The sequence below is a fragment of the Kitasatospora sp. NPDC058032 genome (genome assembly GCF_042885845.1).
In the GTDB taxonomy this organism is placed as follows: domain Bacteria; phylum Actinomycetota; class Actinomycetes; order Streptomycetales; family Streptomycetaceae; genus Kitasatospora.
This window is the reverse complement of the sequence record NZ_JBHVRK010000003.1, coordinates 1-224,339: the sequence shown is the minus strand read 5'-3', so window position 1 is coordinate 224,339 and position 224,339 is coordinate 1. Positions and strand designations below refer to the sequence as shown.

General features: G+C 73.0%; 214 protein-coding genes and 2 pseudogenes (1 of these 216 running past the window's edge). 141 read left to right on the top strand and 75 right to left on the bottom strand.

Annotated features, from left to right (window positions below):
* The 7 genes from fusA to ACFVUH_RS06460 form a co-directional block, all read left to right on the top strand.
* Window positions 1–851: the 3' portion of an elongation factor G gene (gene fusA, locus ACFVUH_RS06490; RefSeq protein ID WP_355358324.1), read on the top strand. The gene continues 1,255 nt to the left of window position 1, outside the view; only the last 851 of its 2,106 coding nucleotides appear in the window; its start codon lies beyond the left edge, outside the window; its stop codon occupies window positions 849–851.
* A gap of 199 nt (window positions 852–1,050) precedes the next feature.
* Window positions 1,051–2,244: an elongation factor Tu gene (gene tuf, locus ACFVUH_RS06485; protein ID WP_030280743.1), complete on the top strand. Its 1,194-nt coding sequence runs from the start codon at window positions 1,051–1,053 to the stop codon at window positions 2,242–2,244.
* 183 nt (window positions 2,245–2,427) lie between these two features.
* On the top strand, window positions 2,428–4,497 hold the full coding sequence (locus ACFVUH_RS06480; RefSeq protein ID WP_387911551.1) for a hypothetical protein: 2,070 nt from the start codon (window positions 2,428–2,430) through the stop codon (window positions 4,495–4,497).
* Window positions 4,498–4,677: 180 nt separating this feature from the next.
* Window positions 4,678–5,826, top strand: a complete 1,149-nt coding sequence (locus tag ACFVUH_RS06475) for an acyltransferase family protein (protein ID WP_387911549.1) — start codon at window positions 4,678–4,680, stop codon at window positions 5,824–5,826.
* Window positions 5,827–5,885: 59 nt separating this feature from the next.
* Entirely contained in the window at window positions 5,886–6,899 is a 1,014-nt protein-coding gene (locus ACFVUH_RS06470; RefSeq protein ID WP_380684329.1) for a glycosyltransferase, read from the top strand.
* Window positions 6,900–6,994: 95 nt separating this feature from the next.
* Window positions 6,995–9,358 (top strand): hypothetical protein, encoded by a 2,364-nt coding sequence (locus ACFVUH_RS06465; protein ID WP_387911547.1) that lies wholly within the window; start codon window positions 6,995–6,997, stop codon window positions 9,356–9,358.
* Window positions 9,359–9,399: 41 nt separating this feature from the next.
* Window positions 9,400–9,876: a GtrA family protein gene (locus tag ACFVUH_RS06460; RefSeq protein WP_380682134.1), complete on the top strand. Its 477-nt coding sequence runs from the start codon at window positions 9,400–9,402 to the stop codon at window positions 9,874–9,876.
* Between the two features lie 82 nt (window positions 9,877–9,958).
* On the opposite strand, the gene ACFVUH_RS06455 is transcribed toward ACFVUH_RS06460, so the two are convergent.
* Genes ACFVUH_RS06455 through rfbA form a run of 4 tightly spaced genes read right to left on the bottom strand, consistent with a single transcriptional unit; the run spans window position 9,959 to window position 13,387 of the window.
* A complete protein-coding gene (locus ACFVUH_RS06455; RefSeq protein WP_387911545.1) occupies window positions 9,959–10,924 on the bottom strand; it encodes an NAD-dependent epimerase/dehydratase family protein in 966 nt (321 codons plus the stop codon).
* 48 nt (window positions 10,925–10,972) lie between these two features.
* Window positions 10,973–11,869, bottom strand: coding sequence for a glycosyltransferase family 2 protein (locus tag ACFVUH_RS06450; RefSeq protein WP_387911543.1), 897 nt, complete (start codon window positions 11,867–11,869; stop codon window positions 10,973–10,975).
* Between the two features lie 46 nt (window positions 11,870–11,915).
* A complete protein-coding gene (locus tag ACFVUH_RS06445) occupies window positions 11,916–12,515 on the bottom strand; it encodes a dTDP-4-dehydrorhamnose 3,5-epimerase family protein (protein WP_387911541.1) in 600 nt (199 codons plus the stop codon).
* Window positions 12,512–13,387: a glucose-1-phosphate thymidylyltransferase RfbA gene (gene rfbA, locus ACFVUH_RS06440; RefSeq protein WP_355358351.1), complete on the bottom strand. Its 876-nt coding sequence runs from the start codon at window positions 13,385–13,387 to the stop codon at window positions 12,512–12,514. Before rfbA ends, ACFVUH_RS06445 begins: the two co-directional genes overlap by 4 nt.
* 118 nt (window positions 13,388–13,505) lie before the next feature.
* Between rfbA and rfbB the strand changes: the two genes are divergently transcribed.
* The 41 genes from rfbB to glmM all read left to right on the top strand — a co-directional run bounded on the left by rfbB (window position 13,506) and on the right by glmM (window position 41,697).
* Window positions 13,506–14,483: a dTDP-glucose 4,6-dehydratase gene (gene rfbB, locus ACFVUH_RS06435; RefSeq protein WP_355358354.1), complete on the top strand. Its 978-nt coding sequence runs from the start codon at window positions 13,506–13,508 to the stop codon at window positions 14,481–14,483.
* Window positions 14,480–15,829, top strand: a complete 1,350-nt coding sequence (locus ACFVUH_RS06430) for a lipopolysaccharide biosynthesis protein (RefSeq protein ID WP_387911539.1) — start codon at window positions 14,480–14,482, stop codon at window positions 15,827–15,829. The genes rfbB and ACFVUH_RS06430 overlap by 4 nt, the downstream gene beginning before the upstream one ends.
* Before the next feature lie 72 nt (window positions 15,830–15,901).
* Complete coding sequence (locus tag ACFVUH_RS06425) at window positions 15,902–16,591, top strand: glycosyltransferase family 2 protein (RefSeq protein ID WP_350561908.1); 690 nt, start codon at window positions 15,902–15,904, stop codon at window positions 16,589–16,591.
* Window positions 16,588–16,980 (top strand): DUF2304 domain-containing protein, encoded by a 393-nt coding sequence (locus ACFVUH_RS06420; RefSeq protein ID WP_355358360.1) that lies wholly within the window; start codon window positions 16,588–16,590, stop codon window positions 16,978–16,980. The genes ACFVUH_RS06425 and ACFVUH_RS06420 overlap by 4 nt, the downstream gene beginning before the upstream one ends.
* 57 nt (window positions 16,981–17,037) lie before the next feature.
* Complete coding sequence (locus ACFVUH_RS06415; RefSeq protein ID WP_387911536.1) at window positions 17,038–18,843, top strand: hypothetical protein; 1,806 nt, start codon at window positions 17,038–17,040, stop codon at window positions 18,841–18,843.
* Between the two features lie 389 nt (window positions 18,844–19,232).
* Entirely contained in the window at window positions 19,233–19,541 is a 309-nt protein-coding gene (rpsJ, locus tag ACFVUH_RS06410) for a 30S ribosomal protein S10 (protein WP_012785157.1), read from the top strand.
* 14 nt (window positions 19,542–19,555) lie between these two features.
* Window positions 19,556–20,203, top strand: coding sequence for a 50S ribosomal protein L3 (rplC, locus tag ACFVUH_RS06405; protein ID WP_189916064.1), 648 nt, complete (start codon window positions 19,556–19,558; stop codon window positions 20,201–20,203).
* A gap of 5 nt (window positions 20,204–20,208) precedes the next feature.
* The gene (rplD, locus tag ACFVUH_RS06400; RefSeq protein ID WP_344338031.1) at window positions 20,209–20,886 is read left to right on the top strand and encodes a 50S ribosomal protein L4; all 678 of its coding nucleotides are present in this window, start codon (window positions 20,209–20,211) and stop codon (window positions 20,884–20,886) included.
* Window positions 20,886–21,203, top strand: a complete 318-nt coding sequence (gene rplW / locus ACFVUH_RS06395; protein WP_355358367.1) for a 50S ribosomal protein L23 — start codon at window positions 20,886–20,888, stop codon at window positions 21,201–21,203. Before rplD ends, rplW begins: the two co-directional genes overlap by 1 nt.
* Window positions 21,204–21,239: 36 nt before the next feature.
* Window positions 21,240–22,076 carry a 50S ribosomal protein L2 gene (rplB, locus tag ACFVUH_RS06390; RefSeq protein WP_355358370.1) on the top strand — a complete coding sequence of 279 codons (837 nt, stop codon included), beginning with the start codon at window positions 21,240–21,242 and terminating at the stop codon, window positions 22,074–22,076.
* 11 nt (window positions 22,077–22,087) lie between these two features.
* Window positions 22,088–22,369 (top strand): 30S ribosomal protein S19, encoded by a 282-nt coding sequence (gene rpsS / locus ACFVUH_RS06385; protein ID WP_030055821.1) that lies wholly within the window; start codon window positions 22,088–22,090, stop codon window positions 22,367–22,369.
* Window positions 22,370–22,419: 50 nt separating this feature from the next.
* Complete coding sequence (gene rplV, locus ACFVUH_RS06380) at window positions 22,420–22,767, top strand: 50S ribosomal protein L22 (RefSeq protein ID WP_045304593.1); 348 nt, start codon at window positions 22,420–22,422, stop codon at window positions 22,765–22,767.
* A complete protein-coding gene (gene rpsC, locus ACFVUH_RS06375; protein ID WP_030232473.1) occupies window positions 22,767–23,591 on the top strand; it encodes a 30S ribosomal protein S3 in 825 nt (274 codons plus the stop codon). Before rplV ends, rpsC begins: the two co-directional genes overlap by 1 nt.
* A gap of 5 nt (window positions 23,592–23,596) precedes the next feature.
* A complete protein-coding gene (gene rplP / locus ACFVUH_RS06370; protein ID WP_030232476.1) occupies window positions 23,597–24,016 on the top strand; it encodes a 50S ribosomal protein L16 in 420 nt (139 codons plus the stop codon).
* Entirely contained in the window at window positions 24,016–24,240 is a 225-nt protein-coding gene (gene rpmC / locus ACFVUH_RS06365) for a 50S ribosomal protein L29 (protein WP_030300387.1), read from the top strand. The genes rplP and rpmC overlap by 1 nt, the downstream gene beginning before the upstream one ends.
* A complete protein-coding gene (gene rpsQ, locus ACFVUH_RS06360; protein ID WP_030055826.1) occupies window positions 24,240–24,512 on the top strand; it encodes a 30S ribosomal protein S17 in 273 nt (90 codons plus the stop codon). Before rpmC ends, rpsQ begins: the two co-directional genes overlap by 1 nt.
* A 102-nt stretch (window positions 24,513–24,614) precedes the next feature.
* Window positions 24,615–24,986: a 50S ribosomal protein L14 gene (gene rplN / locus ACFVUH_RS06355; RefSeq protein WP_030393301.1), complete on the top strand. Its 372-nt coding sequence runs from the start codon at window positions 24,615–24,617 to the stop codon at window positions 24,984–24,986.
* 15 nt (window positions 24,987–25,001) lie between these two features.
* The gene (gene rplX / locus ACFVUH_RS06350; RefSeq protein WP_100892787.1) at window positions 25,002–25,313 is read left to right on the top strand and encodes a 50S ribosomal protein L24; all 312 of its coding nucleotides are present in this window, start codon (window positions 25,002–25,004) and stop codon (window positions 25,311–25,313) included.
* Window positions 25,313–25,882, top strand: coding sequence for a 50S ribosomal protein L5 (gene rplE, locus ACFVUH_RS06345; RefSeq protein ID WP_030300393.1), 570 nt, complete (start codon window positions 25,313–25,315; stop codon window positions 25,880–25,882). Before rplX ends, rplE begins: the two co-directional genes overlap by 1 nt.
* Window positions 25,883–25,886: 4 nt before the next feature.
* Window positions 25,887–26,072 carry a type Z 30S ribosomal protein S14 gene (locus tag ACFVUH_RS06340; protein ID WP_030393303.1) on the top strand — a complete coding sequence of 62 codons (186 nt, stop codon included), beginning with the start codon at window positions 25,887–25,889 and terminating at the stop codon, window positions 26,070–26,072.
* A gap of 268 nt (window positions 26,073–26,340) precedes the next feature.
* Entirely contained in the window at window positions 26,341–26,748 is a 408-nt protein-coding gene (gene rpsH / locus ACFVUH_RS06335) for a 30S ribosomal protein S8 (RefSeq protein ID WP_355358379.1), read from the top strand.
* Window positions 26,749–26,770: 22 nt separating this feature from the next.
* On the top strand, window positions 26,771–27,310 hold the full coding sequence (gene rplF / locus ACFVUH_RS06330) for a 50S ribosomal protein L6 (RefSeq protein ID WP_030393304.1): 540 nt from the start codon (window positions 26,771–26,773) through the stop codon (window positions 27,308–27,310).
* Window positions 27,311–27,313: 3 nt separating this feature from the next.
* Window positions 27,314–27,697, top strand: coding sequence for a 50S ribosomal protein L18 (gene rplR / locus ACFVUH_RS06325; RefSeq protein WP_344338019.1), 384 nt, complete (start codon window positions 27,314–27,316; stop codon window positions 27,695–27,697).
* A gap of 48 nt (window positions 27,698–27,745) precedes the next feature.
* A complete protein-coding gene (gene rpsE / locus ACFVUH_RS06320) occupies window positions 27,746–28,369 on the top strand; it encodes a 30S ribosomal protein S5 (protein WP_344338017.1) in 624 nt (207 codons plus the stop codon).
* Entirely contained in the window at window positions 28,369–28,551 is a 183-nt protein-coding gene (rpmD, locus tag ACFVUH_RS06315; protein ID WP_030251557.1) for a 50S ribosomal protein L30, read from the top strand. The genes rpsE and rpmD overlap by 1 nt, the downstream gene beginning before the upstream one ends.
* A 2-nt stretch (window positions 28,552–28,553) precedes the next feature.
* The gene (rplO, locus tag ACFVUH_RS06310; protein ID WP_063348972.1) at window positions 28,554–29,006 is read left to right on the top strand and encodes a 50S ribosomal protein L15; all 453 of its coding nucleotides are present in this window, start codon (window positions 28,554–28,556) and stop codon (window positions 29,004–29,006) included.
* Between the two features lie 325 nt (window positions 29,007–29,331).
* Window positions 29,332–30,642, top strand: a complete 1,311-nt coding sequence (secY, locus tag ACFVUH_RS06305; RefSeq protein ID WP_355358385.1) for a preprotein translocase subunit SecY — start codon at window positions 29,332–29,334, stop codon at window positions 30,640–30,642.
* Window positions 30,642–31,295 (top strand): adenylate kinase, encoded by a 654-nt coding sequence (locus ACFVUH_RS06300; protein ID WP_355358388.1) that lies wholly within the window; start codon window positions 30,642–30,644, stop codon window positions 31,293–31,295. The genes secY and ACFVUH_RS06300 overlap by 1 nt, the downstream gene beginning before the upstream one ends.
* 130 nt (window positions 31,296–31,425) lie before the next feature.
* Window positions 31,426–32,265 carry a type I methionyl aminopeptidase gene (map, locus tag ACFVUH_RS06295; protein ID WP_355358391.1) on the top strand — a complete coding sequence of 280 codons (840 nt, stop codon included), beginning with the start codon at window positions 31,426–31,428 and terminating at the stop codon, window positions 32,263–32,265.
* Between the two features lie 131 nt (window positions 32,266–32,396).
* Window positions 32,397–32,822, top strand: coding sequence for a large conductance mechanosensitive channel protein MscL (mscL, locus tag ACFVUH_RS06290; protein ID WP_355358394.1), 426 nt, complete (start codon window positions 32,397–32,399; stop codon window positions 32,820–32,822).
* Between the two features lie 172 nt (window positions 32,823–32,994).
* On the top strand, window positions 32,995–33,216 hold the full coding sequence (infA, locus tag ACFVUH_RS06285; RefSeq protein WP_003956442.1) for a translation initiation factor IF-1: 222 nt from the start codon (window positions 32,995–32,997) through the stop codon (window positions 33,214–33,216).
* A gap of 32 nt (window positions 33,217–33,248) precedes the next feature.
* Window positions 33,249–33,362 carry a 50S ribosomal protein L36 gene (rpmJ, locus tag ACFVUH_RS06280; RefSeq protein ID WP_003956441.1) on the top strand — a complete coding sequence of 38 codons (114 nt, stop codon included), beginning with the start codon at window positions 33,249–33,251 and terminating at the stop codon, window positions 33,360–33,362.
* Window positions 33,363–33,535: 173 nt separating this feature from the next.
* Complete coding sequence (gene rpsM, locus ACFVUH_RS06275) at window positions 33,536–33,916, top strand: 30S ribosomal protein S13 (RefSeq protein WP_030393312.1); 381 nt, start codon at window positions 33,536–33,538, stop codon at window positions 33,914–33,916.
* A gap of 72 nt (window positions 33,917–33,988) precedes the next feature.
* Window positions 33,989–34,396: a 30S ribosomal protein S11 gene (gene rpsK, locus ACFVUH_RS06270; RefSeq protein WP_014136257.1), complete on the top strand. Its 408-nt coding sequence runs from the start codon at window positions 33,989–33,991 to the stop codon at window positions 34,394–34,396.
* A 152-nt stretch (window positions 34,397–34,548) separates the two neighbouring features.
* A complete protein-coding gene (locus ACFVUH_RS06265; RefSeq protein WP_030055844.1) occupies window positions 34,549–35,571 on the top strand; it encodes a DNA-directed RNA polymerase subunit alpha in 1,023 nt (340 codons plus the stop codon).
* 127 nt (window positions 35,572–35,698) lie between these two features.
* A complete protein-coding gene (gene rplQ / locus ACFVUH_RS06260; RefSeq protein WP_344338005.1) occupies window positions 35,699–36,181 on the top strand; it encodes a 50S ribosomal protein L17 in 483 nt (160 codons plus the stop codon).
* Window positions 36,182–36,262: 81 nt separating this feature from the next.
* Entirely contained in the window at window positions 36,263–37,198 is a 936-nt protein-coding gene (gene truA, locus ACFVUH_RS06255) for a tRNA pseudouridine(38-40) synthase TruA (RefSeq protein ID WP_387911532.1), read from the top strand.
* A gap of 41 nt (window positions 37,199–37,239) precedes the next feature.
* Window positions 37,240–38,916, top strand: a complete 1,677-nt coding sequence (locus ACFVUH_RS06250) for an ABC-F family ATP-binding cassette domain-containing protein (protein ID WP_387911530.1) — start codon at window positions 37,240–37,242, stop codon at window positions 38,914–38,916.
* Window positions 38,917–39,165: 249 nt separating this feature from the next.
* Window positions 39,166–39,609 carry a 50S ribosomal protein L13 gene (gene rplM, locus ACFVUH_RS06245; RefSeq protein ID WP_030055846.1) on the top strand — a complete coding sequence of 148 codons (444 nt, stop codon included), beginning with the start codon at window positions 39,166–39,168 and terminating at the stop codon, window positions 39,607–39,609.
* 46 nt (window positions 39,610–39,655) lie between these two features.
* Window positions 39,656–40,159 (top strand): 30S ribosomal protein S9, encoded by a 504-nt coding sequence (gene rpsI / locus ACFVUH_RS06240; protein ID WP_350542287.1) that lies wholly within the window; start codon window positions 39,656–39,658, stop codon window positions 40,157–40,159.
* Window positions 40,160–40,332: 173 nt separating this feature from the next.
* On the top strand, window positions 40,333–41,697 hold the full coding sequence (gene glmM, locus ACFVUH_RS06235) for a phosphoglucosamine mutase (protein ID WP_355358406.1): 1,365 nt from the start codon (window positions 40,333–40,335) through the stop codon (window positions 41,695–41,697).
* A gap of 72 nt (window positions 41,698–41,769) precedes the next feature.
* Here the strand turns inward: glmM and coaA are convergent, their stop codons facing one another.
* Window positions 41,770–42,765, bottom strand: coding sequence for a type I pantothenate kinase (gene coaA / locus ACFVUH_RS06230; RefSeq protein WP_355358409.1), 996 nt, complete (start codon window positions 42,763–42,765; stop codon window positions 41,770–41,772).
* Window positions 42,766–42,864: 99 nt separating this feature from the next.
* On the opposite strand from coaA, the gene glmS reads away from it, so the two are divergent.
* Window positions 42,865–44,721 carry a glutamine--fructose-6-phosphate transaminase (isomerizing) gene (glmS, locus tag ACFVUH_RS06225; RefSeq protein ID WP_355358412.1) on the top strand — a complete coding sequence of 619 codons (1,857 nt, stop codon included), beginning with the start codon at window positions 42,865–42,867 and terminating at the stop codon, window positions 44,719–44,721.
* 30 nt (window positions 44,722–44,751) lie between these two features.
* On the opposite strand, the gene ACFVUH_RS06220 is transcribed toward glmS, so the two are convergent.
* Window positions 44,752–45,309: a Uma2 family endonuclease gene (locus ACFVUH_RS06220; protein ID WP_387911528.1), complete on the bottom strand. Its 558-nt coding sequence runs from the start codon at window positions 45,307–45,309 to the stop codon at window positions 44,752–44,754.
* Between the two features lie 173 nt (window positions 45,310–45,482).
* Here ACFVUH_RS06220 and ACFVUH_RS06215 point away from each other — a divergent pair, with 173 nt between their 5' ends.
* The 5 genes from ACFVUH_RS06215 to ACFVUH_RS06195 all read left to right on the top strand — a co-directional run bounded on the left by ACFVUH_RS06215 (window position 45,483) and on the right by ACFVUH_RS06195 (window position 50,603).
* A complete protein-coding gene (locus tag ACFVUH_RS06215; RefSeq protein WP_387911526.1) occupies window positions 45,483–47,072 on the top strand; it encodes an NAD(P)H-hydrate dehydratase in 1,590 nt (529 codons plus the stop codon).
* Window positions 47,073–47,223: 151 nt separating this feature from the next.
* Window positions 47,224–48,420, top strand: a complete 1,197-nt coding sequence (gene alr, locus ACFVUH_RS06210; RefSeq protein ID WP_355358421.1) for an alanine racemase — start codon at window positions 47,224–47,226, stop codon at window positions 48,418–48,420.
* Window positions 48,417–49,616, top strand: coding sequence for an alpha/beta fold hydrolase (locus ACFVUH_RS06205; RefSeq protein WP_387911524.1), 1,200 nt, complete (start codon window positions 48,417–48,419; stop codon window positions 49,614–49,616). The genes alr and ACFVUH_RS06205 overlap by 4 nt, the downstream gene beginning before the upstream one ends.
* A 153-nt stretch (window positions 49,617–49,769) precedes the next feature.
* On the top strand, window positions 49,770–50,267 hold the full coding sequence (tsaE, locus tag ACFVUH_RS06200; protein WP_387911522.1) for a tRNA (adenosine(37)-N6)-threonylcarbamoyltransferase complex ATPase subunit type 1 TsaE: 498 nt from the start codon (window positions 49,770–49,772) through the stop codon (window positions 50,265–50,267).
* A 117-nt stretch (window positions 50,268–50,384) separates the two neighbouring features.
* Window positions 50,385–50,603 carry a hypothetical protein gene (locus tag ACFVUH_RS06195; RefSeq protein WP_387911520.1) on the top strand — a complete coding sequence of 73 codons (219 nt, stop codon included), beginning with the start codon at window positions 50,385–50,387 and terminating at the stop codon, window positions 50,601–50,603.
* Window positions 50,604–50,656: 53 nt separating this feature from the next.
* Here ACFVUH_RS06195 and ACFVUH_RS06190 read toward each other — a convergent pair whose 3' ends face one another.
* Entirely contained in the window at window positions 50,657–51,301 is a 645-nt protein-coding gene (locus tag ACFVUH_RS06190) for a hypothetical protein (RefSeq protein ID WP_355358924.1), read from the bottom strand.
* 227 nt (window positions 51,302–51,528) lie between these two features.
* Here ACFVUH_RS06190 and tsaB point away from each other — a divergent pair, with 227 nt between their 5' ends.
* The 5 genes from tsaB to ACFVUH_RS06165 all read left to right on the top strand — a co-directional run bounded on the left by tsaB (window position 51,529) and on the right by ACFVUH_RS06165 (window position 55,150).
* On the top strand, window positions 51,529–52,185 hold the full coding sequence (tsaB, locus tag ACFVUH_RS06185; protein ID WP_355358433.1) for a tRNA (adenosine(37)-N6)-threonylcarbamoyltransferase complex dimerization subunit type 1 TsaB: 657 nt from the start codon (window positions 51,529–51,531) through the stop codon (window positions 52,183–52,185).
* A 59-nt stretch (window positions 52,186–52,244) separates the two neighbouring features.
* Window positions 52,245–52,775, top strand: a complete 531-nt coding sequence (gene rimI / locus ACFVUH_RS06180) for a ribosomal protein S18-alanine N-acetyltransferase (protein WP_387911816.1) — start codon at window positions 52,245–52,247, stop codon at window positions 52,773–52,775.
* Window positions 52,768–53,856, top strand: coding sequence for a tRNA (adenosine(37)-N6)-threonylcarbamoyltransferase complex transferase subunit TsaD (gene tsaD / locus ACFVUH_RS06175; protein WP_387911518.1), 1,089 nt, complete (start codon window positions 52,768–52,770; stop codon window positions 53,854–53,856). Before rimI ends, tsaD begins: the two co-directional genes overlap by 8 nt.
* Window positions 53,853–54,116 (top strand): hypothetical protein, encoded by a 264-nt coding sequence (locus tag ACFVUH_RS06170; protein ID WP_387911517.1) that lies wholly within the window; start codon window positions 53,853–53,855, stop codon window positions 54,114–54,116. The genes tsaD and ACFVUH_RS06170 overlap by 4 nt, the downstream gene beginning before the upstream one ends.
* A gap of 113 nt (window positions 54,117–54,229) precedes the next feature.
* A complete protein-coding gene (locus tag ACFVUH_RS06165; protein WP_387911515.1) occupies window positions 54,230–55,150 on the top strand; it encodes a polysaccharide deacetylase family protein in 921 nt (306 codons plus the stop codon).
* Here the strand turns inward: ACFVUH_RS06165 and ACFVUH_RS06160 are convergent.
* Together ACFVUH_RS06160 and ACFVUH_RS06155 are read right to left on the bottom strand one after the other, a co-directional pair.
* On the bottom strand, window positions 55,126–56,334 hold the full coding sequence (locus tag ACFVUH_RS06160; RefSeq protein ID WP_387911513.1) for a methyltransferase domain-containing protein: 1,209 nt from the start codon (window positions 56,332–56,334) through the stop codon (window positions 55,126–55,128). The genes ACFVUH_RS06165 and ACFVUH_RS06160 overlap by 25 nt on opposite strands.
* A 17-nt stretch (window positions 56,335–56,351) precedes the next feature.
* Entirely contained in the window at window positions 56,352–56,669 is a 318-nt protein-coding gene (locus tag ACFVUH_RS06155; RefSeq protein WP_387911511.1) for a hypothetical protein, read from the bottom strand.
* A gap of 259 nt (window positions 56,670–56,928) precedes the next feature.
* Between ACFVUH_RS06155 and groES the strand changes: the two genes are divergently transcribed.
* The 3 genes from groES (at window position 56,929) to ACFVUH_RS06140 (ending at window position 60,163) form a co-directional block, all read left to right on the top strand.
* A complete protein-coding gene (groES, locus tag ACFVUH_RS06150) occupies window positions 56,929–57,234 on the top strand; it encodes a co-chaperone GroES (protein WP_014136232.1) in 306 nt (101 codons plus the stop codon).
* A gap of 116 nt (window positions 57,235–57,350) precedes the next feature.
* Window positions 57,351–58,979, top strand: coding sequence for a chaperonin GroEL (gene groL, locus ACFVUH_RS06145; RefSeq protein ID WP_355358448.1), 1,629 nt, complete (start codon window positions 57,351–57,353; stop codon window positions 58,977–58,979).
* A 167-nt stretch (window positions 58,980–59,146) separates the two neighbouring features.
* Entirely contained in the window at window positions 59,147–60,163 is a 1,017-nt protein-coding gene (locus ACFVUH_RS06140) for a LysR family transcriptional regulator (RefSeq protein ID WP_380681574.1), read from the top strand.
* Window positions 60,164–60,261: 98 nt separating this feature from the next.
* On the opposite strand, the gene ACFVUH_RS06135 is transcribed toward ACFVUH_RS06140, so the two are convergent.
* The gene (locus ACFVUH_RS06135) at window positions 60,262–60,588 is read right to left on the bottom strand and encodes a WhiB family transcriptional regulator (RefSeq protein ID WP_355358454.1); all 327 of its coding nucleotides are present in this window, start codon (window positions 60,586–60,588) and stop codon (window positions 60,262–60,264) included.
* A 570-nt stretch (window positions 60,589–61,158) separates the two neighbouring features.
* Between ACFVUH_RS06135 and ACFVUH_RS06130 the strand changes: the two genes are divergently transcribed.
* From ACFVUH_RS06130 to ACFVUH_RS06115, 4 genes are all read left to right on the top strand, one after another.
* Window positions 61,159–61,770: a response regulator transcription factor gene (locus ACFVUH_RS06130; protein WP_014136228.1), complete on the top strand. Its 612-nt coding sequence runs from the start codon at window positions 61,159–61,161 to the stop codon at window positions 61,768–61,770.
* A 317-nt stretch (window positions 61,771–62,087) separates the two neighbouring features.
* The gene (shbA, locus tag ACFVUH_RS06125; protein WP_355358457.1) at window positions 62,088–62,756 is read left to right on the top strand and encodes an RNA polymerase sigma factor ShbA; all 669 of its coding nucleotides are present in this window, start codon (window positions 62,088–62,090) and stop codon (window positions 62,754–62,756) included.
* 249 nt (window positions 62,757–63,005) lie between these two features.
* A complete protein-coding gene (guaB, locus tag ACFVUH_RS06120) occupies window positions 63,006–64,511 on the top strand; it encodes an IMP dehydrogenase (RefSeq protein WP_355358460.1) in 1,506 nt (501 codons plus the stop codon).
* A 181-nt stretch (window positions 64,512–64,692) separates the two neighbouring features.
* The gene (locus ACFVUH_RS06115) at window positions 64,693–65,820 is read left to right on the top strand and encodes a GuaB3 family IMP dehydrogenase-related protein (RefSeq protein ID WP_355358463.1); all 1,128 of its coding nucleotides are present in this window, start codon (window positions 64,693–64,695) and stop codon (window positions 65,818–65,820) included.
* A 64-nt stretch (window positions 65,821–65,884) separates the two neighbouring features.
* Here the strand turns inward: ACFVUH_RS06115 and ACFVUH_RS06110 are convergent, their stop codons facing one another.
* Window positions 65,885–66,496, bottom strand: coding sequence for a hypothetical protein (locus ACFVUH_RS06110; protein WP_387911508.1), 612 nt, complete (start codon window positions 66,494–66,496; stop codon window positions 65,885–65,887).
* A gap of 253 nt (window positions 66,497–66,749) precedes the next feature.
* On the opposite strand from ACFVUH_RS06110, the gene ACFVUH_RS06105 reads away from it, so the two are divergent.
* On the top strand, window positions 66,750–68,645 hold the full coding sequence (locus ACFVUH_RS06105) for a serine/threonine-protein kinase (RefSeq protein ID WP_387911506.1): 1,896 nt from the start codon (window positions 66,750–66,752) through the stop codon (window positions 68,643–68,645).
* A 32-nt stretch (window positions 68,646–68,677) separates the two neighbouring features.
* Here ACFVUH_RS06105 and ACFVUH_RS06100 read toward each other — a convergent pair whose 3' ends face one another.
* On the bottom strand, window positions 68,678–69,214 hold the full coding sequence (locus tag ACFVUH_RS06100) for an SHOCT domain-containing protein (protein WP_387911504.1): 537 nt from the start codon (window positions 69,212–69,214) through the stop codon (window positions 68,678–68,680).
* A gap of 86 nt (window positions 69,215–69,300) precedes the next feature.
* Between ACFVUH_RS06100 and ACFVUH_RS06095 the strand changes: the two genes are divergently transcribed.
* The 7 genes from ACFVUH_RS06095 (at window position 69,301) to ACFVUH_RS06065 (ending at window position 81,683) form a co-directional block, all read left to right on the top strand.
* Window positions 69,301–70,404 (top strand): protein kinase, encoded by a 1,104-nt coding sequence (locus ACFVUH_RS06095; protein WP_387911502.1) that lies wholly within the window; start codon window positions 69,301–69,303, stop codon window positions 70,402–70,404.
* 173 nt (window positions 70,405–70,577) lie between these two features.
* Complete coding sequence (locus tag ACFVUH_RS06090) at window positions 70,578–72,371, top strand: protein kinase (RefSeq protein ID WP_387911501.1); 1,794 nt, start codon at window positions 70,578–70,580, stop codon at window positions 72,369–72,371.
* Window positions 72,372–72,466: 95 nt separating this feature from the next.
* Window positions 72,467–74,110 carry a succinic semialdehyde dehydrogenase gene (locus ACFVUH_RS06085; protein ID WP_387911499.1) on the top strand — a complete coding sequence of 548 codons (1,644 nt, stop codon included), beginning with the start codon at window positions 72,467–72,469 and terminating at the stop codon, window positions 74,108–74,110.
* A gap of 60 nt (window positions 74,111–74,170) precedes the next feature.
* A complete protein-coding gene (locus ACFVUH_RS06080; protein ID WP_387911497.1) occupies window positions 74,171–75,961 on the top strand; it encodes a GMC oxidoreductase in 1,791 nt (596 codons plus the stop codon).
* A gap of 393 nt (window positions 75,962–76,354) precedes the next feature.
* A complete protein-coding gene (locus ACFVUH_RS06075; protein ID WP_387911495.1) occupies window positions 76,355–77,788 on the top strand; it encodes a hypothetical protein in 1,434 nt (477 codons plus the stop codon).
* A gap of 1,029 nt (window positions 77,789–78,817) precedes the next feature.
* Window positions 78,818–80,413, top strand: coding sequence for a glutamine-hydrolyzing GMP synthase (guaA, locus tag ACFVUH_RS06070; protein WP_355358489.1), 1,596 nt, complete (start codon window positions 78,818–78,820; stop codon window positions 80,411–80,413).
* A 208-nt stretch (window positions 80,414–80,621) separates the two neighbouring features.
* The gene (locus tag ACFVUH_RS06065) at window positions 80,622–81,683 is read left to right on the top strand and encodes a Rieske 2Fe-2S domain-containing protein (protein WP_387911493.1); all 1,062 of its coding nucleotides are present in this window, start codon (window positions 80,622–80,624) and stop codon (window positions 81,681–81,683) included.
* Here ACFVUH_RS06065 and ACFVUH_RS06060 read toward each other — a convergent pair.
* Complete coding sequence (locus ACFVUH_RS06060; RefSeq protein WP_387911490.1) at window positions 81,680–81,904, bottom strand: hypothetical protein; 225 nt, start codon at window positions 81,902–81,904, stop codon at window positions 81,680–81,682. The two genes, ACFVUH_RS06065 and ACFVUH_RS06060, sit on opposite strands and share 4 nt — an antisense overlap.
* Window positions 81,901–83,451 carry a PspC domain-containing protein gene (locus ACFVUH_RS06055; protein WP_387911489.1) on the bottom strand — a complete coding sequence of 517 codons (1,551 nt, stop codon included), beginning with the start codon at window positions 83,449–83,451 and terminating at the stop codon, window positions 81,901–81,903. Before ACFVUH_RS06055 ends, ACFVUH_RS06060 begins: the two co-directional genes overlap by 4 nt.
* Window positions 83,452–83,724: 273 nt before the next feature.
* Between ACFVUH_RS06055 and ACFVUH_RS06050 the strand changes: the two genes are divergently transcribed.
* From ACFVUH_RS06050 to pcrA, 3 genes are all read left to right on the top strand, one after another.
* Complete coding sequence (locus tag ACFVUH_RS06050) at window positions 83,725–85,065, top strand: PspC domain-containing protein (RefSeq protein WP_387911815.1); 1,341 nt, start codon at window positions 83,725–83,727, stop codon at window positions 85,063–85,065.
* Entirely contained in the window at window positions 85,058–85,735 is a 678-nt protein-coding gene (locus ACFVUH_RS06045; RefSeq protein ID WP_355358501.1) for a response regulator transcription factor, read from the top strand. The genes ACFVUH_RS06050 and ACFVUH_RS06045 overlap by 8 nt, the downstream gene beginning before the upstream one ends.
* Window positions 85,736–85,816: 81 nt before the next feature.
* A complete protein-coding gene (gene pcrA, locus ACFVUH_RS06040) occupies window positions 85,817–88,513 on the top strand; it encodes a DNA helicase PcrA (RefSeq protein ID WP_387911487.1) in 2,697 nt (898 codons plus the stop codon).
* A 34-nt stretch (window positions 88,514–88,547) separates the two neighbouring features.
* Here the strand turns inward: pcrA and ACFVUH_RS06035 are convergent, their stop codons facing one another.
* Window positions 88,548–89,411: a peptidoglycan DD-metalloendopeptidase family protein gene (locus ACFVUH_RS06035; RefSeq protein WP_387911486.1), complete on the bottom strand. Its 864-nt coding sequence runs from the start codon at window positions 89,409–89,411 to the stop codon at window positions 88,548–88,550.
* A 302-nt stretch (window positions 89,412–89,713) separates the two neighbouring features.
* Here ACFVUH_RS06035 and ACFVUH_RS06030 point away from each other — a divergent pair, with 302 nt between their 5' ends.
* Window positions 89,714–90,121 carry a cobalamin B12-binding domain-containing protein gene (locus ACFVUH_RS06030; RefSeq protein WP_355358936.1) on the top strand — a complete coding sequence of 136 codons (408 nt, stop codon included), beginning with the start codon at window positions 89,714–89,716 and terminating at the stop codon, window positions 90,119–90,121.
* A gap of 55 nt (window positions 90,122–90,176) precedes the next feature.
* Here the strand turns inward: ACFVUH_RS06030 and ACFVUH_RS06025 are convergent, their stop codons facing one another.
* Both ACFVUH_RS06025 and ACFVUH_RS06020 read right to left on the bottom strand, forming a co-directional pair.
* Window positions 90,177–91,793, bottom strand: coding sequence for a DUF5691 domain-containing protein (locus ACFVUH_RS06025; RefSeq protein WP_387911484.1), 1,617 nt, complete (start codon window positions 91,791–91,793; stop codon window positions 90,177–90,179).
* A gap of 111 nt (window positions 91,794–91,904) precedes the next feature.
* Window positions 91,905–93,230 (bottom strand): SWIM zinc finger family protein, encoded by a 1,326-nt coding sequence (locus tag ACFVUH_RS06020; protein WP_387911482.1) that lies wholly within the window; start codon window positions 93,228–93,230, stop codon window positions 91,905–91,907.
* Window positions 93,231–93,419: 189 nt separating this feature from the next.
* Here ACFVUH_RS06020 and ACFVUH_RS06015 point away from each other — a divergent pair, with 189 nt between their 5' ends.
* From ACFVUH_RS06015 to sucD, 5 genes are all read left to right on the top strand, one after another.
* Window positions 93,420–94,514, top strand: a complete 1,095-nt coding sequence (locus ACFVUH_RS06015; RefSeq protein WP_355358516.1) for an AAA family ATPase — start codon at window positions 93,420–93,422, stop codon at window positions 94,512–94,514.
* A gap of 73 nt (window positions 94,515–94,587) precedes the next feature.
* Entirely contained in the window at window positions 94,588–96,927 is a 2,340-nt protein-coding gene (locus ACFVUH_RS06010; protein ID WP_387911480.1) for a DUF5682 family protein, read from the top strand.
* Between the two features lie 48 nt (window positions 96,928–96,975).
* Window positions 96,976–98,181, top strand: coding sequence for a VWA domain-containing protein (locus tag ACFVUH_RS06005; protein WP_387911478.1), 1,206 nt, complete (start codon window positions 96,976–96,978; stop codon window positions 98,179–98,181).
* A gap of 354 nt (window positions 98,182–98,535) precedes the next feature.
* Complete coding sequence (sucC, locus tag ACFVUH_RS06000; RefSeq protein WP_387911476.1) at window positions 98,536–99,708, top strand: ADP-forming succinate--CoA ligase subunit beta; 1,173 nt, start codon at window positions 98,536–98,538, stop codon at window positions 99,706–99,708.
* Window positions 99,709–99,727: 19 nt separating this feature from the next.
* Window positions 99,728–100,612 carry a succinate--CoA ligase subunit alpha gene (gene sucD, locus ACFVUH_RS05995; protein WP_355358528.1) on the top strand — a complete coding sequence of 295 codons (885 nt, stop codon included), beginning with the start codon at window positions 99,728–99,730 and terminating at the stop codon, window positions 100,610–100,612.
* 85 nt (window positions 100,613–100,697) lie between these two features.
* Here the strand turns inward: sucD and ACFVUH_RS05990 are convergent, their stop codons facing one another.
* The gene (locus tag ACFVUH_RS05990) at window positions 100,698–102,818 is read right to left on the bottom strand and encodes a LuxR C-terminal-related transcriptional regulator (RefSeq protein WP_387911474.1); all 2,121 of its coding nucleotides are present in this window, start codon (window positions 102,816–102,818) and stop codon (window positions 100,698–100,700) included.
* Between the two features lie 135 nt (window positions 102,819–102,953).
* Between ACFVUH_RS05990 and ACFVUH_RS05985 the strand changes: the two genes are divergently transcribed.
* On the top strand, window positions 102,954–104,411 hold the full coding sequence (locus ACFVUH_RS05985; protein ID WP_387911473.1) for a DUF6350 family protein: 1,458 nt from the start codon (window positions 102,954–102,956) through the stop codon (window positions 104,409–104,411).
* A gap of 6 nt (window positions 104,412–104,417) precedes the next feature.
* Here ACFVUH_RS05985 and ACFVUH_RS05980 read toward each other — a convergent pair whose 3' ends face one another.
* The gene (locus tag ACFVUH_RS05980) at window positions 104,418–105,080 is read right to left on the bottom strand and encodes a hypothetical protein (protein ID WP_387911471.1); all 663 of its coding nucleotides are present in this window, start codon (window positions 105,078–105,080) and stop codon (window positions 104,418–104,420) included.
* Window positions 105,081–105,470: 390 nt separating this feature from the next.
* Between ACFVUH_RS05980 and purN the strand changes: the two genes are divergently transcribed.
* On the top strand, window positions 105,471–106,130 hold the full coding sequence (gene purN, locus ACFVUH_RS05975) for a phosphoribosylglycinamide formyltransferase (protein ID WP_355358539.1): 660 nt from the start codon (window positions 105,471–105,473) through the stop codon (window positions 106,128–106,130).
* Window positions 106,127–107,710 (top strand): bifunctional phosphoribosylaminoimidazolecarboxamide formyltransferase/IMP cyclohydrolase, encoded by a 1,584-nt coding sequence (purH, locus tag ACFVUH_RS05970; protein WP_387911468.1) that lies wholly within the window; start codon window positions 106,127–106,129, stop codon window positions 107,708–107,710. The genes purN and purH overlap by 4 nt, the downstream gene beginning before the upstream one ends.
* 105 nt (window positions 107,711–107,815) lie before the next feature.
* Here the strand turns inward: purH and ACFVUH_RS05965 are convergent, their stop codons facing one another.
* The gene (locus ACFVUH_RS05965) at window positions 107,816–108,583 is read right to left on the bottom strand and encodes an RDD family protein (RefSeq protein WP_387911467.1); all 768 of its coding nucleotides are present in this window, start codon (window positions 108,581–108,583) and stop codon (window positions 107,816–107,818) included.
* A 618-nt stretch (window positions 108,584–109,201) separates the two neighbouring features.
* Here ACFVUH_RS05965 and ACFVUH_RS05960 point away from each other — a divergent pair.
* The 6 genes from ACFVUH_RS05960 (at window position 109,202) to ACFVUH_RS05935 (ending at window position 114,737) form a co-directional block, all read left to right on the top strand.
* A complete protein-coding gene (locus ACFVUH_RS05960) occupies window positions 109,202–110,056 on the top strand; it encodes a bifunctional methylenetetrahydrofolate dehydrogenase/methenyltetrahydrofolate cyclohydrolase (protein ID WP_355358548.1) in 855 nt (284 codons plus the stop codon).
* Window positions 110,057–110,099: 43 nt separating this feature from the next.
* A complete protein-coding gene (locus ACFVUH_RS05955; RefSeq protein WP_355358551.1) occupies window positions 110,100–110,519 on the top strand; it encodes a DUF3017 domain-containing protein in 420 nt (139 codons plus the stop codon).
* A gap of 203 nt (window positions 110,520–110,722) precedes the next feature.
* Window positions 110,723–111,715, top strand: a complete 993-nt coding sequence (locus ACFVUH_RS05950) for a malate dehydrogenase (RefSeq protein WP_355358554.1) — start codon at window positions 110,723–110,725, stop codon at window positions 111,713–111,715.
* Between the two features lie 77 nt (window positions 111,716–111,792).
* Window positions 111,793–113,118 carry a hemolysin family protein gene (locus ACFVUH_RS05945; RefSeq protein WP_355358557.1) on the top strand — a complete coding sequence of 442 codons (1,326 nt, stop codon included), beginning with the start codon at window positions 111,793–111,795 and terminating at the stop codon, window positions 113,116–113,118.
* Window positions 113,119–113,148: 30 nt separating this feature from the next.
* A complete protein-coding gene (gene trpS / locus ACFVUH_RS05940; protein ID WP_355358560.1) occupies window positions 113,149–114,189 on the top strand; it encodes a tryptophan--tRNA ligase in 1,041 nt (346 codons plus the stop codon).
* A gap of 56 nt (window positions 114,190–114,245) precedes the next feature.
* The gene (locus ACFVUH_RS05935) at window positions 114,246–114,737 is read left to right on the top strand and encodes a 2'-5' RNA ligase family protein (RefSeq protein WP_355358563.1); all 492 of its coding nucleotides are present in this window, start codon (window positions 114,246–114,248) and stop codon (window positions 114,735–114,737) included.
* Here the strand turns inward: ACFVUH_RS05935 and ACFVUH_RS05930 are convergent.
* The gene (locus ACFVUH_RS05930) at window positions 114,725–117,262 is read right to left on the bottom strand and encodes a CDP-glycerol glycerophosphotransferase family protein (RefSeq protein WP_387911464.1); all 2,538 of its coding nucleotides are present in this window, start codon (window positions 117,260–117,262) and stop codon (window positions 114,725–114,727) included. The genes ACFVUH_RS05935 and ACFVUH_RS05930 overlap by 13 nt on opposite strands.
* A gap of 209 nt (window positions 117,263–117,471) precedes the next feature.
* Complete coding sequence (locus tag ACFVUH_RS05925; RefSeq protein WP_387911462.1) at window positions 117,472–121,047, bottom strand: CDP-glycerol glycerophosphotransferase family protein; 3,576 nt, start codon at window positions 121,045–121,047, stop codon at window positions 117,472–117,474.
* A 150-nt stretch (window positions 121,048–121,197) separates the two neighbouring features.
* Here ACFVUH_RS05925 and ACFVUH_RS05920 point away from each other — a divergent pair, with 150 nt between their 5' ends.
* Together ACFVUH_RS05920 and ACFVUH_RS05915 are read left to right on the top strand one after the other, a co-directional pair.
* Window positions 121,198–122,196, top strand: coding sequence for a glycosyltransferase family 2 protein (locus tag ACFVUH_RS05920; RefSeq protein WP_387911460.1), 999 nt, complete (start codon window positions 121,198–121,200; stop codon window positions 122,194–122,196).
* Window positions 122,197–122,256: 60 nt separating this feature from the next.
* The gene (locus ACFVUH_RS05915; protein ID WP_387911458.1) at window positions 122,257–123,237 is read left to right on the top strand and encodes a YihY/virulence factor BrkB family protein; all 981 of its coding nucleotides are present in this window, start codon (window positions 122,257–122,259) and stop codon (window positions 123,235–123,237) included.
* Between the two features lie 25 nt (window positions 123,238–123,262).
* Here ACFVUH_RS05915 and ACFVUH_RS05910 read toward each other — a convergent pair whose 3' ends face one another.
* Window positions 123,263–124,471: a D-alanyl-D-alanine carboxypeptidase family protein gene (locus ACFVUH_RS05910; RefSeq protein ID WP_387911456.1), complete on the bottom strand. Its 1,209-nt coding sequence runs from the start codon at window positions 124,469–124,471 to the stop codon at window positions 123,263–123,265.
* Between the two features lie 148 nt (window positions 124,472–124,619).
* Here ACFVUH_RS05910 and ACFVUH_RS05905 point away from each other — a divergent pair, with 148 nt between their 5' ends.
* The gene (locus tag ACFVUH_RS05905; protein WP_355358575.1) at window positions 124,620–124,877 is read left to right on the top strand and encodes an SCO4848 family membrane protein; all 258 of its coding nucleotides are present in this window, start codon (window positions 124,620–124,622) and stop codon (window positions 124,875–124,877) included.
* Window positions 124,878–124,971: 94 nt separating this feature from the next.
* Here ACFVUH_RS05905 and ACFVUH_RS05900 read toward each other — a convergent pair whose 3' ends face one another.
* From ACFVUH_RS05900 to sdhC, 4 genes are read right to left on the bottom strand one after another with little or no spacing between them, the layout of a single operon-like run.
* Window positions 124,972–125,745, bottom strand: a complete 774-nt coding sequence (locus ACFVUH_RS05900) for a succinate dehydrogenase iron-sulfur subunit (RefSeq protein WP_344343381.1) — start codon at window positions 125,743–125,745, stop codon at window positions 124,972–124,974.
* Window positions 125,745–127,487 (bottom strand): succinate dehydrogenase flavoprotein subunit, encoded by a 1,743-nt coding sequence (gene sdhA / locus ACFVUH_RS05895; protein WP_387911455.1) that lies wholly within the window; start codon window positions 127,485–127,487, stop codon window positions 125,745–125,747. Before sdhA ends, ACFVUH_RS05900 begins: the two co-directional genes overlap by 1 nt.
* Window positions 127,488–127,525: 38 nt before the next feature.
* Window positions 127,526–128,017: a succinate dehydrogenase hydrophobic membrane anchor subunit gene (locus ACFVUH_RS05890; protein WP_355358581.1), complete on the bottom strand. Its 492-nt coding sequence runs from the start codon at window positions 128,015–128,017 to the stop codon at window positions 127,526–127,528.
* Window positions 128,018–128,025: 8 nt separating this feature from the next.
* Window positions 128,026–128,406: a succinate dehydrogenase, cytochrome b556 subunit gene (sdhC, locus tag ACFVUH_RS05885; RefSeq protein WP_093861779.1), complete on the bottom strand. Its 381-nt coding sequence runs from the start codon at window positions 128,404–128,406 to the stop codon at window positions 128,026–128,028.
* A 223-nt stretch (window positions 128,407–128,629) separates the two neighbouring features.
* Between sdhC and ACFVUH_RS05880 the strand changes: the two genes are divergently transcribed.
* Window positions 128,630–129,460 (top strand): hypothetical protein, encoded by an 831-nt coding sequence (locus tag ACFVUH_RS05880; RefSeq protein ID WP_387911453.1) that lies wholly within the window; start codon window positions 128,630–128,632, stop codon window positions 129,458–129,460.
* 11 nt (window positions 129,461–129,471) lie between these two features.
* Here the strand turns inward: ACFVUH_RS05880 and ACFVUH_RS05875 are convergent, their stop codons facing one another.
* The 3 genes from ACFVUH_RS05875 to ACFVUH_RS05865 form a co-directional block, all read right to left on the bottom strand.
* Window positions 129,472–129,957: a 2-oxo-4-hydroxy-4-carboxy-5-ureidoimidazoline decarboxylase gene (locus ACFVUH_RS05875; protein WP_355358587.1), complete on the bottom strand. Its 486-nt coding sequence runs from the start codon at window positions 129,955–129,957 to the stop codon at window positions 129,472–129,474.
* 312 nt (window positions 129,958–130,269) lie between these two features.
* Window positions 130,270–131,937, bottom strand: coding sequence for an alpha/beta hydrolase (locus tag ACFVUH_RS05870; RefSeq protein ID WP_387911450.1), 1,668 nt, complete (start codon window positions 131,935–131,937; stop codon window positions 130,270–130,272).
* A gap of 76 nt (window positions 131,938–132,013) precedes the next feature.
* Window positions 132,014–132,757 (bottom strand): SDR family oxidoreductase, encoded by a 744-nt coding sequence (locus tag ACFVUH_RS05865; protein ID WP_387911449.1) that lies wholly within the window; start codon window positions 132,755–132,757, stop codon window positions 132,014–132,016.
* 105 nt (window positions 132,758–132,862) lie between these two features.
* On the opposite strand from ACFVUH_RS05865, the gene ACFVUH_RS05860 reads away from it, so the two are divergent.
* The 8 genes from ACFVUH_RS05860 (at window position 132,863) to ACFVUH_RS05825 (ending at window position 143,429) form a co-directional block, all read left to right on the top strand.
* On the top strand, window positions 132,863–134,503 hold the full coding sequence (locus ACFVUH_RS05860) for a methylmalonyl-CoA mutase (RefSeq protein ID WP_387911447.1): 1,641 nt from the start codon (window positions 132,863–132,865) through the stop codon (window positions 134,501–134,503).
* Window positions 134,504–134,735: 232 nt separating this feature from the next.
* A complete protein-coding gene (locus ACFVUH_RS05855) occupies window positions 134,736–135,989 on the top strand; it encodes an amidohydrolase (RefSeq protein ID WP_387911445.1) in 1,254 nt (417 codons plus the stop codon).
* Between the two features lie 269 nt (window positions 135,990–136,258).
* Window positions 136,259–137,320, top strand: a complete 1,062-nt coding sequence (locus ACFVUH_RS05850) for a BMP family protein (RefSeq protein WP_387911444.1) — start codon at window positions 136,259–136,261, stop codon at window positions 137,318–137,320.
* A 350-nt stretch (window positions 137,321–137,670) separates the two neighbouring features.
* Entirely contained in the window at window positions 137,671–139,176 is a 1,506-nt protein-coding gene (locus ACFVUH_RS05845; protein WP_387911814.1) for an ABC transporter ATP-binding protein, read from the top strand.
* Window positions 139,177–139,180: 4 nt separating this feature from the next.
* The gene (locus ACFVUH_RS05840) at window positions 139,181–140,371 is read left to right on the top strand and encodes an ABC transporter permease (protein WP_355358605.1); all 1,191 of its coding nucleotides are present in this window, start codon (window positions 139,181–139,183) and stop codon (window positions 140,369–140,371) included.
* Window positions 140,368–141,636 (top strand): ABC transporter permease, encoded by a 1,269-nt coding sequence (locus ACFVUH_RS05835; RefSeq protein WP_387911442.1) that lies wholly within the window; start codon window positions 140,368–140,370, stop codon window positions 141,634–141,636. Before ACFVUH_RS05840 ends, ACFVUH_RS05835 begins: the two co-directional genes overlap by 4 nt.
* A complete protein-coding gene (locus ACFVUH_RS05830; RefSeq protein ID WP_355358611.1) occupies window positions 141,633–142,031 on the top strand; it encodes a cytidine deaminase in 399 nt (132 codons plus the stop codon). The genes ACFVUH_RS05835 and ACFVUH_RS05830 overlap by 4 nt, the downstream gene beginning before the upstream one ends.
* Window positions 142,032–142,151: 120 nt before the next feature.
* A complete protein-coding gene (locus ACFVUH_RS05825) occupies window positions 142,152–143,429 on the top strand; it encodes a thymidine phosphorylase (RefSeq protein ID WP_387911440.1) in 1,278 nt (425 codons plus the stop codon).
* Between the two features lie 30 nt (window positions 143,430–143,459).
* Here ACFVUH_RS05825 and ACFVUH_RS05820 read toward each other — a convergent pair whose 3' ends face one another.
* From ACFVUH_RS05820 to ACFVUH_RS05805, 4 genes are all read right to left on the bottom strand, one after another.
* Window positions 143,460–144,014, bottom strand: a complete 555-nt coding sequence (locus ACFVUH_RS05820) for a Uma2 family endonuclease (protein ID WP_387911438.1) — start codon at window positions 144,012–144,014, stop codon at window positions 143,460–143,462.
* 39 nt (window positions 144,015–144,053) lie between these two features.
* Window positions 144,054–144,734 (bottom strand): alpha/beta fold hydrolase, encoded by a 681-nt coding sequence (locus ACFVUH_RS05815; RefSeq protein WP_387911436.1) that lies wholly within the window; start codon window positions 144,732–144,734, stop codon window positions 144,054–144,056.
* A gap of 109 nt (window positions 144,735–144,843) precedes the next feature.
* Window positions 144,844–144,996, bottom strand: coding sequence for a hypothetical protein (locus tag ACFVUH_RS05810; protein ID WP_387911434.1), 153 nt, complete (start codon window positions 144,994–144,996; stop codon window positions 144,844–144,846).
* A gap of 13 nt (window positions 144,997–145,009) precedes the next feature.
* The gene (locus ACFVUH_RS05805) at window positions 145,010–146,323 is read right to left on the bottom strand and encodes an MFS transporter (RefSeq protein WP_387911432.1); all 1,314 of its coding nucleotides are present in this window, start codon (window positions 146,321–146,323) and stop codon (window positions 145,010–145,012) included.
* Between the two features lie 106 nt (window positions 146,324–146,429).
* On the opposite strand from ACFVUH_RS05805, the gene ACFVUH_RS05800 reads away from it, so the two are divergent.
* The 3 genes from ACFVUH_RS05800 to ACFVUH_RS05790 all read left to right on the top strand — a co-directional run bounded on the left by ACFVUH_RS05800 (window position 146,430) and on the right by ACFVUH_RS05790 (window position 149,246).
* On the top strand, window positions 146,430–147,383 hold the full coding sequence (locus tag ACFVUH_RS05800; RefSeq protein WP_355358945.1) for a LysR substrate-binding domain-containing protein: 954 nt from the start codon (window positions 146,430–146,432) through the stop codon (window positions 147,381–147,383).
* 145 nt (window positions 147,384–147,528) lie between these two features.
* Complete coding sequence (locus ACFVUH_RS05795; protein ID WP_355358626.1) at window positions 147,529–148,677, top strand: adenosine deaminase; 1,149 nt, start codon at window positions 147,529–147,531, stop codon at window positions 148,675–148,677.
* A gap of 209 nt (window positions 148,678–148,886) precedes the next feature.
* Complete coding sequence (locus ACFVUH_RS05790) at window positions 148,887–149,246, top strand: ATP-binding protein (RefSeq protein WP_387911431.1); 360 nt, start codon at window positions 148,887–148,889, stop codon at window positions 149,244–149,246.
* 146 nt (window positions 149,247–149,392) lie between these two features.
* On the opposite strand, the gene ACFVUH_RS05785 is transcribed toward ACFVUH_RS05790, so the two are convergent.
* The 4 genes from ACFVUH_RS05785 to ACFVUH_RS05770 all read right to left on the bottom strand — a co-directional run bounded on the left by ACFVUH_RS05785 (window position 149,393) and on the right by ACFVUH_RS05770 (window position 151,986).
* A complete protein-coding gene (locus ACFVUH_RS05785; RefSeq protein WP_355358632.1) occupies window positions 149,393–149,575 on the bottom strand; it encodes a PspC domain-containing protein in 183 nt (60 codons plus the stop codon).
* Window positions 149,576–149,804: 229 nt separating this feature from the next.
* On the bottom strand, window positions 149,805–150,638 hold the full coding sequence (locus tag ACFVUH_RS05780) for a MerR family transcriptional regulator (RefSeq protein WP_355358635.1): 834 nt from the start codon (window positions 150,636–150,638) through the stop codon (window positions 149,805–149,807).
* 56 nt (window positions 150,639–150,694) lie between these two features.
* Window positions 150,695–151,126 carry a nucleoside deaminase gene (locus ACFVUH_RS05775; RefSeq protein ID WP_387911429.1) on the bottom strand — a complete coding sequence of 144 codons (432 nt, stop codon included), beginning with the start codon at window positions 151,124–151,126 and terminating at the stop codon, window positions 150,695–150,697.
* Window positions 151,123–151,986, bottom strand: coding sequence for an LLM class flavin-dependent oxidoreductase (locus tag ACFVUH_RS05770; RefSeq protein WP_387911427.1), 864 nt, complete (start codon window positions 151,984–151,986; stop codon window positions 151,123–151,125). The genes ACFVUH_RS05775 and ACFVUH_RS05770 overlap by 4 nt, the downstream gene beginning before the upstream one ends.
* A 95-nt stretch (window positions 151,987–152,081) precedes the next feature.
* Between ACFVUH_RS05770 and ACFVUH_RS05765 the strand changes: the two genes are divergently transcribed.
* Window positions 152,082–152,552: an Lrp/AsnC family transcriptional regulator gene (locus tag ACFVUH_RS05765; protein WP_355358643.1), complete on the top strand. Its 471-nt coding sequence runs from the start codon at window positions 152,082–152,084 to the stop codon at window positions 152,550–152,552.
* A 28-nt stretch (window positions 152,553–152,580) separates the two neighbouring features.
* Here ACFVUH_RS05765 and ACFVUH_RS05760 read toward each other — a convergent pair whose 3' ends face one another.
* From ACFVUH_RS05760 to ACFVUH_RS05750, 3 genes are read right to left on the bottom strand one after another with little or no spacing between them, the layout of a single operon-like run.
* Window positions 152,581–152,703 (bottom strand): hypothetical protein, encoded by a 123-nt coding sequence (locus ACFVUH_RS05760; RefSeq protein ID WP_355358646.1) that lies wholly within the window; start codon window positions 152,701–152,703, stop codon window positions 152,581–152,583.
* Window positions 152,700–152,936: a hypothetical protein gene (locus ACFVUH_RS05755; RefSeq protein WP_387911425.1), complete on the bottom strand. Its 237-nt coding sequence runs from the start codon at window positions 152,934–152,936 to the stop codon at window positions 152,700–152,702. The genes ACFVUH_RS05760 and ACFVUH_RS05755 overlap by 4 nt, the downstream gene beginning before the upstream one ends.
* Complete coding sequence (locus ACFVUH_RS05750; RefSeq protein ID WP_387911423.1) at window positions 152,933–153,172, bottom strand: ATP-binding protein; 240 nt, start codon at window positions 153,170–153,172, stop codon at window positions 152,933–152,935. The genes ACFVUH_RS05755 and ACFVUH_RS05750 overlap by 4 nt, the downstream gene beginning before the upstream one ends.
* Window positions 153,173–153,195: 23 nt before the next feature.
* Here ACFVUH_RS05750 and ACFVUH_RS05745 point away from each other — a divergent pair, with 23 nt between their 5' ends.
* The 5 genes from ACFVUH_RS05745 to ACFVUH_RS05725 all read left to right on the top strand — a co-directional run bounded on the left by ACFVUH_RS05745 (window position 153,196) and on the right by ACFVUH_RS05725 (window position 155,270).
* Window positions 153,196–153,504, top strand: a complete 309-nt coding sequence (locus tag ACFVUH_RS05745) for a Scr1 family TA system antitoxin-like transcriptional regulator (RefSeq protein ID WP_387911422.1) — start codon at window positions 153,196–153,198, stop codon at window positions 153,502–153,504.
* A gap of 10 nt (window positions 153,505–153,514) precedes the next feature.
* Window positions 153,515–153,715 (top strand): DUF397 domain-containing protein, encoded by a 201-nt coding sequence (locus ACFVUH_RS05740; protein ID WP_387790781.1) that lies wholly within the window; start codon window positions 153,515–153,517, stop codon window positions 153,713–153,715.
* A gap of 31 nt (window positions 153,716–153,746) precedes the next feature.
* Window positions 153,747–154,154, top strand: a complete 408-nt coding sequence (locus tag ACFVUH_RS05735) for a hypothetical protein (protein ID WP_387911421.1) — start codon at window positions 153,747–153,749, stop codon at window positions 154,152–154,154.
* Between the two features lie 204 nt (window positions 154,155–154,358).
* A complete protein-coding gene (locus ACFVUH_RS05730) occupies window positions 154,359–154,691 on the top strand; it encodes a hypothetical protein (RefSeq protein ID WP_387911420.1) in 333 nt (110 codons plus the stop codon).
* Window positions 154,692–154,802: 111 nt separating this feature from the next.
* Entirely contained in the window at window positions 154,803–155,270 is a 468-nt protein-coding gene (locus tag ACFVUH_RS05725) for a hypothetical protein (RefSeq protein ID WP_387911418.1), read from the top strand.
* A gap of 24 nt (window positions 155,271–155,294) precedes the next feature.
* On the opposite strand, the gene ACFVUH_RS05720 is transcribed toward ACFVUH_RS05725, so the two are convergent.
* Together ACFVUH_RS05720 and ACFVUH_RS05715 are read right to left on the bottom strand one after the other, a co-directional pair.
* On the bottom strand, window positions 155,295–155,711 hold the full coding sequence (locus ACFVUH_RS05720; protein WP_387911416.1) for a hypothetical protein: 417 nt from the start codon (window positions 155,709–155,711) through the stop codon (window positions 155,295–155,297).
* 28 nt (window positions 155,712–155,739) lie between these two features.
* Window positions 155,740–156,630: an FAD-dependent oxidoreductase gene (locus ACFVUH_RS05715; protein ID WP_387911414.1), complete on the bottom strand. Its 891-nt coding sequence runs from the start codon at window positions 156,628–156,630 to the stop codon at window positions 155,740–155,742.
* Between the two features lie 327 nt (window positions 156,631–156,957).
* Between ACFVUH_RS05715 and aspS the strand changes: the two genes are divergently transcribed.
* On the top strand, window positions 156,958–158,265 hold the full coding sequence (gene aspS / locus ACFVUH_RS05710; protein ID WP_387911412.1) for an aspartate--tRNA(Asn) ligase: 1,308 nt from the start codon (window positions 156,958–156,960) through the stop codon (window positions 158,263–158,265).
* A gap of 97 nt (window positions 158,266–158,362) precedes the next feature.
* Here the strand turns inward: aspS and ACFVUH_RS05705 are convergent, their stop codons facing one another.
* Window positions 158,363–158,836 carry a hypothetical protein gene (locus ACFVUH_RS05705; RefSeq protein WP_387911411.1) on the bottom strand — a complete coding sequence of 158 codons (474 nt, stop codon included), beginning with the start codon at window positions 158,834–158,836 and terminating at the stop codon, window positions 158,363–158,365.
* 326 nt (window positions 158,837–159,162) lie between these two features.
* Here ACFVUH_RS05705 and ACFVUH_RS05700 point away from each other — a divergent pair, with 326 nt between their 5' ends.
* From ACFVUH_RS05700 to ACFVUH_RS05690, 3 genes are read left to right on the top strand one after another with little or no spacing between them, the layout of a single operon-like run.
* Window positions 159,163–160,839, top strand: coding sequence for a hypothetical protein (locus tag ACFVUH_RS05700; protein ID WP_387911410.1), 1,677 nt, complete (start codon window positions 159,163–159,165; stop codon window positions 160,837–160,839).
* A gap of 7 nt (window positions 160,840–160,846) precedes the next feature.
* Entirely contained in the window at window positions 160,847–161,491 is a 645-nt protein-coding gene (locus ACFVUH_RS05695; RefSeq protein WP_387911408.1) for a PhzF family phenazine biosynthesis protein, read from the top strand.
* A gap of 9 nt (window positions 161,492–161,500) precedes the next feature.
* Complete coding sequence (locus ACFVUH_RS05690; RefSeq protein ID WP_387911406.1) at window positions 161,501–161,851, top strand: ribosomal protein L7/L12; 351 nt, start codon at window positions 161,501–161,503, stop codon at window positions 161,849–161,851.
* Here ACFVUH_RS05690 and ACFVUH_RS05685 read toward each other — a convergent pair.
* The 4 genes from ACFVUH_RS05685 to ACFVUH_RS05670 all read right to left on the bottom strand — a co-directional run bounded on the left by ACFVUH_RS05685 (window position 161,818) and on the right by ACFVUH_RS05670 (window position 165,196).
* Window positions 161,818–162,390 (bottom strand): VanZ family protein, encoded by a 573-nt coding sequence (locus ACFVUH_RS05685; RefSeq protein ID WP_387911404.1) that lies wholly within the window; start codon window positions 162,388–162,390, stop codon window positions 161,818–161,820. The two genes, ACFVUH_RS05690 and ACFVUH_RS05685, sit on opposite strands and share 34 nt — an antisense overlap.
* Before the next feature lie 173 nt (window positions 162,391–162,563).
* Window positions 162,564–162,938 (bottom strand): hypothetical protein, encoded by a 375-nt coding sequence (locus tag ACFVUH_RS05680; protein ID WP_387911403.1) that lies wholly within the window; start codon window positions 162,936–162,938, stop codon window positions 162,564–162,566.
* Window positions 162,935–164,449, bottom strand: a complete 1,515-nt coding sequence (locus ACFVUH_RS05675; RefSeq protein ID WP_387911401.1) for an ATP-binding protein — start codon at window positions 164,447–164,449, stop codon at window positions 162,935–162,937. The genes ACFVUH_RS05680 and ACFVUH_RS05675 overlap by 4 nt, the downstream gene beginning before the upstream one ends.
* Window positions 164,450–164,518: 69 nt before the next feature.
* On the bottom strand, window positions 164,519–165,196 hold the full coding sequence (locus ACFVUH_RS05670; protein WP_350553901.1) for a response regulator transcription factor: 678 nt from the start codon (window positions 165,194–165,196) through the stop codon (window positions 164,519–164,521).
* Window positions 165,197–165,597: 401 nt separating this feature from the next.
* Here ACFVUH_RS05670 and ACFVUH_RS05665 point away from each other — a divergent pair, with 401 nt between their 5' ends.
* Window positions 165,598–166,500, top strand: coding sequence for a SigE family RNA polymerase sigma factor (locus ACFVUH_RS05665; protein WP_387911812.1), 903 nt, complete (start codon window positions 165,598–165,600; stop codon window positions 166,498–166,500).
* 208 nt (window positions 166,501–166,708) lie between these two features.
* Here ACFVUH_RS05665 and ACFVUH_RS05660 read toward each other — a convergent pair whose 3' ends face one another.
* The 4 genes from ACFVUH_RS05660 to deoC all read right to left on the bottom strand — a co-directional run bounded on the left by ACFVUH_RS05660 (window position 166,709) and on the right by deoC (window position 170,973).
* On the bottom strand, window positions 166,709–167,347 hold the full coding sequence (locus tag ACFVUH_RS05660) for a uridine kinase (RefSeq protein WP_387911399.1): 639 nt from the start codon (window positions 167,345–167,347) through the stop codon (window positions 166,709–166,711).
* Window positions 167,348–167,601: 254 nt separating this feature from the next.
* Window positions 167,602–168,504, bottom strand: a complete 903-nt coding sequence (locus ACFVUH_RS05655) for an aldehyde dehydrogenase family protein (protein WP_387911397.1) — start codon at window positions 168,502–168,504, stop codon at window positions 167,602–167,604.
* Window positions 168,497–169,981, bottom strand: coding sequence for an aldehyde dehydrogenase family protein (locus tag ACFVUH_RS05650; protein ID WP_355358709.1), 1,485 nt, complete (start codon window positions 169,979–169,981; stop codon window positions 168,497–168,499). Before ACFVUH_RS05650 ends, ACFVUH_RS05655 begins: the two co-directional genes overlap by 8 nt.
* A 5-nt stretch (window positions 169,982–169,986) precedes the next feature.
* The gene (gene deoC, locus ACFVUH_RS05645; protein WP_355358712.1) at window positions 169,987–170,973 is read right to left on the bottom strand and encodes a deoxyribose-phosphate aldolase; all 987 of its coding nucleotides are present in this window, start codon (window positions 170,971–170,973) and stop codon (window positions 169,987–169,989) included.
* Window positions 170,974–171,103: 130 nt separating this feature from the next.
* On the opposite strand from deoC, the gene ACFVUH_RS05640 reads away from it, so the two are divergent.
* Window positions 171,104–171,790 (top strand): PH domain-containing protein, encoded by a 687-nt coding sequence (locus ACFVUH_RS05640; RefSeq protein ID WP_355358715.1) that lies wholly within the window; start codon window positions 171,104–171,106, stop codon window positions 171,788–171,790.
* 70 nt (window positions 171,791–171,860) lie between these two features.
* Here the strand turns inward: ACFVUH_RS05640 and ACFVUH_RS05635 are convergent, their stop codons facing one another.
* The 6 genes from ACFVUH_RS05635 to ACFVUH_RS05610 form a co-directional block, all read right to left on the bottom strand.
* Window positions 171,861–173,585: a phospho-sugar mutase gene (locus ACFVUH_RS05635; protein ID WP_387911393.1), complete on the bottom strand. Its 1,725-nt coding sequence runs from the start codon at window positions 173,583–173,585 to the stop codon at window positions 171,861–171,863.
* Window positions 173,586–173,879: 294 nt separating this feature from the next.
* Window positions 173,880–174,701, bottom strand: coding sequence for a purine-nucleoside phosphorylase (locus tag ACFVUH_RS05630; RefSeq protein WP_355358736.1), 822 nt, complete (start codon window positions 174,699–174,701; stop codon window positions 173,880–173,882).
* A gap of 142 nt (window positions 174,702–174,843) precedes the next feature.
* Window positions 174,844–175,929 (bottom strand): NlpC/P60 family protein, encoded by a 1,086-nt coding sequence (locus tag ACFVUH_RS05625; RefSeq protein ID WP_387911391.1) that lies wholly within the window; start codon window positions 175,927–175,929, stop codon window positions 174,844–174,846.
* A 79-nt stretch (window positions 175,930–176,008) separates the two neighbouring features.
* Window positions 176,009–176,491 (bottom strand): poly-gamma-glutamate biosynthesis protein PgsC/CapC, encoded by a 483-nt coding sequence (locus tag ACFVUH_RS05620; RefSeq protein ID WP_355358742.1) that lies wholly within the window; start codon window positions 176,489–176,491, stop codon window positions 176,009–176,011.
* On the bottom strand, window positions 176,488–177,903 hold the full coding sequence (pgsB, locus tag ACFVUH_RS05615; protein WP_387911389.1) for a poly-gamma-glutamate synthase PgsB: 1,416 nt from the start codon (window positions 177,901–177,903) through the stop codon (window positions 176,488–176,490). The genes ACFVUH_RS05620 and pgsB overlap by 4 nt, the downstream gene beginning before the upstream one ends.
* A gap of 9 nt (window positions 177,904–177,912) precedes the next feature.
* The gene (locus ACFVUH_RS05610) at window positions 177,913–180,246 is read right to left on the bottom strand and encodes a HAMP domain-containing protein (protein WP_387911387.1); all 2,334 of its coding nucleotides are present in this window, start codon (window positions 180,244–180,246) and stop codon (window positions 177,913–177,915) included.
* Between the two features lie 224 nt (window positions 180,247–180,470).
* Between ACFVUH_RS05610 and ACFVUH_RS05605 the strand changes: the two genes are divergently transcribed.
* Window positions 180,471–181,430: a hypothetical protein gene (locus ACFVUH_RS05605; protein ID WP_387911385.1), complete on the top strand. Its 960-nt coding sequence runs from the start codon at window positions 180,471–180,473 to the stop codon at window positions 181,428–181,430.
* A gap of 10 nt (window positions 181,431–181,440) precedes the next feature.
* Here ACFVUH_RS05605 and ACFVUH_RS05600 read toward each other — a convergent pair whose 3' ends face one another.
* Window positions 181,441–181,878 (bottom strand): gamma-glutamylcyclotransferase, encoded by a 438-nt coding sequence (locus ACFVUH_RS05600; RefSeq protein WP_344331090.1) that lies wholly within the window; start codon window positions 181,876–181,878, stop codon window positions 181,441–181,443.
* Window positions 181,879–181,956: 78 nt separating this feature from the next.
* On the opposite strand from ACFVUH_RS05600, the gene ACFVUH_RS05595 reads away from it, so the two are divergent.
* Together ACFVUH_RS05595 and ACFVUH_RS05590 are read left to right on the top strand one after the other, a co-directional pair.
* Window positions 181,957–183,411 (top strand): NAD(P)H-quinone dehydrogenase, encoded by a 1,455-nt coding sequence (locus ACFVUH_RS05595; protein ID WP_355358754.1) that lies wholly within the window; start codon window positions 181,957–181,959, stop codon window positions 183,409–183,411.
* Between the two features lie 236 nt (window positions 183,412–183,647).
* Window positions 183,648–184,619: a DeoR/GlpR family DNA-binding transcription regulator gene (locus ACFVUH_RS05590; RefSeq protein WP_387911810.1), complete on the top strand. Its 972-nt coding sequence runs from the start codon at window positions 183,648–183,650 to the stop codon at window positions 184,617–184,619.
* A gap of 139 nt (window positions 184,620–184,758) precedes the next feature.
* On the opposite strand, the gene ACFVUH_RS05585 is transcribed toward ACFVUH_RS05590, so the two are convergent.
* The 6 genes from ACFVUH_RS05585 to ACFVUH_RS05560 all read right to left on the bottom strand — a co-directional run bounded on the left by ACFVUH_RS05585 (window position 184,759) and on the right by ACFVUH_RS05560 (window position 190,658).
* Window positions 184,759–186,531 carry an acetyl/propionyl/methylcrotonyl-CoA carboxylase subunit alpha gene (locus tag ACFVUH_RS05585; RefSeq protein WP_387911383.1) on the bottom strand — a complete coding sequence of 591 codons (1,773 nt, stop codon included), beginning with the start codon at window positions 186,529–186,531 and terminating at the stop codon, window positions 184,759–184,761.
* 243 nt (window positions 186,532–186,774) lie between these two features.
* A complete protein-coding gene (locus ACFVUH_RS05580; RefSeq protein WP_387911381.1) occupies window positions 186,775–187,560 on the bottom strand; it encodes a hypothetical protein in 786 nt (261 codons plus the stop codon).
* A 140-nt stretch (window positions 187,561–187,700) separates the two neighbouring features.
* Window positions 187,701–188,300, bottom strand: coding sequence for a nucleoside triphosphate pyrophosphatase (locus ACFVUH_RS05575; protein ID WP_355358766.1), 600 nt, complete (start codon window positions 188,298–188,300; stop codon window positions 187,701–187,703).
* Between the two features lie 45 nt (window positions 188,301–188,345).
* A complete protein-coding gene (gene mmpB, locus ACFVUH_RS05570) occupies window positions 188,346–188,471 on the bottom strand; it encodes a morphogenic membrane protein MmpB (RefSeq protein ID WP_355358769.1) in 126 nt (41 codons plus the stop codon).
* A gap of 340 nt (window positions 188,472–188,811) precedes the next feature.
* The gene (locus ACFVUH_RS05565; protein ID WP_387911379.1) at window positions 188,812–189,033 is read right to left on the bottom strand and encodes an acyl-CoA carboxylase subunit epsilon; all 222 of its coding nucleotides are present in this window, start codon (window positions 189,031–189,033) and stop codon (window positions 188,812–188,814) included.
* A gap of 35 nt (window positions 189,034–189,068) precedes the next feature.
* Complete coding sequence (locus ACFVUH_RS05560; protein ID WP_387911377.1) at window positions 189,069–190,658, bottom strand: acyl-CoA carboxylase subunit beta; 1,590 nt, start codon at window positions 190,656–190,658, stop codon at window positions 189,069–189,071.
* 254 nt (window positions 190,659–190,912) lie between these two features.
* Here ACFVUH_RS05560 and ACFVUH_RS05555 point away from each other — a divergent pair, with 254 nt between their 5' ends.
* The 4 genes and pseudogenes from ACFVUH_RS05555 to ACFVUH_RS05540 all read left to right on the top strand — a co-directional run bounded on the left by ACFVUH_RS05555 (window position 190,913) and on the right by ACFVUH_RS05540 (window position 196,017).
* Complete coding sequence (locus ACFVUH_RS05555) at window positions 190,913–191,812, top strand: biotin--[acetyl-CoA-carboxylase] ligase (RefSeq protein ID WP_355358778.1); 900 nt, start codon at window positions 190,913–190,915, stop codon at window positions 191,810–191,812.
* Window positions 191,813–191,954: 142 nt separating this feature from the next.
* Entirely contained in the window at window positions 191,955–193,241 is a 1,287-nt protein-coding gene (locus tag ACFVUH_RS05550; protein WP_387911375.1) for an adenylate/guanylate cyclase domain-containing protein, read from the top strand.
* A 500-nt stretch (window positions 193,242–193,741) separates the two neighbouring features.
* Window positions 193,742–194,878, top strand: a pseudogene (locus ACFVUH_RS05545) (diguanylate cyclase domain-containing protein); the annotation flags it as partial.
* 812 nt (window positions 194,879–195,690) lie between these two features.
* Window positions 195,691–196,017 (top strand): hypothetical protein, encoded by a 327-nt coding sequence (locus ACFVUH_RS05540; RefSeq protein WP_387911373.1) that lies wholly within the window; start codon window positions 195,691–195,693, stop codon window positions 196,015–196,017.
* Between the two features lie 25 nt (window positions 196,018–196,042).
* On the opposite strand, the gene ACFVUH_RS05535 is transcribed toward ACFVUH_RS05540, so the two are convergent.
* Window positions 196,043–196,660: a TetR/AcrR family transcriptional regulator gene (locus tag ACFVUH_RS05535; RefSeq protein WP_387911371.1), complete on the bottom strand. Its 618-nt coding sequence runs from the start codon at window positions 196,658–196,660 to the stop codon at window positions 196,043–196,045.
* Window positions 196,661–196,779: 119 nt separating this feature from the next.
* On the opposite strand from ACFVUH_RS05535, the gene ACFVUH_RS05530 reads away from it, so the two are divergent.
* Window positions 196,780–197,970, top strand: coding sequence for a macrolide family glycosyltransferase (locus ACFVUH_RS05530; RefSeq protein WP_387911369.1), 1,191 nt, complete (start codon window positions 196,780–196,782; stop codon window positions 197,968–197,970).
* Between the two features lie 7 nt (window positions 197,971–197,977).
* Here the strand turns inward: ACFVUH_RS05530 and fdhD are convergent, their stop codons facing one another.
* Window positions 197,978–198,799 carry a formate dehydrogenase accessory sulfurtransferase FdhD gene (gene fdhD, locus ACFVUH_RS05525; RefSeq protein WP_387911367.1) on the bottom strand — a complete coding sequence of 274 codons (822 nt, stop codon included), beginning with the start codon at window positions 198,797–198,799 and terminating at the stop codon, window positions 197,978–197,980.
* Between the two features lie 184 nt (window positions 198,800–198,983).
* Between fdhD and hutH the strand changes: the two genes are divergently transcribed.
* A complete protein-coding gene (gene hutH, locus ACFVUH_RS05520; protein WP_355358951.1) occupies window positions 198,984–200,564 on the top strand; it encodes a histidine ammonia-lyase in 1,581 nt (526 codons plus the stop codon).
* A gap of 147 nt (window positions 200,565–200,711) precedes the next feature.
* Here the strand turns inward: hutH and ACFVUH_RS05515 are convergent, their stop codons facing one another.
* Window positions 200,712–201,155, bottom strand: coding sequence for a hypothetical protein (locus ACFVUH_RS05515; RefSeq protein ID WP_355358796.1), 444 nt, complete (start codon window positions 201,153–201,155; stop codon window positions 200,712–200,714).
* A 253-nt stretch (window positions 201,156–201,408) separates the two neighbouring features.
* On the opposite strand from ACFVUH_RS05515, the gene ACFVUH_RS05510 reads away from it, so the two are divergent.
* A complete protein-coding gene (locus tag ACFVUH_RS05510) occupies window positions 201,409–202,278 on the top strand; it encodes a MurR/RpiR family transcriptional regulator (protein WP_355358799.1) in 870 nt (289 codons plus the stop codon).
* Between the two features lie 79 nt (window positions 202,279–202,357).
* Window positions 202,358–202,705 carry a hypothetical protein gene (locus ACFVUH_RS05505; RefSeq protein ID WP_387911365.1) on the top strand — a complete coding sequence of 116 codons (348 nt, stop codon included), beginning with the start codon at window positions 202,358–202,360 and terminating at the stop codon, window positions 202,703–202,705.
* Window positions 202,706–202,785: 80 nt separating this feature from the next.
* Here ACFVUH_RS05505 and ACFVUH_RS05500 read toward each other — a convergent pair whose 3' ends face one another.
* The gene (locus ACFVUH_RS05500) at window positions 202,786–204,696 is read right to left on the bottom strand and encodes a ricin-type beta-trefoil lectin domain protein (protein WP_387911363.1); all 1,911 of its coding nucleotides are present in this window, start codon (window positions 204,694–204,696) and stop codon (window positions 202,786–202,788) included.
* 204 nt (window positions 204,697–204,900) lie between these two features.
* Between ACFVUH_RS05500 and hutU the strand changes: the two genes are divergently transcribed.
* The 4 genes from hutU to hutI are packed head-to-tail and all read left to right on the top strand — an operon-like array spanning window position 204,901 to window position 210,348.
* Window positions 204,901–206,556, top strand: a complete 1,656-nt coding sequence (gene hutU, locus ACFVUH_RS05495; protein WP_355358954.1) for a urocanate hydratase — start codon at window positions 204,901–204,903, stop codon at window positions 206,554–206,556.
* 29 nt (window positions 206,557–206,585) lie between these two features.
* Window positions 206,586–207,770, top strand: coding sequence for an allantoate amidohydrolase (locus tag ACFVUH_RS05490; RefSeq protein ID WP_387911807.1), 1,185 nt, complete (start codon window positions 206,586–206,588; stop codon window positions 207,768–207,770).
* Between the two features lie 20 nt (window positions 207,771–207,790).
* A complete protein-coding gene (locus tag ACFVUH_RS05485) occupies window positions 207,791–209,137 on the top strand; it encodes a formimidoylglutamate deiminase (RefSeq protein ID WP_387911361.1) in 1,347 nt (448 codons plus the stop codon).
* Window positions 209,138–209,178: 41 nt separating this feature from the next.
* Window positions 209,179–210,348 (top strand): imidazolonepropionase, encoded by a 1,170-nt coding sequence (hutI, locus tag ACFVUH_RS05480; protein WP_387911805.1) that lies wholly within the window; start codon window positions 209,179–209,181, stop codon window positions 210,346–210,348.
* Between the two features lie 64 nt (window positions 210,349–210,412).
* Here the strand turns inward: hutI and ACFVUH_RS05475 are convergent, their stop codons facing one another.
* Both ACFVUH_RS05475 and ACFVUH_RS05470 read right to left on the bottom strand, forming a co-directional pair.
* Window positions 210,413–212,539 carry a prolyl oligopeptidase family serine peptidase gene (locus tag ACFVUH_RS05475; RefSeq protein ID WP_387911359.1) on the bottom strand — a complete coding sequence of 709 codons (2,127 nt, stop codon included), beginning with the start codon at window positions 212,537–212,539 and terminating at the stop codon, window positions 210,413–210,415.
* A gap of 67 nt (window positions 212,540–212,606) precedes the next feature.
* On the bottom strand, window positions 212,607–214,115 hold the full coding sequence (locus ACFVUH_RS05470) for a peptide MFS transporter (protein ID WP_387911357.1): 1,509 nt from the start codon (window positions 214,113–214,115) through the stop codon (window positions 212,607–212,609).
* A gap of 325 nt (window positions 214,116–214,440) precedes the next feature.
* On the opposite strand from ACFVUH_RS05470, the gene ACFVUH_RS05465 reads away from it, so the two are divergent.
* Entirely contained in the window at window positions 214,441–215,115 is a 675-nt protein-coding gene (locus tag ACFVUH_RS05465; RefSeq protein WP_344329242.1) for a response regulator transcription factor, read from the top strand.
* Window positions 215,116–215,167: 52 nt separating this feature from the next.
* Window positions 215,168–216,415 carry an ATP-binding protein gene (locus ACFVUH_RS05460; RefSeq protein ID WP_355358815.1) on the top strand — a complete coding sequence of 416 codons (1,248 nt, stop codon included), beginning with the start codon at window positions 215,168–215,170 and terminating at the stop codon, window positions 216,413–216,415.
* Between the two features lie 42 nt (window positions 216,416–216,457).
* On the opposite strand, the pseudogene ACFVUH_RS05455 reads toward ACFVUH_RS05460, so the two are convergent.
* Both ACFVUH_RS05455 and ACFVUH_RS05450 read right to left on the bottom strand, forming a co-directional pair.
* Window positions 216,458–216,751: pseudogene (locus ACFVUH_RS05455) on the bottom strand (ester cyclase); the annotation flags it as partial.
* Window positions 216,752–216,934: 183 nt separating this feature from the next.
* On the bottom strand, window positions 216,935–217,525 hold the full coding sequence (locus ACFVUH_RS05450; RefSeq protein WP_387911354.1) for a GtrA family protein: 591 nt from the start codon (window positions 217,523–217,525) through the stop codon (window positions 216,935–216,937).
* Between the two features lie 288 nt (window positions 217,526–217,813).
* On the opposite strand from ACFVUH_RS05450, the gene ACFVUH_RS05445 reads away from it, so the two are divergent.
* Genes ACFVUH_RS05445 through ACFVUH_RS05435 form a run of 3 tightly spaced genes read left to right on the top strand, consistent with a single transcriptional unit; the run spans window position 217,814 to window position 220,733 of the window.
* Window positions 217,814–218,932: a 5-(carboxyamino)imidazole ribonucleotide synthase gene (locus ACFVUH_RS05445; RefSeq protein ID WP_387911353.1), complete on the top strand. Its 1,119-nt coding sequence runs from the start codon at window positions 217,814–217,816 to the stop codon at window positions 218,930–218,932.
* Window positions 218,929–219,462, top strand: coding sequence for a 5-(carboxyamino)imidazole ribonucleotide mutase (gene purE, locus ACFVUH_RS05440; RefSeq protein ID WP_387911352.1), 534 nt, complete (start codon window positions 218,929–218,931; stop codon window positions 219,460–219,462). Before ACFVUH_RS05445 ends, purE begins: the two co-directional genes overlap by 4 nt.
* Before the next feature lie 35 nt (window positions 219,463–219,497).
* Window positions 219,498–220,733 (top strand): dipeptidase, encoded by a 1,236-nt coding sequence (locus tag ACFVUH_RS05435; protein WP_387911351.1) that lies wholly within the window; start codon window positions 219,498–219,500, stop codon window positions 220,731–220,733.
* Window positions 220,734–220,749: 16 nt separating this feature from the next.
* Here the strand turns inward: ACFVUH_RS05435 and ACFVUH_RS05430 are convergent, their stop codons facing one another.
* Entirely contained in the window at window positions 220,750–221,163 is a 414-nt protein-coding gene (locus ACFVUH_RS05430; RefSeq protein ID WP_387911350.1) for a CoA-binding protein, read from the bottom strand.
* An 85-nt stretch (window positions 221,164–221,248) separates the two neighbouring features.
* A complete protein-coding gene (locus ACFVUH_RS05425) occupies window positions 221,249–222,586 on the bottom strand; it encodes a UDP-glucose/GDP-mannose dehydrogenase family protein (protein WP_355358833.1) in 1,338 nt (445 codons plus the stop codon).
* Between the two features lie 167 nt (window positions 222,587–222,753).
* On the opposite strand from ACFVUH_RS05425, the gene ACFVUH_RS05420 reads away from it, so the two are divergent.
* Together ACFVUH_RS05420 and ACFVUH_RS05415 are read left to right on the top strand one after the other, a co-directional pair.
* Window positions 222,754–223,953, top strand: a complete 1,200-nt coding sequence (locus ACFVUH_RS05420; protein WP_387911349.1) for an LCP family protein — start codon at window positions 222,754–222,756, stop codon at window positions 223,951–223,953.
* Window positions 223,954–224,048: 95 nt separating this feature from the next.
* Window positions 224,049–224,339 (top strand): acyl-CoA dehydrogenase family protein (locus tag ACFVUH_RS05415; RefSeq protein ID WP_387911348.1); only part of this gene is annotated, 291 nt, incomplete at its 3' end.

Below are 224,339 nucleotides of genomic sequence, written 5' to 3'. Positions count from 1 at the left end.
TCGAGCCCAAGTCCAAGGGTGACCAGGAGAAGCTGGGTGTCGCCATCCAGCGTCTCGCCGAGGAGGACCCGTCCTTCCAGGTCAACACGGACGAGGAGACCGGCCAGACCATCATCGCGGGTATGGGCGAGCTGCACCTCGAGGTGCTGGTCGACCGTATGCGCCGTGAGTTCAAGGTCGAGGCCAACGTCGGCAAGCCGCAGGTCGCGTACCGCGAGACCATCCGCCAGGCGGTCGAGCGCATCGACTACACCCACAAGAAGCAGACCGGTGGTTCCGGTCAGTTCGCCAAGGTGCAGATCGCGATCGAGCCGCTCGAGCAGGCCGAGGGCTACGAGTTCGTCAACCTGGTCACCGGTGGCCGCGTTCCGCGCGAGTACATCCCGTCGGTCGACGCCGGCTGCCAGGAGGCCATGGAGTTCGGCATCCTCGCCGGCTACCCGCTGCAGGGTGTCCGCGTGAAGCTGCTCGACGGTGCCGCGCACGACGTCGACTCCTCCGAGCTCGCGTTCAAGATCGCCGGCTCGATGGCCTTCAAGGAAGGCGCGAGGAAGGCCAAGCCGGTCCTCCTCGAGCCGATGATGGCCGTCGAGGTCACCACGCCCGAGGACTACATGGGCGACGTGATCGGCGACATCAACTCTCGCCGTGGCCAGATCCGGTCCATGGACGAGCGTCACGGTGCCCGCGTCGTCACGGCGCTGGTGCCCCTCTCCGAGATGTTCGGCTACGTCGGTGACCTGCGCAGCAAGACCTCCGGTCGCGCGAGCTACTCGATGCAGTTCGACTCGTACGCCGAGGTTCCGAGGAACGTCGCGGACGACATCATCGCGAAGGCCAAGGGCGAGTGACGTCCCGACTTTCGGGACGATAACCACCCCTTAGGCTATTAGGAGGCAACCCGGGAGGATCCGGTCGGATCCTCCCGGGGCCTCCGGCCCCCCCACCAGCGGGACGGCACGGGGTGTCCTCCGGACAACCCGCACCAAAACCGATCAAAGACCAACTGGCGTCAGCACGGCGTACAGGAACTGTCCTCAGGAGGACTCAGTGGCGAAGGCGAAGTTCGAGCGGACGAAGCCCCACGTCAACATCGGCACCATCGGTCACATCGACCACGGTAAGACCACGCTGACCGCGGCCATCACCAAGGTGCTGCACGACGCGTACCCGGAGATCAACCCCTTCACGCCGTTCGACCAGATCGACAAGGCGCCGGAGGAGCGGCAGCGCGGTATCACCATCTCCATCGCGCACGTCGAGTACCAGACCGAGGCGCGCCACTACGCCCACGTCGACTGCCCGGGTCACGCCGACTACATCAAGAACATGATCACCGGTGCCGCCCAGATGGACGGCGCCATCCTGGTGGTCGCCGCCACCGACGGCCCGATGCCGCAGACCAAGGAGCACGTCCTCCTGGCCCGCCAGGTCGGCGTTCCGTACATCGTTGTCGCCCTGAACAAGGCCGACATGGTGGACGACGAGGAGATCCTGGAGCTCGTCGAGCTCGAGGTCCGCGAGCTGCTCTCCGAGTACGAGTTCCCGGGCGACGACCTGCCGGTCGTCCGCGTCTCCGCGCTGAAGGCGCTGGAGGGCGACAAGGAGTGGGGCGAGAAGCTCCTCGGCCTGATGCACGCGGTCGACGAGAACATCCCGACCCCGGCCCGCGCCGTGGACCAGCCGTTCCTGATGCCGATCGAGGACGTCTTCACGATCACCGGTCGTGGCACCGTCGTCACCGGTCGTATCGAGCGCGGTATCCTCAAGGTCAACGAGACCGTCGACATCATCGGCATCAAGACCGAGAAGACCACCACCACGGTCACCGGCATCGAGATGTTCCGCAAGCTGCTCGACGAGGGCCAGGCCGGTGAGAACGTCGGTCTGCTGCTCCGTGGCATCAAGCGCGAGGACGTCGAGCGCGGCCAGGTCATCATCAAGCCGGGTTCGGTCACCCCGCACACCGACTTCGAGGCCCAGGCCTACATCCTGTCGAAGGACGAGGGTGGCCGCCACACCCCGTTCTTCAACAACTACCGCCCGCAGTTCTACTTCCGTACCACGGACGTGACCGGCGTCGTGACCCTCCCCGAGGGCACCGAGATGGTCATGCCGGGCGACAACACCGCCATGACCGTCGCGCTGATCCAGCCCGTCGCCATGGAGGAGGGCCTGAAGTTCGCCATCCGTGAGGGTGGCCGCACCGTCGGCGCCGGCCAGGTCACCAAGATCGTCAAGTAGTTCGACGCTCTGACCGTTCGGCTCTCGGGTCGAAGAGGGCCCGGTGGACTCACGTCTGCCGGGCCCTCGGTCTTTCCATGTTTGTGACTGTTCTATGATCGGCCAGTGTTGCCGGGGGGCACTGGCACCAGTCAGTACTCGGACAACCACTGTGCTGTCCAGGTCGATCGAAGGGCAACGTTCGTGGCAACCACATTCCCCACGCCGGAGGGGGTGCGGCCGGGCCGTGCCGCCGACGAGGGGCCGCCGAGGCCGGCCGGGGCGCCTGGGCGCCGTAGCCTGCCGGTGCTGGCGGCCTTCGTGGCAGCCGCCTGGCTGGTGCCCGCCGCACTCGTCCCGCTCGGGCTCGGCATCGTGGTGCTCCCGATCCTGCTGCTCGCCGTCGCCTCCGTCATCCGGGTCGGCGGGGGTCTCCTCGACCGCCTGGTGGTGGCCGGCCTGATCGTGGTCGGCTCGGTGCTGGTGTCCGGGCTGCTGTTCTCGCTCTGGCCGTGGGGGCTCTCGCCCGTCGCGACCTCGGGCACCCTGCTCACCGCCGTCGCGGTGACCGGCTGGCTCGCCCGCCGCCGGCCCCGGATCCCGCTGCGGGTGCGTCCGTCCGACCTGATCGTGCTCGGCACCGCCGGCGTCTTCTGGCGCTACCTGCACCACCCGCTGGCCGGGAAGTCCGCCGCGGAGCGGCTGTCCTTCTTCAGCACCGCCGAGGACCGGCTGAACCACTTCTCGTACTTCTCCGGGATCCAGCACGTCGGCGGCTACAACTTCCTCCACCAGGAGGAGGCCCGGGCGTACATGATGTCCCCGGCCGAGGTGACCTACCCGCAGGGCACCCACTTCCTGCTGGCCTGGGTGGACTCGCTGGTGCACTCCTCGGCCGACCCCGGCGCCATGCTCGGCGTGATGAACCGGTACCTGCTGTACGTCCTGGTGGCGTACACCCTGCTGGCCACCGCGCTGGTCTGGGCGGCCCGCTGGATCGGCGGGCCGCGACTGCGCGGCTGGCGCACCGCCGCGGTCTGCGGCACGGTCATGGCGCTGATGCTCGCCAGCAACTACACCTACCTTGTCATCCACGGCTTCGACTCGACGATCATCGGCCTGCTGATGTTCACCGTGACGCTGGCCCTGCTGATCCGTCCGGCCATGGGCCGGGCGGAGTACGCGCTGGTCGCGCTGGCGGGCCTGATCACCGTCACCTACGTCTACAACCTGTTCGGCGCCGCGGTCGGCCTCGCCGTCGTGCTGTCCGTGCTGGTGCACCGCCGCAGGTTCGCCGGCGGCCCCCGCCGGTGGCTGCGCTACGCGCTGATGGGCGCGGTCGGCCTCGGTCTGGCCGGCCTGCCCAGCGCGGTGTCCGTGCTGTCCGAGCTGGACGTCGCGAGCACCGCGAGCCTCGGCGGCCCGAGTGTCGAGGCGGACCGCACGCTGCTGGTCGGCGGCATGCTGCTGGCCCTGTTCGCGGCCCTCGCCCCGACCAACCGCCGGACCGGCGCGGGACAGGCGCACCTCGCCGTGGTGCTCGGCACCGGTGCCGTGGTCTTCGGCTTCGGCTGGTACCAGATCAACACCCTGGGCGAGTACTCCTACTACTTCGAGAAGCTGGCCGGCTGCGCGATCGTGGTCGCCCTCATCTCGCTGGGCGCGGTCGGCTCGCTGCTGCGGACCCCGGCGCCGGTCCGCTCCTCCCGGGGTCGACGGCTGGCGACCGACGGTGTGCTCTCCGGCCTCGCGGTGGCGACCGCGCTGAGCCTCTTCGCGGGCATGCAGTGGAACGTCCACTCCTTCAAGGGCGGGCCGGTGGCCTGGCACACCAACTCGCTGATCGGGTGGAGCCGGGGCGACGCGTGGAGCGACATCGGCCCCCGTGACGGCGCGACCGTCCTGGCCGACCTGAAGGACATCCAGGGCCCGGTCATGGCCCTGTACTCGAACGACGACTACAAGAACCTGAAGTCGACCTGGCTCGCGGCGCTGCTGCGCGAGCGCGGCGGCGACATGCTCCCGCTGTACGAGACCCACTGGATCAACATCGGTGCGGCCCCGCGCCCGGAGCCGGAGTACCAGGCGGCGATGGAGCACGTCCGGCTGGCCATCACCAAGGTGGGGCAGCCGCTGACCATCGTCGTCGTGGACCGCGGGCTGGCCGACCGGATGGGCCGCGACATCGCCGACGCCGGTCTGAAGGCCACCGTCGTCACCATGCCGGACAACCAGTGGATCCACCCGTGGAACAAGAGCTTCCCCGGCGACTGAGCCGCCGCCCCCCGTCCAAGGGGGCTATCATTCCGCCCCGCTAGACTGACGCCCTGTCGTGCTCGCGCCCTTCGCGAGCACCGGTTCGGGGCCGAGCCCCCCACTCGCGAAAGCGACTCCCGTATGACCGATGCCCCTGCCCTGACGCAGCCTTCGCGTCCCGGGCACAGTGACGCCGCAGTGCCCTCCGCCACCGGCGGAGGGCACTCCGCGACCCGGCCCCGCCGGCCCCGGCTGTACGCCCTGGACGGCATGCGCCTGATCGCGGCGCTCACCGTGGTGTCGTTCCACTGGACCGCCTACGTCGGGATCCCCGGGGTGTGGCCCGGCAAGACCCCGCGGGAGGTCCTGCCCACGCTCAACCACATCGCGTCGTACGGATGGCTCGGCGTCGAGCTGTTCTTCGTCATCAGCGGCTTCGTGATCTGCATGAGCTGCTGGGGCAAGCGGCCCGGCGACTTCTTCGTCTCGCGGGTGATCCGCCTCTACCCCGCCTACTGGACCGGCGTCGCGCTCACCACCGTCGTCCTGCTGACGGCCACGGAGTACGCCCGGTCCGGTGCGGCCGACGGGCTGGACGCCTCGCGGGTGCTCGCCAACCTCACCATGCTGCAGGAGCCCTTCGGGGTCCACCACGTCGACGGCGTGTACTGGACCCTCTGGGCGGAGATGAAGTTCTACCTGCTCTTCTCCGTCGTGGTGGTCAGGGGCCTGACCTACCGCCGGGTGGTGGCGTTCTGCGGGATCTGGGCGGTGGCCGGCGCGCTGTCCGTCCCGGCCCAGATACCGCTGCTGACCACCCTGGCGATGCCGGACCAGGCGCCGTTCTTCATCGCCGGCATCGCGATGTTCCTGATGTACCGCTTCGGCCCGAACCTGCTGCTGTGGGGGATCGTGGGCTTCAGCTGGATGCTGGCCCTGTCCCGGATCAACTCGATCAAGGTCCTCTACGAGAGCGTCCTCGGTTACCACCTGTCCTGGAACGTCATCGCGGGCGTGATGACCCTGGCGTTCGCACTGGTGCTCGCCGCCGCCCTGGGCTGGTTCAATTGGGCCTCGTGGAAGTGGCTCACCATCGCCGGTGCGCTCACCTACCCCGTCTACCTGATCCACCAGGAAGTCGGCTGGACGATCATCCACTTCGCGCAGACCAAGGGGCTCGGGGTCCGGGGGGCCCTGGCCGTGGCGCTGGTGATCGTCCTGGCCACCGCGTGGCTCATCCATCGCTTGGTCGAGCGGCCGCTCTCCGGCGCCCTCAAGAAGGGGCTGGACCGCTCGATGCTCACCCTGCGCCAGGTCTCCGACGAGCCTGGGCGCACCCGGAGCTGACCGGCCCCCCAGCCGGTACCCGGTCGACCGCACAGATCTTCATGAATAGGCGAACAACGATGGACAATGCAGTAGTTGCGCCGGGCTGGTCCGGCGACTCGGCCCCTCCGCTGCTGTCGGTGGTCATCCCGATCTACAACGAGCAGGAGGCCCTGCCGCTGACCGTGCAGCGGCTCCGCCCGATCCTGGACGGGCTGTCCGTCAGCTACGAGGTCGTCGGCATCGACGACGGCAGCACCGACGCCACCCCGGCGATCATGCAGAAGATCCACCAGGACTGGCCCGAGTTCCGGATCGTCCGGTTCGCCCGCAACTCCGGCCACCAGGCGGCGCTCACCGCCGGCATCCACCGCGCCTTCGGCGACTACGTCGTGTCCATCGACGCCGACCTGCAGGACCCGCCGGAGAAGATCCCGGAGATGCTGGCGCTGGCCCGGTCGCAGAACCTCGACATCGTCTACGGCGTGCGCGGCGACCGCGGCACCGACACCTTCTTCAAGCGGCGCACCGCCGGGGCCTACTACTGGCTGATGCGCAAGCTGGTCGGCAAGAAGATGCCGAACCAGGCCGGTGACTACCGCCTGCTCAGCCGCGCCGCCGTCGACGCGCTCAAGTCGCTGCCCGAGCACCAGCCGGTCTACCGCCTGCTGGTGCCGTGGCTCGGCTTCCCGAGCGGCGAGGTCGTCTACGTCCGCGAGGAGCGGGTCGCCGGCAGCACCCACTACCCGCTCTCCAAGATGGTGCGGCTGGCCATCGACAGCATCACCAACTTCTCCGCCAGCCCGCTGCGGCTCGCCACCTGGCTCGGCCTGCTGAGCTTCGTGCTCTGCTTCGGCCTGGGCGTCTACACGACGGTCGAGTACGCCCTCGGCAAGACCGTCCCCGGCTGGTCGTCGCTGTTCATCGGCATGCTCTTCCTCGGCGCGGTCCAGCTGATCTGCATCGGCCTGCTCGGCGAGTACGTCGGCCGGATCTACTCGGCCAGCCAGTCGCGGCCGGCCTACTTCGTCGGCTACGACTCGGCCGAGGACGGCCGCACGAGGACCTCGAAGGTCTCCGAGTACGTGGCGTGAGCCCCCGCCGTCCCGTGGCGCACCGCCGCCACGGGACGGCCCCGGGCACTGCGGCCGGTCGGCGGCAGACGCGAGGCCCCAGGAAGAGATGAGCGATGGGTACCACTGACAGCACCGCCTCCGCACCGCTCCGCAGCCCGGAGCGGTCCGCCGACGGCGCCGGCCCGGCCGAGCGGCGACTGCCCGCCGCCGGGCGCTTCCTGCCCGCCGCCGCCGCCTACCTGGTGCTGGTGGCGGTCCTGCTGAAGACCGGCACCGCTCCGCTCGACGTCGCCAAGTACACCGGCTACGCGGCCTGGGCGGTCGTGCTGCCGGGCACCCTGGTGTTCCGCGCGCTCCGCCGCCGGCCGCACACCCTGGTCGAGGACCTCGCGTTCGGCGCCGTCGTCGGCCTGGTGCTGGAGCTGGCGGCCTGGGCGGTGCTGGTCTCCTTCGGCCTGCAGTCGCTGGCCCTGGCCTGGCCGCTCGCCGTGGTGGTGCCCTTCGCGGCCGTCCCGTCGCTGCGCCGGCACTGGCGGCCCACCGGCTACCGGACCCCCTCGGCGGCGTGGTCCTGGGCCGTGGCGGCGACGGTCGCCTTCACCGCCCTCTACCTGTACGTGGTCGCGCTGCGGACCAACCCGATCCTCCCCGACAGCGAGACCACGCGGCAGTACATCGACCTGCCGTACCTGCTGTCGCTGGCGGGCAACGCCAAGCACCACGTCCCGCTGACCTTCCCGCAGGCCGCCGGCGAGCCGCTGAACTACCACTGGTTCACCTTCGCCCACATGGCGATGACCAGCATGGTCGGCGACATCGACCTCGCCGTGGTGCAGATGCGGCTGATGGTGCCGGCGCTCTCGGCGCTCGCCATGGTCGTCGCCGCCGTGGTCGCCTGGCGGATCACCGCCCGGCCGTGGACCGGCCCGGTGGCCGCCACGCTGGTCTTCGCGGTCGGCGAGTTCACCGTCAACTACCCGGCGGACGTCAACAGCTGGGTCTTCGGCGCGCTCTCGGTGCCGCTGATGTCCTGGGCCAGCCTCTCGCTCACCTACGCCCTGCCGCTGCTGCTGGCGCTGATCGGCGCGGTGGGGGACCGGCTGCGCGGACCGGAGGAGGCCCGGGCGGTTCCGGCGTTCGGCCGCGGCGCCTTCGTCCTGGCCGGCCTGTTCGCCCTGGCGTCCAGCGCGGCCAAGGCCAGTTCCCTGCCGGTGACCCTGGCCGGTCTGGCCTTCGCCGGTGCGGTGGTGCTGCTGGTCGAGCGGCGGATCCCGTGGAACATCGTGGGCCTCGGCGCGATCCTGGGCGGTGCCCAGGTGTTCACCACCGCGGTGATCTTCCGGTTCGAGAGCTACGGCCTGGAGATCGTGCCCCTCGGCAACATCAAGGGCTACTGGGCGGACCCGCAGCACCTGCGCTCGACCCCGGTCCAGGCCGGGCTGGCGCTGCTGACCCTGCTCGCGTTCGTGCTCAACCACCAGTTGCGGGTGGCCGGCATGGTGCCGCTGATGTGGCGGCGCCGGCTGGCCCTGCAGCCGGTGCAGTGGTTCCTGCTCGGCGGCGCGCTGGCCGGTCCGGCGCTCTACTTCGTGGTGAACGGCTTCAACGCGAGCTACTTCACCCTGGCCGGACTGCCGTTCGGCATCCTGCTCTCCGCCTGGGGCTACTGCGAGAGCGTCGAGCGGGCCCGGCTGTCGCGGCGGGCCGCGGCCGCGCTGGCCGCCGGTGCGGTGCTCTTCGTCGCCCTGCTCACCTGGGGCATCCAGCGGTACGCGAGCGACTGGGCCGGGTTCGTGCTCCGGCGGGCCGGCTCCGCCACCGAGTGGCACAGCTACGACGTGCTGCTGCCGGCCGTGGCCGCCGCCGCCGCGCTGGCCGGGATCGCGCTGGTCGTCGGCCTGCTCTGGTGGGCGCTCGGACGCCGCGCGGTGCCCGGGCTGCGGCGTCGCGGCGGCGTGGTGCTGCTCACCGGTGTGCTGCTCGCCGGGGCGCCGACCCTGCTGCTGGACGGCCTGCAGACCCGCGAGCACGTCTGGGAGAGCGCCTGGCCGCTGCCGGCCAGCCAGGTCGAGGCGGCCCGCTGGGTCCGCGACCACAGCGAGCCGGACGACGTGCTGGCCACCAACACCCACTGCCGGCGCCCGGACGACTACGCCAACCCCGACGCCGGCTGCGGCAACTCGCTGTCCTTCTGGCTCAGCGGCTACTCCGAGCGCTCGGTGCTGGTCGAGGGCTGGGCGTACTCGCCGCGGGTGATGGCCGAGGGCAACGGCGCGTTCTGGGACCAGGACCTGCTGCGGCTCAACGACGAGACGTTCCAGCGGCCGACCGCCGAGAACGTCGGCAGGCTGCGGGAGCAGCACCACGTCCGCTACCTGGTGGCCGACCGCAAGGCCGGCGCCGACGTCGCCCGGCTGGGCGCGCTGGCCAGGCCCGTGTACGACAACGGCCGCGTGGCCGTGTTCGAGTTGACCTGAGTCGACCCGGGCTGATCCGAACCGATCCGACTGTCCTGCCGATGAACGAGACCAGGGGGGCCCAGATGCCGCCGACCGCCGAACCCACCGTGGCGCCGGAGACCGCGAACGGCGGCCCGGGGGCGCCCGCCGCCAAGCGCCAGATCCCGTCCTTCCTGATCATCGGGGTCCTGAGCACGCTCTTCTACCTCGGGCTCTACGTGGTCGCCCGCCGCTTCGTCGACCCGCAGATCGCCAACCTGATCGCGCTGGCGGTCAGCGCCGTCGCGAACACCGCCGCCAACCGGCGGTTCACCTTCGGGATCACCGGCTCCGACGGGGCCCTGCGCCACCAGCTCCAGGGCGCCGTGGCCTTCCTCATCGGCCTCGGCCTGAGCGCCGGTGTGCTCGCGCTGCTCGACGTGGCCCTGCCGGACGCCTCCAAGGTGGTCGAGGTGGGCGGACTGATCGTCGCCAACGGCCTGGCCACCGTGGTGCGGTTCCTGCTGATGAAGGTCTGGGTGTTCAAGGAGAAGTAACCCCCGGGACACCCCGGGACACCCCGGAAACGCCGATCGCCCCGGCCCGCCGAAGCGGACCGGGGCGATCGGCGTTCGCGGATCAGCCGAGTGCGGGCGTGCGCCGCACCTCGTCCTCCCAGAGGGTGCGGACCGCCTCGCGCAGCGGGCGGCGCGGGGCCCAGCCGAGCGCCTGCCCGATCGCGGTGACGTCCAGCTGCTGCCACTCGGTCTCCGGGCCGGAGCCGTCCGGCGCCGGCAGCTCGGTGATCTTCGTCGGCACCTCGCTGACCTCGATCAGCAGCTCGACCAGCTCGCGGGCCGAACTCGCCCGGCCGAGGCCGACGTTGAGCACGGCCGGGGCCTGCGGGGCGGCCGGCAGGGCGGCGACGATCGCGTCGACGGTGTCCTGCAGGTCCACGAAGTCCCGCTGGGCGGTGAGCGGCTGCAGGGACAGCTCGGCCGCGGTCCCGGCGGCCCGGGCGGCGGCCAGCTTGCCCGCCATGACGCCGAGCAGGCTGTGCGAGGGCTGGCCCGCGCCGACCACGTTGCCGAGCCGCAGGACGACGGCGTCCAGGCCGTCCTGGCGCACGGCGTCCGCGATCAGCTCGGTGGCCCGCAGCTTGAGCTGCCCGTACACCATCGAGGGGTGCGGCTCGGAGTCCTCGGCGAGGCTGACGCCGATCGGGCAGAGGCCGTACTCGTGCACCGTGCCGAGGTGGACCAGGCGCGGGGGAGCGGGCATCGACCGCAGCGCCTCCAGCAGCGAGGAGACCATGCCGACGTTGGCCCCGACCATCTGCTCGTCGGTCAGGCCCCACATCCCGCCGGCCGCGTTGACCACCACGTCGATCCGGTGCTCGGCCAGCAGGGCGGCCAGCTCCGCCGGCGGGTCGTTGGTGAGGTCCAGCCGGGCGAAGTCGCCGGGCAGGGCGTCGGCCGGCTCCTTGCGGGCGATGGTGAGCAGGTGGTGACCCCGCTCCGCGAGCGTCGCGAGGATGGTGCGCCCGATGAAGCCGGTGCCGCCGAGGATGGCGACCCGGGGGAGAGCTGTGCTGCTAGCGGCCATGGCCTCTGGTTCCGGTAGGTCGGGTACGGACGGGGCGGTGGGCGTTGCTCAGTAGCGGTCGGTGCCGGCGACGTGCCGCAGCAGGGTCTTGGTGCCCTCGCTGTGCCGGCTCTTGACCGCGCCCGGGACCATGGTGAGCGCGTGGATCCGGGAGGACAGGTGCAGCCGGGAGGCCTTGGCGGCCCGGGACCAGCCGTGCGCGTCCAGGCGGTCGGCGACGTCCCGGAAGAAGCGGTTGGCCTCCTCGAAGCGGACGCCGGTGAAGGCCTGCGCGGAGGAGATGCTGACGGCGTGCCGACGGTACTGGAAGATGACCTTGTCGGTGATCATCATCTGCTCGCCGGTCTGCAGCAGGTCGATGACCAGCGCCAGGTCCTGGGTGACCTCCAGGTTGTCCCGGAAGCCGACCGCCTTCACGGCCTCGGTGCGCCAGCAGATGGAGGGGAAGAACAGCCAGTTGCCGCGGAGCAGGCTGATGGCCAGCTCCTCCCCGCTCATCAGCTTGCGGCCCTGCACCTTGGGCGCGTAGATCCGCTTCTTCGCCTGGTCCACCAGCCCCTCGGTGGGCGCGCCCTCGCCGTCGATGACCTGCACACCCGGCTGGACCATGCCGACGTCCGGGTTGTCCTTGAGGACGGCCCGGGCGGTCTCCACGTAGTTCGGCAGCATGATGTCGTCGGTGCCCATCATGACGAAGTGCTGCTCGCGCACCAGGCCGAGGCACTTGCGGTAGTTGCCGGTGACGCCGAGGTTCCGCTCGTTGCGCTGGTACGAGACCCGGTCGTCGCCGAGTTCGGCGAACCAGCCCGGGACGTCCGGTTCCTTCCCGTCGTCCACCACGGTGAGGCGCCAGTTCGGGTCGCTCTGGGCCAGGATGCTGCGGACGGCCGCCTGCATGAGGGCGACGTTGCCGTAGTAGGGCAGCATGATGTCAAGAGTTGTCATGAGCGGCGCACCAGGTGTTTTCCGGGTAGGGGGGACGGCGAGAAGGCTACTGGCCGCTGAGGGAACGCCGGTAGCGCAGGCACTCCTCGTAGTCCGGCAGCAGGCCGGTCTCGATGGCCTCGGCCAGCGTCGGCGCGGCGGCGTCCCGGGCGGACAGCTGCGGGGTGCCGGCCGGCCACTCGATCGCCAGGTCCGGGTCCAGCGGGTGCACCGCGTGCTCGCCGGTCGGGTTGTAGGTCTCCGAGCAGACGTAGGAGAGCGTCGCGTCGTCGGAGAGCGCGCAGAAGCCGTGGCCCAGGCCCTCGGAGATGTAGACCGAGCGGCGGTCCACGTCGTCGAGGCGGACGAACTCCCAGCGGCCGAAGGTCGGCGAGCCGACCCGCAGGTCGACGATCACGTCGAGCACGGCGCCGCGCACGCAGCTGACGTACTTGGCCTGGCCCGGCGCGACGTCGGCGAAGTGGATGCCGCGGACGACGTCCTCGGCGGAGACCGAGAGGTTGCCCTGGGCCATCCGCAGCGGGTGGCCGACCACCTCGGACAGCCGGTCGAAGCGGTACCACTCCATGAACAGGCCGCGCGGGTCGCCGTGCTGCTGCGGGGTGATCTCCCAGGCGCCCTCGATGGAGAGCTCGCGGAACTTCATCGGGCGTTCTCCTCGTCCAGCAGGTTCACCAGGTACTGCCCGTAGCCGCTCTTCAGCAGCGGCTGCGCCAGCTCGCGCAGCTGCTCGGAGGTCAGGAAGCCGGCCCGCCAGGCCGCCTCCTCGACGCAGCCGATCTTGAAGCCCTGGCGCTCCTCGATGACCCGGACGAACTCCGAGGCCTGCACCATCGAGACGAAGGTGCCGGTGTCCAGCCAGGCGGTGCCGCGGTCCAGGACGGTCACCTGGAGCTCGCCGCGCTGCAGGTAGGCGTCGTTGACGGCGGTGATCTCCAGCTCGCCGCGGGCGCTCGGGGTGATCGTGCGGGCGATCTCCACCACGCGGTTGTCGTAGAAGTACAGGCCGGGCACCGCGTAGCGGGACTTCGGCCGGGTGGGCTTCTCCTCGATCGAGATGACCTGGCCGCTCTCGTCGAACTCCACCACCCCGTACGCGGTCGGGTCGGCCACCGGGTAGGCGAAGACCATGCCGCCCTTGGGGTCGGTGCGCTGCGCGAGCCGGGTGCCGAGGCCGCTGCCGTGGAAGATGTTGTCGCCCAGGATCAGCGCGACCGGCTCGTCGCCGATGAAGTCGGCGCCCAGCACGAAGGCCTGGGCGATGCCCTCGGGGCGCTCCTGGACGGCGTACTGGAGGTCCAGGCCGAACTGCGAGCCGTCGCCGAGAAGGCGCTCGAACTGCTCCCGGTCCTGGGGCGTGGTGATGATCAGAATCTCGCGGATCCCGGCCATGATCAGCGTCGAGAGCGGGTAGTAGATCATCGGCTTGTCGAAGACCGGAAGAAGCTGCTTCGAGACTGCCCGGGTGAGGGGCCAGAGGCGGGAACCGGTGCCGCCCGCAAGAAGAATGCCGCGCATGGCGCACACCTTACGTGGCCTGCCGTACCCGGCCGCAACCAGCCTTCGGACGCCCACGGATCGTCCTCCCGGACCCCGGCAGGAGGGCCTGCGGGCGCGCACTATACTCAGCCGCACTATGCGTATCCTCGTCACCGGCGGCGCCGGATTCATCGGGTCCCAGTACGTCCGCGCGCTGCTGTCGGCGGATCCCGCGGCCCGCGTCACAGTCTTCGACAAGCTGACCTACTCCGGCGTCGAGGAGAACCTCGCGCCCGTCGCGGACCACCCCGGCTACTCCTTCGTCCGCGGTGACATCTGCGACGTCGACGCCGTCGACCAGGTGATGCCCGGCCACGACGCGGTCGTCCACTTCGCCGCCGAGTCGCACGTCGACCGCTCCATCGCCGGTGCCGGTCCGTTCGTCATGACCAACGTGGTCGGCACCCAGGTGCTGCTGGACGCCGCGCGCAAGCACAAGGTCGGCCGCTTCGTGCACGTCTCCACCGACGAGGTGTACGGCTCGATCACCGAGGGCTCCTGGACCGAGGAGTGGCCGCTCGCGCCGAACTCCCCGTACTCCTCCTCGAAGGCCGGCTCGGACCTGCTGGCCCTGGCCTACCACCGCACCCATGGCATGGACGTGGTGGTCACCCGCTGCTCCAACAACTACGGGCCGTACCAGTTCCCCGAGAAGGTCATCCCGCTCTTCACCACCAACCTGATCGACGGCAAGCGCGTCCCGCTGTACGGCGACGGCGGCAACATCCGCGACTGGCTGCACGTCTCGGACCACTGCCGCGGCATCGACCTCGCGCTGCGCAAGGGCCGGGCCGGCCAGGTCTACAACATCGGCGGCGGCGTCGAGCTCACCAACAAGGAGCTCACCGGCCTGCTGCTGGAGGCCGCCGGCCAGGGCTGGGACATGGTCGACCGGGTCGAGGACCGCAAGGGCCACGACCTGCGCTACTCGCTGGACATCACCAAGATCCGCGAGGAGCTCGGCTACGAGCCGCAGGTCACCTTCGAGGAGGGCCTCGCCTCGACCATCGCCTGGTACCGCGAGAACCGCGCCTGGTGGGAGCCGCTCAAGGTGAAGGCCGCGCAGCAGTCGTGAACCAACAGGGCAGCACGGCGCAGGAGCGCCGTTCCCCGCTGGCCAAGGTCGTCAGCGCGCTTCCCCCGGGCACCCAGCTGGTGATCGGGGGAACGGTGCTGCTCGGCGCCGCCTCCTACATCCACCTCATGGCGGCCGGCTACAGCCTCGGCAAGCCGGAGATGGCCTCGGTCTCGCTGCTCTGGACGATCCTGATGTCCGTCGGCCTGGGACTCTTCTTCCCCGTCGAGCAGGAACTCACCCGGATCGTGGCCGCCCGGGTGGTCGGCGGGCAGGGCGCCGCACCGGTGGTCCGCCGGATCCTGCTGATCACCGTCGGGATGCTGGCGGTGCTGACCGTCGGCATGGCGGTGGCGGCCCGCCCGCTGGCGGACACCTTCTTCGAGGGCCACCGCAGCATGGTCGTGGCGCTCGCCGCCTCCTTCGCCGCGATGGCGGCCGGCAACGTCAGCCGCGGCGTGCTCGCCGGCCTCAACCGCTTCGGCGCGTACGGCACCCAGCTCGCCGTCGACGGCGGCCTGCGCATCGCGCTGGCCGTCGGCTGCGCGGTCGCCGGCGTCCGCTCGCCGCTGGTGTTCGCGCTCATCCTGGCCGTCGCCCCGCTGCTGGCCGTGCTGGCCACCGTCCGGCCGCTGCGCTCCGGGATCTCGGCCGGCCCCGCCGTCGGCTGGGGCTCGCTCACCGGCGGCCTGGCCCCGCTGGTCGCCTCCACCCTGCTCTCGCAGGTGGTCGTGAACGCGGCCGTGATCTCCACCCGGCTGCTGGCCCCGGACAACGCGCCGCTGGTGGCCGGCCTGCTGAACGCGGTCGTCCTCGCCCGGGTGCCGCTGTTCGTCTTCGGTTCGCTCCAGGCCTCGCTGCTGGCCGGGCTGTCCAGCACCGCGGCGGCCGGCGACCGCTCCGGTTTCTCCAAGCTGCTGATGCGCACCTGCGGCGTGGTCGCCGTGCTCGGCGTGGCGGGCGGCATCCCGGCCACCATCCTCGGACCGTGGCTGATCCAGGTGCTCTTCAAGGCCGACGACGTGCTCGGGTCGCTCGACTTCCTGCTGATGTCGGCGGGCACCCTGTTCTACATGCTCGCGATGGTCCTCGGGCAGGCGCTGCTGGTCCTGCACCGCCATCGTCTCCAGCTGCTGGGCTGGGCGACCGGAACTGTTGCCCTGATGGTCACCACGCTTGCCCCCGGGGCGATCGCGACCCGGGTCTGCCTCGCCTACACTATGGGTTCGCTGGCCGCGGTCGGATGCATGCTCGCCGCGCTCTGGCTGACCTTCCTGCGGGAACCGCCCGGTGCCGCGGCCGACGTGCAGGGTTCGTCCCGGCGCTCCCTCGTGGACTCGGCATGACCGGCTCCGCGTTCACCCCCACCACTCGATTTCGCCGCGACCCGCGGCCGCACGATGCGGCATGGAGCCATGATGTCCGACTATGACGATGTGTGGCTGGTGATTCCCGCGTACAACGAGGGAACCGTCATCGCCGACGTGATCGAGAACGCGCGCAAGACGTTCCCCAACATCGTCGTCATCGACGACGGCTCGACCGACAATTCGGCCGAGACCATCATGACCACCGGTGCGCACCTGGTGCAGCATCCGGTCAACCTCGGTCAGGGCGCGGCCCTGCAGACCGGCTTCAACTACGCGCTCAAGCAGCCCGGCGCCAAGTACTTCGCCACCTTCGACGCGGACGGCCAGCACCAGACGCACGACGTCGAGAAGATGGTCGCCCTGCTCCGGGCCGACGAGGCCGACGTGGTCCTCGGCTCCCGCTTCATCGAGCAGACCGGCGAGGTGCCGTGGATCAAGCGGGTGGTCCTGCGGACCGCCGCGACGATCAGCCCCACCGCACGCAAGCTCAACCTGACGGACTCGCACAACGGCCTGCGGGTGATCAACCGCAAGGCCGCGTCCGCGCTTCGCATCACCATGAACGGCATGGCTCACGCCTCCGAGATCGTGGCCACGCTGGCCTCCTCGGACCTGCGCGTCATGGAGGTCCCGGTGGACATCCTGTACACCGAGTACTCCCGCTCCAAGGGCCAGTCGCTGATCAACGGCGTCAACATCCTCTTCGACATCTCGCTCAGGGAGCGTGGCCGCAAGTGAAGTACCTCTGGATCCAGCTGCTGCTCATGGTCGGCACGGGTGTCCTCGTGCTCGCCTTCATCCGCCGCTGGGACGCCGCGCACACCCGCGCGTGGAAGCGGATGGCGTTCTTCGCGTTCGTCATCGCCAACGTGTACGCCGTGCTGCGCCCGCAGGACGTGACCTGGATCGCCAACAAGCTCGGTGTCGGCCGCGGCACCGACCTGGTGCTCTACCTGCTCGTCGTGGCGATGGCCTTCATGACGCTGAACACCTTCATGCGCTTCCGTTCGCTGGAGAAGAAGCTGACCGACCTGGCCCGCACCGTCGCCGTCAACGACGGACAGCGCGTCAACAAGGAGCGCTTCTCCGAGGACGAGCCCGCCCTCCCGGTCGGCTCCGAGCGGTAGTCCGATCCCGAGCAAGAGGCCACGCCCGTACCACCGTCCGACGGAAAAGGGACTGAGATGACGAACCTGGCCGCCGGAACGGTCACTACCGAGACGCCGGAGACCGAACCCTCCGGTGCGGCCGACCCGGTCGCACCGGCCGGGCCGGCCGCGCCCGGTCTGCTGAGCAGGCGCTGGGCCCAGATCACGGCCGAGGTCCTGGTCAGCGTCGTCGCGGCGGTCGGGTTCACGCTGCTCTGCACCCGGATCGACGTCAACCCGCTGAACCGGATCGGCCAGGTCAGCGGGCTGGCGAAGATCCAGCAGTACGTCGCGGTCGTCGGTCTGCCGCTGCTCGCGGTGCTGGTCTTCACCGCCTACCGGGGCACCCTGCGCCGGCACCGGCTGACCCAGCGGCTGGTCTGCGCCGCGCTGGCCGGCCTGTCCACCGGTGTGATCGCCGGCGGTGTGGTGGTCGCCCTCAACGGCACGCCCTGGCCGCTCGGCGGCCAGGAGGGCGACCCGAGCGTCCTGGTCCACATGGCCACCGGGATGCTGGACGACAAGGGCCTGCCCGGGGTCTACCCGCCCGGCTTCCCGGCGCTGATCGCGCTCTGGGCGAAGATCCGCTACCACGGCATCGGCGGCGAGGGCTTCGCCCTGCACGACCTGCAGATCCTCTTCAGCGCGCTGGTCGGGCCGATGAGCTACCTGTCCTGGCGGCTGCTGCTGCGGCCGTTCTGGGCGCTGCTGATCGCCGTACCGGCCGCGGTGGTCTTCCTGGACCCGATCCGCCCGTACAGCCACGTCGTGATGATCATGCTGGTCCCGCTGCTGACCGCGGTGCTGCGCGAGGTCCGCCGGGCCGGCGAGCTGTCGACGCGCTCGGCGCTGCTGCGGGGCCTGGGCTTCGGCGTGGTCTTCGGCCTGCTGTTCCTCTGGTACTCCGGCTGGTACCTGTGGTCGGCTCCCGGCATCGCCGTGCTGACGCTCTTCGTCTTCCCCTGGCGCGGGGGCCGTACGGCCGTGCGCAACGGGCTCGCGCTCATCGGCACCACCGTGGTGAGCGCCGGGCTCGTCGGTTCGCCGCTGCTGTACCAGCTGGCCACGATCGGGGCTGACGTCCCGGACCGCTACGGCTACATCATGGTGTACACCGATCCGACCTACATCATGGGCTGGATGTCCGACCGGGTCGGCCAGACCACGTACCACGACTACCCGGCCTCGGGCGAGCTGGCCGGCCAGTCCGGCTTCGCGATCCTGCTGGTCGCCGGTGTCGGGCTGGGCATCGGGCTGGGGCTGCGCAACCTCGCGGTGCGCACGGCCGCCGCCGTGCTGGCCGGGGCCTGGCTGATGCGGTTCACCTTCGCCGGGAAGATGGCGCAGACCGGCACCGTCGCGCTGTACCCCCGGACCACCTGGATCATCCTGTACTGCCTGATGATCCTGGCCGTGCTGGGTCTGATGGCCGCCTTCCACCGCGGCAGCGGCTGGCTGGAGCGGGTGCTGCGCAAGGACGACGCGCCGGCCGGCACCTCGGTGCTCTCCGGCCGGATGCTGCGCCAGCTCGCCGCCGGCCTGGTCTGCGCCCTCGCCCTGTTCGGCACCATGGGCGCCTCCTGGTCGGTCAACCGGTACATGCCGGAGCACGAGAAGGCCGGGACGATGGGGCTCGACGCCTGGCGCGCGCACACCATCAAGAAGGCCGACGGCAGCTGCCCGAGGTTCGCGCCGGTCTCCACCTGCGCGGACATCATCGTCAAGGACTGGACGCCGGACAAGGACGACAAGAAGTTCGTCTGGTGCGCGGGCGTCGCGACCGAGGACTGGCAGGCGGTCTGCGGCCGCCGGGCCCCGTGGGACAACGGCCCGGCGAAGTAGCCGGGCGGAACGCGTCGGGGCCGGTGAGGTACGCCTCACCGGCCCCGATTGGCTTTCCGGCGCACGCCTGTGGCAGTATGTCCAAGTTGCTCGGTTGAGTTGCCGATGCTGCGCGCCTCCCGCCGGGAGGACTGGAAGCGAGTCCCATGTACTCGTCGTTCCCGTGATGGCCGTCAAGCGTGAGTGTTACGCCACGGCAGCTGCGGGGCGGACGTACGGGAATCTTCCGGGAAGCGTGTGCGGGGCCTCGGCCCGGCTCCCCCTACCCCGAAAGTTCGAAACCGACGAGTCCATCGCCGGTTTTTTGCAAGCGCGAGTGCGACACGCCCGAGCGCGGGGGTCGGAGCGGGGGTCGTGCAGTGACTAGGACAAAGGACTACAAGGTAGCCATGGCGGGACAGAAGATCCGCATCCGGCTCAAGGCCTACGACCACGAGGTCATCGACTCCTCGGCGAAGAAGATCGTCGAGACGGTGATCCGTACTGGTGCGCAGGTCGCGGGCCCGGTGCCGCTGCCCACTGAGAAGAACGTGTACTGCGTCATCCGCTCGCCGCACAAGTACAAGGACTCGCGCGAGCACTTCGAGATGCGCACTCACAAGCGTCTGATCGACATCCTCGACCCCACGCCGAAGACGGTTGACTCGCTGATGCGTCTCGACCTGCCGGCGGGCGTCGACATCGAGATCAAGCTCTGAGAGGCGCACCGAAGATGGCTAAGCAGATTAAGGGCATCCTGGGCGAGAAGCTCGGCATGACCCAGGTCTGGGACGAGAACAACCGGGTCGTTCCGGTGACCGTCGTCAAGGCTGGGCCGAATGTCGTGACCCAGGTCCACACCGCTGACAGCCCGGCCGGCTACGACGCCGTCCAGATCGGCTTCGGCGAGATCGACCCCCGCAAGGTGAACAAGCCCCTCGCGGGCCACTTCGCCAAGGCCGGTGTCACCCCGCGCCGCCACCTGGTCGAGCTCCGGACCTCGGACGCGTCCGAGTACACCCTGGGCCAGGAGATCACCGCCGAGCTGTTCGAGGCGGGTGTCAAGGTCGACGTGACCGGCACCTCCAAGGGCAAGGGCTTCGCCGGTGTCATGAAGCGCCACAACTTCCGGGGCCTCGGCGCCGGTCACGGCGTGCAGCGCAAGCACCGTTCGCCCGGTTCCATCGGTGGCTGCGCCACCCCGGGCCGCGTGTTCAAGGGCCTGAAGATGGCCGGCCGGATGGGTCACGAGCGTGTGACCACCCAGAACCTGACCGTGCACGCGGTTGACGCGGAGAAGGGTCTGCTCCTGATCAAGGGCGCGATCCCGGGCCCGAACGGCGGCCTCGTCCTCGTCCGCACCGCGGCGAAGGGGCTGTGAAGGATATGAGCACCATTGACATCCTGTCGCCCTCGGGTGACAAGACTGGCAGCCTCGAGCTGCCGGCCGAGATCTTCGACGCGAAGGTCAGCGTTCCGCTGATGCACCAGGTCGTCGTGGCGCAGCTCGCTGCGGCCCGTCAGGGCACCCACAAGACCAAGACTCGCGGCGAGGTCCGTGGTGGCGGCAAGAAGCCGTACCGCCAGAAGGGCACCGGCCGCGCCCGTCAGGGCTCGACCCGCGCGCCGCAGTTCGCCGGTGGTGGCGTCGTGCACGGTCCCGTGCCGCGCGACTACTCGCAGCGCACCCCGAAGAAGATGATCGCCGCCGCCCTGCGCGGTGCGCTCACCGACCGGGCCCGCCACAACCGCATTCACGTCGTCACCGACGTGACCGCGACCGAGGCGCCGTCGACCAAGGCCGCCAAGAGCCTGTTCGGCAAGATCACCGAGCGCAAGAACGTCCTCCTGGTCGTCGAGCGTGCGGACGAGCTGGGCCTCAAGTCCGCTCGCAACCTGCCGAACGTCCACATCCTGGACGCCGGTCAGCTGAACACCTACGACGTGCTCGTCTCCGACGATGTGGTCTTCACCCAGGCCGCCTTCGAGCGTTTCGTGGCCGGTCCGGCCGCGTCCGCCAAGGCCGTTGCCGCTGAGGGCGAGCTCGAAGGGAGCGCCGCCTGATGAGCGACGTTACGAGCAAGACGTTCACGGACCCCCGTGACGTCCTGGTGAAGCCGGTTATCTCCGAGAAGAGCTACAGCCTTCTCGACGAGAACAAGTACACGTTCATCGTGTCGCCGGGCGCCAACAAGACCCAGATCAAGCAGGCCGTCGAGGCCGTCTTCTCGGTCAAGGTCGAGGCTGTCAACACGATCAACCGTCAGGGCAAGCGCAAGCGCTCCAAGACGGGCTTTGGCAAGCGCAAGGACACCAAGCGCGCCATCGTGAAGCTGGCCGAGGGCAACCGCATCGACATCTTCGGTGGTCCGACCTCCTGACGGAGGCCGTGATCGTCGATCAAGACGAGGACGAAAATGGGTATCCGCAAGTACAAGCCGACTACGCCGGGCCGTCGTGGCTCCAGCGTGGCCGACTTCGTCGAAATCACGCGGTCCACGCCGGAGAAGTCGCTGGTTCGCCCCCTGCACAGCAAGGGCGGCCGTAACAACGCCGGTCGGATCACCGTTCGCCACCAGGGTGGCGGGCACAAGCGCGCCTACCGCGTGATCGACTTCCGTCGTCACGACAAGGACGGCGTGCCGGCCAAGGTCGCGCACATCGAGTACGACCCGAACCGCACCGCGCGCATCGCGCTCCTGCACTACGTGGACGGCGAGAAGCGCTACATCATCGCGCCGCGCGGCATCGCGCAGGGCGACCGGGTGGAGAACGGCCCTGGCGCCGACATCAAGCCCGGCAACAACCTGCCGCTGCGCAACATCCCGGTCGGTACCACCATCCACGCGGTGGAGCTGCGTCCCGGTGGCGGTGCCAAGCTGGCCCGCTCGGCCGGCTCCGGCATCCAGCTGCTGGCGCGTGAGGGCAAGATGGCGCACCTGCGCATGCCCTCCGGTGAGATCCGCCTGGTGGACGCGCGCTGCCGCGCGACCGTCGGCGAGGTCGGCAACGCCGAGCAGTCGAACATCAACTGGGGCAAGGCCGGCCGTATGCGCTGGAAGGGCGTCCGCCCGACCGTGCGTGGTGTGGCCATGAACCCGATCGACCACCCGCACGGTGGTGGTGAGGGTAAGACCTCCGGTGGTCGCCACCCGGTTTCGCCGTGGGGCCAGAAGGAGGGTCGCACTCGTAGCCCGAAGAAGGCTTCGAACGCCCTCATCGTGCGCCGCCGCAAGACCAACAAGAAGCGCTAGGAGCAGGTCAGATGCCGCGCAGTCTCAAGAAGGGCCCCTTCATTGACGGCCACCTTCTCAAGAAGGTGGACGCGCAGAACGAGGCGGGTACCCAGAACGTCATCAAGACCTGGTCCCGTCGCTCCGTGATCTTCCCGGCCATGCTCGGCCACACGATCGCGGTGCACGATGGCCGCAAGCACGTCCCGGTGTTCGTCACCGAGTCGATGGTCGGCCACAAGCTCGGCGAGTTCGCGCCGACGCGTACCTTCCGCGGTCACGTCAAGGACGACCGCAAGTCGAAGCGTCGCTAGTCGCCAGCGAGATTACCGACTCAATGACTTACACCAGCAAGGGGACAACCATGGAAGCCAGGGCCCAGGCGCGGTACATCCGCGTCACGCCCATGAAGGCCCGCCGCGTGGTGGACCTCATCCGTGGCCTGAACGCCACGGAGGCCCAGGCGGTCCTGCGTTTCGCTCCGCAGGCCGCGACCGTGCCGGTCGGCAAGGTGCTCGACAGCGCCATTGCCAACGCCGCGCACAACTACAACCACTCCAACGTGGACGACCTCGTCATCAGCGAGGCGTACGTTGACGAGGGTCCGACCCTGAAGCGGTTCCGTCCGCGCGCCCAGGGTCGTGCCTACCGGATCCGCAAGCGGACCAGCCACATCACCGTGGTCGTCAGCAGCAAGGAAGGGACCCGGTAATGGGCCAGAAGGTTAACCCGCACGGGTTCCGCCTCGGCATCAGCACGGACTTCAAGTCCCGCTGGTACGCCGACAAGCTGTACAAGGACTACGTCAAGGAAGACGTTGCCATTCGTCGCATGATGACGAAGGGCATGGAGCGCGCCGGCATCTCCAAGGTCGAGATCGAGCGCACCCGCGACCGCGTCCGTGTGGACATCCACACCGCTCGCCCCGGCATCGTGATCGGCCGGCGCGGCACCGAGGCCGACCGCATCCGCGGCGACCTCGAGAAGCTGACCGGCAAGCAGGTCCAGCTGAACATCCTCGAGGTCAAGAACCCCGAGCTGGACGCCCAGCTCGTGGCTCAGGGCGTCGCGGAGCAGCTGTCCTCCCGCGTCTCCTTCCGCCGTGCCATGCGCAAGTCGATGCAGGGCACCATGAAGTCCGGCGCCAAGGGCATCAAGGTCCAGTGCTCCGGTCGTCTCGGCGGCGCCGAGATGAGCCGTTCGGAGTTCTACCGCGAGGGCCGTGTGCCGCTGCACACCCTGCGCGCGAACGTCGACTACGGCTTCTTCGAGGCCAAGACGACCTTCGGCCGCATCGGCGTGAAGGTCTGGATCTACAAGGGCGACGTCAAGAACATCGCCGAGGTCCGCGCTGAGAACGCCGCTGCCCGCTCGGGCAACCGCCCGGCCCGTCCCGAGGGTGGTCGTCCCGCCCGCGGTGGCGAGCGCCGTGGTGGCGAGCGCGGTGGCCGCGGCCGTCGTCCCGCCGCTGCCGAGGCTCAGGCCCCGGTCGCCGCCGAGGCTCCGGCTGCCGAGAACACCGGAACGGAGGCCTGACCGCAATGCTGATCCCCCGTCGGGTCAAGCACCGCAAGCAGCACCACCCCAAGCGCCGTGGCGCTGCCAAGGGTGGCACCGAGCTGGCGTTCGGCCAGTTCGGCATCCAGGCCGTGACCCCGGCCTACGTGACGAACCGTCAGATCGAGTCCGCTCGTATCGCGATCACCCGTCACATCCGCCGTGGCGGCAAGGTCTGGATCAACATCTACCCGGACCGTCCGCTGACCAAGAAGCCGGCCGAGACCCGCATGGGTTCCGGTAAGGGTTCGCCGGAGTGGTGGATCGCGAACGTGCACCCGGGTCGGGTCATGTTCGAGCTGTCGTACCCGAACGAGAAGGTTGCTCGTGAGGCGCTCACCCGCGCTGCTCACAAGCTGCCGATGAAGTGCCGGATCGTCCGGCGCGAGGACGGTGAGAGCTGATGTCGGCCGCTACCAAGGCTGCTGACCTCCGCCAGCTGGACAACGAGGGTCTCGTTGCCAAGCTGCGCGAGGCCAAGGAGGAGCTGTTCAACCTCCGCTTCCAGGCGGCGACCGGGCAGCTCGACAACCACGGACGGCTCAAGCTCGTCCGTAAGGACATCGCGCGGATCTACACCCTGATGCGCGAGCGCGAGCTGGGCATCGAGACGGTGGAGAACGCCTGATGACTGAGAACACCAACGAGACGCGCGGTTTCCGCAAGACCCGTGAGGGTCTCGTCGTCAGCGACAAGATGGACAAGACCGTCGTCGTCGCCGTCGAGGACCGCGTCAAGCACGCGCTGTACGGCAAGGTCATCCGCCGTACGAACAAGCTGAAGGCGCACGACGAGGCGAACGCCTGCGGCATCGGCGACCGGGTTCTCCTCGCGGAGACCCGCCCGCTGTCCGCGACGAAGCGCTGGCGCGTCGTCGAGATCCTCGAGAAGGCCAAGTAACGAAGTTGATGCGGTACGGCCGTATGTGCACCAGGCCCCTTGCGGGCGCTGGTGTGAGCAGCGGCCGGCCCGTCAGCTCTCGTTGACGATCAGGAGAAAGCTGTGATCCAGCAGGAGTCGCGACTGCGTGTCGCCGACAACACGGGCGCGAAGGAAATCCTTTGCATCCGCGTTCTCGGTGGTTCCGGTCGCCGCTACGCCGGTATCGGGGACGTCATCGTCGCCACCGTCAAGGACGCGATCCCCGGTGGTTCGGTGAAGAAGGGTGACGTCGTCAAGTGCGTCGTCGTCCGTACCGTGAAGTCGCGCCGTCGTCCCGACGGCTCGTACATCCGGTTCGACGAGAACGCCGCTGTCGTTCTCAAGAACACCGACGGTGACCCCCGTGGCACCCGCATCTTCGGCCCGGTGGGCCGCGAGCTGCGTGACAAGAAGTTCATGAAGATCATCTCGCTGGCGCCGGAGGTGCTCTGACCCATGGCGAACAGCATGAAGATCAAGAAGGGTGACCTGGTTCAGGTCATCACCGGCAAGGACAAGGGCAAGCAGGGCAAGGTCATCCAGGCCCTGCCGGCTGAGAACAAGGTCCTGGTCGAGGGTGTGAACCGGGTCAAGAAGCACACCAAGCCGGGTCCGGGCACTCAGGGTGGCATTGTCACCGTCGAGGCCCCGGTGCACGTCTCCAACGTCCAGCTGGTCGTGGAGAAGGACGGCAAGAAGGTCGTCACCCGCGTTGGCTACCGCTTCGACGACGAGGGCAACAAGATCCGCGTTGCCAAGCGAACCGGTGAGGACATCTGATGTCTGAGACGTCTGTTGAGAAGGTGACCCCCCGCCTCAAGGAGCGTTACAACTCCGAGATCAAGGGGCAGCTGCAGGAGCAGTTCTCGTACGAGAACGTCATGCTGACGCCGGGCCTGGTCAAGGTCGTCGTCAACATGGGTGTCGGCGAGGCCGCCCGTGACAGCAAGCTGATCGAGGGCGCGATCCGCGACCTGACCGCGATCACCGGTCAGAAGCCGGCCGTGACCAAGGCCCGCAAGTCCATCGCGCAGTTCAAGCTGCGCGAGGGCCAGCCGATCGGCACCCACGTCACCCTCCGTGGTGACCGCATGTGGGAGTTCCTGGACCGTCTGGTGTCGCTGGCCCTGCCGCGCATCCGTGACTTCCGCGGTCTCTCCCCCAAGCAGTTCGACGGCCGTGGCAACTACACCTTCGGTCTGACCGAGCAGGTTATGTTCCACGAGATCGACCAGGACAAGGTCGACCGTCAGCGCGGTATGGACATCACCGTCGTGACCACCGCTCAGACCGACGACGAGGGCCGGGCGCTCCTGCGCGCTCTGGGCTTCCCGTTCAAGGAGGCGTGAGCCAATGGCGAAGAAGTCCCTCATCGCGAAGGCCGAGCGGAAGCCGAAGTTCGGCGTCCGGGCCTACACCCGGTGCCAGCGGTGCGGCCGTCCGCACTCGGTGTACCGCAAGTTCGGCCTCTGCCGTGTCTGCCTCCGTGAGATGGCGCACCGTGGCGAGCTGCCGGGCGTGACCAAGAGCTCCTGGTAGTCCAGGCGCTTTAGGCACACAGCGACGCAGAGGTGCCCGATCCCACACCGGCCCGTTTTGGGCCTGCCGTACGGGTTCCCGTAAGGTAGTGGGGTCGGGCCCCCTGCCGCGGCATCCCCATGGATGCCCGTGGCCCTCTTGCGAGAGGGCTCGCACCCAGTCTTACGACGTCGCAGGTCCCCTGCGCTTGTGCCCCTGACGAACTCGAAAGAGTGCGGAAGGGGGACCTGGCGCGGAGAAACCGCGGCGAGAGAGGCCTGAGGCCATCATGACCATGACCGACCCCATCGCAGACATGCTCACGCGTCTGCGTAACGCGAACTCGGCGTACCACGACTCCGTGGCGATGCCGGCCAGCAAGATCAAGGCGCACGTCGCCGAGATCCTGCAGCAGGAGGGTTACATCACCTCCTACAAGGTTGAGGAGCCCGTCGAGGGCGAGGTCGGCAAGAAGCTGACCATCGAGCTCAAGTTCGGCCCCAACCGTGAGCGCTCCATCGCCGGCATCAAGCGCATCAGCAAGCCGGGTCTGCGCGTTTACGCAAAGTCCACCAACCTGCCGAAGGTTCTCGGCGGCCTGGGCGTGGCGATCATCTCCACGTCCTCCGGCCTCCTGACCGACAAGCAGGCCGCCAAGAAGGGCGTAGGCGGAGAAGTTCTCGCCTACGTCTGGTAATTCGGGAAACGGAGGTACAGCAATGTCGCGCATTGGACGGCTGCCCATCCAGGTCCCCGCTGGCGTGGACGTCACCATCGATGGCCAGACGGTCTCGGTGAAGGGCCCGAAGGGCTCCCTCACCCACGTCGTCGCCGCGCCGATCGAGATCGGCAAGGGCGAGGACGGTATTCTGGCTGTCACCCGCCCCAACGACGAGCGTCAGTCGAAGGCCCTGCACGGCCTGACCCGCACGCTGGTGGCGAACATGATCACCGGTGTGACCGCGGGCTACCGCAAGTCGCTGGAGATCAGCGGTGTCGGCTACCGAGTTCTGGCGAAGGGCTCCGACATGGAGTTCCAGCTGGGCTACAGCCACCCGATCCTCGTCGAGGCGCCGGAGGGCATCTCCTTCGTCGTCGAGTCGGCCACCAAGTTCCACGTGGACGGCATCGACAAGCAGAAGGTCGGCGAGGTCGCCGCGAAGATCCGCAAGCTGCGCAAGCCCGACCCGTACAAGGCCAAGGGCGTCAAGTACGCGGGCGAGGTTATCCGCCGCAAGGTCGGAAAGAGTGGTAAGTAAGCGATGAGTGTCTCTGTCAAGATCGGCAAGGGCAACGCCTACAAGAGCGCCGCTCGCAAGCGCCGCGCGATCCGCGTTCGCAAGCGCATCGTCGGCAGCGAGGTGCGTCCGCGCCTCGTCGTGACGCGCTCGAACCGTCACATGGTCGCCCAGGTCATCGACGACGCCAAGGGTCACACCCTGGCGTCGGCGTCCACCCTCGACGTGTCCATCAAGGGCGCCGAGGGCGACAAGACCGAGCTGGCCAAGAAGGTCGGGAGCCTGGTCGCCGAGCGCGCCAAGGCCGCCGGCATCGAGTCGGTCGTCTTCGACCGCGCGGGCAACCGGTACGCCGGCCGCATCGCCGCCCTGGCGGACGCGGCCCGCGAGGCCGGGCTCGACTTCTAAGCCGCTCGTCGACTCTGTCGGCGGACGTAATCGAGAGAGGTAATTCCAATGGCTGGACCCCAGCGCCGCGGTAGCGGCGCCGGCGGCGGCACCGGTGGCGAGCGGCGCGACCGTAAGCGTGACGACCGGGGCAACGCCCCCGCCGTCGAGAAGACCGCTTACGTCGAGCGCGTCGTCGCGATCAACCGCGTCGCCAAGGTTGTCAAGGGTGGTCGTCGCTTCAGCTTCACCGCGCTGGTCGTGGTGGGCGACGGTGACGGCACCGTGGGTGTCGGTTACGGGAAGGCGAAGGAGGTTCCGGCCGCCATCGCCAAGGGCGTTGAGGAGGCCAAGAAGAACTTCTTCAAGGTCCCCCGTATCCAGGGCACCATCGCGCACCCCGTTCAGGGCGAGAAGGCCGCCGGCGTCGTGCTGCTGAAGCCCGCCGCCCCCGGTACCGGTGTTATCGCCGGTGGCCCGGTGCGCGCCGTCCTGGAGTGCGCCGGCGTTCACGACATCCTGTCGAAGTCGCTCGGCTCGGACAACGCGATCAACATCGTGCACGCCACGGTTGCCGCGCTGAAGCAGATCCAGCGTCCCGAGGAGGTCGCGGCCCGCCGTGGCCTGCCGCTCGAGGACGTGGCTCCGGCCGGTCTGCTGCGGGCTCGGGCTGCTGCCGGGGTGAGTGCCTGATGGCTCGCCTGAAGATCACGCAGACCAAGTCGTACATCGGCAGCAAGCAGAACCACCGCGACACCCTGCGCTCGCTTGGCCTCAAGCGCATGCACGACGTCGTGGTGAAGGAGGACCGTCCCGAGATCCGCGGGATGGCCCAGACGGTCCGTCACCTGGTGACGGTTGAGGAGGTGGACTGATCATGGGCGACAACCCGATCAAGATCCACAACCTGCGTCCCGCCCCGGGTGCCAAGACCGACAAGATCCGTGTGGGTCGTGGTGAGGCGTCCAAGGGTAAGACCGCTGGTCGTGGTACCAAGGGCACCAAGGCCCGCTACCAGGTTCCGCAGCGCTTCGAGGGTGGCCAGATGCCGCTCCACATGCGTCTGCCGAAGCTGAAGGGCTTCAAGAACCCGTTCAAGATCACGTTCCAGGTCGTCAACCTCGACAAGCTGGCCGAGCTCTACCCGCAGGGTGGCGAGGTCACGGTCGAGGACCTGGTCGCCAAGGGCGCGGTTCGCAAGAACTCCCTCGTCAAGGTGCTCGGCACCGGCGAGATCTCGGTCGCGCTGCAGGTGACGGTGGACGCCGTCTCCGGCTCGGCCACCGAGAAGATCACCGCCGCCGGCGGTACCGTCACCGAGCTCGTCTGAGCCCGCTGACTTCCGCGAGCCCCGCACTTCCCTTCGGGAGGTGCGGGGCTCGCGCCTTTTCCGGCCCATTCCGCCCCCGGATGTCGACGCGGCAGGTTCTGGCCCTCGTTCTTTTGTGTGGCAAAACCGGGCATCCCGTACCCCATGAGTGGGGGAGGGGCCGTACGCGCTTCTTTCGAGCGGCCGTGCACTGTTAGAGTCCGTGGAGTTCCCTTGTAGGCTGCGCATAGGCTCGCCTGTGCCGTCTGTAACGGAGCCCGAACCGCAAACTCCCATTCAGGACCGACCCTCCCGCCGACGACGCGCGGGAGGCGCAGGAGGCACCGTGCTCAGTGCGTTCGCGCGGGCGTTCCAGACGCCCGACCTGCGCAAGAAGCTGCTGTTCACGCTGGGCATCATGGTGCTGTTCCGGCTGGGCTCGCACGTTCCCGTACCAGGGGTCGACTTCGAGGCGGTTCACGCCTGCATCAAGGAGACCAAGAACAACGGCCTCTTCGGCCTGGTCAACTTGTTCTCCGGCGGGGCGCTGCTACAGCTGACGATCTTCGCCCTCGGCATCATGCCGTACATCACGGCGAGCATCATCCTCCAGCTCCTCACCGTCGTGATTCCACGACTGGAGGCGCTGAAGAAGGAGGGCCAGGCCGGCCAGGCGAAGATCACCCAGTACACCCGGTACCTGACCATCGCGCTGGCGGTGCTCCAGGGCACCGGCATCGTGGCGACCGCGTCCAGCGGCGCCCTGTTCTCGGGCTGCGTCTACGCCAACCAGATCGTGCCGGACACCGGCGTGTTCCGGATCGCCGTCATGGTCCTGACCATGACCGCCGGCACCACGGTGATCATGTGGCTCGGTGAGCTGATCACCGACCGCGGCATCGGCAACGGCATGTCGCTGCTGATCTTCACCTCGATCGCCGCCCAGTTCCCCACCTCGATGTGGGCGATCAAGCAGTCCGGCACCATCGGCGGCGGCTGGGTCGAGTTCTTCTCGGTCATCGCGATCGGCGTCATCGTTGTGATGCTCGTCATCTTCGTCGAGCAGGCCCAGCGCCGGATCCCGGTCCAGTACGCGAAGCGGATGATCGGTCGCCGGGCCTTCGGCGGAACCTCGACGTACATCCCGCTCAAGGTGAACCAGGCCGGTGTCATCCCGGTCATCTTCGCCTCGTCGCTGCTGTACATCCCGGCCCTCGTGGTCCAGCTGACCAACAGCCAGGCCGGCTGGGCGGTGTGGATCAACCAGCACTTCGTGCGCGGTGACCACCCGATCTACATGGCCACGTACTTCCTGCTGATCGTCTTCTTCGCCTTCTTCTACGTCGCCATCTCCTTCAACCCCGAAGAAGTTGCCGACAACATGAAGAAGTATGGTGGGTTCATCCCGGGTATCCGGGCCGGCCGCCCGACGGCCGAGTACCTGAACTACGTGCTCACCCGCATCACGTGGCCGGGTTCGCTCTACCTGGGCCTGATCGCGTTGATCCCGATGATCGCCCTGGTCGCCTTCGGACAGCAGACCAACTTCCCGTTCGGCGGCACCAGCGTGCTCATCGTCGTCGGCGTCGGACTCGAAACTGTGAAGCAGATCGAGAGCCAGCTCCAGCAGCGCAATTACGAAGGGTTCCTCCGCTGATGCGTATTGTCCTCGTCGGACCCCCCGGGGCCGGGAAGGGTACTCAGGCGCACCTCCTCGCCAAGACCCTGTCCATCCCCCACATCTCCACCGGCGACCTGTTCCGCGCCAACATCGGTCAGGGCACCCCGCTGGGTGTCGAGGCCAAGAGCTACATGGACGCGGGCCGCCTGGTGCCCGACGAGGTCACGATCGGGATGGCCAAGGACCGCATGCTCCAGGAGGACGCCGCGAACGGCTTCCTGCTGGACGGCTTCCCGCGGAACCTGGGCCAGGCCAAGGCGCTGGACGAGTTCCTCGCCGAGCAGGGCATCAAGCTCGACGGTGTGCTCGACCTGGAGGTCCCCGAGGACGAGGTCGTCCGCCGGATCGCCGGCCGCCGGCTGTGCCGCAACGACGGCGGCCACGTGTTCCACGTGGACTACAACGCGCCGAAGGTCGAGGGCGTCTGCGACGAGTGCGGCGGCGAGCTGTACCAGCGCTCCGACGACACCGAGGACGCCGTGCGGACCCGGCTGGAGGTCTACCACACGGAGACCGAGCCGATCATCGACTACTACCGCCAGCAGGGCCTGATCGCCACGATCCCGGCCCTCGGCAAGGTCGACGAGGTCACCCGGCGCGCGATCGAGGCGCTGAAGCAGGACAGCTGAGTTTTCGAGCGACGTACCTACGGCCGCGCTGCCCGACCCGGGGCAGCGCGGCCGTACGGCGTCGTACGGTGGAACGAGTGCACGGCCGCGCGGCAAGGACCGGGCGGGAACCCAAGGAAGGCGTGACCAGATGGTGGAGATCAAGACCCCCGAGCAGATCGCGAAGATGCGAGCGGCCGGGCTGGTCGTCGCCGAGGCGCTCAAGGCGGCCCGCGAGGCGGTCGTCCCGGGAATCACCACCCAGGAGCTCAACGACATCGCCGACAAGGTCATCACGGACCACGGCGCCACCTCGAACTTCCGGGCCCACCACGGCGGCCTCTGGTTCCCGGGCGTGATCTGCGCCTCGGTGAACAACGAGGTCGTGCACGGCATCCCCGGTGAGCGGGTGCTGCAGGAGGGCGACCTCATCTCGATCGACTGCGGCGCGATCCTGGACGGCTGGCACGGCGACGCGGCGATCACCGTCGCGGTCGGCGAGGTCGCCCCCGAGGTGGAGATGCTGAGCCGGGTCACCGAGGGCTCGATGTGGGCCGGCATCGCCCAGATGAAGAAGAGCAACCGCCTGGTCGACGTCTCCAAGGCGATCGAGGGCTTCATCCGGCGCCAGCCGCTGCCGCCCAAGGGCAAGTGGGGCATCACCGAGGGCTACGGCGGCCACGGCATCGGCACCGCGATGCACATGGAGCCGCACGTGCTGAACTACGTCGAGCGCGGCCGGGGCAAGGGCCCGAAGCTGGTCCCCGGCACCGTGCTGGCGATCGAGCCGATGGTCTCGCTCGGCACTCCGCACACCACCGTGCTGGAGGACGACTGGACCGTCGTCACCAACGACGGCACCTGGGCCTCGCACTGGGAGCACTCGGTGGCCGTCACCGAGCAGGGCCCGGTGGTGCTGACCGCCTTCGACGGCGGCCGCGAGATGCTCGCCAAGCTGGGTGTGACGGCCGCGCCGGACCCGCTGGCGTAATCCCGCCACAACCGCTCGGAGCAGCCAACTTCCGCTGCTGACAAGGGATCAGGGCCCTGGAGGTTTGGACTTCCAGGGCTTTTGTCCTATTTTTATGCGCCGGTAGTGGCTTCGAGTAGCAGGAGAGAGCAGTGCTCAAGGGATTCCGCGACTTCATGATGCGCGGCAACGTGGTCGACATGGCGGTCGGTGTGGTGATCGGCGCCGCGTTCACCGCGGTGGTCACCGGCTTCGTCTCCGCCTTCCTCACCCCGCTGGTGGGCGTGGTGGTCGGTGCCGCGGGCGACTTCGGCTCCTACAAGGCGACGATCGCCGGGGTGACCTTCCCGTACGGGCAGTTCCTCAATGTGCTGATCGCGTTCCTGATGACCGCGGCCGTGCTGTACTTCTGCGTCGTCCTGCCGGTGACCAAGGCCACCGCGCGCTACATGCCGAAGAAGCCGAAGACCCCGAAGCGCCCCTGCCCCGAGTGCCTGACCGAGATCCCCGAGGCCGCCCGCCGCTGCTCGGCCTGCACCGCCCACGTCGAGCCGCTGGCCGCTCCGGCGGCCCGCTGATCGGGTACCCCCGTTTTGGTCCATCCTGCGCGCTGGCGTAGGATGGACCGTCGGCTCACTCGTAGCGTGCTCCAGCACGCCCTCTTCCCCCTCCTCGGGGTCGGGGTGGACCCAGGTTCGCACGAGCGTTCCGCATACGGTAGCCGGTCCCGGAAGGTGGATCTCGCAGTTCATGGCTAAGAAGCAAGGCGCCATTGAGATCGAGGGCACCGTGATCGAGTCTCTTCCGAACGCGATGTTCAAGGTCGAGCTGCAGAACGGTCACAAGGTCCTCGCGCACATCAGTGGCAAGATGCGCATGCACTACATCCGCATCCTGCCGGACGACCGGGTCGTGGTGGAGCTCAGCCCCTACGACCTCACGCGCGGCCGGATCGTCTACCGCTACAAGTAAGAACGTCAGATCTAGACCCGGAGAACCTGAACATGAAGGTCAAGCCGAGCGTCAAGAAGATCTGCGACAAGTGCAAGGTGATCCGCCGTCACGGCCGGGTCATGGTGATCTGCGACAACCTGCGCCACAAGCAGCGCCAGGGCTGATCTCTCCCCAGCATTTCTCGTAGTACTTCGCGCGACGCGAAAACGTCATCAGTGGGCCACCCGATCCGTCCCAGGGACGGACTGCCGCCCCCGGTCAGAGGCCGGGGCTCCCTCACCGTGAGGTGTCGGAGTAGGTGGCACGCCAGACCTCTGAAGAACCACAGGAGCCTTGAATGGCACGCCTCGCCGGCGTTGATCTCCCCCGTGAGAAGCGGATCGAGATCGCCCTCACCTACGTGTACGGCATCGGCCGTACCCGCGCCCAGCAGACCCTCGCCGAGACCGGTGTCAGCCCGGATGTCCGCGTTCGCGACATCGCCGAGGACGACCTGGTCAAGCTGAGCCAGTACATCGACGCCAACTTCACGGTCGAGGGTGACCTCCGCCGCGAGGTGGCCGCCGACATCCGCCGCAAGGTCGAGATCGGCTGCTACGAGGGTCTGCGTCACCGCCGCGGCCTGCCGGTCCGCGGCCAGCGCACCCACACCAACGCGCGTACCCGCAAGGGCCCGCGTCGCGCGATCGCCGGTAAGAAGAAGCCGGGCAAGAAGTAGTCCGTCCCGTAACCGGACATCCCTCCGGCCCGCGGGTCAGCGGACCGACCACCTCAGTAGGAGAACAGACTTATGCCCCCCAAGGGTCGTCAGGCTGCCGGCGCGAAGAAGATCCGCCGCAAGGAAAAGAAGAACGTCGCTCACGGCCACGCGCACATCAAGAGCACGTTCAACAACACCATCGTTTCGATCACCGACCCGTCGGGCAACGTGATCTCCTGGGCCTCCGCCGGCCACGTCGGCTTCAAGGGCTCGCGCAAGTCCACCCCGTTCGCCGCGCAGATGGCCGCCGAGGCCGCTGCCCGTCGCGCGCAGGAGCACGGCATGCGCAAGGTCGACGTCTTCGTGAAGGGTCCGGGCTCCGGCCGCGAGACCGCGATCCGTTCGCTCCAGGCCACCGGCCTGGAGGTCGGCTCGATCCAGGACGTCACCCCCACCCCGCACAACGGCTGCCGTCCGCCGAAGCGCCGCCGCGTCTGACCCGTGACCTCCCCCTCGTCTCGGGGAGGCTTCGGGCACGCTGGGTACTGCTTTAAACCTCGTACGGGGTCCCGTTTCCTGCGGGACCCCGTACGCTGGTTCTGTTCGGCATCAAATAGTGGGTGCCGAAGATCACTGGAGGATCTGAAAACATGCTGATCGCTCAGCGTCCCTCGCTGACCGAAGAGGTCGTCGACGAGTTCCGCTCGCGGTTCGTGATCGAGCCGCTCGAGCCGGGCTTCGGCTACACCCTCGGCAACTCTCTGCGTCGCACGCTCCTGTCGTCGATCCCGGGTGCCGCTGTCACCAGCATCCGCATCGACGGCGTCCTGCACGAGTTCACCACCGTGCCGGGCGTCAAGGAGGACGTCACCGACCTCATCCTCAACATCAAGCAGCTGGTCGTCTCCTCGGAGCACGACGAGCCGGTCGTGATGTACCTGCGCAAGCAGGGCCCGGGTGTGGTCACCGCCGCCGACATCGCGCCGCCGGCCGGTGTCGAGGTGCACAACCCCGAGCTGGTCCTCGCCACCCTGAACGGCAAGGGCAAGCTGGAGATGGAGCTGACCGTCGAGCGCGGTCGCGGCTACGTCTCCGCCGTGCAGAACAAGGCCTCCGGCCAGGAGATCGGCCGCATCCCGGTCGACTCGATCTACAGCCCCGTGCTGAAGGTCACCTACAAGGTCGAGGCCACCCGTGTCGAGCAGCGGACCGACTTCGACAAGCTGATCGTCGACGTCGAGACCAAGCCCGCCATGCGCCCGCGTGACGCCATGGCCTCGGCCGGCAAGACCCTGGTGGAGCTGTTCGGCCTCGCCCGCGAGCTGAACATCGACGCCGAGGGCATCGACATGGGCCCGTCCCCGACGGACGCCGCCCTGGCCGCCGACCTGGCGCTGCCGATCGAGGAGCTGGAGCTCACCGTCCGCTCCTACAACTGCCTCAAGCGCGAGGGCATCCACACCGTGGGTGAGCTCGTCGCCCGCTCCGAGGCCGACCTGCTCGACATCCGCAACTTCGGCGCGAAGTCGATCGACGAGGTCAAGGCGAAGCTGGCCGGCATGGGCCTGGCCCTCAAGGACAGCCCGCCCGGGTTCGACCCGACCGCCGCCGCCGACGCCTTCGGCGCCGACGACCTGGACGACGCGGGTTACGCGGAGACCGAGCAGTACTGAGAGACTTGACCGCGGGGGCGGTTCCCCGGAACCGCCCCCGTCGTCGTGAAAGCCGTGCGGGCACAGTGCCCGTACGCCCGCTGCGGTACCTGGTACGGCCGCAGTCGGAGATTCGAGGAGTAATTCCATGCCGCGTCCCACCAAGGGTGCCCGCCTCGGCGGCGGCCCGCACCACGAGCCCCTGCTGCTCGCCGGTCTGGCCCGTGAGCTGTTCCAGTACGGCCGCATCACCACCACCGAGGCCAAGGCCCGCCGCCTGCGCCCGCTGGCGGAGAAGCTGATCACCAAGGCGAAGAAGGGCGACATCCACAACCGTCGCCTGGTGCGCAAGACCATCACCGACATCTCGGTGCTGCACACCCTCTTCACCGAGATCGCGCCGCGCTACGAGAACCGCCCGGGTGGCTACACCCGCATCACCAAGATCGGTCCCCGTCGTGGCGACAACGCCCCGATGGCCGTGATCGAGCTGGTCGAGGCGCTGACCGTCGCGCAGACCGCCGTCGGCGAGGCCGAGGCCGCCACCAAGCGTGCCGTCAAGGAGGCCGACGCCAAGGTCGAGGCCACCGAGACCAAGGCCGACGAGGCCGAGGCCGCCGAGCAGGCCTGACACCTTCAGGTGTTGTCGCGGGCCCGCTTCCCCATCCGTGGGGGAGCGGGCCCGTTCCTCATGTCCAGGGAGTGAAGAGCAGTGCTCAACGATTGCGCCGAGCGGCCTCCGGCCAAGGACGGCCCGGCGGACGGGTACGTCCGGATCCGGCTCGACCTCGCCTACCACGGCGCCGACTTCTCGGGCTGGGCCCGCCAGAGGGGCGGCCGCCGGACGGTCCAGGAGGAGATCGAGACCGCCCTGCAGGTCGTGACCCGCAGCTCCGAGCTCTTCCCGCTCACCGTCGCCGGCCGCACCGACGCCGGTGTGCACGCCCGCGGCCAGGTCGCCCACGTCGACCTGCCGGAGGGGCTGTGGGCCCAGCACGGTGAGAAGCTGCTGCGCCGGCTGGCCGGGCGGCTGCCCGGCGACGTCCGGATCTACCGCGCGGCCGAGGCCCCGGCGGGCTTCGACGCCCGCTTCTCGGCGATCTGGCGCCGGTACGCCTACCGGGTCGCCGACCACCCCGGTGGCGTGGACCCGCTGCTGCGCGGCCATGTGCTCTGGCACGACCGGCCGCTCGACCTGGAGAGGATGAACGCCGCCGCCCGGCTGCTGCTCGGCGAGCACGACTTCGCCGCGTACTGCAAGAAGCGCGAGGGCGCGACCACCATCCGCACCCTGCTGGAGCTGCGCTGGGACCGCGTCCCGGTCGACGCCTACGCCGCCCAGGAGGGCTCGCTGGCGGTCGCCACCGTCCGGGCCGACGCCTTCTGCCACAACATGGTGCGGGCGCTGGTCGGCGCGATGCTGCTGGTCGGCGACGGGCACCGGCCGGTGGAGTTCCCCGGCGAGGTGCTGGCCGGCGGCGTGCGCAACTCGGCCGTCAACGTGATCCGGCCGTACGGCCTGACCCTGGAGGAGGTCGGCTACCCGGCGGACGACCGGCTCGCCGAGCGCAGCCGGGCCGCCCGCCGGATGCGCACCCTGCCGGGCGCCGCCGTCCCCGCCGGGAGCGCGGAGCAGGCGGCCGGTTAATCGGTTTTGGTCCGGGGCGGTGGCTTGGGACAATCGGCCCCATGGGACACGTCGAGATTTCGCACCTGGAGTACTACCTGCCGGACGGGCGGGTGCTGTTCGACGACGCGTCCTTCCGGGTGGGGGAGGGCGCGGCCGTCGCGCTGGTCGGCGCCAACGGGGCCGGCAAGACCACGCTGCTGCGCATGATCGCCGGCGACCTCCAGCCGCACGGCGGCTCGGTGACGATCAGCGGCGGGCTCGGCGTGATGCGCCAGTTCGTCGGCACCACCGGCCGTGAGGAGCAGCGCAAGCCCGGCGACGAGCAGGCCGGCCCCGGCCCGCTGCCCGCCGACGCCTCGGTGCGCGACCTGCTGGTCTCGGTCGCCCCCGAGCGGATCGCCAGGGCCGCCCGCGCGGTCGACGCCGCCGAGCTGGCGATGATCGCCCAGGACGACGAGAAGACCCAGATGGCCTACGCCCAGGCGCTCTCCGACTGGGCCGACGTCGGCGGCTACGACTACGAGACCGACTGGGACGTCTGCACCATGGCCGCCCTCGGCGTGCCCTTCGACAAGGCCCAGTGGCGCGGTCTGAACACGCTCTCCGGCGGCGAGCAGAAGCGGCTCGTCCTGGAGGCGCTGCTGCGCGGCCCGGAGGAGGTGCTGCTCCTCGACGAGCCGGACAACTACCTGGACGTCCCGGGCAAGCGCTGGCTGGAGGAGGCCATCAAGGCCACCCCGAAGACCGTGCTGTTCATCTCGCACGACCGCGAACTGCTCTCCCGGACCGCCGAGAAGATCATCAGCGTGGAGTCCGGCGCGGCCGGTTCCAGCGTCTGGGTGCACGGTGGCGGCTTCGACACCTTCCACGAGGCCCGCAAGGCGCGCTTCGAGCGGTTCGAGGAGCTGCGCCGCCGCTGGGACGAGGAGCACGCCAAGCTCAAGAAGCTGGTCGTCACCCTGCGCCAGGCCGCCGCGGTCAGCCACGAGATGGCCTCCCGGTACGCGGCCGCGCAGACCAGGCTCAAGAAGTTCGAGGACGCCGGCCCGCCGGAGGCGCCGCCGCGCGAGCAGAGCATCACCATGCGGCTCAAGGGCGGGCGCACCGGCGTCCGCGCCTTCACCATGGAGCGGCTGGAGCTCACCGGCCTCATGCAGCCCTTCGACCTGGAGGTCTTCTACGGCGAGCGGATCGGTGTGCTCGGTGCCAACGGCGCCGGCAAGTCGCACCTGCTGCGGCTGCTCGCGGGCGACGGGACGGTCGCCCACACCGGCGGCTGGAAGCTCGGCGCCCGGGTGGTGCCCGGCCACTTCCGGCAGACCCACGCCCATCCGGAGCTGCTCGGCCGCACCGTCCGCTCGATCGTCGAGGAGGAGCACGCGCTCAGCCGCGGCGCCGCGATGGGCGCGCTGCGCCGCTACGAGCTGGACCGCCAGGAGGAGCAGAAGTTCGAGTCGCTCTCCGGCGGGCAGCAGGCCCGGCTGATGATCCTCAAACTGGAGCTGTCCGGCGTCACCGCGCTGCTGCTCGACGAGCCGACCGACAACCTGGACCTGGAGAGCGCCGAGGCGCTGCAGGCCGGTCTGGAGGCCTTCGACGGCACGGTGATGTGCGTGACGCACGACCGCTGGTTCGCGAAGACCTTCGACCGCTTCCTGGTGTTCGGCGCCGACGGGCGGGTCTACGAGTCGGCCGAGCCGGTCTGGGACGTCACCCGGGTCGAGCGGGACCGCTGAGGACCGGGGCGGGGGAGGGGGCCGGGGACCGGATCTCCGGGCAATTTTGACCCTCCCCTCGCCTGCCGGTAACCTGGGCGCTTGATGTGCGTATTGGCTCGCTCTATCTCACGTGAGAGGTCGGTACGCCGGAGACATCAGGTCGACGACCAGCGGCTCCCCCTTGAATTGCGTCCAAGGCGGCCAGGCTGATCCCTCCTCCAGGTGCTCCTGTCAGGACTCACTCACTGAAAAGCGAAGGCTACGACCGTGCGTACGTACAGCCCCAAGCCCGGCGACGTCCAGCGTCAGTGGCACGTCATCGACGCGACCGACGTCGTGCTCGGCCGCCTGGCCTCCCAGGCCGCCAACCTCCTCCGGGGCAAGCACAAGGCGATCTACGCGCCGCACGTTGACACTGGTGACTTCGTCATCATCATCAACGCGGACAAGGTGCACCTGTCGGGTAACAAGAAGACCCAGAAGCTGGCGTACCGCCACAGCGGTTTCCCGGGCGGTCTCCGCTCGGTCCGCTACGACGACCTCCTGGCCAACAACCCGGAGAAGGCCGTCGAGAAGGCCATCAAGGGCATGATCCCCAAGAACAGCCTGGGCCGCCAGATGCTCTCCAAGCTGAAGGTCTACTCGGGCGACCAGCACCCGCACGCTGCCCAGCAGCCGGTGCCGTTCGAGATCACCCAGGTCGCGCAGTAATTCCGGCCACCAAGCCCCCCATCACTGAAAAGAGCTGAGGAACACCGTGGCCGAGACCACCGAAACCCTTGAGGTCGACTTCGACGAGACCGTCGTCGAGGGCGAGTACACCTCCGAGGAGAGCTACACCTCCGAGTCCCTGGCCGGCCGCTTCGGCGAGGCCGTCCCCGGCGCCGGCCTGGGCCGTCGCAAGGAGGCGATCGCCCGCGTGCGCATCGTCCCGGGCACCGGGCAGTGGAAGATCAACGGTCGCACCCTGGAGAACTACTTCCCCAACAAGGTGCACCAGCAGACCGTCAACGAGCCCTTCAAGCTCCTGGAGCTCGACGGCCGTTACGACGTCGTCGCCCGCATCTCCGGCGGCGGCGTGTCCGGCCAGGCCTACGCGCTGCGCCTCGGCGTGGCCCGTGCCCTGAACGAGGCCGACGTGGACAACAACCGCGGCGCCCTCAAGAAGGCCGGCTTCCTGACCCGTGACGCCCGCGCCGTCGAGCGCAAGAAGGCCGGTCTGAAGAAGGCCCGCAAGGCGCCGCAGTACAGCAAGCGCTAATTGCGCCCTCCGGGGGTGCGTACCGCCCTGGTGGTGCACGCCCCTGGATGCGCTCTACACGCCCCGGAGTACCCCGTGTACTCCGGGGCGTCGTGTTCCCCGGCCATTGTGCGGAGCCCGGGGATTCGATCGGATTCACTGCAGAAGGCATTGCGGCGATGGAGGACGGGACAGTGGGACGACTCTTCGGTACGGACGGCGTACGCGGTGTGGCCAACGGGGCACTGACGGCGGAGCTGGCGCTCGGCCTGTCCGTCGCGGCGGCGCACGTGCTCGGCGAGGCGGGGGCCTTCGAGGGCCACCGGCCGGTCGCGGTGGTCGGCCGCGATCCGCGTGCCTCGGGCGAGTTCCTGGAGGCCGCGGTCATCGCCGGCCTGGCCAGCGCGGGCGTCGACGTCCTGCGGGTCGGCGTGCTGCCCACCCCGGCGGTGGCGTACCTCACCGGCGCGCTCGGCGCCGACTTCGGCGTGATGCTCTCCGCCAGCCACAACGCCATGCCGGACAACGGCATCAAGTTCCTCGCCCGCGGCGGCCACAAGCTGGACGACCGCATCGAGGACGCCATCGAGGCCCACTACAGCAAGCACGCGGCGGGCGGCGAGGAGTGGAACCGCCCGACCGGCGCGGCGGTCGGCCGGGTCCGCGAGTACACCGAGGGCTTCGACAAGTACGTCGCCCACCTCATCGGCGTGCTGCCCAACCGCCTGGACGGCATCCGGGTCGTCATCGACGGCGCGCACGGCGCGGCTGCGTACGTCGCCCCCGAGGCCTTCGCCCGGGCCGGCGCCGAGGTCGTGCACACCCTGGGCGCCGAGCCCACCGGCCTCAACATCAACGACGGCGTCGGCTCCACCCACCTGGACCGGCTGCGCGCCGCCATGCGCGAGCACTCCGCCGACCTCGGCATCGCCCTCGACGGCGACGCCGACCGCTGCCTGGCCGCCGACGCGGACGGCAACGAGGTCGACGGCGACCAGATCATCGCGATCCTGGCCGTCGCCATGAAGGAGGCCGGCACGCTGCGCCGCAACACCACGGTCGCCACCGTGATGTCCAACCTGGGCTTCAAGCTGGCCATGCAGCGCGAGGGCGTCGACCTCGTCGAGACCGCCGTCGGCGACCGGTACGTGCTGGAGGCGATGAAGGAGCGGGGCTACGCGCTGGGCGGTGAGCAGTCCGGCCACGTCATCCTGCTGGACCACGCGACCACCGGTGACGGCACGCTGACCGGTCTGATGCTGGGTGCCCGGCTGGCGGCCACCAAGCAGCCGCTGGCCGACCTGGCCGCCGTGATGACCCGGCTGCCGCAGGTGCTGATCAACGTCAAGGGCGTGGACAAGGCCCGGGTCGGCACCTGCGAGGAGCTGACCGCGGCGGTCGCCGCGGCCGAGGCCGAGCTGGGCGCCACCGGCCGGGTGCTGCTGCGCCCGTCGGGCACCGAGCCGCTGGTCCGGGTGATGGTGGAGGCGGCCGACGAGGTGCAGGCGCACGCCGTCGCGGAGACGCTGGCGGGCGCGGTCCGCAGCTACCTGGGCTGACCGCCCCCGGAGACGCCGAGGCCCCCGTCGCGCGTGGCGCGGCGGGGGCCTGTCCGTACGTCGGAACCCGCGTCAGAGCTTGCGCAGCAGGGCCCGGCGGACCTTGTGGTCCGCGCCCTTCTGCAGGATCAGGGTCGCCCGGCCGCGGGTCGGCAGCACGTTCTCCAGCAGGTTGGGCCGGTTGATGGTGCGCCAGACCTGGCGGCCGTACTCCATCGCCTCCTCCTCCGGCACCTCGGTGAAGCGGCGGAAGTAGGAGTTCGGGTCCTGGAAGGCGGTCTGCCGCAGCTTGCGGAACCGGTCCAGGTACCAGCTCTCGATGTCGTCGGTGCGGGCGTCGACGTAGATGGAGAAGTCGAAGTAGTCCGCCACCGCCAGCCGGGTGCGGCCGTCGGTGCCGGGCAGGGCCGGCTGGAGCACGTTCAGGCCCTCGACGATGAGGATGTCCGGGCGCTCCACGGTGAGCCGCTGCTCCGGCACGATGTCGTACACCAGGTGCGAGTAGACCGGCGCGGTGACCCGCTCCTTGCCGGCCTTCACGTCCGCGACGAAGCGCGTCAGCGCCCGGCGGTCGTAGGACTCCGGGAAGCCCTTGCGGGCCATCAGGCCGCGTCGGCGCAGCTCGGCGTTGGGCAGCAGGAAGCCGTCGGTGGTGACCAGTTCGACCCGGGGGTGCTCCGGCCAGCGGGCCAGCAGGGCCTGCAGCAGCCGGGCCGTGGTGGACTTGCCGACCGCGACCGAGCCGGCCACGCCGATGATGAACGGGGTGCGGGTGCGCTCGGTGTCCGGGGTGTCCAGGAAGGTGCCCAGGGTGCCGCGCAGCTCGTGCGTGGCGTGGATGTAGAGGTTCAGCAGCCGGGACAGCGGCAGGTAGACGTCCCGGACCTCGTCCAGGTCGAGGGCGGTGCCGAGACCGCGCAGCCGTTCCACCTCCTCGGCGGTCAGCGGAAGCGGCGTACGCTCGCGCAGCGCGCTCCATTCGGCCCGGCTGAGGTCAACGTAGGGGGACGGTGACGGGCCGGGCGTGGCGTCGCCCCGCGTACAGAGTTCGGTCAGCACATGCTCCATTGTGAGCCGTAGCGCCGTTCGGGGTGGTTGTGGTGTCGGTCACGGCCCGTGGGCGAACCGTGCGAATGGGGCGTTCGGAGCGCCCTTATGCTGGCACGCATGTGCGGAATTGTTGGATACGTGGGCTCCCAGCCCGCCCTTGACGTAGTAATCGCAGGCCTGCAGCGACTGGAGTACCGGGGTTACGACTCGGCCGGTGTCGCCGTGCAGGTGCAGGGCTCCGACGGGCAGTGGAGCCTCGCCACCGACAAGCGGGCCGGAAAGCTCGCGAACCTGGAGAAGTCGCTCGCCGAGACCCCTCTTCCCGGCGGCACCACCGGCATCGGCCACACCCGCTGGGCCACCCACGGCGGCCCGACGGACGCCAACGCCCACCCCCATCTGGACGACGCCGCCCGGGTGGCGGTCGTCCACAACGGCATCATCGAGAACTTCGCCCAGCTCCGGGCGGAGCTGGCCGAGCGCGGCCACACGCTGCGCTCCGAGACCGACACCGAGGTCGTCGCGCACCTGCTCGGCGAGGAGTACCAGGGGGACCTGGCGGAGGCCATGCGGGCGGTCTGCCGTCGGCTGGAGGGCGCCTTCACCCTGGTGGCGGTGCACGCCGACGCCCCGGACGTGGTGGTCGGCGCCCGCCGCAACTCGCCGCTGGTGGTCGGGCGCGGCGAGGGCGAGAACTTCCTCGCCTCCGACGTGGCCGCGTTCATCGCGCACACCCGCGAGGCGATCGAGCTGGGCCAGGATCAGGTCGTCGAGCTGCGCCGGGGCGGCGTGACGGTGACGAACTTCGACGGCACCCCCGCCGACGTGCGCGAGTACCACGTCGACTGGGACGCCTCGGCCGCCGAGAAGGGCGGCTACGACTACTTCATGCTGAAGGAGATCGCCGAGCAGCCGAAGGCCGTCGCCGACACCCTGCTCGGCCGGATCGGCACCGACGGCCGGCTCACCCTCGACGAGCTGCGGATGTCCGACGCCGACCTGCGCGCGGTCGACAAGGTCGTCATCGTCGCCTGCGGCACCGCCTTCCACGCGGGCATGATCGCCAAGTACGCGATCGAGCACTGGACCCGGATCCCGTGCGAGGTCGAGGTCGCCTCCGAGTTCCGCTACCGCGACCCGATCATGGGGCCGGGCACGCTCGTCATCGCCATCTCGCAGTCCGGCGAGACCATGGACACCCTGATGGCCCTGCGGCACGCGCGCGAGCAGGGCGCCAAGGTGCTGGCGATCTGCAACACCAACGGCTCGACCATCCCGCGCGAGTCGGACGCGGTGCTGTACACCCACGCCGGTCCCGAGGTGGCCGTCGCCTCCACCAAGGCGTTCCTGACCCAGCTGGTCGCCTGCTACCTGGTGGCGCTGTACCTGGGCCAGGTGCGCGGCACCAAGTGGGGCGACGAGATCCTCGCCGTCATCAAGGAGCTCGGCGACGCGCCGAAGCAGGTCGAGCAGGTGCTGGAGACCATGGAGCCGGTGCGCGAGCTGGCCCGCTCCCTGGCGGGCGCGCGCTCGGTGCTGTTCCTGGGCCGGCACGTCGGCTTCCCGGTGGCCCTGGAGGGCGCGCTCAAGCTCAAGGAGCTCGCCTACATGCACGCCGAGGGCTTCGCGGCCGGCGAGCTGAAGCACGGGCCGATCGCGCTGATCGAGGAGGGGCTGCCGGTCGTGGTGGTCGTGCCGTCGCCGCGCGGGCGCTCGATCCTGCACGACAAGATCGTCTCCAACATCCAGGAGATCCGGGCCCGCGGCGCGCGCACCATCGTGATCGCGGAGGAGGGCGACGAGGCGGTCGTCCCGTACGCCGACCACCTGATCCGGATCCCGGTCACCCCGACCCTGCTCCAGCCGCTGGTCTCCACCGTGCCGCTGCAGGTCTTCGCCTGCGAGCTCGCCACGGCCAAGGGCCACGAGGTCGACCAGCCCCGCAACCTCGCGAAGTCGGTCACCGTCGAGTAGTCCGGCCGGCGCCCCTGCGGTGGCTGCGTCCTACCGCAGGGGCGCCGTGTCGAGCGTGAACGAGAACGGCGCGGGCAGCTTGATCCGCCGGCCGGACTCCGTCTCGTGGATGGTGGTGTAGTCGCCGCCCTCGGGATCGGAGAAGAGGGTCGCCCTGCCCTCGCCGCGGTCGATGAGGAGGTAGCACGGGATCCCCGCGGCGGCGTAGCCCAGGCGCCTGGGCTCACGGTCCTTGACCGGGTCGGTCGACGTCACTGCGAGGACGAGTTCGACGCCCACCGCGGACGACCACGATTCCTGGGCGCGGAAGTGGCCGACGGGGGCGACCGTGGCATCGGGGACGAACCGGCCGTTCGGGGTGATCAGTCCTTTCCCGCCGCTGACGTACAACTCCTCGGCGGCCTCGCGCGCGACGGCTCGGGCGAACCGGGCGATGGCGTCCTCGTGGTCTCCGTCCGGCGGCGGTGTCACGACGATCTCCCCTTCGATCAGTTCGGCTTTGAACCCCGGCGGCGTGTCCAGCTCCAGGAATGCCTGGAGGACGTCGTCCTGGTCCAGCGGGTGCTCGACTGCCGGCATGGCGACCATGGCCCTTCCTCCCTCCTGTGGGTCCGTACCGAGCCACACGGTAGGCATCCGGACCGACACCGGCGGGGGATCGAAGTGGTTGTCACTCGAAAGTGTGCCGCAGGCCGGGCTGCCGCGGGGCGGTGACGCGGGCTAGCGTCGCCGGTAGCGCCGACCGCTGAAGGAGCCCTTGCATGCGCCACGCCCATCGCGTCGAAGTCGTCCGTGCCGCCGAGGGGGAGCTGATGGCCCGGCTCCCGGAGGGGACGCTGATGCAGCGGGCCGCCGCCGGGCTCGCCGCGACGTGCGCGCGGCTGCTGGTCCGCCGGCGGGGGCGGGTGTACGGCGGCCGGGTGGTGGTGCTGGCGGGCAGTGGGGACAACGGGGGCGACGCGCTGTACGCCGGTGCGGCGCTGGCACGGCGCGGGGCGCGGGTGTCGGCGGTGCTGCTCACCCCCGCGCGGGCGCACGCCGCGGGGCTCGCGGCGCTGCGGGCGGCCGGCGGGCGGGTGGTGCCGGATCAGGAAGTCGGCCTGGCCGACTTCTCGCGCGCGGACCTGGTGCTGGACGGCATCGTCGGGATCGGCGGCAGGGGCGGACTGCGGCCGGAGGCGCAGCCGTACGCGCGCGCCGGGCGGGCGGGCGTGGTGGTGGCCGTCGACGTGCCCAGCGGGGTGGACGCGGACACCGGCGAGGTCGCGGGCGTGGCGCTGCGGGCGGATGTGACGGTCTGCTTCGGCACGTACAAGCCCGGGCTGCTGATCGACCCGGGTGCCTCGTACGCCGGGGCGGTGCAGTTGGTGGGGATCGGTCTCGATCTGCCGCCGGGCGGGGTGACGGCGTTGCAGCACGCGGACGTGGCCGGGCTGCTGCCGGTGCCGGGGGCGGAGAGCGACAAGTACCGGCGCGGGGTGGTCGGGGTGGCGGCCGGGTCGGCCCGGTACCCGGGGGCGGCGCTGCTCGCGGTCGCCGGGGCGCTGCGCGGCGGCGCGGGGGCGGTGCGGTACGTGGGGACGGCGGCCGAGGAGGTGGTGCGGCGGTTCCCGGAGGCGCTGGTCACCGAGGGCGGGCCGGCCGGTGCCGGGCGGGTGCAGGCCTGGGTGGTCGGGCCGGGCGGCGGCGAGGGGGCGGAGCGGGCGCTCGCGGAGGCGCTGGCCGCCGACGTGCCGGTGCTGGTCGACGCGGATGGGCTGACCGAGTTGGCCCGGCTCGGGCCGGACGCGCTGGCCGGGCGGACGGCGCCGACGCTGCTGACCCCGCACACGGGGGAGGCGGCCCGGCTGCTCGCCGGGGCGGGGGGCACCGGCGCGGGCGACCCGGCCGCCCGGCCGCCGGCCGCCGACGGGCTGGCGGCCACCCGGCTGGCCACGGCGCGGCGGCTCGCGGCGGCGTACCGGGCGACGGTGCTGCTGAAGGGCTCGACCACGGTGGTCGCCGATCCGGGCGGCGCCGTGCGGGTGAACCCGACCGGCACCTCGTGGCTGGCGACCGCCGGCAGCGGGGACGTCCTGGCCGGCCTGGCCGGCTCGCTGCTCGCCGCGGGCCTCTCCCCGCTGGACGCCGCCTCGGTGGCCGCCTACCTGCACGGCCTCGCCGCCCGCCACGCCGCCGCGGCCCCCGGCGCCCCGGTCACCGCCCTGGAGGTGGCCAGGGCCCTCTCCGCCGCCTGGAACGACGTCCGCTCGACGGAAGGGGCGGACCGGTCGACCGGCCGGCCGCTGCGGGAGCAGGAAGTCGGCCCGGCCGACTCTCCACTCCGGAGCGCGGCCGGGAGGGCGCGCTGAGGAGACCGGTCCGCCTATTTCGGCCCGTGCGGGGGCGGGAGGGAACCGGGGGGCGATTCGTGCGCGTCCGGACCGGATGGCGGGTTGCGCCGGGGCGGCGTGCCGAGGGCCGTTCGGCGAGGACCCCGGGATGTCTGGGAGACTGACCCTGATGACAACTGCGAAGACGACCGGTACGGCCACTCTCACCGAAGGCGCGCGAGCCGAGGCGACCATCGATCTCGCCGCCCTGCGCGGCAACCTCGACGCGCTGCGCGAGCGGATCGGCGGGGCCGCCGTGATGGTCGCGGTCAAGGCGGACGCCTACGGGCACGGCGCCGTCCGGTGCGCCCGGGAAGCGGTCGCCGCAGGGGTCCGCTGGCTGGGCACCGCGACGCCCGACGAGGCGCTCGCGCTGCGCGCCGCCGGCGTCCGGCCGGACCAGGCCCGCATCCTCTGCTGGCTGTGGACGCCGGGCGGCCCGTGGCGCGAGGCCCTCTTCGCCGACCTCGACGTCTCGGTGAGCGGCCAGTGGGCGCTCACCGAACTGCTCGCCGCCGTCCGCGCCACCGGTATCCCGGCCCGGGTCCACCTCAAGGCCGACACGGGCCTCGGCCGCAACGGCTGCCAGCCGCACGACTGGCCCGAGCTGGTCGCCGCCGCCCGCCGGGCCGAGCTGGACGGCCTGCTGACCGTGGTCGGCGTCTGGTCGCACTTCGCCGCCGCCGACGAGCCCGGCCACCCCTCCATCCAGGCCCAGCTGGACGCCTACCGCGCCGCCCTGGCCACCGCCGAGGCGGCCGGCCTGCGCCCCGAGGTGCGGCACCTGGCCAACTCTCCGGCCGCCCTGCTGCTCCCGCAGTCGCACTTCGACATGGTCCGCACGGGCCTCGCGATGTACGGGCTCTCGCCGGTCCCGGACGTCGGCTCGCCGGCCGACTTCGGCCTGCGCCCGGTGATGTCGCTGACCGCCCGGCTGGCCCTGGTCAAGCACGTCCCCGGCGGACACGGCGTCAGCTACGGCCACCACTACACCACGCCCGGCCCGACCACGCTGGGCCTGGTCCCGCTCGGCTACGGCGACGGCATCCCCCGGCACGCCAGCGGCATCGCCCCGGTGCAGATCGACGGCAAGTGGCGCACCGTGGCCGGCCGGGTGGCGATGGACCAGTTCGTCGTCGACCTCGGCGGCGACACCCCGCCGATCGGCGACGAGGTGCTGCTCTTCGGCAACGGCGAGCGCGGCGAGCCGACCGCCGAGGACTGGGGCCGCGCCTGCGGCACCATCTCCTACGAGATCGTGACCCGGATCGGCTCCCGGGTGCCGCGCCGCTACGTCGGCGGCCTGGACGAGGACCTGCGCGGATGAGCGAGCAGGCCGGCGCCGACCCGGTCGAGGCGGTCAGCGGCGTGGCCCGCGCCGTCAAGGCGGCCGAGGCGGCCACCGGGGTGAGCCGGGCCGGGCTGATCGGCATCTCGGTCGGCGTGCTCGCGGCCGGCGCCGCCGCGGGCGTGGCGATCGAGCGGCTGACGGTCGGCCGGACGATGCGCCGCCGGGCCCGTGCCGAACTGGACGCCAAGGCCCCGTACGGTTCGCTGCGCGGTCGCCCCCGCACGGTGGCCGCCGCCGACGGCACCGAGCTGTACGTCGAGCTGGACGGCACCGTCGAGCCGGACGGGTCGCCCGAGCCGCTGACCGTGGTCTTCTGCCACGGCTACTGCCTCAACCAGGACAGCTGGCACTTCCAGCGCGCCGCCTTCCGCGACAGCCTGCGCCTGGTCTTCTGGGACCAGCGCAGCCACGGCCGCTCCGAGCGCTCCCGCTCCTACCTGGCCGGCGAGCCCGCCAGCATCGACCAGCTGGGCGGCGACCTCAAGGCCGTGATCGACGCCGTCGCGCCGACCGGCCCGCTGGTCCTGGTCGGCCACTCGATGGGCGGCATGACGGTGATGGCGCTGGCCGACCAGCACCCCGAGCTGTTCCGCGAGCGGGTCGCCGGCGTGGCGCTGATCGGCACCCTGGCCGGGAACTGGGACGCCGTCACCTTCGGTCTGCCGCAGGCGGGCGCCAAGCTGTTCCGCCGGGTCGCGCCGGGCATGATGAGGCTGCTCGGCCGTCAGGTGGACCTGGTGGAGGCGACCCGCCGGCTGGGTGCGGACGTCAGCGCCGTCCTCTACCGGCGGTTCTCCTTCGGCGGGAAGGACGTCGACCCGGGTGTGGCCCGGTTCGCCGAGCAGATGCTGGACGCCACCCCGATCGACGTGGTGGCCGAGTTCTACCCGGTGTTCTCCGCGCACGACAAGACCGAGGCGCTCGCCGCCCTGCGCGGCATGCCCGTCCTGGTGCTGACCGGCACCAAGGATCTGATGACCCCGCCGGGCCACGGCGAGGTGATGGCCGAACAACTGCCGGGCGCCGAGCTGGCCCTGGTCGAGGACGCCGGGCACCTGGTGATGCTGGAGCGGCCCGACGTGGTCGGCCGCCGGCTGGCCGCGCTGTTCGAGCGGGCCGCCCGCTTCCGCGGCGCCGCCCCGCCGGCGCCGCCGGTCGGCCGGCCCGTGTAGCGAGCCCGGAGGCACCCGGCCCGGCCCGGACCGGGCCGGGTGCCTCCGGGCCCTGCGGACGCCCGGCGCGGGCGGCACCGGGGATGTGGCACGGTAGCGGGGGCGCCCGAGAGCCGGTGCGCCGCCGTACGGACCGAAGGGCTTGATTCGCGCATGGGCTCGCACGCCACTCTCACCGCCGCCACCCCCGACCGGATGGGCCGGCTCGGCCGGGAGCTGGCCGCGCTGCTGCGGCCGGGGGACCTGGTGCTGCTCTCCGGCGAGCTGGGGGCGGGGAAGACCACGCTGACCCGCGGCCTCGGCGAGGGGCTCGGGGTGCGCGGCGCCGTCACCTCGCCGACCTTCGTGATCGCCCGGGTGCACCCGTCGCTGAGCGGCGGCCCGGCGCTGGTGCACGTCGACGCGTACCGGCTGGGCGGGGACCTCGACGAGATGGAGGACCTCGACCTGGACGTCTCGCTGCCCGAGTCGGTGGTGGTGGTCGAGTGGGGCGAGGGCAAGGTCGAGCGGCTGTCGGAGGACCGCCTGGAGGTCCGGATCGAGCGGGCCGTCGGCGACGAGGCGGCGGGCGACGACCTGGACCCGCGCCGGGTGGAGCTGACCGGGATCGGCCCCCGCTGGGACGGCGTCGACCTGTCCGTGCTGGCCTGACCTCGCCGTCCGCCCCCGTCACGGTTTGCCGACAGACTGTCGGGAAGATGTTGCGGTCGGGGTCCCGGGCGTGGTGGGATGGGTTTTGAGGTTAGGTCTGCCTAACTAGGAGGCGCCATGCCGAGCACCACGCCCGCCCCGGAGCGCGCACCGCGCGGGACCGGGGCCGAGGGGCCCGACCGCCGTGCCGCGGGGGAGCCGATGCGGGCCCTGCTGGCCGCCTGCGCGGCGGCGGAAGCGGTCTCCACCCCGCCCGGACGCCGTCCGGCGGAGGAACCGCGGGCCGAGGAGCCGCCGGCGGACGGCGGCGCGCACGAGACCCGCCGCGCCGCGTAGTCCGGCGCCGCGCACCTCCAGCGCCGGGTAGGTCCTGTCCGGCCCCGTCCGGGTCAGGCGATCACGACCACCTTGGTGTCCTTCGGCGCGAAGTCCCACAGCAGCTGGCCGTCGGCCCGGCTGCTGCGGATGCCGCCGGTCTTGCCGCTCGCGCTGCTCGTACCGCCGGTGCCGGCCCCGATCGAGGAGGGCGTCCCGGACGCGGAGGTCGTCGGGGCGGCGGCCGGCGTGCCGGTGGCGCCGTCGACGGCCGCGCTGAAGCCGAACACCACGCCGTTCTGCTGGGCGAACCGCACCACGTGCTCGATCGCCTTGCCGTCGGTGCCCGTGCCGGACTGGGTGCGGCTGTAGACCGGGTAGCTGCCGGGGGCCGGCTCGACCGTGCCCGGGGTGACCGGGAACGCGGCGACCACCTGCGGGGTCTTCTTCGGGTCGATCAGCCAGACGTAGTGCGTGCCGACCGAGTAGACGACCCGCAGACCGGTGCCGGTGCCCGCGGTGGGCAGCGCCGGGACGGTCGGCGTCGGGGTGGCGCTCGGGGTGGCCGAGGCGGCCGGCCCGCTGGACGCCGCGGTGGTGCTCGTGCCGGGATTGGCGGCGACCGCGCGGTCCTGCGCGCCGTTGGCCTGGAAGGCCAGCAGGCTCACCACCGCCAGGGCCCCCAGGGTCAGCCCCGTGACCACCACTCCAGGACCCATCTTCGCCACGTGTGCTCCCACCGCCGTCCCAAAACCGTCGGCCCCATCGTGCCAGGTCCGTCCGTCCGGTCCGCATCGCGTCGGACGTGTGTTCCGCCGTGCAGCGGGTTTTCGATCGTGCGGCGCACTCCCGCCGGACGCACTCCCGCCGGTGCGGCGCACGCCCCTGGCAGCGGGCCGGGGCCGGGGACCGACGGGTCACCGCCCGACCGGTCTAACCTTGACCCGTGCTGCTGCTCGCGTTCGACACCGCTACCCCCGCCGTCACCGCCGCCGTCCACGACGGTTCGGCCGTCCTCGCCGAGACCGACCAGGTCGACGCCAGGCGCCACGGCGAACTCCTGCTGCCCGCGATCGACCAGGTGCTGCGGGCGGCCGGTGTCGACAAGCACCGGCTGACCGACATCGCCGTGGGCGTCGGCCCGGGCCCGTACACCGGCCTGCGGGTCGGCCTGGTGACCGCCGCCGCGCTGGGGCACGCCCTGGGCCTGCCGGTGCACGGCGTCTGCACCCTGGACGCCATCGCCCACCGGGCCCGCGCGCAGGGCCTGGCCGGCGAGCCGTTCACGGTGGCCACCGACGCCCGCCGCAAGGAGGTCTACTGGGCCTCCTACGACGCCGAGGGCCGCCGGACCGAGGGCCCGTCGGTGGACCGCCCCGGCGAGCTGACGCCGCCCGCGCGCTCGGTCGGCGCCGGCGCGCTGCTCTACCCGGACGCCTTCCCCGGTGCGCACGGCCCCGAGCACGTCTCGGCCGGCGCGCTCGCCGAGTTCGCCGCCGCCGAGCTGGCCGCCGGCCGGGCCCTGCTGCCCAACGCCCCGCTCTACCTGCGCCGCCCGGACGCCCAGGTGCCGGCCGGCTACAAGGCGGTGCTCCCGGCGTGACCGGCCCGAGCACCGACGGGGCCGTGCGCACCGCCGCCCCCGTCGCCACGCTGCGCCCGATGCGCTGGTGGGACATCGCCCCGGTGCTGGCGCTGGAGCTGGAGCTGTTCCCCGAGGACGCCTGGTCCGCCGGCATGTTCTGGTCCGAGCTGGCCGAGGCCCGCCCCGGCGGCACCCGCCACTACACCGTCGCCGAGGCCCCGGACGGCACGATCGTCGGCTACGCCGGGCTGATGGCGGTGGCCGAGGAGGGCGACGTGCAGACCATCGCCGTCGACGGCCGCCACCAGGGCGCCGGCCTCGGCGCGGCGCTGCTCACCGACCTGGTCCGGGAGGCCGCCCGGCGCGGCTGCGCGGACCTGCTGCTGGAGGTGCGGGTGGACAACACCCGGGCGCAGCGGCTCTACGAGCGCTCGGGTTTCGAGCCGGTCGGCATCCGGCGCGGCTACTACCAGCCCGCCAACGTCGACGCGCTGGTGATGCGCCTCGACCTCGCGGCCGCCGTCGACGGCGCCGCCGGCCCCGAAGACCTCGACGAACCCGCGGACCACCCGCGACCGGACGTGAAGAAGGACACCCCCCATGGCTGACGAACCGCTCGTCCTCGGCATCGAGACCTCCTGCGACGAGACCGGCGTCGGCATCGTGCGCGGCACCACCCTGCTCGCCGACGCGGTGGCCTCCAGCGTCAACGACCACGCCCGGTTCGGCGGCGTCGTCCCCGAGATCGCCAGCCGCGCGCACCTGGAGGCGATGGTCCCCACCATCCAGCGCGCCCTGGACACCGCGGGCGTCAAGGCGAGCGACCTGGACGGCATCGCCGTCACCGCGGGCCCGGGCCTGGCCGGCGCGCTGCTGGTCGGCGTGAGCGCCGCCAAGGCGTACGCGTGGGCCCTGGACAAGCCGCTGTACGGCGTCAACCACCTCGCCTCGCACATCTGCGTGGATCAGCTGGAGCACGGCCGCCTGCCCTCCCCGACGATGGCCCTGCTGGTCTCCGGCGGGCACTCCTCGCTGCTGCTCAGCGAGGACATCACCAGCGATGTTCGCCCGCTCGGCGCGACCATCGACGACGCGGCCGGCGAGGCCTTCGACAAGGTGGCCCGGGTGCTCGGGCTCGGCTTCCCCGGCGGCCCGGTGGTGGACCGCACCGCCCGCGAGGGCGACCGGAAGGCGATCGCCTTCCCGCGCGGACTGACCGGCCCCAGGGACCCGGAGTACGACTTCTCCTTCTCCGGCCTGAAGACCGCCGTCGCCCGCTGGGTGGAGGCCCGGCGCCGGGCCGGCGAGGAGGTTCCGGTCGCCGACGTCGCGGCGTCCTTCCAGGAGGCGGTCACCGACGTGCTGACCCGCAAGGCGGTCAGGGCCTGCAAGGACAACGGCGTCGACCACCTGATGATCGGCGGCGGCGTCGCGGCCAACTCGCGGCTGCGCGAGATGGCCCAGCAGCGCTGCGACAAGGCCGGCATCCGGCTGCGGGTGCCCCGCCCGGGCCTGTGCACCGACAACGGCGCGATGGTCGCCGCGCTGGGCTCCGAGATGGTCTGGCGGGACCGCGCGCCGTCCTCCTTCGACCTGTCGGCGGACTCCTCGCTGCCCGTCACCGAGGTTCACGTCCCGCACACGGACTTCCACGGCCAGGCCTATCAGGCCCTGGGCGGGCAGGCGTGAGCACCACCGCCGCGATGTGGGAGGCCCGGGCCGCCGACGGACGCGGCGCCGAGCTCTCCGCCTGGGTCCGCGAGAGCGCGCTGCCCGCGCTGCGCGGTCGCGCCGGGCTGCAGCGCGCCGAGCTGTTCGCCGCCCCCGGCGAGCGCGTGCTGCTGATCACCTGGTGGTCCGGCGAGCCGGTGCCGGTGGCCGAGCCGCCCGCCGGCCTGCTGGGCCGCCCGGTGCACCGCTGGTCCTTCACCAGTGAGCACGTGGAGTAGGCCGTGCACTGCTGATCCCGGCCCCCGTTCGCACGTCCGATCGGGAACCGAACGCCGTGGCGTTACCGTGCTAGCGAGTGGGATCGCTGAACGGGAGCGGGGAGCACGGCGCGGTGAACAGGCACGGGTGGAGCAGGACGACGGTGTACGCGGTGGGGGCCATGGCCCTGCTGGCCACCGCCACCGGGTGTTCGGGCGGGGGCGACAGCGGCGCCGCGTCCGCCGCGCTGGTGGCGCCGGGCGGCACCACCGCCCCGGCCGGGTCCGCCGCGCCGCAGCAGGGCGCGGCCACCCCGCCGCCGAGCGCTTCCCCCGCCCCGGCCGAGGGGGACGCCGCCGCCTGGGCGAAGTGGCACCTGACCCCGCTGCCGCCCGCGCCCCCGGCCCCCGCCGACAAGCCGGTGAAGCTCCAGCGAACCGGCCAGGTCCCGGTGTTCAGCGAGGTGCGGACCACCGACAAGGTCGTCTTCGTCACCATCGACGACGGCGCCGAGAAGGACCCGAAGTTCGTCGAGATGCTGACCGACCTCAAGGTGCCGGTCTCGATGTTCCTGACCCGCGACATCGTCAAGGACGACTACGGCTACTTCAAGCGGCTCCAGGCGCTCGGCAACCACGTGCACAACCACACCGTGGACCACGCGCAGCTGAGCAAGGTGACGCCGGAGAAGCAGAAGTCCGAGGTCTGCGAGGCCCAGGCCGCGCTCACCCAGCAGTACGGCACCCCGCCGCTGCTGTTCCGCCCGCCCTACGGCGACGGCGCCAACACGCCGACGCTCAACACCGCGGTGCAGCAGTGCGGGCCGCGGGCGATCGTGCTGTGGCGGGAGTCGATGCAGATCCACGACATGCAGTACCAGGCGGCGGACAAGAAGCTGCGGCCCGGCGACATCGTGCTCGCCCACTTCCGGGGCCCGAAGGACCTCAAGGGCGAGACGATGACGCAGATGTTCGGGGAGCTGCTGGCCCGGATCCAGGAGCAGGGCTTCGCGGTGGCCCGTCTCGAGGACTACGTCGCGGCGCCGGCCGGCTGAACGGCCGCGGCCGGGCCGGTCACCGGCCGGCCGAGCATCATCAGCGGGCCGTGGTCGGTGCGGCTGAGGATCACCGTGACCTCGTTCGGGCCGGCGGGCTTCAGCTGGCGGCGCAGCTCCTCCGGGGTGATCGCCATGCCGCGCTTCTTGATCACCACGGTGCCGACGCCCCGCTCGCGCAGCAGCGCCTTGAGCTTCTTGATGTGGAACGGCAGCACGTCGGTCAGCTCGAAGCCGTGCGCGTACGGGGTGTCGACCAGCTCGTCCGAGGTGACGTAGGCGATCTTCGGGTCGATCAGCCGCCCGTTCACCCGCTGCGCCACCTCCGCGACCAGGTGGGCCCGGATCACCGCGCCGTCCGGCTCGTAGAGGTAGCGGCCGACCGGGCCGGCCGGCGGGTCGGGCAGGTCGCCGCCGGTGAGGCTGACCCGCTGCGGCAGCAGGGTGGCGCGGTGCGGGCGCTCGGCGCGGGTGCCGAACCAGAGCACCGCCTCCTTGACGTCGCCGTGGTCGGAGACCCACTCGGCCTCCGCGTCGGCCGGCACCGCCTCGTGCGGGATGCCGGGGGCCACCTTGAGCGCCCCGACCGGGGTGCGCCGGCCGGCCTCGATCGCCCAGGACAGCGGCGGCGCGTACGCCTCGGGGTCGAAGACCCGGCCGCGCGAGGTGCGCCGGGCCGGGTCGGTGAAGACCGCGTCGAAGCCGGTGACGTCGACGTCGGCGACGTCCGCGCAGCGCACCTCGACCCGGTCGGCCAGGCCCAGCGCGGCCGCGTTGGCGGCGGTGGCGGCGCAGGCGGCCGGGTCCTTGTCGACGGCGAGCACCTCGACACCGGCCCGGGCCAGCGCCAGCACGTCGCCGCCGATCCCGCAGCACAGGTCGGCCAGCCGCTTCACCCCGAGGTCCGCGAAGCGGCGCGCCCGCCACTCGGCGACCTCGCGCCGGGTGGACTGCTCGACGCCGTTGGGCGTGAAGTACATGAGGTCGGCGTCGGCGCCGAACTTGGCCCGGGCCCGCTGCCGCAGCCGGGCCTGCCCGAAGGCGGCCGAGACCAGCTCGGCGGGGTGCTCCTTGCGCAGCCGGGTGGCCAGCGCCAGCTCCTCCCCGGGCGCGAAGTCGCGCAGTTCGGCGAGCAGGGCCTGGCCCCGGTCGGTCAGCAGGGGCCGCAGGTCGTCGTTCTCCACCCCGCCATTCTCGCCGGTCAGACCTGGCTGAAGGCGACCAGGAGGACCGCCGGGCAGACGAACCGGGACAGCACGGCGGCGACCGCGACGACCGGGTGGCCGGCGCGCCAGGAGAACCGGGCGACCAGGCCGGCCGAGGCGAGCACGAGCAGCCCGGCCACCACCAGCAAGGCGGTCGAGCGGGCCGCGGAGAAGTGCGGGGCCACGCTCCGGACGAACGCCGACGTCACCTGGAGGACCGCGGACGGCAGGGCGAGGAACAGCGGCAGGAGGATCACCGCGAACAGCAGGTCTTTCCACCGGGGAGGCCGGGTGGCGATCGGTGCCGTGGTCATGGACCGAGTGTGCGGGCCGGGGCCGCCCCCGCACATGCGTACGGCTACTCATCGGTCACTCATCCGGATCGCGGGACCGCCGGGCGCGTCGTTGGCACTCTGGTTGACTGAGTGCTAACCGCCGCCTATGGTCATCACTAGCACTCCCCACCGGGGGAGTGCTAACGCGACAGTGCGTGTCTGACCCCCGCGACGGCAGATGCGCGAGTTCGCCCCTACCCGTTAGAAAACCCCGTAATCTCCGAAGGGGAGCTCGGACGTGACCACCAGCAGCAAGGTTGCCATCAAGCCGCTCGAGGACCGCATCGTGGTCCAGCCGCTCGACGCCGAGACCACCACGGCCTCCGGCCTGGTTATCCCGGACACCGCCAAGGAGAAGCCCCAGGAGGGCGTCGTCCTGGCCGTCGGCCCGGGCCGCTTCGAGGATGGCCAGCGTCTGCCGCTCGACGTCGCCGTCGGTGACATCGTCCTGTACTCGAAGTACGGCGGCACCGAGGTGAAGTACCAGGGCGAGGAGTACCTGGTGCTCTCCGCCCGCGACGTTCTCGCCATCATCGAGAAGTAAGACGTCCAGCCACGCCCCGGATCCGTGTCCCTAGTGACAGGGGACCGGGGCGTGGCTGTTGGTTCACGTAGTCGAGCGGCCGCCGCGAAGGCCGCACCCCCGAGGGAATAGGGAACATGGCGAAGATCCTGCAGTTCGACGAGGACGCCCGCCGCTCGCTGGAGCGCGGTGTCAACAAGCTGGCCGACACCGTCAAGGTGACCATCGGCCCCAAGGGCCGCAACGTCGTCATCGACAAGAAGTTCGGCGCCCCGACCATCACCAACGACGGCGTCACCATCGCCCGTGAGGTCGAGCTCGACGACCCGTACGAGAACCTTGGCGCGCAGCTCGTCAAGGAGGTCGCCACCAAGACCAACGACGTCGCGGGTGACGGCACCACCACCGCCACCGTGCTGGCCCAGGCCCTGGTCAACGAGGGCCTGCGCAACGTCGCCGCCGGCGCCGGCCCGGCCGCCCTGAAGAAGGGCATCGACAAGGCCGTCGCCGCCGTCTCCGAGCACCTGCTGTCGGTCGCCCGTGAGATCGAGGGCAAGGACGACGTCGCCGCCGTCGCCACCCTGTCCGCCCAGGACGCCCAGGTCGGCGAGCTGATCGCCGAGGCGATCGACAAGGTCGGCAAGGACGGTGTCATCACCGTCGAGGAGTCGAACACCTTCGGCGTGGAGCTGGACTTCACCGAAGGCATGCAGTTCGACAAGGGCTACCTGTCGCCGTACTTCGTCACCGACGCGGAGCGGCAGGAGGCGGTCCTGGAGGACCCGTACATCCTGATCAACCAGGGCAAGATCTCCTCCATCCAGGAGCTGCTGCCGCTGCTGGAGAAGATCCTGCAGGGCGGCTCGTCCCGCCCGCTGCTGATCATCGCCGAGGACGTCGACGGCGAGGCGCTGTCCACCCTCGTGGTGAACAAGATCCGCGGCACCTTCAACGCGGTGGCCGTCAAGGCCCCGGGCTTCGGCGACCGCCGCAAGGCGATCCTCGGCGACCTGGCCGTCCTGACCGGCGGCACCGTGATCTCCGAGGAGGTCGGCCTCAAGCTCGACCAGGCCGGTCTGGACGTGCTGGGCTCGGCCCGCCGCGTGACCGTCACCAAGGACGAGACGATCGTCGTCGACGGTGCCGGCGAGAGCGAGGCCGTGGCCGGCCGCGTCGCCCAGATCAAGGGCGAGATCGCCAACACCGACTCCGACTGGGACCGCGAGAAGCTGCAGGAGCGCCTGGCCAAGCTGGCCGGCGGCGTCTGCGTCATCCGCGTCGGTGCCGCCACCGAGGTGGAGCTCAAGGAGCGCAAGCACCGCCTGGAGGACGCCATCTCGGCGACCCGCGCCGCGGTCGAGGAGGGCATCGTCGCCGGTGGTGGCGCCTCCCTGGTCCACGCCGCCAAGGTGCTGAACGACGGCCTGGGCCTGTCCGGCGACGAGGCCACCGGTGTCGCGGTCGTCCGCAAGGCGCTGCACGAGCCGCTGCGCTGGATCGCCCAGAACGCCGGCCTGGAGGGCTACGTCATCACCTCCAAGGTCTCCGAGCTGGAGCAGGGCCAGGGCTACAACGCCGCCACCGGCGAGTACGGCGACCTGGTCAAGGCCGGCGTCATCGACCCGGTCAAGGTCACCCGCTCCGCCCTGGAGAACGCCGCCTCGATCGCCTCCCTGCTGCTCACCACCGAGACCCTCGTGGTGGAGAAGAAGGAGGAGGAGGCCGACAACGGTCACTCGCACGGCGGTCACGGCCACTCGCACTGAGGCCGTAGCCACCGAGGCCGCAGCCGCTGAGCGCAGCCACTGACGCAGGCCCGGTCCGCGCCCCGAGAGGGGTGGCGGGCCGGGCCTGCGGCCGTTCAAGGCTGTTTCAGCCTTCAACTATCAGTTGAATTTTGCGTAATGCAAAGAATCTCTTATATCTTGGTGGCATGATCGAGGCCCGCCACCTGCGCGTCCTGCGTGCCGTAGCCCGCACCGGCTCCTTCTCCGCCGCGGCCCGCGAGCTGGGCTGCACCCAGCCCGCCATCAGCCAGCAGATGAAGGCCCTGGAGAAGTCCGTGGACACCCCGCTGGTGGTCCGCTCGGGCCGCGGGATGCAGCTGAGCGAGGCCGGGCGGGTCCTGCTCAAGCATGCCACCGGGATCCTCGCCGGGCTCTCCGCCGCGGAGGAGGAGGTCGCCGCGATCGCCGGGCTGCGGGCCGGACGGGTCCGGCTGGTGTCCTTCCCGACCGCCAGCTCGACCCTGGTGCCGCCCGCCGTCGCCCGGCTGCGGGACAGCCATCCGGGCGTGCGCGTGTCGCTGGTCGAGGCGGAGCCGCCGGAGTCGCTGGCGATGCTGCGCGGCGGTGAGTGCGAGGTCGCGCTCGCCTTCCGCTACCCGCAGGCCCCCGGATCCACTCTCGCGCCGGCGCCCGCGCCCGCGCACGGAACGCCCCGGGAGGCGCGCGCCGAGGCCAATCTGGAGGCCCAGCAGCTGAGCGCCGGGGCCGACTGGTCCGATCTGGTGGTCACCCCGCTGCTGGACGACCCGCTGGTCGGGCTGCTGCCCGCGGGGCACCGGCTGGCCGGGCGCGGCGGGCCGGTGGGGCTGGCCGAACTGGCGGGGGAGCAGTGGATCGCCGGCTGCCCGCAGTGCCGGGGGCACCTGGTGGAGCTGTGCGCGGGCGCCGGCTTCGAGCCGCGGATCGACTTCGCGACCGACGACTACCCGGCGGTGGTCGGGCTGGTGGCGGCCGGACTCGGGGTGGCGGTGCTGCCCGGGCTGGCGCTGGAGTCGGTGCGGCCGGACGGGGTGGTGCCGGTGGCGGTGCACGCCGTCTCGGGGGCGCCGGCGGTGCGGCAGGTGGTCGCGCTGACCCTGCCGGACCTCGCGGAGGTGCCGGCGGTGGCGCTGATGCTGGAGCGGCTGGCGGGGGCGGCGGCGGGGGCGACGGCGGGGCGCTGACCCGCCGGTGTGCCGGGCCCGGGTCGACCGGGCGGGCCCCGAACAGGTGTCACTTCGGGAAGTAACGTTTCTTCCCGGTCGGGCGGAGCCTGGCGTTTCTACTGCTGGGCCGCACTCGGCGCGGCGAGCGGCACCTCCACCAGCCGGTTGCGCGAGCGGCCCATCATCTCCTCGCGCTCGTCCTCGGTCAGGCCTCCCCAGACGCCGTACGGCTCGCGCACCGCCAGCGCGTGCGCGGCGCACTCGGTGCGCACCGGGCAGCGCATGCAGACCTCCTTGGCGCTCGCCTCGCGCGAGCTGCGGGCCGCGCCGCGCTCCCCCTCGGGGTGGAAGAAGAGCGAGCTGTCCACCCCGCGGCAGGCCGCGGAGAGCTGCCAGTCCCAGAGGTCCGCGTTGGGGCCGGGGAGTCGGGAGAAATCTGCCATGGCTCATTCCCTTCAGAGGTCGTCGACCGCGGGCCGGTCGCCGGCGGCTTGCGTCGGCGACGGCACGGCGGGCGTCCGGCGCGGTGTGGACACCTGGAAATATGACTTACGGCAACTCCATGGACAAGTCACCCACAGAGTGGCACAACAGTCAATGACCATACGAAAGCTCTGAAACCGGGCAAAGTGGGCATGCCTGCCGGGCCGGCGACCGCCGGGCGCGGATGTGGCAATCGGGTGGCCGACGGGCGCACACGGACCCGCGCGGGTGTGCGGGTTGTACGCCGACCGCGCGCGAGCTGCGCAAAAGTGCGGCGTGTGCACCGCGATGCGGCTGATCGGTAACGGGTCGGCCACGTACAGTGGTGGAGATGGCCCCGAAGGCCGTAACTCATTCGAGTGATGGTCGTTGGAAGTGCGGAGGCGGTTAGCGGACGCCGGACGTCGGGAACGATCGCGGGGAATCTCAGGCGATCAGCACGGAGTCTGACGCCGATCGGCCGTGTCGAAGAGGTTCGTACCAGCCAGGAGGCTCAACGTGACGCGGATCAGCTGCGGAGGACGACGGTCATGACTTCCGTTCTCGTTTGCGACGATTCCCCGCTCGCCCGCGAGGCGCTTCGCCGCGCGGTCGCGACCGTACCCGGTGTCGACCGGGTCACCACCGCGACGAACGGGGAGGAGGTCCTCCGCCGCTGGGTGGCCGACCGCTCCGACCTCGTCCTGATGGACGTCCGGATGCCCGGCCTCGGCGGGGTGGAGACGGTCCGGCGGCTGCTGTCCGCCGACCCGGGCGCCCGGATCATCATGCTCACCGTCGCCGAGGACCTCGACGGGGTCGCCCTCGCGGTCGCCGCCGGCGCCCGCGGGTACCTGCACAAGGACGCCTCGCGCGCCGAACTGCGGGCCACCGTCACCCAGGCGCTCGCCGACCCGACCTGGCGGCTCGCCCCCCGCCGGCTGCGCAGCCCGGACATGGGCGCGGCGCCGACCCTGACGGCGCGTGAGATCCAGGTGCTCGAAGGCATGAGCCACGGGCGCAGCAACGCCGAGATCGGCCGCGAGCTGTTCCTCTCCGAGGACACCGTCAAGACCCATGCCCGGCGGCTGTTCAAGAAGCTCGGCGCCTCGGACCGCGCGCACGCGGTGGCGCTGGGCTTCCGCTGGGGCCTGGTCCGCTGACCGCCGCCGGCGCCGCCGGTTCCGGCACGCTCCGCACGATTGTCCGTGCGGGGGCGTGTGACGTTACGGTCCCGAGGTTGCACCATGGAGGAGTGGAGCACCTCGGGGACCAGCGGGCAGGAACTGCGGCGAACCACACGGCCGCGGGAGACTCGGCGGACGGCGCCGCGGACGGGAGCGCCCTGGGCGGCGGGGCGGGAGGCGGGACGGTGCAGGAGGGGCCGGTGGTGTGGACCGGTGCGGCACCGCATAACGTTCCGGTGCACAACTCCGGACGCGGTGCCGCGTTTTCCCGCGCGACCAGGCACCATGGACCGATGCGTGACGACGTGACCGGGGCTCCCGGTGAGGCCGACCCGGTGGAGGCCGAGCCCTCCGCGCCCGGGCCCGGCCCGGGGTACGCGGAACCGGGCGACGGGCCCGGTGCGCTCCCCGCACTGGTCGCGGCCGCCGTCCGCGGCGAGGGTCCGGCGATCGACGCGCTGCTCGCCCACGTCCACCCGCTGGCCCTGCGGTACTGCCGGGGCCGGCTGGTGCGGCTGCCCGGCGGCGCCCGGCACCACGTGGACGACATCGCGCAGGAGGTCTGCGTCGCGGTGCTCTGCGCGCTGCCCCGGTACCGGGACCAGGGGCGCCCGTTCGAGGCCTTCGTCTACGGGATCGCCGCGCACAAGATCGCCGATCTGCAGCGGGCCGCGATGCGCGGGCCCGGCTCGACGGTGATCCCGCAGGACGACCTGCCGGAGGTGCCGGACGACGCGCTCGGCCCGGAGGAGCGGGCGCTGCTCAGCAGCGACGCGGCCTGGGCGAAGGAACTGCTCTCCAACCTGCCGGCCCGCCAGCGCGAGCTGGTGCTGCTGCGGGTGGCCGCCGGGCTCTCGGCGGAGGAGACCGGCGAGGTGCTCGGCATGTCCCCGGGGGCCGTCCGGGTCGCCCAGCACCGTGCGCTCAGCCGGCTGCGGGCGCTCGCGGAGGAGTCCTCGTAGGGGCGGAATGGCCCACGGCCGGGCTGTGTTGTCAAGGGCACACGAGAGCGCATTCGCGGTGCCAGTACCATGGGGTATCGGCGCCTGGGCGGGTCGCCAAAGTTTCGACGGTGTGCACGGGGTTTCCCTGGAGGATCCTCCAACGGTCACGGCCACCGGGCTTTCGGCGTCCGAGCGAGTGAGCTGATGACAGCGCCCCCACCTGCAGGGCGCGAGCTGATCGAGCCGGCCACGGAAGGTACCCCCGAAATGTCTTACAACGCCGCAGGCGTACCCGAGAAGTTCGCGATGCTCGGACTCACGTACGACGACGTCCTGCTGCTGCCGGGGGCGTCCGAGGTGCTGCCGAACGAGGTCGACACCTCCTCGCGGGTCTCCCGCAACGTGCGCGTCAACATTCCGCTGCTCTCCGCGGCGATGGACAAGGTCACCGAGTCGCGGATGGCGATCGCGATGGCCCGTCAGGGCGGCGTCGGCGTCCTGCACCGCAACCTGTCGGTCGAGGACCAGGCCAACCAGGTCGACCTGGTGAAGCGCTCCGAGTCGGGCATGGTCACCGACCCGATCACGGTCGGCCCGGAGACCACGCTGGGCGAGGCCGACGCGCTCTGTGCCAAGTTCCGGATCTCCGGTGTGCCGATCGCCGACGAGAGCGGCAAGCTGCTCGGCATCGTCACCAACCGCGACATGGCCTTCGAGACCGACCGCACCCGCCAGGTCCGCGAGATCATGACCCCGATGCCGCTGATCACCGGCAAGGTCGGCATCTCCGGCGTCGACGCGATGGCGCTGCTGCGCCGCCACAAGATCGAGAAGCTGCCGCTGGTCGACGACGACGGCCGGATCAAGGGCCTCATCACGGTCAAGGACTTCGTCAAGGCCGAGCAGTACCCCAACGCCGCCAAGGACTCCGAGGGCCGGCTGCTGGTCGGTGCCGCCGTCGGCGCCAGCGCCGAGGCCTTCGACCGGGCCCAGGCCCTGGTCGAGGCGGGCGTGGACTTCCTGGTCGTCGACACCTCGCACGGCCACAGCCACAACGCGCTGGCCTGGATCGCGAAGATCAAGTCGGCCGTCAAGGTCGACGTGGTCGGCGGCAACGTCGCCACCCGCGACGGCGCCCAGGCGCTGATCGACGCCGGCGTGGACGGCGTCAAGGTCGGCGTCGGCCCGGGCTCCATCTGCACCACCCGCGTGGTCGCCGGCATCGGCGTCCCGCAGGTCACCGCGATCTACGAGGCCGCGCTGGCCTGCCAGGCGGCCGGCGTGCCGGTCATCGGCGACGGCGGCCTGCAGTACTCCGGCGACATCGGCAAGGCGCTGGCCGCCGGCGCCGACACCGTGATGCTGGGCTCGCTGCTGGCCGGCTGCGAGGAGTCCCCGGGCGAGCTGCTGTTCATCAACGGCAAGCAGTACAAGTCCTACCGCGGCATGGGTTCGCTGGGCGCGATGCAGTCCCGCGGCCAGGGCCGCTCCTACTCCAAGGACCGCTACTTCCAGGCCGAGGTGGCCTCGGACGACAAGCTCGTCCCCGAGGGCATCGAGGGCCAGGTGCCCTACCGCGGCCCGCTCGGCGCGGTGCTGCACCAGCTGGTCGGCGGTCTGCGCCAGACCATGGGCTACGTGGGCGCCGCCAACGTCGCCGAGATGGAGAGCAAGGGCCGGTTCGTCCGGATCACCTCGGCGGGCCTCAAGGAGAGCCACCCGCACGACATCCAGATGACCGTCGAGGCGCCGAACTACAGCGCCCGCCGCTGAGCGGGGCACCCGGCCGCGGGGCCCGCCACCGAGGGGTGGCGGGCCCCGCGGGCTGTCCGGAGACCGTCTGCCGGGGGACCGGGGGCCGGGCGGGGCCGTGCGAGGGCGGACGGGTGCGGGATACTGGGGGGCGGCCGGGGTGACCCGGCGGGCATGAGCAACACCACCAGAAGGGCTCGAAGTGACTGAGATCGAGATCGGGCGAGGCAAGCGCGGCCGTCGGGCGTACTCCTTCGACGACATCGCCGTCGTCCCCAGCCGCCGTACGCGTGACCCGAAGGAGGTCTCGATCGCCTGGCAGATCGACGCCTACCGCTTCGAGCTGCCGTTCCTGGCCGCGCCCATGGACAGCGTGGTCTCCCCGCAGCAGGCCATCGCCATCGGCCGCCTCGGCGGCCTCGGCGTGCTGAACCTGGAAGGCCTCTGGACCCGCTACGAGGACCCGCAGCCGCTGCTCGACGAGATCGCCGCGATCACCGACGAGTCCGCCGCGACCCGCCGCCTGCAGGAGATCTACGCCGAGCCGATCAAGGCCGAGCTGATCAAGCAGCGGATCCAGGAGGTCCGCGACTCCGGCGTGGTCACCGCCGCCGCGCTCTCGCCGCAGCGCACCGCCGAGTTCTCCAAGGCCGTCGTGGACGCCGGGGTCGACGTCTTCGTCATCCGCGGCACCACCGTCTCCGCCGAGCACGTCTCCGGCGCGGCCGAGCCGCTCAACCTGAAGCAGTTCATCTACGAGCTGGACGTCCCGGTCATCGTCGGCGGCTGCGCGACCTACACCGCCGCGCTGCACCTGATGCGCACCGGCGCGGCCGGCGTGCTGGTCGGCTTCGGCGGCGGCGCCGCGCACACCACCCGCAACGTGCTCGGCATCCAGGTGCCGATGGCCACCGCCGTCGCCGACGTCGCCGCCGCGCGCCGCGACTACATGGACGAGTCCGGCGGCCGCTACGTGCACGTCATCGCGGACGGCGGCGTCGGCTACAGCGGCGACATCCCGAAGGCGGTCGCCTGCGGCGCCGACGCGGTGATGATCGGTGCCGCGCTGGCCCGCGCCACCGACGCGCCCGGCAAGGGCTACCACTGGGGCATGGAGGCCGTCCACGAGGAGCTGCCGCGCGGCAAGCGGGTCGACCTCGGCACCGTCGGCAGCACCGAGGAGATCCTCACCGGCCCGTCGCACACCCCGGACGGCACCATGAACCTGTTCGGCGCGCTGCGCCGGGCGATGGCGACCACCGGGTACACCGAGCTCAAGGAGTTCCAGCGGGTCGAGGTGACCGTCAACCCGGCGCTCAACCACCGCTGAGCCCGTTCTCCCGGGGCCCCCGTCGCGCACCGCGCCGGGGGCCCCGCGCCGTGTCGGCGCGGGTTCACTGGCGGGTGGCGGCGCGGCGGGTGAGCAGGAAGCCGCCGATCACGGCGATGCCGAAGAAAACCAGGTCCAGCGGGCGGCGGCCGTCGCGCCAGAGCGGGAGGGCGTCGCGCAGCAGCTCGCCGTAGCCGGTGCCCGCCAGCTCGTGCAGCCGGCGGGTCTGCCCGAGTAGCTGGCCGAGGAACAGCGCGCCGGACGCCAGCAACGCGCCCAGCGGCGGCAGCATCCGGCCCGGGCCGCCGAGCCGGCCCAGCGGCCAGGCGACCGCCGCCGCGGGGGCGATGGCCAGCCAGCCGACGGTGGCCTCCGCGCGGGCCGGGGCGCAGCCGAACGCCGCGGCGCCGGCCAGCATCGCGAGGACGGCCAGCGCGACGGCCGGGCCCGTCCGGTGCCGGCGGCGACGGCGTTCCGGGGCGCCGCCGGTGCCGTCGGCCGCACCGGTCCCGGCCGGGTCGGCCGGTTCGACGGGGCGGTAACCGGCCACCGGGGCGCCGGGCATCCCGGGGGCCACGTAGCCCTCGGGGGTCTCCGGTTCCGGTGCGACCGAGAAGTGCGGGGCCGTGGGCGGCCGGACCGACTGGCCGTCAGCGCCCGGTTCGGATGCGGTCATGGACGTCGTGTTCCCCCCGGAAAGACGGTGAGCTGCCGAACGGTAGCAGGGCCCGGACCGGGGTCGACAGAGTTTTCGATCACGGATCGGGCACGGAGCGCCGCCCCGACCCGGGCGCGCGCCAGGGTGGCCGGGGGCCGGGTGGTCGGGGGCGCGCGTGACAGGGGATGATGGAGGCTTGGGCGCTCGGGCCCGACGCCGGTCCGACACGCCGTCACCACGACCGCCAGCAGCACATGGGGGAACGTTCCGAATGACCCAGGCGCAGGGTTCCAACGGCCGCCTCCTGGCCGGACGCTACCGGCTGAACGACGTCCTCGGACGCGGCGGCATGGGCACCGTCTGGCGCGCCGAGGACGAAATGCTGGGCCGGACGGTCGCGGTCAAGGAACTGCGGATGAACGCCAGCGTGGACGAGGACGAGAAGCACCGGCTGATCGTCCGCACCCTGCGCGAGGCCAAGGCGACGGCGCGGATCCGGCACAACTCGGCGGTCACCGTCTTCGACGTGGTCGAGGAGGACGACCGGCCGTGGATCGTCATGGAGCTGGTCGAGTCCCGCTCGCTGGCGGACGTGGTCCGCGAGGACGGCCCGCTGGCGCCGGCCCGGGCGGCGGAGATCGCGCTGGACGTGCTCGGCGTGCTGAGCGCCGCCCACGCGCTCGGCATCCTGCACCGGGACGTCAAGCCGTCCAACGTGCTGATCGGCGAGGACGGCCGGGTGGTGCTCACCGACTTCGGCATCGCCAGCGTGGAGGGCGACAGCTCGGTGACCTCCACCGGGATGCTGGTCGGCGCGCCCTCGTACATATCCCCGGAGCGGGCCCAGGGGCAGAAGCCCGGACCGCCGGCCGACCTGTGGTCGCTGGGCGGCACGCTGTACGCGATGGTCGAGGGCCGGCCCCCGTACGACCGGGGCTCGGCGCTGGCGACCCTGACCGCGGTGATGACGGAGGAGCTGTCCGCCCCGGCGAACGCGGGGCCGCTGCTGCCGGTGATCGAGGGGCTGCTGGCCAAGGACCCGGCGAAGCGGCTGACCGCCTCGCAGACCCGGGCGATGCTCAAGCGGGTGGTCGCCGAGGCGACCGCGCGGGCCGAGTCGACCACCGAGCAGGCGGTGCCGGTCGCGGACGGCGGCGCGAAGCGGCCGATCGGCGGGCTGCTGGGGACGGTGCGGGTGGGCAGCCGGGCCGGGGACGCCGGGAAGGGGGAGCCGACGGCGCCGGTGGTGCCCGGCGAGCCTTCGGGGGCGGCGGGTGCCGCGGGCGGGTCGGGTCCGTCGGATCCTTCGGGTTCGGACACGGATGCGGTACGGCCGGTCACCAGTGAGTGGACGCTGGGCGCGACCCAGGCGGCCGGGGCCGACCCGCGCACCGGTCGGCGGCGGCTGGCCGTGGCGACGGTCGTGGTGGTGCTGCTGCTGATCGCGGGCGTGGTCGCGCTGGTGCAGGCGCTCGGCGGCTCCGACGAGGGCTCGGCGAACGGCGCGCGCGGCACCGTGGCGGCGGACGTCACGCCGGGCGGCGCGGCGCCGGTGACGGTTTCGGAGAGCTCCGGTCCGACGCAGGACGCGGCGCCCGAGCCCGCCCCCACGCCGAGTGCGGACCCGACGCCGAGCGACACGCCGACGCCCACGCCGACCCCGACCCCGACTCCGACGCCCACGCCGACCCCGACGCCCACGCCGACGGCGACCGGGGCGGCGGTGCCGGCCGGCTACCACGAGTACAAGGACCCGTCCGGCTTCTCCGTCGTGCTGCCCGACTGGCTGCAGCCGTCGGGCTCGGAGCCGACCCGCCGCACCTTCAAGGGCAACGGCAGCACCCTGCGGATCGAGTGGACGACCAGCCCGGGGCCGAGCGCGCTCGCCGACTGGCAGGACGCCGAGCCGGGGCTGCGCGGCCAGGTGACCAACTACCAGCGGGTGCAGCTGCAGTCCGTCGCCTACCGGGAGTGGACCAACGCGGCCGACTGGGAGTGGACCAGCGGCAGCCCGCGCACGCACTCGCTGAACCGCGGCTTCGTCACCGGCTCCCCGGCCAAGTACGGCTACGCGATCTACTGGACGACGCCGGACGCGGACTGGGCCGCCCCGCAGAACGTGCAGGCCCGCCAGGCCGCCTTCGACACCTTCCAGCCGGCGTCGTGATCGGTCCGCGCTGATGGCCGTGCGGCTGCGGGTCAGCCGATCAGGCGGTGCTTCGCGCGGGTGAACTCCTCCTCGGTGAGGGCGCCGGCGGTGCGCAGGGCGGCCAGTCGTTCCAGCTGTTCCAGCAGCTCGGCGCCGGAGGCGGCGGCTGCGGGGGCCGGGGCGTCGAGGGCCTTCCGGGAGGACTGGCGGGCGTTCAGGGCGGTGGTGCGGATCCGCTCGGCGAACATCTCCGCCTTGACCACGTCCTCGAAGCGGTGCGAACCGGTCAGCGCGACCACCAGCAGCACCTCGCCGTTGATCCGGGTCCTGGTGACGGTCGCGTCGGTGACCGCCTCCAGCGGAACCGGGACCGGGGGCTTGCCGTCCTTGAGGAAGAGCAGCCGGTGGGTGGTCAGGACCAGGACGCCCTTGCGGAAGTGGTCGGGGTGGCGCCCGGCCGTGGAGGCGACCGGCTTCTCGTCGGGGGCGACGTTCGCCTCGACGGTGCGCAGGGCCTCGGCCCGGGTGCCGTTGTTGCTGCTGCCGGCCGCGTCGAAGGCCGCGTCGATCAGATCGGTCCAGTCCATGGACCGAGGGTAATCCGGGGTGCCCGCGCGGTGCCTTCCGTGGCCGGACTGGGCCTAGGCTTGGCGGTGAGCGGAGAGGAACACGCATGCGAGCGGGCCCGGGGCAGGTGCTGGCGGGGCGTTACCGGCTGACGGACCGGCCGGAGGCGCTGAGCGCGTTCGCCGTGGACGAGCGGAGCGGCGACGTCGTCCGGCTGCGTGCGTGGGAGCTTCCCGCGTCGCTGATCGGCGATCAGGAGCCGGACGGCTCCGGGCCGGTCGAGGGCGAGCGGCTGGTCCGCCGGGTGGCGGCGGTCGGTGCCGCCGCACCGCGGCATCCGCGGCTGCTGCAGGGCGCCGGGGCGTTCGTCGAGGGCGACCGGCTCTGGACCGTCGAGGAGCGGCAGGCCGGTCGGCCGCTGGCCGCGCTGCTCGCGGACGGGCCGCTGCCGCCGTACCGGGCGGCGGAGGTCGCCGCGGACCTCGCCGCGGCGCTGCGGGCGCTGCACGACGCGGGCCTGGCGCACGGGAACCTGACCGCCGGTTCGGTGCTGGTCTGCGAGGACGGCGCGGCGCTGCTGGGCGGACTGCTCCCGGGGGTGGCCGAGGAGGTGCTGGCCGAGGAGCTGGGCGGCCCGGGCGGGCGGCGCCGCTACGAGGTGCGGGCCGAGCTGGTCGGGTCGGTGGCGGAGCGCTGGCCGTTGGACGGCGGTCCGGCCGGCGACTGCTGGGCGCTCGGGGTGCTGCTGCACCGGATGGTGACCGGTCGCGCGCCGTACCCGGAGAGCGGGGTGCCGGAGCTGGTGACGGCGGTGCGGGAGGGCCGGCGGGTGCCGTCGGAGGCGTGCGGGCCGCTGGGGCCGCTGGTGGAGCGGCTGCTGCAGCCCGATCCGGCGCGGCGGCCGACGGCCGCGGAGGTCCGGCTGGAGCTGGCGGAGCTGCTGGCGGGCGCGCCGGAGCCGGCGGCCGGCGAGCGGGTGGCGCCGCCGCTGCCGGAGCAGCGTCGCGCGCCCGGGCGGCGCGGTGGGGTGAAGCGCGACGGTGCGGCGAAGCGTGACGGTGCGGCGGGTGCCGAGCGGCCGCGGGCGGAGGCGTCCGGACCGGACCGGCCGCCGCGGATCCCGCCGGCGCTGCTGGGCCCGGTCCTGGTGGGCGGGGTGTTCCTGCTGCTGCTGCTCGGCGTGGTGGCCGTGGTGCTGTTCGCAGGCTGACGGGGCCGGTGGGAACGTGGTCGCCGAGGTGGCGGGTGGGGGAGATTACCGGGGGAGGACCGGGGCGCCTAATGTGTCCGTGGGATTTGTTCGATTCAGCGGTCTGCACCGAGTGGTCTGCGCCGGGCCCTCCGTCGCGGTGACGGCAGGTGGATGAGGGGGAGCGGTCGCGGATGGGCGCGCAGGACCGGCCGGAGTCGGCCGAGGCGGAGCGGCTGCTGGCCGGGCGCTACGAGTTGGGCGAGCGGCTGGGCCGCGGCGGGATGGGCACCGTGTGGCGGGCCCGGGACCGGATGCTGGACCGTGAGGTCGCGGTCAAGGAGCTGACCGTCAACCACCTCCCCGAGGAGGAGCTGCAGATCCTGCACGCCCGGATGAAGCGGGAGGCCGCCGCGGCCGCCCGGATCAAGCACCCCGGCGTGATCACCGTGCACGACGTGCTGGAGCAGGACGGCCGGCCGTGGATCGTCATGGAGCTGGTCGACGGCCGCTCGCTGGCCGATGTGATCAGCCAGGACGGCACGCTGCCGCCGCGCGCCGCCGCCGAGGTGGGCGGCCAGGTGCTGGCCGCGCTGCACCGGGGCCACCAGCTGGGTGTGCTGCACCGGGACGTGAAGCCGGCCAATGTGCTGCTGGAGCACGGGACCGGGCGGGCGGTGCTGCTGGACTTCGGCATCGCGACCTACGAGGGCTCGGCCGAGCTGACCCGGCCGGGCGACCTGGTCGGTTCGCCGGACTACCTGGCGCCGGAGCGGGCACAGGGCGAGCGGCCGGGCCCGGCCTCCGACCTGTGGGGGCTCGGCGCGACGCTGTACGCGGCGGTGGAGGGCGACTCGCCGTTCCGCCGCACCTCGCCGCTGACCACGCTGGCCGCGGTGGTCGGGGATCCGCTGCCGGAGCCGCGCCGGGCCGGGCCGCTGGGGCCGGTGCTGGCCGCGCTGATGGCCAAGGACCCGGAGGACCGGCCGACCGCGGACGAGGCGGCCCGGATGCTGGCCGAGGTGCAGGCCGGGCACACCCTCGGGTTCAAGCCGGTCACGCCGGTGCGGATACCGACCCAGTCGGTGCCGGTGGTGGACCGGTCGGGCGACGCGGGTCAGCCGGGCGAGCCGGAGCGGCCGGACGGGTCGGGCGAGGTGGCCGGGCGGCCCGCCGAGGGGCCGGAGGCGGTCACCGTGCCGCGGACGGCGGCGGCCGTGGCCGAGGAGCCGCCGGCGGTGCCGTCCGCGGCGCCGTCCGTCGGGGCGGACCCGGCGCGGGAGTTCGTCGAAGGGGCGCCTGCCGGACCGGTCGCGCCGGCGGTGTACGCCGATGCGCCGGTACGCGGGCCGGCCGGGCGCCGGCGCGTGCTGCTGGTCCTGGCGATCGCGCTGGCGGTGCTGGCCACCGGGGTCGTCGCCGGGGTGTTCTACCTGAGAGGACGGCACGGCGGGTCGGACGCGGACGTGGTCAAGCCGACCCCGACCGTGGCCGAGCCGCAGCCGAGCGGACCCGGCGACGGCGTGCCCGCGCCGCCCGTCGGCTACCGCTGGGTGGACGACCCGGCCGGCTTCCGCTTCCCGCTGCCCGCGACCACCCCGGTCTGGCAGCGCAGCAGCACGCCCGACAACCAGATCTACTACAGCCCCGACAACAAGGTGCACTACCTGCAGTTCGCGGTCACCGTGGGCCAGTCGGTCCGGCCGCTGGAGCACATGCGGCAGATGGAGAGCACCGTCTCCTCGCTCAAGGACTACAAGCAGCACAAGCTGACCAGCGTCGCGGTGAACGGCCACGAGGCGGCGGTCTGGGAGTTCAGCTACCTGGCGAAGGAGGGCGGTCGCCGGCGGGCGATCGAGGCCGAGTTCATCGACAAGGACGGCACCAGCTACGCGATCTACTCGTCCAGCCCGGAGCGGGGCACCGAGTGGAACGAGGCCGAGCAGCGCTTCAACGCGGTGCTGCACTACTTCACGCCGACCCGCTGACCGGCTGACCAGCCGGTCCCTCGGGGCCGCCGGCCGTCCGGTTTGTTGTTACCGACGGGTACCGAACCGGGCGCCGAGCGCCTAGGCTGCGCCTCATGACGGACCTCACAGCAGCTGCCACGGCCAACGACCCCGCCGGCACCGGCGCGCCGGGCCGCAATCCCGCCGCACCCGGCGGCGGGCGCACCGTCGCCTCGGCCGTGCCGTCGTCCCTGGTCGCCCGCCTCGCCGCCGGGATCACCGCCACCGGCGAGCCCAGCGTGGTGGAGACGGTCGCCCCGCTGACCGGCGAGCGGCTGGCCGGCCTGCCGCAGTCCACCCCGGCGGACGTCGAGGTCGCCTTCGAGCTGGCCCGGCGCGCCCAGCCGGCCTGGGCCGCGCTGCCGGTCCGCCGTCGCGCCGCCGTCCTGCTGCGCTTCCACGACCTGCTGCTCAAGCGGCAGGAGGAGGTGCTCGACCTCGTCCAGGCGGAGACCGGCAAGGCCCGGCTGCACGCCTTCGAGGAGGTCATGGCCGTCGCCATCGCCGCCCGTCACTACGGCCGCTGCGCCCCCGCGTACCTGCGCGACAAGCGGCACCTCGGCGCGGTGCCGCTGCTCACCCAGGCCGTCGAGGCCCGCCGCCCCAAGGGCGTGGTCGGCCACATCTCGCCGTGGAACTACCCGCTGGAGCTGTCGGTCGGCGACGCCCTGCCGGCCTTCGTGGCCGGCAACGCGGTGGTCAACAAGCCGGACACGCAGACCGCGCTGACCGCGCTCTGGGCCCGTGAGCTGCTGATCGAGGCCGGGCTGCCGGCCGACCTGTGGCAGATCGTGATCGGCGACGGCCCGGTGATCGGCCCCGCCGTGGTCGAGCACGGCGACTACGTCTCGTTCACCGGCTCCACCCGCACCGGCCGCGACGTCGCCCGGCGCGCCGCCGGGCGGCTGGTCGGCGCCTCGCTCGAACTCGGCGGCAAGAACGCCATGCTGGTGCTCGCCGACGCCGACCTCGACCGGGCCGCCGAAGGCGCCGTCCGGGCCTGCTTCTCCTCGGCCGGCCAGCTCTGCATCTCGATCGAGCGGCTGCTGGTGCACCGCTCGGTGGCCGACGAGTTCCTCGCGAAGTTCGCCGCCCGCACCCGCGCGCTGCGGCTCGGCGGCGGCCTCGCGTACGGGGCCGACATGGGCTCGCTGGTCTCCTCCCGGCAGTTGGAGGCCACCACCCGGCACGTCGAGGAGGCGGTCGAGGCCGGTGCCACCGTGCTGGCCGGCGGCAGGGCCCGGCCGGACCTCGGCCCGTTCTTCTTCGAGCCGACCATCCTGGACGGCGTCACCCCGGACATGGCGGTGTGCGGCGAGGAGACCTTCGGACCGGTGGTCTCGGTCTACCGCTTCGACACCGAGGAGGAGGCGGTCGCCGCCGCCAACTCCACCCCGTACGGCCTCAACTCCAGCGTCTGGACCGGGGACGTCCGGCGCGGCCGGGCGGTCGCGGCGCGGCTGCGCACCGGCACGGTCAACGTCAACGAGGCCTACGGCGCGGCGTACGGCTCGGCCGGCTCGCCGATGGGCGGCATGGGCGACTCCGGGCTCGGCCGGCGGCACGGCGCCGAGGGCATCCTGCGGTTCACCGAGGCGCAGACGATCGCGAGCCAGCGGCTGCTGCCGCTCGCGCCGGCGCTCGGCCAGGACGACCGGCAGTACGCGGCGATGATGACCGCCGGGCTGCGGATGCTGAAGGCCCTGCGCGTCAGGTAGCCCGCCCGGCGGCAGCCGGTACCCCCGTTTCGTGGACGACTTCCGAAGGAGCAGTGGCAGATGGTGGGTTCGGCTGAGGAGCGGGAGTTCGACTACGACGTGGTGGTGGTCGGCTCCGGTTTCGGCGGTTCGGTCTCGGCGCTGCGGCTGACCGAGAAGGGCTACCGGGTCGCGGTCCTGGAGGCCGGGCGCCGCTTCGACCGCGACGAACTGCCCAGGAACTCGTGGGACGTGGCCAACTACCTGTGGGCGCCGAAGCTCGGCCTCTACGGCATCCAGCGCATCCACCTGCTGGCCAATGTGATGATCCTGGCCGGCGCGGGGGTCGGCGGCGGCTCGCTGAACTACGCCAACACCCTGTACGTGCCGCCGAAGGCGTTCTTCGAGGACCGCCAGTGGAGCCGCATCACCGACTGGCAGGAGGAGCTGGCGCCGTTCTACGACCAGGCGCGGCGGATGCTCGGGGTGCGGCTCAACCCGACCGTCACCCCGTCCGACGTCCACCTGCGGGCCGCCGCCGAGCGGATGGGCGTCGGCGACACGTTCCACATGGCGCCGGTCGGGGTCTTCTTCGGCGACGGCGAGGACGGCGACGGCACGGCGAAGGCGGCGCCCGGCGCCGAGGTGGCGGACCCGTACTTCGGCGGCGCCGGCCCGGCCCGCCGGGCCTGCGTCGAGTGCGGCGAGTGCATGACCGGCTGCCGGCACGGCGCCAAGAACATGCTCACCGAGAACTACCTGTACCTGGCCGAGCGGGGCGGCGCCGAGATCCACCCGCTCACCACGGTGGCCCGGATCCGCGAGCGGGACGGCGGCTTCGCGGTGGACGTCCGGCGCACCGACGGCCGCTCCGCCACCGACCCGGTCAAGGCCGGGGCGCGGACCATCACCGCCGCCCGGGTGGTGGTCGCGGCCGGCACCTACGGCACCCAGACGCTGCTGCACCGGATGCGCGCGGCCGGCCACCTGCCCCGGATCTCCGCCCGGCTCGGCGAGCTGACCCGGACCAACTCCGAGGCGCTGGTGGGCGCGCAGACCACCGACCGGCGGTACGGCGCCCGCGCGGACTTCACCAAGGGCGTGGCGATCACCTCCTCGATCCACCCGGACGAGAACACCCACATCGAGCCGGTCCGCTACGGCAAGGGCTCCAACGCGATGGGCGCGCTGTCGATCGCCCAGGTGCGGGGCGGCGGACGGGTCCCGCGCTGGCTGCGCTACCTCGGCAACTCGGTCAAGCACCCGGTGACCTTCGCCCGCTCGATGAACCAGTACCGCTGGTCCGAGAAGACGATCATCGGCCTGGTGATGCAGTCGCTGGACAACTCGATCACCGTCTCGCTGAAGGAGAAGGGCCTCGGCAAGGGAGCGCTGACCTCCAGCCAGGGCCACGGCGCCCCCAACCCGACCTGGATCCCGGCCGCCGAGCGCGGCGCCCGGGCGCTCGCCGACGAGATCAACGGCTTCCCCGGCGGCAGCGTCGGCGAGATCTTCGACATCCCGATGACCGCGCACTTCCTGGGCGGCTGCCCGATCGGCGACTCCCCGCTGACCGGCGTGGTCGACCCCTACCACCGGCTCCACGGACACCCCGGGATCAGTGTGGTGGACGGTGCGGCGGTCTCCGCCAACCTCGGCGTCAACCCCTCGCTGACCATCACGGCGCAGGCCGAGCGGGCCATGTCGATGTGGCCCAACAAGGGCGAGCCGGACACCCGCCCGGCGCCCGGCGAGCAGTACCGCCGGGTCGCCCCGGTCCCGCCCGCCGCCCCGGCGGTGCCGGCCGACGCGTTCGGCGCGCTGCGGCTGCCGCTGCTGGCGGTGCCGGAGGTGCCGAAGAAGCAGGTCTGACCCCGCGCCGCCCGGGCCGCCGCCCGGATCCGGGAATGTCCCGGGTGTGTCCCGAGAGCGCCCGGCGGCGCGTGAGCGGTTGACAGCCGTCCGTACCCGATGGGAGAAAGGGGCGCCCTGGGGGACCAGGAGATCGTTCGTTCGGACGGGGGGACGCGGTCCATGGCCATCTGCGCATCCTGCGGCGCGGCGTCGGCACCGGGAGCGCTCGCCTGCGCGTCCTGCGGGCGGCCGTTGGTGCCGCCACCCGCCCTGCCGCCGCCCCCACCCCCGTCGTCAGCGCCGTCGCCCGCGCCGCCCGCCGTGCCGCCGTTCCCGGGGACGCCGGGGGCGGGAGCCGGGGGGCCCTGGGGCGCAGGCCGGCGGTACGACCCGGCCGCGAACCGGCCCGCCGTGCTCCTCTGGCTGGCCGGTGCCGACTGGCGCCCGGCGCTGCGCGCGGTCGTCGCGCCCACCGCCGTGCTGCTGCTGGCCGCGCTGGTGGTCGCGATCCCGGGGGAGTTCTTCCCCTACACGGCCGTCCTCGACCACCCCTCCTACGGCACGCGCTTCGGCACCGCGCTGGCGATCGTCCTCGGCGCGCTCGGCGCACCGTTCCGCCTGGACGCAAGCCCCGGCGGCCCGGTCGGACTCGTGCGGGGCAGCGCGGTGCTGGTGCGCGCGGTCCCGCTGACCGTCACCGGGCTGTGGCTGCTCGCGCTCTGGCTCGGCCTGCGGATCGGAGCGCGCCGCGGGCAGGAGCGCACCGGCGAGCAGCAGACCCGCCGGCAGGCGACCGGCGAGGCCGTGCGCACGGCCGTGGTCGCGGCCGCGGTGACGGCGCTGCTCGGCCTGGTCGGCGGCGCCACCTGGCAACCGGGCGGCCGTTTCGACGTGGACGTGGACTCCGGGACGCTCGGGCGGGTCACCTACGAGTCCTCGGCCGGCTGGGTCGAGGCGGCCGGCTGGACGGCGCTGCTCGCCGGGCTGCTCGCCTTCGCGGTGTACGGCACGGACGCGCTGCGCTGGGCGGCCTGGCGCAACCGGGCCGTGCGCGGCTGGGCGGTCGCCGGGCTGGCGGCCGGCCGCGCGCTGGCGGTCTCGGTCGGCCTGGCGTCGGTGGTCGGTCTCGTGGTGGTCGCGGTGCTGAGCGGGGACGAGGGCGTCGGCGGCGAACCGACCGCCACCGCGACGGCCTTCCTGCCCAACGTCGGCCTGATGCTGCTCGGGCTGGGCTCCGGGGCGACCTTCCGGACCAGCAGCGTGGTGCCGGACGTCGGCGAGTCGGACTGGTACCCGGACCGCGGTGACATCGACGAGTACTCCTTCTTCGACCTGCACGGTGCGAGCGGCGACTGGCGCTGGACCGGGCTGCTCGCGCTGGCCGCCGCCGCGGTGCTCGGCTGGACGGCGTACCGGCGGCGGCTGGACGCCGCGGACCGGCTCCGGCTGGCGCTGGTGTACGGGGTGGGGCTCAGCCTGCTGACGGTGGTGTCCGGGATGCTGAGCTCGTCGAGGGCCACCGCCCGCAGCCTCGGCCTCGGCGAGGACGCCGAGTTCGAGACCGCGCTCTCCCTGGTGCCGTGGACGCTGCTGGTGGCCAACCTCGTCTGGGCGGCGGTCGGCGCGCTGGTGGTGCCGCCGTTGCTGGCGGCCCGCGACGGCCGGACGCAGGCTCCGTCGGCGAAGGTGCCGGCGCAGTCCGGGCGGGACCTGCCCGACTTCCCCGACGGCACACCGGTCGTCTCGGAGGTGATCGGCTCGGGCGACACGCAGTGGTCCGCCGCGCGGCGCCCGGAGGACGACGGGCCGGTGGACCCCGGCGTCTGGAGCCGCCGGCCGGAGTAGCCGGCCGGGGCAGCCGTCCGGTCCCGGACAGGGCAAAGGGCCCCGCGGGGGAACGGGGCCCTTTGTCGCTCAGCACTCGGCGTCAGGGCCGCGCCGGTGCTGGGTGACGGCGCCGGGGGAGGAGCGCCGTCCGGACGGTTGGCTTGACGGGCCGTACGCCACCGCTCCGGCGGGGATGGGCCGGCGAGCGCGGGCGCACAGTGCCGTGGCGGCGGTCCGGCGCGCAGGCCGGCATCGGACCATCGCTCACGGAGCGTGAGGTGATAACCGTTGCCACCGTGGGTCGCGGCGGCACCGGGACGGGACCACAGGTAGCCCGTCGGCCACCGGGAGAACCCCTTCCACGCAGCATCGTCCTGGACGAAGGGCTTGCTCTGCAACCGATTCGGCATGATTCGGTACAGGCCGTTTCCGGCCGGGCCGATGGCCGGCCCGGGTCGGGCCCGCCGCGCGGGGGTGTCGCGAGGGTCGGCGCGGGGACGGCGACGATGATCACGGTGCGTAATGATGCTGGCCGGAGCGCACAGGGACGTGCACAGCGGCGCGGGGACGGTGGGCGGGGTGCGCCGGTCCTGCGGCGGGTGCGGCGGCCGGCCCCGGGCGTCCCCGGCGGCCGGCCGCCCCACCTCCTGCCCCGGTCGCGGCCGGGGTCGCTGTCCCCTGCTGGCCGGCCGCAGCACCCGCGCGCGGTCCCACGGCGCGTCGCTCCCCGGCCGGGGCCGGTTCTCCGCGACGGCGCCACGCGCGCCGGTGGACTGGGGGTGAGCTCCACGCGTGGTCCTGCATGCCCGTACGGAGGCGCCCTGGCCGGGGCGGGGGCGACGCGTCTGGTGGGCGCGGCGCGGTCGTACGGTCCGCCCGGAGCAACGAACCGGCGCCCGTGCCGGTCACGGTCCCCGGGGCGGGCAGACGAGTGAAACCGGCCAGCCCGGTAGACTCGATGGCAGACCCCCGCCCGTCGCACTCCGCGCACCCTCCGTAGGGCGTGCCACGCGCGACACCTTTCGTACCGCTGCCGGAAGGCCGTCTGTGTCCTCTGCTACTCCCGTCCAGTCCGTACCTGAGACCGACACCGTCCTGGTCGTCGACTTCGGTGCCCAGTACGCCCAGCTCATCGCCCGTCGGGTGCGTGAGGCCCGGGTCTACAGCGAGATCGTGCCGAGCAGCATGCCGGTCGCCGAGATGCTCGCCAAGAACCCGAAGGCGATCATCCTCTCCGGCGGTCCCTCGTCGGTCTACGAGGAGGGCGCGCCGCAGCTCGACCGTGCGATCTTCGAGGCCGGCGTGCCGGTCTTCGGCATGTGCTACGGCTTCCAGCTGATGGCCACCGTGCTCGGCGGCACCGTCGACAACACCGGCGCCCGGGAGTACGGCCGCACCCCGCTGACCGTCTCGCGCACCGGCTCGACCCTGTTCGAGGGCGTCCCGGCGCAGCACTCGGTGTGGATGTCGCACGGTGACGCCTGCTCCGCGGCCCCCGAGGGCTTCACCGTCACCGCCTCCACCGACGTGGTGCCGGTCGCGGCCTTCGAGAACGACGAGGCCCGCCTCTACGGCGTCCAGTACCACCCCGAGGTGCTGCACTCCGACCACGGCCAGCAGGTCCTGGAGCACTTCCTCTACCGCGGCGCCGGCCTGGCCCCCACCTGGACCACCGGCAGCGTGGTCGAGGAGCAGGTCGCGGCGATCCGCGCCCAGGTCGGCAACAAGCGCGCCATCTGCGGCCTGTCCGGCGGCGTGGACTCGGCGGTCGCCGCCGCCCTGGTCAACAAGGCCATCGGCGACCGGCTGACCTGCGTCTACGTCGACCACGGCCTGATGCGCAAGGGCGAGACCGAGCAGGTCGAGAAGGACTTCGTGGCCGCCACCGGCGTGCAGCTGAAGGTCGTCGACGCGCAGGAGCGCTTCCTCGACGCGCTGAAGGGCGTCAGCGACCCGGAGGAGAAGCGCAAGATCATCGGCCGGGAGTTCATCCGGGTCTTCGAGCAGGCGCAGGCCGAGATCATCGCCGAGGCCGGCGAGCACGGCGAGTCGGTCGACTTCCTCGTCCAGGGCACCCTGTACCCGGACGTGGTGGAGTCCGGCGGCGGTGAGGGCACCGCCAACATCAAGTCCCACCACAACGTCGGCGGCCTGCCCGAGGACCTCCAGTTCGCGCTGGTCGAGCCGCTGCGCAAGCTGTTCAAGGACGAGGTCCGGATGGTCGGCCAGGAGCTCGGCCTGCCGGAGGAGATCGTCCAGCGCCAGCCGTTCCCGGGCCCGGGCCTGGGCATCCGGATCGTCGGCGAGGTCACCAAGGAGCGCCTGGACCTGCTGCGCGACGCCGACGCGATCGCCCGCGAGGAGCTGACCGCGGCCGGCCTGGACCGTGAGATCTGGCAGTGCCCGGTGGTCCTGCTCGCGGACGTCCGCAGCGTCGGCGTCCAGGGCGACGGCCGCACCTACGGTCACCCGATCGTGCTGCGTCCGGTGTCCTCCGAGGACGCCATGACCGCCGACTGGTCGCGCCTGCCGTACGACGTGCTGGCCCGCATCTCCACCCGCATCACCAACGAGGTCCGCGACGTCAACCGCGTCGTGCTCGACTGCACCAGCAAGCCGCCGGGCACCATCGAGTGGGAGTGAGCGCTCCCCGCCCCGGCCGGTCCTGACCGGTTCTGAACACCCGCGCCGCCGCCCCCGTACCCGGGGTCGGCGGCGCGGGTGTTCGTCGTCGGCCCGCTCGCCGACTCCGCGCCCCCGGGTGGGCCCTCCCACCGAAAGCAGCCACGAGCGGGCAGAATGCGTCCGGACCTGTCAGGCGGTGGCGGGCCGGTGAGGGAAGGTGTGGGGAATGGCGGAGGCCAGCAGCTCTGTGGCGGCCGGGACCGTCGGCGACGGCACGGCAGGGCCGCCCCCGGGCACCCAGGACGGACCGGGCCCGGCGGGCGCCACCGGACGGACCGCCGGGTGGAAGGCGGCCGGCTCGCGGCTGGCGCTGCTGCCGCTGCGGATCTTCCTCGGCGTCACCTTCGTCTACGCCTCGCTCGACAAGCTCTCCGACAGCCACTACCTGGCCGGGGCCGGCGACCCGGCCTCGTTCGTCTCGCAGACCCGGGCCGTCAAGGGTTCCAGCCCGATCGACTTCCTGCTCGGCCCGGCGCTGTCCCACCCCACCCCGTTCGCCCTGCTGGTCGCCTTCGGCGAACTCGCGGTGGGCCTGGGCACCCTGATCGGCCTCTGGGGCCGGCTCGCCGCCGCCGGCGGGGCGCTGATCAGCCTCAGCCTCTGGCTCACCATCAGCTGGTCCGTCACGCCGTACTACCTCGGCAACGACCTCGCCTACCTGATGGCCTGGACGCCGCTGGTGCTGGCCGGCACCCCGTACCTCTCGGTGGACGGCTACCTCGCCCGGCGCTCCGCCCGGGACCGCCTGCGCGGCCTGCACGAGGACCACGTCCGGCGCCGGGCCCTGATGGACGGCGGCCTCGCGGCCGTCGCGCTGGGCGGAGCCGGGCTGCTCACCGGCTCGCTGACCGCCACCTTCGGGCGGGACAAGCCCACCGCGAAGGCCGAGCAGCCGACCGCCCCGGCACCGGCCGGCGCGCCGGTCACGGTGGACGCGGCGAGCGTCCCGGTCGGCGGCTCGGCCCAGGTCAAGGACCCGGCCAGCGGCGACGCGGTCTACCTGGTGCAGCCCAAGGCCGGCCAGTACTGCGCGTTCTCCTCGGTCTGCACGCACTCCGGCTGCGCGGTCGACGCGCCGAAGAACGGCCAGCTGTACTGCCCCTGCCACGGTTCCCGGTTCGACGCGGCCACCGGCGCCGTGGTGAACGGCCCGGCCACCAAGCCGCTGCCGAAGTACCGGGTCACCAAGGAGGGCGACAAGCTGCACCTGGGCCCGCTGGAGAGCTAGTGTCCCGCATCCTGCCCGGGTTCCTCCGGCCGGGAGCGGCGTACCGCCGCCGCCACCGCCCCGGCCAGGCCGCCCAGGCCGAGCACGATGAAGGTCACCGGGATGATGATCCGGCCGTTGACCGAGACGTCGTTCACCGCCGCCACCAGGTAGAGCACCGCGATCGCGGTGAACAGCCCCCCGGCGATCAGCGAGAACAGGTCGAGTTGGTGCTTCCTCACTGCTGGACCACCTTGATGTTGCCGAGCCCGACCCTCAGCGTGAGGTCGAGCGTGCCCTTGGATTCCTGTCCGTTCACCGGGAGCAGCTGGTAGGTGCGGTTCCCCGGGCCGTCGTCGTAGCCCTCGCGGCCCGTGATGCGGACCTCGACCAGGCCGATCTCGCTGCGCACGTTGACCGTCACGTCCGTCGGCACCGTCACGGTCAGGTCGCCGGCGCCCAGCTCGGCCGAGGTGGCCAGGGTCGTGCCGGCCGGGTCGATCCGGCTGAGGTCCAGCCGCAGCGAGCCGACCCCCAGCGTGTACTTCGGCTGCAGCTCGGCGGCCGTGGCGACGGTCCAGGTGCGGTCGCCGGCCACGTTCCGGGTGGTGACCGAGGAGCCGCCGATCGCGGTCAGCGCGACGGTGAGCAGCAGACCGGGGACGACCAGCCGGCGGGCCCGGCCGAACTTGGCGCCGAGCACCAGGGTCAGCCCGATCACCAGCAGCGCGGTGGCCAGCACGGTGCCGGCCCGGACGGTGGCGCCGCCGTTGTTCGAGGCCGACCAGACGGCGCTGGCCGCGCCCACCGCCAGCAGCAGGCCGATCAGGCCGAGCGGGGAGCGCTCGCGCCGGTGCACCACCACGGGCGGGCGCGGCGCGGTCGGCGGGGCCGGCGGGACCGGTCCGGCCTCCTTGCGCAGCGGGTCGCCCTGCGGCAGGTCGGTCCGCTGCCACCACGGCTGGGCCGGGGCGCCGGGCGGCGGGGGCGGGGTGCCGTAGGGCGGGGTCGGCGCGGTGCCGCCGTACGGGTTGCGCTCGGGGTGGCGCGGGTCCCACAGGTAGCCGGACGGGCCGGCGTGCGGGGTGTCGGCGGGGACGGTGCCGGCCTCGCGCGCGGCGGCGTGCCGGGCGCGGGCCTCCTCGGCCGCGGCCGGCTCCTCGGGCGGCCAGCGGTAGCCGCTCGTGGCGGCCGCGGCGGGGTCGGCGGCGGGTCCGGCCTCTGGGAAGTAGCGGTCGTACGGGCCGCCCGGCCGCCCGCCGTCCCCGTAGCCGTGGCTGTGACCGTGGCCGTGGTGCCGGCGGCGGCCGCGGATCCGGCCGCCGCGCCGGCGCTCCGGGTCGTAGCGGACGGCCAGGAAGACCAGCCCGGCGAGCAGCAGCAGCGGGAACAGCTGGCCGCCGTCGCCCATCGAGGAGAAGAAGACGCCGGTGCCGATCACGGTCAGCAGCACCGCGCCGACCGACTGGCCGTCCACCCGGCCGGTGAGCACCCGCTGGAGCTCGGTGCGGCCGGAGCGGGTGCCGCCCTTGCCGTCCGCGCCCGGCTCGGTCGGCACGATCAGCCAGGCGAGGCCGTACAGGAACAGGCCGAGGCCGCCGGAGAGGCAGAGCACCACCGTCACGACGCGGAACACCACCGGGTCGATGTCCAGGTGCCGGCCGAGGCCGCCGCAGACGCCGGCCACCACGCGGTGGCGCTCGGCCCGGGTCAGCGGCGGTCGGTCCGGCGCCGGCGGGGCGCTCGTCCCGGCCTCGTGGAGCTCCTCTGCACGGTGGTCTTCGGTCATGCCCACCATCCTGCTGGGTGCCGGACCCCCGCCCAACCGGTCCCGCCCCTGCTCGGACCCTGACTTGTCCCTGATAAGCGTCAGGGTCCCTGCGGGGCCACACCCTGATGCGTCCGGGTCCGCCCGCGTGGAACCATCGGTGCCGTGGCAGCACCCGGTTCCGACTCCCGTCCCCTCGCCCCCGAGCCCGCACCGCCCGGGGGCGGCGACCCGTCCGCGCCCGGCGACGCGAAGCCGCCCTACCGCCGGCTGTACCGCAGCCCGCAGGGGCGGATGCTCGGCGGTGTGGCGCACGGGCTCGCCGTGCACCTCGGACTGCCCGTCAGCTGGGTGCGGATCGCCTTCGTGGTGCTGTTCTTCGCCCAGGGGCTCGGCGGACTGCTCTACGCGGCGTTCTGGTTCGTGGTGCCGATCGGCATCGGCGAGCCGCGGGTCGGCGCGCACTGGGTGTACGTCAACGGCTCCTTCGTCCCGGTCGGTTCCTGGCAGGTGGGCGGCGGCGGGGAGCTGAGCAAGGGCGCCGGCCGGCGCGGCGGATGGATCGGCCGGCTGCGCGAGGTGCTGCAGCACACCCTGCGGGGCGAGCCGGTCGAGGCCGGCGAGGGGGCCGGCGCGTCCGGCGCCGGGGCCTCCGGCCAGCGGCCGGGCGGGCTGGGCCAGCTGGCCGCGCTGGTGATGCTGGTGATCGGCGTGATCGCCCTGCTCAACGCGCTCAACGTGCAGACCGCCAAGCCGTACAGCTGGCCGCTGCTGGCGATCGGCGTCGGCGTGGCGCTGGTCTGGCGGCAGGCCGACGACTCGCGCTGGCAGCGCTGGTTCGGCCTGGAGGAGGGCGAGAAGCGGCGCGGCGCCTACACCCGGGTCGGCGCGGGCGTGCTGCTGGTGGTGGCGGGCATCATCGCCTTCCTCGCCACCCAGGGCGGCGGCTCGACGATCGGCTCGGTGATCGAGGCCTCGCTCGCGGTGCTCGCCGGTGTGCTGGTGCTGGTCGGCCCGTACGCGCTGCGGATGTGGCAGGACCTCGGCGCCGAGCGCACCGCCCGCATCCGCGCCCAGGAGCGCGCCGAGATCGCCGCCCACGTGCACGACTCGGTGCTGCACACGCTGACCCTCATTCAGCGCCGCGCCGAGGACCCCAAGGAGGTGCTGCGCCTCGCCCGGGCCCAGGAGCGCGAACTGCGGCTCTGGCTCTACCGCCCGGAGGCGGTCGCCGAGCAGGCGCCGGACACCATGGCGGAGAGCCTGCGCGCGGTGGTCGCCGAGGTCGAGGACCGGCACGGCGTCCCGGTCGAGGTGGTGATCGTCGGCGACTGCCCGATGGACGAGCGGATCGCGGCCCAGATGCAGGCCGCGAGGGAGGCGACCGTCAACGCGGCCAAGTACGGTGGCGGGGGACCGGTCCAGGTCTACGCCGAGGTCGAGGGGAGGACCGTGATGGTGTTCGTCCGCGACCACGGCCCGGGCTTCGACCCGGACACGGTCCCCGAGGACCGGATGGGCGTACGCGAGTCGATCCTCGGCCGCATGAAGCGCAACGGCGGCACCGCACGGGTGCGGCCCGCGCCGGACGGCGGGACCGAGGTCGAGCTGGAGATGGAGAGAGCGAATGACTGAGGCAGCGCCGGAGCGCCGCGCGCGGGTCGTCCTGGTCGACGACCACCGGATGTTCCGGACGGGGGTACGGGCGGAGATCGGGCGCACCGAGGCGACCGGCATCGATGTGGTCGGCGAGGCCGACGACGTGGAGTCGGCGGTCCGGGTGGTCGCCGAGACACGGCCCGACGTGGTGTTGCTGGACGTCCACCTGCCCGGTGGCGGTGGCGTCGAGGTGCTGCGCCGCTCGGCCGGGCTGATGGGCGACCCCGGGGGAGTGCGCTTCCTGGCGCTCTCGGTGTCCGACGCGGCGGAGGACGTGATCGGCGTGATCCGCGGCGGTGCCCGCGGCTACGTCACCAAGACGATCACCGGGACCGACCTGGTCGACGCGATCTTCCGGATCTCCGACGGGGACGCCGTCTTCTCGCCGCGGCTGGCCGGCTTCGTGCTGGACGCCTTCGCGGCCACCGACACCCCGCCGGTGGACGAGGACCTGGACCGGCTCACCCAGCGCGAGCGCGAGGTGCTGCGGCTGATCGCCCGCGGCTACGCGTACAAGGAGATCGCCAAGCAGCTGTTCATCTCGGTCAAGACGGTGGAGAGCCACGTCTCGGCGGTGCTGCGCAAGCTCCAGCTGAGCAACCGGCACGAGCTGACCAGGTGGGCCACCGCGCGCCGGCTGGTCTGACCCGGGTGTCCCGCGGGCCCGCCCGGTCCTGTCAAGGGCCGGGCGGGCTTGTCGGCGGGGGGCCATAGACTCGTCAGTGCCATGAGTAGCCTCTTTGACGACCTCCCGCTCCCCGGTTTCGAGGCCCCCGCCGCCGGGTCGAAGCAGCCCGCGCCGCCGATCGACGAGGAGCCGCCGCCGTACGGGGACGACGCCCCGTACGACGCCTACGAGGAGGCGATCCCCGACGGGCTCTTCCGGACCGACCACGCGGCCGAGGCCGAGCGGGACGCCTGGTACCGCAACGGCGCCGCCCGCCCGGTGATCGACCCGGCCGCGCTGCTGGAGGGCATGAACGACCCGCAGCGCGAGGCCGTGCTGCACGCCGGCTCGCCGCTGCTGATCGTGGCCGGCGCCGGCTCCGGCAAGACCAGGGTGCTGACCCACCGGATCGCCCACCTGCTGGGCGCGCGCGGGGTGCAGCCGGGCGAGATCCTGGCGATCACCTTCACCAACAAGGCCGCCGGCGAGATGCGCGAGCGCGTCGAGCAGCTGGTCGGCCCGCGCGCCCGGGCGATGTGGGTCTCCACCTTCCACAGCGCCTGCGTGCGGATCCTGCGCCGCGAGTCCAAGCTGCTCGGCTTCACCTCCTCGTTCTCGATCTACGACTCGGCCGACTCGCAGCGGCTGATGGCGCTGGTCTGCCGCGACCTCGACCTGGACCCGAAGCAGTTCCCGCCGAAGTCCTTCACCGCCAAGGTCAGCAACCTCAAGAACGAGCTGATCGACGAGGAGACCTACGCCGACCAGGCCGCCAACCCGACGGAGAAGAAGCTCGCCGAGGCGTACTTCCTCTACCAGCGGCGGCTGCGCGAGGCCAACGCCCTCGACTTCGACGACATCATCATGACGACGGTGAACCTGCTCCAGGCCTTCCCCGACGTCGCGGAGCACTACCGGCGGCGGTTCCGGCACATCCTGGTCGACGAGTACCAGGACACCAACCACGCCCAGTACACGCTGGTCCGCGAGCTGAGCGGCGGCGCGGCGGCGCACGCCCCGAAGCGCACCGTCGACGGCGACTACGTCGACCCGGCGGCCGGCCGGCTCGCCGAGGTGCCGCCCGCCGAGCTGTGCGTGGTCGGTGACGCGGACCAGTCGATCTACGCCTTCCGCGGCGCGACGATCCGCAACATCCTCCAGTTCGAGGAGGACTACCCGAACGCCACCACGATCCTGCTGGAGCAGAACTACCGCTCCACCCAGACCATCCTGAGCGCGGCCAACGCCGTCATCGAGCGCAACGCCAACCGGCGCGAGAAGAAGCTCTGGACGGCCGGCGAGGACGGCGAGAAGGTCGTCGGCTACGTCGCGGACGACGAGCACGGCGAGGCCCAGTTCATCGCCGACGAGATCGACCGGCTCACCGACGCGGGCGCGGCCAGGCCCGGCGACGTCGCGATCTTCTACCGCACCAACGCGCAGTCCCGTGTCTTCGAGGAGGTGTTCATCCGGGTCGGCCTGCCGTACAAGGTGGTCGGCGGGGTGCGCTTCTACGAGCGCAAGGAGGTCAAGGACGTCCTGGCCTACCTGCGGGTGCTGTCCAACCCGGAGGACACCGTGCCGCTGCGCCGGATCCTCAACGTGCCCAAGCGCGGCATCGGCGAGCGGGCCGAGGCGATGATCGACGCGCTGGCCGCGCGCGAGCGGATCTCCTTCGCGCAGGCGCTGCGGCGCGTCGACGAGGCGTACGGCATGGCCGCGCGCTCGGCGAACGCGGTGAAGAAGTTCAACGCGCTGATGGCCGGGCTGCGCCAGGTCGTCGAGTCCGGCGCGGGCCCGGCCGCGGTGCTGGAGGCGGTGCTGGAGGAGACCGGCTACCTGGGCGAGCTCCAGGCGTCGACCGACCCGCAGGACGAGACCCGGGTGGAGAACCTCCAGGAGCTGGCCTCGGTCGCCCTGGAGTACGAGCAGGACCCGGGCGAGCGGCCGGACGCCGGCGAGGACGGCGCGCCGCCGGTCGGCTCGCTGGCCGACTTCCTGGAGCGGGTGGCGCTGGTCGCCGACTCCGACCAGCTCCCGGATGCGAAGCAGTACGGGACCGAGGGAGGAAGCCCGGACGAGGACGAGGAGGGGCAGGGCGTCATCACGATGATGACCCTGCACACCGCCAAGGGCCTGGAGTTCCCGGTGGTCTTCCTGACCGGCATGGAGGACGGCATCTTCCCGCACATGCGGGCGCTCAACCAGGTCAAGGAGCTGGAGGAGGAGCGGCGCCTGGCGTACGTCGGGCTGACCCGGGCGCGGCAGCGGCTCTACCTGACCAGGTCGGTGCTGCGCAGCGCCTGGGGGCAGCCGTCGTACAACCCGGCCTCGCGGTTCCTGGAGGAGATCCCGGAGCCGCTGGTGGAGTGGAAGCGCACGGGGGCGGCGTCGGCGCCGGCCTCGCGCGGCTTCGGCTCGGGGTCGTCCTGGGGCGGACGGTCCTCGGGCGGTTCGGGCGGCTCCGGGGGCTCGTCGTTCGGCGGCGGGTCCTCGCGGGGCGGGTCCTCGCGCGGTTCGTCGGCCGCGGCCTCGCCGAAGGCGGGCTGGGGGCAGTCGGCGCGGCGCTCGGGCGCGGCGGTGGAGCGCGAGGTGGTCGCGCTGGCGGTCGGCGACCGGGTCACCCACGACACCTTCGGGCTGGGCACCGTGGTGGCCACCACCGGGGCCGGCGACAAGGCGCAGGCCACGGTGGACTTCGGCTCGGAGGGGCGCAAGCAACTGCTGCTGCGCTACGCGCCGGTCGAGAAGTTGTAGCGGACCGGAGGTGGTTCGGCCCGCGCCGGCGGTGTCAGCGCGGGTCGAGCCCTTGGGCGAGGAACCAGGGCAGCGGGTCGACGGGGGAGCCGCCGTCGGCCGGGCGGATCTCCAGGTGCAGGTGCGGGCCGGTGCTGTTGCCGCTGCTGCCGACGAAGGCGATGAGGTCGCCGGCCTTCACCGTGCCCTTGCGGATCTTGTACGAGCGCAGGTGGCAGTACCAGACCTCGGTGCCGTCGGCGGTCTTGAGAATGGTCATGTAGCCGTACGACGGGTTCCACTGGGTGCGGATGGTGCCGTCGGCCACGGCCATCACCTGGGTGCCGCCGTCCACCGGGAAGTCGACGCCGGTGTGCCGCTTGGCCCAGTGGGTGCCGGCCGCGCCGAACACCTCGCCGAGGCCGTGCTGGGCGACCGGCATCGCGATCGCGGGGCGCTCCGGCGCCGGGGCCTGGTCGGGGGGCGTGGTGTTCGCCTGCGCGACCGGCTGGCCGGTCTGGCCACCCTGCCCGTTCTGCCCGGCGGCGTCGGGCGTGCCCTGGGTGCCGGCGAGCGGCTGACGGGCGTCGCCGCGGGAGGCCTGGGCGGTCTCGCCGGCGGCCAGTGCCTGCTGGGCGGCCCGGGCTGCCTCGCCGTGCGCGGCGTCGGGGGAGTCGGCGGCGGTGGCCTGCTCGGGGACCCGGCCGGCGGCCTGGGCGCGCTGCTGGTCGGCCTCGCCCTGGACGGTGACGGCCGCCGCGGCGGCGACGCCGAGCGCGGCCACCGAGGGCAGCGCGACCCGCAGCAGCGCCGTGCGGGTGGCGGCCTTGGCGGCGTCGCGGCGCTGGGACCGGGACTGCTCGCGGGCGGCGAGGCGCAGTTCCGCACGGGTCGGACGGGCGGCTGCTTCGGGAGCCATCGCGGCTGCCTCCTCAGGTGGCCTCGGGCGCGTCGTCGGGCGGGGGGCTAAACGACCGAGACTGTAGCCGGAAGCCGGACATCCGGACAAAAGTCCGTATGTCAAGGGGCTGGGGGTGTGCGGTTGCGGGGTAGAACAGGGGAGGGCGGTGGGCGGTCTGTGATTTTGCCCTCGTCTTGAGGGGCGGGGCCGCCAACCAGGACGGGTGGCGCTACCCTCCCCTCAATTGGTTATTGCTCGTTAACCTCGCCCGTGCCCACAAGGTCCGGTGGGGGATGGACGACGAGGTCCGGGAGGCAGTGATGGGTGTGTCAGGGCCGATCCGCGTGGTGGTCGCCAAGCCGGGGCTGGACGGTCACGACCGCGGCGCCAAGGTCATCGCGCGCGCCCTGCGTGACGCCGGCATGGAGGTCATCTACACCGGCCTGCACCAGACGCCGGAGCAGGTGGTCGACACCGCGATCCAGGAGGACGCGGACGGCATCGGGCTGTCGATCCTGTCCGGGGCGCACATGACGCTGTGCGCGCGGGTGCTGGAGCTGCTGAAGGAGCGTGACGCCGAGGACATCAAGGTGTTCTGCGGCGGGATCATCCCGGACGAGGACATCGTCGAGCTGAAGGCGATGGGCGTCGCCGACATCTTCACCCCGGGCACGCCGACCACCGAGGTGGTCGCCTGGGTCGAGGCCAACCTGCGGGCCGCCGGCTGACGGCTGCCGTGCGCGCGGTCGCCGTACACGCGACCGCCGAACGCACGGTCGCCGCTCAGGCCGCCAGTTCGGCGAGCATCGCCTCACGGAAGCGCAGCGTCCCGGCCAGCCGGGTGAAGGTCTCGCCCCAGGCGGTGGCGGTCGCGGCCCCGGCGGCCAGCTCCTCGACCGCCCCGGCGCTGTCCGGGGAGAGCGCGCGTTCGGTCATGCCGAGCACCCCGCTGTGGCTCCACGGGTAGGCGCCGGAGGCGGCGGCCCGGGCCAGGGCCTCGACCACCGCGGTGGACAGCGGCGGCGTCCACGGGGTGGCGCAGGCGCCGAGCAGTTGGAAGGCGTCGCCGAGGCCGTGCGCCTCGATGAAGGCGGCCGTCCAGGCGGCCCGTTCGGCGGGCGGGAGCACCGCGAGCAGTTTGGCGGGGGCGCCCGTGGCGCGGGCGGCGCGCCCGGGGCCGGGGACGGGCGCGGGGCCGAGCAGGGCGCGCGCCCAGGCGGCGTCGTGCTGGCGGACGGCGGCCCGGGCCCAGGCCTCGCGCAGATCGTCGGCCCAGGTGCTGCTGGTCTCGTCGATGGCGTCGCCGACCCGCAGGGCGAGCAGCTGTCCGGGCGTCAGGCCGGTGTGCTCGGACCAGAGCGGGAGCGGGGCGGCGGCGATCACCTCGCCGAACCACCAGGCCCGCTCGCCGCGCCCGGTGGGCGACTTGGGCGGTATGCCGTCGCGTTGCATGGCCGGGTCGCAGGCGGCGGGCGGGGTGACCAGCAGATGCGTGCCATGAGTGGAGAGGCGTACGGCCGCGCGGGCGCGCTCGGCCATCCGAGTGGCCAGCGCGGAGCCGGGCAGGATGGAGAGCAGTTCGGCGGCGGTGGTCCGGACGTTCTTGCTGCGGTCGCCGAGCGCCGCCTCCAGGAAGGGTTCGTCGGCGAGCGAGAGGCCCTCCTGGAGGGCGTCCAGGAACAGCAGCCGGTCCTCGGCGCGCTCGGTGGGCCAGGTGCCGCGCAGCAGGGCCAGGCCGGCCGCCGGGTCGCGGCGGCGGAGCAGGGTGAGATGGGTGACCCGCTCGGCGAACAGGCCCTCGTGCCACAGGTGGTCGCCCTCGGCGGGCGCGGTGCCCGGGGCGGTCGGTGGCTCCGGGGCGGTCGGCGGCTCGGGCACGGCCGACGGCTCCGGGGCGGCGCGCTGCACGAACCGCCAGTCCGCGTTGCGTTCGGCGAGCCAGCGGCCGAGCGGGCCGGCCAGCGCGACCGCGTCGGGGCGCAGCTCGCTGCGGGCGCGGGCGGCGTCCAGCAGGGCCGGGACGCTGGCGGCGGGTGCGCGGTAGCCGCGCTCGCGGGCGGTCGCGAGCCACTGCGGGAGCAGTTCGGCGATGTTGGCGAGCGTGCCGCTGCCGCCGCCGCGGGTGGAGAGCAGTAGCGAGAGCCGGCGGGCGGCGGGGGCCGGCAGCTCGGGGCGGGGGTCCTCGGCGGCCGGCAGGTCGGCCGCCGAGGCGGCCGGGGCGGGCAGCGCGCCGGCCCGGCGGCGGACCGTCTCCAGGGCGGCGAGTTCGAGCAGCGCGGTGGCCGGATCGGCGCGGTCGACGGCGCCGTCGTACGGGGCGGCCGGGCCGGGCGCGGGGAGCGGGCGGCGGTCGGTGCCCAGCAGGGCGGTGGTCTGCAGGGACTCCCAGGGGTCGGGCACGGGGGCCTCCTCCTCCGGTGGAACGGGTGCGGGTGGATGTCGGGGCGGTGGGCGCGCGGGCTCGTCAGGGGCTCGCCACGGCCCGCTCGGGGCGTGGTCCGGCGGGCCCGCTCAGGCCGTGGTGAGGCCGATCGGGCGGCCGTCCCGCCCCCAGGCGGTGACCGGCGCGAAGCCGCGGTGGCCGTACTCGCCGAAGACCGTGAGCGGGCGGCCGGTGGAGACGGCGGCGAGCCGCCAGAGCGCGGCTTCCGGGACGGCGGCGCGGTGCAGCGGGACGGTGTGCCGGCCGTCGGTGAGGTGCCAGCCCTCCTCGGAGAGCACCGGGACGACCTCGGTGAGCACCGTCGGCCAGGCGTCCAGCCACGGGTCGTCGGCCACCGCGGTGCCGTAGCCGGCCACCGCCTCGGCGACGGCCAGGCCGGGCGGCGGGCCGTCGGGCGCGGCCGCCGGGGCGCCGTAGCGGGTTCCGAGTACGGCCCGCAGCGGGCGGGCGCCGGGGTGGAAGGCCAGCTCGGCCTCGACCACCTGGCCGGTGGGCAGGGCGAGTTCGGGCGCCTGCCCGGGCCGGCCGAAGGCGATCAGCAGGGCCGGGCGGCCGGTCTTGGCGCCGCGCAGCCAGAGCCGGCGGGTGGTCAGCCGCTCGTCGCCGCCCCCGTCCATCGGCGAGGTCCGGCTGCCGAGGACCTGCCAGCGGTCCCGGACGGTCGGGCCGGCCAGCAGCTCGGCGGTCTCGGTGGTGTAGCCGACCCGGGCGCGGACGGTCGCGGCGAGCGGCGCGGGCAGCTCGTCGAGCCGGGTCGCGGCGGTGGCGAGCAGGTGGAGCATCGCGTACTCCGCCAGCAGGCCCTGCTGCGGCACCGCGTCGAGCTCGCGGACCCGGGTGGCCAGACCGGGGGCTTGGGCGTCGACCATGCGGGCCGCGACCTCCTCCCAGGGGCCGGCGGTGGACTGGTCGGCGAGGCCGTGCCGGACCCGGTCGGCGAGCCGCAGCCGCAGCTCGGCGGCGCCGGCCGCGACCCGGGCGGAGCGCTTCTCGGCGCGGCGGCGGGCGGCGGCCGGATCGGCCGGCGCCTCCGCCCGCACCGCCCGCTGCTCGGCCCGCTCCTGGCGGCCCTTCAGCCACTCGGCGGCCCAGTCGACGGGCTCGGCGCCGTCGGGCACCGAGGCGGGCGAGCCGCTCCAGAGCAGCAGCAGCCCCAGGGCGTGCTTGCAGGGGAACTTCCGGCTCGGGCAGCTGCACTGGTAGGCGGGCGTGGCGAGCTCGACGACCGTGCGGTACGGCGTGCTGCCGCTGCCCCTGCACTCGCCCCAGACCGCCGCGCCGTCGGTGCCCGCGGCGGACCAGGGAGCGGGCGCGGAGAGCTTGCCCGCGGCCTTCTGCGAGGCGGCGTCGGGCGCCAGGGACAGGATGTGTTCGGTGCTCCAGCGTTCCTCCATGACCACGACGGTAGGCGGCGGCACTGACATTCGACCCGGCGCCCGGACGGCCCGAACTGAGCGCCGGTCAGGATTGTCAGTGGTCCGGTGCAAGGTGGTTTCCGCAGGCCGGGACGCCGACCTGGCTCCCCCCGATCACCCCGTCGCCCGGGCATCCGTGTGCCCGGCGGCCGACCCGAAGGAGCCCCGATGACCGACGTCGCGACCGAGGTCCTGCGGCAGCACGCCGAGGAGGCGTTCGCCGCCGAGCTGTCCGCGCTGGCCGCCCAGGACGACCGCCCCCGCCCGGAGCGCTGGAGGCTCTCCCCGTGGGCCGTCGCCACCTACCTGCTGGGCGGCGAGCTGCCCGACGGCACCGTGATCACCCCCAAGTACATCGGCCCGCGCCGGGTGGTGGAGGTCGCCGTCACCACGCTCGCCACCGACCGGGCGCTGCTGCTGCTCGGCGTGCCCGGCACCGCCAAGACCTGGGTCTCCGAGCACCTCGCCGCGGCGATCAGCGGCGACTCCACGCTGCTGGTGCAGGGCACCGCCGGCACCCCGGAGGAGGCCGTCCGGTACGGCTGGAACTACGCGCAGCTGCTCACCAACGGGCCGAGCCGGGAGGCGCTGGTCCCCTCGCCGCTGATGCGGGCGATGGCGGACGGCCGGATCGCCCGGGTCGAGGAACTGACCCGCATTCCGGCGGACGTGCAGGACAGTCTGATCACCATCCTGTCCGAGAAGACCCTCCCGATCCCGGAGCTGGGCACCGAGACCCAGGCCGTGCGCGGCTTCAACCTCATCGCCACCGCCAACGACCGCGACCGCGGCGTCAACGAGCTGTCCAGCGCGCTGCGCCGCCGTTTCAACACCGTGGTGCTGCCGCTGCCCGGCTCGCTGGAGGAGGAGGTCGAGATCGTCAGCCGCCGGGTCGAGCAGCTCGGCCGCTCCCTCCAGCTGCCCGAACTGCCCGGCGGCGCCGAGGAGATCAGGCGCGTGGTGACCGTCTTCCGGGAGCTGCGGGCCGGCATCACCACCGACGGCCGGACCAAGGTGAAGACCCCCAGCGGCACCCTGTCCACCGCCGAGGCCATCTCGGTGGTCACCAACGGCCTGGCGCTCGCCGCCCACTTCGGCGACGGCGTGCTGCGGGCCGGCGACGTCGCGGCCGGCGTGATCGGCGCGGTGGTCCGCGACCCGGCCGCCGACCAGCAGGTCTGGCGCGAGTACGTCGAGGGCGTGGTGCGCGAGCGCGACGGCTGGAAGGACTTCTACCGCGCCGCCCGTGAGAACACCCGCTGAACGGCACGGCCGTGCGCCGCACGACGCCGCGCCAGATGACCACAAGCTCGCAACACTCGGGAGGGAGGGCGCGATGAGCGCAGAGGTGACGCTGCTCGGCGTCCGGCACCACGGCCCCGGCTCGGCCCGCTCGGTGGCCGCCGCGCTGGAGCAGCTGCGACCGGACGCCGTCCTGGTGGAGGGTCCGCCGGAGGCGGACCCGATCCTCGCACTGGCGGCGGAGAAGGACATGGTGCCGCCGGTCGCCCTGCTGGCCCACGCGGCCGACGACCCGGCCCGCGCCGCGTTCTGGCCGTACGCCGAGTTCTCGCCGGAGTGGGTGGCGATCCGCTACGCCACCGGACGCGGCCTCCCGCTCCGCTTCATCGACCTGCCGGCCGGCTACACCTTCGCCGACGCCGGGGAAGCGGAGGAGCCGGCCGGTGACGGCGGCGACGAGGAGGACGCGGACCTGCCGCGCGACCCGATCGCCCGGCTCGCCGAGGCCGCCGGCCACGACGACCCGGAACGCTGGTGGGAGGACGTCGTCGAGCACCGCCGCCCCGGCGACGACGAGGACGCGCTCGCGCCCTTCGCGGCCGTCGCCGAGGCGATGACGGCACTGCGCGAGGACGGCGCCGCCGGCCGGCGCGACGAGCGGCGCGAGGCGTACATGCGCCAGCAGATCCGCGCCGCCCGCCGGGCCGGCCACCGGCGGATCGCCGTGGTCTGCGGCGCCTTCCACGTCCCCGCCCTGGCCGCCATGCCGACCGTCGCGCACGACCGCGCGCTGCTCGCCGAGCTGCCCAGGAAGGTCCGCACCGAGATCACCTGGGTGCCCTGGACGCACCGCCGGCTCTCCCAGCTCACCGGTTACGGCGCCGGGATCGTCTCCCCGGGCTGGTACCACCACCTGCACCGCACGGACGGCGACCCGCTGCCCGGCTGGCTCACCCGGGCCGCCGACCTGCTGCGCGCGGAGGACCACCCGGTCTCCTCCGCGCACGTCATCGAGGCCGTCCGGCTCGCCCGCACCCTCGCCGTCGTGCGCGGCCGCCCGCTGGCCGGACTCACCGAGACGCTGGACGCCGTCCGCGCGGTGATGTGCGACGGCTCGGACGTCGCCCTCGCGCTCGTCCAGGACCGGCTGGTGATCGGCGACGCGCTCGGCGAGGTGCCCGAGGCCGCGCCCGCCGTCCCGCTGCAGCGCGACCTCGCCCGGCTCCAGCGCACCCTGCGGCTCAAGCCCGACCCGGCCCCGCGCGAGCTGGACCTCGACCTGCGCAAGGACACCGACGCGGCCCGCTCCCGGCTGCTGCACCGGCTGCGCCTGCTCGGCGTCGACTGGGGCGTGCCGGTCCGCTCCTCGGTCGCCTCCACCGGCACCTTCCGGGAGAGCTGGCGGCTGTGCTGGCAGCCCGAGTTCGCCGTCCGGATCGCCGAGGCCGCCCAGTGGGGCACCACGGTCGAACGGGCCGCCGTCGGCAAGGCGGTCGGTACCGCCCGGGCCGCCGTCGAACTCGCCGAGCTCACCGGGCTGGTGGAGACCTGCCTGGTGGCCGGGCTGGCCGAGGCGCTGCCCGTCGTGATGCGGGTGCTCGCCGACTGCGCCGCCCTGGACACCGACGTCGCCCATCTGGCCGGCGCGCTGCCCGCCCTGGTGCGCGCGCTGCGCTACGGCGACGTCCGGGGCACCGACCACGGCGCCCTCGGCGAGGTCGCCGCGGGCCTCGCCGACCGGATCTGCGTCGGCCTGCCGCCCGCCTGCACCGGCCTGGACGCCGCCGGCGCGGCCGTGATGCGCGGTCACCTCGACGAGGTGCACGGCGCGATCGGCCTGCTGGACCAGGCGGACGGCCCCGCCGCCGGACTCGCCGACCGCTGGGCCGGCACCCTGCGGGCGCTCGCCCGGCGCGAGCCGTCCGGCGGCCCGGCCACCGGCGTGCCCGGCCTGCTGCGCGGGCGCGCCGTGCGGCTGCTGCTGGACGACGGCCGGCTCGACTCGGCGGAGGCCGGGCGGCGGCTCGGTCTGGTGCTGTCCGCCGCCAACAGCCCGGCGGACGCGGCCGGCTGGATCGAGGGCTTCCTGACCGGGGGCGGTGCGCTGCTGCTCCACGACCCCCGGCTGCTCGGTCTGCTCGACGGCTGGCTGACCGGCGTCCCGGCGGAGGTCTTCACCGACGTGCTGCCGCTGCTGCGGCGGACCTTCGCCACCCTGGAGGCCGGAGTCCGGCACACCGTGGGCGGCCGGGTGGCGGCCGGTCCGCTGGGCTCCGGGAGCGCCGAACCCGCCGGGGAGGAGGCCGCGTTGGACCGGGCCCGGGCCGAGGCCGCGCTGCCCGTGGTGGCCCTGCTGCTCGGACTGCCGACCGGTGACGAGGAGCCCGGCGAGCACCCGCGGATCCCCCGGCAGGCCGAGGGCCGCGACACCTGACGGCCCCTCCGTCCCCCAGACCGCCGACCACCCGCAGAGGAGCCCCCGATGGCAGTCACCACCCCCGGCACCGCGTCCGCCGCCGACCCCGGCGCCCACGCCGACGAGCGGCTGCGCCGCTGGCGGCTGGTTCTCGGCGGCGAGGCGGACGGCACCGGCCGCACCCTGCACGGCCGGGACGCCGCGATGGACGGCGCGCTCGCCGCGCTCTACCGGGGCCCCGCCGAGGACGGCCGGGCCGGGCAGCCGCGCTCCGGGCGCCGCAGCGCCGGCCTCGGCGGCTCGGCCCCGCAGGTGGCCCGCTGGCTGGGCGACATCCGCAGCTACTTCCCGGCCACCGTCGTCCAGCTGATGCAGCAGGACGCCATCACCCGGCTCGGGCTGGAGCACCTGCTGCTGGAGCCGGAGATGCTGGAGGCCGTCGAGCCGGACGTCCATCTGGTCGCCACCCTGCTCTCGCTCAAGCACGCGCTGCCCGAGACCACCCGGGAGAGCGCCCGCGCGGTCGTCGGCCGGGTGGTCGCCGATCTGGAGCGCCGGCTCGCCGACCGCACCCGGGCCACCCTGGGCGGCGCGCTGGACCGCAGTGCCCGGGTCAACCGCCCGCGCCACCGCGACATCGACTGGGACCGCACCGTCCGGGCCAACCTGAAGAACTTCCTGCCCGAGCACGGCACGGTCGTCCCCGAGCGGCTGGTCGGCTACGCCCGCGCCCAGCGCACGGTGAAGAAGGACGTCATCCTCTGCATCGACCAGTCCGGCTCGATGGCGCCGTCGGTGGTGCACTCGGCGGTGTTCGGCGCGGTGCTCGCCTCGATGAAGAGCCTGGACACCCGGCTGGTCGTCTTCGACACCTCGGTGGTCGACCTCACCGAGCAGCTCACCGATCCGGTCGACGTGCTCTTCGCGACCCAGCTCGGCGGCGGCACCGACATCAACCGGGCGCTCGCCTACTGCCAGTCCCGGATCGCCCGGCCGGCCGAGACGATCGTCGTCCTGATCAGCGACCTCTACGAGGGCGGCATCCGTGACGAGATGCTCAAGCGGGTGGCCGCGATGAAGGCGGCCGGCGTGCAGTTCATCGCCCTGCTGGCGCTCTCCGACGAGGGCGCGCCCGCCTACGACCACGCGCACGCCGCCGCGCTGGCCGCGCTCGGCGCCCCGGCCTTCGCCTGCACCCCCGACGCCTTCCCGGAGATCATGGCGGCGGCGATCGAGAAGCGCCCGATACCGGTGCCGGACCAGGGGGTGTGAGCGGAGTCGTCGGCCCGGTCGTCAATGCGTCGGCGCCGGGGTTCACTCGAACGGCGGAACCCGTGGCGGGTCCGACCTGGGCTGTCGGTCCGGGCGCCCGGCGTACGCCCCCTGGGCTTTTCTGTGACGGTTCTCACCAAAGACGGGCAGGCCCCGGGCGAAACACGCCCGTCGTCCGGGGATAACCTGCCAGACGGACGTGACGCGCGTGTTGATTGACGTGTGCGCCCGTGGCTGTGTGGGCCGCAAGGCCGTACTTCTGCGTACCCGCACCGCCCCGACGACCCGCAGCGAAGATCCTGCCGTGGCACGCTCGTAGAGACACAATCCGCGACCACGAACAAGGACAAACACGTGGACCTGTTCGAGTACCAGGCGAGGGACCTCTTCGCCAAGCACGGGGTGCCCGTGCTTGACGGCGATGTCATCGAGACCGCCGCAGACGCTGCCGCCATCGCGGAGCGCTTCGGCGGCCGCGCCGTCGTCAAGGCTCAGGTGAAGGTGGGCGGCCGAGGCAAGGCCGGCGGCGTCAAGCTCGCCGCCGACCCGGCGGACGCCGTCGCCAAGGCCGAGCAGATCCTCGGCATGGACATCAAGGGCCACACCGTGCACAAGGTGATGCTGGCCCAGACCGCGGACATCAAGGACGAGTACTACGTCTCGTTCCTGCTGGACCGCACCAACCGCACCTTCCTGGCCATGGCCAGCGTCGAGGGCGGTGTGGAGATCGAGGTCGTCGCGGAGGAGAACCCCGACGCGCTCGCCAAGATCCCGGTCGACGCCAACGAGGGTGTGACCCCGGAGAAGGCCGCCGAGATCGTCGCCGCCGCGAAGTTCCCGGCCGAGATCGCCGACCAGGTCGCCGAGGTCCTGCAGAAGCTGTGGACCGTCTTCATCAAGGAGGACGCCCTCCTCGTCGAGGTCAACCCGCTGATCAAGTCCGGCGAGGGCAAGATCATCGCGCTCGACGGCAAGGTCTCCCTGGACGAGAACGCCGAGTTCCGCCAGCCGGAGCACGAGGCCCTCGAGGACAAGGCCGCCGCCAACCCGCTGGAGGCCGCTGCCAAGGCCAAGGGCCTCAACTACGTCAAGCTCGACGGCGAGGTCGGCATCATCGGCAACGGCGCGGGTCTCGTCATGAGCACCCTCGACGTGGTCGCGTACGCCGGTGAGAAGCACGGCAACGTCAAGCCCGCCAACTTCCTCGACATCGGTGGCGGCGCCTCCGCCGAGGTCATGGCGAACGGCCTGGAGATCATCCTCGGCGACACCGACGTCAAGTCGGTCTTCGTCAACGTCTTCGGCGGCATCACCGCGTGCGACGCGGTCGCCAACGGCATCGTGCAGGCGCTCGCCCTGCTCGAGGAGAAGGGCGAGGCGGTCACCAAGCCGCTGGTCGTCCGCCTCGACGGCAACAACGCCGAGCTGGGTCGTCAGATCCTGACCGACGCCAACCACCCGCTCGTCGAGCAGGTGGACACCATGGACGGTGCGGCCGACCGCGCCGCCGAGCTGGCCAACAAGTAAGGAAGGGGACTTTCACACCATGGCTATCTTCCTTACCAAGGACAGCAAGGTCATCGTCCAGGGCATGACCGGCTCCGAGGGCATGAAGCACACCCGCCGCATGCTCGCCTCCGGCACCCAGATCGTCGGCGGTGTCAACCCGCGCAAGGCCGGCACCACCGTGGACGTCGACGGCACCGAGGTGCCCGTCTTCGGCACCGTCGCCGAGGCCATCGAGAAGACCGGTGCCGATGTCACCGTCATCTTCGTCCCGCCGGCGCACACCAAGAGCGCCGTCGTCGAGGCCATCGACGCCGAGATCGGCCTGGCCGTCGTCATCACCGAGGGCGTCCCGGTGCACGACACCGCCGCCTTCTGGGCCCACGCCGGCGCCAAGGGCAACAAGACCCGGATCATCGGCCCGAACTGCCCCGGTCTGATCAGCCCCGGACAGTCGAACGCCGGCATCATCCCGGCCGACATCACCAAGGCTGGCAAGATCGGCCTGGTCTCGAAGTCCGGCACCCTGACCTACCAGCTCATGTACGAGCTGCGGGACATCGGCTTCACCTCGGCCGTGGGCATCGGCGGTGACCCGGTCATCGGCACCACCCACATCGACGCCCTCAAGGCGTTCCAGGAGGACCCGGAGACCGAGCTCATCGTCATGATCGGTGAGATCGGTGGCGACGCCGAGGAGCGGGCCGCGGCCTTCATCAAGGAGAACGTGACCAAGCCGGTCGTCGGCTACGTCGCGGGCTTCACCGCCCCCGAGGGCAAGACCATGGGCCACGCCGGCGCCATCGTCTCCGGCTCCTCGGGCACCGCGCAGGCCAAGAAGGAGGCCCTTGAGGCCGCCGGTGTCAAGGTCGGCAAGACGCCGTCCGAGACCGCCCGCCTGGCCCGTGAGCTGTTCAAGGGCTGACGCCCCCCCGCTCGCAGCACGGCGCCCCCGCCCGGACCTCCGGGTGGGGGCGCCGTGCTGTTCGGCGGCCCGGCCGTCGCGCTGGTCAGCGGATCGGCGCGCACTGGTGCAGCGCCCAGGGGGCGCAGCCGCGCGGGGGTTCGGCGGCCACCACGCCCGGCGGGGGCAGCGCCTCGGCGGCCCGCCCGCCCGCCGGCGGCCGGTACGGCCCGTCCTCGCGGGGCGGCGGCGGATCCAGCACGACCGGCTCCAGCCCCGGCGTCGGCGAGCACCAGAGGCTCTGGATCCCCGACGGCGGCCCGTCCGGCACCAGCGGCAGCGGTGCGTCCGGATCGCTCGCCGAGGTCGGGACCGCCGCGCAGAGCGAGGGCGGCGGCGGATCCGGCAGCCGGAACAGCTCGCCCGGCCCGCCACCCGCCAGCGTCGCCAGCACCGCACCGCCGACCGCCGCCGTCAGCAGCGCCGCCGCCCCCGTCCGGCCCGCGTTCGCCAGCCCGTGTCGGGCCCGCAGCAGCGGCACCGGCGGCCGGGGCGGCTCCGGCGCCCCGCGCACCGCCGCCCGGTGCATCAGCTCGCACAGCCGGTCGGCGAACCCGTCCGCCGCCGGATCCGGCCCGACCAGCTCCGGCACCCAGTGCGCCAGCGCCACCCGCGCCGCCCACACCCGCGCCTCGGCGGCCGTCACCGTCGACTCCACCTCCACCGCCACCGCGGTGGCCGGCATCCCCAGGCCGTCGTGCAGCACCAGCGCCCGGCGCTGCGGCCGCGACAGCCGGCGGAGCGCCTTGAGCAGCGCGCGGTCCCGGTCGGTCAGCCGGTCGTGGTCCGGCAGCACCGCCTGGGCCTCGTCCGCCGGACGCACCTTGATCCGCCGGTGCGGCAGCCGCCACGCGTGGGCACGGCGCGGGCCACCCCGGTGCCACGGCGACAGCGCCGACTCGAACGCCCGCGCCCGCACCCACGCCTCCGGCTCACCCCCCGCGACCACCTCCGCCCACCGCCGCCGCGCCTCGTCGAACGCCCGCCCCACACAGCGCACGGCCCGGTACTTGCAGGCGGTGAGCAGGAACACCTGCTGCACCAACCGCGTGTGCGCCGCCGCGTACACCTCCTCGAACCCCACCGCCGCCACCCACTCGGCACGCCCCCCGGCCGCCTCCATCGCCGCCGCCCGGCTGCCGGCCTGCCCGGCGTCCGCCGCCCAGCCGCCGCCGGCCTCGACCGCTCGGCCCCCCGCTGTCGGCGGACCGGCGCTGCTCGCGGGCTGTCCTTCTCCTGCCCGCAGGTCGTCGACGTCGGCTGCGACAGCCTGCTCCGCCGCCGACCGGCCGGCGTTGCGCCCGGCCTGCGCGGCCGCTCGGCCGGCGCGTACGCCCTGCGGGCGGTTCGTGTCGGTGGCGTCCGCCACTGGGTGGGGGGCACGCGTGTCGAGCGGGGCTGCCGCTTCGGCGCGCGTGGGGCGCTGCTGCCTGTCGGTCAGGAACGTATCGACGTGGTCGGTGGGGGTTTGCCCGTCGCCGCCTTGGAGGGGAGGCGGGGTTTCCGTGATGTGCCGTGTCTGGTTGGTGTGCTGTCTGTCGGCCGGGGACGCATCGACGTGGTCGGCAGGGGTCTGCCTGTTGTCGGCCTGGCGTGCCGACGTGGCCTCCGTGGTGTTCCGCCCGTGGTCGGTGCTGTCGGCCGGGGCGCCCTTCCCCGTGTCACCACCGGGCGATTCGGGCCGTGGCGGCCGGTCGTCGGCCCGGTGGGGCGTGGGGGGCGTCGTCGCGGTGGTCCTGGTGCGGTCGGGCTTCGGGCCGCGTCGTGGCTTTCCGCCGCCGGGCTTCGGGCTGCGGCCGGGGGCGGGGGCGGCGTCCGGGGTGGGGAGCAGGGCGGCGAGTGCGGTGATCTCCTCCTGGGTGCGGGTGCCGAGTTTGCGCAGGGCCCGGTGCTGGTAGCTGCGGGCGGTGGTGGGGGTGACGCCGAGGGCGGCGGCGGTCTCGGCGAGGTCCCGGCCGGCCGCGAGGTGGGCGAAGGCCTGCGCCTCACGTGCCGTCAGCCGGCGCAGCAGCCCGGCGGCGGCCTCGTCCTTCCCGGCCCCGTTCCCGGAGGTCGGCGCGGTCGGTGCGGTCGGTGCGGCCTTGGCGCGGCGCCCCTTCCCGCTGCGTCGCTGCGTCGCGGACGCGGGCTGGTTGCCGGGGTGCTCGGCGGTCGGGGGCCTGGTCATCAGACGCTCCAGGCCGGGTCGGTCGCGGTGGCGAGCAGGCATGGTCTGAAAATGCGCATAAGCCAATAATCTGGGACACCCCGGCCGTTTGCCGCTTCACGGAGCATGGCGAGTCGCCTTGGCACGATGTGGCCCATGACGCAGCTGACGGGTCGTCCGATTCTGGGAGCGCCGGGCGAACTGGGGGCCAGGCCCGTCCTGTCCGCCCTGTTGGCCGGGGTCCGGACGGCCCTGATCGGGCTTTGCGTGGTCACCGTCCCGGTACTCGGGCTCTGGGTGGTGACGCCGTACGCCGACGGGGGTGCGGACGGGACGTTGCGGCTGGTGGCGGCGCTGTGGCTGCTCGGGCACGGGGCGCCGGTGCTGCGCGGGGCGGCGGAGGCGCCGTTGTCGGTCACCCCGCTGCTGCTCGGTCTGCTGGCGGTGGGCCAGTTGGTCCGGGTGGCGGGCCGGGTGACGGCGCGGAGTGCGGGGCGGCCGGGGCGCGGCGGTGCGCCGGCGGTCTGGGCGGGGTACACCGCGGTGGCGTGCGGGGTGGTGGCGCAGTGTGCGGGGCCGGGGGAGTTCCGGGCCAGGGTGCTGCCGGACCTCGTGGTGGTCGCGCTGGTGGCCGGGGCGGCGGTGGCGGTCGGTGCCCGGCCGCGCGGGGCGGTTCCGCTGGTGACGGGGGTGCTGGAGCGGTGGTTGGCCCGGCTGCCGGAGACGGTCCGGCCGACGGGCGGGGCGGCGGCGGTCCGGGTGGCCGCGCTGGCGGCCGGGGGAGGGCTGCTGGCGGCGGGAGGGCTGCTGGTGGCGGGGGCGGCGCTGCTGGGCGCGGTGTCCACGAGCGGTTCGGCGGAGGTGCTCGCGGGCGGGCCGGCGGCGGTGGCGGGGGTGCTGCTGGTGAGCCTGGTGCTGCTGCCGAACGCGGTGCTGTGGGGCGCGGCGTACGCGCTCGGGCCGGGGTTCGCGGCGGGGGAGGGGACGGTGGTGTCGCCGGTGAGGACGGTGCTGGGGCCGGTGCCGGACTTCCCGTTGTTCGCGCTGTTCCCGGAGCCGGGGGCGGGCGGCTGGCGGCTGGCGGTGTGCGTGCTGCCGGCGCTGGCGGGCGTGGTGCCGGGGCTGCTGCTGGGCCGGGCGGCGGCCGTCGGCGGAGGGCGAACCGGCGGACGAACCGGAGGGCGGGCCCACGCCCGGCTCGACGGCCGGACCGGGGAGCGCGCCCCGTGGTCGGCGCCGGCGACCGCGGTGGCGGCGCTGGCGGCCGGGCTGCTGGTCGGGTCGGCGGCAGCCGGGCTCGGCGGGCTCTCGGGCGGGGCGCTGGCGGCGGGCCGGATGGCCTGGCTGGGGCCGGTGCCGTGGTGGACGGGCCTGGCCGCGGCGGCCTGGGTGGCGACGGTGGCCGCTCCGACCGCCGTGCTGGCCCGTGCCCGGTCGCTGCGCGCGGCCGGCGGGCGCGCGCCGCTCCTGCCCGGGGCGCTCACCGTGCCCGCACGCCGGAGCGCACTTCTCCTTCGCGCCCGCGCGCACGCCGCGGTCACCCGTCTGTCGGGTATCCGGAGCGGCGACCCCGACAGCGCCTCCGACGCCGACGCGGCCGACCCGGCCCCGTGACCGGAGCTACTCGCGCTGCTTGGTGATGTCCACGTACCACTGCGGCGCGAGCCGCTCGCAGCCGTCGGCGGCGCTGGCCGTGAGGGAGTCCCGCACACAGGTGACGTAGTCGTTGTAGCGCAGGGCCAGGCCGAGGACGGAGGAGACGAAGACCACCGTCACGGCACCGGTGAGGATGCCCGCCAGGGCGGCCGGGGTGAGCGGGTTCGGGGCGACGGGCCCGGCGGTGGTCACCGCGCGACCGGTCCGGGCGCCGGCCGGGGCGTCGGCGGGAGCCGGCTTGGGGGTGCGCATCGCGGAGACGCCCCAGGCGATGGCGAGCGCGCCCAGGAACAGGGCGACGTAGTGCAGCGTGGCGAACGCGCAGACCAGCGCGCCCATGCCGGCCAGCGCGGCGTTGCGGGCCTTGCGCTGGGCGGGGTCGCTCGGGTCGAGCCGGGGCGGCTGCGGTGCGGGCGGGCGGGGGTTCCAGCCGCCGCCCTGGTAGCCGGGGCTCCACGGGTGCGGCGGGGGGACGAGCGGGCGCTCGTCCGGATCGCCGTCCTGGCCCTCGGGGCGCTCGGAGCCCTCGCCGGAGTGGGGAGCACGTGGCCGCCACGGCTGGTCGGGGGCATCCGCCGGCGGCGGCGCGAAGGGGTTGCGCTCGCCGGTGTCGTCACCGCTGCTCATGGTTCAGCCATTCCTTCTCGGTCGGTGGGGCGGGTGCCCGCGCCACCCTATGATCCCGCAGGCCCCGGTGGGGGCTCCGGGCGCGTCCGGGGTAACCGGTCGCCGGTGTCGCACCGCGGCCCGGTCGGGGTCCGGTGGGTCCGGTGGGGACGGTGGGGACGGCCCGGCGAGATCCCCGTCTCAGCTACGCGCGTAGCCCTCGACGGTGTTTCGGGGGCCGTCCGACCAGCCGTTATGGTGGTGACGGTCAGCAGCTCCCATGGGTTCCCCGGGCGCCCGCGTCGCGGCGGGTTCTCCAGGAGTTCCCCCTCGCTCGACCTGCCGTTCGTAGTGGCCCCACCGCCGGTGGAAGTACCAGCGCACGGCGCCCGACCTACGGAGAATCGCGCAGTGGCCGCCGCCCCCGCTCAGCTCTTCCCGCCCCGCACGCCCGGACCGGCCCGTCTGGTGGTGCTGGTCTCCGGCTCCGGCACCAATCTCCAGGCACTGCTCGACGCCGCCGCCGACCCCGCGTACGGCGCGGAGATCCTGGCCGTCGGCGCGGACCGCGACGGCATCGCCGGCCTGGAGCGCGCCGAGCGCGCCGGTGTGCCGGTGTTCGTGCACCGGGTGAAGGACCACCCGGACCGCGCGGAGTGGGACCGCGCGCTGACCGCCTCCGTGGCCGGGTACCGGCCGGACCTGGTCGTCACGGCCGGCTTCATGAAGATCCTCGGCCCCGAGTTCATCGCGGCCTTCGCCGGACGGATCGTCAACACCCACCCCGCGCTGCTGCCCTCCTTCCCCGGCGCCCACGGCGTCACCGACGCGCTGGCGTACGGGGTGCGGGTCACCGGCTGCACCGTCCACCTCGTCGACGCCGGCGTCGACACCGGGCCGATCATCGCGCAGGGCGTCGTGGAGGTCCTCGACGCCGATCACGCCGATGGCGGCGAGGCGCTGCACGAGCGCATCAAGACAGTCGAGCGCAAGCTGCTCGTCGACGTCGTGGGCCGGCTGGCCCGCGAGGGTCACCGCATCGAGGACCGAAAGGTATGGATTCCGGCATGAGCGCCGCCCCCACCACCACTCCCGTCTCCGAGAACGTCCGGCCGATCCGGCGCGCCCTGATCAGCGTGTACGACAAGACCGGTCTGGAGGAGCTGGCCCAGGGCCTGCACGCCGCCGGGGTCGCGATCGTCTCCACCGGTTCCACCGCCGGCCGGATCGCCGCCGCGGGCGTCCCGGTGACCGAGGTCTCCGAGCTGACCGGCTTCCCCGAGTGCCTGGACGGGCGCGTCAAGACGCTGCACCCCCGCGTGCACGCCGGCGTGCTCGCCGACCTGCGCCTGGAGTCGCACCGCGCGCAGCTGGCCGAGCTGGGCGTCGAGCCCTTCGACCTGGTCGTGGTGAACCTCTACCCGTTCAAGGCCACCGTCGCCTCCGGCGCCACCCCGGACGAGTGCGTCGAGCAGATCGACATCGGCGGCCCGAGCATGGTCCGCGCCGCCGCCAAGAACCACCCCTCGGTGGCCGTCGTGGTCGACCCGGCCCGCTACCAGGACGTGCTCGCCGCCGTCCAGGCCGGCGGCTTCGACCTGCTGACCCGCAAGCGGCTCGCCGCCCAGGCCTTCGCGCACACCGCCGCCTACGACGTCGCGGTGGCCAACTGGTTCGAGGAGTCCGGCTACACCGGGACCGAGGCCGCGGGCTTCCCGGCCTTCCTCGGCTCCGCCTTCGAGCGCCAGAACGTGCTGCGCTACGGCGAGAACCCGCACCAGGGCGCCGCGCTGTACACCGACGGCAGCGGCGGCCTGGCCGGTGCGCGGCAGCTCCACGGCAAGGAGATGTCGTACAACAACTACGTCGACACCGACGCCGCCCGCCGCGCCGCCTACGACCACGCCGGCCCGGCCGTGGCGATCATCAAGCACGCCAACCCGTGCGGCATCGCGACCGGCGCCGACGTCGCCGAGGCGCACCGCAAGGCGCACGAGTGCGACCCGGTCTCCGCGTACGGCGGCGTGATCGCCGTCAACCGCCCGGTCACCGTGGCGCTGGCCGAGCAGATCGCCCCGATCTTCACCGAGGTCGTGGTGGCCCCCGGTTACGAGGACGGCGCCGTCGAGGTGCTGGCCCGCAAGAAGAACCTGCGGGTGCTGCTCGCCCCCGAGGCGCCGGCCAACCGCCGGGAGGTGCGCCCGATCTCCGGCGGTGTGCTGCTCCAGGACGCCGACCGGGTGCACGCCGAGGGCGACGACCCGTCGACCTGGACGCTGGCGACCGGTGAGGCGCTGTCCGAGGCCGAGCTGGCCGAGCTGGCCTTCGCCTGGCGGGCCTGCCGGGCCGTCAAGTCCAACGCGATCCTGCTGGCCAAGGACGGCGCCTCGGTGGGCGTCGGCATGGGCCAGGTCAACCGGGTCGACTCCTGCAAGCTCGCGGTCGAGCGGGCCGGCGAGCGGGCCAAGGGCGCGTACGCGGCCTCCGACGCCTTCTTCCCGTTCGCCGACGGCCCGGCGATCCTGATCGCCGCCGGGGTCCGGGCGATCGTCCAGCCGGGCGGCTCGATCCGCGACGAAGAGGTGATCGCGGCCGCCGCCGAGGCCGGGGTGACCATGTACTTCACCGGCACCCGTCACTTCTTCCACTGACCCGCTGATCCGGCCGGTCCGCCGACCGGCTGACCGGCTGACGGAACGACGGAGCGGCCCGGCTCCCTCCACCGAGGGGGCCGGGCCGCTCCGTCGTGCGCGCTGTTACTTCTTGATCACCAGGGTGCCGGCGGCACGGTCGTGCCAGCCCTGCAGCTTCCCGGAGTTGTCGAAGAACGGCGACAGGTAGACCAGCACCGCGCCGATGTAGCAGAGGAACCCGCCGACGACCGGGATGATGAAGCGGATGAAGCCGCCGCCCAGGCCCGGGGTCCGGCCGGTGTTCTCCTTGACCACGCGCAGGCCCATGGCCATCTTGCCCAGGGTGGCGCCGACGAAGGAGACCATCAGCCACTCGTAGAGCAGGTTGAACAGCGACAGCACGACGATCATGATCAGCATGGTGCCGACGAGGCCGGCCGCGGCGTCGTTCTGCTGCTGGATGCAGTCGTTGTAGCTGACGGTCCCGTAGGAGTACGTGCTGCAGTCCTCGGTGTCCTTGACGATGCCGAGCGAACCGGCCAGGCCGAGCGCCATGACCAGGGCGATGACCGCGCCGACCGCCAGGAAGTCGATCAGCCGGGCCACGAAGCGCTGGCCCATGGAGGCGATCTTCACCGTGCCGAGCTGGGCGATGTTGATGTAGCCGTTGTTCGCCTGGATGGTGCCCGGCATCGGCTGGTACCCGTACGCCTGCTGCTGCTGCGGGTAGCCGTAGCCGGCGGCCGGCGGCTGCTGCTGCTGCTGGGGGTAGCCGTACCCGGCGGCCGGCGGGGCCTGCTGCGGGTAGCCGTAGCCGGGCTGCGGCTGCGGGGGCTGCTGCGGCTGCTGGGGCTGGTTGTACGGGTTGTTGGGGTCGGGCGGATAGCTCATCGATGCCTCCGGGCAGATGGGGACAAGTGGGGACGGGACAGCGGAGGACCCGGAACGGACCGGCGGGTCGGGTGGCCGATCGGACGGGACGTTAGCGGAGCGCACTGACACCGGGGCCGTGCGGGACCGGGTGTGCGCTCCCGCTCAGGGCCGTGGGAAGCGGGCGAACGGGAGCCTGGACGGCCTGCCGGTGAGGGGCGTGCCGCGGCGGCGGTCGGTCGTCGGCGCGGTGCGGTCTGGTCGGCTCACTTCGTTCTTCCCCCGGGTACGCCCCCGCCGGGTCTGTCCGTCGGCCCGTCACCGGGCCGGATGCGGCGGGGAATGCCCGCATATCGTCGACCGGGCGGCCGGGCCCTGTCCAGCCGGGCTCGCGCATGGGGCCGGACTGTGGCGCAACCGCAATACGACCCGAACGTTCCGTACCCGTTCGTCCACCTCCCGTACTGCTCCGCCACCGCCCGGGCCGCACTCCCCGCCCCGGTCCCGCCCAGGTCCCGGCGCCGTTCCGCCGCCGTCCCGGCACCCTGCGGCCGCCCTCCCGCGGCCGTCCCGCCGCCGGCTCCCCCCGGTCCGGGACCGGTGGCACGGACGCTTGCCCGGATCCGGGAGAATGGGGTCATGACTGCCCAGATTCTCGATGGCAAGGCCACCGCGGCCGCGATCAAGTCCGAACTCGCCGCCCGCGTGGCGGCCCTCCAGGCGAAGGGCGTCGTGCCCGGCCTCGGCACCGTCCTGGTCGGCGACGACCCGGGCAGCCGCTGGTACGTCAACGGCAAGCACCGGGACTGCGCCGAGATCGGCATCGCCTCGATCCAGCGCGAGCTGCCCGCCACCGCCACCCAGGAGGACGTCGAGAACGTCGTCCGCGAGCTCAACGCCGACCCGACCTGCACCGGCTACATCGTCCAGCTGCCGCTGCCCAAGGGCCTCGACCAGAACCCGGTCCTGGAGCTGATGGACCCGGACAAGGACGCGGACGGCCTGCACCCGACCTCGCTCGGCCGCCTCGCGCTGGGCATCGACGGCCCGCTGCCCTGCACCCCGCTCGGCATCGTCGAGCTGCTGCGCCGCCACGACGTGCCGATCGACGGCGCCGAGGTGGTCGTGGTCGGCCGCGGCGTCACCGTCGGCCGCTCGATCGGCCTGCTGCTCACCCGCCGCAGCGAGAACGCCACCGTCACGCTCTGCCACACCGGCACCCGTGACCTCGCCCACCACCTGCGCCAGGCCGACATCATCGTGGCCGCCGCCGGTGTGCCGCACCTGGTCAAGCCGGAGGACGTCAAGCCGGGCGCGGCCGTGCTGGACGTCGGCGTCAGCCGCAGCGAGGGCAAGATCGTCGGCGACGTCCACCCGGGCGTGGCCGAGGTGGCCGGCTGGATCTCCCCGAACCCCGGCGGCGTCGGCCCGATGACCCGCGCCATGCTGCTGAACAACATCGTCGTGGCGGCCGAGCGCCGCGCCGGCATCTGACCCGCCCCGACCGACGACCGACGATCCCGAAGGACGGGAAGCCATGACCGAACCGCGGCGGACCCGGCGCAGGCCGGTCAAGACCACCGGCACGCTGCCCCCCGAGGGCTCGGCGGCGGCCCTCGGGCGCGACCACGCGCTGCCGGTCCGGCAGTGGCCGATAACGCTGGTCCTGCTGGTGGTCGGCGCCGGCCTCGCGGTCACCTGGTTCGCCGACTTCCAGGACGGCTTCAAGTACGGGCTGCTGATCATCGGCGGCGGGGTGCTGCTCGGCGCGCTGCTGCGACTGGTGCTGCCGGAGGTCGGCATGCTGGCGGTGCGCAGCCGGTTCACCGATGTGATCGTGCTGACCTTCCTCGGCGTGTCGATCGTGCTGCTGACTCTGATGGCCCAGCCCAACCCGTGGGTGGAGTTCCCGGTGCTGGACAACATCGGCCAGCTGATCGGGCGCCCCCGCCGGTAGTCCGGCCGGTCGTGCACGGCCCCCGCCCGGGACCCGGGCGGGGGCCGTCATCGTCTGTGACCAACCAGTCACGACCTCGCCCGAGGCGTACGCTTCCCTTTGCGATACCCTGACGCCGGTTCTCTCGATGTCGAGAGACCGTCCGCGGCTCCGGCGCGCCGAACGTGCCTGGGGCACCTGGCGATCTGCTGGAGAAGGTAGAAATGACCCGCACCCCCGTCAACGTCACCATCACCGGAGCCGCCGGCCAGATCGGCTACGCGCTGCTCTTCCGCATCGCCTCGGGCCACCTGCTCGGCGCCGACGTCCCGGTGAACCTGCGCCTCCTGGAGATCCCGCAGGGCCTCAAGGCCGCCGAGGGCACCGCCATGGAGCTCGTCGACTGCGCGTTCCCGCTGCTGCGTGACATCACCATCACCGACCAGCCGAACGTGGCCTTCGACGGCGCCAACGTCGCGCTGCTGGTCGGCGCCCGTCCGCGCACCGCCGGCATGGAGCGCGGCGACCTGCTGCAGGCCAACGGCGGCATCTTCGGCCCGCAGGGCAAGGCCATCAACGCCCACGCCGCGGACGACATCAAGGTCCTGGTCGTCGGCAACCCGGCCAACACCAACGCCCTGATCGCCCAGCGCAACGCCCCGGACGTGCCGGCCGAGCGCTTCACCGCGATGACCCGTCTGGACCACAACCGCGCCGTCGGCCAGCTCTCGGCCAAGACCGGCGCCCTGGTCTCCGACATCAAGCGCGTCACCATCTGGGGCAACCACTCCGCCACCCAGTACCCGGACGTCTTCCAGGCCGAGGTCGCCGGCAAGCCGGCCTTCGAGGCCGTCGGCAGCGACCTGGCCTGGCTGGAGAACGACTTCATCCCGACCGTCGCCAAGCGCGGTGCCGCCATCATCGAGGCCCGCGGCGCCTCTTCGGCCGCCTCGGCCGCCAACGCCGCCATCGACCACGTCCACACCTGGGTCAACGGCACCGCCGAGGGCGACTGGACCTCCATGGGCGTCGTCTCCGACGGCTCCTACGGCGTCCCGGCCGGCCTGATCTCCTCCTTCCCGGTCACCACCAAGGACGGCAAGTTCGAGATCGTCCAGGGCCTGGAGATCTCCGACTTCTCGCGGACCCGCATCGACGCCTCGGTCAAGGAGCTGACCGAGGAGCGCGACGCGGTCCAGGAGCTCGGCCTCATCTGAGCCGCGCCCCAGCGCCCCACGACGGCCCGTCGTCCCTTCCCGGGGGACGGCGGGCCGTCGCCCTACACTGACCCGCTGTGAACGAAACCATCGAGGATGCCGCACTCGTCCTCGTCTTCATCGTCCTGGGCGGCCTGTTCAACGTCGCCGAGATCTCGCTGATCTCGCTGCGCGAGGGCCAGATCCGGACGCTGGAGGCACGCGGCACCCGGCGGGCGGCCCGGGCCGCGCACCTCGCGGCCGACCCGAACCGCTTCCTGGCGGCCGTCCAGGTCGGCGTCACCTGCATGGGCTTCCTCTCCGCCGCCTTCGGCGCCGACACGCTGGCCGGCAAGGTCGCCCCGCTGTTCGTGCGGGCCGGGCTCTCCGAGGGCGTCGCCGACGCCACCGCCCTGGTCGGCCTCACCCTGGTGATCAGCTACGTCTCCCTGGTGCTCGGCGAGCTCACCCCCAAGCGGATCGGCCTCCAGCGGGCCGACGCCATCGCCGTGCTGGCCGCCCCGGTGGTCGACGTCATGTCGGTGGCGCTGCGCCCGGCGATCTGGCTGCTCGGCCGTTCCACCGATCTGATGGTCCGGCTGCTCGGCGGCGACCCGAGCGCCGGGCGCGGCTCGATGAGCTCCGAGGAGCTCCGCGGCCTGGTCGCCGCCAACACCGAACTCGGCAGCGACCAGCGGACGTTGATCGCCGATGTGTTCGCCGCCGGGGAGCGCCAGCTGCGCGAGGTGATGGTCCCGCGCACCGAGGTGACCTTCCTGGACGCCGAGCGCCCGCTCGCCGAGGTCCGCGCCCAGGCGGACTCCTCGCCGCACTCCCGCTACCCCGTGGTCGAGGGCAGCTACGACGCGGTGACCGGCTTCGTGCACGTCCGCGACCTGTACGGCGCGCGCGGCGAACGGGCCGCCAAGGTCCGCGACCTGGCCCGCCCGGTCAAGCTGCTGCCCGGCACCAAGCAGGTGCTGGAGGCGATGGGCGAGATGCGCCGCGAGGGCCACCACCTGGCGATCGTGGTCGACGAGTACGGCGGCACCGCCGGCATCGTCACCCTGGAGGACCTGGTGGAGGAGGTGATCGGCGAGATCCGCGACGAGTACGACACGCCCGAGCCCGCCCCCACCCGGCGGCTGGCCGGCGGCGGCGTGGAGCTCGACGGCCTGCTCAACCTGGGGGACTTCGCCGAGGAGACCGGCGTCACCCTCCCCGAGGGCCCGTACGAGACGGTGGCCGGCTGTCTGGTCGCCGCGCTCGGCCGGCTGCCCGCCGACGGCGACCGGGTGCGGATCCCGGCCGGCCCGGGCCTGGAGGTGCTGCTGACGGTGGCCAAGCTGGAGGGCCGGCGGATCGCCCGGGTCGGGGTGAGTGCCGTCACACTGGCCGGGCCGCCGGGGGCCGAGGTTTCCTGACCGGTCGGTGGAACTGGAACAATGGCCCGCATGGTCAACGCAGCGGTCACTGGTCCGGTCAAGGACCGTCCCCGGGTGCTCTCCGGCATCCAGCCCACTTCCGGTTCGTTCCACCTCGGCAACTACCTGGGCGCGGTGCGCCAGTGGGTCGACCTGCAGAAGGAGAACGACGCCTTCTACATGGTCGTCGACCTGCACGCGATCACCATCGAGCAGGATCCGGCGACGCTGCGCCAGAACACCCGGGTCTCCGCCGCGCAGCTGCTCGGCGCGGGCCTGGAGCCGGAGCACTGCACCCTGTTCGTCCAGTCGCACGTGCCCGAGCACGCGCAGCTGGGCTGGGTGATGAACTGCCTCACCGGCTTCGGCGAGGCCTCCCGGATGACCCAGTTCAAGGACAAGTCGGCCAAGCAGGGCGCCGCCGGGACCTCGGTGGGCCTGTTCACCTACCCGATCCTCCAGGTCGCCGACATCCTGCTGTACCAGGCGGACGCCGTCCCGGTCGGCGAGGACCAGCGCCAGCACGTGGAGCTCACCCGTGACCTCGCGGAGCGCTTCAACACCCGCTACAGCCCGACCTTCACGGTCCCCAAGCCGTACATCCTCAAGGAGACGGCCAAGATCCAGGACCTCCAGGACCCGGCCATCAAGATGAGCAAGTCCGCGTCCTCCGCCAAGGGCCTGGTGGGCCTGCTCGACGACCCGAAGGTCAGCGCCAAGAAGTTCAAGAGCGCCGTCACCGACACCGGCACCGTGGTCTCCTACGACGAGGAGGAGAAGGCCGGCGTCTCCAACCTGCTGCGGATCCACTCCGCCCTGAGCGGGCAGTCCGTCGAGCAGCTGGTGGCGCACTTCGAGGGCAAGATGTACGGGGCCCTGAAGACCGAGCTGGCCGACCTGTTCACCGAGTGGGTGACGCCGTTCCAGGAGCGCACCCGGGGCTTCCTGGACGACCCGGCCGAGCTGGACCGCGTGCTCGCGCTGGGCGCCGAGAAGGCCCGCGCGGTGGCGTCCGAGACGCTGGCCCAGGTGTACGACCGGATCGGCTTCCTCCCGGCCGCCAAGCGGTGACTCCGCCGACGAGCCTGCCCGGTGGTGAGGGTCTCCCGGAGACCCTCACCATCGGCGTGTCCGTCAGCGTCCCGGATCCGTACGGAGCGGCGATCCAGGACGCCCGGGCCGGGCACGGCGATCCGCTGGCCCGGTCGATACCCACGCACGTCACGCTGCTGCCGCCCACCGAGGTGCCGGCCGAGGCGCTGCCGAAGATCGAGGAGCACCTGGCGGCGGTGGCCGCCGCGCACCGGCCGTTCCGGATGGTGCTGCGCGGCAGCGGCAGCTTCCGCCCGGTCTCCCCGGTGGTGTTCGTCCGGGTCGAGGAGGGCGAGCGGGAGTGCCGGCTGCTGGAGGCGGACATCCGCTCCGGCCCGCTGGCCCGGGAGCTGGCCTTCCCGTACCACCCGCACGTGACGGTGGCGCACGGGCTGTCGGACGACGTGCTGGACCAGGCCCACGAGCAGGCCCGGTCCTTCCACGCGGCCTTCCCGGTGCCCGGGTTCGGCCTCTCCCGGTTCGACGCGGACGAGGTCTGGCGCCCCTGGCGGACCTACGGCTTCTGACCGGTGCGCCCGGCCGGGCCGCCGAGTTCGAGCATCCGGTCGACCACCCGGCGGGCGGCGGCGCCGTCGTCCAGTGCGTTGTGCACGTCCTGGAAGCGCCGGTAGCGCTCGGCGAACCCGGCGGGCACCGCGCCCCCGGTGTCGGCGAGTTCGCGCAGCGCGCCGACCAGCGCCGCCGAGTCGTCGACCAGCGGGCCGGGCGCCTGCGCCTCGAAGTCGAAGGCGAAGCCGCGCAGGCTGTCCCGGTAGTGCGCCAGGTCGTAGGTGAAGAAGAGCACCGGGCGGCCGGTGATGGCGAAGTCGAACAGGATCGACGAGTAGTCGGTCACCAGGACGTCGGTGATCAGCAGCAGCTCCTGCACGTCCGGGTAGTCGGCGCAGTCGACGGCGAAGCCGTCCCCGGTGCCGGTCAGCGGCTCGCGGACGTGCGCGTGCGGCCGCAGCAGCAGGACGTGGTCCTCGCCGAGCGCCCGCCGGGCGCGGTCGAGGTCGATCCGCAGGTCGAGCTGGAAGCCGTCGCCGTCGGGGCGCGGCCGGTCCTCGCGCCAGGTCGGCGCGTAGAGCACCACCCGCCGGCCCTCGGGAATGCCGAGCCGGCGGCGGACGGCGGCCGCCCGCCCGGGGTCGGGGCGGGCCAGCACGTCGTTGCGCGGGTAGCCGGACTCCAGGATCTCGCCCCGGTAGCGGAAGGCCCGGCGCAGGATCGGGGTGGCGAAGGGGCTGGGGGAGAGCAGCAGGCTCCAGTGCGGGGTCTCCCGGTCGAGGGCGGCGAGGTAGCCGTGGTCGGCGAGCCAGGGGTTGTCGACGTCGTGGGCGATCCGCTTGAGCAGGGCGCCGTGCCAGGTCTGGACGACGACCTGGCCGGGGCGGCGCTGCAGGAAGTCCGGGAAGTGGGTGTTGCCGACGAGGTAGCGGCTGGTGGCCAGCGCCCGGTACCACTCGGGGCTCCAGACCCGGACCGCGCGGACCCCGGGCGGCAGCTCGGCCTGCGCGTCGTCGACCACCCACAGGTGCTCCAACGGCGTGCGGCGGCGGGCGAGTTCGGCGTGCACGGCGCGCGGTGAGTCGGCGTAGCCGCGGCCGCCGAACACGTCGTACAGCACCGCCTCGCGCAGCGGTTCGCGGCGGGCCGCGGGGTAGCCGGCGGTGCGCTGGCGGGCCTGTGTCCAGGCGCTGCGCTCGGCGGCGCTGAGGACGGGCGTGGAGTCCAGGAACAGGGTGTCGTGCCAGCGGCGCTCCAGCACGATCCGCTTGCCGCCGGTCTGGGTGGCGGCGGGCAGCGCGGCCAGGGCGGCGGGCGCGACGGTCAGCGGGCGGGCCGGGCCCGGACCGTCGGCCGGGTGCAGCGCGGCCTCCCACAGGCCCTTGCGCAGCGGCAGCGGGGTGCCGTCGGAGCCGGTGCGGGTGGCGGGCAGCCGGACGGTGAACCGCGCACCGGGGCCGAGCTCGACCGGGTGGCGGACCTCGGTACCGCTGCCGCTGTGCCGCAGCACGAGGTGGAGCGGGCCGGGCGCGGGGCAGCGGCCGGCGAGTTCGAAGCCGCCGGCCCGCGGGGCGAGCCGTTCGACCCAGCCGGCGGCGGGCCGCACGCACAGCTGGAGCCGGCCGTCGGCGAGGTGCTTGAGGTGCAGCGCCCGGTCCTCGGCGCCGGGCATCGGGTGCTGGCCGGAGACCGGCCCGCCGCGTTCGTCCAGCACGAGCGGTTCGACGGCGCCGTCGGGGTCGACCAGGTCGACGTCCCAGTGCTCCAGCTCGTCGGTGCCGCGTCCGTCGGCGGTGAACAGCGCGTACGGCAGGTGCGCGGTGACGGTGCGTCCGGTGCGGGTGGCGGGCTCGGTGAGGACGGTGCCGCTCTCGCGGTGGCGCAGCCGCAGTACGTTGCGGGCCTGGCCGGGGTCGGCGGTGGTGAGGTGCAGGCCGATCCCGTCGGGGGCGGGCAGGGCGCGGTCGAGGCGGACGGCGGGGCGTTCGAGCCGCAGGACGAGCAGGCCGTCGGCGAAGTGCGGCTGGAGGCGCACGTCGTGGTCCACCCAGCGGGCGGGCGGATACTCGCCGGAGCCGCACCAGTGCGGGGCGAGGCCGCCGTACTGGCGGCGCAGCCGGGTGGGGCGGCCGAGGGTGAACAGGGTGGTCTCGACGGTCCAGTCGCCGAGCAGCCAGCCGTCGACGCCGCGCAGCCGGCGCGGTTCGACGAGGGCGGTGAAGCCGGCCCAGTCGTGGTTGTGCTCGGGCTGGGCGCTGTCGTCGGTGATCTCGGGGAGCCGACGCGGCCGGGTGGGGACGTGGACCGGTTCCTGGTGGTGGCCGAGGCGCAGGGTGAGCCAGGTCCAGGCGGAGCCGGGGTGGGCGGTGGGCCGGTCGTCGGGGCGGGCGAACCCGGTGAGTTCGAGGCCGCGGCCGGTCCAGCGGGCGCGCAGCAGTCCGAAGGCGGCGTTCTCCTCCTCGCTCGGCAGCGGGGCGCCGAAGCGGGGGTCGCCGAAGCGCGGCGCGGCGTGCGGGAGGACGAACCGGGTGAGGACAGCCATTTCCACGGACCTTTCTCGGCGAGAATTTCCATCTCACCCGGAAAAGCATCCGAGGTCAATTTTAGAATGTCGTTTTAATTAGCTTTTGAGTTCCATTCGGAAACGCCAGTTCGAAATTCCGGAATTGCGGTCTGTAAAACGCCGGAGGCGCCCGGCGCGGTGTTCGCGTCGGGCGCCTCCGGTGCCGGCGGTCGGGCCGGTCGGGCCGGTCAGGCCTCGCGGCTCAGCATGGCGTCCACGGCCCGGGCGGCGGCGCGGCCGTCGTCCAGGTCGCAGTACTTCGCGCGGAACGCCGCGTACTTCTCGGCGTACTCGGTGCTGATCTCGTCCACCCGGCCGAGCGCCGCGACCACGTCCTCGGAGGTGGCCAGCAGCGGGCCGGGCGCCTCCGCCTCGAAGTCCAGCGAGAAACCGCGCAGGTTGTCGCGGTAGTGCGCCAGGTCGTAGGTGAAGAACAGCACCGGCTTGCCGGTCGCGGCGAAGTCGAACGTCGACGCCGCGTAGTCGGTCACCAGCACGTCGGCGACCAGCAGCAGCTCCGCCATGTCCGGGTAGCTGCTGACGTCCCAGAGGTAGCCGTTGCCGGCGCCGGGGATCTGCTCGCGGACGTTGGAGTGCCGGCGGACCAGCAGCACCTGGTCGTCGGCCAGCGCCGCCCGCGCGGCGTCCAGGTCCAGCTGGAGGTTCAGCTGGTAGCCGCCGTAGTGGCGGCGCCGGTCCTCGCGCCAGGTCGGCGCGTACAGCACGATCTTCTTGCCCTCGGGCAGGCCGAGCCGCTCGCGCACCCGCTCCGCGGTCTTCTCCCGGTCGGCGGAGAAGAACAGGTCGTTGCGCGGCAGGCCGCTCTCCAGGATCTCGCCCTTGAAGTCGAAGGCGCGGCGCAGCACCGGGGCCGCCCAGGTGCTGCCGGCCAGCAGGATGCTCCAGTTCGGAACCTCCTGGGCGAGGCCCTTCAGGTAGTGCGCGTCGGTGAACCAGACCTTCTCGAAGTCGTGGCCGACCTGCTTCAGCGGCGAGCCGTGCCAGGTCTGCAGCACGATCTGGCCGGGCCGGCGGACGAAGAAGTCCGGCAGGTGCGCACTGGTGACGACGTACTTGGCGGTGGCCAGCGCCTCGAACCACTCCGGGCTCCAGAGCCGGACGGAGCCCGCCGACTGCGGCAGGTCCGCCTGCAGGTCGTCGGTGCCCCACAGGTGCTCCAGCGGCAGGCCGCGGCGCACCAGCTCCTCGTGGATCGCCCGCGGCGAGTCCGCGTAGAGGCCGCCGAGCGCGACGTTGTAGAGCACGGTGTCGCGCAGCGGCAGCCGGCGGGCGGCCGGGTAGTCGACCGTGCGCAGCTGGCGCTGGCGCCAGCCGCTGCGCTCCTCCGGAAGCAGTATGTTCTCCGACTCCAGCTGCAGGCCGTCGTGGTGGCGGCGCTCCAGCACGATCCGCTTGCCGCGGGCCTCCACCTCCAGCGGCAGCGAGCCCCAGCACTCGGGCGAGATCAGCGCGTAGGAGGCCATGTCGGGGTGGAAGGTGGCACCGACCGGGCGGAACGAGATGTTCCAGCCGCCCTGGGTCAGCGGCACGTTGCCCGCGAAGGACGCGGTCGGCACGGCCGGCAGCGCGGTGCGGAAACGGCCGTCGGCGATCTCCACCGGGTAGATGTGCTGCTCCTCGCCCCAGTGGTGGCGGACCACCAGCTCCCAGCGGTGGGTGCCGGGCAGCGGGAAGGTGCCGCTGAGCAGGAAGCCGTCCGCGCCGCGCGCGGTGACCTCGTGCACTATCGGCTGCAGCAGCTGGTCCAGGAACTGGAGGTAGCCGCCGGGGGAGGGCTTGCTGTAGAGGGCGCGGCGCTGCTCGGGCTCGGCGTCCGCGTTGAGCACCAGGTTGAGCTGCTCCGGCGGGTTGCGGTCGTCCCAGGAGAGCGGCACGGCGGTGCCGTCGGCCAGCACCAGATGGGCGTCCCAGCGGTCGCGGGCGCGCTCCTCGGCGATCGGGTCCAGCTCCGCCCAGCTCTCGCGGACCCCGGTCAGCTCGGGGATCCCGAAGGAGGCGCGGAACGGCTGCAGACCGCCGACCGGGGTGCCCGCGGACACCGGGAAGAACAGCTCGCGCTCGGACTCGACGTGGGTGAGCCGCATCCGGGCCCCGGCCAGCCGGACGCCGGAGCGGGCCGCACCGGCGACCTCGACGGTGTCGCCCTGCGCGGCGATCCCGGTCACCCGGATCCGCACGTTCTCCACCCGCAGGTAGACGCTGCCGTCGCGGACGAACGGCACGATCCGCACGTTCGGCTCGACCCAGTGCGAGGGCTGGTAGAGCGCGGTGTCCGCCCAGCCGGCCCAGACCCGGCCCTTGTAGACGCCGCCCTTGCCCGCGCCGGCGACCAGGACGCGCCAGTTGCCGTCCTTCCACTGGCCGCGGTGCTTGAGCTTCTCCGGGTCGACGGAGACGGTGAAGCCGGCCCAGTCGCAGTTGTAGAGGTCGTGGTGGTTGGTGGCGGTGGCCTCGGGGCTGTACTGGGTCTTCATCGGCACGGCGATGACCCGGCGGCCCTTGGCCTCGCGCAGCACCAGGGTGCGGACCATGTCGTGCTTGTTGGCCGCGCCCAGCTGCTCCGGGTACGCGTGGCCGGTCAGCTGCAGCCGGCCGCCCTCCCAGTGCGCGTCGTAGAGCCGGCTGCGGATGACGGTGGAGTTGCGCAGGCTGAGCAGGCCCGACGGCACGCTCTTGCGGCCGCCGCGCAGGAACGGGTAGTCGGCGTACGGGCGCAGCAGGCCCTTGGCGATGACGCCGCCGTTGCTCTCGCCCTCGTACTTGATCTGCTCGACGAACTCGTCGATCCGGCCCTGCAGGGTCAGGTGGTACTTCAGGCGCAGCGGCGCGCGCAGCTTCTTGACCTGCTCCGGGCCGATCGCGCGCAGCAGCCGGCTGACGCAGCGGATGTAGGCCTCCCGGTACTCCTTGTCGCCGTCCACGACGGACCAGAAGAACATCGGGATCTCCTCGACGAGGGTGTTCTCGTCGTAGGACTTCAGGTACTCGGCGAAGCGCGGCTCGGTCTGCTTCTTCAGCCAGCCGCGGACCAGCTCGACCGAGGTGACGCGGTCGATCAGGCCCTTCGGGTTGGTGCGCATCTGGGTGATCGACATCTCGCCGACCTCGCGCTCGCGCCAGTGGTAGATCGGCTCGGAGAGCACGTCCACGCTCTTGGCGAGGTAGTGGTGCGGCACGCTGACCGGGGCGTCCTCGTACAGGATGCCCTCGGGGTAGAGGATGCCGGCCGCGTCGAAGAAGGAGCGGCGGTACACCTTGTTCCACGCGGTGCGGTCGGTGACCAGCGAGGGGATCTCGGTGATGTGCGTCTTGAGCACGGTCTTGGCGAACGGACGGCTGTGGCCGCCGGACTGGTAGTAGCCGATCGCACGGAACCGCAGCACGTTGCCGGTGGCGAAGTCCGAGCCGGTCTCGTCCAGCGTGTTGATCATCAGCTCGTACGCGCTGGGCGGCATCGAGTCGTCGCTGTCGACGAAGCAGAGGAACTCGGAGTCCGGGTCGATGTGCCGGATGCCGGTGTTGCGGGCCGCGCCGAGGCCCTTGTTGACCTGGCGGACCAGCCGGAACCGGGAGTCCTTGGCGGCGTACGCCTCGGCGAGCGCGGCACTGGTGTCCTTCGAACCGTCGTCGACCATGACGCACTCGAAGTCCGTGAACGTCTGGGCGGCGATCGAGTCGAGGCACTCCACGAGGTAGCGCTCGACGTTGTAGATCGGAACGACGATGGAGAGGCGGGGAGCCATCGGCTACGCAGGCCTTTCTCGGGAAGGAGCGTGGCAGCCCGGTTCGGGGTCTGACCGCACTTTGATCGGTGCGTACGTGCCCGTCGATCCTACCGTCCGGCCCACGGACCCCCGGGGCCCCGGGTCAAACGCCCCCACTACCCTGGGGCCATGCCCCGCTTCAGTGTGATCGTCCCGGTCTACAGGGTCGAGGAGTACCTCCCCGAGTGCCTCGCCTCGGTGCTCGGCCAGGACGGCCCGGACTTCGAGCTGATCGCGGTGGACGACCGCTCGCCGGACGGCTGCGGCGCCCTGCTCGACGAGGCCGCCGCCCGCGACCCCCGGGTGCGGGTGCTCCACCTGCCGGAGAACGTCGGCCTCGGCCGGGCCCGCAACGCCGGCCTGGAGGTCGCCACCGGCGACTACGTGCTCTTCCTGGACAGCGACGACACCCTGACCCCCGGTCTGCTCAAGGCGGTGCACGACCGGCTCGCGTCCGGCGGCGACCCGGACGTCCTGGTCTACGACTACGCCCGCACCTACGCCGACGGCCGGGTCGTCCGGGCCGCCTCCGCCAAGGTCTTCGGCGCCCCCTCCCGGGACGTCTTCGACCTCGCCGACCGCCCCGAGCTGCTCGAACTGCTCCAGGTGGTCTGGAACAAGGCCTACCGCCGCGACTTCGTCACCGCCCAGGGCCTGACCTTCCCGGCCGGCTACTACGAGGACACCCCCTGGACCTACCCGGCGCTGCTTGCGGCCCGGAGCATCACCCTGCTCGACCGGATCGGCGTGCACTACCGCCAGCGCCAGGAGGGCGGCAACATCCTGGCCACCGCCGGCCGTAAGCACTTCGACGTCTTCGGCCAGTACGACCTGGTCTTCGCGTTCCTGGACGGCCGCCCCGACCTGGACCGCTGGCGCCCGGTGGTCTACGGCCGGATGCTGCACCACCTCAACACCGTGGTCTCCCGCCCGGGCCGGGTCCCGCCCGGCGACCGCCGGGAGTTCTTCCGCCGCGCAGCCGAGCACTGCGCCCGGCTGCGCCCGGCCGGCTACCGCGCGCCCGGCGGGGTGGCCGGGCTGCGCACCGAACTGCTCGGCCACGGCCGGTACACCGCGTACCAGGCGGTCCGGGCGCTGGCCCGGGCCCGGCGGATGGTCCGCGGCTGAGGCCCGGACGGGCGGCCGGGCCTGACGGCCGTTCGGGGGACATCCGGGTATAACCGGACGGTGGACTTCCTGACCCGTATTCCGGTGATCGGCCCGCTCGTCGCCCGGGTGCTGCGCAGCCGCCCGTACCGCGCCTACGAGCACTTCACGGAGCTGCGCGGCAACCGGCTGGCCGGCGCGGTCACCTTCTTCGGCTTCCTCGCCCTCTTCCCGCTGCTGACGGTCGCGCTGGCGATCGCCGTCGCGACCCTCAGCGACAGCCGGGTCGAGGATCTCGAACACCGCATCTCCGACCAGCTGCCCGGCATCTCCGACGCGCTGAACCTGCCCTCGCTGGTGGCCAACGCGGGCGCGGTCGGCCTGGTCGGCGGGGTGCTGCTGGTGCTGTCCGGGCTCGGGTGGGTGGACACCATGCGGACCTCGATCCGGGACCTGTGGCAGCTGCCCGCCGAGGAGGGCAACCCGCTGCTGCGCAAGGCCTGGGACTTCGTGGTGCTCGGCGGTCTGGGCCTGGTCTCGCTGGTCTCGCTCGGCGCCTCGGCGGCCGGCACCACGCTGGCGGGCCGGATCGCCGACTGGATCGGCCTGGGCGCCGGCGGCTACCTGCTCACCGCGGCCGGGCTGCTGATCGCGGTGGCCTCGGACATGCTGCTCTTCGCCTACCTGCTGGCGCCGTTCCCGCGGATCGGCGACCAGCGCCGCCGGGACGTCCTGCAGGCCGCGCTGATCGGGGCGGTGGGCTTCGAGCTGCTGAAGATCCTGCTCTCCTCGTACCTCGGCTCGGTCGCCGGACGGAGCCTCTACGGCGCCTTCGGCGTGCCGGTGGCGCTGCTGCTCTGGATCAACTTCGTCTGCCGGCTGCTGATGTTCTGCGTGGCCTGGACCGCCACCGCGGACCCGGCGGCCGCCCGCGAGCGGGTCCGGGAGCGCGCCCGGGCGATGGTCGAGGCCGCCGACGAGCAGGCCGCCGGGGCGGGCACCGGCGGGCCGGCGGGCGGGCCGGCCCGGGACACGGCGCGGGCCCGGCCCCAGGAGGACTGAGACCGGGCCCGGACGTGCCGGCGGATCACCCGCCGACGGCGCGCCGCCGGAACAGCAGCAGGACACCCCCGCCGCCGGCCGCCAGGGCCAGCCCGACGGCGACCCAGCCGGCCGCGCCGAGCCCCTCGCCCCCGTCCACCCGCGCGGTCGCCGCGGCGGCCGGGGCGGAGTCGCTCGGCGTGGGGTGCGGCGGCGGGGCGGGCGCCCCGGCCGCGCCGCCGGCCTGACCGGTCGGCGTCGGCGCGACGGACTCGCCCTCCTCGACCAGCTTCCCGACCGGGGTGACCTTGCCGGCCGCCGCGAAGCCCCAGTCCAGCAGGGCGGCCGTCTCGTCGTAGACCTTCTGGTAGCTGGAGGGGTGCATGACCGTCACCAGCAGGGTGCGCCCGCCGCGTTCGGCGGCGCCGACGAAGGTGGAGCCGGCGTTGGTGGTGAAACCGTTCTTCACCCCGATCAGCCCCGGGTACTTGCCGAGCAGCCGGTCGGTGTTGGCGATGCCGAAGCTGCCGCGCTGGCCGGTGTTCTTGTCCACCGCGCCCGGGAACATCGCGTCGCGGGTCGCGCAGTACGCCCGGAAGTCCGGGTTGCGCAGCCCCGCCCGGGCGAACAGCGTGAGGTCGTACGCCGAGGAGACCTGGCCGTCCGAGTCGTAGCCGTCCGGCGAGACCACCCGGGTGTCCCGGGCCTGCAGAGCCTCGGCCCGCGCCTGCATCTCGGCGACGGTGCGCTGCACCCCGCCGTTCATGTGCGCGAGCACGTGCACCGCGTCGTTCCCCGAGCTCAGGAACACCCCGCGCCAGAGGTCCTCGACCTTGTACTCCAGGTCCTCCTTGATGCCGACCAGGCTGCTGCCCGGCCCGATCCCCTGGATCTCCGCGTCCTCCACCTTGTGCACCGCGTTGCGGTCGAACTTGGGCAGCACGGTGTCGGCGAAGAGGATCTTCAGGGTGGACGCGGGGGCGAGGCGCAGATGCGGGTTGCTGGTCGCCAGGACCTCCCCCGAGGAGGCGTCGGCGACGATCCAGGACTGCCCGGTGAGGTCCCCGGGCAGCGCGGGGGCGCCGGGCAGCGGGTTCACCTGGACCCCGGGGAGCCCCAGCCGCTCCCCGCCGACCGCGACCGGCGGGGGCGGCGGCTCACCGGGGGCGGCGACGGCCGCCGGGGCGGCGATCAGGAGCGGGAGCGCCGCGACGGGCGCGGCGAGCAGGCGTGCGAGCTTCGAGCGAGTGGGCACCACCAGACGGTACCCAGTCCGGGCCCCCGCCGTCCGCCCCCTTGCCCCTCCGGACCGCAAGGAGGCCCCCACCGTACGCCGAACGGACGCCGAGCATACTGGGAGGGCACACCGTCTTCACCTCCCCGCCGCACCGAGGACCACCCCCATGAAGCTCAGCCGTCGCACCTCCTGGTTCCTGACCGCCTTCGGCGTCTGGTCGATGATCATCTGGACCACCTTCGTCAAGAACCTCTGGAAGGACTCCGGCGGCCAGGCCTTCACCAACGGCGACCACTCCCAGCCCACCGCCTTCTTCTGGGTCCACCTCCTGCTCGCCGTCACCTCCTTCGCCCTCGGCATCGCCGTCGGCGCCGTCGGCGTCCGCGGCCTGCGCGCCACCCGGCGCGAAACCGCCGCCGGCTGACCCGCGAGCCCGGCGTCCCGCGCCGGGCCGGGGCAGCGCGAAGGCCCCCGTCCACGTGGACGGGGGCCTTCGCGCGCTGCGGGGTGCTCCGGGATCAGAAGCGGCGGGTGACCAGGGCCCGCTTCACTTCCTGGATCGCCTTGGTGACCTCGATGCCACGGGGGCAGGCCTCCGAGCAGTTGAAGGTCGTCCGGCAGCGCCAGACGCCCTCACGGTCGTTCAGGATCTCCAGGCGCTGCTCCGCACCCTCGTCGCGCGAGTCGAAGATGAAGCGGTGCGCGTTGACGATCGCGGCCGGGCCGAAGTACTGGCCGTCGTTCCAGAACACCGGGCAGGACGACGTGCACGCGGCGCACAGGATGCACTTGGTGGTGTCGTCGAACCGCTCGCGGTCCTCGGCGGACTGCAGGCGCTCGCGGGTCGGGTCGTTCCCCTTGGTGATGAGGAACGGCATGACGTCCTTGTACGCCTGGAAGAACGGGTCCATGTCCACGACCAGGTCCTTGAGGACCGTCAGGCCCTTGATGGCCTCGATCGTGATCGGCTTCTCCGGGTTGACGTCCTTGATCAGGGTCTTGCACGCCAGCCGGTTGCGGCCGTTGATCCGCATCGCGTCGGAGCCGCAGATGCCGTGCGCGCAGGAACGGCGGTAGGTGAGGGTGCCGTCCTGCTCCCACTTGATCGTGTTGAGCGCGTCCAGGACGCGCTCCTTCGGGTCCATCTCCAGCTGGTAGTCGACCCACACCGGCTCCGGGTGCTCCTCCGGGTTGAACCGGCGGATCCGGAAGGTGACGGTGATCAGCTTGGTGCCACCGGCCTCGACCGCGTCCAGAGCGGCCGAGTGCTTCTCCACGGTCGGAGTGCTCATCAGTACTTACGCTCCATCGGCTGGTAGCGGGTCTGCACGACCGGCTTGTAGTCAAGGCGGATGGAGGTGCTGCCGTCCTCGGCGACCTCCTGGTACGCCATGGTGTGCTGCATGAACTTCACGTCGTCACGGGTCGGGAAGTCCTCGCGGTAGTGACCGCCGCGCGACTCCTCGCGGGCGAGCGCGGAGACCGCCAGGACCTCGGCCAGGTCGAGCAGGTTGCCCAGCTCGATGGCCTCCAACAGGTCCGTGTTGTAACGGAAGCCCTTGTCCTGGATGGCGACGTTCTTGTAGCGGACCTTCAGCGCGGCGATGTCCTCGACGGCCTGCTTCAGGGTCGCACCGGTGCGGTACACCATCGCGTTGGTGTCCATGGACTCCTGCAGCTCCTTGCGGATCTGCGCCACGGACTCGGTGCCGGTGGCCTCGCGCAGGCCGTCGACCAGGTCCTGGACCAGCTGCTCCGGGTTCTCCGGCAGCGGCACGAACTCGTTCGCCTCGGCGAACCCGGCGGCGGCGATGCCGGCCCGGCGGCCGAACACGTTGATGTCCAGCAGCGAGTTGGTGCCCAGGCGGTTGGCGCCGTGCACGGACACGCAGGCGACCTCGCCGGCCGCGTACAGGCCCGGGACGACCTCGGTGTTGTTGCGCAGCACCTCACCCTCGACGTTGGTCGGGATGCCGCCCATGGCGTAGTGCGCGGTGGGCTGGATCGGGATCGGGTCCGTGTAGGGCTCGATGCCGAGGTAGGTGCGGGCGAACTCGGTGATGTCCGGGAGCTTGGCGTCCAGCTGCTCCGGCGGCAGGTGGGTCAGGTCCAGGTAGACGTGGTCGCCGTCCGGACCGCAGCCGCGGCCCTCGCGGATCTCGGTGTAGATCGCGCGGGAGCAGACGTCACGGGACGCGAGGTCCTTCATGACGGGGGCGTAGCGCTCCATGAAGCGCTCGCCGTCCTTGTTGCGCAGGATGCCGCCCTCGCCGCGGGCGCCCTCGGTGAGCAGGATGCCCATGCGCCAGATGCCCGTCGGGTGGAACTGGAAGAACTCCATGTCCTCCAGCGGCAGGCCGCGGCGGTAGGCCACCGCCTGGCCGTCACCGGTGAGGGTGTGGGCGTTCGAGGAGACCTTGAACATCTTGCCGGTGCCGCCGGAGGCGAACACGACCGCCTTGGCCTGGAAGACGTGGATCTCGCCGGTGGCCAGCTCGTAGGCGACGACGCCGGCCGTGCGGCCCTCGTTGATCAGCAGGTCGAGGACGTAGAACTCGTTGAAGAACTCGACGCCGTGCTTGACGCAGTTCTGGAACAGCGTCTGCAGGATCATGTGGCCGGTGCGGTCGGCCGCGTAGCAGGAACGGCGGACCGGGGCCTCGCCGTGGTTGCGGGAGTGGCCGCCGAAGCGGCGCTGGTCGATCCGGCCCTGCTCGGTGCGGGAGAAGGGCAGGCCCATCTTCTCCAGGTCGAGGACGGCGTCGATGGCCTCCTTGCACATGATCTCGGCGGCGTCCTGGTCGACCAGGTAGTCACCACCCTTGACCGTGTCGAAGGTGTGCCACTCCCAGTTGTCCTCCTCGACGTTGGCGAGGGCGGCGCACATGCCGCCCTGGGCCGCGCCGGTGTGGGACCGGGTGGGGTAGAGCTTGGTCAGGACGGCGGTGCGGCTGCGCTGCGTCGACTCGATGGCGGCGCGCATGCCGGCGCCGCCGGCGCCGACGATGACGGTGTCGTACTGGTGAATCTGCATGGGGGTTTAACTCGCCTCTGGCCTCTGCCGATTTCCGATTAGATGTTCGGGTCGAAGGTGAAGATCACCAGGGTTCCGAGCAGCACGGTGAAGACCGTGGCGGTACCCATGAGGCCCTTCAGCCAGAGCCGGGTGGAGTCCTTCTCGGCGTAGTCGTTGATGACCTGGCGCATGCCGTTGGCGCCGTGCAGCATGGCCAGCCAGAGCATGGTGAGGTCCCAGACCTGCCAGAACGGCGAGGCCCAGCGGCCGGCCACGAAGGCGAAGCCGATCTTGGAGACGCCGCCGTCGAGCACCAGCATGATCAGCAGGTGGCCGAGGATCAGCACCACGAGGACGATGCCGGACAGGCGCATGAACAGCCAGGCCAGCATCTCGAAGTTGGTACGGGTGCGGCGCGGGGTCTTCTTGGTCCGCTGACGGGCCGGCTCGACCACGAAGGCGTCGGCGGGGTTGCCCGTGCCGAGGCCCTTGCCGGTGTGCGCCTGAGCGGAGGGGACCACCACAGCGTCGGAGATTTCCGTGGACATGTCTCAGATCACTTCCCGAACCAGGAGGTCAGCGTGTGCTGCAGGATCGGGTAGAAGGCGCCGGCCATGAGGACGACCCAGACTCCGACCACGGACCAGAGCATCTGCTTCTGGTACTTCGGGCCCTTCGACCAGAAGTCGACGGCGACGACGCGCAGGCCGTTCAGGGCGTGGAACAGGATGGCGGCCACCAGGCCGTACTCCATCAGGTTCACGAGCGGCGTCTTGTACGTCTGGATGACGGTGTCGTACGCCTCGGGAGACACCCGCACCAGGGCGGTGTCCAGGACATGGGCGAACAGGAAGAAGAAGATGAGGACGCCGGTGACTCGATGAGCCACCCAGCTCCACATGCCTTCCCGGCCGCGGTACAGCGTTCCAGCCGGCACGGAAAAACCCTCCGGAAGCGATTGGGGGCTCGGCCGGCTTCGGTGTCGGTCAGCCCGGCCGGGTACGGTCCACCGGCCGCGAGCATCCTATCGACGCCTTGTCGGGAACCGCCTCCGGGGGCCCTCGGTGTGATCAAAGAGGCACTTCTGGCCTAGCTGGGTGGGAACCGAGGAGCGATTTGCGACGCTGGGTGACCGATGTGTCGCACAAGGTCGCGCTACGGTGGGCGGCCCCGTCCGCGCCGACACCCCCGACGAGGCCCCCGTGCCGCACCCCGCTCCGCGTCCGCCCCGCCCCCTGTTCCTCGCCGCCGCCCTGCTGCTCGCCGCGGGCTGCGCCGCCCCCGCCGGCGAATCGGCCGACCGGGCGTCCTCCACCGCCCCGCCCCGCGAGCTGTCCGCCGCCGAGCTGCGCGCCGCCGCGGTGACCGAGGCGGACCTCGGTCCCGGCTTCACCGTGACGGTCATCACCCCCGGCCGTGGCGCGACCGGCCCGGACGGCGGCCGGGAGGCCGCCGACAAGCCGGCCTGCCAGCCGCTGCTGGACTCGGTGGCCCCGGCGCCGGCCGCCGGCCGGGCGGGCGTGTCGGCCTCCGCCCCGCCGGTGTCGGCGGTGCCGTCCGCCGAGACCGATCTGAGCGTGGCCCTGGCCGGCGATCCGGCGGGCAGCCTCTACGGGGCGCTGCTCGGCTACCCGGGCGACCGGGCGGCCCGGCTGCACGCGGAGCTGGAGGGGCTGTTCGGTCCGTGCGCGGAGTTCGCCTCGACGGCGCCGCCGCCCCCGGCGGAGAAGGGCCGGGGCGCGACCCGCACCGTGCACCGGCTGAGCCGGAACGACACGCCCACGCCCGAGGGAGCCGACGCGGCGACGGGTTTCACCCTGACGAATGAATCGGGCTCGGTGGTGCTCGCTCAGCGTGCCGTCCTGGCGAGGGTCGGACCGGCCCTGGTGGTGTTCAGCACGGTGGGCGTCGGCGCCGAGCCGGCCCCCGCGCCGGACGAGCGGGTCGTCCGGCGTCAGGTGGCCAGGCTGCGGGCGGCCCAGCGGGGCTGAGCGCCCCGCCGTCAGCGGGCCGCGGCCCCCGAGTGGGTGGCGACCAGGTGCTCCAGGCGGTTGAGGGCGATCCGGCGCAGCTCGTCGGCGGCGACCAGGCGCTCCTCGTCGGGATCGTTGGCGAGACGGGTGCGGATCGAGCCGAGGACGGCGTCGAGCATCTCCTCGGGGTCGATGCCCTCCAGGCAGACCACGAAGACGTGGCCGAACCGGGCCTCGTACGCGGCGTGGGCGGCCCGCAGCGCGGTGTGCGCCGCCTGGCTGCCGGGTGCGCGCATGCCGAGGAGCGGCTGCGGCATCCAGCTCTCGTCCGCCAGCGCCTCGGCCAGGTCGGCCGGACGCAGGTCGTACGAGGCCTCGCTGGCGGCGGCGAGCAGGGACTCTATGTCGGGGTAGGGCCGGTGCACGGTGAGCCGCAGGGCCCACCGGTGACTGCCGCAGCAGGCCAGCAGGGCCTCCTCCGCGGCTCCGGCGTCGGCTTCGTTGAATCGGTGCAACCCGAGGAGGGTCGGCTCGTCCCGGGGATCGAGCCTCGGTGACGGGATGTCGCTGGCCAGCGGGTCCTCCTCGTGAGGGCGGGAAGGTGCCGGTGAAGGGGGCGGTTGGAGTGGTGGGTGACGCGCCGGTGAAGCCTGGTGAAGTATGAGGCTGCGGAACGGCGTCCAATGCCCGTCCGGCTGTGGCTCCAAGGTAGTTGAGCGCTCATCAGTTGGGGAGGGCGCGGGCGGATTTCATCCGAACGAGCTATCAAGTTGTGACGTTGACACCTCGGTGTCAGCGCCCTCCCCGTCTTCACCGGCTACGGCGCGTCACTCGCACTTCGTCCCGGCGGCCGGCAGCGTGCCCTCGGTGAGGTAGGCCGCCAGTGCGGCGTCGATGCAGCTGTTGCCCTTGCCGAAGGCGCCGTGGCCCTCGCCGACCCGGGTCAGCAGGGTGGCGTTGGCGAAGCCTGCGGCCAGCGCCTCGGCCGAGGCGTACGGGGTGGCCGGGTCACCGGTGGTGCCGACGACCAGGATCGGGGCGGCGCCCTCGGCCCGGACGGTGTGCGGCTTCTCGGTGGTCTGGAACGGCCAGTAGGCGCAGGAGGCCTCGCTGTAGTCCTCGACCGCGACGCCCTTGGAGAGCAGCGGGGCCTCGGCCCGGAGCTTGGCCACCGCCTGCTGGGCGCGCTCGGGGGTCGGGGCCGGACGGGAGGTGTCGGCGCAGCTGATCGCGCTCATCGCCTCCTCCATCGGGTTGTAGTGGCCGTTCTCGTCGCGGCCGTTGTAGCTGTCGGCGAAGGCCAGCAGGTAGTCGCCCTTCTTGCCGAGCATCGCCCAGGCGAGACCGTTGCGCAGGGACGTCCAGGAGGTCTTCTCGTCGCCGTAGAGCCTCGACATGACGCCGGTCCAGGCGAGGTCGCTGCCGAGCTTGCGGCCGTCCTTGGTGGTCATCGGGTGGTCGCGCAGGCCGTCCAGGAAGTCGGCGCCCTTCTTGGCGGCCTTGGCCGGGTCCTTGCCGAGCGGGCACTCGGCGGCGAAGTTCTGCGCGCAGTCGGCGGCGAAGCGCTGGTAGGCCTTCTCGAAGGCGATGGTCTGGTCGATGCCGTGGTCCAGCCGGTCCTGGGCCGGATCGACGGCGCCGTCCAGGACCAGCCGGCCGACGTTCTTCGGGAACTCCTCGGCGTAGAGCGCGCCGAGGTAGGTGCCGTAGGAGACGCCGAGGTAGTTGAGCTTCCGGTCGCCGACGACCGCGCGCAGCACGTCCAGGTCGCGGGCGGTGTTGCGGGTGCCGACGAAGGGCAGCAGCTTGCCGGACTTGGCCTGGCAGACGGCGGCGTGCTCGGTGGCGTTCTTGACGTGCTCGGCCTTGCGGGCCACCGGGTCGAGCGGCTGGTCGCTCTCGTTGTCGGCGTCCCTCTTCTTGTCGTCGTAGCAGACGACGGGCGAGCTCTCGCCGGTGCCGCGGGGGTCGAAGCCGATCACGTCGAAGCGGTTGTGCAGGGTGCCGTCGTAGTCCTTGGCGCCCCACTTGACCATGTCTATGCCGGAGCCGCCGGGGCCGCCGGGGTTGACCATCAGCGAGCCGATCCGCTGGTCCGGCTTGGCGGCCGGCAGCTTGATCAGCGCGAGGTCGAGGGCGTCGGCGGCGGGGTCGGTGTAGTCGAGCGGGACGTGCAGCTTGCCGCAGAGCATGGCGGACAGATCGACCTGGGCCTTCTCGGCGGCCGGGTCGGCCGGGCACGCGGCCCAGGTGATCTGCTGGCCGTAGAACGGCTTGAGCGCCGGGTCGTCGGCGCCGGTGGGCTTCACCGTCGGGGTGGGCGTCGGCGTCGCGGTCGGGGTCGCGGCGTCGGTGGCGGCGGTGCTCGACGGTGCGGAAGCGGCCTGGTCCTGAGCCGGCTTCTTGTCTCCTCCACAGGCGGTGGTGAGGAGCAGGCTGCCGGCCGCGACGGCGGCCAGCAGGAGGTGCGGGCGGGTGGCCCGGTGAATCTTCATCGCACGTATGTACCACTCACGGGTGACAGTTCGAGTACTGACCCCGGCCGGGACACCGCCCGCACCTGTCGGCCCGTCAGAGTGCGCGGTGCACCTTGTGGTTGGCGGCCTGGGCGCGCGGGCGGACCACCAGCAGGTCGATGTTGACGTGCGGCGGCCGGGTGACCGCCCAGGCGACGGTGTCGGCGACGTCCTCGGAGGTCAGCGGCTCGGCGACGCCCGCGTACACCGCGGCGGCCTTCTCCTCGTCGCCGCGGAAGCGGGTCACCGCGAAGCCCTCGGACTTCACCATGCCCGGGGCGATCTCGATCACCCGGATCGGCTCCCCGCACAGCTCCAGCCGCAGCGTCGCCGCGATGGTGTGCGCCGCGTGCTTGGCCGCCACGTAGCCGCCGCCGCCCTCGTAGGCGGCCAGCGCGGCCGTCGAGGAGAGCACCAGGACGGTGCCGTCGCCGCTCGCCCGCAGGGCCGGCAGCAGCGCCTGGGTCATGTGCAGCACGCCGAGCACGTTGACCTGGTACATGGCCAGCCAGTCGGCCGGGTCGCCGCTCTCGACGCTCTCCGCGCCGATCGCCCCGCCGGCGTTGTTCACCAGCACGTCCACCCGGCCGACCTCGGCGGCGAAGGCGTCGACGGCGGCCCGGTCGGTGACGTCCAGGGTGTACGCCCGCCCGCCGGTCTCCGCGGCCAGCGCCTCGATCCGCTCGGTGCGGCGGGCGGTGAGCACCACCTCGAAGCCCTCGGCCGCCAGCCGGCGGGCGGTCGCCGCGCCGATTCCGCTGCTGGCACCGGTGACGACGGCCACCTTCTGCTCGGTCATTGCCACTCCTGAGATATCCCGGTCGGTTCAGCCGATCATCTCAAGGCCTTCGGCGCTACATTGCGAGAGGAGTGGACCTGCCCGCCGACCCCCGCGGAGGACCCCATGACCACGGAACCGCCCGCCGAGCAGCCCACCGGGCCGCCCGCCGAGCCGCGCCGCACCGAGTCCGGCTTCCCGTTCGCCCCGGTGTACGGCCCCGAGGCCCTGGCCGGGTGGGACCCGGCCGAGCGGTTGGGCCGTCCGGGGGAGTACCCGTTCACCCGGGGGATCCACCCGAGCATGTACACCGGCCGGCCGTGGACGATGCGCCAGTACGCCGGCTTCGGCACCGCCGCCGAGTCCAACGCCCGCTACCGGCAGCTGATCGCCGGCGGCTCCACCGGCCTCTCGGTCGCCTTCGACCTGCCCACCCAGATGGGCTACGACTCGGACGCCCCGCTCGCCGCCGGCGAGGTCGGCCGGGTCGGGGTGGCGATCGACGGCGTCGAGGACATGGCCGAGCTGTTCGCGGGCATCCCGCTCGGCGAGGTCTCCACCTCGATGACCATCAACGCCCCGGCCGCCGTGCTGCTGCTGCTCTACCAGCTGGTCGGCGAGGCGCAGGGCGTCCCGCCGGCCCGGCTCACCGGCACCGTGCAGAACGACGTGCTGAAGGAGTACATCGCCCGCGGCACGTACATCTTCCCGCCGCAGCCCTCGCTGCGGCTGGTCGCCGACCTCTTCCGGTACTGCCGGGCCGAGATCCCGCGCTGGAACACCATCTCGATCTCCGGCTACCACATGGCCGAGGCCGGGGCCACGCCCGCGCAGGAGATCGCCTTCACACTGGCCGACGGGATCGCCTACGTGCGCGCCGCGCTGGCCGCCGGGCTCGCGGTGGACGACTTCGCGCCCCGGCTCTCCTTCTTCTTCGTGGCCCGCAGCACCCTGCTGGAGGAGGTCGCCAAGTTCCGTGCCGCCCGCCGGATCTGGGCCCGGGTGATGCGCGAGGAGTTCGGCGCCCGGGACCCGCGCTCGCAGCGGCTGCGCTTCCACACCCAGACCGCCGGCGTCCAACTCACCGCCCAGCAGCCGGAGGTGAACCTGGTCCGGGTCGCGGTGCAGGCGCTCGCGGCGGTGCTCGGCGGCACCCAGTCGCTGCACACCAACTCCTTCGACGAGGCGCTGGCGCTGCCCACCGAGAAGGCCGCCCGGCTCGCGCTGCGCACCCAGCAGGTGCTCGCCCACGAGACCGACGCGACCGCCACCGTCGACCCGTTCGCCGGCTCCTACGCGGTGGAGGCGCTGACCGACGAGATGGAGGCCGCCACGCTCGAACTCATGGCGAAGGTCGAGGAGTTGGGCGGGGCGGTGGCCGCGATCGAGGCCGGCTACCAGAAGGCGGAGATCGAGCGCAGCGCCTACCGGATCCAGCGGGAGACCGAGACGGGCGCGCGCACGGTGGTCGGGGTCAACCAGTTCCGGCTGGACGCCGGGGAGTTGGCGGCCGAGGAGCCCTACCGGCCGCTGCGGGTGGACCCGGCGATCGAGGCCCGGCAGGCCGGACGGCTGGCCCGGCTGCGGGCGGCCCGGGACGGTGCCGCGGTGGGCCGGGCGCTGGGCGCGCTGCGCCGGGCCGCCGCGGGCCGGGACAACGTGCTGTACCCGATGCGCGAGGCGCTGGCCGCGCGGGCCACCGTCGGCGAGGTCTGCGACGCGCTGCGCGAGGTGTGGGGCCGGCATGTGCCGGTCGAGCGCTTTTGAGCCAATGTTCCGGGCGCCCGGAACCCGGGCCGAGCCGTCCGGACGGCCGTCAACCGCCCGGTCGAGCGGGCCGTGACCTTGATCGCCGATGGTCGTTGCACAGAGCAGGCACCATGGGGAAGGCGGCTGAAACAAGATGTCATACCCACCAGCGCGGCCGGTATGCGCCCATCCGGGGACTTCTTCTGGGGAAGTCAGGCCAAATCCCCCCAACAGGCCTAGTCTTGTTGAGATGAACCGTCGTGAGTCCGCCCTGTCGGCCGTCACCCTCACCGCTGCCCGCCCCGCCGCCGGTCTCCGCGACCGGGTACGGGAGCTGGAGCCCGAGCTGATCGCCTTCCGGCGGGACCTGCACCGGCACCCGGAGCTGGGCCGCCAGGAGTTCCGAACCACCGGCCTGCTGCGGGACCGCCTGGTCGCCGCCGGCCTCGCCCCCCGGATCCTCCCGGGCGGCACCGGAATGCTCGTCGACATCGTTCCCGAGTCCGCCCCGCGCGGCGCGGAGTTCCTCGCCTTCCGCGCCGACATCGACGCCCTGCCGATCGACGACGCCAAGACCGACGTCCCCTACCGTTCGAGCGTCCCCGGCCGGGCCCACGCCTGCGGCCACGACGTGCACACCTCGGTGGCGCTGGGCACCGCGCTGGTGCTGGCCGGGTCGGCCCGCTCCGGCGAGCTGCGCCGCCCGGTCCGGATGGTCTTCCAGCCCGCCGAGGAGGTCATGCCCGGCGGCGCGCTGGACGTGATCGCGGCCGGCGGGATGGAGGGCGTCGGCCGGATCTTCGCCGTGCACTGCGACCCCAAGGTGGAGGTGGGCCGGATCGGCCTGCGGGTCGGGGCCATCACCTCGGCCTGCGACCGGCTGGTGCTCCACCTGGACGGTCCCGGCGGCCACACCGCGCGCCCGCACCTGACCACCGACCTGGTCACCGCGGTCGCCCGCACCGCCGCCGAGCTGCCGGGCGCGCTGGCCCGCCGGATGGACCCGCGCTGGGGCGTCTCGCTGGTCTGGGGCCGGATCGCCGCCGGCTCCGCGCCGAACGTCATCCCGCAGCACGCCGAGCTGGAGGGCACCGTCCGCTGCCTGGAGCTGGCCGGCTGGCGGGAGGCGCCCGACCTGCTGCACGAGCTGATCGCCCGGCTCGCCGAGACCTACCGCGCGAAGTGGACGCTCGACTACCACCGGGGCGTGCCGCCGGTGGTCAACGAGGCGGTCTCGGTCGGGCTGCTGGAGGCCGGCATGACCGCGCGCTTCGGCCGGGACGGCGCCGAGGTGGTCGAGGACACCGAGCAGTCGCTCGGCGGGGAGGACTTCTCCTGGTACCTGGAGCACGCCCCCGGCGCGCTGGCCCGGCTCGGCGTGCGGGCCCCGGATGACACCACCGTCCGCGACCTGCACCAGGGCCGCTTCGACGTCGACGAGCGCGCGATCGCGATCGGGGTGGAGCTGTTCACCGCGCTGGCACTGGAGCCCGGCACGCTCTGATGCCGTGACGGCCCGAACCGATCGAAACCGGACATCCGCCAAGGGTGTCCGGTTTGTCGCTGATAAAGGAATTCCTCCGGGTTCGTACGCGGGATCGGGCGGGCTCGAACCACCGTTTATGGAGCGGAAAGGGGCGCCGGGGCGACCGCGAGACCACGGTTTGGTAACAACCCGAACGCTCCGGCGGCCTGTAATACAACCGTGTTCTACGCGCGTTACGGTGGCGTCCGACCACGCTAATCGGTGGCGTGTGAGAAGGAGATACTCCCTTGCGCCGTACTACTAAGCTCGCCGCGGTTGTGCTCTCGGGTTCCCTGGGCATCGCCTCGCTCGCCGCTTGCGGCGCAAAGAGCAACGACACCAACGCCTCCTCCGGTTCGTCCGAGGGCGGTCTGAAGGTCGGCATGGCCTACGACATCGGCGGCCGTGGCGACCAGTCCTTCAACGACTCCGCGGCCCGCGGCCTGGACCAGGCCAAGAGCCAGCTGGGTGTCGCGGTCACCGAGGCCGACGCCAAGACCGGTGAGGCGGAGGCCGACAAGGAGACCCGCCTCAAGAACCTGGTCACCGCGGGCTACAACCCGATCATCGCGGTCGGCTTCGTCTACCAGGCCGCCGTCGAGAAGATCGCCAAGGAGAACCCGAACACCAAGTTCGCGATCATCGACTCGGCCTCCGACACCCAGCCGAGCAACGTCACCTCGCTGACCTTCTCGGAGCAGGAGGGCTCGTACCTGGCCGGCGTGGCCGCCGCGCTCAAGACCAAGACCAAGCACGTCGGCTTCATCGGCGGCGTGCAGTCCGAGCTGATCAAGAAGTTCGAGGCGGGCTACCGCGCGGGCGTCAAGTCCGTCGACCCGCAGATGCCGGTCGAGGTCACCTACCTGAGCACCCCGCCGGACTTCTCCGGCTTCGCCGCCCCCGACAAGGGCAAGGAAGCCGCGCAGGGCCAGCTCGACAAGAAGGCCGACGTCATCTACACCGCCGCCGGCTCCTCCGGCAACGGTGCCATCGAGGCCGTCGCCAACGCCGGTGCCATGGCCATCGGCGTCGACTCCGACCAGGCCGCCCAGCCCGCCCTGGCGAAGTACAAGAACAGCATCATGACCTCGATGGTCAAGAACGTCGACAAGGCCGTCTTCGCCTACATCGAGTCCGCCAAGAAGAACGAGCCCTTCACCGGTGTGAAGAACTTCGACCTCAAGGCCGACGGCGTCTCGCTCGCCACCACCGGCGGCAAGATCGACGACATCAAGGCCAAGCTCGACGAGGCCGCCAACGCGATCAAGGGCGGCAGCACCACCGTCCCGAGCGACCCGTCCAAGCTGTAAGGCTCCAGGGCCTGACCGGACGTCGCCGGAGCTGCCGCCCGCCCGGCAGCGCCTGATGAACGCAACACTAGGGAGGGGCCCGGAAGGGTGCGCGTCGTGCGCACCCCCGGGCCCCGTCCCGTCCCCCCACCCTTTCCCGCTCTTTGGCCCTCCAGCGCAACGACGCGCCTCCAGACCACCAGGAGACCGCCATCACCGCATCCGACCCCGCCCCGAACACGGGCGGTAACCCCAGCGCGGGGACGGCGGCACCGGCCGTCGAACTGCGCGGCATCACGAAGCGCTTCCCCGGCGTCGTGGCCAACCGCGACATCAACCTCACCGTCCGCACCGGCACCGTGCACGCCCTCATGGGCGAGAACGGCGCCGGCAAGTCGACGCTGATGAAGATCCTCTACGGCATGCAGAAGCCGGACGAGGGCACCATCGCGATCAACGGCGAGCTGTGCGAGTTCGGCACCCCGGGCGACGCCATCGCGCGCGGCATCGGCATGGTGCACCAGCACTTCATGCTCGCCGACAACCTCACCGTCCTGGAGAACGTCGTCCTCGGCGGCGAGCACCTGTACGGCATCGGGGCCAAGGCCAAGCAGAAGATCAGGGAGATCTCCGACCAGTACGGCCTGGGCGTGCGCCCGGACGCCCTGGTCGAGGACCTCGGCGTGGCCGACCGCCAGCGCGTCGAGATCCTCAAGGTGCTCTACCGCGGCGCCAAGATCCTCATCCTCGACGAGCCCACGGCGGTGCTCGTCCCGCAGGAGGTCGACGCCCTGTTCGACAACCTGCGCGAGCTGAAGTCCGAGGGCGTCACCGTCATCTTCATCTCGCACAAGCTGCACGAGGTGCTCTCGGTGGCCGACGCGATCAGCGTCATCCGCCGCGGCACCACCGTCGGCGACGCCGACCCGAAGAGCGTCACCGCCCGCCAGCTCGCCGAGCTGATGGTCGGCGCCGAGCTGCCCTCCCCGGAGAGCCGCGAGTCGACCGTCACCACCACCGAGATGCTGCGCGTCGAGGGCCTGCGCATCGCCAAGACCGACGCCGAGGGCATCGAGCGCGTCGTCCTGGACGACATCTCGCTGCGGATCCACAAGGGCGAGATCCTCGGCATCGCCGGTGTCGAGGGCAACGGCCAGGCCGAACTGGTCGAGGCCGTGATGGGCATGCTCCCGCTGGACGCCGGCAGCGTCACCCTGGACGGCCAGGACCTCTCCGGCAGCCTCACCCGGGCCCGCCGCGAGGCCGGCATCGGCTACATCCCCGAGGACCGCCACCGGCACGGCCTGCTGCTGGAGGCCCCGCTCTGGGAGAACCGGATCCTCGGCCACGTCACCGAGAGCCCCAACTCCAAGGGTGTGCTGCTCGACCCGGCCGCCGCCCGCAAGGACACCCAGCGGATCGTCGAGGAGTACGACGTCCGCACCCCCGGCATCGAGGTCACCGCGGCCTCGCTCTCCGGCGGCAACCAGCAGAAGCTGATCATCGGCCGCGAGATGAGCCACGAGCCCAAGCTGCTGATCGCCGCGCACCCCACCCGCGGGGTGGACGTCGGCGCCCAGGCGCAGATCTGGGAGCACATCCGGGTCGCCCAGCGGGCCGGCCTCGCCGTGCTGCTGATCTCCGCCGACCTGGACGAGCTGATCGGCCTCTCCGACACCATCAAGGTGATCTACCGCGGCCGGCTGGTCGCCGACGCCGACCCGGAGACCGTGACCGCCGAGGACCTCGGCACCGCGATGACCGGTGCCGCCGTCGGCCGCATCGAGTCGGACACCCCGGCCGACGCCGTGCCTGCGGACGCCGTGCCCTCCGCCACCCCCACCGACACCGCCGCCGACCAGCAGGCGGGGGAGTAGCCACATGACCAGTCCCAAGCCCGCGCCCGCCGCGCCCGCCGAAGCCGCTCCCAAGAGCGGCCTGGCCCAGCGGTTCAGCGGCGAGAAGATCGTGCTCGCGCTCGCCGCCCCGGTGCTCGCCGTCGTGCTGTCCGTCGCCATCTGCTCGCTGCTGCTGGCGACCTCCGGCAAGAACCCGTTCGACGCCTGGAACGTGATGATCACGTACGGCACCAAGTCGGACGGCCAGGTGGCCATCATCAACCGGTCCACCACGTACTACCTCGCCGCCGCGGCCGCCGCCTTCGGCTTCCGCATGAACCTCTTCAACATCGGCGTCGAGGGCCAGTACAAGCTCGCCGCGCTGTTCGCCGCCTTCGTCGGCAGCCAGGTCGACCTCCCGGCGATCATCCAGATCCCGCTGCTGCTGCTGACCGCGATGCTGGTCGGCGGCATGTGGGCGGCCGTCGCCGGTCTGCTCAAGGTCTACCGCGGCGTCAGCGAGGTCATCTCGACCATCATGCTGAACTCGATCGCCACCGCGGTGGTCGGTCTGCTGCTCGTCCCCGGCATCTTCGCGCCGGAGAAGGGCACCACCAGCAACTCGATCCAGACCAACCCGATCTCGGAGTCCAGCCGCTTCTTCTCGCTGAACACCGACGGCGGCCCGCTCTGGGGCTTCGTGGTCATCGCGATCGTGGTCGGCGTGGCCTTCCAGTTCACCCTGAACCGCACCCGCTTCGGCTTCGACCTGCGCGCCACCGGCCGCTCGGAGAGCGCGGCCACCGCGTCCGGCGTCAACGTCAAGCGCATGGTCGTCACCTCGATGGTGGTCTCCGGTGCGCTGGCCGGCCTCATCGGCCTGCCGGAGCTGATGCAGAACTCCTACTACTTCGGCCAGAGCTTCCAGGCGGGCCTCGGCTTCCTGGGCATCTCGGTCGCCCTGCTCGGCCGCAACAGCCCGATCGGCATGGTCTTCGCCGCCCTGCTCTTCGCCTTCCTCGACGCCACCGGCTCGCAGCTCCCGCTGCCGCAGAACGGTGAGTTCCCGTTCGAGATCGTCGACGTCATGAAGGGCACCATCGTCATCTGCGTCGTCGTCGCCTACGAGCTGGTCCGCCGCTACGGCCTGAAGCGCCAGCAGCAGCGGGTCGGCGCCGAACTCGCCGCCCAGGCTGCCGCCGCGGCCGCCCAGAAGAAGGAGGTGTCGGCGTGAGTACGGCTACCGCGGTTCGCGCGAAGACGCCCGGCGGCGCGTCCGCCAAGAAGCGCAAGTTGTCCTGGCCGGTGGTGCTGCTGCTGATCGCGGGCGCCCTGGTGCTGTTCTCGGCCGTCGGCATGATCACCGGCAACCACGCGCTGACCTCCTCCGGCCAGATCACCGCGGCGCTCGGCGCGGCGGTCCCGATCGGCATGGCCGGTCTGGGCGGCCTCTGGTCCGAGCGGGCCGGCGTCGTCAACATCGGCCTCGAAGGCATGATGGTCGCCGGCACCTTCGCCGGTGCCTGGGGCGGCTACCTGGTCAACCCCTGGTTCGGCCTGGTGGCCGGCATGCTCGGCGGCGCGCTCGGCGGTCTGCTGCACGCGGTCATCACGGTGACCTTCGGCGTCGACCACATCGTCTCCGGCGTCGGCATCAACCTGCTGATCCCCGGCATCTGCGCGTACGTCAACCGGATCTACTACAAGGACTACATCTCGGTGGGCGCCGGTGCGAACCAGTCCCCGCCGGCCGATCCGCTGCCGTACCTCACCGTCCCCGGCCTGTCCTCCTGGCTGAAGGAGATCGAGGCCCACCACTGGTTCCTGGTCTCCGACGTCGCCGGTGTGGTCGGCGGCCTGGTCACCAACCTGTCGGTGGTCGTCATCCTGGCCGGCGTGCTGATCGTCGCCAGCTACTTCGCGCTCTGGCGGACCGTCTTCGGCCTGCGGCTGCGCTCCTGCGGTGAGAACCCGACCGCCGCCGAGTCGCTGGGCGTCAACGTCTACAAGTACAAGTACCTGGCGGTCATCGCCTCGGGCGCCTTCGCGGGCCTCGGCGGTGCGTACCTCTCGCTGGTCGCCGCGCACTTCTACAAGGACGGCCAGACCCTGGGTCGCGGCTTCATCGGCCTCGCCGCGATGATCTTCGGCAACTGGATGCCGGGCGGCCTCGCCGTCGGCGCCGGTCTGTTCGGCTTCACCGACAGCCTCCAGCTGCGCGACCCGGAGTCGGTGCACGTGCTGATCCTGGTGGTCGCCATCGCGATGGTGCTGCTGGCGGCGTGGCAGCTGTACCGTCGCAAGCTCACTCCGGCGCTGATCTCGGTGGTGGTCTCCGGCGCGCTGTTCGTCTGGTACTTCACCACCGACGAGGTGCAGCGTCCGCTGATCGTCGCCACGCCGTACGTGATCACCCTGGTGGTGCTCTCGCTGGCCTCGCAGCGGCTGCGGCCGCCGAAGGCCGACGGCCAGATCTACCGCAAGGGGCAGGGCAAGTGACGCCGGGCGCCGACGCGGTCGACTGGGCCGCGCTGCGGGCGGCGGCGCGCGAGGCGATGAGCCACGCGTACGCGCCGTACAGCAGGTTCCCGGTGGGCGCCGCCGCGCTGGTGGACGACGGCCGGGTGGTCACCGGGTGCAACGTGGAGAACGCCTCGTACGGGCTCGCGCTGTGCGCCGAGTGCGGACTGGTCTCCGCGCTGCACGCGAGCGGCGGCGGCCGGCTGACCGCGTTCACCTGCGTGGACGGCAACGGGGCGCTGCTGATGCCGTGCGGCCGCTGCCGCCAGCTGCTGTACGAGCACGGCGGGCCCGACCTGCTGGTCGAGCTGCCGTCCGGCGTGCGGCCGATGAGCGACGTCCTGCCCGACGCGTTCGGGCCCGAGCGGCTGTAGCGGATCAGCTCTGGCCCTGCCGTTTGTTACGCGCGTAGAGTGTCGCAAGCGGGCCTTGACCCGGTCCGCTCGCGACACTCTTCGCTTTTCTGAACCCCTTCCGGGAGCAATGGAGCAACCATGGACGCCATCTCCGTCATCAGGACCAAGCGCGACCGCGGAGAGCTGAGCGACGCTCAGATCGACTGGGTCATCGACGCCTACACCCGCGGCGAGGTCGCCGACGAGCAGATGTCCGCCCTGGCCATGGCCATCCTGCTGAACGGCATGAACCCGCGCGAGATCAGCCGCTGGACGGACGCGATGATCCGCTCCGGCGTGCGGATGGACTTCTCCTCGCTGGCGCTGCCCACCAGTGACAAGCACTCCACCGGCGGCGTCGGCGACAAGATCACCCTGCCGCTCGCCCCGCTGGTCGCCGCCTGCGGCGCCGCCGTTCCGCAGCTGTCCGGCCGCGGCCTCGGCCACACCGGCGGAACCCTCGACAAGCTGGAGTCCATCCCCGGCTGGCGCGCCCTGCTCTCCAACGAGGAGATGCTGGACGTGCTGCGCTCCACCGGCGCGGTCATCTGCGCGGCGGGTGACGGCCTCGCCCCGGCCGACAAGAAGCTGTACGCGCTGCGCGACGTCACCGGCACCGTCGAGGCCATCCCGCTGATCGCCTCCTCGATCATGTCCAAGAAGATCGCCGAGGGCACCGGCGCGCTCGTCCTCGACGTGAAGGTCGGCTCCGGCGCCTTCATGAAGAACATCGACGACGCCCGCGAGCTGGCCCGCACCATGGTCGGCCTCGGCACCTCGGCCGGTGTCAACACCGTCGCCCTGCTCACCGACATGTCCACCCCGCTCGGCCTCACCGCCGGCAACGCGCTGGAGGTCCGCGAGTCGATCGAGGTGCTGGCCGGCGGCGGCCCCGCCGACGTCGTCGAGCTCACCCTCGCGCTGGCCCGCGAGATGCTGGCCGCCGCGGGCGTGCACGGCAAGGACCCGGCCGACGCGCTGCGCGACGGCTCCGCGATGGACCACTGGCGCCGCATGATCGCCGCCCAGGGCGGCGACGTCGACGCCCCGCTGCCGGTCGCCCGCGAGCAGCACGTCATCCCCGCCCCGGCCTCGGGCGTGCTGAGCCGGCTGGACGCCTACGCGGTGGGCGTCAGTGCCTGGCGCCTCGGTGCCGGCCGCGCCCGCAAGGAGGACCCGGTGCAGGCCGGCGCCGGCGTCGAGATGCACGCCAAGCCCGGCGACACCGTGGTGGCCGGCCAGCCCCTGCTGACCCTGCACACCGACACCCCGGAGCGCTTCGACTACGCGATCGAGGCCCTCACGGGCGCCGTCGAGGTCGCCCCGGCGGGCACCCCGTTCACCCCGACCCCGATCGTCCTGGACCGCATCGCCTGACGGTCCGGGGGTCTGCTCACGTGCGCCGGATCAGGCGTACGTGAGCAGACCGCTGGTGTCGATCGTCCACGGGCCGACGGCGACCTTGTCGCCGAAGACGAACTTCGCGCGGTCGGTGTAGCCGGGCTCGTCGTGGACGACGCCGGTACCCGTACGGGGATCGATGATCAGGTAGAACGGAATACCCATCGCCGCGTAGTCGTGGACCTTGTCGCGGTAGTCGTTCTCGGGGTTGGACTTGGAGACGACCTCCACGACGAGCAGCACCTCGTGCGGGGGCACCGCCGACTGCTCACCTGTCAGGGGGGCCTCGGGGAACACCATCAGGTCCGGGTTCCGCAGTTTGCCCATGCCTGCGTCCTCCAAGTCCGCGCCTCCGTGGGCGATGTAGCCGGGATGTGTATGCGGAAGCTGGGCGTTCAGCTGCTGGGCGATGCGGATGATGGCAAACTCGTGGCGCTTCACCGGTGACGTCGTCACGACGATCTCGCCGTCGGCGATCTCGATCTTCCCCATCCCGGGAATCTGCGGCAGCTGATCGGCGATCTCGCGCAACCGGGCGTACACGGCAGGATCGGTGCTCACGTTCCGGAGTGTAACGACGGTCGCGGACGGGCGAGCAGCTCAGCCGGTGGCGGTGAGGGCGAGCTTCAGGAACTCCTCGGGGGCCTCGCGGACGAGGTCGTGGCCGGCGGGGAGGGTGTGGACGGTCCAGGCGGGGTCGGTGCGCAGCCGGGCGACGGTGTCGAGGAACGGGGAGTCCGCGAAGTTCTCGGCGTGCAGGTAGATCCGGGGCACGGCCAGGGTGTCGGCGGCGCCGGTGAGGGCGGCCGGCTGGAGCAGGCTGGCCAGCGGGTGCACGGTGGCGCGGGGGTCGAGGAACGGGCTCAGGCCGAGCAGGGTGTGGCCGCCGCCCGCCGCGGCGCCGGCGAGGTAGCGCTGCTTCCAGACGTCGTTGGCGATCGTGTACGCCGACTCGCCGTCGCGCGGCACGAAGGCGTCCGCGTACACCAGTCCGGCGATCCGCTCCGGGGCCCGGTCGGCCACCGCGGAGGCCACCATGCCCCCGTAGCTGTGCGCGACCAGCACGACGTCGGTGATCCGCTCCGCCTCCAGCAGCCCGAGTACGTCCCGCACATGGGTCTCCAGGTTCACCCCGCCCACCGCGCCGACGTGCCCCCGCTCGCTCACCCCGGTCAGTGTCACCGGGTACGCCTCGTGCCCGGCGGCCCGCAGCCCTTCGGTGATCGGCCGGTACCACCAACCGCCGTGCAGGGCGCCGGGGATGAGGACGAAGGTGGCCATGGTGGGTTCCTCTGTTCGTGCGGTACCGGTGGGACGCGAACGAAACTACGGCGGATACCTGACAGCCGGCGTCAGGTATCCGCCGTGCGCGGAGCCGAGGAGGCGGACCTCAGGGCCGGCTGAAGATCTCGTGCGTACCGATGCGGCGCCGGACGATGTGCGGCTCGCCGCCCTGAAGCGGTGTGCCGTAGCTGGAGGTCGCGCGGCCGTCGGGCGCCCAGGTGAGCTCCCGGACATCGGGGTGGCCCTGCATCTTCTTCACCCGCAGTCCGCGTCTACTGGGCGGAAAGCCTGCCCGGCAGGGCTTCCGTGCGGCGGGCGGTGTGGGCCTGGCGGGTGGCGTAGAGGGTGACGGCGGCGGCGAGGGCCATGGCGGTGAGGCCGATGGTGGCGGCGCCGGGCCAGCCGGTGGCGTGGTAGGCGTCGGCGCCGGTGGTGCCGCCGAGGCTGTTGCCCAGGTAGTAGGCGATCAGGTAGAGCGCGGAGGCCTGGGCGCGGCCCTCGGTGGCGGTGCGGCCGACGGCGGAGGAGGCGGTGGCGTGGCCGGCGAAGAAGCCGGCGGTGATCAGCACCAGGCCGAGCAGGGCGAGGACCAGCGAGTCGGCGAGCGAGAGCAGCAGCCCCAGGGCGGTGGTGCCGATCGCGACGTACAGCGCCCCGCGGCGGCCGAGCCGGGCGGAGAGGCGGCCCGCGGCGGCGGAGGTGCCGGTGCCGACCAGGTAGACCACGAAGATCGAGGCGGCGACCGACTCCGGCAGGTGGAAGGGCGCGGCGATCAGCCGGTAGCCGACGGTGTTGTAGACCGCGCCGAACACGGCCATGAACAGCAGCCCCAGCGCGTACAGCCGCAGCAGCAGCGGGTTGCGCAGGTGGCGGCCGACGGTGCGGGCGAGGGCGCGGGCGTCCACCGGGGCCGGGGTGAAGTGCCGGGCGGCGGGGATCAGCAGCCGGAACGCGAGGGTGGCGAGCAGGGCGAGGACGGCGGAGGCGGCGAGCCCCCAGCGCCAGCCGAGGCCGGCCGCGACCCAGCCGGAGAGCAGCCGCCCGCCCATGCCGCCGATGCTGTTGCCCGCGACGTACAGGCCCATCGCGGAGGCCAGCGCCGAGGGGTGCACCTCCTCGGCGAGGTAGGCCATCGCGGTGGCGGGCAGTCCGGCGAGCGCGGCGCCCTGGAGGACGCGGAGCACGACCAGGGTGGTGAGGTCCGGCGCGAAGGGCAGGGCGAGCGCGAGGGCGGAGGCGGCGAGGGTGGAGGCCGTCATCACGGCGGTGCGCCCGTACCGGTCGGAGAGCGCGCTCGCGGGGAGCAGGGCGAGCGCCAGGCCGAGGGTGGCGGCGGAGGCCGTCCAGCTGGCCTGGCCGGGGGTGAGGCCGAGGTCGTCCGAGAGGACCGGCAGCAGGCCCTGGGTGGAGTAGAGGAGGACGAAGGTCGCGACACCGGCGGCGAACAGGGCGAGGTTGGCGCGGCGGAAGGAGCGCTGGCCGGGGCGGTGGCGGTCGTCCGGGGCGGGGACGGGGGCCGGGGTGGCGGCGGTGAGCGGGGCGGCGTCCGGCGCGGTCGCGGACGCCCTGGTACTGGAGGGCTGCATGTCCTCGACCGTAGAACCGGCGGGCTGATGCGTCCAATGCATGAACCACCCATAATCCATACCGGAACGCATGAGCGGAGCGTGCGGCGGACGACGGGAGCGCATGATGGCCACGGGTGCCGAGCCGGTCCGGCCGGCGGAGCTGGGACCTGATCTTCCGGCGGTGCAACTCGCCCCGCTGCTCGCCCAGTTCGCGGCGGTCGCCCGGCTGGAGCACGTGACGCAGGCGGCGGCGCTGCTGGCGATGCCGCAGCCGACGCTGTCCCGGGCGGTGGCCCGGCTGGAGGGCGAGTTGGGCGTCGACCTGCTGGCCCGTCAGGGCCGGACGGTCCGGCTGACCAGGGCGGGACGGCTGCTGCTGGCCTCGGTGGAGCGGGCGCTGGCCGAGGTCGAGCGCGGCGTCGAGGCGGCGCGGGCGGAGGCCGATCCGGCGACCGGCCGGGTGGCGTTCGGCTTCCTGCACACCATGGGGACGGACGCGGTGCCGGCCCTGCTGCGGGACTTCCGGGCGGCGTACCCGCTGGTCCGCTTCCAGCTGGTGCAGGCCTACGTGGGCGCGATGCTGGACCGGTTGCGCGCGGGGGAACTGGACCTGTGTCTGGTCGCGCCGGTCCCGGACGACGATCCGGCGCTGGTCGCCCGCCGGCTGGACGAGCAGCGGCTGCACCTGGTGGTCCCGGCGGACCACCGGCTGGCCGGGCGCCGCCGGATCCGGCTGGCGGAGGTCGCCGAGGACCCGTTCGTCGGGCTGGAGCCCGGCTACGGGCTGCGGGCGATCACCGACGGCTTCTGCGCGCAGGCCGGGTTCGCGCCGCGGATCGCGTTCGAGGGCGAGGAGGCGGAGACGCTGCGCGGGCTGGTCGCGGCCGGGCTCGGGGTGGCGCTGCTGCCGCCGGCGCTGGTGCCGCGGCCGGGGGTGGTCGAGCTGGAGGTGACGGCGCCGCGGACCCGGCGGGCGATCGGCCTGGCGTGGGTGGCGGGGCGGCCGCTGACCCCGCCGGCGGCGGCGTTCCGGGACTTCGTGCTGTCGCGGCGGGGGCGACTGCTGGCGCACGACTGAGCGCGTCGGGGGGCGCGGCGCCCGGGGGACCGGCTTGCGTGGAGGTGGACCGGCTCGTCCCTTTGGTGGAATTCCCGGTGGACATCGGATGATTCGGGCCCCTGGACAGTGGCTTGTCTACGCGCGTAGGGGCTACACTCCCGCAATGGAGAAGCAGATCCCCGTCACCACCGCGGGCACCGGCCCCCGGATCCCCACCCCCGAGCAGATCGCCCGCGCGCCGAAGGTGCTCCTGCACGACCACCTCGACGGCGGCCTGCGCCCCGAGACCGTGGTCGAACTGGCGGCGGCCGTCGGCTACGAGGGCCTCCCGACCACCGACCCCGAGGCGCTCGGCGAGTGGTTCCGCGAGGCCGCCGACTCCGGTTCGCTGGTCCGCTACCTGGAGACCTTCGCCCACACCTGCGCCGTCATGCAGACCCGTGAGGCCCTGATCAAGGTCGCCGCCGACTGTGCCGAGGACCTCGCCGCCGACGGCGTCGTCTACGCCGAGGTCCGCTACGCCCCCGAGCAGCACCTGGAGCGCGGCCTGAGCCTGGACGAGGTCGTCGAGGCCGTCCAGGAGGGCTTCCGGCTCGGCGAGGCCAACGCCCGCGCCGCCGGCCACCGCATCCGGATCGGCACCCTGATCACCGCGATGCGGCACGCCGCGCGCTCGTCGGAGATCGCCGAACTGGCCAACCGGCACCGCGACGGCGGCGTCGTCGGCTTCGACATCGCCGGCGCCGAGGCGGGCTACCCTCCCACCCGCCACCAGGCCGCCTTCGACTACCTCAAGGGCGAGAACAACCACTTCACCATCCACGCGGGCGAGGCCTTCGGCCTGCCGTCGATCTGGGAGGCCCTGCAGTGCTGCGGCGCCGACCGGCTCGGCCACGGCGTGCGGATCGTCGACGACATCACCGTCGAGGAGGACGGCACCGTCCAGCTGGGCCGCCTCGCCGCGTACGTGCGCGACAAGCGGGTCCCGCTGGAGATGTGCCCGACCTCCAACCTCCAGACCGGGGCCGCCACCTCGTACGCCGAGCACCCGATCGGGCTGCTCAGCCGGCTGAAGTTCCGGGTCACCGTGAACACCGACAACCGGCTGATGAGCGGCACCAGCATGAGCCGCGAGTTCGCGCACCTGGTCGAGGCCTTCGGCTACACGCTGGGGGACCTGGAGTGGTTCACCGTGAACGCGATGAAGTCGGCCTTCCTGCCGTTCGACGAGCGGCTCGCGATGATCAACGACGTGATCAAGCCGGGCTACGCCGAGCTCAAGGCCGAGTGGCTGTTCAGCGTCGGCGGCTGAACGCGCCGAATGTGATCGGATGAACGCCGCTGTCCGCCAGGGGAGTTGGCGTTCATCCGACTTCTCGCTCGGGCGGGTGAACCGCCGTTGATCCCCGCGCGGTCCGCTCACTACGGTGTGCCCGTCATTGCCGACCGGTCGTGGCGGCGGGCCCCGTCGCGTCGGCCGTGCGAGTCGGCCACCGACGAGGACCCAAGGGGACGAACCACATGAAGCAGGCCACTCTCAAGGCCGCCGGCACCGCCGCGCTCGGCATCGCCATCGCCGCGGTCGGCGCCGGCAGCGCGTCCGCCGCCCCCGCCACCGCCGCCGGTGGTCTCGGGCTCCCGACCGGTCTGCTGACCAACCCGGCCGCCACCAGCGCCCTCACCGACGCCGCCGGCAAGCTGCCGGTCGCCGACAAGGTCAGCAGCACCCTCGGCACCCTGGCCCCCAGCGCGGGTCAGGCCGCCGCCCCGGTCACCGGCGCCGCCGCCGACCGGGCCGGTCTGCCGGCCGTGCCGGGCCTCGACAAGACCCCGCTCGGCGGGCTCACCCAGGCCCTCCCGCTGCCGGGCCTCGGCGGCTGATCCGTCCGCCGCACGCCAGGGCACGGCACGGCACGTCGCGGCTCAGTGCGACGTGACGCGACCCGGCACAGCACAGCACAGCACGGCACAGCACGGTTGAAGGGGCCGCCCGCTCCCGTCGAGGAGCGCGCGGCCCCTTCGGCGTCTCACGGCTCCTGGGGCAGCAGCAGCCAGAGCGCCAGGTAGATCAGGAACTGCGGGCCGGGCAGCAGACAGGAAGCCAGGAAGATCACGCGCACGGTCCATGCCGAGAGCCCGAAGCGCTCGGCGATCCCGGCGCAGACGCCGGCGATGACACGGTTGTGACGGGGGCGGGCGAGGCGGCTCATGGCGGACTCCGTTGCTGTGGTGACGCCGTGGTCCGGTCCCTCCGGCCGGCGTACTTCCATGCTCCGCCGCCGCTCCGCCGAAAGCCTCCCCCCGCAAGCCGATCCCGCCCCTGACCTGCTTCATCGCCGGGCAGGACCCCCTCTCAGGGTTCCGCTCAGGGTCGGCCCGGAGATTGCCGGCCCCCCGGAGCGGGAAGTCGGCCGGTCCGACTTCCCGCGCCACGTGCGCCTATGCGCCCGGTCGCGGGCGGAAGGGGACGGTGACGTCCGAGGTGTGCTCGTGGGGCTCGGCGGTCTCGAAGTTCGGGTAGTACACCTCCCGGCTGCCGCCGTCGCGGTCGTGGCCCTGCTCCTTGACCCAGGCGCCGACGGCGTCGTGGATGGCGGCCATCGTCGCGAAGTCCTTGTGCTCCTTGGTGATCTCGGTGTACGCCTCGCGATGGGCCGGGTCGATCCGCACGGCGATGCGGCCGGTCGGCTCGACGGCGTTCAGCGTCGGGGCGCACACCTCGACCAGGCCGTCCGAGTCCTCGCCGACATAGCCGTGGAAGATGCTGAAGATCGGCCCCGAGAGGCACGCGCCGGTCGACTGCAGGTGGGCGACGAGCTGCTCGCCGGCCTCGTTCAGAAAGGGGACGAGCGTGGCGCCCGTGACGTGCCGCTGGACGCAGAGCACCTTCTGTTCGGGAACGTCGCGTTCGGCGATCCGGTACATGGTCGAAGTCCTTCCGGTGAGTACTGAGCGGGCGTAACCCACCGCGTAGCGGCGGGCCCTGTGCGTGGCCTCCTGCTCGCGCCAGTAGGCGCCGAGCAGGCGGGCGGACTCGTCGCCGCCGTCCGCGTCGAGCACGGCGGCGATCCGGGCCAGCGGCATGCCGACGGCGCGCAGCAGCGCGATCCGGCGGGCCCGTTCGACCTGGGCGCGGCCGTAGCGGCGGAACCCGGTGTGCGGGTCGACGTGGGAGGGCGGCAGCAGCCCGCGGTCCCCGTAGAGGCGCAGCGCTTTGGGGCTGAGCCTGGTCAGGGTGGCGAGCTCCCCGATGGTGATCAAGTCCTCGTGCACGGAGCCCACTGTGCCCCTTGCCCCTGGGGCAGAGGCAAGCAACGGTGCGGGAGGGGTCAGCGGTAGTACGGCTCCATCGCGGCCCGGACCTCGTCGAGCAGCGCCGGGCCGTCCTGCGGTACGGGCGGGCGGCCGCTCGCGGGGCGGACGGTCAGCAGCTGCTCGCCGGAGAGGGCGAAGACGACGCGGCCGAGTCCGGCCTGCTGCAGGGCGGCCGCGCACATCGGGCACGGCTCGCAGCTGGTGTAGAGGGTGGTCCGGGCGGCGGCGTCCGGGGTCAGCTCGCGGGCCGCCCGGCGGGCGAGCTTCAGTTCGGGGTGGGCGGTGATGTCCCGGTCGGTGAGCGTGGTGTTGCGCTCCTCGGCCAGGACGGTGCCGTCCGGGGCGGCGAGCAGGGAGCCGAACGGCGGGTTGCCGAGGGCGGCGGCCTCGGCGGCGAGGGCGATGGCGCGGCGGAGGAGGGGGTGGTCGGCGGGGGTGACGGTCATCGGGGCTGTTCCGTTCGGAGCGGGGCGAGGTGTTCGGCGACGGCGGCGAGGGCCTGCCGGGCGTCCTGTGGTCGGCGGGTCTCCTCCGGGGCGCCGTGGTACGGGTCGAGGATCACGTGTGCGGCGCCCAGCAGGCGGAGTTGGGCGAGGTCGGCGGTGATCTGCTCGATCGTGCCCTCGCCGGCGAGCCGTTGCGGGCCGGCGACCGGGGCCGGGGTGAGCTTGAGGGCGATCCGGGGCGCGAAGGCGGGGACGGGGAGCGCGTGTTCGTCGGCGTACGCCCGTAGGCGGGTGGCGGCTTCACGCAGCCAGGGCAGGGTGGGGCGCAGCGGGTGCCAGGCGTCGCCGAGGTGGACGGCGCGGCGCAGGCCCGCGTCGCTGTTGCCGCCGACCCAGAGCGGGATGCGGCGGGCCGTTCCGTAGCCGGCGGTGTCCTCCCAGGCGGCGCGCAGGCGGCGCAGGTGGTCGTCGGTGAGGCGGCCACGGTGCTCGAAGGGGACGCCGAGGGCGGCGAACTCCTGCTGCGCCCAGCCGACTCCGACGCCCAGCACGAGGCGGTGACCGCTCAGCGCGTCCAGGTTGGCGGCCATCCGGGCGGTGAGGAGGGGGTGGCGGTAGGAGGCGACGAGCACGGTGGTGCCGAGGTGGACGCGGGTGGTGTGGGCGGCGAGCCAGGCGAGGGTGGTGAAGGGTTCGTAGAAGGGGGCGGGGTAGCGCCGGGCGACGTCGGGGGTGATGGCGACGTGGTCCGAGAGCATCAGCAGGTCGAAGCCCAGGGACTCGACGGTGCGGGCCCAGGCGAGGAGGGCGGCGGGGTCGGTGCCGGGGCCGAAGTTGGGGACGTTCACTCCGATCTTCACGTTCCGAAAGCCTAGGGAGAGAAGGTGGGTTGACTGAAGGGACATCTCCCGGTTGAGGGGTTGTTCCGCCGTGGAATCAGCGGCAATCTGGGCTCATGACCGAGATTCTCGATGCGACGGACTGGGCGATCCTGGCCGAGCTCCAGGAGGACGGGCGGATCGCGTTCACCGAGCTGGCGCGGCGGGTGAACCTGAGCGCGTCGGCGACGACGGAACGGGTGCGGCGGCTGGAGACGGCGGGGGTGATCACCGGCTACCGGGCCGAGGTGGACCTGGAACGCACGGGGTACCCGGTGACGGCGGTCGTCCGGTTGAAGTACCCGGGGCCGGCGGTGCGGCACGAGCCGCTGCGGCGGTTGCTGGAGGAGCGGTCGGAGATCTTGGAGTGCCTGCGGACGACCGGGGACGACTGCTACGCGCTGAAGATCGCCACGACGTCGATGGGGCACCTGGAGGAGATCGTCGACGAGCTGGCCCAGTTGGGGAGCACGACGACCAATCTGGTGCTGAGCCGCCCGCTCGCGCCCCGCGGCCCGGCGGTGCCCCGAGTGGGGAGCTCCGAGTAATAGCAACAATGCAATGCTGCGGGGTGGGTCAGGGGTTGGAGTGCTCTTCGTCGTTGCCGTGAACCTTCAGGGCGGTGATGACGCCGACGACAACGGTGGCGATCGCGAGGGCGAGGAGAACGGCGAAGGCCGCGCCGATCAGGAAGTTCACCGGGCCCTGACCCCTTCGCGGAGGAGTTCGAGGAGGTTGAGGAGGGTGGCGACGGAGGTGTCGCCGAAGTCGACGAGGAGACGGCCGTCGATGGTGGCGCCGTTGACGGCGGCGGAGCCCCACTGGATTCCGAACGGCTTTCCGCACTCGTGGAGTTCGCTGATCAGCGCGGTGACCTTGGGCTCGGTGTAGGTGCGCAGATAGGTGTCGTGGGGTTCGAAGGGGGCGTTCACGTGGCGGTGTCCAGCTCGAACCAGGTGACCTTGCCGGTCTTGAGGGGGGCGACGCCGAACCGGTCGGTGAGGGGGACGAGGTGGAGCCCGCGACCGGAGAGCGCGAACGGGTCGGCGGGGGCGCGCAGTTCGGGCAAGTCGGGGCTGTTGTCGCAGACCGAGACCCGCAGGGTGCGGGGGCAGAGGGCGGCGATGACGTGGGGCGCCTGGGTGCCCGCGTGCTTCCAAGCGTTCACGAACAGCTCGTGAAGGGCTTGAGGTGTCCGAGCTGCCGAACGTGACCATCCAGGTTCTGCCGTTCACGCCATTGAAGAAGCCGCCGCACACCGGCCAATTCCTGTTGCTGGACCCAGGATCAGTGGACCTCTCCACCGTTGTTGTGGATCACCCAAGCCACACCGAGTATCTTGGCGACCGGCACTCGATCGCGACGTATCGCAGGACGTTCAACCAGTTGGTTGACCTTGCGCTGCCTCCGGTCGACGCCGGTCAGTCACCCCTTGCGCTGTCGCCAACGCGTGACTCGTGGGGTCTCATCCGACATCTTCTCTACCTGCTCCAAACGTGAAGGGCGCCTAATGCCAGAACTCCGTTGGCAGAAGTCATCGTTCAGTGGCTCGAACGAGGGCGGCAGCTGCGTTGAACTTGCCGCAGGTGCAGGGGGCCTTCTCCAACTGCGGGAGTCCGATGACCCGGGGATCATTCTGGTAGTCGATGTAGAGCAGTTCGGTTCTTTCCTTCTGGCCGCCAAAGCCGGTGCTTTCGACCACCTCACCTGATCAGTAGCCCAGCCCCGGAGGACCCCCACCGATGAACGCCAAAGCCTGGCGTATCCGGCTCATCATTCGCACCACCCAGGTCGGCGTCATCGGCGGGGCCCTCTGGGGTGCCCTGGTCGCCCTCGTCGCCTTCCGCTTCACCTCGGTACCGCTCGGGGCCATGGTCGGCCTCCTCTTCGGGACCTTCGTCTCCATACCCACCGGCTCCCTCCTCTCCGCCCTCCCCAAGAAGCTCGCCTTCCACCGCTGCTCCGCCCCCGCCCTCGGCGCCCTCCTCACCGCAGCAGCCGGCTACCTCGTCCTCGCCCGCATCCTCCGCGAGCCGCACGCCCTCCTCCACCTCGGCGTCGCTCTCCTCTTCCTCCTCTCCACCACCCTCACCGCCGCCGCCTTCTTCCTCGCCGTCCGCAGCCTCCGCCGGACGTCATCGGCACCATGAGCCCCCGGTGACCCCGGACTCGCCACGAAGGCTGACGAGTCCGGCCACCTCACCGGGGCATCGGCCCGCCACGCCCACGTTCCGCGTCTTCGGGCCCGACGGAAGCGGAGCAGGAAGTCGGACCCGCCGACTTCCCACTCCGCCGGTTGATCTCGACAGGGGCGGCCGTCCCGTCTGAGTGCCGCTACTCAAGCCCTCCGGTATGTGGTCGGCGCCGCCTTCGGACAATGGCGCAGGTCGAAGGGTGACGGGGTTTCCTCGAAGCCGCCGTCGGGGCTTGCGCTCATCGCCGTGCCCATTGTTCTTCCCGCCGCGCTCGGCGTGGGCGTCCTCCGGCTCGGCCTGCCGGTCTCCGCCGGTATCCAGTTCGCCACGGGCTGCGCGTTCGTACTGGTGCTCCCGACCCTCTTTGTGGCGGGCGCCGTCGGGGAGCGCCGTGCGAATCGCGAGCGGGAGGCAGCGGGCGCTCGTGATCGCCGCCCGCCACCCGGCAGCATCGTCGTTCCCGGGGGCTACGGCGACTCCCCTGATCAGTGAACCGCTCCGCCAGTGGATCGGACCGAACTCCGACAGACGGTGTGTCAGAAGCGGTCGATAGCGTGGAGGTGCTGTGGGCCGGATTCGGGGTGGACGAAGGAGCGACCGACTGTGGGCGGAACCGGGTGGACCTATCGAACGCGCTGGCTCGGCAGCTTCGCCGACTCGCTTGAGGCGCTGAAGCTGGAGGTGCTCGCCGGCGGTGACTACCAGTACCGGCCCATGGAGGGCGAGATGCCGCCCGCGACGGTCGCGGAGTTGATGGACCTCCTGGCGGACGGGGAGGGGATGGAGGGCGGCACTCATTCCATCCTCGACATCTACGAGTTCGGGGATCCGGCCGCGCTGGACGCCGACCTGCGCGGCAGGACCTACTTCCACCGGCTCTACCCCGTGGCGGACCACGAGGTGCTGGCCCTCTTCGGCACACCGCGGCCCACCCTCGCCGACTGGTCGCGGATCGAAGAGGACGACGCGCACAACGGTTTGGCCCCTGGGCGTTGGATGGGCCGCTGCACCGTGCTCCACGTCGCCGACCGGCCGGACGAGGTGGTCTTCTGGGGCTCTTCGGGTTATTGAGAAGCACCAGCCGGACCGTCGGGCTCAGTCCTCCTCGTAGTACCTGTCGTAGCCGGCCGCGAACTCCTGCACCGAGAAGCCCTCGAACGCGCCCTTCGATTCGAGGTCGCGGAGTCGGTTCAGCACCGCCGGGGCGGACGGTGAGGGGTGGGCCGCGAGGTGGGATTTCGTCATCTCGATCCCGTGGCCGAGAAGGAACTCGACGTCGATCGAGCACGCGGCGTCGAAGCTCGCCTCCCGCGCGCTCCAGATGAGCAGGGCGTCGTCGAGGTCACCACTGTTGAACAGCTGGACGCAGCAGAGCTTCATCAGTTCGGTGTCGCCCTCGCCCTGGGCGCGCCGCTCACGTGCCGTGTGCTCGCCGAGCAGTTCGCGGATCTCGTCGAGGTGCGCGCGAGCGGGGCGGAGACCGAAGCGGCGCAGGCTCTCCTCGTCGTCCATCGGTGGTCTCCCTTGATCGGCCGGGCCGTCACCCGCCGAGGCGGAGGGCGTAGTAGGCGTGCAGGGCGGCTTCGGCGCCGGAGCCGGTGGCGGTCATGATGCGCTGGGCGCGGGGGGAGCGGAGGTCGCCGGCGGTGAGGATGCGGGGGTGCTGGCGGTCGGGCGGGCAGTAGCCGTCGGGGGTGGGGGTGAGGTCGCCGGGGAGGGCGGCCGGGCGGACGCCGAGGTTCACGAACACGGCGTCGGCCTCGAAGGTGCCCAACCCGCCCGCCGTGATGCGGCCTTCGGGGGTGGGGTGGAGGGTGAGAGCGTCGAGCTGGAGGAGGGTGGCGCGCGGGTCGGCGCGGACCTCGTCGGCCTTGTAGGCGTCGGCCGGCGGGTGCGGGACGAGCAGGTCGAGCGGGGCGTCGGGGTGGGCGCGCAGCAGGGTGCCGAGGGGGCGGTCGGCACCGAGGACGAGGGCGCGGCGGCCGGACAGGCGGGTGACGTCCGCCTCCCAGAGCGGTGGCGGCGCCAGGCCCGGGGCGGAGCCGAGCCAGCCGGCCTCCTCGGGACGGGCCGCCCGCACGCCGGTGGCGGCGACGGCGTAGCGGCCTCGGACGGCGGTGCCCGAGGCGAGCCGGACGGTGACGCCCTCGTCGTCGGCGCGCAGTTCCGTCGCCGGGGTGCCGAGCAGGAGGTCGCAGGAGTCGGCGACCCGCCGGACGTCCGCCGCGAGGGCGTCGGCGTAGGCGGTGCCGGTGGTGAAGCCGAGGACGTTGGCCACCGCCGGGACGCGCCGCAGGGTGGCGCCCAGGCCGCGCCCTTCGACGAGCGCCGAGCGCAGTCCGACGCTCGCGGCCATCACCGCCGCCGCGCAGCCGGCCGGGCCGCCGCCGACGATCACCAGGTCGTACGGGGTGCTGGACGGCTGGGTCATCCGGGCAGCGTAGCGGCCGCCGGTCGGAAATGCCGTTGCCGGGACGGCCGGTGGCGTCCTAACCTCGCCGCAACACGTCGACGGAGACGAGTACCTCCGGGCCCCGTGAGCCGAGAGAGCCGCCGGCTGCTGTGAAGGCGGCCTCGCGTCCGGGAGGGAAGACACTCCGGAGCGCGGGGAGGAAATGCCCCGCCGGCCGGCCCCCGTCACCGGGCCGAACGAGGCCGCCGCCCGCCCCGGCGACGGTGGCGAAAGTGCGGTGGCACCGCGAGTCCCCTTCTCGCCCGTACTCCCAAGGGATCACCACGACGCCCCCGGAGGGCCGCGATGATCCACCCCAGCACCACCGACATCCCCAGCACCGCCGACCCCGCCCGCGTCCTGGCCGCCGAACTGCCCGGCCGGATCGGCGACACCGTCGAACTCGCCGGCTGGCTGCACCGCCGCCGCGCGCTGAAGTCCGTGACCTTCCTCGTCCTGCGCGACCGCTCGGGCCTCGCCCAGGTGGTGGCCCCCGCCGGGACGGCCGACCTGCCCGAGGAGACGGTGCTGCGCGTGCGCGGCACCGTCACGGCCAGCGCCCAGGCGCCGAACGGCGTCGAGCTGACCGGCCCGGCCGTGGAGGTGCTCGCCCGCCCCGTCGCGGCCCCGCCGTTCGACCTCTTCCGCCCGGCCGTCCCGGCCGCGCTGCCGGTCGTCCTGGACGGCGCGCCCGTCACCCTGCGCCACCCCCGGCTGGCGGCGCTGCACCGCGTCTCGGCGGCCTCCGTGCACGGCTTCCGGGCGGCGCTCGACGGCCTCGGCTTCACCGAGATCCACACACCGAAGGTGGTCTCCTCGGCGACCGAGTCCGGCGCGAACGTCTTCGCGCTGGACTGGTTCGGGCGCGAGGCGTACCTGGCGCAGTCGCCGCAGTTCTTCAAGCAGGCGATGGTCGGTGTCTTCGAGCGGGTTTACGAGACCGGGCCGGTGTTCCGGGCCGAACCCCATGACACCGCCCGTCATCTGGCCCAGTACACCAGCCTGGACGCCGAGCTGGGCTTCGTCGCCGACCACCGGGACGTCATGGTGGTGGTGCGCGCCGCCCTCGCCGGAATGGTCGGGGCGGTCGCCGAACGGGCCGGGGACGCGCTCGCGGTCCTGGGCGTCGAGCCGCCCGCCGTGCCGGAGGAGATCCCGCAGCTGCACTTCGCCGAGGCGATGCGGATGCTGGGCGCCGACGAACCGGACCTCGCGCCGGCGCACGAGCGGTGGCTCGGCGCGTGGGCGCAGCGCGAGCACGGCAGCCCGTTCCTGTTCGTGACCGGGTACCCGATGCGCAAGCGGCCGTTCTACACCCACCCAGAGCCGGGTCGGCCGGAGTACTCCAACAGCTTCGACCTGCTCTTCCGCGGACTGGAGCTGGTGACCGGCGGCCAGCGGCTGCACCGGTACGAGGACTACCTGGCGGCCCTCGCCGCCCGCGGCGAGCCGGCCGGGCCGTACGAGGGGTACCTGCGGGCCTTCGCCCACGGCATGCCGCCGCACGGCGGGTTCGCGCTGGGGCTGGAACGCTGGACGGCGCGGCTGACGGGGGAGGAGAACGTCCGCCGCACGGCTCTCTTCCCGCGCGACGTGCACCGGCTGACGCCGTGAGCTGAGGCGCCCGGACGCCGCCGGGTGGCACCCCGGTCCGAGGGGCACCACCCGGCGGCGGACGGCGGACGGCGGACGGCGGACGGCAGGCGGGGGCTCAGCCCTGCTGCGGCGCCTGCGGAGCCTGGGGAACCTGGGGAGCCGGCGGGTACTGGGCCGCCTGCGGCTGGTACGGAGAAGCCGGCGGGTACTGACCGCCCTGCTGCGGGTACTGGCCGCCCTGCGGGTACTGGGCGTTGGGCTGGTACGGCGAGGCCGCCGGGACCGGCGGCGCGGCCGGCGCGGCCGGTGTCTGGGAGCGCGCGACCAGCGCCTTCACCGCGTTGGCTATCAGCGCCACCGGCAGGATGAACGCCTTGAAGAACAGCGTGTACGTGCCGCCCTCGAAGACGAACGCGAGGTAGTACGCGTAGCCGGTGAAGCCGAGGCCGGCGAGCAGGTTGAGGAGGCGCCAGCCGATCTTCAGGCCACCGAGGTTGACGGCGCCGATGACCAGCAGCGCGATGCCGCTGACGGCGAGCAGCACGACGTACCAGGAGAAGAGCGGATCGGCGTCGAAGTCGAGATTCACGAAGGTGATTCCAGTGGTTCCGGGGGACGGGCGGAACGCTCGGGGCGGACCGCCGGGGACGAGTGCGCACAGTACTGGAGCCCGCCGACATCCGTCCTCACGATTTCGTCACGGTGTCATCGCCGAATCCGCCCGGCGAACCTCCTTCCCACCCCTTGAAAACCGCTCAGGAAGCGTCCGCGCGTTCGGATATGATGCGCCCGTCGCTGGTGGTTGGGGGGCGAAGCAGCGACCCGGGTGAGAGTCCCGGAGCGGCCCCCCACCTCGGCGAACCGCCTGCTGCCGGGTTCGTCGGGTTCGCCCGCCTTTCTTCCGTGAGGTCTCCCTTGCGTACTCAGCCCCGCAGATCCCTCGCCCTCGCCGCCGCCACCCTGGTCTCGGGCGTGGCCCTGACCGCGGCCGCCCCGGGCGCTGCCGCGCTGCCGCTTTCCGGCGGAGCCACCGGGACGACGGTGCGGCAGGCGGCCCAGGGCCAGGCCACCCCCGGGCCGGCCCTCGGCCCCCAGGAGCAGCGCGGCCCGGTGACCACCACCCTCACCGCCTTCCCCACCACCCTCACGGCCGGCGGCCCGGCCGCCGAGTTCGTCGCCACCCTGCGCAACTCCGCCGACCACGCGGTCAACGTCACCACCGGCTTCACCGTCGGCGCCACCGACTCCGGCGTCCGCGAGACCCAGCTCAAGCTGGACTACCAGGCCCCCGGCGGCGGCGCCTGGAAGCCCGCCGCGCTCAGCCCGGGCGCCGCCGTCGGCGCCACCTGGGACCTCGACACCTTCGCCACCCGGCTGAGCCTGCCCGCCGGTTCCTCGGTGAGCTACCGGCTGCGGATCGCCGTCACCGCCGCCGCGCCCGCCGGCCGGGCCACCGGCAGCTTCCGGGCGATGGTCTCCGACCCGACCCTGCCGCCGGAGAGCCGGATCTCCGAGGCGAACACCGCGCCCCAGGAGTTCACCACCGTCGCCGCCCCCACCGGCACGCCGACGTCCGCCCCCGCGCCCGGCGTGCCGTACCTCGGCCTGGACGCGGTGCCCGCCGCCTTCACCTCCGGCGGCGAGGCCAGGCCGTTCCGGCTGACGCTCACCAACCGCAGCGGCAAGGACGTCGCCTTCCAGCCCGAACTCACCCTCCGGGGCGCGGCCCTGCCCGCGGCCGGGGCGGTCGCAGTGGACTTCCAGACCCCTGACGGGCAGTGGACGGCGGCCACCGTCGACAGCGGCCGGACGGCGGCCGGGACGGCCACGCTCGTGCTGCGCCTGCCGGACCGGGACGCCTCCCTGGTGCGCCTGCGCGACGGCGAGTCCCGGACGCTCAACGTGCGGCTGGCGTTCGGCCAGGACGTCCCGTCGGGCGTCGTGTCGGTGCAGTTCGCCGGGACCAGCCTGCCCCTCGCCGGGGGCGGCGCCGGGGTGCCGGCCGCCAGCTCGTCGGTCGACGTCACCGTGGCCGCACCCGCGCCGGTCACGCCGACCGCCGCACCGAGCCCCTCCGCCACCGACGGCGCCGCCCCGACCGTCCCCGCCGAGCCGTCGGCCACCGCGCCGAGCACGTCCGGTGGCGGCGGCCCGGCGGTCGCCCTCGCGGCGGTCACCCCGACCCCGGAGGCGAGCGGCTCGACGGCGGCCGTCCCGGCGACGCGGACCCCCCAGCCGTCGGAGGACGCGCCCACCGCCCCGGCGCCGGCCGTCACCGTGACCGTGGCGGCCCCCGCGCCGTCCGTGGACCTCGCCTCCACCGGCGGCTCGTCGACCAACACCCCGATGGCGATCACCGGTGCCACCTCGATCGCGATGGGCATCGGTACGCTGCTGGTGGCCCACCGCCGGCAGAAGGCCCGCCCGGCCCTCGCCGCCCGTGCGCCCCGCCCGGCCGGCGGCCCGGGGACGGGGCCGGGGACGAACCCGGGGGTGAATCCGGGAACGAACGCCGCCCCGCGCCCGAACCCCGCCCCGCGCCCGGTGCGCGGCCCGGCGGCGGGCCCCGGCGGGGCGGCCGGACAGGGGTGAGCGAGCGATGACCGACCACGAGGTGCTGCACGTGTTCTGCGGCCCGGACGGCGACCACGGCAACGCGCTGGGCGTCGTGCGCGACGGCGCCGCCGTCCCCGGCGAGCGCGACCGCCAGGCGATCGCCCGGGAACTCGGCTTCAGCGAGACGGTGTTCGTCGACGATCCGCGGCGCGGCGTCATCGACATCTACACCCCGGGCCTGCGCCTGCCGTTCGCCGGCCACCCGTGCGTCGGCGCCGCCTGGCTGCTGGGCGTGGACCGGCTGGTCACCCGGGCCGGCGTGGTCGGCGTCCGGCACGACGGAGCGTTCACCCGGATCGCCGCCCCCGCCGCCTGGGCCCCGCCGCGCACGCTGCGCCGGCACGCGACGCCGGCCGAGGTGGACGCCCTGGCGGTGCCGCCGCCGGGCGAGTGGATCTACGCCTGGGCCTGGCAGGACGAGGCGGCGGGCACCGTCCGCGCCCGCGCCTTCCCGGGCCGGGACGACGGCATCGACGAGGACGAGGCCACCGGGGCGGCCGCGATCCTGCTGACCGCCGAACTGGGCCGCGGTCTGACGATCACCCAGGGGTGCGGTTCGCAGCTCGTCACGGGCATCACGCCCGACGGCCTGGTCGAGGTCGGCGGCCGGGTCCGCCGCGCGGGCTGAGCAGGGGGCGTGGAGGAGCCGCAGTTCGACGCCGTCGTCACCCGGGTGGGCGAGCGCAGGATCGCCGTCTACCAGGTGCTCCGCGCACGGGGCGAGCTGAACCTCTGGGAGATCAAGTGCCTGCTGGACCGGGCTCCGGTCCGCGTCGAGGAGCACTACCTGTCCGATGTGCGCCGGACGGCGGAGCGGCTGCGCGGGGCCGGGGCCGAGGTCGCGCTGTCCTGCCTGGAGTGCGGCCGTCCCGCCCCCGGGCCGGGGGAGTCGATCGACCCCGGGCCGTGCGAGGCCGCCGGGTGGCCGTGGTGTCCGGCGAGCGCTTCCGGGCCTCAGTGCCCGTGGCTGGAGACCGGCTCGGGGTAGACGGCGGGGACCGCCGGAGCCGGGACCGGAGCCGGAACCGGAGCCGGGAGCGGCGCGGAGGACGGAGCCGGTACCCGGGGTGCCGTGGCGTGCCGCAGCAGGAAGGAGCGGCCGGCGGGGACCAGGGCGAGGTGGACGGCCGCGACGCCGACGACGGCGAACAGGATGTGGTCCACGTTGAGCACATGGCCCGGGGCCCAGGAGGAGAGGAACTCCAGCGCGGTGGCCAGCAGGGCCGAGGCGCCGGTGGTGCGCAGGAAGGACGGCAGCCAGCGGGTGGTCAGCCGGCCTCCGGCGAGCGGGAGGAAGAAGCCGAGCGGGCAGAGCAGCAGCAGTTCGCCGAGCACCTGACCCCCGCTGGAGGAGCGGAGCGAGCCCAGTGGCGTCAGGTTGGCATCGTCGACCCAGGCCACCGGCAGCGGTCTCAGCACCATCCAGCCCACCAGTGCCAGGTGGAGGGTGAGGCCGAGCAGACCCACCACCCGTAGTGGACGCTGGGAACGATGGACGGCCGTCGCCCGTCCGGTCTCGGTCCGCACGCCGGCACGCTCCTCACGTGGCCTGGTGCCATCTCGCTGCACGGGGGGAAGGACGTGCACCGGCGGCGTGACGGTTCCATGCCCGGTGTGAACTTCGCATCGCGCGCCGGGAATCCGGCGGAGGCCGCGGGGGAGCCGCCCGGTGAACCGGACGGCCCCCGCGGCCCGCGCGATCAGCGGCAGGGCGCCGTGGTGGAGGCGGTGGGCGACGGCAGCGCGCCGAACACGTTGTCCGCCGGCGGCGTCGGCGACACCACGACGGGCGACGGCGAGGCGGCCGGCTGCACGCCGGGCGGCCCGGTCGGCGCACCGGTCGGCGCACCGGCCCGCACCGTGGCGGCGTGCGCCGGCGCCTGGGCGGCGGCCCCCACCCCCGCGGTCGGCGTCGGCGCGCTCGGTGCCGTGGGTATCCGCGCCACGGTCGGGCAGGCGGTCCGGCTGGCGGGCGCGCCCGCGTCCACCGGGACGGCGGTCGGGCGGATGCCGCAGGCGGTGGCCAGCGCGGCCAGCCCCAGCAGCGCGGCGGCGGCGAACGGGCGTCGTCTCACTGGGCACCCTCCTCGGGGGTGGTGTCGGCCGGCGGCGGAGGCGGTGGGGTCCGCGGCAGGGTCAGCGTGAACACCGCGCCGACCTCGCCGTTCGCGGCGGTGATGGTCCCCCCGTGGATCTGCGCGTTGGCCATCGCGATGGACAGGCCGAGGCCGCTGCCCTCCGAGCGCGCCCGCCCCTTGTCGGCCTTGTAGAACCGGTCGAAGACGTGCGGCAGCACGTCCTCCGGGATGCCCGGACCGCTGTCCGACACCTCGACGACCACGCTGTCCCCGTCCTCCCGCACCCGCACCCGCACCGGCGAGCCGCCGTGCTTGAGCGCGTTGCCGATGAGGTTGGCGAAGACCACGTCCAGCCGGCGCGGGTCGACCACCGCCCGCACCCCGCGCGGCGCGTCCAGCTCGACCGCGTCGTACCAGGCCCGGCCGTCGATGCAGGACATGATCAGGTCCGCGATGTCCACCTCGTCGGCGACCAGCTTGGCCGTGCCGGCGTCGAAGCGGGTCACCTCCATCAGGTTCTCCACCAGGTCGGACAGCCGGCGGGTCTCGCTGACCACCAGCCGCACCGCCGGCTCGATCATCGGGTCCAGCGACTCCGCCTCGTCCTCCAGGATGTCCGTCACGGCGGTCATCGCGGTCAGCGGGGTGCGCAGCTCGTGCGACATGTCGGCGACGAACCGGCGGCTCTGCGCCTCGCGCGCGCTCAGCTCCTCCACCTGCTCGTGCAGCGACTCCGCGGTCCGGTTGAAGGTCCGGGCCAGATCGGCGAGTTCGTCCGAGCCGTCGACCTCCAGCCGGGTGTCCAGATGGCCCTCGCCGAGCCGCCGGGCCGCGTCGCCGAGCCGGCGCACCGGCCGCAGCACCGTCGCCGAGGCCGCCTGCGCGAGCAGCGCCGAGCCGATCAGCGCCAGCAGCGTGGCGATGGCCAGCGACCAGCCGAGCGTGTTGAGGTCGGCCCGCTCGTTCTCCAGCGACTTGAACATGTACGCGGTCGGGCCGGTCGGCACCACCTTGGTGCCGCCGATCACGAACGGCCGGCCGTCGAGGTTCTGCCGCTGCCAGTACAGGTGGTACGTGTACGGGTTGGAGTCGGTGATCTCGCGCGGCTTGCCGACCGCGGTCTGCAGCGCCGTCGGCACATTGGCCAGCGTGTACTGCGAGGGGCTGGAGGAGGCGATGCAGTCCGGCAGGGCCGGGTCCGCCACCACCACGTCGTAGCTGAGCCCGGAGCTCGCGACGATGCTCGCCAGCGCGTTCAGGTCCTCGCAGGTGGCGTTCAGCGGCAGGTTCGACACATTGCGGCTGAGCGAGACCCGGAAGTCGTTGAGCGCGGTGTCCTGCGCGCGCTTGAGCACCGCGTCGCGGTTGAGCCAGTACGCGATGCCGGAGGCCGAGACGGCGGTGAGCAGCGCGACCGCCGCGAACACCGCGATCAGCCGCACGCGCAGCGAGCGCAGCCGTCGCCACGGGCCGGAGGAGAACCGGGCCGTCGTCTGATGGTTGGTCACGGGAGCCTGTCGTTGCGGAAGGTCAGTGCGCGAGGCGGGATATCGCCCGCGCCGGACGGGGAGCGGCGGTCACGCCGGAGGGTCCAGCCGGTAGCCGACGCCGCGCACCGTGCGGATCAGCGTCGGGGCCGAGGGCACGTCCTCGACCTTGGCCCGCAGCCGCTGGACGCAGGCGTCCACCAGCCGGGAGTCGCCCAGGTAGTCGTGCTCCCAGACCAGCCGCAGCAGCTGCTGGCGCGACAGCGCCTGCCCGGGCCGCCGGCTGAGCTCCAGCAGCAGCCGCAGCTCGGTCGGGGTGAGCTGGAGGTCCGCGCCGTCCTTGGTGACGGTCATCGCCGCCCGGTCGATCACCACGCTGCCGTAGACCGAGGAGTCCGAGCTCTCCCGCTCGCCGCGCCGCAGCACGGCCCGGATCCGGGCGTCCAGCACGCGCGGCTGCACCGGCTTGACCACGTAGTCGTCCGCACCCGACTCCAGGCCCACCACGACGTCGATGTCGTCGGAGCGGGCGGTCAGCAGGATGATCGGCAGCTGGTCGGTGCGGCGGATCCGGCGGCACACCTCGAAGCCGTCGATGCCGGGCAGCATGACGTCGAGCACGATGAGGTCCGGCCGCTGCTCCTTGAAGAGCCGCAGACCGTCCTCGCCGGAGGCGGCGGTGGCCACGCGGTGGCCCTGGCGGGTGAGGGCGAGTTCGAGGCCGGTGCGGATGGCGTCGTCGTCCTCGATCAGAAGGAGGAAAGGCACGGCCTCATTCTGGCTCACCCGGAGCGGGTAATCACCCCCCATCCACCGTCCCGGGCCGGGGCACCGCCCGCGCGGGAGCGCCAGGGAACCAGAACGCCCGTGACCGGCGTCCGTCAACAACGGGAGCGTGTTCGGGACGAAAGGCCCGGCCCTGTGACAGCCCTGTGACAGTCGACGGACAGCGCCATCACAACCGGCGGGCAGGATTTTCGATGTCGCCGCAGGACAGCGGGCCAATCGGCCGGCCGGGGCGGCGGCAACGGAACTCGAACCGACCAAGGGGGCGCACGATGAACGCCACGCTTCAGACCCGGACCAACCCGGCTGTCCGCACCGCGCGTTCATCGGCCACCGCCTTCCTGACCCGGCCGGCGGCCGGGACCGAGGAGAGCTCCGGTGCCGTGATCGCACGGGGGTGCGCGCACAGCACCGGTGGAAGCACTGTCGCCCGCCGGGTGAGCGGCGGCGGCAGGACGGGGGAGCTGTACGGGATCGGCCACCGGGGGAACGCGGCCGACTCCGCCTCCACCTTGACGCTGCGGGGGGTCCTCCCCATCCGCGTCGAGGACAAGGACGCCCTGGGGGGGAACCGGGGCATCGGGGGGACGGGCCTGCGGAAGGCCGACTCGGGGGAGTCGGCCGGCCGCGAGGCCGCCGGTGCGACGCTGCTGCGGCTGAGCCCGGTGGCGGCGCCCGCCACCGGGGCGCAGCGGACCGAGGTGCAGCGGACCGAGGCCCGGCGGGACGAGGCGCAGGGGGAGCGCCCCGCCGTCGCCGAGGACCACGTCACCGAGTTCACCGCGTACGTGCGCGAGCGCCGCGCCTCCCTGTACGCCACCGCCTACCACCTGACCGGCGACCGCTACGAGGCCGAGGACCTGCTGCAGAGCGCGCTCTTCAGCACCTACCGCGCCTGGGGCCGGATCACCGACAAGGCCGCGGTCGGGGGCTACCTGCGCCGCACCATGACCAATCTGCACATCTCCGCCTGGCGGCGCCGCAAGGTCAACGAGTACCCGACCGAGGAGCTGCCGGAGACGGTCGGCGACACCGACGCGATGGGCGGCACCGAGCTGCGCGCCGTGCTCTGGCAGGCGCTGGCCAAGCTGCCGGAGAACCAGCGCACCATGCTGGTGCTGCGCTACTACGAGGGCAAGACCGACCCGGAGATCGCCGACGTGCTCGGCATCAGCGTCGGCACGGTCAAGAGCAGCATCTGGCGCGCGCTGCGCCGGCTGCGCGACGACGAGCAGCTGAACACCTCGGGTGACACCCTGCGGGCGTTCGGCGAGCTGGTCGCGTAGCGGGAACCGAGGCGTTCCGGCCCGCCGTGGGGGTGGGGCCGGACGGGACTCCCGTCGGGGGACGGGTAGCAGGACGGACGCGGTACGGGTGGCGCCGGCTCGGGGGAGCGGCGGCACCGGGAGGGGAACCACGGACGTCCGGGGAAGGCGGCGGGTCCGGTGCGGGGGAGACGCACCGGCCCGCCGTTCCGCGTTCCCGGTCGCCGCGTCAGACCGCGGACAGCTCCCCGGCGGCGGCCGCCGCGCGGATCCGCCGTCCGGCCTCCGGCCCGGCGCACGGGTGGGCGCCCAGCGCGACCTGCCGCCCGACGATCTCCCGCTCGGCCCGCATCAGCCGCCAGCCGCGCCGCAGCAGCACCGGCAGCGACTTGCGGCCCTCGCGGACGTCCCGGCGCAGCCGCCACCAGGCGGTCGTCAGCGCGCCGTTGCGCAGGCACAGGGCGTCGCCGAGCAACTCTCCGGCGGCGCAGTCGGCGGTGATCTCGGCGGCGAAGATGCCCTCGGCGACAAACGCGCCGGCCCCGTCGAGCTCCAGCACCCGGGTGGAGACGCGGCCGTTGTCCGGGATCGAGTACACCGGTACCTCGGCCCGGCCGGTGGTGCACAGCTCGCGGATGGCCTCGACGGCCTGCTCGCGGTGCCAGGCCAGCGGGGAGTCCCAGTCCACCGCGCCGTCGGGCAGCCGCGGCAGGCTCGGGTCGTCGCCGTCCTTGTAGAAGTCGTCGAGCTGGAGCACCGGCAGGCCGCTGCGCTCGGCGAGCGAGGACTTCCCCGATCCGGAGGGCCCGGCGAGCAGGACCACCCGGGCGCGGGCTATCGGCACAGGGTTCAACGGGGAGTCACTCACGGGACACCAGTCTGACGCATCGGGGCCCGATGCCGAAACCGGTCGGATCCCCCGGATCCTCCGGATCCCTGGGAGGAAGCATCCCGGGAAGAAGCGGGAGGAAGTCGACGGACCCGCGCCAGGGGGGGAGAGGCGCGGGTCCGTCCTGTGACCGTCCGGGCCCTGGGGGGGAGAGGGCACGGGGGACGGCCAGTCTGTGGAGTTGTGTCACCAACTCGCGGCCACGGAGTGTAGCCGCTGCGGGGATCCGGTGGTCAGATCCCCATCGGGTGCCAGACCGTCTTGGTCTCCAGGAAGGAGAGTAGCCGGTCCGTTCCGGGAGCATTGGTCCAGTCCTGGGCGAACGGGTCCAGCTCCGGGCGGATCACCCTCTTCAGGGTATCTGCGGCAAGCGCTTCCAGCGCGCCCGCCGCGCCGGGACCGTCGGCGGCGATCGCGCCGGTGAGGTCCAGGGCGTTGATGTCCTGGTGCGAGGCCAGGGTCGGCGCGATGTCGGCGGTCCGGCCGGACAGCAGGTTGACCACGCCGCCCGGGACGTCCGAGGTGGCCAGCACCTCGCCCAGCGACAGCGCGGGCAGCGGGGCGTCGGCCGCGGCCGCCACCACCACGGTGTTGCCGGTGGCGATGGCCGGGGCGATCACCGACACCAGGCCGAGCAGCGAGTGCCCGTAGCCGGCCTGCGGGGCGACGATCCCGACCACGCCGGTCGGCTCCGGGGTGGAGAGGTTGAAGTAGGGGCCGGCGACCGGGTTGGCGCCGCCCGCGATCTGGGCCACCTTGTCGGTCCAGCCCGCGTACCAGACCCAGCGGTCGATCGCCGCGTCCACCAGGGCGGCGGCCTTCTTCGGGCCGATGCCCTCGGAGAGCGCCACCTCGGCGGCGAACTGCTCGCGGCGGCCCTGCAGCATCTCGGCGACCCGGTACAGCACCTGGCCGCGGTTGTACGCGGTGGTGCCGGCCCAGCCCTTGACCGCCGCGCGGGCGGCCACGACCGCGTCGCGGGCGTCCTTGCGGGTCCCGAGCGGGGCGTTGGCCAGCCACTCGCCCTTCGCGTCCGTCACCTCGTACACCCGCCCGCTCTCGGAGCGCGGGAACTTCCCGCCGACGTACAGCTTGTAGGTCTTGAGGACATCAAGACGGCTCACGACATCAGACATCGAGGTAGGCCTCCAGACCGTGCCGGCCACCCTCGCGGCCGTAACCCGACTCCTTGTAGCCGCCGAACGGCGACGTCGGGTCGAACTTGTTGAAGGTGTTGGCCCAGACCACGCCGGCCCTGAGCCTGTTCGCCATCCAGAGGATGCGCGAGCCCTTCTCCGTCCAGATGCCGGCGGAGAGCCCGTAGGGGGTGTTGTTGGCCTTCTCGACCGCCTCGGCGGGGGTGCGGAAGGTCAGCACCGACAGCACCGGGCCGAAGATCTCCTCCTGGGCGATCCGGTGGGCCTGGCTGACGCCGGTGAACACGGTCGGGCGGAACCAGAAGCCGGCGCCCGGCAGCTCGCAGGCGGGCGACCAGCGTTCGGCGCCCTCGGCCTCGCCGGCCTCGGCCAGCGCGGTGATCCGGGCCAGCTGCTCGGCGGAGTTGATCGCGCCGATGTCGGTGTTCTTGTCCAGCGGGTCGCCGACCCGCAGGGTGCCCATCCGGTGCTTCAGCGCGGCCAGCAGCTCGTCCTGGACCGACTCCTGGACCAGCAGGCGCGAACCCGCGCAGCAGACGTGGCCCTGGTTGAAGAAGATGCCGTTGACGATGCCCTCGACGGCCTGGTCGATCGGCGCGTCGTCGAAGACGATGTTCGCGGCCTTGCCGCCCAGCTCCAGCGACAGCTTCTTGCGGGTGCCGGCCACCTGCTTGGCGATGGCCCGGCCGACCGGGGTGGAGCCGGTGAAGGCGACCTTGTTGACGTCCGGGTGCGCGGTGAGCGCGGCGCCGGTGCGGCCGTCGCCGGTGACGATGTTGACGACGCCCTTCGGCAGACCGGCCTGACGGCAGATCTCGGCGAAGCGCAGCGCGGTCAGCGGGGTGGTCTCGGCCGGCTTCAGCACGACCGTGTTGCCGGTGGCCAGCGCCGGGGCGATCTTCCAGGCCAGCATCAGCAGCGGGAAGTTCCACGGGATGACCTGGCCGGCCACGCCCAGCGGCTTCGGGTTCGGGCCGAAGCCGGCGTGGTCCAGCTTGTCGGCCCAGCCCGCGTAGTAGAAGAAGTGCGCGGCGACCAGCGGCAGGTCGACGTCGCGGGTCTCGCGGATCGGCTTGCCGTTGTCGATCGACTCCAGCACCGCCAGCTCGCGGCTGCGCTCCTGGATGATCCGGGCGATCCGGAACAGGTACTTGGCGCGCTCGCTGCCGGGCAGCGCCGACCAGTCGGCGAAGGCCTTGCGGGCGGCGGCGACCGCGCGGTCGACGTCCTCCTCGGTGCCCCGGGCGAACTCGGCGAGCACCTGCTCGGTGGCCGGGTTGACCGTCTTCAGCGCCTCGCTGCCCGAGGAGTCGACGAACTCGCCGCCGATGAAGTGGCCGTAGGAGGCGGCGATGTCGCCGGCCGCGGCGGGCGACTCGGGCGCCGGGGCGTACGTGAAGAGGCCGCCCGCCGGCTTCTGGGCCGCGGGTTCCTCGGTGTTCTTCTTCTTGGCCATGGTGATCAGTCCACCGTCACGTAGTCGGGGCCGGAGTACCGTCCGGTGGTCAGCTTCTGGCGCTGCATCAGCAGGTCGTTGAGCAGGCTGGAGGCGCCGAAGCGGAACCAGTGCGGGGTCAGCCAGTCGTCGCCGAGGGTCTCGTTGACCATCACCAGGTACTTCATGGCGTCCTTGGTGGTGCGGATCCCGCCGGCGGGCTTCACGCCGACCTGCACGCCGGTGGCCGCGCGGAAGTCGCGGACCGCCTCCAGCATCAGCAGGGTGACCGGCGGGGTCGCGTTGACGGCGACCTTGCCGGTGGAGGTCTTGATGAAGTCGGCGCCGGCCAGCATCGCCAGCCAGGAGACCCGGCGGACGTTGTCGTAGGTCTGCAGCTCGCCGGTCTCGAAGATCACCTTGAGGTGCGCGGCGCTGCCGTCGGGACGGCGGCAGGCCTCCTTGACCGCGACGATCTCGTTGAAGACGTCCAGGTAGCGGCCGGAGAGGAAGGCCCCCCGGTCGATGACCATGTCGATCTCGTCGGCGCCCGCGGCGACCGCGTCGGCGGTGTCGGCGAGCTTGACCGGCAGCGCGACGCGCCCGGCCGGGAAGGCGGTGGCGACCGAGGCGACCTGGATGTCGGTGCCCCGCAGCGCCTCCTTCGCGGTGGCGACCATGTCCGGGTAGACACAGATCGCGGCGACGCGGGGGGTGCCCGGGTCGGTCGGGTCGGGGTTCCTGCCCTTGGCGCACAGCGCGCGCACCTTGCCGACCGTGTCCGCGCCCTCCAGCGTGGTCAGGTCGATCATCGAGATGGCCAGGTCGATGGCGTACGCCTTGGCCGTGGTCTTGATCGAGCGGGTACCGAGAGTGGCGGCACGCGCCTCCAGGCCGACCTGGTCGACACCGGGCAGGCCGTGCAGGAAGCGGCGGAGCGAGGCCTCGGACGCAGCGACGTCCGCGAGACCGCTGCCCGCGACGCCTTGGGCGTTGGCTGCAAGAGTGGACATAGTCACCACACCAGCATATCTACGCGCGTAGTCCGTCGCTAGGCCCGGAACGCATCGATGCCGGACCGAGACCTGCGGGTGTGATCGCCGCCCCTGTGGATACCCGGGGGCATGCGGCAGAATCGTCGACATGACCGATTCCGACGGCAGGCCCCACCAGGGCCCGGCCGGCTCCGATGGTGAGCCCGTGTACGCCGACCGCGTGTACCGCTCCGTTCCCGGCGTGATCTCCGGTGTGCTGCTGCTGGCCGTGGCGGCCTGGCTGATCGGGGACGCCGCCCTCAACGGCACCGGCAAGACGCCGTGGGTGTCGCTGGCCGCCGTCCCGGTCTTCGCCCTCCCCGTCATCGCGTACACACTGCGCCCCGCCGTCCGCGCCAACGCGCGCCGGCTGGTGGTGCGCAATCCGCTGCGCACCATCACCGCCCCCTGGGCCTCGGTCGACGCGCTGCGCGCCGGGTACTCGGTGGAGCTGCTCGCCGACGGCAGGAAGTTCCAGGTGTGGGCGGTGCCGGTGTCGCTGCGCCAGCGCAAGCGCGCGGCCCGCGCCCAGGACCGCGCCGGCCGGCCGCAGCACACCTCCCGGCTCGGCCTGATGTTCGGCCAGGGCGGCGCCCCGTCCGGCCCCGGCGTGCAGGGCTCGTCGGACCCCACCCGGGCCTGGTCCGACCAGGTGGTCAACATCCTCCAGGAGATGGCCGAGCGCAACGCCTCCCACCCCGACGCCACCGGGCCGGTCGAGGTCCGCTGGTGCTGGTGGATCATCGCCCCGACCCTGGCCGGGCTGGCGGCGCTGATCACGGTGATCGCGGTCTGAGCCGACCGAACACGACGACAACGGGGAAGGGCCCGCCGAACCGGCGGGCCCTTCCCCGTTGTCCGGACCGTCAGGCGGTGATGCCGGCGGCCGCGGCCAGGTCGTGCTTGATCCTCGCGAGCAGTTCGGCGGCGCGGGTGCGGGCGCCCGCGAGGTCGGCGGCGGAGGCGACCGGGAGGACGACCTCCAGGTAGCACTTGAGCTTGGGCTCGGTGCCGGAGGGGCGGACCACGATGCGGGCCGAGCGGACGGCCTCGCCGGCCAGGTGATAGCGCAGGCCGTCGGTGGGCGGCAGCTCGGCGGAGCCGGCGGCGAGGTCGTCGGCGCGGGTCACGGTGAGGCCGGCCAGCGTGGTGGGCGGCTGCTCGCGCAGGGTGCGCATGGCGTCGGCGATCAGGGAGAGGTCCTCGACCCGGACCGACAGCTGGTCGGTGGCGTGCAGGCCGTGCTCCAGCGCCAGGTCGTCGAGCAGGTCGGCCAGGGTGCGGCCGGACTGCTTGAGGGTGGCGGCGAGCTCGGCGACCAGCAGGGCGGCGGTGATGCCGTCCTTGTCGCGCACGCCCTGCGGGTCGACGCAGTAGCCGAGCGCCTCCTCGTAGCCGTAGCGCAGGCCCTCGGCGCGGGAGATCCACTTGAAGCCGGTGAGGGTCTCCGCGTAGCCGAGCCCGGCGGCCTCGGCGATCCGGCCGAGCAGGGTGGAGGAGACGATGGTGGTGGCGAAGGTGCCGGCGGCCTTCTTGGCGACCAGCGCGGCGCCGAGCAGCGCACCGACCTCGTCGCCGCGCAGCATCCGCCAGCCGTTCGCAACCTGCCCGCCGCCGGCGGCGTCGCCGTTGGCGGGGACGGCCACCGCGCAGCGGTCGGCGTCCGGGTCGTTGGCGATGACGATGTCCGGCCCGGCCGCAGCGGCGGTGCGGAAGGCGAGGTCCATCGCCCCCGGCTCCTCCGGGTTGGGGAAGGCGACGGTCGGGAAGTCCGGGTCCGGCTCGGCCTGCTCGGCGACCACGGTGGGCGCCGGGAAGCCGGCCCGGTCCATGGCGGCGAGGAAGGTGTCGCGGCCGACGCCGTGCATCGGGGTGTAGACGACGGCGAGGTCGCGGGCGCTGTGCGGGTCGACGATGGACGCGGCGCGGTCCAGGTAGGCCTCGACCACCGACTCGTCCACGGTCTCCCAGCCGCTCCCGGCGAGCGGGACCTCGGTGAGCGAGCCGATCGCGTCGATCCCGGCGGCGATGCCCGCGTCGGCCGGCGGCACGATCTGCGAGCCGTCACCCAGGTAGACCTTGTAGCCGTTGTCCTGCGGCGGGTTGTGGCTGGCGGTGACGGTCACGCCGGCGGCCGCGCCGAGGTGGCGGACGGCGAAGGCGAGCACCGGGGTGGGCAGCGGGCGCGGGAACAGCGCGGCGCGCAGGCCGGCGCCGACGACCACGGCGGCGGTGTCGCGGGCGAAGTCGTAGGACTTGTGGCGGGCGTCGTAGCCGATCACCACGAGGTCGCCGAGGCCCTGCTGCTTGACGTAGGAGACCAGGCCGGCGGCGGCCCGGATCACCACGGCGCGGTTCATCCGCATCGGTCCGGCGCCGAGTTCGCCGCGCAGGCCGGCGGTGCCGAACTGGAGGCGGCCGGCGAAGCGCCCGGCCAGCTCGGCCCAGGCCAGCTTGGCCGTCGAATCGGCCTCGGGGCCCTCGGCGTCGGCGAGCAGCGCGGCGAGTTCCTCGCGGGTCTGCGGGTCCGGGTCCTCGGCCAGCCAGGTGCGGGCCCGGGCGAGGAGGTCGGTGGTGGTTGCCTGCGTCATGGCTGCAGCTCCATCGGGAAGTGCGTCGGTGGTCGGCCGGTGAGGGTGCCCCGGCCCGGGGCCGGTGGGACGGGCCGGGGGGAGACGGACGTGCGGAGACGGGCGGCGGTGGCCGGGCGCGGTGCCCGGCCGGGACGGGACGAAACGTACGGCGCGGTGGCGGCCCGGGCGGACCTCCGTCCGGACGGGGCGTGTCGGGCCGGCGGACGCGGACGGGGCCCGCGGGCGGGTGTGATCACCCGATCACACCCGCCCCGGGCCCCGTCGCTCATGCCGTCCGCACCCGTTCCGGCGTCAGATCCGCTCCAGGACCTTGGCCAGCAGCGCGCCCATCCGCTCGGCGGAGGCCTTGCCGGCCTCCAGCACCTCGGCGTGGTTGAGCGGCTCGCCGGTCATGCCGGCGGCCAGGTTGGTGACCAGGGAGATGCCCAGCACCTCGGCGCCGGCCTCGCGGGCGGCGATGGCCTCCAGGGTGGTGGACATGCCGACCAGCTCGCCGCCGATCACCCGGGCCATGTTGACCTCGGCCGGGGTCTCGTAGTGCGGGCCGCGGAACTGGACGTAGACCGCCTCGTCGAGGCTCGGGTCGACCTCGCGGCACAGCTCGCGCAGCCGCTTGGAGTAGAGGTCGGTGAGGTCGACGAAGTTGGCGCCGACGATCGGGGAGTCGGCGGTCAGGTTGATGTGGTCGCTGATCAGGACCGGCTGGCCGGGCACCCAGGTGGGGCGCAGGCCGCCGCAGCCGTTGGTCAGCACGATGATCCCGCAGCCGGCCGCGGCGGCGGTGCGCACGCCGTGGACGACGGTGGCGACGCCGTGGCCCTCGTAGTAGTGGTTGCGGCCGAGGAAGATCAGGGCGCGCTTCTCGCCGATCTTCACCGAGCGGATCGTGCCGGCGTGGCCGGCCACGGCGGGGGCGGGGAAGCCCGGGAGGTCGGTGACCGGGAACTCCGCCACGGTCTCGCCGAGGGCGTCGGCGGCCGGCACCCAGCCGGAGCCCATCACCAGGGCGACGTCGTGGCGCTCGGCACCGGTCAGCTCGCGCAGGCGCGCGGCGGCGGCCTGGGCGGCGGCGTAGGGGTCGGCGGAGACGACCGACTGAGGAGATGCGTTCACGTGTCCGAGGATAGACGGGAAACGGCTACGCGCGTAGAAGTTCCTGGTACGACGTGCCGGATCGTTACCCGGATGGCCCGAACGCACAGCTCGGGGCACCGGCCGGGCGCGGCGCGCCGGTGCGGGGCATGGCGGCGCCCGGTCACAGCCGCTTCGCGCTGCGCAGGCCCGTGGCGTACATCCCGTTGTCGTCCAGCCGGGCGGTGCCGCCCTTGTCGCCGAAGGTCGGGCCGTCCGCCTCCTCGCGGCTGGAGATGTAGCGGGGGTGGCCGTCGGTGTCCAGGCCCAGGTAGATGCCGGTGTGGTCGAGCCGGGCGCCGGTGCGGGCGTCGATCTCGAAGAACACCAGGTCGCCCGGGAGCAGCGGATCGGTCGAGGCCGGCCGCACGGTGGTGTCCGAGCCGGGCACGGTGGTCAGCGGCAGCACCGGTACCCCCGGGCCCAGCCGGGCCAGGCCGTTGGCGGTGCGGGGCAGGCCGGGGCCGGACGCGTCCCTGGACAGCAGCGGGTAGCCGGACCGGTAGCCGTACACCATGCGGACGAAGCCGGAGCAGTCGAAGGCGCCGAAGCGGGTCCGGTCCGGGCGCTTGGTGACCTTGTCGGCGAAGGTGTACGGGACGCCGAGGTAGTCGAGGAAGTCGGTCTGCTCCAGGCGCAGGTCGTTGCCGGCCGAGCCGTCGGGGTTGAGCGGGCCGAACGAGGCGTCGCCCCGGAAGCGGACGCCCTTGCCGTCCTTGCCCTCCGGTGCGCCCGCCAGGTACTGGGTGGCGACGGCGAGCACGTCGTCCTCGGTGGAGCCGAGGTACTGGCCGAACCAGCCGCGGAACCAGGCCTCGTCCTGGGCCCCGGCCCGCCACGGCTGCGGCATCAGCCGCACCCAGCTGTCGCCGGTCAGGACGGCGGTGGTGGTCCCCGGTTCGGCGAAGGTGCGGCTCGGGCCGGTCAGTACGGCGGTGCGGGCGCCGTCCGTCAGGGTGGCGAGGACGCCGCCGCGCGCGTCGCGCACCACCGTCCGGTCGGGGCCGGTGAGCCGCTCGTAGCGCGGGCCGGTGGCCGCGGCGGCGGTGCCCGGGGCGGGCGAGGCGGGCGCGGTGAGCAGCGGTGCGGTGCCGCCGACCGGGGCGGGCCCGCGCTCGCGCTCGCGCAGCTGGACGGTGAGGTAGCCGCCGGCGGCCAGCAGGGTGACGGCGAGGCCGCCGCTGAGCAGGGACTTCGGGGTGACGGGCATGGCGGTTCGGGCTCCGAGGTCGGGTGCCGGCGGGTTCGCGTTCCGGGGGTTCGGGCGTCGGGGGTTCGTGCGTCGGGGATCAGGTGCCGGGCAGGGCGCCGAGCAGCACGCCGGCGGTGAGCACCACGTAGGTGGCGAGGGTGACGGTCGTGGTCGCCGTCAGGGTGGCCGCCCGGGGCTGGCGGACCAGCTGGTAGGCGATCAGGCCGGGGACGATGAAGCCCAGCGTCTGGTTGGCGTACAGGGTGGGCAGCTCGTGCTGGAGGACCAGCATCACGGTGGCCTGGAGCAGGACGCCGGTCAGCACCACGGCGGCGAACAGCCGCTTGCCGTAGAGGATCACCAGCTTCTGGACCACCCGGGTGGCCAGGTAGGTGAGCACGGTGACGCCGGCCACGACGGCGACCCGCTGAAGGTCCTCGACCAGGGTCAGGGCCAGCCAGCCCGGGGTGATCATGCCGCCGGGGGAGAGGTTGGTGGTCAGGTAGCAGACCAGCGAGAAGACCAGCCCGAGCGCGATGCCGAGGGCGGCGATCTCGGGGGTGAGCTCGGTGGGGATCACGGCCGGTCTCCGTAGCGGGGGTGAGGGGGGTGGTCGTACGGGGGGTGGGGGTCGTAGCGGCCGGGAGGCTCGGCCGGCCCGTACCAGGAGTCGGGCAGCGGCTCGGGGACGTACACCGGCTCGTACACCGGCTCGTACACCGGCTCGTACGGGGGCTCGTACGCCGTCGGCTCGTCCACGGGCGCGTAGGCGGGCTGGTAGGCGGCTTCCCGGCCCCCGGCCTCCGGCTGGTCGTCCGGGGCGAGCCGGGCCAGCTCCTCCAGGAACAGCTCGCCCTGGCCGTGGATGTTGCCGATCGCCACCAGCGAGGAGTCGGGGCCGAGCGCGTCCAGCAGCTCGGCGGTCAGTCGCGCCGGGTCGCGCCGGTCGCCGCCGAGGTCGACCACCCGCCCGGACCAGTCGGCCGGGATCGCGTCCCGGGCGCTCCTGGTGGGGTGGCCGATCAGGAAGACCGTGTCCGGATCGAGGTCCGGCACGATCTGGCCCATCTGGCCGTTGCGTTCGACCCGGTCGGGGCGGCAGTTGACCACCACGTGCAGCGGGCGGTGGATCGCGCCCAGGCTCTCCAGCTGGCGGACGTTCATCAGCGTGGACTCGGGGTCGTTGGCGGCGAAGACGTTGGCGAACCGCAGGCGCCTGCCGTCCGCCGTCCGGTACCGCTCCACCGAGAGCACGCCCGGGTCCGGCGGCGCCGCCCACATGCCGCGCAGCGCCGTCCGCCGGTCCACGCCGAGCAGTTCGGCGACGGCGAGCGCGATGGCCACGTTCTCCTTGAAGGTGAACCAGCTGAAGCCGCGCAGTTCCTCGTCGCTGACCGACTCCGGGTCGACCACGATCAGCTCGCAGTCCCGCTTGGCGGCCTCCTCGCGCAGGATGTGCGCGCGCTCCCGCTCGGCGGTGACGCAGACGCCCCCGACCGGCATCGAGCGCGACAGCGAGCGGGCGACGTCGTCCAGGGTGGGTCCCATCTCGGCGAGGTGGTCCTCGCGGACGTTGCACAGCACGCCGATGGTGGAGCGGATCAGCTTGGTCTGGTTGACCTCCTGGAGCGCCGGCATGACGGCCATGCACTCGATCACCAGCGCGTGCGGCCGGTAGGTGGCGGCGCGGCGGACGATGCCGATCTGCTCGACCACGTTGGCGATGCCGAACTTGCGGTGGACCGGTTCCTCGGTGGCGTCCGGGTGGATGAACCGGGCCGCGGTGCCGGTGGTCTTGGCGACGGTGACCAGGCCGCCGCCGCGCAGCGCGCCCGCGCACAGCCGGGTGATCGAGCTCTTGCCGCGGATGCCGTTGACCAGGACCCGGGTGGGGATCTGGTCCAGGGCGGCGAAGTGCCGGCGCTGTTCGACGATGCCGGCCACCAGCAGGACGGCGCAGCACACCAGCAGCACGAGGTAGAGGAAGAGCACGGGTCCCTCTCAGAAGTTGGTGGCGGCGGTGGCGGGGTGCCCGGCGCGGTCGCGGTCGGCCCGGTCGCGGTCGGCGCGCTCCAGGTCCTGGCGGATCAGCTCCAGGCTGCGGGCGACGGCGCCGACCTCGTCGTGGTGGACGGGGTGGAGCACGGTGCGGCGGTCCCCGGCGGCCAGCGCCTCGGCGCTCGCGGCGAGCCGGCGCAGCGGCAGGCCGACGGCGACGAACAGCCAGCCGAGGCAGAGGGCGGCGGTGGCCAGGCCGAGCATGCCGGCCAGCACGGCGCGCCGGTCGGCCCGGTTCTGGTCGAGGTGCAGCCAGGACACCGGGTGGGCGGTGACGACGGACCAGCCGAGCCGGGCGACGGCGCCGCGGCCGCCGAGCGGGGCGGCGGCGAGCAGCACCGGGTCGCCGCCGGAACGCAGCACGTCGGCGGCGGCGTGCTTGGCCGCCGGGCCCGTCGCGCCGCCCGGGCTCGTCGCGCCGCCCGGGCCTGCCGTGCCGCCCGGGCCGGCGACGGTGTCCAGGACGGCCCGGGCGCGGCCCTCGGGGAGCTCGCCGAAGGAGGCGTAGGCCTCGTTGGCGGCGAGCACCCGGCGGCGGTCGTCGAGCAGCCAGACCCGGCCGAGGCCGGGCCGGTCGAGCAGGCCGCCGAGGAAGTCGGTGCGGAACTCGCCCACCAGGACCGGGCCGACGGGCGCCGCCTCGTCCACGGCCTCGGCGGCGTCGACGGCGTCGACGGGCGTGGCGGGGGTGGCGAGCGGCGTCCGGGCCGCGATCCGGGGCTCCTTCCCGGAGCTGTTGAGCAGCAGCACGCCGCCCGGGCCGAGCGCCCCGGGGCCGGTGCGGTGCGGCTCCTCGCCGGCCCGGGCGAGCACCTCGCCGCCGGCGCCGAGCACGTACAGCGCGCGGTAGCGCTCGTGCTGGGCGAGGGCGGTGCGCAGCAGCGCCTGGGCGGTGCCGACCGAGGCGGTGGTGAGTTCGGGGGCGAGCGCGCGCAGATCGGCGTAGCCCTCGTTGAGGGCCTGGCGCAGTCGGTCGGCGGCGTTGTCGGTGCGGTCCCGCTGGCCGGCCACCACCTGGGTGGGCACCCGGACCTCGCCGTCGTTGCCGCCGAGCAGCAGCAGCGGGCCGGACCAGCCGAGCACGACGGCCGCGGCCAGGCCGAGCGGCAGCACGACCCCCGGCCGGCGGCGCCGGGGCGCGGGCGCGGCCGGCGGGCGGGCGGGATCGCGGAGCTGGAGCCGCAGCTCCTCCAGGGCGCGGCCGATCCGCCCGGCCTCGCCGCGCCGCGGGCCGCGGACCGGGCGGTCCAGCTCGCCGCGGGTGAGCCGGCGGGCGTCCAGGAAGAGCCGCAGCACCGGACGCTGCAGGGTGCGGTGCAGGAACAGGGCCAGGAGCAGGGCGAGTGCCAGCAGGGCGCCGGCGGCGGCCAGGCCGAGCGCCGGGTGGCGCAGACCGGCGGCCTTGCCGTCGACGCCGCCGGTGGAGACGACGGTGAGCCCGAGCGCGGTGGCCGGGTCCTGCGGGTCGGCTCCGGCGACGGCGGCGTAGCCGGCCACCCGGCGCGCGCCCCGGGGGTCGGCGGCGCCGGCCAGGCTGCCGGAGACGGTTCCGCCCGGGGCGGGGGCGCGCTCGGCGACGCGTTCGGTGGCGCGGCTCCGGGCGGTGGCGACCAGCTGCCGGGCGGTCTCGTCGGAGAGTCCGGCGCCGGTGGTGTCGAGTACGGTGCCGGCGGTGTCGAGGACCTGGATGGTCTGGCCGTCGCGGGTGGCGAGGTTCGGCAGCCGCAGGTTGTCGGAGGCGACCAGCAGCGCCCGGCCGTCGTGCGCGGTGCTGACCAGCGCGAAGGTCAGCAGCCGGGTGCCGGCGGCGGAGGGGACGAGCAGCGGCGCGGGCGCGGTGTCGGTGACCAGGCCGAGGTCGAGGCCGGCCAGCGGTACGGTCTCGCCGTGGGCGGCGAGCAGCCGGCCGGTGTCCGGGCGGACGATCACGGTGCCGCGCCACTTGCGGTACGCCCGGCCGAGCGCGGTGAGCACCTCGGCGGGCTCGGCGGGCGCCCGGTCGTAGCGGGCGGCGGAGCGCAGCAGGTCGGTGGTGTTCTCCCGCAGGCCCGCCCGCAGGGACAGGGCGGTGTCCTCGGCGGCGTACTGGTGGGACTCGCGGACCGCCTGCGGGGTGTCGTCCACCCGCAGGCCGCCGACGGCCAGCGCGGTGATCGCGGCGACGGCGAGGAGCAGGACGAGCAGCAGGGCGATCGGCGGGCGGACGCCCCCGAGCAGCGGCATGTCGGCCCGGCGGCGGTAGCGGTGCTGTCGCGGCGGGGTGGGGGCCGTGCTCACGGGTGGGGCCTCGTCGGGGGAGTGCGGTCGGGTCCGGTGCGTCGGGCGGCAGCGCGCCACCCACCCCTGGAGCCCCACCGCGAACCGGGTTCGCCCGGCCGAAACCTCAAAAGCGTACGAAGCGGTTCCGCTTATCGTGTCTCGTAATGATTTCGGATGAAAGAAGCTTCGATCACGATCTTTTGGATCATGGAGCGCCTGTCGTGCGGGGTAGTTTCTCCCCCGTGGAGAACCTGGAACGACGGGATGCGCGACGCGCGGTGCGATGGCCGGTCACGGTGCTGGTCGTCCTGGCGGCCCTCGCCGGCGGGCTGACCCTCGCCGCCCGCGGCTGGGCGGGGGACCCGGCGGCCCACGGCCCCACCCCCGCGGCCGGACCGCGTCCGGTGGACCTCGTCGAGCGGATCGACGCCTACACCGGCGCCTTCGCCGTCGGTGCCTACACCGCCCCGGACGCCGACCAGCGCCGGGCGGTCGCCGACGGGGTCGTCCGGACCCTCGACGGCAGGCCCGACGAGGCCGGCCGGCTGCTGGCCGGCGTCGGCTACCGGCTCACCGAGTTCACCGAGGCGGTCAGTGGCCGCCGCACCGCCGAGATCGCCGACGCCTCCGGCGCCGACCCGCGCGGCTGGGGCCGGATCTACCTGGACCTCTCCACCCCGGCCGGCTGGTCCGCCCAGGTGCCGCACCCGGTCTCCGACAGCCGCACCGAGATCCTCGGCGCCGAACTCTTCCGGCAGGCACCCGGCGGCGTGCTCGTCCTCGCCGGCGCCCACCGGCGGGCCGGCACCGACGGATCGGCGGACGTCGCCCACCGCAGCGACACCGTCTTCGCCGCGGTCGTCGAGGCGCTCGCCACGCGCGGCCTGCCCGGCCTCCAGCTGCACGGCTTCGACGAGGGCAGCCTGCCCGGCACGGACGCCGTGGTCTCCAGCGGCGCCGGGACGGCCGGCGAGGCCGCCGAGCGCACCGCGGCGGCACTGGAGGCGGCCGGCCTGGTGGTCTGCCGGCCCTGGCAGCAGAAGTGCGGACAGCTCGCGGGCACCACCAACGTCGGGGGCCGCTTCGCCGCCGGTCTCGGCGTCACCTGGCTCCACGTCGAACTCGCCAACGCGCTGCGCACCGACCCGGCCCGCCGCGCGGAGGTCGTCGAGGCCCTGGCCGCCACGGCCAGGGCCTGGTAGACCGCCCTTCTCAGCAGGGGCGGCGGCGCAGGTCGAGCACGTAGTCGTCGGGGGCGCCGGCGCTCTCCGCCGCGTCCGCGATCAGGCCCAGGTAGCGGGCCGCGGGCAGGCCGCCCTCGTAGTCGTTCAGCACGTACGTCCAGACCGGCACATCGCCGTCCAGGGTCTGCGCCCGCAGCTTGATCTTGCGGTAGATGCCGAGCTGGACGCCCTCCCAGCGGTCCAGCCCCTCCTCGTCCATCGGCGCCACGTCGTACAGCGAGACGAAGACCTGGTCCTTCTCGTCCTCCACCACCGTGGCCAGCGAGCCCTCCCAGCCGAGGTGTTCGCCGCCGAAGGTCAGCCGCCAGCCGGACAGCCACCCGGTGCCGCGCAGCGGCGAGTGCGGGGCGCGGCGGGTCATCTGCCGGGCATCGAGGTTGGTGGCATACGCGGCGTAAAGGGGCATGGGGGGAAGCCTACGTTCACCGACCGATCCGACAGAAGCCCCGACCCCGGCGTGGCAGTGCTCCCGGCGTGCGGGACAATGGTTGACGTGACTCGGATCGTGATCATCGGTGGCGGACCCGGCGGCTACGAGGCGGCGCTCGTCGCCGCCCAGCTCGGCGCGGAGGTGACCGTCGTCGACCGCGACGGCCTGGGTGGATCGGCGGTGCTGACGGACTGCGTGCCGTCGAAGACGCTGATCGCGACGGCGGAGGTGATGACGACCTTCGACAGCTCGTACGAGGAACTCGGCATCATCGTCGCCGACGACACCCCCCACATCGACAGCCCGGCCCGCGTGGTCGGCGTCGACCTGGGCAAGGTGAACCGGCGTGTGAAGCGCCTGGCCATCGCCCAGTCCCACGACATCACCCAGTCCGTCACCCGGGCCGGCGTCACCGTGCTGCGCGGCCGCGGCCGGCTGGGCCCGGGCGGGCAGGCCGTGGACGGCTCCCGCGAGGTGCTGGTGGACGCGCCCGACGGCAGCGTCCAGTCGCTGCGCGCCGACGCGGTGCTGATCGCCACCGGCGCCCACCCGCGCGAACTGCCCGACGCCCAGCCCGACGGCGAGCGGATCCTCACCTGGACCCAGGTCTACGACCTGGAGGAGCTGCCGCGCGAGCTGATCGTGGTCGGCTCCGGCGTCACCGGCGCCGAGTTCGCGGGCGCCTACCAGGCGCTGGGCTCCAAGGTGACCCTGGTCTCCTCGCGCGACCGGGTGCTGCCGGGCGAGGATCCGGACGCCGCCGAGGTGCTGGAGGAGGTCTTCCGCCGCCGCGGCATGAACGTGATGGGCCGCTCGCGCGCCGAGAGCGCCAAGAGGATCGGAGACGCGGTCGAGGTCACCCTCTCCGACGGCACGGTGATCGAGGGCACCCACTGCCTGATGGCGGTCGGTTCCATCCCGAACACCGCCGACATGGGCCTGGAGGAGGCCGGGGTCAAGCTCAACGACTGGGGCCAGATCCAGGTCGACCGGGTCTCCCGCACCAGCGCCCCCGGTGTGTACGCGGCCGGCGACTGCACCGGCGTCTTCATGCTCGCCTCGGTGGCGGCCATGCAGGGCCGGATCGCCATGTACCACGCGCTCGGCGACGCGGTGCAGCCGCTGAACCTCAAGACCGTGGCCTCCAACGTCTTCACCGACCCCGAGATCGCCACCGTCGGCTACACCGCCGCCGACGTGGAGTGCGGCAAGATGGACGCGGTCGAGGTCAAGCTCCCGCTGCGCGGCAACCCGCGGGCCAAGATGCAGGGCATCCGCGACGGCTTCGTGAAGCTGTTCTGCCGCCCCGGCACCGGCATCGTGGTCGGCGGTGTGGTGGTCGCCCCGCGCGCCAGCGAGCTCATCCACTCGATCTCGCTGGCGGTGGACGCCAATCTGACGGTCGAACAGGTGGCCAGCGCGTTCACCGTCTACCCGTCGGTCTCCGGCTCCACCGCCGAGGCCGCCCGCCAGCTCCACATCCGCAAGCGCGAATCGGGCGAATCCTGAGCTCAGGGCGCTCAGTTGAGGGCGGTCGCCGTTCGGCGGCCGCCCTTCGCGCGTCCCCGGACGTCACTCGGACGGCGGGCGCAGTCCCGGATGGCCGACGGCGCGCATTGTACGGTCACGCGCCGCTCGGGCGTGAGCAATTCCCGCTACTAGCAGCAAACGCCTGAAAGCAGACGGTCACGCAGGTTACCGTCGGTTCTGTGTTTGCAGCAGAACGTCGCCAGTTGATCCTCGAAATGGTGCGCGCCAACGGAGCGGTCTCGCTCCGGGAGTTGGCCCGCGTCGTCCAGACCTCCGAAGTCACCGTGCGCCGCGACGTACGGGCCCTGGAGGCAGAAGGGCTCCTCGACCGCCGGCACGGCGGCGCGGTGCTCCCCGGCGGCTTCAGCCGCGAACCCGGCTACCCGCAGAAGACCCACCTGTCCGCCGCCGAGAAGAGCGCCATCGCCGATCTCGCCGCCGGCCTGGTGGAGGAGGGAGACGCGGTGGTGGTCGGTGCGGGCACCACCACCCAGGAACTCGCCCGCCGCCTCGCCCGGGTTCCCGGGCTGACCGTGGTGACCAACTCGCTGCTGGTCGCCCAGGCGCTCGCGCACGCCAACCGGGTCGAGGTGGTGATGACCGGTGGCACCCTGCGCGGCTCCAACTACGCGCTGGTGGGCAGCGGCGCCGAACAGTCGCTGCAGGGGCTGAGGGTCGGCAAGGCCTTCATCTCCGGCAGCGGGCTGACGGCCGAACGCGGGCTGTCCACCGCGAACATGCTGTCCGCGAGCGTGGACCGGGCCATGGTGCTGGCGGCCGCCGAGGTGATCGTCCTCGCCGACCACACCAAGCTCGGCGCGGCCGGCATGTTCCAGACCGTCGCCACCGAGACCATCACCCGCCTGGTCACCGACGAGCACGCCACCGCCGACGACGCCACCGCCCGCGAACTCGACGCGCTCGCCGACTGCGGCGTGCAGATCGACCTCGCCCCGCTCGGCGCCCCGCCGTCCGGGGACGCCCCGGTGCACGGGACCGGCAGCGGCCCCGTCCACCAGACCCAGCCGGGCCCGATGGCCCGCCGCGCCGTCCCGCCGCCCCCCGGCGGCGGCGCCCCGTTGCCCGGCCAGCGCCGCCCCGGCGTGCACGGCCCCGGCGGACCGGCGGGCCCGGGCGGGCCGCTGCCGGCCAGACTCGCCGAACTCGGCCTCCAGCGCGGACGCTGACCCCGCCACTCCCGCCGCACCAACGCCAGTACCTCAGTACCTCAGCCGAACCAGCCGCAGTACCCGCACCACCGCCGGAAACACGACCGGTCCGCACACCCGAAGGTGTACGGACCGGCGGCGGAACACGCGGAAAGCGTCAGTCCTTGATCTCGCAGAGCGCCGCGCCGCTGGAGACGCTCGCCCCCACCTCGGCCTTGAGACCGACGATCGTGCCCGCCTTGTGGGCGTTCAGCGGCTGCTCCATCTTCATCGCCTCCAGGACGACGATCAGCTCGCCCTCCGCGACGACCTGGCCCTCCTCGACGGCGACCTTGACGATGGTGCCCTGCATCGGCGACGCCAGCGTGTCACCGCTGACCGCCGAACCGGCCTTCTTCGCACCCACCCGGCGCTTGGCCTTCGCGGCCCCCGCACCGGCCGCCGGAGCGGTCGAGACACCCAGCGAGGACGGCAGCGAGACCTCGATCCGCTTGCCGCCGACCTCGACGACCACGGTCTCCCGGCCCTCGGCCTCCTCGCCGTCGCCGGCCGCACCGGCGAACGCGGGGATGGTGTTGTTGAACTCGGTCTCGATCCACCGGGTGAAGACCTTGAACGGCCCGTCACCGCCGTGCACCTCCGGCGCGAACGCCGGGTCGGTGACGACCGCCTGGTGGAACGGGATGGCCGTCGCCATGCCCTCGACCCTGAACTCCGCCAGCGCGCGCTTCGCCCGCTCCAGCGCCTGCTTGCGGTCGCGGCCGGAGACGATCAGCTTGGCCAGCAGCGAGTCCCAGGCCGGGCCGATCACCGAACCGGTCTCCACGCCCGAATCCAGCCGGACACCCGGGCCGGACGGCGGCGCGAACAGCGTCACCGTGCCCGGCGCGGGCAGGAAGTTGCGGCCCGGGTCCTCGCCGTTGATGCGGAACTCGAACGAGTGGCCGCGCACCTCCGGGTCGTCGTACCCGAGCTCCTCGCCGTCCGCGATCCGGAACATCTCGCGGACCAGGTCGATCCCGGTGACCTCCTCGGTGACCGGGTGCTCCACCTGCAGACGGGTGTTGACCTCCAGGAAGGAGATCGTGCCGTCCAGCGCCACCAGGAACTCGCAGGTCCCGGCGCCCTCGTAGCCGGCCTCCTTGAGGATGGCCTTCGACGCCCGGTACAGCTCGGCGTTCTGCTCCGGGGTCAGGAACGGCGCGGGCGCCTCCTCGACCAGCTTCTGGTGCCGGCGCTGCAGCGAGCAGTCACGGGTCGAGACGACCACCACGTTGCCGTGCTTGTCGGCCAGGCACTGGGTCTCGACGTGCCGCGGGTTGTCCAGGTAGCGCTCGACGAAGCACTCGCCGCGCCCGAAGGCGGCGACCGCCTCGCGCACCGCGGACTCGTACAGCTCCGGGATCTCCTCCAGCGTGCGGGCGACCTTCAGGCCGCGACCGCCGCCGCCGAACGCCGCCTTGATGGCGACCGGCAGGCCGTGCTCCCGGGCGAACGTGACGACCTCGTCGGCACCCGAGACCGGGTCCGGCGTGCCGGCGACCAGCGGGGCACCGGCGCGCTGCGCCACGTGCCGGGCGGTCACCTTGTCGCCGAGGTCGCGGATGGCCTGCGGCGGCGGGCCGATCCAGGTGAGGCCCGCGTCGATGACGGCCTGGGCGAATTCGGCGTTCTCCGACAGGAAGCCGTAGCCGGGGTGGACGGCGTCCGCGCCCGAGTCTGCGGCGGCCTGGAGGACCTTGGCGATGTCCAGGTAGCTGGTGCCGGGGGTGTCGCCGCCCAGCGCGTAAGCCTCGTCGGCCGCGCGGACGTGCAGCGCATCCCGGTCCGGCTCGGCGTAGACGGCGACGCTGGCGATACCGGCGTCCGAGCAGGCCCGGGCGACGCGGACGGCGATTTCCCCGCGGTTGGCGATGAGCACCTTGCGCACTGTGGCTCCCTTCTTGAACCTCGTTGAGTTTATGGATTCCTGGGCAGTACCGGCGAGTAGCCCCAGGTTGTGAACTATCCCACACGGAGGGTGATGCGCCCGGGCGGGCGGTGGGCGGCCCGACGGGAGTCCTCGCAGGTGGTCACGGGTGCGGTGCGGGCGGCCCGGCGCTCGCGCTCGGTGACGGGGGCGGCGTGGCGCGGTGGTGGGCTTGGCCACACCCGAGCGCGGCGCGAGCCGGGCTCAAGCACGCGCGGCGGGCGCGGGGGCCGCGGCGGCCGGCGCGGCCGGTGCGGGCGCGCCCGGCGGGGCCGGCGCGCGCTCCAGGGCCCGGGCGGTGATGTCGGCGACCTGCTCGACGACGTCGGGGCCGTAGGCGGCCGGGTTGACCACCTTGAGCAGCAGCGCGAAGGTGCCGTCGGTGCCGTACCGGCGGGCCAGCCGGCGGTGGTGGGTCGCCAGGTGACGGACCCCGGCGTGGTTGGCGATGCCGGTCTGTCCGGAGATCAGGAAGACCGGCCGACCGCTCCCGGGGGTGGCCAGCCGGGCCAGCACGATGTACTCGCCGGCCTGCGGATCGGCGGTGTAGGTGCGGCCGCCGACGCTGATGGTGTTGTCCAGGGCGGCGTGGCTGCTGGAGATCGCCACCCCGGGCAGGCCCCAGGCCAGGTGGGCGGCCATCCGCTCGTTGGAGACCGGGCCGCCGAAGCAGAGCTCGGTCCTGGTGCCCAGGCCGCGCGGCGCGGCGTCGTGCGCGACCAGGTCGGCGTGCGCGCCGCACTCCTTCACCAGGGCGGCCAGCTCCATCAGCGCGTAGGCGTCGCGCCGGGTGACCGTCCGGGGGTGGGCGCCGGTGCCGATGCTGCGGTTGACCACGATCAGGCACTCGCTGCCGGCGGGCAGGCCGAGGAAGGCCCTGGCCCGTTCCAGCCGGCGTCTTCGGCGCAGACTCTGGCCGAGCCAGCCGAGTGCGGCACTGATCGCGCTGGCCACCAGGCCCAGCAGCACGTTGAGAAGACCGTCGGTCATCCGGCTCGTTACCTCCCCCGTTGCTCCGGTGCGGCCGATGCCGCACCGGTGGCCCTCCTAGCGTGCATCAAACGGGCTCGTCGGAGGGGTGGTTGGCGACAATTGCGCCGGTGTTTGGCGCACCGGCGACGGTCGGCCGGTCAGCTCCAGAGGTCGGTGATCCGGACGTCCAGTTCGGCGAGCAGGGTGCGCAGCAGCGGCAGCGAGAGGCCGATGACGTTGCCCGGGTCGCCGTCGACGCCCTCGATGAACGGCGCCGAGCGGCCGTCGAGGGTGAACGCGCCCGCCACGTGCAGCGGTTCGCCGGTGGCGATGTAGGCGGCGACCTCTGCGTCGTCCGGGGTGCCGAAGCGCACGGTGGTGGAGGCGGTGGCGGAGGACGTCCGGCCGGTCGCGGTGTCGATCACGCAGTGGCCGGTGCGCAGCACGCCGGCCCGGCCGCGCATCGACTGCCAGCGGGCCAGTGCCTCGGCCTCGTCGGCGGGCTTGCCGAGGGCCAGGCCGTCCAGCTCCAGCACCGAGTCGCAGCCGACGACCAGCTCGCCGTCGGTGAGGCCGGCGGCGACGGCCGCGGCCTTGGCCTCGGCGAGGACCAGCGCGAGTTCGGCGGGGGTGGGGGCGGTGAGCGCGTCCTCGTCGACGCCGCTGACCACCACCCGCGGGTCGAGGCCCGCCTGGCGCAGCAGCCCGAGGCGGGCGGGGGAGGCGGAGGCGAGGACGAGGGTGCGGCGGTCGGTCATGCCCACCAGGGTAGAGGGAGGCCCGGAGCATCCGGCCAGTGATCGTCAGATCATCAGGAGAACGACGATCAGCAGGGCGAGGACGGCGAGCACATGGCCGGCCCGGTGCAGCCTCTTCTGCATCCGGCGGGCTTCCGGGGAGGGCTCGTCGCGGGGGTCTGACCAGAGCATCGTTCCAGGGTGCTCCGGCGGGCGGGCGGGGCGCCTGAGTATCCGTACTCAGCTTTCGGGGGTTTCGGGGCAATCCGGGCTTTTGCCGGGTCGGCCGTGACCGGCCGTGATCGGCCGCGACCGGCCCGGTCCGGCCCGTGCCGCCGTGCGCACTTTGCAAAGCAGTGACTTTGCAAAGTCACCGAGAACGCTGCACGGAGCCGCTCCGCCCTTGTGCGGAGCGGCTCCGTGGGAAGGGCTCGGAGGGCGTGCACTTTGCAAAGCCACACTTGGCAAAGTGCACGCGCCCCCGTGCCCTGCATGCCGTAGGTGCCCTGCATGCCGTCCGCGGCCGGCCGGGCTAGCCGGCCCAGCCCGAGGTGCGCCAGGCGTTGGCGCCCGGTCGCGGGGTGGCGCGCATCCGGCGCGCGCGGTCGTTCCAGGCGGAGTCCGGGCCGGCGCCCGCGCGGCGGGCGGCCTCGGCGGCGGCCTGCGCGGCGGCGGCCCGGGCCTGGACCACCGCCAGGACGGTGGCCAGCTCCTCGGGGGTCGGCTGCCCGTGCAGCACGTGGATCGGGGCCATGGTCAATCCTCTCGCGGTACTCCTGCTCCCGGCGACTACAGAGGGATGTTGCCGTGCTTCTTCGGCGGCAGCACCTCGCGCTTGCCGCGCAGCGCCCGCAGCCCGCGGACGATGTGCCGGCGGGTGTCGCTCGGCGCGATGACCGCGTCCACGTAGCCGCGCTCGGCGGCCAGGTACGGGTTGAGCAGGGTGTCCTCGTAGGAGGCGATCAGCTCGGCCCGCTTCTCCTCGGCGGTCCCGGCCGCCTCGGCCTCGGCGATCTCCCGCCGGTGCAGGATGTTGACCGCGCCCTGCGCGCCCATCACGGCGATCTGCGCGGTCGGCCAGGCCAGGTTGAGGTCGGCGCCCAGGTGCTTGGAGCCCATGACGTCGTACGCGCCGCCGAAGGCCTTGCGGGTGATCACGGTGATCAGCGGCACGGTCGCCTCGGCGTAGGCGTAGATCAGCTTGGCGCCGCGCCGGATGATGCCGTCCCACTCCTGCTCGGTGCCGGGCAGGAAGCCGGGCACGTCGACGAAGGTGATCACCGGGATGTTGAACGAGTCGCAGGTGCGGATGAACCGCGCGGCCTTCTCGCTGGCGGCGATGTCCAGGCAGCCCGCCAGGTTCATCGGCTGGTTGCCGACGATGCCGACCGAATGGCCCTCGACCCGGCCGAAGCCGGTGACGATGTTGCCCGCGTACAGCGGCTGGGTCTCCAGGAACTCGCCGTCGTCGAGCACGTGCTCGATCACCTGGCGGATGTCGTACGGCTGGTTCGCCGAGTCCGGCACCAGGGTGTCGAGTTCGAGGTCCTCGTCGGTGACCGAGAGGTCCGCCTCCTCCGGGAAGGACGGCGGGTCGGAGAGGTTGTTGGAGGGCAGGTACGAGAGCAGGCTCTTGACGTACTCGACGGCCTCCTTCTCGTCCGCGGCCAGGTAGTGCGCGTTGCCGGACTTGGTGTTGTGGGTGCGCGCGCCGCCCAGCTCCTCCATGCCGACGTCCTCGCCGGTGACGGTCTTGATCACGTCGGGCCCGGTGATGAACATGTGCGAGGTCCGGTCGGCCATCACCACGAAGTCGGTGATCGCGGGGGAGTAGACCGCGCCGCCCGCGCAGGGGCCCATGATCAGCGAGATCTGCGGGACCACCCCGGAGGCGTGCACATTGCGGCGGAAGATCTCGCCGTACAGGCCGAGCGAGACCACGCCCTCCTGGATCCGGGCGCCGCCGGAGTCGTTGATGCCGATGACCGGGCAGCCGGTCTTCAGCGCGAAGTCCATGACCTTGACGATCTTCTCGCCGAATACCTCGCCGAGCGAGCCGCCGAAGACGGTGAAGTCCTGCGCGAACACGGCGACCTGACGGCCGTCGACGGTCCCGTAGCCGGTGACCACGCCGTCGCCGTAGGGCCGGTTCCTCTCCTGGCCGAAGTTGGTCGAGCGGTGCCGGGCGAACTCGTCGAACTCGACGAAGGAGTCCTCGTCCAGCAGCTCCGCGACCCGCTCGCGGGCCGTCAGCTTGCCCTTGGCGTGCTGCTTCTCCACCGCCTTGGCGGAGCCGGAGTGCACCGCCTCGTCGATCCTGCGCCGGAGGTCGGCGAGCTTGCCGGCGGTGGTGTGCGGGTCGTACGGCGCCTCGGTCATTCCGGTGGCTCTCCCTGATCCTGGGCCGCGACCTGTTTTCGGGGGCGCGCGGGCCGGGTGGGGGCCGGCGCGGACGAGGGGTGCAGGGCGGCACAACGAACTACCGTTGGGTAGCGTAGCCAGCGCGGAGGGCCGGACGTAACGCCCGGCCGTTATGGCCAGTGACACACTGTGGTTGACGCCGGTTCTGGGAGACGATGGGGCGGCCTACGGCCGGGGAGCCGCGATCCGCGACACGTCCTAGGGTGAACCGCATGACCTCCGACACGCCCCGCCGCAGTGGACTGCGCGGTCTCGGCCACGCCGGGCCGTCCCCGTGGACCGATCTGGACCGCCCGCCGCTGGACGCCGCCGCGCTGCGCCGGGACCTGCTGCGCCCCGGCGGGCTCTGGACCTCGATCGACGTCGTCGAGGAGACCGGCTCCACCAACACCGACCTCGCCGCCCGGGCCCGCGAGGGCGCCCCGCAGGGCGCGGTGCTGGTCGCCGAGGCCCAGAACTCCGGCCGCGGCCGGCTCGAACGGCAGTGGAGCGCCCCCGCCCGCTCCGGTCTCTTCCTCTCCGTCCTGCTTCGCCCGGACGGAGTACCCGTCGAACGGTACGGCTGGCTGCCGATCCTGGTCGGCGTCGCCGCCGCGAGCACCCTGAGCCGGGTCGCCGAGGTCGAGGTCGGCCTGAAGTGGCCCAACGACCTGCAGGTGGAGATCGACGGCGCGGAGCGCAAGCTCGGCGGCATCCTCACCGAGCTGGGCGGCGGCGCGGTGGTCGCCGGCCTCGGCCTCAACGTCTCGCTGCGCGCCGCCGAACTGCCCGTCCCCACCGCCGCCTCGCTCGCCCTGGCCGGCGCCGCCGTCACCGACCGGTCCACCCTGCTGCGCGCCCTGCTGCGCGAGTTCGCCGAGCTGTACGGCGAGTGGACGGCCGCCGCCGGCGACCCGCACAGCAGCGGCCTGCTGCGCGCCTACGCGGCCCGGTGCACCACGCTGGGGCGGCCGGTGAAGGTGCTGCTGCCCGGCGACCGCGAACTGCGCGGCGAGGCGGTCGCGGTGGACGGGGACGGCCGGCTGGTGATCCGTACCCCGGACGGCGGCCGCCGGGCGGTCGGCGCGGGGGACGTCGTCCACGTGCGCCCGGAGCCGCGCGCCGCCGAGTAGCCGCGCACCGAGTAGCCGCGCACCGGGCGGGGGCGTGCGGGGCGGGGGGCCTGTACCGCGCGGGGCCCGCGCCGCGCGGGGCCGGTGCCGTGCGCCGGGCGGGCGCCCCGTGCGTCCCCTTACCTCCCCTTGACCCGGGCGGATGCCCCGGATCGCGCGATTCCGTGCGAACATTCCACCTGGCAGCAGTGTGAGGCGCGCCACTGCCCGCCGGGTGGCGGGCGCGCCGGACACGCAGGACACGAGGCGAGTGCGGCGACCGCACGGGGACGGACCGGTGGCAGAGGACGGCAGCAACGGCGGCGGCAACGGCGCCGGCGGCAACGGCGGCCCGGCGGGCTCCGACGACCAGACCGTCGCCCTCGACCTCGAACGCCTGATCCTGGACGCGCCGCGCCGTTACACCCCGTACCAGGCCGCCCGCGCGGCCGACGTCCCGATGGAACTGGCCACCCGCTTCTGGCGGGCGATGGGCTTCCCGGACATCGGACAGTCCAGGGCGCTGACCGACGGTGACGTGATCGCGCTGCGCCGGCTGGCCGGCCTGGTCGAGTCGGGCCTGCTGAGCGAGTCGATGGCGATCCAGGTGGCCCGCTCCACCGGCCAGACCACGGCCCGGCTGGCCGGCTGGCAGATGGACACCTTCCTGGAGAACCTCACCCAGTCCGTCGAACCCGGCCTGACCCGCGCCGACGTCGCGTACCCGCTGGTCGAGCTGCTGCTGCCGGAGCTGGAGCAGTTCCTGGTGTACGTCTGGCGGCGCCAGCTGGCCGCCGTCACCGGCCGGGTGGTGCAGGCCGCCGAGGACAACGAGATCACCAGCGGCAGGCTCGCCGTCTGCTTCGCCGACCTGGTCGGCTTCACCCGGCTGTCGCGGCGGCTGGAGGAGGAGGAGCTCGGCGAGCTGGTCGAGACCTTCGAGAACACCTGCTCCGACCTCATCGCCGGCCAGGGCGGCCGGGTGATCAAGACACTCGGCGACGAGATCCTCTTCGTCTCCGAGGACCCGGTGACCGCCGCCGGGATCGCGCTGGGCCTGATCGAGGCGCTGGCCGAGGACGACACCATCCCCGCGCTGCGGGTCGGCATGGCCTTCGGCACGGTCACCTCGCGGATGGGCGACGTGTTCGGTACGACGGTCAACCTGGCCAGCCGGCTCACCTCGATCGCTCCCAAGGACGCGGTGCTGATCGACGGCGAGTTCGCGGCCGCGCTGGAGCAGAACGGCAGCGTCGCGCCGCCCGACGCGGACGGGCCGGGGCTCGCCGAGGCGCTGTCGGCGGCGGCCGGACTGCCCCCGGCGGGACCGTCGGCCCCGGGGCCGGAGGCCGCCCACCGGTTCAACCTGCAGCCGATGTGGCGCCGGCCGGTGCGCGGGCTCGGGCTGGTCGAGCCGTGGCTGCTCTCCCGGCGGGTGCGCCCCGCGTAGCCGCGCGCCGCCCGGCCGCGCCGCGACGGCACCGCGGCAACCCCGCGACAGCACCGCAGCAACCCCGCCACGGCACCGCGGCAGACCGCGACTGTGCGGCGACACACCACGACACGCCCAACGGCGGACTGCCGCGCGGTCGTGCGGGTGCGAAGTCGAAAACGGGGCATAACCGAACGAATCCGCCATAGTCTTGGTGCAGGCGCCCCGGTGCGATCGGCCGCGGTGGCGGCGCCGTCGGACGGGTAGGAGCGGGTCGGGGTGTGGCCACGCACGCCGCCCGCGGGGGCGGGCGTCCGGACGGACCACCAGCAGGACCGAGCACCAGCAGGACCGAGCACAGGGAGCGAGGCGAGCCGGTGAGCAGCGAGGCGATCATGACGGACCGCGACCGGGCCCAGCAGCCGCCCGTCGTCCCCGAGCCCGGGGCGGGGCAGGCTCCGGGGGACGGTCCGGCCACCGACGCGCGGCTGAAGGCCGTCGTCGAGCTCGCCCAGGACATGGCCGGAGCGCTCACCCCACTGGAGGCCGTCCGGGCCGCCGCCGCCCGCGCCACCGGGGCGCTCGGCGCGACGATGGCCGCCGTCTCGGTCTGGGACCGCGAGTCCGGCCGGCTGCGGGTCCTGGTCAACCACGGCGAACTCGCTCCGGGGGAGGAGGAGCTGCCGGAGGACGAGTCCTACCCGGTGGCCGACTTCCCCGAGATCGTCACGTACCTGGAGGAGCGCTGGACCACCGGCCGGCTGCCGCGCGCCTGGGTGCAGACCGCCGACAGCAGCCAGCCGCACGCCGGGCACGCGCACCCGACCGCCGGCGCGTACTGCCAGGAGCGCGCCGCCGCGCTGCGCCGGCGCGGCCGGGCCTGCTGCGTGGTCGCGCCGATCGTGCTGCACGGGCAGGCCTGGGGCGAGCTCTACCTCGCCCGCACCGCGGGGACGCCCGCCTTCACCGAGGCCGACGCCGACTACGCGACCCTGCTGGCCGCCCAGATCTCGGCCGGCCTGGCCCAGACCGAACGCCTCGCCGACCTGCGCCGGCTCGCCTTCTCCGACCCGCTCACCGGGCTCGCCAACCGGCGTGCGGTGGACGCCCGGCTGGAGAGCGCGCTGGCCGCGCACAACCGGGACAACACCGTGGTCTCGCTGGTGGTCTGCGACGTCAACGGCCTGAAGCGGGTCAACGACCAGCTCGGCCACGAGGTCGGCGACCGGCTGCTCGAACGGTTCGCCCACCAGCTGTCGCTGGCCGCCGCCAAGCTCCCCGGCAGCCTCGCCGCCCGGCTCGGCGGCGACGAGTTCTGCCTGCTCGTCGAGGGGCAGAAGGCGGACGAGGTGGTGGCCGTCGCCGAGGAGCTGTGCGCGCGGGCACTGGCCCTGTCCGAGGGCGAGGGGGTGGCCTGCGGGGTCGCCTCCACCGGCGACTCGATCGGTCCCGTCACCACTCCCGACCGGCTGTTCCGGCTCGCCGACGCCGCCCAGTACCGGGCCAAGGCCGCCCGGGCCGCCCACCCGGTGGTGGCCGGGCGCAGCCACGGCCCCGGCTTCGCCCCCGACCCGACGGTGCTGCTCGCCGACGCCGCCGAGCCGCAGCACCGCGGCGACGGCCGGTTCCGCCCCGGCGGCCGGGCCGGGGCCGGGGACCGGCGGCGGTTCCGCGGCGCCGCGCACAGCGCCGACCCGGGGCAGCTGCTCACGGCGGTGCTCGCCGCGCTAGACCAGCAGGGCGCGGTGCGGGCCGTGCACCCGGCCGACACCATCGGCAAGCTCGCCGTCGTGGCCGAGACCTCGGCCCGGCTGCTGGACGCGGTCGGCTGGTGGATCTCCTACGTGCCGCCCGGCTCGCAGCTGATGCGCACCGCCCGGCACGCCGTCTACCGGATGACCAGCGGGCCGAGCAGCACCCGGGCGGAGACCCAGCGGGCCCAGATCGAGGCCCCGGACGCGGTCTTCGACCTCCGCCACTACCCGATGACCCGCCGGGCCGTGCGCGGCGGCGCCTTCGCCCTGCGGGCGGGCGCGGCGGGCAACGACCCGGCGGAGGAGGCGATGCTGGTGGTCTCCGGCTACCGCGGCATGGTGGCCGCCGGCGGCCAGAACGCGGCGGGCGGCTGGCTCCTGGAGCTCTTCGCCGACGACGCCACCCTCCCGCTCGGGCAGGTCGCCGCCGCACTGCGCGCCCTGACCGCCGTCGCCCTGGCCGGCCCCGCCTCCCCACCGGAAGGCTGAGGCGGGGCCGGCGGCCGGCGCCGATGGCGTCGCTGCTTCGGACGGGCGGGGAGCCGCGGGGCGGGGGGAGTGTGGCGCTTCGGTGACCGGTGTGTCCCGAGCGGGTCGCGGTCCGGTCGCGGGGGTGGGCGCGGCGGGGCGTGCGTGGGAAGGTTTCGGCGGTCGGTGGGCCGTCGGGGCGCCGCCGGGTCGGATGTCGGGGGTTGGTTCCTGTGCGCGCTCGGTTGACGGGTCTGGTTCTGTCCGCGGTGCTCGCCTTCGGCGGCGCCGGAGTGGCCGCCGCTCCGGCGGCCTCGGCGGCGCCGGTGGTGAGCACGGTGAGCACGGCAAGCACGGTGGCGGGTGGCGGGGCCGTCCAGGAGGTCCGGACCGGCGTGACGGCGGACCGGCACGGCACCACCACTCAGCTGGCCAAGGACAAGGACAAGAAAAAGAAGAAGAAGGGCCTCGGCAAGTTCATCGGCCTGATCATCGGCGCCGTCGTGGTGCTGGTGGTGATCGTCGTGATCATCGCCGTGGTGCTGGTGCTGCGCCGCCGCAACCGGTCCTGAACCGGTCCTGAACCGGGCCGCGGGCTCAGCCGCCGGTGGTGCCGAAGGCGCTCAGCAGGGCGGCCGCCACCTGGTCCGCGTAGTCGGCGTCGAGCGAGCCGAGGCCGTGCAGCCAGCGGTAGTACAGCGGGCCGTAGAGGAGTTCGACGGCGAGGTCCAGGTCCGCGTCCGCCCGCAGCTGCCCGGCCTCCCGGGCGGCCCGCAGGCGGTCGCGGGTGACCTCCAGCAGCGGGTCCAGCAGCCGTTCACGGTATTCGCGCAGCAGGTCGGGGTCGGTGAGGACCTCGGCGGCCAGGGCGCGTCCGGTCCGGTTGAAGGCGGGGTCGGCGAGTTCGAGGACGGTGCCCCGCAGGAGGGTCCGGAGGTCCTCGGTGAGGTCGCCGGTGTCGGGGAGGGCGAGGCTGCCGGAGGCGTTCTCGTTGGCGGCGAGGAAGGAGTCGAAGACGACGGCGCCCTTGGACGGCCACCAGCGGTAGATGGTCTGCTTGCCGACGCCGGCGCGGGCGGCGATCTTCTCGATGGTGAGCTTGCCGAAGCCGATCTCGGCGACGAGCTCGCCGGCGGCGGTGAGGATCGCCGTGCGGCTCTGCTCGTTGCGGCGGCTGGGGTCGGGGGCGTTCTGCTGTCTGGCCACGGCGGCCATCCTAACGAGGTGGCGAGACGGACCGTATTGTCTTGACAGCACTCCTTCGGACGGCGCATGCTTATGGAGCATCAGCGAGACGAACCGTCTCGTCTCACGCATATCGAGGGGAACACGAGATGACCCGCTCCAGCGCCCACATCGTCATGGCCTCCATCCCGGCCCACGGCCACGTCAACCCGAGCCTCGCCCTGATCGCCGAACTCGTCGCCCGGGGCCACCGGGTCAGCTACGTCAACGACCCGTCCTTCGCCGAGACCGTCGCCGCCACCGGCGCCACGCTCGTCCCGTACCCGACGGCGCTGCCGCTGGACGCCGATCCCGCGGGGTGGCCGGAGGACCCGGTCGCCGTCCAGGACGTCTTCCTCGACGACGCCCTCGCCATGACCCCCGTCCTGCAGAAACTGTTCGCCGAGGACCGGCCCGACCTGGTGCTCCACGACATCGGCGGTTACGCCGCGCGGGCGGTCGCCGAGGCCCACGGCGTGCCGGTGCTCCAGCTCTCGCCCACCATGGTCGGCTGGGAGGGCTTCGAGCAGGACATGGCCGGGCTCTTCGAGGTGCTCCGCACCGGGCCGGGCGGCCCCGAGCACTACCGGCGGTTCGGCGACTGGCTGGCCGGGACCGGGGCCGTCGAGCGGGACGTCGAGCGGTTCAAGAACCGCCCGGACCGCGCACTCGCACTGATCCCGCGCGCCCTGCAGCCCAACGCCGAGCGGGTCGACCCCGAGCGGATCACCTTCGTCGGCCAGTGCTTCGGCGACCGCGCGCACCAAGGCCGCTGGCAGCGGCCCGACGGCGCGGAGAAGGTGCTGCTGGTCTCGCTCGGCTCGGCCTTCACCGACCGGCCCGCCTTCTACCGGGAGTGCCTGGCGGCCTTCGGCGCCCTGCCCGGCTGGCACGTCGTGCTGCAGGTCGGCAAGTACGTCGACCTCGCCGCGCTCGGCGAGGTGGCGGCCAACGTCGAGGTGCACCGCTGGGTGCCGCAGTTCGACGTGCTGGCGCAGGCGGACGCCTTCGTCACCCACGCCGGCACCGGCGGCGCGAGCGAGGGCCTGTACCACGGCGTGCCGATGATCGCGGTGCCGCAGGCCGTCGACCAGTTCGCCAACGCGGACTCGCTGGTGGCGCTCGGTGTGGCCCGGCGGCTGGACACCGAGGACGCGACGGCCGCCGCGCTGCGTGCCGCACTGCTGGAGCTGACCGGCGACCCGGCGGTGGCCGCCCGCCTCGCCGCGCTGCGTGCCGAGGCCCGCGCCGAGGGCGGCACGGCGCGCGCGGCGGACCTCGTCGAGGCGGAGCTGGGGTGAGGCCCGGTCAGCCGATCCGGTCGGGGCGGGTGTAGACGTTGGCGCCCTCGCCGCGCAGGAAGCCGACCAGGGTGAGGCCCAGCTCCTCGGCGAGGTCCACGGCGAGCGAGGACGGCGCCGAGACCGCGGCCAGCAGCGGTACGCCGGCCAGCGCCGCCTTCTGGGTCAGCTCGAACGAGGCCCGGCCGCTGACCAGGAGCACGTGCCCGGTCAGCGGCAGCCGGCCCTCGCGCAGCGCCCAGCCGACCACCTTGTCCACCGCGTTGTGCCGCCCGACGTCCTCGCGGGCGCAGAGCAGCTCGCCGCTGCGGCCGTCGAACAGTCCGGCGGCGTGCAGGCCGCCGGTGGAGTCGAAGGTCCGCTGGGCGGCGCGCAGCCGGTCCGGCAGTCCGTACAGCAGCGCGGGCGGGACGGTCAGCGGGTCGTCGCCGACCGGGTGGCGGACGTGGGTGCGCACGGCGTCCACGGTGTCCCGGCCGCACAGGCCGCAGGCGCTGGTGGTGAGCAGGTTGCGGTGCGCGGAGAGCGGCAGGGCGGCGGCGCCGCGTGGCGTCGCGTCCACCACGTTGTAGGTGTTGGCGCCGTTCTCGTCGGTTCCGGCGCAGTAGCGCAGCGCCGCGAGGTCCTCGGCGGTGTGCACGATCCCCTCGCCGACCAGGAAGCCCGCCACCAGGTCGAAGTCCTGGCCGGGGGTGCGCATGGTGACGGTGAGCGGTTCGCCGCCGAGCCGGATCTCCAGCGGTTCCTCGGCGGCCAGCGCGTCCGGCCGGAAGGTGCGGCCGTCCCCGCGCAGCCGGAGCACCCGCCGCCGTGCCGTCGCCCGCGTCATCGTCCCGCCTGCCTCTCCGTCCGCCGCGACCGGCGCCCCGCCGTCCGCCTCCCCGCCCCCACAGCGTGCGTCACCGGGCGGGATATTCGAAAATCCTGATGACTGCCCGCATCATGGTCGACTTTCCATCGCACCAGGGTGGTTGTCATATCTTCATTCACCTGATGAGATGGTGTATATGGATATGCACAGTGCTGCGGCCCCCCACGCGCCGCTCGTCCAGGTCGGCAAGGCCGATGTCAGCGCCGAGGACGTGCTGGCCGTCGCCCGGGGGAACGCCCGGGTCGAGATCGGTCCCGACGCGCTCGCCGAGATGGCCGCCGCGCGCGCCCGGATCGACGCCCTGGCCGCCGAACCGCGCCCCGTCTACGGAGTCTCCACCGGCTTCGGCGCCCTCGCCGTCCGGCACATCAGCCCCGAGCTGCGCGCCCAGCTGCAGCGCTCGCTGGTGCGCTCGCACGCCGCGGGCATGGGCCCGGCGGTGGAGCGCGAGGTCGTCCGCGCGCTGATGTTCCTGCGCATGAAGACGCTCGCCAGCGGCCGCACCGGGGTGCGCCCCCTGGTTGCCGGGACCATGGCCGCGATCCTCAACGCCGGCATCACCCCGGTGGTCCGCGAGTTCGGCTCGCTCGGCTGCTCCGGCGACCTCGCGCCGCTCTCGCACTGCGCGCTCGTCCTGATGGGCGAGGGCGTGGCGACCGGTCCCGACGGCGTCGAGAAGCCCGCCGGCGAACTGCTCGCCGCCGCCGGCATCGAGCCCGTCGAGCTGCTGGAGAAGGAGGGCCTCGCCCTCATCAACGGCACCGACGGCATGCTCGGCATGCTCGTCATGGCCATCGCCGACCTGCAGCGGCTGTTCACCACCGCCGACATCACCGCCGCGATGACCCTGGAGGCGCTGCTCGGCACCGACAAGGTGCTCGCCCCCGAGCTGCACGCCCCGATCCGCCCGCACCCCGGGCAGGCGCTGTCCGCCGCCAACATGCTCGCCGTGCTCAAGGGCTCCGGCCTCACCGGCCACCACCAGGACGACGCCCCGCGCGTCCAGGACGCCTACTCGATCCGCTGCGCCCCGCAGGTGGCCGGCGCCGGCCGGGACACCCTCGCGCACGCCCGGCTGGTCGCCTCCCGCGAGCTGGCCGCCTCGGTCGACAACCCGGTGGTGCTGCCGGACGGCCGCGTCGAGTCCAACGGCAACTTCCACGGCGCCCCGGTCGCCTACGTGCTGGACTTCCTCGCCATCGCCGCCGCCGACCTCGGCTCGATCTCCGAGCGCCGCACCGACCGGCTGCTCGACAAGGCCCGTTCGCACGGCCTGCCGGCCTTCCTGGCCGACGACCCGGGCGTGGACTCCGGTCTGATGATCGCCCAGTACACCCAGGCGGCGCTGGTCAGCGAGAACAAGCGGCTCGCGGTGCCGGCCTCGGTCGACTCGATCCCCTCCTCGGCCATGCAGGAGGACCACGTCTCGATGGGCTGGTCCGCCGCTCGCAAGCTGCGTCAGGCGGTGGAGAACCTCGGCCGCATCCTGGCCGTCGAACTCACCGCCGCCGCGCGGGCCCTGGAGATCCGCGGGCAGGCCGACGGCTCCGGCGGCACCCCGGCCCCGGCCACCACCGCCGCGATGGCCGCCGCCCGCGCCGCCGGGGTGGGCGGCGCCGGGCGCGACCGCTTCCTGTCGCCGGACCTGGAGGCCGCGGCCGCGCTGGTCGCCTCCGGCGAGCTGGTGCGGGCCGTCGAGCAGGTCACCGGGCCGCTGGCCTGACGGCGCCGGACGGCCTGACGGCTCGACGGCCTGACGGTCCGACGACGCCCGACGGCCGGACGGACCGCGCGGAGCGGGTGGACCCCGGTGGAGCAGATGGACCGGACGGAGCGGGTGGGAGAGGTGGCGGCGGCTCGGGAGCCCCGGCTACTCCCACTCGCTCCCCGCGTCCGCCGGCCGGCGCCTCTCCTCCGCGCGCTCGGCCAGCGCGGCCGACACATTGACGCCGACGATGCCGCTCCAGCAGACCAGCAGGCCCCAGAACCCGCCGGCGCCGGCGGCGATGCCGGACAGCGGGATGCCCAGCGCCAGGGAGATGACCGGCAGCCGGATGCCCGAACGGCCGGAACGGTGCGGCCGGGGCCCGTACCCCGGCGGGCCGTAGGAGCGGCCGGCCTCGGCCGGGCGGCCGTACCCGTCGGCCGGACCGAGCCGCTCGGCGACCCGGCGCTCCACCCGGGCGTCGAGCCGGGCGTCCAGCCGGGAGAGGAAGGAGTCGATGAGCTCCGACTCGTACTCCTTGCCGAGTTCCTTGCGGGCCTCCAGCGTGGCGTCCAGATCGCGCCGCAGGCTGTCCTGGCGAGTTTCCATGGACACCAGACTGGGCCCGCCGGGCCGGGCCGGTCCACCCGTTCGCCGCTATCTCGGGGCGGACTCAGGGGGATTTCAGGGTCACCCCGAGGCCGCGGGCGGTCGCTGCCCGGTCCGTCCACGGCCCGTCCGGGGCCCGTGCCCGGTCACATTCCGGACGTCTCAGCCGGCGTTCCGTCGTACGAGACGTCTTTGCCAGCGGCCCGCCGCTGCTGCACAGTCATCCGAACAGCTCGCATCCGGAGGTACCGCCATGACCGCCACCGACGACGCCGGCCCGGTCGGTCCCTCCGCCCGGCTGCTCCAGCTCTTCGAAGGCCACCGGCTCACCCCCACCCAGCGGCGGATCGCGCACTCGCTGGTGCGGCACGCCACCCAGGCGCCGTTCCTCTCCAGCGTCGAGGTCGCCGAACTCGCCGGCGTCAGCCAGCCGTCGGTGACCCGCTTCGCGGTGGCCCTCGGTTACGACGGCTACCCGGCGCTGCGCAAGCAGCTGCGCGAACTCGGCGCCGGCGAGCCCGCCGCCCCCGAGAGCCCGGCCGACGCCGTGCGCAACGAGCACCAGCAGGCCGTCCTCGCCGAGATCGAGCACCTGCGCCACCTCGCCGAACTGCTTGCCGACCCCGAGCCCGTCACCCGCGCCGCCCGGCTGCTCGCGGCCTCCCGCCCGCTGCCCGTCCTCGGCCTGCGGGCCGCCTCCGCGCAGGCGCGCGGCTTCGCGTACTTCGCCGCCAAGGTGCACCCGGACATCCGGCTGCTCGACGAGGGCGGCAGCATGCTCGCCGACCGCCTCGAACAGGCCTCCGCGGCGGGCGCGAGCGCGCTGCTCTGCTTCGCCCTGCCGCGCTACCCGCGCGAGCTGATGGACGCCCTGACGGTGGCCCGGGACTGCGGACTGACCGTCATCACGGTGGCCGACAGCGTCTTCGCGCCGGTCGCCAAGCTCTCCGACCTGATGCTGCCGGCCGCCGTCGGCACCGGCCTGGTCTTCGACACGGCCTGCGCGCCGATGATGCTCGGCCGGGTGCTGCTGCAGCGCATGTGCGACGAACTCCCGGGCACCGAGGCGCGGTTGGAGTCCATCGAGCAGTCGGCGGCGGCCCGCGGGCTGTTCCTGGAGTAGGACGCGGCCCGACGCGGCGCCGTATCCGCAGGTTGGCGACCCGTCCGGGGCGGGCATCACTCCGTCAGGGGGTGCCGCCATGCGTGTGATCCACGAGATGAAGTTCGTCGGCCGGCTCGCCTCCGGAGCCGACGAGTGGTCCTGCCCGACCTGCGGACGCCGTGTCACCCTGCGCCGTCTGCCCGACCCCGAACTCACCGTCCTCGACCCGGGCGACGAGACCGTCGTCCACGTCGGGGTGATCGAACCCGATGCCCGTGCCGCCGCGGCCGCCGAACGGTACGGCCTCGGCCCCGTCCAGGAGATCCCTCGCCCGCCCCGCAACCCCGTGCCCCCCGGCGCCCCGGCGGCCGTCGTCCCCGACGACGCCGACCGCCGCTGGCTGGAGGAGATCGGCATCCACTGGGGCGACGACGCGGCCGCGTGACCGGTGCGTGCCGCCGCGCGAACGCGGCAGGGCCCCGCCGCGGAGTGCGGCGGGGCCCTGCCGGTGCGGCCGGTGGAGCCTCAGGCGAGGCGCGTGGCGGCGGGCACGCTGAACTCGAACCGCTGGTTGGCGCCGCTGTTGCAGTCCCACAGGACGAACCGGGTGCCGTTGGCGGTGTTGCCGTTGGGGAGGTCGAGGCAACGGCCGGACTGCGGGTTGAACACCGTGCCGTCCGCCTGCGGCAGCCAGACCTGGTTACCGCCGCCGTTGCACGTCCAGAGTGCGGTCGCGGTGCCGTTGCCGGTGCCGTTCCCGTAGGCGTCGAGGCACAGGGAGCTCGACTTGAGGCTTCCGTCCTTCGCGTCACTGGTGAAGGACTGGCCCCTGGCCGCCCCGCAGTTCTCGACCTGGACCGGCGAGCCGGCCTCGCCGTAGGTGGTCCCGACGGTCGCGCACTTGGTCCGGTCGAGCGCGAGCTTGTAGGTGGAGTCCCAGCCCTTGGCGGGCCCGGCGGCCCGCTGGAGCAGGGCGACGTCGCTGAGCTCGCCCTTGAACCGCGCGTTCGGCGCGCCCTGGTACCGGTACTGCCCGGCCTGGAACGCGCCGGTGGCCCGGAAGGAGTCGCCGGCGGCGTGGTGGCCGGTGGCGACCAGACTGCCGTTGACCTGGAGGGAGATCTGGCCGGTCGGGGCGTTGTAGGCCACGCTCAGCTGGTTCCAGGCACCGGGGGTGAAGTTGGCCGAGCCCGGGGTGTAGGGCTCCACCTGGTCGTAGGACCAGGAGTCGTCGTCCTGCCGGCCCAGCGCGGCGTGCCAGCGGCCGTCGCTCGGGTCGGCCCAGATCGCGAAGGCGCTCGACCGCGCGCCCTCCTGGCTCAGCACCACGCCGCCCTCGGCGGTGGGCTTGGCCCAGGCGGTGACGGTGAAGCTCTCGCGGGTGTCGATCAGCGGGCGGTCGGAGGAGAGTGCTCCGGTGCCGTTCAGGGTGGCGACCGTGGCGGGGCCGGGGACGCTGCGCCCGTCCGGGCCGGTGAACGGGCTCTGGTTGTCCGCCCAGCCGACGCCGGGGCCGGCCGTGAGCGGGGCGGTACCGGCGGAGTCGGCGCCGAGGTGGTCGCGGCCGAGCTGCCACTGGTGCGCCGGGTTCGCCAGGTCCCCCAGCACGGCCGGGCCGGGGTAGACGAAGGTCGGGATGACGGTCTCGGCGGAGTAGTTGCCGGCCTGGTCCACGTCGCGCACGCGCAGCGTGGTCGGGCCCGGCTGGGAGAAGGGGATGTCCACGTTGACGCCAAGGCCGCCCAGGCCGCCGCAGCTCGTCCTGGTCCACGGGTCCGTCTCGTTGGTGCGGTACTCCATGCAGCCGTGGCCGGACGTGTAGATGCGTTCCCAGCTGTAGTCGTCCTGGACCTGGAAGGTGAGGCGGTTGGTGCCGACCTGCGGGGTGCCCATCGACAGCAACTTGATTCGGGGGCCGCGGCGGTCCACCTTGAAGTGGCAGTCGGCGGTGGCCGCGGACCGGTTGCCGTCGGCGTCGGTGCCGACCACGTTCCAGGCGTAGGCGTGGCCCTCCGTCAGCTTGGTCTCGTCGAGCACGAGCTCGGCCTGCGCGCCGGGGGCGAGCCCGTCCACCCGGCCGGTGACGACCTCGGTGTACGGCGCCGCGGTGTCGCGGACGTGGAACTCGGCGCCGAGCGCGCCGGAGGAGCCGTTCACCGTGGCGGCGAGGCTGTTCGTGCCGCCGGCCAGCCAGCCCCAGTTGTTGTAGTTGTCGACGCCGCAGCCGTCGGTGTGGGTCTCGGGGTACAGGGTTCCCGGCGAGACCGGGGTGACGCGGGTGCCGGTGGGGGTCTCCACCGGGGCCGGGTCGGCGGCGTGGGCGGCGAGCGGGGCGCCGGCGAGCAGGCCGACGGCGAGCGCGATGACGCTGCCGCGGGCGGCCGTTCGGCGGATCCGGTCGCTTCGCGACGGTCCCGTCTGGCGTGGCTGGGTCAAGGTCACAGAGATCCCCCCAAGGATCGACCGGACGGGGCGGTCCCGTTGGTTCGTGCACAGCATGGTGGTGCGTCGCGGTGGGCGTCAATGGTTTTCCGGCCGGTGGTGTCCGACCCCTGGCCGAGGGCTGAATGTTTGGATATATTCAGCAAAGTCGAGCCTGAATGAATTCATCCGCAAGGAGACCGGGACATGGTGCAGCAGGTGAGCGGACCGCGCGAGGTGCGGGCGGCACGGGGAACGGCGCTGACGACGCAGGGGTGGCAGCAGGAGGCGGCCCTGCGGATGCTGATGAACAACCTCGACCCCGAGGTGGCCGAGCACCCGTCGAAGCTGGTCGTCTACGGCGGCACCGGCAAGGCGGCGCGCGACTGGCGCTCCTTCGATGCCATGGTGCGCACGCTCCAGGGGCTGAAGCAGGACGAGACCATGCTGGTGCAGTCCGGGCGGCCGGTCGGCGTCATGCAGACCCACGAGTGGGCGCCGCGGGTGCTGATCGCCAACTCCAACCTGGTCGGCGACTGGGCCAACTGGGAGGAGTTCCGCCGGCTGGAGAGCCTCGGGCTCACCATGTACGGGCAGATGACCGCCGGTTCGTGGATCTACATCGGCACCCAGGGCATCCTCCAGGGCACCTACGAGACCTTCGCCGCCGTCGCCGACAAGCGGTTCGACGGCACCCTGGCGGGCACCATCACCCTCACCGCCGGCCTCGGCGGCATGGGCGGCGCCCAGCCGCTGGCCGTCACCATGAACGGCGGCGTGGCGATCTGCGTCGACTGCGACCCGTCCCGGATCGCCCGCCGGATCGAGCACCGCTACCTGGACGTCGAGGCCAAGGACCTCGGCCACGCCCTGGAACTCGCCACCGCCGCCCGCGACAAGCGGCAGCCGCTCTCCATCGGCGTGCTCGGCAACGCCGCCGAGCTGGTCCCGCAGCTGCTCGCGATGGACGCGCCGATCGACATCGTCACCGACCAGACCAGCGCCCACGACCCGCTGAGCTACCTGCCGGTCGGCGTCGCCTTCGACGACATGGCCGACTACGCCGCCGAGAAGCCCGCCGAGTTCACCCAGCGCGCCCGCGAGTCGATGGCCCGGCACGTCGAGGCGATGGTCGGCTTCCAGGACCGCGGCGCCGAGGTCTTCGACTACGGCAACTCGATCCGCGGCGAGGCCCAGCTGGCCGGCTACGACCGCGCCTTCGCCTTCCCCGGCTTCGTCCCCGCCTACATCCGGCCGCTGTTCTGCGAGGGCAAGGGCCCGTTCCGCTGGGCCGCCCTGTCCGGCGACCCGCAGGACATCCGGAAGACCGACAAGGCCGTCCTCGACCTCTTCCCGGAGAACGAGTCGCTGCACCGCTGGATCCGGATGGCCCAGGAGAAGGTGCACTTCCAGGGCCTGCCCGCGCGGATCTGCTGGCTCGGCTACGGCGAGCGCGACAAGGCCGGCGAGCGGTTCAACGACATGGTCGCCTCCGGCGAGCTGTCCGCGCCGATCGTCATCGGCCGCGACCACCTGGACTGCGGCTCGGTCGCCTCCCCCTACCGGGAGACCGAGTCGATGCTCGACGGCTCCGACGCGATCGCCGACTGGCCGCTGCTCAACGCCATGGTCAACGTCGCCTCCGGCGCGTCCTGGGTCTCCATCCACCACGGCGGCGGCGTCGGCATCGGCCGCTCGATCCACGCCGGGCAGGTCACCGTCGCCGACGGCACCGCGCTGGCCGGCGAGAAGATCCGCCGGGTGCTCACCAACGACCCGGGCATGGGCGTCATCCGGCACGTCGACGCCGGCTACGACCGGGCCGTCGAGGTCGCCGACGAGCGCGGTGTCCGCGTCCCGATGGGTGAGCTGTGACCGGGCTGACCGCCGGAAGCTTCGAGCGGATGTGGGCGGAGCTGCTCCCCGTGGGCCGCTCCGCCGCGTCCGGCGGCTACCGCCGGTTCGCCTGGAACGCCGCCGACGCCGAGTGCCGCGCCTGGTTCGCGCAGCAGGCCCGTGACCGCGGCCTGGCCTACGAGCTGGACCGCAACGGCAACCAGTGGGCCTGGCTGGGCGATCCGGAGGCGGGCGGCGCCGTGGTCACCGGCTCGCACCTGGACTCCGTCCCCGACGGCGGCGCCTTCGACGGCCCGCTCGGCGTGGTGTCCTCCTTCGCGGCGCTGGACGAACTGCGTGCCAGGAACTCGCGGTTCAGCAGGCCGCTGGCGATCGTCAACTTCGGCGACGAGGAGGGCGCCCGGTTCGGCGTGGCCTGCATCGGCTCCCGGCTCAGCGCCGGGGTGCTCGGCCGGGAGGCCGCGTACGAGCTGCGCGACGCCGACGGGGTGCGGCTGCCGGACGCGATGGAGCGGGCCGGCCAGGACCCGACCGCGATCGGCGCCGACGGCGAGCGGCTCGCCCGGATCGGCGCCTTCGTCGAGCTCCACGTCGAGCAGGGCCGCCACCTCGCCGAGGACCGGCCGGTCGGCGTCGCCTCGGCGATCTGGCCGCACGGCCGGTGGCGGTTCGACTTCCACGGCGAGGCCAACCACGCCGGCACCACCCGGATCGAGGACCGTCGCGACCCGATGCTGACCTACGCCACCACCGTGCTCGCCGCCCGCAAGAAGGCGCGGCTCGCGGGCGCGCTGGCCACCTTCGGCAAGGTCGCCGTCGAGCCCAACGGCACCAATGCGATCGCCTCGCTGGTCCGCGGCTGGCTGGACTCCCGGGCGGCCGACGAGGCCACCCTCACCGAGCTGGTCGCGGAGATCGAACACGCCGCGGCCGAGCGCGGCGGGCGCGACGGCGTCCGGGTCGAGCTGACCCGTGAGTCCTACACCCCGGTGGTGGACTTCGACGGCCCGCTGCGCGACCGCCTCGCCGCCCGCCTGGGCGGCGCCCCGGTGCTGCCCACCGGCGCGGGACACGACGCCGGGATCCTGGCATCGGCCGTGCCGACCGCCATGCTGTTCGTGCGGAACCCCAGCGGTGTCTCGCACTCCCCGGCGGAACACGCCGAGACGGCCGACTGCCTGGCCGGCGTCGCCGCCCTCGCCGACGTACTGGAGGACCTGGCGTGTCAGTAGGCCGTGCCGGAGGCGCGCAAATGACAACCTTCTGGGCGCAGTACGCGTGGCTGCCGCACGTGAACGGGCCGGTGGTCGAGCAGGACGTCCTGATCGGCACCGGCGCCGACGGCAGGATCACCGAGGTGCGGCCGGACAGCGGGCCCTGCCCGCCCGGCGCCGTCCGGCTGGCGGGGCTGCTGCTGCCGGGCCAGGCCGACGCCCACTCGCACGCCTTCCACCGGGCGCTGCGCGGCCATGTCCAGGTCGGCTCCGGCACCTTCTGGACCTGGCGCGACACCATGTACCGGTTCGCCGGAGCGCTCGACCCGGACCGCTACCTGGCGCTCGCCACCGCCGTCTACGCGGAGATGGCGCTCGCCGGGATCACCGCCGTCGGCGAGTTCCACTACCTGCACCACGCGCCCGGCGGCGTCCGCTACGACGACCCCAACGCGATGGGCGAGGCGCTGATCGAGGCCGCCGCCCGGGCCGGCATCCGGATCACCCTGCTCGACACCTGCTACCTGTCCTCCGGCTTCGGCGCCGAGCCGACCAGGCCGCAGCTCCGGTTCAGCGACGGCGACGCCGACGCCTGGGCCGAGCGGGCCGACGCCCTGCGCCCGCGCGCGCACGCCCGGATCGGCGCCGCCGTCCACTCGGTGCGCGCCGTGCCCGCGGAGCAGCTCGGCACCGTCGCCCACTGGGCGGCGATGCGCGAGGCGCCACTGCACGTCCACCTGTCCGAGCAGACCGCCGAGAACGACGCCTGCCTCGCCGCGCACGGGGTCACCCCGACCCGGCTGCTCGCCGACCACGGCGCGCTCGGCCCGCGCACCTCGGCCGTGCACGCCACCCACCTCACCGAGGAGGACGTCAAGCTGCTGACCGACTCCTCCACCACCGTCTGCATGTGCCCCACGACCGAACGGGACCTCGCGGACGGCATCGGCCCGGCCCGGCAGCTGGCCTCCGGCGGCTGCCCGATCACCCTCGGCAGCGACAGCCACGCCGTCGTCGACCCGTTCGAGGAGGCCCGGGCACTGGAGCTGGACGAGCGGCTGCGCACCCGCACCCGCGGCCACTGGACGGCCAACGCGCTGCTGCGGGCCGGTACCGAGGACGGGCACGCCTCGCTCGGCTGGCCCGAGGCCGGGCGGATCGAGGCCGGCGCCCTGGCCGACTTCACCGTGATCGCGCTGGACTCGGTGCGCACCGCGGGCCCGCCGCCCCGGCTCGGCGCGGAGATCGCGGTGTTCGCGGCCTCGGCGGCGGACGTGCGGCACGTGGTGGTCGGCGGTCGCCAGGTGGTCCGGGACGGCGCGCACCTGCTGGTGCCGGACGTGCCGGGCGCGCTGCGATCCTCGATCGACGCCCTGAGCTGCTGAGCTGTCGTTCTCCCGAAAGGCAAGACGTGACCTCCCCGAGCATTCCGAGCACGCTGATCACCGGCATCGGCACGCTGGTCACCAACGACCCCGCGCACGGGACCGGGCCGCTCGGCCTGCTCACCGACGCGGCGGTGGTGATCGACGGCGACGCCGTCGCCTGGGTCGGCCCGGCCGCCGAGGCGCCCGCCGCCGACGAGCGGTTCGACGCGGCGGGCCGCGCCCTGCTGCCCGGCTTCGTCGACTCGCACGCCCACCTGGTCTTCGCCGGCGACCGCACCGCCGAGTTCAACGCCCGGATGTCCGGGCAGTCCTACTCGGCGGGCGGCATCCGCACCACAGTGGCCGCCACCCGGGCCGCCGCCGACGCCGAGCTGGACGCCAACCTGGCCCGGCTGGTGCGCGAGGCGCTGCGCCAGGGCACCACGCTGCTCGAGTGCAAGTCCGGCTACGGGCTCACCGTCGAGGACGAGTCCCGGGCGCTGCGGATCGCCTCCTCGTACACGCCGGAGACCACCTACCTGGGTGCCCACGTGGTGGCCCCGGAGTTCGCCGACGACCCGGCCGGCTACGTCGAGCTGGTCACCGGCCCGATGCTGGACGCCTGCGCGCCGTACGCCCGCTGGGTGGACGTGTTCTGCGAGAAGGGCGCCTTCGACGGCGACCAGGCGCGGGCGATCCTCACCGCCGGGGTGGAGCGCGGGCTGACCCCCCGGGTGCACGCCAACCAGCTGACGTACGGTCCGGGCGTGCAGCTGGCCGTGGAGCTGGGCGCGGCCTCGGCCGACCACTGCACCCACCTCACCGACGAGGACGTGGCCGCGCTGGCCGGCTCCTCGACGGTGGCGACCCTGCTGCCCGGCGCCGAGTTCTCCACCCGGGCGGTGTACCCGGACGCGCGCCGGCTGCTGGACGCGGGGGCGGTGGTGGCGCTGTCCACCGACTGCAACCCGGGCTCCAGCTTCACCAGCTCGATGGCGTTCTGCATCGCGGTGGCGGTGCGCGAGATGGGCATGACGCCCGACGAGGCCCTCTGGTCGGCGACGGCGGGCGGCGCGCACGCGCTGCGGCGTACGGACGTCGGCACGGTGACGGTGGGCGCGCGGGCGGACCTGCAGCTGCTGGACGCGCCCTCGCACGTGCACCTGGCGTACCGGCCGGGTGTGCCGCTGACGGCGGCGGTCTGGCGCGCGGGCGTGCGCGAGGTCTGAGCGGGGCCCCGGGCAACGGAGGACGGCGGCGGGGCCCCGCCCGGGACCCCGCCGCCGTCCTCGTTCACCGGCCGAGCTCCAGCGACCTGCGCAGGAAGTCGAGCTCGTGGTGGAGCAGGTGCTCGGCCACCGCCTCGTCGCTCGGCGAGTGGCCGGTGCCGACGAGCGGCAGGACCTCGTGCGGGCGTCCGGCGGCGAGCAGCGCGGCGGACAGCCGCAGGGTGTGGGCGGGCAGCACGTTGTCGTCGGCGAGGCCCTGGATCAGCAGCAGCGGGCGCCGCAGCCCGGGTGCGTCGGGCAGCAGCGAGGCGGCGTCGTACCGCTCGGGGTGCTCGTCGGGGTGGCCGAGGAAGCGTTCCTTCCAGTGGGTGTCGTAGAGCCGGTGGTCGGTGGGGGCGGCTCCGGCGACGGCGGCGTGGAAGACGTCGGGGCGGCGCAGCACGGCGAGGGCGGCCAGGAAGCCGCCGTAGGACCAGCCGCGGACGGCGACCCGGTCGAGGTCGAGCAGTCCGGGACGCTGGGCGGCGGTCGCGTGCAGGGCCTCGACCTGGTCGGCGAGGGCGGGGCCGGCGACGTCCGCGTGGACGGTCTTCTCCCAGCGCGGGCCGCGTCCGGGGGTGCCGCGGCCGTCGACGGCGAGCACGGCGAAGCCCTGGTCGGCGAACCACTGGGAGGTGAGGTCCCACCAGTGCGGGGCGGCGGTGACCTTCTGCATCGCGGGTCCGCCGTAGGGGTCGAGCAGGACGGGCAGCGGGCCGTCCCCGGGGCGGTGGGCGGCGGGCAGGAAGAGCGTGGCGCGCAGCTCGCGGGGGCCGAGGCGGAGCGGCTCGGGGCGGGCGGTGAGGACGGGCGTCTCGGTGTGCGAGGCCAGGGTCCGGACGGGGCGGCCGTCGCGGTGGACGGTGGTGCGGCCGGTGGGCGCGCCGGGCGTGCGTGCGAGGTGGACGAGCGTGCCGTCGCGGCGCGCGCCGGTGTGCACGCCGGGCTCGCGGCTCAGCCGGACGGCGCCCGAGGCCTGGTCCCACGACCACAAATGGGTCTCGGTCGGCTCGTCGGAGGCGGTGAAGAGCACCTGTCCGCCGTCGGTTCCGACCACGGAGCGTATCTGGAGGCCGGGTGGGGTGACGGGCTCGCCGTCGACGGTGAGGTGCCGGGTGTCGCCGCGGTCGGCGCAGTCGACCAGCGCGCCGGCGGCGGTGCGGACGGGCAGGCCGGGGAGCAGTTCGACCCAGTGCTCGTCGCGCCGCTCGGCGAGGACCCGGGTGGCGCCGTCGGTGGGGTCGACGGCGAGGGTGAGCAGGGTGCGCTGGTCGCGGCTCTGCACGGCGGCGTACGGGCCGTGGGCGTCCCAGCCGGCGGCGGTGAGGTACTCGTACCCGGCCCGGTCCCAGCGGACCTCGGTGCGCCCGCCGTCGAGGCCGAGCAGCCAGAGGGTGACCTCGGCGTTGTCGGTGCCGGCCAGGGGGTAGCGGATGACGCGCGGTGCCCGGGCCGGGTCGGCCGGGTCGGCGAGGTGGAGGCGGCGCAGCGGGCGCTCGTCGACCCGGGCGGCCAGCAGCCGGGTGCCGTCGGGGGACCACCAGTGGGCCCGGTGGCGGTGCATGGACTCGGCGGCGACGTGCTCGGGCACGCCGTAGCGGACCTCGGCGTGCTCGGGTTCGGCGAGCGCGCGGTCCGCGCCGCCGTCGGTGTCGACGACCCGCAGGGCGCCGCCGCCGACGTAGGCGATCCGCCGGCCGGTGGGGTCGGGGCGCGGGTCGTACACCTCGGTGGCGGTGGGGAGGCGGCGGACCTCGCCGGTGGCGGTGTCGGCGAGCCAGAGGCCGCCGCCGAGGGCGAAGGCGGCGAGCCGGCCGGCGGCGTCGGTGGCGTACGCGGTGATGCCGTGGGCGTGGACGCGGGCGCGTTCGCGGCGGATCCGTTCGGCCTCGGGCAGCTCGGCGTCGGAGCGGCCGGCGCCGAGGGCGGCGGGGTCGGCGAGCAGGCGTTCCTCGCCGCTGTCGGTGTCCAGGGCCCAGAGGCAGGTGACGGGGTCGTCGCCGCCCCGGCTGCGCAGGAAGAGCACGGTGCGCCCGTCGGCGCCGATGGCCGGCTGGGCGGGGGCGCCGAGGGTGAGGCGCCGGGTGCGGGCGAGCTGGCGGGGGAGCGAATCGGTCGGCAGGGAGTCGGCTGGCACGGAGTCGGTCGGCATGGGGCACCGTAGGCATACCCGCGGGCCGTGGTCGAGGGGATAAGAAGACGACCGGGTGAGGCAGGCGTCAGTGGACGTCGCCCATCAGCTGCACGACCTTGCGGCGGTACGCGTAGAGGGCCAGGCCGGCGACGATCGCCATGCCGCCCTGGACCGCGAAGTACCAGGTCGAGCCGACCACGCTGTCGCCGAGGACCAGCTGGAAGATGGCCGCGACGCAGTCGCCGGCGGTGACGGCGAGGAACCAGACGCCCATCATCTGGCTGGCGTACTTGGTCGGGGCCAGCTTGGTGGTGACGGACAGGCCGACGGGGGAGAGGGTCAGCTCGCCGACGGTCTGGATGAGGTAGACCATGGCCAGCCAGAGCGGCGTGACGTTGGCACCACCGGAGGCGGCGGCCATGGCCAGCATCATGACCATGAACGAGACGCCGATCATCAGCAGGCCGAAGGAGAACTTCGCCGTGGTGCTGGGGTTCTTGGAGCGGCGCGAGAGCGCCACCCAGATCCAGGCGAAGACCGGGGCCAGGGCCATGATGTACAGCGGGTTGAGCGACTGGAACCAGCTGGACGGGAAGTCGAAGCCGAACAGCGTGGACGAGGTGTGGTCCTGCGCGAAGATGTTCAGCGTCGAGCCGGACTGGTCGTAGATCATCCAGAACACGGCGGCGGCGACGAAGAACCAGATGTAGCCGCTCATCCGGGACTGCTCGGTCGCGTCGAGCTCCTTGTCGCGCTTCACCTTGGCGAAGACGAAGACCGGGATCGCCAGGCCCGCGATGGACAGCGGCCAGATCGCCCAGTTGATGGTGAAGTGGCCGGTCAGCGCGACGATCGCGTAGAAGACGACGGCGGCGGCGAGCCAGGCGCCGGCCTTCTTGAAGATGGCGCTCTTCTCGGCGGCCGAGATCGGCGAGGTGACCACGTTGCTCTTGGGGCTCAGGTGGCGGGTGCCGAACAGGAACTGGGTGAGGCCCAGGGCCATGCCGACGCCGGCGAGGGCGAAGCCGAGGTGCCAGTTCACGTTCTGGCCGATGGTGCCGATGACCAGCGGGGCGGCGAAGGCACCGAGGTTGATGCCCATGTAGAAGATCGTGAAGCCGCCGTCCCGGCGCGGGTCGTTGGGCCCGTCGTAGAGGTGGCCGACCATCGTGGAGATGTTCGCCTTGAGCAGGCCGGAGCCGATCGCGATGAACACGAGGCCGCCGAAGAACGAGACGCTGACCGGCAGGGCCAACAGGAAGTGGCCGATCATGATGATCGAGCCGCCGAGGGCGACGGTCTTCCGGGCACCGAGGAAGCGGTCGGCGATCCAGCCGCCCGGGAGGGCCAGCAGGTAGACCATCGCGGTGTACACGCTGTACACCGCGGAGGCGGTGGCGAGCTTCATGCCGAGACCGCCGTCGGTGACGGAGGCGGTCATGTAGAGCACCAGCAGGGCACGCATGCCGTAGTAGCTGAAGCGCTCCCACATCTCGCTCATGAAGAGCGTGGCGAGGCCCCGGGGGTGCCCGAGGAAGGTCTTGCCGCCGGGAGAGGCCGACTGAACGCCGGACTCCATGGTCGTAGACGCCATGAGTAGTGGTTCCTTGCCTGACAGCGTCCGCCAAGGGTGGCGGCGGACGGGACAGAACCACTCTACGTGGCGACATTTGGCGTTATCAGCTGACAAAAGAGGCCAATTAGGTATGCCGATGGTAAAGACAGCGACAGATTCACCTTATTGATCCATGGTGGGACAGGCAAAATCCCTTCGGTTTCAAGATCAAAGCGAAGGATCTTCGCCGAACGGGCGGCTCGGGCGTGTCGGTTGAGGCATGTTCGCGCTCCGTATAACGATCACGCAGTGTGAACTACCTCACGGGGCCGACGGGTATTCCCCGGCGGACTACCATCACCACATGACCTGTGTGCTGCTCGCCGAGGACGACCCGGCGATCTCCGAACCGCTCGCCCGGGCACTGCGACGCGAGGGCTACGAGGTGCTCGTCCGCGAGGACGGTCCGTCCGCACTGGCCGCGGGGCTCGGCGAGGAGGTCGACCTCATCGTCCTGGACCTCGGCCTGCCCGAGATGGACGGGCTGGAGGTCTGCCGCCGGCTGCGCGCGGACGGCCGCAGCTGCCCCGTCCTGGTGCTCACCGCCCGCGCCGACGAGGTCGACACGGTCGTCGGCCTGGACGCCGGCGCCGACGACTACGTCACCAAGCCCTTCCGCCTCGCCGAGCTGCTCGCCCGCGTCCGGGCCCTGCTGCGGCGCGGCAACGTCGACCAGCTCACCACCGGCGCGCACGGCGTCAAGATCGACATCGAGTCGCACCGCGCCTGGCTCGGCGAGGAGGAGCTCACCCTCTCCGCCAAGGAGTTCGAGCTGCTGCGGGTGCTCGTCCGGGACGCCGGCCGGGTGGTCACCCGCGAGGAGATCATGCGGCAGGTCTGGGACACCACCTGGTGGACCTCCACCAAGACCCTGGACATGCACATCTCCTGGCTGCGCAAGAAGCTCGGCGACGATGCGGCCAACCCCCGCTACATCGCCACCGTGCGCGGAGTGGGGTTCCGCTTCGAGAAGAATTAGAGGTCAGCGGGCATCCCGGCCGGGGGCGTCCATCACCACGGGGAGCCGCGGCGTGAAACGCCGGATGATCAACTCGCTGCTGTGCGTCGTCCTGGTGGTGGTCGTGGTGTTCTGCGTCCCGCTCGCCCTGGTCGAGAAGCGCACCATCGTCAACAGCGCCCAGGACCGGGTGGACGCCGCCGCCGTCCGGGTGCTCGCCCTGGTGGAGAACCGGCTCGCCGCCCAGGAGCCGGTCACCGGGGACAAGTTCGCCAACCAGGTCTCCGAGGGCCAGTACGTCGAGGTCGACATCCCCGGCCAGGGGATCGTCTCCAGCGGCGAGCGGCCCGACAACGGCCACCTGCTCAAGGCCGTCGAGCGCGGCGCCAGCGGCGAGACCGTGACCGTCGAGCAGTCCCGCGAGGCGGTCGACCACGAGATCGCCAACATGCTGCTGCTGCTCGGCGTGGTCGCGCTGCTCGCCGTGCAGGCCGCCGTCGCCCTCGCCGTCTGGCAGGCCAAGCGGCTGGCCCGCCCGCTCACCGACCTCGCCGAGACCGCCGAACGGCTCGGCTCCGGCGACCCGCGCCCGCGCGACCGCCGCTACGGGGTGCCCGAGCTCGACCGGGTCGCCGAGGTGCTCGACACCAGCGCCGAGCGGATCGCCCGGATGCTCACCGCCGAACGCCGGCTCGCCGCCGACGCCTCGCACCAGCTGCGCACCCCGCTGACGGCGCTCTCCATGCGGCTGGAGGAGATCACCGCGGTCGCCGAGGATCCGGAGACCGTCAAGGAGGAGGCCACCATCGCCCTCCAGCAGGTCGAGCGGCTCACCGACGTCGTCCAGCGGCTGCTCACCACCCAGCGCGACCCGCGCAGCCCCACCGCCGTCGCCTTCGACCTCGACGACGTGGTCAAGCAGCAGATCGAGGAGTGGGGGCCGTCGCTGCGCGGCACCGGCCGGGTGCTCCAGGTGGAGGGCCTGCACGGGGTCATCGCGGTCGGCACCCCCGGCACGGTCGCCCAGGTGCTGGCCACCCTGATCGAGAACTCGCTGATGCACGGCGCCGGCACGATCACCCTGCGGGTGCGGCCGTCCGGGACGTCGGTGGTCGTCGAGGTGCAGGACGAGGGCCCCGGGGTGCCGGCCGAGCTGGGCAACCGGGTCTTCGAGCGCGCCGTCAGCGGCCGCAACTCGACCGGCATCGGCCTCGCCGTCGCCCGCGACCTCGCGGAGGCGGACGGCGGGCGGCTGGAGCTGCTCTCGCTGCGGCCGGCGGTGTTCGCGCTCTTCCTGGGCCGCAGCCAGCGCGAGGGGTGATCCCCGGCGGACGGGTCCGGGGCGGGGGTCGGAGCTCGGTCAGAGCTTGGCGTCCCGGACCACGTCGAGGTCGGTGAAGGTGGGCGGCGCGTCGCAGAGCGCGACCATCTCGCGGTAGATCCGGTCGGTCTCCGGCAGGCCCGAGTTGCGCATCGCGGCCTCGTACGAGGGGAACTCGACGATCTCCACCACGTGCCGCGGGTCGGAGCGGTCGGTGCCGACCAGGGCGTGGTCGACGGTCCGCCGACCCTCGGTCTGCTCGACCCAGCGGTCCAGCAGGCCGTTGAGTTCGTCGAGGTGGTCGGTGCGGCAGTCGATGAGCTGGACGAAGGTCATGGCGAGCCTCCTGCGTCCCCCGCGGCCTCGATCGTTCGCCGGCCGTGCTCGCCCTCCGTCACCACTGTCCTCCGGCGGCGGCCGGGGCGCCAACCGGGGCGCCGGGCGTCCGCGTCGGGCAGCGGTGTCGGGCAGCGGTGCCGGGCGGGGACGCCGGGGGCGCCGGGGGCGCCGGGTGGCGGCCTACTCGGCCTTGGCGTAGCGGATCTGCTCGGCGGCCAGCATCAGCTCGGCCTGGGCGACCACGGCGGCGGCCGGTGCGTCCGAGGCCTGCGGGGCGTCCGACGCGGCCTGCGCGCGGGCCTCGGCGAGCTGCTCCTCGGTCGGCTCCGGGACGGCCTTGAACACCCAGGTCCGGTAGGAGATGAAGCGGAACACCGTGCCGAGCGCCAGGCCGAGCACCTTCGCGGCCAGCTGCTCGAAGTGGGAGGAGAGCCCCAGCACGTAGACCGAGAAGCCGAGCACCCCGGTCTCGATCAGCATGCCGGCGCCGCTGAACACCAGGAACAGCGTGATCTCCCGCTTGCGCGAGGCGGCGTCGCGGTCCCGGTACAGCCAGTAGCGGTAGCCCAGGTAGTTGGTGGCGATCGCGACCAGCGTGGCGGCGATGTTGGAGCGCAGCGAGGCCAGGTGGAGGCCGTTCAGGCAGACCCAGAAGACGGCGAAGTTCACCACCACGCCGCTGAGGCCGACCAGACCGAACTTCACCGCCTCGCCCGACAGGCCGCGCAGCTTCTGCGCCAGCGAGGGGTTCGACCCCGTGGTCGTCGCCATACCGGGCTGCCTCCGTGTGCCTGCGTGCCTGCGGACGGAAGGGTGCCGAGGCCTGAGTGCCGTCAACCCCTTGAGCCCTGCGTGCACACACATGATCGGATCGCGCGTACCAGGACCTAGCCGACCAGGCTACCCGGTTACACCGATCGGCTCAGCACCCCTGACGCGTCCACCCGGGTCCACCCACCGGGACGCCGTTGCGCGGGGAGCGGTTCCACGGCCTCCGACCGGCCCGGATATCCTGGCGGGGTGACTTCCCCGGGCAACGCGAATTTTCCAGTGGTGGGCATGATCGGCGGCGGGCAGCTTGCCCGCATGGCACACCAGGCGGGCATCCCGCTCGGGATCCGGTTCAAGCTCCTCGCCGACACTCCCCAGGACTCGGCCGCGCAGGTCGTCTCCGACGTCGTCCTCGGCGACTACCGCGACCTCGACACCCTCCGGCGCTTCGCCGAGGGCTGCGACGTCATCACCTTCGACCACGAGCACGTGCCGACCGAGCACCTGCGGGCCCTGCAGGCCGACGGCGTCGCCGTCCGGCCCGGCCCGGACGCGCTGGTCAACGCCCAGGACAAGGGCGTGATGCGGGCCAGGCTGGACTCCATCGGCGTCCCCTGCCCCCGGCACCGGATCGTCGCCGACCCGGCCGACGTGACCGCCTTCGCGAACGAGGGCACGGGTTACCCGGTGGTCCTCAAGACCGTCCGCGGCGGCTACGACGGCAAGGGCGTCTGGGTGGTCGGCGACGAGGAGCAGGCCGCGGCCCCGTTCCTGGCCGGCGTCCCGGTGCTCGCCGAGGAGAAGGTCGACTTCGTCCGCGAGCTGGCCGCCAACGTGGTGCGCTCGCCCAGTGGCCAGGCCGTCGCCTACCCGGTCGTGGAGAGCGTCCAGGAGAACGGCGTCTGCGCCGAGGTCACCGCCCCGGCGCCGGACCTCGACCCCGCGCTGTCCGACGAGGCCCAGCAGCTCGCCCTGCGGATCGCCGGCGAGCTGGACATCACCGGCCACCTCGCCGTCGAGCTGTTCCAGACCCGCGACGGCCGGATCCTGGTCAACGAGCTGGCCATGCGGCCGCACAACTCCGGGCACTGGAGCCAGGACGGCGCCGTCACCTCGCAGTTCGAGAACCACCTGCGGGCCGTCCTCGACCTGCCGCTCGGCGACCCCCGGCCGCGCGCCAGGTGGACCGTCATGGTCAACGTCCTGGGCGGCGACTACCCGGACATGTACCACGCCTTCCTGCACTGCATGGCCCGCGACCCCGGCCTGCGGATCCACATGTACGGCAAGGACGTGAAGCCCGGCCGCAAGGTCGGCCACGTCAACGTCTTCGGGGACGACCTCGACGACGTCCGCGAGCGCGCCCGCCACGCGGCCGCCTACCTGCGAGGAACGATCACCGAATGACCTCTTCCACCACCCCGGTTGTCGGCATCGTCATGGGCTCGGACTCCGACTGGCCGGTGATGGAGGCCGCCGCGCAGGCCCTCGACGAGTTCGAGATCCCCTACGAGGTCGACGTCGTCTCCGCGCACCGGATGCCGCGCGAGATGGTGGCCTACGGCGAGAACGCCCACAAGCGCGGGCTGAAGGCGATCATCGCCGGTGCCGGCGGCGCCGCCCACCTGCCGGGCATGCTCGCCTCGGTCACCCCGCTGCCGGTGATCGGCGTGCCGGTCCCGCTGCGCTACCTGGACGGCATGGACAGCCTGCTGTCGATCGTGCAGATGCCGGCCGGTGTGCCGGTGGCCACCGTCTCGGTGGCGGGCGCGCGCAACGCGGGCCTGCTGGCGGTGCGGATGCTGGCCGCCTTCGACCCGGAGCTGACCGAGCGGATGACCGACTTCCAGACCGAGCTGAACGCCCAGGCCACCGAGAAGGGCAAGAAGCTGCGCGCCAAGGTGGCGGGTTCGGCGTCCTTCGGCTTCGGGAAGTAGTCACAAAAGTAGTTCTGTCGGATACAACAGCTCGTATGACCTCAGAGCCGCTGGATCCCACCCTCGCCGACGACGCCGCCCTGCTGGAGCGCGCCCGGGCCGTCCTGCGTGCCACCCCCGTGGTGGACGGCCACAACGACCTCCCCTGGGCGATGCGCGAGCAGGTCGGCTACGACCTCGACGCGCTCGACCTGGCCGCCGACCAGAGCGACCGTCTGCACACCGACCTCGCCCGCCTCACCGCGGGCGGGGTCGGCGCGCAGTTCTGGTCCGTCTACGTGCCCAGCCGGCTCGCCGGGGACCACGCGGTCAGCGCCACCCTCGAACAGATCGACTTCGTCCACGCCCTGGTCGACCGCTTCCCCGACCGGCTGCGGCTCGCGCTCACCGCCGACGACCTGGAGGCCGCCCGCGCCGAGGGCCGCATCGCCTCCCTCATCGGCGCCGAGGGCGGCCACTCCGTCGACTGCTCGCTCGCCACCCTGCGCGCCCTGTACGCGCTCGGCGTCCGGTACATGACGCTCACCCACAACGACAACACCCCGTGGGCCGACTCCGCCACCGACAAGCCCGTCGCCGGCGGCCTCACCGCCTTCGGCGAGGAGGTCGTCCGGGAGATGAACCGGGTCGGCATGCTCGTCGACCTCTCGCACGTCTCCGCCGACACCATGCGCGACGCCCTGCGGGTCAGCGAGGCGCCCGTGATCTTCTCGCACTCCTCCTCGCGCGCCGTCTGCGCCCACCCGCGCAACGTCCCCGACGACGTGCTCGCGCAGCTCCCCGGCAACGGCGGCGTGGCGATGGCCACCTTCGTGCCCAAGTTCATCCTGCCCGCGGCCATCGAGTGGACCGCCGCCGCGGACGAGAACATGCGCGCCCACGGCTTCGACCACCTGGACACCACCCCCGCCGCGATGGCCTGCCAGCGCGCCTTCGAGCAGGCCAACCCGCGCCCGGTCGCCACCGTCGCCACCGTCGCCGACCACCTCGACCACATGCGCGAGGTCGCCGGCGTCGACCACATCGGCATCGGCGGCGACTACGACGGCACCGCCTTCCTCCCGGACGGCCTCGACGACGTCGCCGGCTACCCCAACCTGATCGCCGAGCTGCTCCGCCGCGGCTGGTCCGACACCGACCTCTCCAAGCTCACCTGGCACAACGCCGTCCGCGTCCTGCGCGACGCCGAATCCACCGCCACCCGCCTCCGCACCGAGGGCCGCCCCCGCTCCCTCGCCACCCTCGACGGCCTCGACGGCCTCGCGGGCTGACCCGGGAGCGGCCGGCTCAGCCCAGCGCCGGGATCTCGATGGCCGGGCAGCGGTCCATGACCATCTCCACCCCGGCGGCGGTGGTCCGCTCGTACGCGGCCTCGTCGACCACGCCGAGCTGGAACCAGACCGCCCCGGCGCCGACGGCCACCGCCTGGTCGGCGACCGGGCCCGCCAGCTCGCTGTTCACGAAGACGTCCACCACGTCGACCGGGAAGGGGATCTCGGCGAGCGAGCGGTAGCCCTGCTCGCCGAGGACCGTCTCGGCCTTCGGGTGGACGGGCACGATCCGCTTGCCGTAGCGCTGCAGCACCTGGGCCACCCGGTAGGCGGCGCGGGCGGTGTTGGTGGACAGGCCGACCACCGCCCAGGTGTCGCCCTTGGCGGTGAGGATCGAGCGGACCGTCGCTTCGTCGCCGTAGTTCGTCATGACCGGGGCAACGACCGGCCCCGGTCGGGGATTCCCGCCGCGGTTCCCGGTGCGGTTCCTGCCGGGGACCGCGGCGGGACCCGGGTCAGCTGGGGCGGCCGAGGGCGCGGTAGGTCCAGCCGGCGGCGCGCCAGGCGTCGGCGTCGAGCACGTTGCGTCCGTCGAGGAGGCGGCGCTCGGCGACCACCGCGCCCAGCTCGGCCGGGTCGAGGCTGCGGAACTCCTGCCACTCGGTGAGGTGCAGGACGACGTGCGCGCCCTCGGCGGCCTCCAGCGCCGAGGGCGCGTAGGCCAGGCCCGGGAACATCTTGCGGGCGTTGTCCATCGCCTTGGGGTCGTAGACGGTGACCTGCGCGCCCTGCAGCTGGATCTGGGCGGCGACGTTGAGCGCGGGCGAGTCCCGGATGTCGTCCGAGTTGGGCTTGAACGCGGCGCCGAGGACGGCGACCCGACGGCCCAGGAAGCCGCCGTCGCACTGCTCGCGGGCCAGCTCGACCATCCGGGAGCGGCGGCGCATGTTGATCGAGTCGACCTCGCGCAGGAAGGTCAGCGCCTGGTCGGCGCCCAGCTCGCCGGCCCGCGCCATGAACGCCCGGATGTCCTTGGGCAGGCAGCCGCCGCCGAAGCCCAGGCCGGAGTTGAGGAACTTGCCGCCGATCCGCTCGTCCAGCGCGAGCGCCGCGCTCAGCTGGGTGACGTCGGCGCCGGCCGCCTCGCAGACCTCCGCCATCGCGTTGATGAAGGAGATCTTGGTGGCCAGGAAGGAGTTGGCGGCGGTCTTCACCAGTTCGGCGGTCGCGTAGTCGGTGACCAGGAACGGCACCCCGGAGGCGATCGGCTCGGCGTACACCTCGCGCAGCAGCCGCTCGGCGCGCTCGCTGCGGGCGCCGACCACGATCCGGTCCGGGCGCAGGGTGTCCTGGACGGCGAAGCCCTCGCGCAGGAACTCCGGGTTCCAGGCCAGTTCGGCGCCCTCGCCGACCGGGGCCAGCGCGGCCAGCCGCTCCGCCAGCCGGCCCGCCGAGCCGACCGGCACGGTGGACTTGCCGACCACCAGCACCGGGCGGGTCAGGTGCGGGGCGAGCGCGTCGATCGCGGTGTCCACGTACGACATGTCGGCGGCGAACTCGCCCTTGCGCTGCGGGGTGTTGACGCAGACGAAGTGCACGTCGCCGAACTCCGCGGCCTCCTCGGCGGAGGTGGTGAAGCGCAGTCGTCCGGTCGAACCCTCGTGCCCGGCCACGTGCTTGAGCAGCAGTTCGGACAGGCCCGGCTCGTACATCGGGACCTTGCCGGCGGTCAGGGTGGCGATCTTCTCCGGGTCGATGTCCAGCCCCAGCACCTCGAAGCCGAACTCCGCCATGGCGGCGGCGTGGGTGGCGCCGAGATAGCCGGTGCCGATCACGGAGATGCGGAGGGTCACGGTTTCCCCTTCGGGCGGGCGTCGGGCGGCACGGCTCCGGGTGGTGGCCGCGCCCACCGATGCTATCCGGCCCTACAGGAGGACCCGGACCGTCCCTGCGGGCCCCGGTTTCGGCCGATGTCCGCAAAGCCCCGCGCGGGGGCCGGGGCCGACGGCACAATACGCGCATGGAGCCGGAGGACGAGCGGTCGGGCGAGCCCGTGCGGCGGCCGGACCCGTCCGGGCTGAGCCTCTTCGAACCGAGGGAGCAGCCGGCGGAGCGGCCGGGGGAGCCGGGGGAGCCGGGCCAGGGATCTGACGGCGAGTCCGACGGCCGATCCGACGGCGGATCCGGGAAATCCCGGCGCCGCCGCACCCGGCGGGTGCTGCTCTGGACCGTCTCCACCCTGCTCGCGCTCGTTCTCGGCGCCTGCGGCGCCCTCTGGTGGACGGCCGAGCACTACGCCTCCTCCGTCCACCGCATCCCGGACGCCTTCCCGGCCGTGCCGGAGTCCGCCCAGCCGAAGCCCGTCCCGGGCAGCGGCCTCAACTTCCTGCTGGTCGGTCTGGACGCCCGCTCCGACACCCCCACCACCGGTAGCGCCGCCAAGGCCCCGGCCTGGCAGGCCGGCGCGGCCCGCAGCGACACCATGATGCTGCTGCACCTCTCCGAGGACCGGGGCTCCGCCACCCTGGTCTCGCTGCCCCGCGACACCTGGGTGCCGGTGCCCGGCCACGGCGAGGCCAAGCTGAACGCCGCCTACTCCTGGGGCGGCCCGGCGCTGATGACCGAGACGGTGCAGAACCTCACCGGCATCCGCGTCGACCACCTCGCGGTGATCGACTGGAACGGCTTCCGCGCCCTCACCGACGCGGTCGGCGGCGTCGACATCACCATCCCGCGCACCATCGAGGGCGTCGGCGAGGCCCGCGCCTGGGAGGCCGGCACCCACCACATGGACGGCGCCACCGCGCTGCTCTACGTCCGCGAGCGCTACGGCCTGCCCGGCGGCGACCTCGACCGCACCAAGCGCCAGCAGAACTTCCTGCGGGCGCTGATGCTCAAGGTGATGGATTCCGGCACGCTCTCCGGTCCGGCGCGGCTCGGCGGTCTGCTGGGCACGGTCGGCGAGGTGGTCAGCGTCGACGACCGGCTCTCCAACACCGACCTGTTCCAGCTCGCCTGGAGCCTGCGCTCGTTGCGCGCGGACGGCGTGCGCTTCCTGAACGCGCCGTTCGGCGGCTTCGCGACCCGGGGCGAGCAGAGCGTGGTGCTGCTGGCCGAGCACCCGGCGGAGCGGCTCTGGGAGGCGATCCGCAACGACCGCACCGAGCAGTACTTCCAGGAGCACCGCGTCGGCGACACCCTCGGTGCGGACGTCGACTGACCCGCCAGAGAGGAGCTAGGCAGCCGCAGGTCGGAGCCCTAGGATTCTACTGAACGGTAGTTAACCGGAATCGACTCTCCGAAGAGGCGGGCATCATGGCGGGCAGCGCAGGGGCGGCGGACTTCGATCTCTTCCGGATCTCCGAGGAGCACGAGATGCTGCGTGAGGCGGTGCGTTCGCTGGCCGAGGCGAAGATCGCTCCGTTCGCGGCGGAGGTGGACGAGCAGGGGCGGTTCCCGCAGGAGGCGTTGGAGGCGTTGCGGGGCAATGACCTGCACGCGGTGCATGTGTCGGAGGAGTTCGGGGGTGCGGGGGCGGACGCGCTGGCGACGGTGATCGTGATCGAGGAGGTGGCGCGGGTGTGCGCCTCGTCGTCGTTGATCCCG

Bases quoted from the DNA above. Each gene is read 5' to 3' on its own strand.
- ACFVUH_RS06470 (WP_380684329.1), top strand. From the start codon at position 5,886: ATGGACAATGCAGTAGTTGCGCCGGGCTGGTCCGGCGACTCGGCCCCT.
- ACFVUH_RS06465 (WP_387911547.1), top strand. From the start codon at position 6,995: ATGGGTACCACTGACAGCACCGCCTCCGCACCGCTCCGCAGCCCGGAG.
- ACFVUH_RS06460 (WP_380682134.1), top strand. From the start codon at position 9,400: ATGAACGAGACCAGGGGGGCCCAGATGCCGCCGACCGCCGAACCCACC.
- ACFVUH_RS06455 (WP_387911545.1), bottom strand. From the start codon at position 10,924: ATGGCCGCTAGCAGCACAGCTCTCCCCCGGGTCGCCATCCTCGGCGGC.
- ACFVUH_RS06450 (WP_387911543.1), bottom strand. From the start codon at position 11,869: ATGACAACTCTTGACATCATGCTGCCCTACTACGGCAACGTCGCCCTC.
- ACFVUH_RS06445 (WP_387911541.1), bottom strand. From the start codon at position 12,515: ATGAAGTTCCGCGAGCTCTCCATCGAGGGCGCCTGGGAGATCACCCCG.
- rfbA (WP_355358351.1), bottom strand. From the start codon at position 13,387: ATGCGCGGCATTCTTCTTGCGGGCGGCACCGGTTCCCGCCTCTGGCCC.
- rfbB (WP_355358354.1), top strand. From the start codon at position 13,506: ATGCGTATCCTCGTCACCGGCGGCGCCGGATTCATCGGGTCCCAGTAC.
- ACFVUH_RS06425 (WP_350561908.1), top strand. From the start codon at position 15,902: ATGTCCGACTATGACGATGTGTGGCTGGTGATTCCCGCGTACAACGAG.
- ACFVUH_RS06415 (WP_387911536.1), top strand. From the start codon at position 17,038: ATGACGAACCTGGCCGCCGGAACGGTCACTACCGAGACGCCGGAGACC.
- rpsJ (WP_012785157.1), top strand. From the start codon at position 19,233: ATGGCGGGACAGAAGATCCGCATCCGGCTCAAGGCCTACGACCACGAG.
- rplC (WP_189916064.1), top strand. From the start codon at position 19,556: ATGGCTAAGCAGATTAAGGGCATCCTGGGCGAGAAGCTCGGCATGACC.
- rplD (WP_344338031.1), top strand. From the start codon at position 20,209: ATGAGCACCATTGACATCCTGTCGCCCTCGGGTGACAAGACTGGCAGC.
- rplW (WP_355358367.1), top strand. From the start codon at position 20,886: ATGAGCGACGTTACGAGCAAGACGTTCACGGACCCCCGTGACGTCCTG.
- rplB (WP_355358370.1), top strand. From the start codon at position 21,240: ATGGGTATCCGCAAGTACAAGCCGACTACGCCGGGCCGTCGTGGCTCC.
- rpsS (WP_030055821.1), top strand. From the start codon at position 22,088: ATGCCGCGCAGTCTCAAGAAGGGCCCCTTCATTGACGGCCACCTTCTC.
- rplV (WP_045304593.1), top strand. From the start codon at position 22,420: ATGGAAGCCAGGGCCCAGGCGCGGTACATCCGCGTCACGCCCATGAAG.
- rpsC (WP_030232473.1), top strand. From the start codon at position 22,767: ATGGGCCAGAAGGTTAACCCGCACGGGTTCCGCCTCGGCATCAGCACG.
- rplP (WP_030232476.1), top strand. From the start codon at position 23,597: ATGCTGATCCCCCGTCGGGTCAAGCACCGCAAGCAGCACCACCCCAAG.
- rpmC (WP_030300387.1), top strand. From the start codon at position 24,016: ATGTCGGCCGCTACCAAGGCTGCTGACCTCCGCCAGCTGGACAACGAG.
- rpsQ (WP_030055826.1), top strand. From the start codon at position 24,240: ATGACTGAGAACACCAACGAGACGCGCGGTTTCCGCAAGACCCGTGAG.
- rplX (WP_100892787.1), top strand. From the start codon at position 25,002: ATGAAGATCAAGAAGGGTGACCTGGTTCAGGTCATCACCGGCAAGGAC.
- rplE (WP_030300393.1), top strand. From the start codon at position 25,313: ATGTCTGAGACGTCTGTTGAGAAGGTGACCCCCCGCCTCAAGGAGCGT.
- ACFVUH_RS06340 (WP_030393303.1), top strand. From the start codon at position 25,887: ATGGCGAAGAAGTCCCTCATCGCGAAGGCCGAGCGGAAGCCGAAGTTC.
- rpsH (WP_355358379.1), top strand. From the start codon at position 26,341: ATGACCATGACCGACCCCATCGCAGACATGCTCACGCGTCTGCGTAAC.
- rplF (WP_030393304.1), top strand. From the start codon at position 26,771: ATGTCGCGCATTGGACGGCTGCCCATCCAGGTCCCCGCTGGCGTGGAC.
- rplR (WP_344338019.1), top strand. From the start codon at position 27,314: ATGAGTGTCTCTGTCAAGATCGGCAAGGGCAACGCCTACAAGAGCGCC.
- rpsE (WP_344338017.1), top strand. From the start codon at position 27,746: ATGGCTGGACCCCAGCGCCGCGGTAGCGGCGCCGGCGGCGGCACCGGT.
- rpmD (WP_030251557.1), top strand. From the start codon at position 28,369: ATGGCTCGCCTGAAGATCACGCAGACCAAGTCGTACATCGGCAGCAAG.
- rplO (WP_063348972.1), top strand. From the start codon at position 28,554: ATGGGCGACAACCCGATCAAGATCCACAACCTGCGTCCCGCCCCGGGT.
- ACFVUH_RS06300 (WP_355358388.1), top strand. From the start codon at position 30,642: ATGCGTATTGTCCTCGTCGGACCCCCCGGGGCCGGGAAGGGTACTCAG.
- map (WP_355358391.1), top strand. From the start codon at position 31,426: ATGGTGGAGATCAAGACCCCCGAGCAGATCGCGAAGATGCGAGCGGCC.
- infA (WP_003956442.1), top strand. From the start codon at position 32,995: ATGGCTAAGAAGCAAGGCGCCATTGAGATCGAGGGCACCGTGATCGAG.
- rpmJ (WP_003956441.1), top strand. From the start codon at position 33,249: ATGAAGGTCAAGCCGAGCGTCAAGAAGATCTGCGACAAGTGCAAGGTG.
- rpsM (WP_030393312.1), top strand. From the start codon at position 33,536: ATGGCACGCCTCGCCGGCGTTGATCTCCCCCGTGAGAAGCGGATCGAG.
- rpsK (WP_014136257.1), top strand. From the start codon at position 33,989: ATGCCCCCCAAGGGTCGTCAGGCTGCCGGCGCGAAGAAGATCCGCCGC.
- ACFVUH_RS06265 (WP_030055844.1), top strand. From the start codon at position 34,549: ATGCTGATCGCTCAGCGTCCCTCGCTGACCGAAGAGGTCGTCGACGAG.
- rplQ (WP_344338005.1), top strand. From the start codon at position 35,699: ATGCCGCGTCCCACCAAGGGTGCCCGCCTCGGCGGCGGCCCGCACCAC.
- ACFVUH_RS06250 (WP_387911530.1), top strand. From the start codon at position 37,240: ATGGGACACGTCGAGATTTCGCACCTGGAGTACTACCTGCCGGACGGG.
- coaA (WP_355358409.1), bottom strand. From the start codon at position 42,765: ATGGAGCATGTGCTGACCGAACTCTGTACGCGGGGCGACGCCACGCCC.
- glmS (WP_355358412.1), top strand. From the start codon at position 42,865: ATGTGCGGAATTGTTGGATACGTGGGCTCCCAGCCCGCCCTTGACGTA.
- ACFVUH_RS06220 (WP_387911528.1), bottom strand. From the start codon at position 45,309: ATGGTCGCCATGCCGGCAGTCGAGCACCCGCTGGACCAGGACGACGTC.
- ACFVUH_RS06215 (WP_387911526.1), top strand. From the start codon at position 45,483: ATGCGCCACGCCCATCGCGTCGAAGTCGTCCGTGCCGCCGAGGGGGAG.
- alr (WP_355358421.1), top strand. From the start codon at position 47,224: ATGACAACTGCGAAGACGACCGGTACGGCCACTCTCACCGAAGGCGCG.
- ACFVUH_RS06205 (WP_387911524.1), top strand. From the start codon at position 48,417: ATGAGCGAGCAGGCCGGCGCCGACCCGGTCGAGGCGGTCAGCGGCGTG.
- tsaE (WP_387911522.1), top strand. From the start codon at position 49,770: ATGGGCTCGCACGCCACTCTCACCGCCGCCACCCCCGACCGGATGGGC.
- ACFVUH_RS06195 (WP_387911520.1), top strand. From the start codon at position 50,385: ATGCCGAGCACCACGCCCGCCCCGGAGCGCGCACCGCGCGGGACCGGG.
- ACFVUH_RS06190 (WP_355358924.1), bottom strand. From the start codon at position 51,301: ATGGGTCCTGGAGTGGTGGTCACGGGGCTGACCCTGGGGGCCCTGGCG.
- rimI (WP_387911816.1), top strand. From the start codon at position 52,245: ATGCGCTGGTGGGACATCGCCCCGGTGCTGGCGCTGGAGCTGGAGCTG.
- tsaD (WP_387911518.1), top strand. From the start codon at position 52,768: ATGGCTGACGAACCGCTCGTCCTCGGCATCGAGACCTCCTGCGACGAG.
- ACFVUH_RS06155 (WP_387911511.1), bottom strand. From the start codon at position 56,669: ATGACCACGGCACCGATCGCCACCCGGCCTCCCCGGTGGAAAGACCTG.
- groL (WP_355358448.1), top strand. From the start codon at position 57,351: ATGGCGAAGATCCTGCAGTTCGACGAGGACGCCCGCCGCTCGCTGGAG.
- ACFVUH_RS06140 (WP_380681574.1), top strand. From the start codon at position 59,147: ATGATCGAGGCCCGCCACCTGCGCGTCCTGCGTGCCGTAGCCCGCACC.
- ACFVUH_RS06135 (WP_355358454.1), bottom strand. From the start codon at position 60,588: ATGGCAGATTTCTCCCGACTCCCCGGCCCCAACGCGGACCTCTGGGAC.
- ACFVUH_RS06130 (WP_014136228.1), top strand. From the start codon at position 61,159: ATGACTTCCGTTCTCGTTTGCGACGATTCCCCGCTCGCCCGCGAGGCG.
- shbA (WP_355358457.1), top strand. From the start codon at position 62,088: ATGCGTGACGACGTGACCGGGGCTCCCGGTGAGGCCGACCCGGTGGAG.
- guaB (WP_355358460.1), top strand. From the start codon at position 63,006: ATGTCTTACAACGCCGCAGGCGTACCCGAGAAGTTCGCGATGCTCGGA.
- ACFVUH_RS06110 (WP_387911508.1), bottom strand. From the start codon at position 66,496: ATGACCGCATCCGAACCGGGCGCTGACGGCCAGTCGGTCCGGCCGCCC.
- ACFVUH_RS06105 (WP_387911506.1), top strand. From the start codon at position 66,750: ATGACCCAGGCGCAGGGTTCCAACGGCCGCCTCCTGGCCGGACGCTAC.
- ACFVUH_RS06100 (WP_387911504.1), bottom strand. From the start codon at position 69,214: ATGGACTGGACCGATCTGATCGACGCGGCCTTCGACGCGGCCGGCAGC.
- ACFVUH_RS06095 (WP_387911502.1), top strand. From the start codon at position 69,301: ATGCGAGCGGGCCCGGGGCAGGTGCTGGCGGGGCGTTACCGGCTGACG.
- ACFVUH_RS06090 (WP_387911501.1), top strand. From the start codon at position 70,578: ATGGGCGCGCAGGACCGGCCGGAGTCGGCCGAGGCGGAGCGGCTGCTG.
- ACFVUH_RS06085 (WP_387911499.1), top strand. From the start codon at position 72,467: ATGACGGACCTCACAGCAGCTGCCACGGCCAACGACCCCGCCGGCACC.
- ACFVUH_RS06080 (WP_387911497.1), top strand. From the start codon at position 74,171: ATGGTGGGTTCGGCTGAGGAGCGGGAGTTCGACTACGACGTGGTGGTG.
- ACFVUH_RS06065 (WP_387911493.1), top strand. From the start codon at position 80,622: ATGGCGGAGGCCAGCAGCTCTGTGGCGGCCGGGACCGTCGGCGACGGC.
- ACFVUH_RS06055 (WP_387911489.1), bottom strand. From the start codon at position 83,451: ATGACCGAAGACCACCGTGCAGAGGAGCTCCACGAGGCCGGGACGAGC.
- ACFVUH_RS06050 (WP_387911815.1), top strand. From the start codon at position 83,725: ATGCTCGGCGGTGTGGCGCACGGGCTCGCCGTGCACCTCGGACTGCCC.
- ACFVUH_RS06045 (WP_355358501.1), top strand. From the start codon at position 85,058: ATGACTGAGGCAGCGCCGGAGCGCCGCGCGCGGGTCGTCCTGGTCGAC.
- pcrA (WP_387911487.1), top strand. From the start codon at position 85,817: ATGAGTAGCCTCTTTGACGACCTCCCGCTCCCCGGTTTCGAGGCCCCC.
- ACFVUH_RS06035 (WP_387911486.1), bottom strand. From the start codon at position 89,411: ATGGCTCCCGAAGCAGCCGCCCGTCCGACCCGTGCGGAACTGCGCCTC.
- ACFVUH_RS06030 (WP_355358936.1), top strand. From the start codon at position 89,714: ATGGGTGTGTCAGGGCCGATCCGCGTGGTGGTCGCCAAGCCGGGGCTG.
- ACFVUH_RS06020 (WP_387911482.1), bottom strand. From the start codon at position 93,230: ATGGAGGAACGCTGGAGCACCGAACACATCCTGTCCCTGGCGCCCGAC.
- ACFVUH_RS06015 (WP_355358516.1), top strand. From the start codon at position 93,420: ATGACCGACGTCGCGACCGAGGTCCTGCGGCAGCACGCCGAGGAGGCG.
- ACFVUH_RS06010 (WP_387911480.1), top strand. From the start codon at position 94,588: ATGAGCGCAGAGGTGACGCTGCTCGGCGTCCGGCACCACGGCCCCGGC.
- ACFVUH_RS06005 (WP_387911478.1), top strand. From the start codon at position 96,976: ATGGCAGTCACCACCCCCGGCACCGCGTCCGCCGCCGACCCCGGCGCC.
- sucD (WP_355358528.1), top strand. From the start codon at position 99,728: ATGGCTATCTTCCTTACCAAGGACAGCAAGGTCATCGTCCAGGGCATG.
- ACFVUH_RS05990 (WP_387911474.1), bottom strand. From the start codon at position 102,818: ATGACCAGGCCCCCGACCGCCGAGCACCCCGGCAACCAGCCCGCGTCC.
- ACFVUH_RS05985 (WP_387911473.1), top strand. From the start codon at position 102,954: ATGACGCAGCTGACGGGTCGTCCGATTCTGGGAGCGCCGGGCGAACTG.
- ACFVUH_RS05980 (WP_387911471.1), bottom strand. From the start codon at position 105,080: ATGAGCAGCGGTGACGACACCGGCGAGCGCAACCCCTTCGCGCCGCCG.
- purH (WP_387911468.1), top strand. From the start codon at position 106,127: ATGAGCGCCGCCCCCACCACCACTCCCGTCTCCGAGAACGTCCGGCCG.
- ACFVUH_RS05965 (WP_387911467.1), bottom strand. From the start codon at position 108,583: ATGAGCTATCCGCCCGACCCCAACAACCCGTACAACCAGCCCCAGCAG.
- ACFVUH_RS05960 (WP_355358548.1), top strand. From the start codon at position 109,202: ATGACTGCCCAGATTCTCGATGGCAAGGCCACCGCGGCCGCGATCAAG.
- ACFVUH_RS05955 (WP_355358551.1), top strand. From the start codon at position 110,100: ATGACCGAACCGCGGCGGACCCGGCGCAGGCCGGTCAAGACCACCGGC.
- ACFVUH_RS05950 (WP_355358554.1), top strand. From the start codon at position 110,723: ATGACCCGCACCCCCGTCAACGTCACCATCACCGGAGCCGCCGGCCAG.
- trpS (WP_355358560.1), top strand. From the start codon at position 113,149: ATGGTCAACGCAGCGGTCACTGGTCCGGTCAAGGACCGTCCCCGGGTG.
- ACFVUH_RS05930 (WP_387911464.1), bottom strand. From the start codon at position 117,262: ATGGCTGTCCTCACCCGGTTCGTCCTCCCGCACGCCGCGCCGCGCTTC.
- ACFVUH_RS05925 (WP_387911462.1), bottom strand. From the start codon at position 121,047: ATGGCTCCCCGCCTCTCCATCGTCGTTCCGATCTACAACGTCGAGCGC.
- ACFVUH_RS05920 (WP_387911460.1), top strand. From the start codon at position 121,198: ATGCCCCGCTTCAGTGTGATCGTCCCGGTCTACAGGGTCGAGGAGTAC.
- ACFVUH_RS05905 (WP_355358575.1), top strand. From the start codon at position 124,620: ATGAAGCTCAGCCGTCGCACCTCCTGGTTCCTGACCGCCTTCGGCGTC.
- ACFVUH_RS05900 (WP_344343381.1), bottom strand. From the start codon at position 125,745: ATGAGCACTCCGACCGTGGAGAAGCACTCGGCCGCTCTGGACGCGGTC.
- sdhA (WP_387911455.1), bottom strand. From the start codon at position 127,487: ATGCAGATTCACCAGTACGACACCGTCATCGTCGGCGCCGGCGGCGCC.
- ACFVUH_RS05890 (WP_355358581.1), bottom strand. From the start codon at position 128,017: ATGTCCACGGAAATCTCCGACGCTGTGGTGGTCCCCTCCGCTCAGGCG.
- ACFVUH_RS05870 (WP_387911450.1), bottom strand. From the start codon at position 131,937: ATGAAGATTCACCGGGCCACCCGCCCGCACCTCCTGCTGGCCGCCGTC.
- ACFVUH_RS05865 (WP_387911449.1), bottom strand. From the start codon at position 132,757: ATGACCGAGCAGAAGGTGGCCGTCGTCACCGGTGCCAGCAGCGGAATC.
- ACFVUH_RS05860 (WP_387911447.1), top strand. From the start codon at position 132,863: ATGACCACGGAACCGCCCGCCGAGCAGCCCACCGGGCCGCCCGCCGAG.
- ACFVUH_RS05855 (WP_387911445.1), top strand. From the start codon at position 134,736: ATGAACCGTCGTGAGTCCGCCCTGTCGGCCGTCACCCTCACCGCTGCC.
- ACFVUH_RS05845 (WP_387911814.1), top strand. From the start codon at position 137,671: ATGGGCGAGAACGGCGCCGGCAAGTCGACGCTGATGAAGATCCTCTAC.
- ACFVUH_RS05840 (WP_355358605.1), top strand. From the start codon at position 139,181: ATGACCAGTCCCAAGCCCGCGCCCGCCGCGCCCGCCGAAGCCGCTCCC.
- ACFVUH_RS05825 (WP_387911440.1), top strand. From the start codon at position 142,152: ATGGACGCCATCTCCGTCATCAGGACCAAGCGCGACCGCGGAGAGCTG.
- ACFVUH_RS05815 (WP_387911436.1), bottom strand. From the start codon at position 144,734: ATGGCCACCTTCGTCCTCATCCCCGGCGCCCTGCACGGCGGTTGGTGG.
- ACFVUH_RS05805 (WP_387911432.1), bottom strand. From the start codon at position 146,323: ATGCAGCCCTCCAGTACCAGGGCGTCCGCGACCGCGCCGGACGCCGCC.
- ACFVUH_RS05800 (WP_355358945.1), top strand. From the start codon at position 146,430: ATGGCCACGGGTGCCGAGCCGGTCCGGCCGGCGGAGCTGGGACCTGAT.
- ACFVUH_RS05795 (WP_355358626.1), top strand. From the start codon at position 147,529: ATGGAGAAGCAGATCCCCGTCACCACCGCGGGCACCGGCCCCCGGATC.
- ACFVUH_RS05790 (WP_387911431.1), top strand. From the start codon at position 148,887: ATGAAGCAGGCCACTCTCAAGGCCGCCGGCACCGCCGCGCTCGGCATC.
- ACFVUH_RS05785 (WP_355358632.1), bottom strand. From the start codon at position 149,575: ATGAGCCGCCTCGCCCGCCCCCGTCACAACCGTGTCATCGCCGGCGTC.
- ACFVUH_RS05775 (WP_387911429.1), bottom strand. From the start codon at position 151,126: ATGACCGTCACCCCCGCCGACCACCCCCTCCTCCGCCGCGCCATCGCC.
- ACFVUH_RS05765 (WP_355358643.1), top strand. From the start codon at position 152,082: ATGACCGAGATTCTCGATGCGACGGACTGGGCGATCCTGGCCGAGCTC.
- ACFVUH_RS05740 (WP_387790781.1), top strand. From the start codon at position 153,515: ATGCCAGAACTCCGTTGGCAGAAGTCATCGTTCAGTGGCTCGAACGAG.
- ACFVUH_RS05735 (WP_387911421.1), top strand. From the start codon at position 153,747: ATGAACGCCAAAGCCTGGCGTATCCGGCTCATCATTCGCACCACCCAG.
- ACFVUH_RS05720 (WP_387911416.1), bottom strand. From the start codon at position 155,711: ATGGACGACGAGGAGAGCCTGCGCCGCTTCGGTCTCCGCCCCGCTCGC.
- ACFVUH_RS05715 (WP_387911414.1), bottom strand. From the start codon at position 156,630: ATGACCCAGCCGTCCAGCACCCCGTACGACCTGGTGATCGTCGGCGGC.
- aspS (WP_387911412.1), top strand. From the start codon at position 156,958: ATGATCCACCCCAGCACCACCGACATCCCCAGCACCGCCGACCCCGCC.
- ACFVUH_RS05695 (WP_387911408.1), top strand. From the start codon at position 160,847: ATGACCGACCACGAGGTGCTGCACGTGTTCTGCGGCCCGGACGGCGAC.
- ACFVUH_RS05655 (WP_387911397.1), bottom strand. From the start codon at position 168,504: ATGTCTGATGTCGTGAGCCGTCTTGATGTCCTCAAGACCTACAAGCTG.
- ACFVUH_RS05650 (WP_355358709.1), bottom strand. From the start codon at position 169,981: ATGGCCAAGAAGAAGAACACCGAGGAACCCGCGGCCCAGAAGCCGGCG.
- deoC (WP_355358712.1), bottom strand. From the start codon at position 170,973: ATGTCCACTCTTGCAGCCAACGCCCAAGGCGTCGCGGGCAGCGGTCTC.
- ACFVUH_RS05640 (WP_355358715.1), top strand. From the start codon at position 171,104: ATGACCGATTCCGACGGCAGGCCCCACCAGGGCCCGGCCGGCTCCGAT.
- ACFVUH_RS05635 (WP_387911393.1), bottom strand. From the start codon at position 173,585: ATGACGCAGGCAACCACCACCGACCTCCTCGCCCGGGCCCGCACCTGG.
- ACFVUH_RS05625 (WP_387911391.1), bottom strand. From the start codon at position 175,929: ATGCCCGTCACCCCGAAGTCCCTGCTCAGCGGCGGCCTCGCCGTCACC.
- ACFVUH_RS05600 (WP_344331090.1), bottom strand. From the start codon at position 181,878: ATGCCCCTTTACGCCGCGTATGCCACCAACCTCGATGCCCGGCAGATG.
- ACFVUH_RS05595 (WP_355358754.1), top strand. From the start codon at position 181,957: ATGGTTGACGTGACTCGGATCGTGATCATCGGTGGCGGACCCGGCGGC.
- ACFVUH_RS05590 (WP_387911810.1), top strand. From the start codon at position 183,648: ATGGTGCGCGCCAACGGAGCGGTCTCGCTCCGGGAGTTGGCCCGCGTC.
- ACFVUH_RS05580 (WP_387911381.1), bottom strand. From the start codon at position 187,560: ATGACCGACGGTCTTCTCAACGTGCTGCTGGGCCTGGTGGCCAGCGCG.
- ACFVUH_RS05575 (WP_355358766.1), bottom strand. From the start codon at position 188,300: ATGACCGACCGCCGCACCCTCGTCCTCGCCTCCGCCTCCCCCGCCCGC.
- mmpB (WP_355358769.1), bottom strand. From the start codon at position 188,471: ATGCTCTGGTCAGACCCCCGCGACGAGCCCTCCCCGGAAGCCCGCCGG.
- ACFVUH_RS05565 (WP_387911379.1), bottom strand. From the start codon at position 189,033: ATGGCCCCGATCCACGTGCTGCACGGGCAGCCGACCCCCGAGGAGCTG.
- ACFVUH_RS05560 (WP_387911377.1), bottom strand. From the start codon at position 190,658: ATGACCGAGGCGCCGTACGACCCGCACACCACCGCCGGCAAGCTCGCC.
- ACFVUH_RS05555 (WP_355358778.1), top strand. From the start codon at position 190,913: ATGACCTCCGACACGCCCCGCCGCAGTGGACTGCGCGGTCTCGGCCAC.
- ACFVUH_RS05550 (WP_387911375.1), top strand. From the start codon at position 191,955: ATGCCCCGGATCGCGCGATTCCGTGCGAACATTCCACCTGGCAGCAGT.
- ACFVUH_RS05535 (WP_387911371.1), bottom strand. From the start codon at position 196,660: ATGGCCGCCGTGGCCAGACAGCAGAACGCCCCCGACCCCAGCCGCCGC.
- ACFVUH_RS05530 (WP_387911369.1), top strand. From the start codon at position 196,780: ATGACCCGCTCCAGCGCCCACATCGTCATGGCCTCCATCCCGGCCCAC.
- fdhD (WP_387911367.1), bottom strand. From the start codon at position 198,799: ATGACGCGGGCGACGGCACGGCGGCGGGTGCTCCGGCTGCGCGGGGAC.
- hutH (WP_355358951.1), top strand. From the start codon at position 198,984: ATGCACAGTGCTGCGGCCCCCCACGCGCCGCTCGTCCAGGTCGGCAAG.
- ACFVUH_RS05515 (WP_355358796.1), bottom strand. From the start codon at position 201,155: ATGGAAACTCGCCAGGACAGCCTGCGGCGCGATCTGGACGCCACGCTG.
- ACFVUH_RS05510 (WP_355358799.1), top strand. From the start codon at position 201,409: ATGACCGCCACCGACGACGCCGGCCCGGTCGGTCCCTCCGCCCGGCTG.
- ACFVUH_RS05505 (WP_387911365.1), top strand. From the start codon at position 202,358: ATGCGTGTGATCCACGAGATGAAGTTCGTCGGCCGGCTCGCCTCCGGA.
- ACFVUH_RS05490 (WP_387911807.1), top strand. From the start codon at position 206,586: ATGTGGGCGGAGCTGCTCCCCGTGGGCCGCTCCGCCGCGTCCGGCGGC.
- ACFVUH_RS05485 (WP_387911361.1), top strand. From the start codon at position 207,791: ATGACAACCTTCTGGGCGCAGTACGCGTGGCTGCCGCACGTGAACGGG.
- ACFVUH_RS05475 (WP_387911359.1), bottom strand. From the start codon at position 212,539: ATGCCGACCGACTCCGTGCCAGCCGACTCCCTGCCGACCGATTCGCTC.
- ACFVUH_RS05470 (WP_387911357.1), bottom strand. From the start codon at position 214,115: ATGGCGTCTACGACCATGGAGTCCGGCGTTCAGTCGGCCTCTCCCGGC.
- ACFVUH_RS05465 (WP_344329242.1), top strand. From the start codon at position 214,441: ATGACCTGTGTGCTGCTCGCCGAGGACGACCCGGCGATCTCCGAACCG.
- ACFVUH_RS05450 (WP_387911354.1), bottom strand. From the start codon at position 217,525: ATGGCGACGACCACGGGGTCGAACCCCTCGCTGGCGCAGAAGCTGCGC.
- ACFVUH_RS05445 (WP_387911353.1), top strand. From the start codon at position 217,814: ATGATCGGCGGCGGGCAGCTTGCCCGCATGGCACACCAGGCGGGCATC.
- purE (WP_387911352.1), top strand. From the start codon at position 218,929: ATGACCTCTTCCACCACCCCGGTTGTCGGCATCGTCATGGGCTCGGAC.
- ACFVUH_RS05435 (WP_387911351.1), top strand. From the start codon at position 219,498: ATGACCTCAGAGCCGCTGGATCCCACCCTCGCCGACGACGCCGCCCTG.
- ACFVUH_RS05430 (WP_387911350.1), bottom strand. From the start codon at position 221,163: ATGACGAACTACGGCGACGAAGCGACGGTCCGCTCGATCCTCACCGCC.
- ACFVUH_RS05420 (WP_387911349.1), top strand. From the start codon at position 222,754: ATGGAGCCGGAGGACGAGCGGTCGGGCGAGCCCGTGCGGCGGCCGGAC.